Genomic DNA, 226,453 nt, shown 5'->3' on the forward strand with positions numbered 1-226,453 from the left:
GCGGAGACTACCGCCGGGTCGATACCGACGCGCTTGAGCACCATCGGGATCACCGACGATACCAGCGCGCTCCACAGCGTAATGCACACCAGCGTCAGGCTGACGATCAGGGTGATTTCCATCCCGATGCCCATCATCCAGGCGCGCAGGCATCCCGCCAGCCCGAGCGTGAGGGCGATCAGCAGCGACGTCGAGACCTCTTTGCGGATAACCCGTCCCATATCGCGCAGCCGCACTTCGCCCAGCGCCATGGAGCGCACCAGCGTGGAGGTGATCTGCGTGCCGCTGTTGCCGCCGGTGCCGATCAGCAGCGGGATAAAGAAGGCCAGCGCAATGGCCGACTCCAGCGCCTCTTCAAAGTGCTGTATCACGCTGCTGGTGTAGGCTTCGGCGACGAACAGCAGCAGCAGCCAGACCGAACGCTTCTTCCACAGCGTCCACGGGCTTATCTCCAGATAGGGCTTCTCCAGCGGCAGCGTGGCGCCCTGCAGATGCGCGTCTTCGGTGACCTCATCTTCCAGCAGATGGGCGATCTCCTTCTCCATCAGGCAGCCCACCAGCTCGCCTTTTTCGACCACCGGTACCAGGTTGAGCCCGCGTTCGCCCAGTTCGGCCACCACCTGCTGGCGCTCATCATCGGGCTTTACGCGGAACAGGCAGCTGTCCATTAAGTAGCGAATGGGCTGAGTGGCATCGCTCTCCTGCAGCAGTTTTTTAATCGACAGGCTGCCGCGCAGCTTCCTGCCGGCGACGACGAAAACCTGGCCTGGGATATCGTCGCTGGTGAGCTGCGAGACAAAGCGCTCCCGCGCTTCATGAACGCTAAGCTGCTCCGGCAGCGTAATAAAGTCGGTACGCATGTACTGGGCGATCGCATCGCCGTCGAAGGCGGCGTTAGCCGGATGGGTGGCGCAGTGTTGGATGGATGACATGGTGTAATTCCCTATAAAAAATCACTCATAGGGGCGAACAAGACAGGATGACCACAGGCAGATTGCGGGCAGATCCCTACGTCCTGGTTTTAGCACTGCACAACGTATCCGTCCGGCACGAATGCCGTCAGAAGTTACCTTGGCAACACCTTGATTCGATGGATGCCTGTATTTCCCTGAGTGGTCTCTCTCGATACCAGCAGGGCGGTAACTTATATTTGTGCAGGAGCCTCGCCATAACGAGATCGTTAAATGAGGCGCCATTATTCACGAAAAGAGATAGTTAACCGGGTTGATAATTCAACATGTTTATCAACTGTTGATAAACGGCGGCGGTTTTGTTTACCGATCCGCCGTTGCGTTCCCGCCGAGCGTGAGACTAGGGGTGGGCGTGCTCCTCCTCCGCGGTCAGGCAGTGCAAATGCCCGTGGCGCACGCCGCGCTGGGCAATCACCTCATCAGCGAAGTGCTGCACTTCGCCCATTTCCCCTTTCAGTACCGCAATCTCGAGGCAGTCATCGTGGCTGATGTGCACGTGCAGCGTGGCGACGGAGAGATCGTGGTGATGGTGCTGGGTGGCAATCAGCCGGCTCGCCAGCTCGCGCTTCTCGTGTTCGTACACGTAGGAGAGCACCGCGTAGCCGCGCTGTTCGCTCTTTTGCGCATGTTCATGCATCAGGGTATTGCGCAAAATATCGCGCACCGCTTCCGAGCGGTTGTTATAGCCCCGCTGTTCGCTGAGTGCATCAAGGGTGGCGAGAAGCTCATCATCAAGGGTCAGGGTTACGCGCTGCATGGCCGTTTCTCTTTGGTCAGGGAGGCTGGAAAAGCGGGAAGTACCGCGCGCTGTAGCGCCCGACCCGCCGTGGACTGAAGACGCAGCGGTGAGCTTATCTCCGTCGTTTCAACAATTTGCCCGCTCTCCATCACCATCACCCGCTGGCAAAAGCGTTCGACCAGCCGCAGGTCGTGGGTGATAAACAGGCAGGCGGTAGAAAACTGTACCTGCAGACGCTTGAGTAAGGCAACGATCTCCGCCTGCAGGACGAGATCCAGATTCGACACTGCCTCATCAAGGATCAGCAGCTGCGGCCGCACCACCAGCGCCCGGGCCAGGCACACGCGCTGGAGCTGGCCGCCGCTGAGCTGCAGCGGGCGCTTGTGGAGCAGGTCAGCGCAGAGATCGACCGCCTGCAGCATCGCCTTCACCTGCGCCGTGCGCTCATCGCGGGAGTAGCGGAACAGGTGGCGCAGCGGTTCGCTGATAATCTCCAGCACCGTGTTACGCGGATTCACCGCGCTCAGCGGGTCCTGAAAAACCAGCTGGATATCGCGGCGAAAGGTGCGCAGAGCCTCGCCCTTCAGGGCCGTGAGCGGCGTATCGCGCCAGGCGATAACGCCGCAATCGGGTGATTCCAGCCCCACCAGCATGCGTGCGAGGGTGCTTTTGCCGCAGCCGCTGCGCCCGAGCAGGGCCACCGTCTCCCCCGGCGCGATGCTGAGGTCGATCTGCTGCAGCACCGCCGGGTGATGCGGGTAATCGTGGCTGACGCCAGCGACGTTAAGTAAATTCACGCTCTGCTCTCCATTCCATACAGCGCCAGGTGCGCCGCCAGCAGCCGCCGGCTGACCGGATGCTGCGGGGCGCTGAACAGGGTTGCCACATCGCAGCGCTCGACGATACGACCGCCATCCATCACCGCGACCTCGTGCGCCAGCCGCGCCACCACGCCCATATCGTGGGTGATCAGCAGCAGGCCCTGGCCGCGGGTGGTGACGATCTCCTCCAGCAGGTCAAGAATGCGCGCCTGGGCGACGGCATCGAGGTCGGTGGTGGGCTCATCGGCAAAGATAAACGGCGCCTCGCTCAGCACGGCCAGGGCAATCATCATCCGCTGCAGCATGCCGCCGCTCATCTCGAAGGGATAGCGCCTGAGCAGCCGGGCGGGGTTCTCCAGCCCCACCGCCTCCAGCGCGGCGATAAATGAGGACTCATCCAGCGGCCGGCCGACGGCGCGGCAGGTTTCCCGGGCGTGAGCCGCCATGGTGTGCAGCGGGTTAAAGGCGCTGCGAGGATTCTGCATAATGGTGGCGACGGTGCCTCCGCGCAGCTGCCTGCCGTGGACCGGCATGCCGTCGAGCAGGATGCGCCCGGCGCTTTGTCGGACGCCGGGCGGCAGAACCTCAAGGGCCGCGGCGCAGGTCAGCGATTTCCCGCAGCCGCTGCTGCCGAGCAGCGCCAGCACCTGGCCGCGGCGCAGCGTCAGCGACAGATCGTGGACCAGAGGTTGCCCGGCGTGGAGGGTGAACTGCTCGAGCTCAATCTTCTGTGGCATCAGTGGCTATGCTCCGCGATCAGGTGAGGATCGAGACGATCGCGCAGCGCGTCGCCCACCAGGTTAAAGGCCATCACGCTGATAAACAGCGCCAGGCCCGGCCACAGCATCTGCAGCGGCTGGGTCCAGATGTACTGGCGCGCGTCGTTAATCATCACTCCCCACTCCGCGGTCGGCGCGCTGACGCCGAGGCCAAGGAACGACATTCCGGCGACGTGCAGCATCATATGGCCGATATCAAGCGTGGCGAGCACCAGCAGCGACGGCACCACCGCTCCTGCCAGATGATCGACAAAGACGCGGATATGCCCCGCCCCGCAAAGCCGGGACGCGAGCACAAACTCGCGCTGGCGTAGCGAAATCGTCAGGCTGCGCACCATCCGCGCGTACCATGCCCAGTGCGACAGGGCGATGGCGATAATCACGTTAGTCAGCCCGGTACCCAGTACGCCGACCATGAAAAACGACAGGATTGAGGTCGGGAAGGTCATAAACATATCGGCAACCCGCATGGTGAGCTGGTCGACCCGGCCGCCCATTAGCCCGGCGCAGCCGCCGATGACCAGCCCCAGCGTCAGCACCAGCAGCAGGCAGGCCAGCACCGCGCCGAGAGAAACCCGCGTGGCGGCCAGCAGACGGGAAAGAATATCGCGTCCCAGATGGTCGGTACCCAGCCAGTGCCGGGCGTCCGGCGAGAGCAGGCGTGACGGTAAATCAACGGCCTGCGGGTCGTAGGGCAGCCACCACTGGGCGGTGAGGGCGATCAGCACCAGCAGGATAATGGCGATCAGCGCCAGGCGAACCGGCCAGCGGGCGGAAAGAAAAAGGTTCACTGGCGTACTCCTTCATGGCGGCGAATGCGCGGGTCCAGCGCGGCGTTGAGCAGGTCAACCGTCAGGTTGCAGAGCGCAAACACCACCACCATCACCAGCGTGAAGCACTGGATCACCGGGTAGTCGCGGTTAAAGATGGCCGACACCGCGTAGCGCCCGATGCCCGGCCAGGCAAAGATGTTTTCGATAATCATCGTGCCGCCAATCAGCTCGGCAATATGCATCCCGATAGCGGTCACCACGGGCAGCGAGGCGTTGCGTAGAATATGGCGGCGTTCGGTTTGCCTGTCGCTCAGCCCGCGCAGCCGCGCCCAGGTGACGTGGCGCTGGCCGGCAACCTCCAGCATGCTGGCGCGCAGCAGGCGGGCGTTAATGGCCAGCGACATCAGGGCTATCGACGCCGCGGGCAGAATAAGGTGCTGCCAGCCGCCGTAGCCCAGCGCCGGCAGCCACTGCAAGTAGACGGAAAAAAACATCACCAGCAGGAAGGCGAGCCAGAAGTTGGGCATCGAGACGCCGAGAAAAGCGATCGCCCGCACGATGAAATCCGCCGGGCGATCGCGATGGCGGGCGGCCCAAATCCCCAGCGGCACGGAGGTCAGCAGGATAATGACCAGCGCCGCGCCCGCCAGCTGCAGCGTGGCGGGCAGGAAGTGCATCACGTCGTCGATCACCGGTCGCTGGGTGGCGAAGGAGAGGCCAAAATCGAGATGCAGCGCCTTCCATAGCCAGCCGGCGTACTGGGTGACGAGCGATTGGTCAAGTCCGAGCATCGCGCGCGTGGAGGCCACCATCTCCGGCGTCGGAGGAAGATTTGATAAGCGCAGATAGTCCAGCGCCGGGTCGCCGGTGCCGAGACGCAGCATGAGAAAGATAATGACCGAGGCGGCGAAAATCATCGGTATCAGCAGCAGGATGCGCCGCAGTACGTAGCGTCGCATCAGGGCTGCTCCGGCTGGATCAGTTCGAACGGAATTTCAGCGGCAACCGGAGCGTAAGGGATTGTACCGAGCTCGGGTTTTGCCACCACCATCATCGAGACGTAGCTGATGGGCAGATAGACCGCATCGTTGTGCAGGCGGGTCAGGATATCGCGATACAGCGCCCGGCGCTGGGTTTCGTCGGTGGTCGTCAGCACCTTACCAATCTGCTGGTCGATAAGCGCCTTATCGGCTAATCCCAGCTGGGCCTGATAGTCGGCGTGAGAGGGGACGCGCATCGAGCTCATAAAGGCGTGCGGATCGTACGGCGCGCCCCAGGTGCGGTTAAAAATCATGCCGAAGCGCCCGTCGCGCTGGCGGGCATAAATACTGCTCTCTTCTTCGCCGTTCAGCACGACGTCGACGCCAGCCTGGCGCATATCGGCCTGCATAATTTCGGCCATGGATTTGCTCAGGGCGTCGGTGCCGATAAACGACATCTCGATGCGCAGCGGCTGGCCATTTTTCCGGCGGATCTGCTCGCCCGCGGGCTTCAGCCAGCCGGCCTTTTCCAGCAGGGCGTTAGCCCGCTGCGGATCGTAGCGGCGCGGGGTCAGGCCGATATTGGCATAGGGCACCGAAGGAGCGAACAGCGTTTCGGCGACCTGCTGGGTGCCGTACAGCGCGTTGTCGATCAGCGACTTTTTGTTGACCGCATAGTTGAGCGCTTCCCGCACCGCCAGCTCATTAGTGGGCGCTTTGGCAGAGTTAAGCGCCAGCATCACCGTTTCGACGGGCTGAGAAAGCTGGGTGCGCCAGGCAGGGTTGTGGCTGAAACGCGCGAAGGTATCCAGCGGCAGCAGGCCCTCGTTGCCGTAGAGCAGATCGATATCGCCGGTTTCAAAGGCGACGGCGCGGGTCATCGGGTCCGGGAGCACCTTCACGGTCACCTGGTCAATCGTCGGTTTTTCGCCCCAGTAGCGTGGGTTACGCACCAGCACGTCAAGCTGGTTGAGCTTCGTGGTTTTCAGCACCCACGGCCCGGTGCCGATGGGCGCCTTAACCCCGTGAACGGTGCCGCCGTCAACAAACTGTGACGGGGCGATAAAGCGGAACGGACGCGGCAGCGCCAGCTCCTGCAGAAAAGGGTAGTAGGCGCTTTTGAGGGTGATTTGCAGCCGGGTATCGCTTAGCGCCCTGACATCGCTAATCTGATTGGTCAGCTCCAGCCAGGCGTGGCGCTGCCTGTTCGCCAGCACCGCCTGAAAATTGGCTACCGCCGCCTGGGCGTTAAACGGCTCGCCGTTAGAGAACTGTACGTCACTGCGCAGGGTAAACAGCCAGACCTTGCCGTCTGCAGAGTGGCTCCAGCTGCTCGCCAGCCACGGCTTGACCGAGCCATCCTGCTGATATTTGACCAGCGGCTCGTAGACCATGCTTTGGGCAAACATCTGGTTGGGCGTATAGAGGTGGGGATTCAGGGGGCCGACGTTTACCGGCCAGGCGGTGACGACTTCGCGCGCGGCGGCGCCGGTGAGCAGAGGCAGACAGAGGCAAACCGCCGTCAGAAGGGGGCGGAAGAGGGTGCGGAGGATCGACAAGGCGTTAATCTCAGTGAGCAGAAAAGTATGATGATTTTAATAATTCATCATACTTTAGGAGTAACTCAGATCAATCAATGGCCCGATAGTATAAGAAAATCATATATAAGCGGCGCCGTCAGGGGCGCCTGAAGAGATCCAGCAGCGTGGCGAGCTGTTCATCAATGGGGGCGACGTCGCGCTTAACGATCAGGTGCAGCGGGGTCGCGCGTCGGGCGCCGTGGCTCAGCGGCAGCGGCTTCAGCTCCCCCTGCGCGAGCCGTTGGCGAATGCGCTCTTCGGGCAGCCAGCCGAAACCGACCTGATACAGCACGGCATCAATAGCGGCATCAATGGTGGAGAAGGTCCACGCGTCGCGGCCCGGCTGGCGCTCGTTGTGGCGATCGGCGATCTGCACCAGCGGCCAGCGGGCGAGGGCGCTATCGTCCAGCGGCCCGTCGAGGGCGGCCAGCGGGTGGTCCCGGTGGGCGACGGCGATAAAATCGATGTTCATCAGCCACTCGCCGCGGCCGGTAATGTCCTGGCGGCGGGTGAGCACCATCACGTCAGCCTCGCCGCGCGCCGCGCTCTCGTCGCCAACGTTTTCCAGCACCTCCGTCAGCCTGACCTGGGTTTGCGGGTAGCGCTGCTGGAACTGGCGCAGAATAGCAAACAGCCGCTGGCGAGGAAAAATGCTGTCGACCACCAGATCGAGCCTGCTGCGGGCGCCGTTGCGCAGCGCAATAGCATGATTTTCAACATAATAAAAAGCCTGCAGCAGCGGCTTAACCTGGGCGAGCAGCAGCTCGCCCGCCGGCGTTAATACCGCGCGGCGCCCGGATGGCGTCAGCAGCGTTACCCCCAGCCTCTCCTGCAGCAGGGCGAGGTTGTAGCTGACCGACGACTGGCTGCGATGGGTCTCCTCCGCGGCCCTGGCAAAGCTGCCCAGGGCGATAACCTTCTCCAGCAGAGCCCATTGTTCGAGCGTTGTCTTGTGCATAACTCATCTAAAAAGTGGATGGATTCAATCAAAACATAGCGTTATTCATTCATTTTTTAAAGCAGTACGCTGGGTTCCAACAACAGAGGAGCAAGCACAATGAACGCTTTCGACAAACACGATTTGAGCGGTTTTATCGGCAAACATCTGGTTTATACCTACGATAACGGGTGGAATTACGAAATTTACGTCAAAAACGGCCGCACCCTGGACTACCGTATCCATAGCGGGATCGTCGGCAACCGGTGGGTGAAAGATCAGCAGGCTTTTATCGTACGGGTGGGGGCCAGCATCTATAAAATCTCGTGGACCGAACCAACCGGGACCGACGTCAGCCTGATCGTTAATCTCGGCGACCGGCTATTTCACGGCACCATCTTCTTTCCGCGCTGGGTTATCAACGATCCGCAAAAAACCGTCTGCTTCCAGAACGAGCATATTCCGCTGATGGAGTCGTACCGTGCCGCCGGCCCGGCCTATCCGACGGAAGTGATTGACGAGTTTGCGACAATTACCTTTGTTCGCGACTGCGGCGCCGATAATGACGCTATTATTAATTGTCCTGCTAACCAATTACCTGCAGATTTTCCTGCAAACTTGTAATACTCCGGAAATAATTTTGTGATCTATGTAAGATTTCTCTCTTTAGTATCATAGAGTAAAATTTTATTTATTGTTTAACGGTTTAATGTTTGTTTACTTTACCGCCCCGTGCTCCTGGCCCGTTCTGAGTCAGGGGCCGAATTTCCCGCTTAAAACCGCCATCACAGTTAATAAACTTATTTATAAAACAACTGGTTGTATTGCCGATCGCCAACTATATTAATTTCTTAATATTATCCTAAGCAACCCCGTCTAAATTAAATAACGTCAAATACCCTGGAATGAAAATGTGGCATTGAAAGAATTTCATTTTCATTTTGTTTAAGTCCGCTGGCGCAGGATATTTTTTTCTACCGGCCTGAGTTTGTTCGGGCCATATACAGAGCAGGAAAATGATGAGCGAATTTTTGCCGTTTTCGCGCCCGTCAATGGGTGACGCAGAGCTGGCCGCGCTGCGTGAAGTTTTGCAATCAGGTTGGATCACGACCGGGCCGAAAAATCAGGCGCTGGAAGAGGCCTTCTGCACGCTGACCGGCAACCGTCACGCGGTGGCGGTCAGCTCGGCGACCGGCGGCATGCACGTCACGCTGATGGCGCTGGGCATCGGCGCCGGCGATGAGGTGATCACCCCTTCGCAGACCTGGGTCTCGACCCTGAACATGATCTGTCTGCTGGGTGCGACGCCGGTGATGATCGACGTCGATCGCGATAACCTGATGATTACCGCTGAGGCGGTTGAAGCGGCGATTACCCCCCGCACCAGGGCCATCGTTCCCGTGCATTACGCCGGCGCGCCGGCGGATATCGACGCGATTCGCGCCGTCGGCGAGCGTCACGGCATCGCGGTGATTGAAGATGCCGCCCACGCGGCGGGGACCTACTACAAGGGCCGTCACGTCGGCAGCCGCGGTACCGCAATCTTCTCATTCCACGCCATTAAAAATATGACCTGTGCCGAAGGCGGGCTGGTCGTCACCGATGACGACGAGCTGGCTGCGCGTATCCGTAGCCTCAAATTCCACGGCCTTGGCGTTGATGCCTACGACCGCCAGACCCTCGGCCGCGCTCCGCAGGCGGAGGTGATCTCCCCGGGCTTCAAGTACAACCTGGCCGATATCAACGCCGCGCTGGCGCTGGTGCAGCTGGATAAGCTGCCGCACGCCAACCGGCGTCGCGCCGACATTGCCCGCCGCTATCTGAGCGAGCTGGCGGATACCCCGTTCGCGCCGCTGCAGGTGCCGGGCTGGGAGCACCAGCACGCCTGGCACCTGTTTATTATTCGCGTCGATGAAGCCCTCTGCGGCATTAGTCGCGATGCCTTAATGGAGCAGCTGAAAGCCATGGGGATCGGCACCGGCCTGCATTTCCGCGCGGCGCATACGCAAAAATATTACCGCGAGCGCTTCCCGACGCTGTCATTGCCGAACACGGAATGGAACAGCGCGCGCATTTGTTCACTCCCGCTGTTCCCGGATATGACCGATGACGACGTCACCCGCGTTATCTCCGCTCTGCACCAGCTGTCAGGACGTTAATATGTTTACTTATCCTCCCGTGAAGAAGGTCTCGGTGGTTATCCCTGTTTATAACGAGCAGGAGAGCCTGCCAGAGCTCATTCGCCGCACGGATACCGCCTGCGCCACCCTTGGGCGTGAATATGAAATCCTGCTGGTCGACGACGGCAGCAGCGATGACTCCGCCCGCATGCTGACGGCGGCGGCCGAAGCTGAAGGCAGCCACGTCGTGGCGGTGCTGCTGAACCGCAACTACGGCCAGCACTCGGCGATTATGGCGGGCTTTAGCCACGTCACCGGCGATCTGATCATTACCCTCGATGCCGACCTGCAAAACCCGCCGGAGGAGATCCCGCGGCTGGTGGAGAAAGCGGACGAGGGCTATGACGTGGTCGGAACCGTGCGTCAGAACCGCCAGGATACCTTCTTCCGTAAAACCGCGTCGAAGATGATCAACCGCCTGATCCAGCGCACCACCGGCAAAGCGATGGGCGATTACGGCTGCATGCTGCGGGCCTATCGCCGCCATATCATCGACGCGATGCTCAACTGCCACGAGCGCAGCACCTTTATCCCGATCCTCGCGAATACCTTTGCCCGCCGGGCGGTGGAGATCCCGGTGATGCACGCCGAGCGTGAGTTCGGTGATTCCAAATACAGCTTTATGCGCCTGATTAACCTGATGTACGACCTGGTGACCTGCCTGACCACCACGCCGCTGCGCCTGCTCAGCGTTTTCGGCAGCGTGATCGCCCTGCTGGGCTTTGCCTTCTCGATCCTGCTGATTGTGCTGCGCCTGGTACTGGGTCCGCAGTGGGCGGCCGAAGGGGTGTTCGTGCTCTTTGCCGTGCTGTTTATGTTTATCGGCGCCCAGTTTGTCGGCATGGGCCTGCTCGGGGAGTATATCGGCCGCATCTATAACGATGTTCGCGCCCGCCCCCGCTACTTTATTCAACGTGTTGTTCGTCAGCCGGAAACGGCATCTCAAGAGGAAGATCGTTCATGAAAGCCGTAGTCTTCGCTTATCACGATATGGGTTGCGCAGGTATTCAGTCCCTGCTGGACGCCGGGTATGACATCGCCGCTATTTTCACCCATCCGGATAACCCCGGCGAAAACCATTTCTTTGGTTCGGTGGCGCGTCTCGCTGCGGAACAGGGTATCCCGGTGTGGGCGCCAGAAGATGTGAATCACCCGCTGTGGATTGAACGTATCCGCGAAATAAAGCCGGACGTGCTGTTCTCCTTCTACTACCGCAACCTGCTGAGCGATGAGCTCCTCAATCTTGCGCCGCGCGGTGCCTTTAACCTGCACGGCTCCCTGCTGCCGAAGTATCGCGGCCGCGCGCCGCTGAACTGGGTGCTGGTCAACGGAGAGAGCAAAACGGGCGTTACCCTGCACCGCATGATTGGCCGCGCCGATGCCGGCGATATCGTCGCCCAGCAGTCGGTGGCCATTGGGGCCGATGACGTGGCGCTGACCCTGCACCGCAGGCTGTGCGCGGCGGCGTCCGAGCTGCTGGGCCAGGCGCTGCCGGCGATCCGTGAAGGCAAAATTGACGCGCGCGCGCAGGATGAGAGCCAGGCGACCTACGTCGGCCGCCGTACGCCGGAAGATGGCCGTCTTGACTGGGAGCAGCCCGCGCAGGCCCTGCATAACCTGGTCCGCGCCGTATCCGATCCGTGGCCGGGCGCGTTTGGCTATACCGGCGCCAGCAAATTTATCGTCTGGAAATCTCGCGTCCGTCACGACCTGCCGGCAGCGAAGGCGGGGACGGTGATCTCCACCACGCCGCTGGTGGTGGCCTGCCAGGACGGAGCGCTGGAAATCGTCACCGGCCAGACCGATCGCGGCGTCTATATTCAGGGCACGCAGCTGGCGCAGGCCCTGGGCCTGGTCTCTGGCGCCGTGCTGAGCAGCAAACCGGTGGTGGCGATTAAGCGCCGCACCCGCGTGCTGATCCTCGGCGTTAACGGGTTTATCGGCAACCATCTGACCGAGCGCCTGCTGCAGGACGATAATTACGAAATCTACGGTCTGGATATCGGCTCCGATGCCATCAGCCGCTTCCTTGAGAATCCGCGCTTCCACTTCGTCGAAGGGGATATCAGCATTCACTCCGAATGGATTGAGTATCACATTAAGAAATGCGACGTGGTTCTGCCGCTGGTGGCGATCGCCACGCCGATTGAGTACACCCGTAACCCGCTGCGCGTGTTCGAGCTGGATTTCGAAGAGAACCTGAAGATTATCCGCGACTGCGTGAAGTACGATAAGCGCATTATCTTCCCGTCGACCTCTGAAGTGTACGGTATGTGCACCGATAAAAACTTCGATGAAGACAGCTCGAACCTGGTGGTGGGGCCGATCAACAAGCAGCGCTGGATTTATTCGGTATCGAAGCAGCTGCTCGACCGCGTTATTTGGGCCTACGGCGATAAAGCCGCGCTGCGCTTCACCCTGTTCCGTCCGTTTAACTGGATGGGACCGCGTCTGGATAACCTCAACGCCGCGCGTATCGGCAGCTCCCGAGCCATTACCCAGCTGATCCTCAACCTGGTTGAGGGCTCGCCGATTAAGCTTATCGAAGGCGGTAAGCAGAAGCGCTGCTTCACCGATATCAGCGACGGTATTGAAGCGCTGTTCCGCATTATCGAGAACAAAGACGGCCGCTGCGACGGGCAGATTATCAACATCGGTAACCCGGACAACGAAGCCAGTATTAAAGAGCTGGCGGAGATGCTGCTGGAGTGCTTCGAGCGCCATCCGCTGCGCGGCAACTTCCCGCCGTTCGCCGGCTTCCGCGATGTCGAAAGCAGCGATTACTACGGTAAAGGTTATCAGGACGTCGAGCACCGTAAGCCGAGCATCCGCAACGCGAAGCGCTGCCTGAGCTGGACGCCGACGGTACCGATGGAAGAGACCGTCGAGCATACCCTCGACTTCTTCCTGCGCACCGTTGAACTGGCGGATGATAAGAGATCATGAAACAGGTCGGCTTACGCATAGATGTTGATACCTTTCGCGGCACGCGGGACGGGGTTCCGCGGCTGCTGAGCCTTCTGGCCCAGCACGGGATTCAGGCAAGCTTCTTTTTTAGCGTTGGGCCGGACAATATGGGGCGCCATTTATGGCGCCTGATAAAACCGAAGTTTTTGTGGAAGATGCTGCGCTCAAAGGCGGCCTCGCTGTACGGCTGGGATATCCTGCTGGCCGGTACCGCCTGGCCCGGACGGCGCATCGGCGCGGGCAATGAAGAGGTGCTGCGCGCGACGGCGCAGGCCCATGAGGTGGGCCTGCACGCCTGGGATCACTACAGCTGGCAGGCGTGGAGCGGCGTCTGGCCGCAGGAGCGCCTGACCATGGAGGTTGAGCGCGGGCTGCTGGAGCTGGAGCGGATTATTGGCCAGCCGGTGACCTGCTCCGCCGTCGCCGGCTGGCGCGCCGACCAGCGGGTTATCAAAGCCAAAGAGTCCTTCGATTTTCTCTACAACAGCGACTGCCGCGGCAGCCGCCCCTTCCGGCCGCAGCTCGGCAACGAGACGCTGGGCACCGTGCAGATCCCGGTCACGCTTCCCACCTGGGATGAGGTGGTCGGCAGCGCGGTGGATACCGGCGGCTTTAACCGCTATCTGCTGGACTGTATTCATCGCGACCCGGGCGTCCCGGTCTATACCATTCATGCCGAAGTGGAAGGGATTGCGTTTGCGCAGCAGTTTGATGAGCTGCTGACCATGGCGGCGCAGGAAGAGATTCAGTTTTGCCCGCTGAGCCAGCTGCTGCCCGCTGATTTTAGCGAGCTGCCGGTGGGCAAGGTGGTCCGCGGTGAACTGGCCGGCCGGGAAGGCTGGCTTGGGCGTGAACAATTATTGAGTCAGGACGTATGAAAAGCATTCGTTATGGTATCTCCCTGCTGGCGCTGTTTGCCCTGTATTACGTACTGCCGCTGAATTTCCGCCTGCTCTGGCAGCCTGACGAGACGCGCTACGCGGAGATTAGCCGCGAAATGCTGGCCTCCGGCGACTGGGTGGTGCCGCATTTCCTCGGGCTGCGCTACTTTGAAAAACCGATTGCCGGCTACTGGATTAACAGCATCGGGCAGTGGCTGTTTGGCCACAACAATTTCGGCGTGCGCTTTGGCTCGGTCTTCTCCATCAGCGTGACCGCGCTGCTGGTTGCCTGGCTGGCGTGGCGGATCTGGCGGGATAAGCGGCTGGCGATCCTCTCCGGCGTGATGTTCCTCACCGCGCTGCTGGTCTACGGTATCGGTACCTATGCGGTGCTGGACCCGATGATCGCCATGTGGATGGCCCTCGCCATGTGCAGCTTCTGGGGCGCCGCTCAGGCGCAGACCCGGAAGGGCAAAATGGCCGGCTATCTCCTGCTGGGCGTGGCCTGCGGGATGGGGGTGATGACCAAAGGCTTCCTCGCGCTGGCGGTGCCGGTGGTGGGCGTACTGCCGTGGGTGATTGCGCGCAAGCGCTGGCGCGAAGTGCTGACCTGGGGCTGGCTGTCGGTGGTTGTCTGCGCGCTGGTGGTGCTGCCGTGGGGGCTGGCTATTGCCCAGCGCGAGCCGGACTTCTGGCGCTACTTCTTCTGGGTGGAGCATATTCAGCGCTTTGCCGAGAAAGACGCCCAGCATAAGGCGCCGTTCTGGTACTACATTCCGTTCCTGATTGCCGGAAGCCTGCCGTGGCTGGCGCTGCTGCCCGGGGCGCTGAAGCGCGGCTGGACCGAACGCGACGACGCCCGCGGCGCGCTGTATCTGCTGGGCTGGGTGGTGATGCCGCTGCTGTTCTTTAGCATCGCCAAGGGCAAGCTGCCGACCTACATCCTGCCGTGCTTTGGGCCGCTGGCGATCCTGATGGCCCGCTATGCGCTGAATGCGGCGAAAGCGGGGGCGAAGGTGCTGCGCATCAACGCCATGATCAACATCGGCTTCGGCCTGGCTGGCCTGCTGGCGGTGCTGGCGGTCTCGCCGTGGAGCTTTATGCACAAGCCGGTGTGGTCGCAGATTGAGCTGTATAAGTGCCTGCTGGCGGCCCTGATATTTGCGGCCTGGGCGCTGGTGGGCTGGCTGACGATGAAGGACAGCGCCCGGCGCTGGCCGCTTGCCGCCTGCTGTCCGCTGGGACTGGCGCTGCTGGTGGGTTTCGCCATTCCTGACCGGGTGATTGATAGCAAGCAGCCGCAGTTTATGATTGATATCGTCGGCGAGTCGCTGGCGCCAAGCCGCTACGTGCTGACCAATAACGTCGGTATTGCCGGCGGCCTGTCGTGGGAGCTCAGACGCAGCGATATCATTCTGTTCGATAAGCAGGGTGAGCTAAAATACGGTCTCGACTGGCCGGATGCGCAGGGCCGCTTCGTCAGCGAGGGCGACTTTGCCAGCTGGCTGGCAACGCATCGTCAGCAGGGGCCGGTGTCGCTGGTTCTGCTGATGGACAAAGGGGAGAGCATGAACGATCTGCCGCTACCAAAACCCGATAGCTCCTATGAGTTAGGGCGGGTTGTGTTTATCCAGTATCTGCCGCAATGAGTATCTGGATCTGCCTGGCGCTCGCCAGCCTGCTGAGCTGCGTCGGACAGCTGTGCCAGAAACAGGCCACCCGCCCGTCCAAATCCGGACGGCGCGGACGGCATATTCTCGGCTGGCTGGGCCTGGCGCTGCTGGCGCTCGGCGGCGGTATGCTGCTGTGGCTGAGCGTGCTGCAGGCGATCCCGGTGAGCATTGCCTACCCGATGCTGAGCCTCAACTTCGTCTGGGTCACCCTCGCGGCGTGGGGCGTCTGGCACGAGCCGGTGGCGCGCCGCCACTGGGTGGGGGTCGGCTTGATTGTCGTGGGTATCGTGATTCTCGGGAGTAGCGTCTGATGGGCTTAATCTGGGCGCTGCTTAGCGTCGGGCTGGTCAGCGCCGCGCAGCTGCTGCTGCGCGGGGCGATGGTCGAGCTGCCGCCGCTGACCGACCTGGTCACGTTTATCGGCCATCTTGTCCATCTCCGGGCCGGCACCTTCGGCCTGGCGCTGGGGCTGGGCGGCTACCTGCTGTCAATGGTGTGCTGGTACTTTGCGCTGCACCGTCTGCCGCTCGCCAAAGCCTATGCCCTGCTGAGCCTGAGCTACATTGTGGTGTGGGCCGCCGCTATCTGGCTGCCCGGCTGGCACGAGGCTTTCCGCTGGCGCTCGCTGCTGGGGGTGCTGATTATCGTCGCCGGCGTGCTGACCATCTTCTGGCCGCTGAAGCGTAAAGGATAGCTTAGCCCAGCCGTTCGACCTTGAGCTCGAACGGCGTCGGCGTGCACACCGCCAGGCTGAGGGCGCCAAGCTGGAGCTGGCTGACCGACAGCCGGGAGCGGAAGGTGCTGTCAACGCTGGCGATCTGCCAGGCGCTGCCGCCACGCTGCTTAACGATCGCCTCTTTACGCGTCCAGATGCGCCAGAACGCCGCCAGCTGTTGCTCCGGCCGTTCGGCCTCCACCTGCGCATGCTCGCCAGAGCTAAATACCGCATTGGCGATCCGACGCCAGTTTTCTCGCGGGCGAATGACTTCGATATCGCAACCGACTTCCCCCTCGTCGCTGAGCAGCAGCGCGATATCGTCGCCGCTGTGGCTGAGGTTAAACCACAGCGGCGTCCCGTCAGCAAACCCCGGCTTGCCCTGTTCGGCGTAGATAATCTCGGGCAGCGGCGTCACCGCCTGATACAGCAGCGCGCGGCCGGCTAACCAGCCGGCGCGGCGCGCGCCCTGCGGCGCGAGGGCGGAGAGCGCCGGCGGCAGCGCCCGCGTGCTTAAGGTCGAAATTTTCCCCAGCAAAAGCCGATACATATTAAGACCAACGTTTAATGATGATGGAGGTGTTGATGCCGCCAAAGGCGAAGTTATTGCTCTGCAGATACTCGCAGTCAATCCTGCGCGCTTCACCCATGATGTAATCGAGCTCGCCGCACTGGGGGTCAGGCTGATGCAGGTTGAGCGTCGGGGCGAACCAGCCTTCACGCATCATCTGCAGGCTCATCCAGGCTTCCAGCGCCCCGCAGGCGCCCAGCGTATGGCCAAAATAGCTTTTCAACGAAGAGATCGGCACGCGACTGCCGAAGAGGGCGGCGCTGGCCCGGCTTTCGGCAATATCGCCGCGATCGGTCGCCGTACCGTGGGCCGAGATATAGCCGATATCTTCGGCGCGTAAACCGGCCATGCTGAGCGCCTGCGCCATGCAAATTTGCATCGTTTCCTGCTGCGGCTGGGTGATATGCGCGGCGTCGCAGTTGGTGGCAAAACCGACGATTTCGCCGTAGATCGTCGCGCCGCGCGCTTTGGCGTGCTCCAGCTCTTCGAGGATCAGCGTACCGGCGCCTTCGCCTATCACCAGGCCATCGCGGCGCGCGTCGAACGGCGACGGGGTGGTTTTCGGCTCATCGTTGCGCTGGCTGGTGGCGAAGAGGGTATCAAAGATCGCCGCTTCGGACGGGCAGAGCTCTTCGGCACCGCCGGCCACCATCACCGTTTGATAGCCGTGGCGAATGGCTTCCCAGGCGTAGCCGATAGCCTGGCTGCCGGAGGTGCAGGCGCTGGAGGTGGGAATAACCCGCCCGCGCAGGCCGAAGAAGAGGCCGGTGTTGACCGCGGTGGTGTGCGGCATCATCTGTACGTAGGTGGTGCCGGTAATGTTGTTGGTATGCTTTTCCGTCAGCATGGTGGCAAACTCGCTCACCGGGCCGGTGCTGCCGGTTGATGAGCCGTAGGCAATACCGGTTTCGCCGTTCGTGAGCACCGCCTCGCCGATCAGGCCGGCCTGCTCCAGCGCCAGCTCGCTGGCGCGGGTGGACATCAGCGATACCCGGCCCATGGCGCGAATACGCTTGCGGGTATAGTGCTCCGGCAGGGTGAAATCGTCGATCGGCGCGCCGAGCAGGGTATGCAGGCCGTCGTAGATTTGCCACTCCGGCATCTTGCGCACGGCGTTCTCGTAAGCGAGCAGCCTGGCGGAAACGTCCTGCCAGTTTTCCCCAAAGGCGGTGACGCCGCCCATCCCTGTAATCACGACACGACGTGTCATAACATACCTCCATTGATGGAAATAACCTGGCGGGTGACGTAACCCGCAATGTCGGACATTAAATAGCTGGCCAGCCCGGCCACTTCATCCGCCTGGCCCATACGCTTCATCGGGATCAGAGCCATCGCTTCTTTCTGCGCGGCCTCTTCCATCTCGATCATCCCGGTATCAATCAGCCCCGGCGCAATGCAGTTGACGGTGATTTTGCGTTTCGCCAGCTCGATAGCCAGCGCCTTGGTGGCGCCGATAATGCCCGCCTTCGCCGCGCTGTAGTTGACCTGGCCGCGGTTGCCCATCACCCCGGAAACGGATGACAGGGTAATAATCCGCCCGCCCTGACGGGCGCCGATCATCGGCATAATGCACGGCTGAATGACGTTGTAAAAGCTGTCGAGATTGGTGTGGATGACGCAATCCCAGTCGTCGTCGCTGAGCGCGGGGAAGGCGCCGTCGCGGGCGATCCCGGCGTTGCTTACCACGCCGTACCACGGGCCGTGGGCGGCGATCTCCTGCTCCAGCACCTCGCGGCACTGCTCGCGGTTGGCGACGTCAAAGCTCAGCACCCGTCCGGCGCCGCCGGCGGCCTGCAGGGTCTCGAGGGTTTCCCGCGCGCCCTCGGCGTCGCGATGGTAATGAACGCCGACGGTAAAACCGTCCGCCGCCAGCTGGCAGGCGATGGCGCGGCCGATGCCCTTGCTGGCACCGGTCACTAATACTGAACGACTCATGGTTTCTCTCCCTGATTAAAAAGCGTCGTTAACTCTTCGGCGGTGGGCTGGAAGGTATTCACCCGGCCGGTTGCCAGCGCCTCATCCCCGGCGCTGATGGCGCATTCAAAGCTGCCAAAACGCGCGTCCTGCATTAACAGACTAACGCTGATGGTCAGCGTCCGGCCGGCGGGCAGCACCCCCGCGGCGCAGATCAGCTCCCTGGCGCCGAGCACCATGCCGAGCGCAATAGTGCTTTGCCCCTGCCGGCGGCGATGCCAGCCTGACCAGACGCCGACGGTCTGCGCCATCAGCTCCAGCGCAAACCAGCCGGGCAGGTTGCCGTCGGCGTCAAGAAACGGCGCCAGCACGCCGCGGCCGGTGACGGCAACGCGGCAAACGGCGGTTTCGTCAGTGACCTCCAGCACCTCTTCCAGCAGCAGCATCGGCGCGTCGTGCGGCAGGTAGTCGCCGGGCGATAAATAGTGGTTCATAAAACTCTCCCGAGCAGAATGCTGGCGTTATTGCCGCCAAAGGCGAACGAGTTGGACAGGATCGTCGGCCGGGCGAGCGGCTGCGCTTTCTCGATAATGCCGCAGGCGGGCAGCGCCGGGTCGCGCGGCGAAAGGCTGAAATCCTGGGCGGGCAGCGGCAGGCTGCGCTGGAGGATCAGCATGGCGATTGCCGCCTCGGTGATCCCCGCCGCGCCCAGCGTATGGCCGGTCAGATGCTTGGTGGAGCTGCACGGCACCTGCTCGCCAAACAGCGCGCTCACCACCTGCGATTCCACCTGGTCGTTAAGCGGCGTGGCGGTACCGTGGAGGTTGATGTAGCCCACCGCGTCGGCGGCGATACCGGCATCGTCGAGCGCCTGGCGAATGGCGCGGATGGCCCCTTCACCCTGCGGATGGGGAGCCGAAATATGGTGCGCATCGCTGGACTCGCCCACCCCGAGTAGGGCGATGGGCTGCGGCTCGCGGGTCAGCAGCATCAGCGCCGCGCCTTCGCCGATGGTAATTCCGCTCCGGTCGCGGCCGAAGGGCTGGCACAGCGTCGGGGAGAGGGACTCCAGGCTGTGGAAGCCGTTCACCGGCATCCGGCTGAGGGAGTCGGCGCCGCCGACAATCGCCACGTCCGCGAGGCCGGCCTCGATCAGCCGCCGCCCGCTGATTATCGCGCGGGCGCTGGAGGAGCAGGCGGTGGAGAGGGTAAAGGCCGGGCCGTCGAGCTCCAGCCAGCGGCTGAGAAAGCGCGACGGATCGCCCAGCTCCTGCTGCGGGTAGTGCCAGGCCGCGCTCGCCTTCGCGTTGAGGGTTAAGTCCACGTGCCTGTCGCCCTCATCGAGCCCGGAGGTGCTGGTGCCGAGCACCACCGCCACCCGATCGCGGCCGTAGCGGGTGATTGCGTCGTCCACCTGCGGCTGAATCTGCGCCAGCGCCGCCAGCAGCAGCTGATTGTTGCGCGAGCGGTGGGCGGCAAACGCGTCGTCGATGGCGGGCAGCTCGCCGTCAACGCCGCCGAGTATCGCCTGCGGTTGTCCCTGCAGCCAGCCGGCGCGCGGGCGCATACCGGGGGCGATACCGCGCGTCAGGTTGCAGGCGATCTCGTCGAGGCTGTTGCCCAGCGCGTTGATCATGCCGACAGCGGAAATGTAGATCATCTCAGTCACCCAGGTATTGAATGGTGATGTGGTAGCCGAAGGCGTGCTGCTGAATGCTGATGGGCTCACGGCGGCCTTTGCGGTTCAGGTAGGTGATTTCCGTCACCAGCCTGCCGCGGGCGTTGCGCAGCTCGCGCCTGTCGCCGGCGTCGGTCAGCGTCCAGCCTTTCGGCAGCTGCGGCTGCCAGGCCGCGATCGGCCAGTGGCTGAGCATCACGTCGGCCAGCACCTGGCTGGCGGGCGGCATCTGCGGCACCACGATCGACTGTTCGGTATGCACGCCTTTTTCGTCATAGGTGACGAGAAACAGACGGATGCCCACCGACGAGAGCCCGGCCAGCGTCACCCTGTGCGCGTCGGCGTTGAGCATCACCAGCAGCGACTGGGTCTGGCCGTTAAAGCTGCCGGTCAGCAGCTGCTGTGAGCTGAGCGTCGGCGAGATCCCCGGCGCCGGGAGCGTCACGCGGGCGCCCGGCTCCAGCCACGCCTGCGGGCGGCCCTGCTGCGCCTTCTGCGAATGGCCGCAGCCGGCAAGGGCTAAGGTGGCAATCAGCGCGAGGGCGCGGCCAAATCTGAACGTCATCATCGTCTTTGTTTCCCTTTTTTGCCGGGCATCGCCAGGGGCGATAGCAGGAAGGCGGTGAAAATCCCGCTGACCAGCACGATGCCAAAGCTGGCGATCGCCTGGGTTGAGCTAAATACCAGCATGCCGAGGGTCAGCAGCGTGGTCATCATGGCCAGGGTAACGGCCAGCAGCGAGGTCAGCGGCGTGCCGCGCGGGTTGCTGAAGAACAGCGTGTAGTTGATGCCAATCCCCAGCACCAGCACCAGCGCCAGCAGCGAAAACAGATTGAGCGAGTGGCCGCTGAGGGAGAGCGCCGCGAGGCCGCAGCCTAAGGAGAGTACCGAAGGCACGAGGCTGATAAGCCCTTTACGCCAGCCGAGGCGCAGAACCGCCCCGCAGGCGATGGTGGCCAGGGCGATACCCAGCAGTCCGGTGAGCAAATGGCGATAGAGGGCGAAGAGCTCGTCGAAAGCGCTTTTCCTGTCGACCCACGCCACGCCGCTATATTTTGCGCCGAGAGCCTTCAGCGCTAGGCTTTCATTCACGCCGTCAACCGGCACCAGCACGCCGCTCTCGCCGTTCTGCAGGGTTATCCATAGCAGACGCCAGCCTTCGCTGGCCGGGCTGGCAAGCCAGGCCTCCACGGTGACCGGCATGGGACTGAGATCCGCATTGATCGCCTGCAGCCCGGCGCTTTGCAGCACGCGGCTGACCGCCGGGGAGGCGGCCTTCAGCAGCGTCAGATCCTGATGCTGACGGGCCAGCGAGTTCAGGGGGATCGTCCGGTAGCCGTTAAGCTGCCCCTGCCGCTTCGCCTGTTCCAGCGCCGGCACAAAGGCTTCCAGCCGCTCCAGCGTTTGCTGCTGCGTCCGCCCGTAGACCACGAACCACTTCTGATCGACGCCCTGGCCGGTTAAGGCCGCGATCGTCTTTTCCTGCGCCAGCAGGGGCTGCGGCAGTGCCTGCAGCTGGGATATATCGTCGTCGACGCGCAGGGTGGCGATCCCCGCCAGCGAGAACAGCGCCAGGGCGATCGGCAGGCCGATGGTGAGCTTTTTATTGCGTCGCCATGCCGCCAGCCAGCGCAGCATCAGGACCATCGCCGGCACCGGGCGCACCGGCAGGCCGCGGGAGAGCAGCGGATGCCAGAATATGACCGTCAGGCAGGAGGCGCTGAGCCCGGCGGCGGCGAATACCGACATCTGGCGAATGCCGGGGAAAGGCGCGAGCATCATGATCAGATAGGCTACGACCACCGTCAGCAGCGCCAGCAGCAGCGCGTTGCGTACCTTGGCGAGGCTTTGCCACGGCGTGACCTCGTTGCCGTGCACCATCCGCTCGGTCAGGTAGTAGAGCGTGTAGTCGGCGGAAATACCGATAATGCTCATGCTCATCACCAGCGTCATCAGGTGCAGCTCGCCGAACAGCAGCAGCGTGGCGACGGTGCCCGCCAGCGCGCCGATGCCGATGGAGATCAGGCTCAGGAGCAGCGGACGCAGCGAGCGAAAGACCGCGACGATGAGCAGAATAACGCCCAGGATGGTGGCCACGCCGAGGGTTGAGATATCCCGCTTTGCCTGCTGGCTGGCGTAGTCGCTGTAAAATACCGTGCCGCGCGAGAGCAGCTGAGCCTGCGGATAGCGGGCCTTGAGCTCCGTTTGCAGGGCGGAGAGGGTGGTCACAAGGCGATGCGTTTGCTGCATATCAAACGACGAGCCCGCCAGCTCGCCGTGCAGCAGATACCACTGGTTGCCCTGCTTATCCTCGGTCACCAGCCAGCCATCCTTCAGCTGCATACGCTGGCCGTTTTTCGCCATCGCCAGCTGCGAGCCGCGCATCAGCATCAGCGGGTCATTTTGCAGCTCTTTGCCGCTGACGCCGGAGAAGGCGGAGTAGAGCTGGGAGAGGACCCACTGCGCCTGGGCTTCGCCGCCGTTTTGCAGGCGGGCGCGGGTGGCATCGTCAATCAGCCCGTTGCGGTGCTGCCAGAAAAACGTGCCCCAGGCCTGCTGGCTGGCGGCATCCATCGGGCCCTTCACCGTCGCCAGCGCGTGGGAGTTCTGCAGCAGCCTGAGCCACTCGCGGGCCACCTGCGGGTCGGCCTGCTTGCCGGGGCTGACCAGCCACACCAGCTGCCGGTCAAGGCGCTGCATAAAGCCCTCGTTGAGGCTCGGAGGAACGTCGCCAAGGGCCTGTTTCGGCAGCATCGCCAGCACGCTGCTGTTCATCCGCGACTGCGGCAGCAGCGTCAGCAGCACGCCCAGCATTACCAGGCAGGCGAGTCCCCACAGCAGCGCGAAGCTCCTGCGGTTACCGTGCAGCAAATCGTTGGCGTTCGTCATCGGTCAGTTGCGCTGGCGTAAGTTGATGTTGAGAAAGGGTGATATCGGTGCGGTCGCCCTGCCTGTCGTTCAGCTGAATACGTTCCAGGTAGGCCTGCCCGCCGAGATCGATGGTGGCGAATATTTTATCCAGCGGCGTGGCTATCGGCGTCAGGCGCAGCGTCCAGCGGCCTGCGCCCGCATCGGTGAATTCAACGCGGAAGTTCTGCTCCAGCACCCGGCGATCGGCCTGGAACAGCGCCCGCAGCAGATGGTTGAACTGGAACATCTGCGGGTTGCTCTCGGCGGTGATGACCTGCGGCGGCTGGCCGTTAATCGCCTGCACCATTCGCCTGTCGTCGAGCAGCAGCTGCATCGGGAACGGCCGGGTTTGATCCCACAGCAGTCCCTTATCGCGGGCGATCAGCATCGTCCCCTGGGATCGCAGCGGCTGCGGCAGATCCTTGATGGTGCGGGTTTGATCGAAGTGGGCGCGGATAACCGGCTGCTCGGTGAAGCGCTGCTGCAGATCGTCGAGCGTCAGCGCGCTGACCAGCGGGCTGATGAGCAGCGCCAGCAGGGGCCAGAGTTTCATGGCGTGACCCCCATGCGTTCAAACAGAATATCCGGGCTGACGAAGCTCATTTCCCGGCTTTTCTCCTCTACCGCGACCTGAATGGTGTAGCCGGTGGTGGTCCGTTTTCCGCTGGCCGCGTCGACGATCTCATAGCCAATGCGCAGCCGGTTCTCATACTCTTCGAGGCGGGCGCGCACGCGAAAGCGCTGTTCAAAGGTCAGCACGTCGCGGTACTTAACGCGGGTGTCGACGACCGGCCACAGGTAGCCGGACTCCTTCATCTGCCGGTAGCCGTAGTTGAACTGATTGAGCAGCGCCTCGCGGGCGATCTCGAAGTAGCGGAAGTAGTTGCCGTGCCACACCACGCCCATCATATCGACGTCGTGAAACGGGACGGTCAGCTCTACTTCGGCAGTAAAACGGGGATCGTTAAGCACCCTTTACTCCTTCTCTTTGGCGTCTGGCAGCTGCCAGAAATCGAAAAAATTAAACCAGTCCAGCGGCGAGCGCAGGGCGTAGTGCTCGAGGCGGCTGGCGTAGCGATCGACCGCGTTTTGGATCGCCTCCTCGCGCCCGGCGCGCGGCAGGATCAGCGGATCGGCGAAGGGTTCACAGTGAATGTGCAGCTTGTCCTGCTGGCGGAGGGCGAAGATGAGCTGCACCGGACAGCGCAGAACCGATGCCAGAATAAACGGCCCCTGCGGGAACGGTGCGGGCTGGCCCATAAATTCGCTCCAGCAGACGCGCCACGTACCGCCGCGCTGGGGCGTCACCGCGATGCGGTCGCCGACGATCGCAATCCATTCACCGCGCTCCAGCTTCTCTTTCAGCAGGATGGCGGTATCCGGGCCGATATCGGTTACCGGTATCAGGTTCAGCCCGGCCTGCGGCGCCATCTCCTGCATGATTTGCTTAAAGCGGCGGGCGTTGTCGCTAAACACCAGCGCATTGATGGTTTTGGTGCCCTGCAGCTGCGCCAGCGCCCGGCAGGCTTCGACGTCGCCAAGATGCGAGGCCAGCAGCAGCTTGCCGGTGGGGGCGCTGCGGTGCAGCGTTTCCTCGGCGCCGGGCGCGAAAACCACATCGCGATCGAAGCGCAGCTCGCCGCGCCAGCCGGCGATTTTATCGAGCATCGCATGGCCAAAGCGCAGAAAGTGGCGATAGCTGTTCAGCGCAGGCAGCGGCTGCCGCCGGGCGCTAAGCTGCGCCCGCACGCGGGAGAGCCACTCCCGGGAGGCCCGGCGGGCGCGGTGCGCGCTGAGCCAGTAGACGGCGACCACCGGATAGAGCAGCAGCGAAAACGCCTTGCGCCCCAGCAGACGCCACACCAGCAGCATCAGGCGCATGCCCCACAGCCCTTTGACCTCCTCCTGCTGCGCCCAGTGTACGGGGGAGCGGCGCAGCAGCAGGGAGGGGATGCGCGGCAGCATGCCGAGGAACAGCCGCGTGTGCATCCACGAGATGCGGCAGTTGTCCTTAAAGGCGTCAAAGTGAGAAAGCCCGTCCGGCGGATAGGTGACGCGCGTCGGCACAAAATAGCTGGGATTGCCCTGCCAGTAGAGGCGGACCATCACTTCGGTATCAAAATCCATGCGCTGGCCGAGGGCGACGCGCTGCGCCAGGCGCAGCGTCGGCGCTATCGGGTAGACGCGGAACCCGCACATACTGTCTTTCAGCTGCAGCGATAGCGTTTCGATCCACACCCAAACGTGGGTTATCCAGCGTCCGTACAGGCGCGAACGGGGAATGGAGTCGTCGTAAATCGGCTGGCCGGAAATCAGCGCCGCCGGATGGCTGCGGGCCAGCTCGAGCAGCTGCGGAATATCTTCGATGGCGTGCTGGCCGTCGGCGTCGACCTGCACGGCATGGGTATAGCCGGCTTCGGCGGCGGCCTGCAGCCCGCGGATCACCGCGACGCCCTTGCCGGCGTTCTCGGCCAGCCGAATCAGCGTCAGGTTTGGCTCCCGCGCCGCCAGCTCGCTCAGCTGGAGACGCGTCTCCTCGCTGCTGCCGTCGTCCACCACGATGCAGGGCAGGTCGAACGGCTGCAGCCGGGCCAGCACGCGCGCCATCATTGCCCCGTGGTTGTAGCAGGGGATCACCACGCAGGGGCGGAAGGTTAGCGACACAGGCGAATCTTCCCGCTGCTGGCGGTATGGCGCGCGTCGCCGTCGTGGCGCTGATAGCTAAAGGTCAGTATCTGACGCGCTTCCTGCCAGCTCAGGGCCAGCGTGACGGTGGTCTCCGGCAGCAGCGGCGCCTGGAATTTGACGTTCTGAATGCTGTGAAAGCGCCAGCCCGGCGCCAGCAGCGTGGTGGCGTAGTGCATCACCCAGTCGAGCTGCGCGACGCCGGGCAGCAGCGGCTGTACGGCAAAATGGCCGCCGAACCAGAAGAGGTTAGGGTCGAGGTGCAGGACGACTTCAACCTGCTGCGGCTGTGCCTGATGGCGCTCTATTTCATGGGGTATCATGAAAAAATTCCTGTAGTTGCGCATAGACACGCTTGTTCATACTGTTGACCGGGATGTCATCAACCACGCGCCAGTAGCGGGGGATCGCCACCGGTTCCAGCGTCGGGCGCAGCGCCTGGCGCCACTGGCGCTCAAGGATTTTGCCCTCGTGCTGCCAGCGCTGACGGGTCTGCGCATCCAGCACCAGCAGCGCGCCAATCCCCTGGCGATCGCCGCGGGTGACCGGCAGAGCCACCGCGTCGCGGATCCCCGGCAGGTTCTGGAGCCTGAGCTCTATTTCGCTGAGCGAAACCCGCTTCTCTTCAATTTTGACCACCCGCCCACGCCGTCCGGTCAGGCGAAACTGGCCGTTGGCGGTAAATTCGAGGGTATCGTCGATTAACAGCCCGTCTTCATCGGCGATAAGCGGTGAAAACAGGCGGAAAGTCTCCCCCTGCTGCAGCAGCCTGATGCCGGCAAAGGGCTGCCAGGCCGCCTCTTCCTGACGCCGCGAGCGCCAGGCGATCACGCCGGTTTCGGTGCTGCCGTAAATTTCGTCCGTCCAGACCTTCAGCCAGGCCGCCGCCCGGGCGACGTCTTCCGCGGGAAGCTGGCCGCCGGCGGAGAGAATGAGCTCTACCGGCGGCGGCGTAAGATGGGGATCGAGGCGTTTCAAAAACGCCGGGCTGCTGATAAACGCATAGCGGTGCTGCTGGCCCAGGGCGCTGAGCTGCTCGGCGTAAAAGAGCATCGCCGCGTGGAGCGGCAGGCCGAGGGCCATCGGCAGAAAGATGCGAAAGGTGAGCCCGTAGAGGTGCTGAGGCACCACCGAGGCGACGATGCGGCAGCCCTCAAGGCGGGTGGCGAAGCGCGCGGCCAGCAGCTCGGCCTCGCGGTCAAGATGGGCGATCGGTTTGATAACCCGCTTCGGCTTCCCGGTTGAGCCTGAGGTAAACAGCTCTACGCAGGCGTCGCCGGCGATGCGGCAAAACGTGCCGGGCTCCGCCATCGTGCGCCGCGCGCTGCCGATGACCAGCGAGGGTCCGTGCCAGTCGAGGGGCCCGTCGCTGAGGACGCCGTCAAACAGCGCCCGCTGCTCGTTCAGCAGCGAGCTGCGGCTATGTCCAGGGATCACCGGGATTTTATGCGCGTGCAGCGTCGCCAGCAGCGCGACGAGAAACAGATAGCTGTCCTCAAAGCACAGCGCCCAGCGTTCGGCATCGTGCCGTTGCAGCCGTTCGACCCACTGCGCCACGTCGTAGCGCAAATGGCCGAGGGTCCAGGTTTGCTCATCCAGCCAGGCGATCGGCGTGTCCGACGGGCGCGAAACGTCCAGCCAGCGCGCCAGGGAGAGAGGCGCAATCATGACGATTCTCGCTTTATCATCCGCCGGCGCACCAGCCACTCTGCGGCCATCAGCGTGCCGATCAGCAGATAGGCGATCATGCCGTTCCACGCCGTCCATAGCGCCATATCGCCATACAGCGCGGTAAAGAGCGCCATGCCGCCGTTAAGAATAAAAAGGCCGCACCAGATTTGCGTCACCCGACGGGTGTAGCGTACGCCGGCCGCGGAAAGCTGCGGGTCGCGCAGGCGCGCCAGCCGTTCAACAACCGGCATCGCGGACCACAGCGAGCCGCCGAAAACGGCGAGCATGACGGCGTTGACCACCAGCGGATAAAACAGCAGCAGCTGATGCGTTTTGAGCAGGTAGCTGGCGGTACAGAGTGCAATACCCGCCAGCGCCACCAGTCGGGTAACGGCGTGCAGCGGTCCCGCCTGTCGCCGGGTCTGGCGAAGGCGTAACAGCAGAATCAGCGCCATCAAGGGGAGCAGCCAGTGCAGGCTGTTGTGCGCGAGGCCCAGCCAGATTAAAAATGGCCAGGCCAGCAGGAGCAGGCTCGTTAGCAGCTGTATACCCTTAGATGAAGGGGCTTTCGACATGCGGGTCAGGCTTCTCGGGACAAGCGTTCAACCGCATCAACCACGTCCTGTACGGTACGCACGGCCTTAAACTCTTCCGGCTTTATTTTCTTGCTGGTCTTCTTTTGCAGATGGACGATCATATCGACGGCATCAATGCTGTCCAGCTCGAGGTCTTCGTACAGACGCGCTTCCGGGCGGATCTCCTGCGGGTCGATTTCAAACAGCTTAACCAGAAGCGCCGAGACTTCGGCATAAATATCATGTGATTCAGTCATGGGCGGTGCCTCAGGTACGTTGAGCGTGGATGAACGCGGCCAGGGTCGCGACGGAGTAGAAGTGCTGGCGCATCTCGTCGCTTTCGGCGGAAAGCACCACGCCGTAGCGGTTTTTCACCGCCAGCCCCAGTTCCAGGGCGTCAATGGAGTCGAGGCCGAGACCGTCGCCAAAGAGCGCCGCGTCGGCGTCGATGTCGTCAGCCGACAGCTCTTCCAGATTCAGCGTGTTGATGATGAGATTTTTCAGTTCAAGATAGAGCGCTTGCATCATTAATTCCTGAAGTAGGCGTAGTACCTGATTGTAATTGAAGCAAAATATGCCGATTTAGCTGTCTTGCTGCCAGCGACGGTTCTTGTGAGTTTTCGTCGTAAAACTGGGCGATCTGCACCCGCTCGCCTACCTCGATGGTAAACAGGGGCCGGGTTGCCGGCGCATCGTACCATTTACTGTTTTTGCCCAGCATATGTTCGCTGCAGCGAATGACCACTACGCGCAAATCGCTGGCGCAGCGCACGGCAATATTGGCCGCGCCGCGCTGAAGGACCATGGGTTCGCCCGGCAGGGTGCGGGTTCCCTCCGGGAAAATTAAGATGGTATCGCCCTGCTGCAGGCGCTGCCGGCTGGCGGGCAGTAGCGCATCGGCCTGATCGTTAATTAAATAGTCCGCCGCGCGGATCACGCCGCTGACGAACGGGTTTTTCAGCAGGGCGCTTTTTACCAGGCAGTCGGTCTCGGGCATGATCGAAGCCAGCATCACGTAGTCGATAAGGCTGGGATGGTTAGCCACCACCAGGCATCCGCGCTCCTGGCGCAGGAGCTCGGCGCCCACGATCCGGTAATCCAGCACCCCGACGGCTTTGACCACCGTTAAGAAGAGGCGAAAGCTGGCCGAGATGCTGCGTCGCGCCAGGCGACGGCGGCGAGATTTATCTCTGACCGCCACCAGCAGCAGGTTAAACCAGACTAAGGACAGCAGCAGCCCGCCAAGGCCGAACAGCGCGAAGCAGACGCCGGTCATCAGCCCGCGCCAGGCGCGATTTATGCGTGACGGAAGGCCGTTCATGAGCGGCTCCACTGCCACTGCAGGCGCTCGCCGGCGATAGTAAAGGCCAGGCTCTCCTGCAGGTAGTGGCGTAAAAACTGCAGGCTCTGCGGCAGCTCCGCCTCTTCGCCCGGTGCGGCGCGCTGCGTCGAGCAGCGCCACTCTTCGCCCGCTTCGATAACCAGCGCGAGCGCGTAGGGCCAGGTCGGCATCGCGGGGGGAAGATAGGGGTGATAAAACTCCGGGAGATGGCCGTCGAAATCGACCATCAGCACGCGCTGATAGCCCGCCTGCAGCAGGCACATCGCTTCGCACAGCCCCTGCTGGAAGGTATCTTGCCCGGCGGAGAGGGAAGAGGAGACGATCGGCCTTTGGGCGGCAATGGTCAGGTTACCGACCGCTGAATTATGCACGGAGAGCGCGAAGTCGGTCGGGGAGAGCGCCTGTTCCGTCGCCAGCGCGTGCAGGATGCGGTAGTTGCGTTCAAGCTCGCCGTGGCGGCTGGTGTACAGTACGGCATCGATACGATGGCGGCGCAGCATCGCCAGCCCGCACTCAACGGCCAGCCGGCTGCCGGAGCTGAGTCGTCTGGCGGTCATCATCGGTAATTCGCTCAGCTTTGCCTGAGGCGCCGCCGGATCGATGGCGTGCGAAAGCCGTGACCACTGCTGCCACTGCGTCGTTTCGCTTAGTCCTGGGGCTCTGCCCTGCCAGTCAATTATGTTTAGTGCAAATTTCATCAACGCGAGTCCGCGGTAAATCGGTGATTCTGGTAGCGTTTTTTAACGCCACCTTGTTATTTTTCTGCTGGCCTGCCAATACGGTATGACCGACGCCAGGTTATCGGGCGCGCCGCAGCCCGCATTATTTGCCGATCGGTTTCGCGTATTTTCGATATTTTTGCGCATCAGTGCAATTTATTGTGGCAAATCTAAGAGCACGAGCCGAATATTTTCATCGTTCCGGCTGCGGCCGGACGCGCATTTTCTGCAGTGACCACCACATATCATACAGGGCGGCCTGCGAATACATAGGATAATGCCGAATCAAATCGCGGTTCGGCATATCCCGCGGGCCTTCAGGCGATTGCCGGCCGGCGTTAGCGGGATGATGCCGATATAGCGCCGGGCGCTATATTCCTCTTTAGGGGTAAGAAAACGTCCTGCCCCTAATCACTTCGCACCGGAGCGCGGAGAGCGAACGCTTACAGCGCGCTTCCCGCAGCCAAATTAACCTGGATGTCTTTATCCAAATTATGTACCCAGCGGTTATAGTTTTTATGGATTTCACCGCCGGAGGCCATCAGGTTGAGGCTGCTGACGTAACGAATAGAATAACCGGTCGCGGAATAGTTAATTTGCACTTCAGCAACGTGATCGCGCGCCTGCTGGCGGGCTTTGATAATACCCGGCGCCGTCTCTGACATTATCCACTGGCGCTGTACGCCGGCTCGGAAAATAGCGTTTTTTACCTGAGCATCGGTATGGCCAGCGCTGACCGTTGTCTGAATTTGTTCGATGGGCGCCGTACGGGCGCAGCCTGCCAATGTCCCGATAACGGCAATAGCCGCCAGCCACTTAACAACCTTTTTCATGAACGCTTCCTGTCGAATTATGGGTATATGATGAGATGCCCAATGCTAAGAATAATTAATATCAGTCTCACCGGGCCGGAATTATGTCTCAGGTAAATATCTCGCACGTTTTCCGTTTTGACGTCAGGCGAGAAGGGTTTTCATCATAAAGCATAGATCGCGAGGTCACCAGCGGCAATGCGTAATGATGATGGATTTCAGATGGTTAAAATTTACGTTGATAGCCTAAAATTCACAAAAATTATACAATCCTCGCTATTCTTCACCATCAAATTAATCACTCGGCTTATTCAGTCATATCATTCTCATCATTTAATAATAAGCAAATTATTACCCGGCTACATAATGGGGATATTATATCCCCGGCCGCCGGGTGCCGCGGGAATTCTGTTTTATTTCGCCGATTTAAGCCGTAAATGACGTAAATCAATATTCAGTTCTGGTAGCTGTTTTTCAGCGGACGACGTGGTAATGGGGAAAAACCGAGGAGGCAGACTCGCTGAACCTGAATAGCGCAGCCGGCGGGCCGGCGGCAAAAAAAATGGCCCCCGGTGGCGACACCGGAGGCCATAACCTCTGACCGTGAGTTACTGAATGGTCAGGGTATTGATAATGTTTTCCGCCGCAGTTTGCGCCTGCTGCTGGTTGTCCGCCGGCAGCGTGATCTGCAGGGTCAGCAATTTATCATCCACCTTGCCGAGCAGAACCGAAGACCAGGCGGTCTGTCCTTTGGCGGAGATGATGCTGTCCAGCTGCTGCAGCGTGTGGCCTTTGATCTCAACGGATTTATTGGTCACGACCTGCAGCTGCGGATCGCGGCTGCGCTGCTGCTCTTCCAGACGCTGGGCCAGTACGGACAGCTCTTCAGTGGTGCTGTCGCCCACAATCACGATCACCGCTTTCTGACCTGTGACATCAGAATAGACGTGCATGTTGTTGGCCTGAGTGCCCAGCTTCCCGCTCTGGTCGGTCATCCCTGCGGGCAGGGAGAAGCTCAGCTTGCCGTCCAGCAGGCTCACGGTTTGTCCGCTGGCGTTACTTTCAGCCGCAGCCCCTTCGGTTGGCGCTTTTGAATCGCTGTTATCACAGGCCGCAAGGCCCACAACCAGCAGGCCAATACCGACATATTTAACCAAATTGCGCATTGACATCTTCCTTTCGATAAACGGCCATTAACGGCTCATTCGCTTATCTTATCACATCAGTCTGCGAGTACTCTTAACCTGGCTGCAATGCTGACAAATCAGATTTATCCGCCATTTTTTTCAGCAGCATATTCAACAACATGCCGTACATCGGCAGGAAGAATACGATGCTAATCAGCACCTTGAAGCAGTAGTCAACGATGGCGATTTCTCCCCAGTGGGCCGCCATAAACGGGTCCGGGCTGCGCCAGAAGGCGATAAAGAAAAAGGCCAGCGTGTCGCTGACGTTGCCAAACAGCGTCGAGGCGGTGGGCGCCAGCCACCAGCGGCGATTTTGCCGCAGGCGGTTAAAGACGTGGACGTCGAGGATCTGCCCCAGCGCATAGGCCATAAAGCTGGCGGCCGCGATACGCGCCACGAACAGGTTGAAGTGCGTCAGTGCGGCAAAGCCCTGCCATTCGCCCATATAAAACAGCGCGGAGACGCCGTAGGAGATCAGCAGCGCCGGGACCATCACCGCGAGGATGATGCGTCGCGCCAGCGGTGCGCCAAAAATGCGTACCGTCAGATCGGTGGCGAGGAAGATAAACGGAAAGCTGAACGCGCCCCAGGTGGTATGGAAACCAAAAATGGAGATCGGTAGCTGCACCAGATAGTTGCTGGAGGTGATCACCAGCAAATGGAATAGCGATAGCCAGACCAGCGCTTTTTTACGCTGTACGGTAGTAAAGGGATTCATATTGTGACCTTTTTATGCCCGTTATCCTTCAGGCTGCAGAGGCGTTGCCGCTTTTCTACAACATGAATGAGTGAGGGACTGAAATTTGGGGTGAGGGAACCCAATTAAAAACGGCTGCATGATACTGCGTTGAGAGCGTAATGCAACGGTTGTTTTTCGCGCAAACGTTAACCTGGCTTGCGTCGCGTGCGGGTGGGGGTAAACTAGGGCCGTTTTGTAGACGTGAGATGAAAATGAGCGAACTTTTTTCCAGTCCGGACCACACTTTGGATGCACAGGGGCTGCGCTGCCCCGAGCCGGTAATGATGGTGCGCAAGGCCGTGCGTACGATGCCGGTGGGCGAGACGCTGCTGATTATCGCCGACGATCCGGCGACAACCCGCGATATTCCCGGCTTTTGCCGCTTTATGGAGCACGAGCTGGTGGCCCAGGAGATTAGCGCCCTGCCGTACCGCTATTTGATTCGTAAAAACCACTAGGCTCCCCGCTGAGCGCAGCGCCAGCGGGGAGCGCGCCCGCTATTTCTGACGCAGCAGCCGCAGGGCATTGACGGTGACCAGCACCGTGGCGCCGGTATCCGCCAGCACCGCCAGCCAAAGTCCGGTCAGGCCGAGCAGCGTGGTTATCAGGAAAATCCCCTTCAGCCCCAGCGCAATCGCAATGTTCTGCCGGATGTTGGCATGGGTGGCGCGAGCCAGCGAAATCATCTGCGCCAGGCCGGTTAAGCGGTTATGGGTTAACGCCGCGTCGGCGGTCTCCAGCGCCACGTCGGTGCCGCTGCCCATCGCAATGCCGATGGTGGCCGCCTTCATGGCCGGCGCGTCGTTGATGCCGTCGCCGACCATCGCCAGCGGCGCTTCGGCGTTGAGCGCCATCACCGCCGTGACCTTATCGGCAGGCAGCAGCCCGGCGCGGAACGTCAGCCCCAGCTCGTCGGCGATGGCCGCCGCCGCGCGCGGGTTATCGCCGGTCAGGATCACCCCCTGCACGCCGAGCTGACGCAGATCTTCAACTGCCTGGCGGGCGTCGTCGCGCAGGGTATCGCGCAGCGCCAGAATGCCGAGCAGGATATCCTCACGCAGCACCAGCACCACCGTTTGGCCGGCGCTCTCCAGCCGCTGGATCTGCTCTTCGTACGCCGCCGCCGCCCCTTTACCTGCCGCGCAAATCAGCACCCGGCGGCCGGCAACGTCGGCTTCGATGCCGGAACCGGCCAGCGCGCGCTGGGCGCTGGCGGCGGGGATATTCAGCCCCCGCTGCTGCGCTTCGCGGACGATGGCCTGGGCCAGCGGATGGCTGGAGCCTTGCTCCACCGCGGCGGCCAGCGCCAGCAGGTCGTTCTCATCGATGTCGGCGGTGACGATCGCTGCGCTCACGCGCGGCTGGCCGACGGTCAGGGTGCCGGTTTTATCAAAGGCGACCTGGCGAACCTGGCCCAGCTGTTCAAGCGCGGCGCCGCCTTTAATCAGCGCCCCGCGACGGGCCGCGACCGCCAGCCCGGAGGTGATCGCCGCCGGGGTGGAGATCACCAGCGCGCACGGGCAGCCGATCAGCAGCAGCGTCAGCCCCTTGTAGATCCACGGCAGCCAGGCGCCGGCAAAAAGTAGCGGCGGTACGACGGCCACCAGCAGGGCGACGAGCATAATGGCCGGGGTATAAATACGGCTAAAGCGATCGATAAAGCGCTCGATGGGCGCCCGGCGCTCTTCGGCCTCCTCAATCAGCTTCAGAATACGGTCGATAGCGCTGTCGCCGGGTTCGGAGATAACCTTCAACTGCACCAGACGGTCGACGCTGGTTGCGCCTGCCGCCACGCGCTGGCCGGCGCTGCGTTCCACCGGGACGGATTCGCCGGTTAACGCGCTCTCATCGAAGCTGGCAAACGGCGTCATCAGCTGACCATCGGCGGGGAGGCGTCCGCCGGCGGCGACCTCAATCAGATCCCCGGGGCGCAGGTCGCGCTGGGCGACGGTTTCCCGCACGCCGTCGCGGATCCGCGTGGCGGTGTCGGGCTTGAGGGCCATGAGCGCGCTGACGCCCTGGCGGGCACGGCTGGCGGCCCAGCCCTCAAGGCGTTCGCCGATCAGGAACAGCAGCAGCACCATCGCGGCTTCGGCGGTGGCGCCGATAAACAGCGCTCCGATGGCGGCGACGCTCATTAGCGTTTCAATGGCAAACCAGCTGCCGCTTCTCATCAAACGCACGGCCTGGCGCGCGACCGGCCACAGGCCTACGAGGGTGGTGGCAACGAAGGCCAGCTCGCCGAAGGGATGGTTAAACTGCTCCAGCCCCCAGCTCAGCGCCATCATCAGCACCAGGGTTATCAGCGGCAGATTCTCCCGCAGCCGGGAGGTTTCCTGCTGCGGAGTATCTTCATCGCGCAGGGTATAGCCCGCCGAGCGCACCGCGCTTTCCACCTGCGGACGGATATCGCTCCCGGCGTTCACCAGCAGTTTTTCCGTGGCAAACAGCACCTGTACCTGGCTGACGCCCGGCACCTGGCGCACGGCATTTTCAACCTTGCGGGCGCAGGCGGCGCAGTCCATGCCGTCGACCAGCCAGCTGTAGCGCGCGGTTTCCAGGGGTTCTTCGCGGGCCTGCGCCGCGCAGGAGGAGTCCGTACAGCAGCTGTCAGGCTGTGCGGCAGCGGGCTTTAATTTGAATGACGAGAACTGTGGGACTTTTTTATCCTGAGCTTCTGGAGTCGACATGGGACCCTCCGGGTAATGATAATTTTCTCATTGCCCAGAGGATACACTCTGGAGTCGACTCCAGAGTCAAGCGCTAAATTAGAGGTACAGCGCGCGCACGATCAGGAAGTGCCCGGCGAAGTAGAAGGCGGCAGCAATCGCGTTATCGGCGCGGAAGCGACGGCGATAGTGGCTGACCAGCCAGACAATATTACCCAGCAGCAGGAAGGCGGCGCCGGTAAAGCCGGAGAGGGCGGTATCGGTCGGGCGCACGAACCACAGCTCGCCCGCCAGCCAGACCATCACCAGCGTCATGCCGATAAAGGTGAATACCGGCAGGCGCATCTCTTCCAGCCGGGTCCAGATAACCGCCAGCAGCAGCGCGCCAACGACCAGCAGCACCAGCGGCAGCGGCCAGAAAAATGACAGCGTCATCTGGCTGGCAAACCAGATGGTATAGAGCAGATGCGAAAGGAAAAAGGCGCCGACGGCGTACATCACCCGCTGACGCGGCAGCAGCGTCAGCGCGTCGCCGACCAGCGAGGCGCACAGGCCGGCCAGCACCAGATAGCTGATGGCGTTGAACATCGGCGCCTGCCAGGCAAGCAGCAGCAGCAGAATGAGCGTGACGGGTTTAAACAACCAACGTTGCCACGTTGGCCCACGATAGGACGCATCGACGTAAAGCCATGCGGAAAAACAGACAGCAATAAACGACCAAAGCATAGTGAGTCCCTGTATCTGTTATCGCTATACCCGCCGCCTTACAGGCCGCAACCCGAGATGCATAGGGTATAAGTAGTTGTACTGACGGTACTAATGTTCAGTGTAGTGGCTCGGGAGGGCAGATGACAACGTTAATCAAGGCGCGGTATGCTGATTCCTGAGAATTCCTGGGGGTAAGATGAATGAGTAAGATCCCGCTGTTTTTTATTATCGTCGTGGCCATCATTGTGGTGGCGGCATCGGTTCGCTATGCGCAGCAGCGGCGGGAAAGCAGGGACAACGACGCCGCGCCGCTGCTGCAAAGACAGGTGGTGGTGAGCAACAAGCGGGAAAGAGTGATTAACGATCGCCGCTCGCGCCAGCAAACCGTCGCTCCGGCCGGCAGCGAGATGCGCTATGACGTCAGCTTCAGGCCGCAAACCGGCGGGCTCGAAGTCAGCTTTCGTCTCGAAGAGGCGCAGTATCATGCGCTTAGCGTGGGTGACAGGGGAATGCTGAGCTACAGAGGCTCAAGGTTCGTCGCGTTTACGCCAGATCCTTGAGCCTGCTGCGTCCGGCTATGCTACGCGCCGGGCGCCATCACTTCTTACGCAGCGTGGCCTTGAGCTTTTTCTGCCAGGCAACCAGCTCGAATACGCCGAAAACAAAAATACGCACCTGCTCGAAGCGGCCCAGCGGCGGCGCATCTTTCGGCTGAGTGGCCTTCAGCAGCGTCAGCTGCAGGCCGTGCATCAGGATCATAAAGATAAGCGCAACGTTGACGAAAATGTTCAGCGGCTTAGGGAAAGGCTGAAACAGGTTTAAGAGCAAAAAGGCCCATACGCACAGCATCAGTACCCGGCCCAGATTAATCAGCATTCTTTTCTCCTTGTGCCTCTCGTTGATAGAGGCGGTAGGCGACCTGTCCGGCCACTTTCTCACGATACAGGTGCCAGCCGGCCGGTACCGGCGGTAGCCCATTTTCGACTTCACTTTCGACGTAGATCAGCGCCTCGTCGGCAAGCCAGCCGTTGCTCTCCAGCAGCCGCAGCGTCTCTTCCAGCAGCCCTTTACGGAACGGCGGGTCGACGAACGCTATCTGGTGCGGCGTGCCGGGCTGATTAAGCCAGGTCAGGGTATTGGTGTTGACCACCGTGCCGTTGCTGGCTTTGAGGGTCGCCAGGTTTTTCTGCAGCTGCTGGGCGACGCCGCGCTCCATCTCCAGCAGCGTGGTGCTGCCCGCGTAGCGGGAGAGCGCTTCCAGGCCCAGCGCGCCGCTGCCGGCAAAGCAGTCCAGGCAGCGCGCGTCGACCATAGACGGCGCCAGCCAGTTAAAAAGGGTTTCACGGACCCGGTCGGTGGTCGGGCGCAGGCCCGGGCTCTCCGGCACCGGTAATTTTCGGCCCCGCCACTGTCCGCCGATAATGCGGATCTGGCCGCTGCCTGCGTGGTTTGGTTTCTTCATCTCTCTGCTCAAGTCTCAACTTCCAGCCTGCTATTCTAGCGATCGAAGGCGGATGACGAAACCTTAATCCGGGGGCGGTGATGCGCGTTAAGTTAAGTGATAGACTATCCGACTAATTTCATTATTTTTCAGCTTCCGCGACAGATATGCCGAAGCTGTGCCATGAATAATCAGCGAGGAGTGTAGTCGCAAATGGCGAAAGAGAAAAAACGTGGCTTCTTTTCCTGGCTGGGCTTTGGACAAAAAGAGCAGGCGCAGGAAACAGAAGTTGAACAAAAAGTAGAAGGGCTGCAGGACGCGGCGGAGCAGGCTCCTGCCGAACAAGCGCCGGCTGAGACCGCCGTGGCGCCTGAAGCCGAAGCGGAGCGCGCCCCGGAGCCGGAGAAAGCGGACCCGGAGGCCTTTGCCGCAGACGTCGTTGAGGTCACCGAACAGGTTGTCGAAAGCGAGCAGCCGCATCCGGTCGCAGAAACCATCGTGGAAGAGGCGGTTCAGCCGGCGGCCGCGATAGACGCTGCGCCGACCGTTGACGAAGTGGAAGAAGAACCTGTCGTCGAGCCGCAAGCGCTACCGGCCGTCGTCGAAGAAGCGCCGGTGGAAGAGCCGCTGGTTGAAGAGGTGATTGCCGAGCCGGCGGTCGCCGAAGCGCTTGCTGAACAAGAGCCGGAAGAGACTATCGCCCAGCCGCAGGCTGCCGTCGCGGAAGAGGCGCTGATTGAGGACGAGCCCGCGCTGTCCGACGATGAGCTGGAAGCCCAGGCGCTGGCGGCGGAAGCTGAGGACGAGGTCGAGCCGCAGGAAGCCGCTCAGATCGAGCAGGAGAAGCCGACGAAAGAGGGCTTCTTCGCCCGACTCAAGCGCAGCCTGGTTAAAACCAAACAGAACCTCGGTTCCGGATTTATCAGTCTGTTCCGCGGCAAAAAAATAGATGATGATCTCTTCGACGAGCTGGAAGAGCAGCTGCTGATCGCCGACGTCGGCGTGGAAACGACGCGTAAGATTATTACCCATCTTACCGACGTCGCCAGCCGCAAGCAGCTCCGCGATGCCGAAGCGCTGTATGGCCTGCTGAAAGAGGAGATGGGCGATATTCTGGCTAAGGTTGACCAGCCGCTGAACGTTGAAGGGAAAACGCCGTTTGTTATTCTGATGGTTGGCGTCAACGGCGTGGGTAAAACCACGACCATCGGCAAGCTGGCGCGTCAGTTTGAGCAGCAGGGTAAGTCGGTCATGCTGGCCGCGGGGGATACCTTCCGCGCCGCCGCGGTAGAGCAGCTGCAGGTTTGGGGTCAGCGGAATAATATCCCGGTGATTGCGCAGCATACCGGCGCGGATTCGGCTTCGGTTATTTTCGACGCCATTCAGGCCGCTAAGGCGCGCAACGTTGACGTCCTGATTGCCGATACCGCGGGTCGTCTGCAGAATAAATCGCACCTGATGGAAGAGCTGAAGAAAATTGTCCGCGTGATGAAGAAGCTCGACGAAGATGCCCCGCATGAAGTGATGCTGACAATTGATGCCAGCACCGGGCAGAACGCGATTAGCCAGGCCAAACTGTTCCATGAGGCCGTTGGCCTGACCGGCATCACGCTGACTAAGCTGGACGGTACCGCGAAAGGTGGGGTTATCTTCTCGGTTGCTGACCAGTTCAGTATTCCGATTCGCTATATTGGCGTTGGTGAACGTATTGAGGATCTGCGTCCGTTTAACGCGGGCGACTTTATTGAGGCACTTTTTGCCCGAGAGGATTAATCATGATTCGCTTTGAACAAGTCAGCAAAGCCTATCTCGGTGGGAGACAAGCGCTGCAGGGGGTGAACTTCCACCTGCAGTCGGGCGAGATGGCGTTCCTGACCGGCCACTCCGGCGCGGGGAAAAGTACCCTGCTCAAGCTTATCTGCGGCATCGAGCGGCCGAGCGCCGGCAAAATTTTGTTCGGCGGCCACGATATTAGCCGCCTGAAGAGCCGTGAGGTGCCGTTTTTGCGCCGCCAGATCGGCATGATTTTCCAGGACCACCATCTGCTGATGGATCGCACCGTGTTTGATAACGTGGCGATCCCGCTGATTATTGCCGGCGCCAGCGGGGATGATATCCGCCGCCGGGTGTCGGCGGCGCTGGATAAAGTCGGGCTGCTGGACAAAGCGAAAAATCTTCCGATCCAACTCTCCGGCGGTGAGCAGCAGCGCGTGGGCATCGCCCGCGCGGTGGTGAACAAGCCGGCGGTGCTGCTGGCGGATGAACCGACCGGTAACCTCGACGAGGCGCTCTCGGAGGGGATTTTACGACTGTTTGAAGAGTTTAACCGCGTAGGGGTTACGGTTCTGATGGCGACGCACGACCTGGGGCTGATCTCCAGTCGTTCGTATCGCATGCTGACCCTGAGCGACGGGCATATGCACGGAGGCCACTGGGGTGAATAAGCGCGACGCAATAAACCACATTCGCCAGTTTGGCAGCCGATTTGACCGCATCCGCAATGCTGCAGGGGCAGGCGGCGGGCGCAATGCGCCGAAGCGGCCAAAAGCGGCGCCGAATCCGGCTTCTCGTAAAAGCAACGTTTTCAATGAGCAGGTGCGCTACGCCTGGCACGGTGCGGTACAGGATCTGAAAAGCACGCCGCTGGCCACTTTCCTGACTATCATGGTCATCGCCATTTCGCTGACGCTGCCGAGCGTGTGCTACATGGTGTACAAAAACGTTAACAGCGCGGCGTCGCAGTACTATCCATCGCCGCAGATCACCGTCTACCTGGAGAAGACGCTGGACGATGACGCCGCGGCGCGGGTGGTCGGGCAGCTGCAGGCGGAGCAGGGCGTAGAGAAGGTCAACTATCTGTCGCGGGATGAAGCTTTAGGCGAGTTCCGCAACTGGTCCGGCTTTGGCGGCGCGCTGGATATGCTGGAAGAGAACCCGCTGCCGGCGGTGGCGATTGTCGTGCCGAAGCTGGATTTCCAGGGAACCGACTCGCTCAACACCCTGCGCGATCGGATTAAGCATATTCAGGGCATCGATGAAGTCCGCATGGATGACAGCTGGTTTGCGCGCCTCTCTTCGCTGACCGGGCTGGTTGGCCGCGTCTCGGCGCTGATCGGCGTGCTGATGGTGGCCGCCGTGTTCCTGGTGATTGGAAACAGCGTGCGCCTGAGCATCTTTGCCCGCCGCGATACCATCAACGTGCAGAAGCTGATTGGTGCAACGGATGGTTTTATCCTGCGTCCGTTCCTCTACGGCGGCGCGCTGCTGGGCTTCTGCGGTGCGTTTTTATCGCTGATCCTGTCGGAGATTATGGTGATGCGCCTGTCATCGGCGGTAACGGAAGTGGCGAAGGTATTCGGGACTCAGTTTGAGCTCAGCGGTCTGGGCTTCGACGAGTGTCTGCTGATGCTGATCGTCTGCTCGATGATCGGCTGGGTTGCAGCCTGGCTGGCGACGGTGCAACATTTACGTCACTTTACTCCCGATTAAAAATTTTCTGGTATAATCTTTCCCTGCACTGACTGAATGTCTCTCTGCAGGGAAAGAGTCCCTGTTGTCTCTTCCCTACGCTTCATCTCCATGTCACATTTTGTGCGTAATGTATTCACACCGTTGCATGGAACTTGTGGATAAAATCACTGTCTGATACTAATGTGGGTGATATTCTCGTTGCTCATAAACGCTGGCATGATTGTTGCCCGGCTGTCTAAGCGGGAACTGTCGAGCCAGACGATATCGATTGAGAGGATTTGAATGACCAAAGATATGCAAACTTTAGCCTTAGCCCCCGTTGGTAACCTGGAATCCTACATCCGGGCTGCGAACACATGGCCGATGTTATCGGCCGATGAAGAGCGGGAGCTTGCTGAAAAGCTGCATTACCAGGGCGATCTGGAAGCAGCGAAAAGGCTGATCCTGTCTCACCTGCGCTTTGTTGTTCATATTGCTCGTAACTACTCGGGCTATGGCCTGCCGCAGGCGGACCTGATTCAGGAAGGCAACATTGGCCTGATGAAAGCCGTGCGCCGTTTTAATCCGGAAGTCGGCGTGCGTCTGGTCTCCTTTGCCGTGCACTGGATTAAGGCCGAAATTCACGAATACGTTCTGCGTAACTGGCGTATTGTGAAGGTCGCGACCACCAAAGCCCAGCGTAAGCTGTTCTTTAACCTGCGTAAAACCAAGCAGCGTCTGGGCTGGTTTAACCAGGATGAAGTGGAAATGGTTGCCCGTGAGCTGGGCGTATCAAGCAAAGACGTGCGCGAGATGGAATCGCGTATGGCGGCGCAGGATATGACCTTCGACATGTCGTCGGACGACGAGTCCGATAGCCAGCCGATGGCTCCGGTGCTCTATCTGCAGGATAAAACGTCTAACTTTGCCGACGGTATTGAAGATGATAACTGGGAAGAGCAGGCGGCAAACAAGCTGACCGACGCGATGCAGGGCCTCGACGAGCGTAGCCAGGATATCATCCGCGCCCGCTGGCTGGACGAAGACAACAAGTCCACGCTGCAGGAGCTGGCGGATCGCTACGGCGTTTCGGCTGAGCGCGTACGCCAGCTTGAAAAGAACGCCATGAAGAAACTGCGTACCGCTATCGAAGCGTAAGCCTGTTCCCGGCATTAAAAGAAGCCCCCGCTGTCTCAGCGGGGGCTTTTTGTTTTTTTATCCCTCCAGGCTTCAACCATATTAATTTCTTCTTCCGCTGGGCTTGAATGCCGGGCAGGCGCTATTGTTTTTAGACAGGCATGACTTACTAAATTCATATAGGGAGAAGGCGGGTGAAAAATAACGATCTTAATCAGCGTCGACAGCAGGCGACGCCGCGTGGCGTGGGCGTCATGTGCGACTTCTACGCGCAAAAGGCCGAGAACGCGACGCTGTGGGATATTGAAGGCCGGGAGTTTATCGATTTTGCGGCGGGGATTGCGGTGCTCAACACCGGGCATCGACACCCCAAAGTTGTCGCCGCGGTGGCCTCGCAGCTGGAGGCTTTTACCCATACGGCCTATCAGATTGTCCCCTACGCCAGCTACGTCACGCTGGCCGAACGCATTAACGCTTTGGTGCCTGTCTCCGGCGCCGTCAAAACGGCCTTCTTCTCCACCGGCGCGGAAGCGGTAGAGAATGCGGTCAAAATTGCCCGCGCCTGGACCCGTCGTCCGGGAATCATCACCTTTGGCGGCGCTTTCCACGGCCGAACCTACATGACGATGGCGCTGACCGGCAAGGTGGCTCCCTATAAAATCGGCTTCGGCCCGTTCCCGGGATCCGTTTTCCACGCTCAGTATCCCAATGCGCTGCACGGCGTCAGCAGCGAAGAGGCGATAAAAAGCCTCGAGCGCCTCTTTAAGGCCGATATCGCAGCGGATCAGGTGGCGGCCATCGTCATTGAGCCGGTACAGGGCGAGGGCGGGTTCAACGCAGCGCCTGCCGGATTTATGCAGGCGCTGCGTGCGATCTGTGATACCCACGGCATCCTGCTGATTGCGGATGAGGTGCAGTCTGGCTTTGGGCGAACCGGCAAGCTGTTTGCGATGGAGCACTATAGCGTGCAGCCCGACCTGATCACGATGGCGAAAAGCCTGGCGGGTGGAATGCCGCTTTCGGCGGTGGCCGGGCGGGCGGAGGTGATGGATGCTCCCGCGCCGGGCGGCCTTGGCGGCACCTACGCCGGGAACCCGCTGGCGATTGCCGCCGCGCACGCGGTGCTGGATGTGATTGCCGAAGAGCAGCTTTGCCAGCGGGCAAATGAGCTTGGCCACCATCTGGTTGAGGTCCTCAACCAGGCCAAAGCGTCGTGCCCGCAGATTGCCGAGGTGCGGGCGCAGGGGTCGATGGTTGCGGTCGAGTTTTTTGATCCGCAAACCGGCGAGCCGTCGAGCGCGTTCACTCAGGCCGTCCAGCAGCGCGCGCTGGCTGAAGGGCTGCTGCTGCTGACCTGCGGCGTTTACGGCAACGTCATCCGCTTCCTCTATCCGCTCACCATCCCCGATGCGCAATTCCGCCAGGCGCTGGCGATTATTCAGCGCGCGCTGGCCGCATAGCCCCACATCTCGCCACTCTGCGGAGTGGCGTTCTGCTTCAGTCACATAACTGTTACATAACCTAAAAAAATGTTGTTTCAAATTCTGAAAAATGGGATATGTTCTAGCATAGTGTGCTGCAAAGGCGCGAGCGGCAGACCTTAATCTAGCTATCATATGCTTTTCTTATGTGATTAATTAGAATAATGCGCTAAAAAACAACATCACAACAAATGCAAAAAACCATAATAATGGGGAGCTTCAGGATGAATATGAAGGGTAAAGCGTTACTGGCAGGATGTATCGCCTTGATAATGAGCAATGCAGCGCTGGCTGAAGATATCAAAATTGCCGTGGTTGGCGCGATGTCTGGCCCGGTGGCGCAGTATGGCGATCAGGAGTTTACCGGCGCTGAGCAGGCGGTTGCCGATATTAACGCGAAGGGCGGTATCAAAGGCAATAAGCTGCAAATCGTAAAATATGATGATGCCTGCGACCCGAAACAGGCGGTAGCGGTGGCTAACAAAGTCGTTAATGACGGCATTAAGTACGTTATCGGCCACTTATGCTCCTCTTCTACTCAGCCGGCGTCCGATATCTATGAAGACGAAGGCATTCTGATGATCACCCCGGCCGCAACGGCGCCGGAGCTGACCGCGCGCGGATATAAAATGATTCTGCGCACCACCGGCCTGGATTCTGACCAGGGCCCGACGGCGGCTAAATACATCATTGATAAGGTGAAACCGAAGCGTATCGCTATCGTTCACGATAAGCAGCAGTACGGTGAAGGTCTGGCGCGCGCGGTGCAGGATGGCCTGAAAAAAGGCGGCGCTAACGTCGTGTTCTTTGACGGCATCACCGCCGGTGAGAAAGATTTCTCCACGCTGGTGGCGCGTCTGAAGAAAGAAAATATCGACTTCGTTTACTACGGCGGCTATCACCCGGAAATGGGGCAGATTCTGCGGCAATCGCGCGCGGCCGGCCTGAAAACGCAGTTTATGGGACCGGAAGGCGTAGCGAACGTTTCCCTGTCTAACATTGCCGGTCAGTCCGCTGAAGGCATGCTGGTCACCAAGCCGAAGAACTATGACCAGGTTCCGGCGAACAAACCGATCGTTGACGCCATCAAGGCGAAAAAACAGGATCCGAGCGGCGCGTTTGTCTGGACTACCTATGCGGCTATCCAGTCGCTGCAGGCGGGCCTGAACCAGTCTGAAGACCCGGCAGCCATTGCGAAATACCTGAAGGCAAACTCTGTTGATACCGTGATGGGGCCGCTGTCATGGGATGCGAAGGGCGACCTGAAAGGCTTCGAGTTCGGCGTGTTTACGTGGCATGCCGATGGCACCGCGACCGACGCCAAATAATTTAACCTTCGCCTTTCACGCTACAGGTGCGTTGGCTGCGCTCTTCAACCCCGGTCACTTACTCATGTAAGCTCCCGGGGATTTCAGAGCTTGCCGCCTGCCTGTAGCGCGAAATTCTCGGTTAAATAAATGGCCTCTTTTAGGCCGGGAAAAACAGAGATTATGGGTTAAATAAACGGTCGCTTTGCGGCCGGGAAAAGCAGGGGATTATTGGTTAAATGCGGCGTGATTGTGGTCGGAGAAAGCGGTCGTTCTCGGCTAAATAAATGTCATGCTGGACAAACTGAAGTTACCGTCGCCCGGATAAGGCGCGATGCGCCGTCATCCGGAGTTTTCCCGCTTCGTTTTTAACGCTTTTCCCAACCGCCGTTATGGGCGCTGAAGCCCAGCGCTTGCATAAACGCTGACATGACGCGGTGGTCTTCAATACCGGTATCCGCCATCCGCCAGCGACCGATTTCTGGATTTCTTTGCAGCACTTCTTCCACCAGATACTGCCCGACGCCGCGACGGCGGGTGACTTCGCGCACGCACAGCGCGCTCAGCTCGCCCTCTGCGCCGTCTAAGGTCACACAAACGGCGGCCAGCAGGCGCTCGTTAAAGCGGGCGGCGTAAATAGCGTGGCTTTCATCCATTGGGATCCCGGCCAGATCGCGTGACGGCCAGATTTTCCCTAAATCGATGCGATCCTGATCGCTGAAGTGCGTTAAACGAATAATGGTCAGTTTCATGCGCGGCAAGTCCAGTCAAAACGGATGCGTCAGTGTACCTAAAATGACTGCCCGGCGGAGCGCTGTTTTTTGCGCATTCATCAGGCGATTCGTTTTCCTGGCGAATGCAGGGTAGCGCAATGCGTTATGGATCGAAAAATAAGCAGAGTTTTAACCTAAAGTGCAGCGTTTTATTCCGCCATAAGTATCGTTATTTTATGCTGAAAACGGGACTTTTTTTGTTTATCTTCGCGAGAATACAGAATATTATCTTTGCTTAATCGCCTGAAAAATAGAGATTTTAATCTGGTTTCCGGCAAAAAACTGCGCTAAACCATTAAAGATCATGGTAAAAGTAGCGTTGTTTAATAAAAGCACAGAATGCTTTTTAACCATAAAAATACAAAATATTTACACCACATTACGAACGGGGTTCTGAAGCATGAAAAGGAACGCGAAAACAATCATTGCGGGATTAGTCGCACTGACCATGTCGCACGCGGTAATCGCCAAAGAGATAAAAGTCGCCGTCGTGGGGGCGATGTCCGGTCCGGTAGCGCAATGGGGCGATATGGAGTTCAACGGTGCGCGTCAGGCAATTAAAGATATTAACGCGCAGGGCGGGATTAAGGGCGATAAGCTGGTTGGCGTGGAGTATGACGACGCCTGCGACCCTAAACAGGCCGTCGCGGTGGCGAACAAAATCGTTAACGAAGGGATTAAATACGTTATCGGCCACCTCTGCTCCTCCTCAACCCAGCCGGCCTCCGATATCTACGAAGATGAAGGCATTCTGATGATCTCTCCGGGGGCCACTAACCCCGAGCTGACCCAGCGCGGCTATCAGTACATCATGCGTACCGCCGGCCTCGACTCCTCGCAGGGGCCGACCGCCGCAAAATATATTCTGGAAAAGGTTAAACCGCAGCGTATTGCTATCATTCATGACAAGCAGCAGTACGGTGAAGGCCTGGCGCGTTCGGTCCAGGAGAGCCTGAAAAAAGGCAACGCCAACATCGTCTTCTTCGACGGGATCACCGCCGGTGAGAAAGACTTCTCCGCGCTGCTGTCTCGCCTGCAGAAAGAGAATATTGATTTCGTTTACTACGGTGGCTATTACCCGGAAATGGGGCAGATGCTGCGCCAGGCGCGGGCTAACGGCCTGAAAACCGTCTTTATGGGTCCTGAGGGCGTGGGCAATGCTTCGCTGTCCAATATCGCAGGCGCCGCGGCAGAAGGCATGCTGGTGACAATGCCGAAACGCTATGACCAGGATCCGGCAAACAGCGCTATCGTAGACGCGCTGAAAGCGGAGAAAAAAGATCCGAGCGGGCCGTACGTCTGGATTACCTACGCTGCCGTGCAGTCCTTAGCGCAGGCGATGGACAGAAGCAGCAGCCAGGAGCCGCTGGACTTAATCAAAGATCTGAAAGCTCACGGCGCGAAAACCGTGATTGGGCCGCTGAATTGGGACGAAAAAGGCGATTTGAAGGGATTTGAGTTTGGTGTCTTCCAGTGGCACGCGGATGGGTCATCCTCGGCCGCAAAATAAGACAACCACTCGCATGGTTTGAGCCGCAGATGCGTAGACGACGTTTATCCGCCCCGGGGCTTCCGGGGAGGGAAACATTTGCCGTCCGTCCGCCGCTCGAATCGTTGAGAGTGGGATTCAACATCCCGCCTTGCCGGGTTTAGAAAGGTTACCTTATGTCCGAGCAGTTTCTCTACTTTCTGCAGCAGATGTTTAACGGCGTCACGCTTGGCAGTACCTATGCGCTGATCGCCATCGGTTACACGATGGTATACGGCATTATTGGCATGATTAACTTCGCCCACGGCGAGGTGTATATGATAGGGAGCTACGTCTCCTTCATGATCATTGCCGCGCTGATGATGATGGGTATCGACACCAGCTGGCTGCTGGTCGCCGCCGGATTCGTCGGGGCGATCATTATTGCCAGCGCCTATGGCTGGAGTATTGAACGCGTGGCCTATCGGCCGGTGCGCAGCTCCAAGCGTCTGATTGCGCTGATTTCCGCCATCGGGATGTCAATCTTCCTGCAAAACTACGTCAGCCTGACGGAAGGGTCGCGCGACGTGGCGCTGCCGAGCCTGTTTAACGGCCAGTGGACGGTGGGCAGCAGCGAAAACTTCCCCGCCACGATCACCACCATGCAGCTGGTTATTTGGATCGTCACCTTTGTGGCGATGCTGGCGCTGACGCTGTTTATCCGCTATTCGCGTATGGGTCGTGCCTGCCGCGCCTGCGCGGAAGACCTGAAAATGGCCAGCCTGCTGGGAATTAACACCGATCGCGTTATTGCCCTGACCTTTGTTATCGGCGCCGCGATGGCCGCGGTCGCCGGGGTGCTCCTCGGTCAGTTCTACGGCGTTATCAACCCCTACATCGGCTTTATGGCCGGGATGAAAGCCTTTACCGCAGCGGTCCTGGGCGGCATCGGCAGTATTCCTGGCGCGATGATCGGTGGTCTGATTTTGGGTATCGCCGAAGCGCTCTCCTCCGCCTATCTCAGCACCGAATATAAAGACGTGGTCTCCTTTGCGCTGCTGATTCTGGTGCTGTTAGTGATGCCTACCGGTATCCTCGGTCGCCCGGAGGTTGAGAAAGTATGAAACCGATGCATATTGCAATGGCGCTGCTCTCCGCGGTGATGTTCTTTATTCTGGCCGGCGTCTTTATGGGCGTGCAGCTGGAGCTGGACGGCACCAAACTGGTGGTGGATACCGCGGCGGATATCCGCTGGCAGTGGATCTTCATCGGCACGGCGGTGGTCTTCCTCTTCCAGCTGATGCGCCCGCTGTTCCAGAAAACCCTGAAAAACGTCTCCGGGCCGAAGTTTATTCTGCCGGCCATCGACGGGTCGACGGTAAAGCAGAAGCTGTTCCTGGTGGCGCTGCTGGTTATCGCCGTCGCGTGGCCGTTTATGGTGTCGCGCGGCACGGTGGATATCGCCACCCTGACCATGATTTACATCATTCTCGGCCTGGGACTGAACGTGGTGGTGGGGCTGTCCGGCCTGCTGGTACTGGGCTACGGCGGCTTCTACGCTATCGGCGCCTACACCTTCGCGCTGCTGAACCACTATTACGGCCTCGGCTTCTGGACCTGCCTGCCGCTGGCGGGGCTGGTTTCGGCCGCTGCGGGCTTCCTGCTGGGCTTCCCGGTGCTGCGCCTGCGCGGTGACTATCTGGCGATTGTGACCCTCGGCTTCGGCGAAATTGTGCGTATTTTGCTGCTCAATAACACCGAAGTGACCGGCGGCCCGAACGGCATCAGCCAGATCCCTAAGCCGACGCTGTTTGGCCTCGAGTTTAGCCGCAGCGCCCGCGAAGGCGGATGGGATACCTTCAGCAACTTCTTTGGCGTCAAGTACGACCCCAGCGATAGGGTGATTTTCCTCTACCTGGTGGCGCTGCTGCTGGTGGTCTTCTCGCTGTTCGTGATTAACCGCCTGCTGCGCATGCCGCTGGGCCGCGCGTGGGAAGCGCTGCGTGAAGATGAGATTGCCTGTCGTTCTCTGGGCCTCAATCCGACGCGCATCAAGCTGACCGCCTTTACCATCAGCGCGGCGTTTGCCGGTTTTGCCGGGACGCTGTTTGCCGCCCGCCAGGGCTTCGTCAGCCCGGAATCCTTTACCTTCGCCGAGTCGGCCTTCGTACTGGCCATCGTCGTGCTGGGCGGGATGGGCTCGCAGTTTGCGGTGATTCTGGCCGCTATTTTACTGGTGGTATCGCGCGAGCTGATGCGTGATTTCAACGAATACAGCATGCTGATGCTGGGTGGCCTGATGGTACTGATGATGATCTGGCGTCCGCAGGGTCTGCTGCCGATGACGCGCCCGCAGCTTAAGCTGAAAAAAGGTCAGGCTAAAGGAGAGCAGGCATGAGTCAGCCATTATTATCCGTAAGCGGCCTGATGATGCGCTTTGGCGGCCTGCTGGCGGTCAACAACGTGTCGCTGGAGCTGCGTCCGCAGGAAATTGTTTCGCTGATCGGCCCTAACGGCGCCGGGAAGACCACGGTCTTTAACTGCCTCACCGGTTTCTATAAGCCGACCGGCGGTTCGATTATGCTGCGTGACCAGCACCTGGAAGGGCTGCCGGGTCAGCAGATTGCCCGCATGGGCGTCGTGCGTACCTTCCAGCACGTGCGCCTGTTCCGTGAAATGACGGTGATTGAAAACCTGCTGGTAGCGCAGCATCAGCAGTTGAAAACCGGCGTCTTCTCCGGGCTGCTGAAAACGCCGACCTTCCGCCGCGCGCAGAGCGAAGCGCTGGATCGCGCCGCCGCCTGGCTTGAGCGTATCGGCCTGCTGGAGCAGGCTAACCGCCAGGCCAGCAACCTCGCCTACGGCGACCAGCGGCGTCTGGAGATCGCTCGCTGCATGGTGACGCAGCCGGAAATCCTGATGCTGGACGAACCGGCGGCGGGCCTGAACCCTAAAGAGACCAAGGAGCTCGACGAACTGATCGCCGAGCTGCGCAGTCATCACAACACCACCATCCTGCTGATTGAACACGATATGAAGCTGGTGATGGGCATTTCCGATCGCATTTACGTGGTAAACCAGGGCACGCCGCTGGCCAACGGAACGCCGGAAGAGATCCGCAACAACCCGGACGTGATCCGCGCATACCTTGGTGAGGCATAAGCATGGAAAAAGTGATGTTATCTTTTGACAACGTAAGCGCCCACTACGGCAAGATTCAGGCGCTGCATAACGTCAGCCTGCATATCAATCAGGGGGAGATTGTGACCCTGATTGGCGCCAACGGCGCGGGTAAAACCACGCTGCTCGGCACCCTGTGCGGCGACCCGCGCGCCAGCAGCGGAAAGGTGGTGTTTGACGGTAAGGATATTACCGACTGGCAGACCGCGAAAATCATGCGCGAAGCGGTGGCGATTGTTCCGGAAGGGCGTCGCGTCTTCTCGCGGATGACGGTCGAAGAGAACCTCGCGATGGGCGGTTTTTTTGCCGACCGTGACCAGTTCCAGACCCGCATTAAGTGGGTATACGAACTGTTCCCGCGTCTGCTTGAGCGCCGCATTCAGCGCGCGGGCACCATGTCCGGCGGCGAACAGCAGATGCTGGCGATTGGCCGTGCGCTGATGAGCCAGCCGCGCCTGCTGCTGCTGGATGAACCTTCTCTGGGCCTGGCGCCGATTATCATCCAGCAGATTTTCAACACCATCGAACAGCTGCGCGAGCAGGGGATGACCATTTTCCTTGTGGAGCAGAACGCCAACCAGGCGCTGAAGCTTGCCGATCGCGGCTACGTGCTCGAGAACGGCCACGTGGTGCTTGAGGATACCGGCGACGCGCTGCTGGCTAACGAAGCGGTGCGTAGCGCCTACCTGGGAGGCTAATCTCCTCGCTCTTATTCCCGGCCGCCCGGCCGGGATATTCCTCAACCAGAGCGCCGCCGGCCGGCAATCATCCCCTTGACGTGTCGCAGCTCCCACTTTCCTGTCTCCGATCTTTCATCGTCTTGCCATCTCCCTGACGTCTTACTATCTTTTTTTTGTAATAAAAGAGTTATTTTTCTGTAATTCGAGCATGTCATGTTACCCCCGCGAACATCAAACGCGTGAAATCGCGCATCTGGAACAACAAGAGAGATAACCGATGATATCGTTACGACATACGGCTTTAGGACTGGCGCTTAGCCTGGCATTTGCCGGCCAGGCCCTCGCAGTAACTACCATCCCGTTCTGGCACTCAATGGAAGGGGAGCTGGGTAAAGAAGTTGATTCTCTGGCGCAGCGTTTCAACGCGGCCAATCCGGATTACAAAATTACGCCGGTCTACAAAGGTAACTATGAGCAGAGCCTGAGCGCCGGTATCGCCGCGTTTCGTACCGGCAACGCCCCGGCGCTGCTGCAGGTTTATGAAGTCGGCACCGCGACGATGATGGCGTCAAAAGCCATCAAGCCGGTGTATCAGGTCTTCACCGATGCGGGCATTAAGTTTGATGAATCGCAGTTCGTGCCGACCGTTTCCGGCTACTACACCGACTCTAAAACTGGCCACCTCCTCTCCCAGCCTTTTAACAGCTCCACCCCGGTGCTGTACTACAACAAAGACGCCTTCAAAAAAGCCGGCTTAGATCCGGAGCAGCCGCCGAAAACCTGGCAGGACCTGGCCGCCTATACCGCGAAGCTGAAGGCCGCCGGAATGAAGTGCGGCTACGCCAGCGGCTGGCAGGGCTGGATTCAGATTGAGAACTTCAGCGCCTGGCACGGTCTGCCGGTCGCCACCAAAAACAACGGCTTCGATGGCACCGATGCGGTTCTGGAGTTCAACAAGCCGGAGCAGGTGAAGCATATCGCCATGCTGGAAGCGATGAACAAGAAGGGCGACTTCAGCTACTTCGGGCGTAAAGATGAGTCCACCGAGAAGTTCTACAACGGTGACTGCGCGATTACCACCGCCTCCTCCGGCTCGCTGGCCGATATCCGCCAGTACGCCAAATTCAACTATGGCGTCGGGATGATGCCGTACGATGCCGACGTTAAGGGCGCGCCGCAGAACGCCATTATCGGCGGGGCGAGCCTGTGGGTGATGCAGGGCAAAGATAAAGAGACCTACACCGGAGTGGCGAAATTCCTCGAGTTCCTGACAAAACCGGAAATCGCTGCGGAATGGCACCAGAAAACCGGCTATCTGCCGATCACTACCGCCGCCTACGATCTGACCCGTCAGCAGGGCTTCTATGACAAGAATCCCGGCGCCGATATCGCCACTCGTCAGATGCTGAACAAGCCGCCGCTGCCGTTCACCAAAGGCCTGCGCCTGGGCAATATGCCGCAGATCCGTACCGTAGTGGACGAGGAGCTGGAAAGCGTTTGGACCGGCAAGAAAACCCCGCAGCAGGCGCTGGATTCAGCGGTTGAGCGCGGTAACCAGCTGCTGCGTCGTTTCGAGCAGTCGACTAAGTCGTAACGTATTGATGCCGATAGGTTCAGGGCAGTAGGTCGAACGGAGGTTCCCCGGTAGCGCCGCGCTTACCGGGGGACATCCGCCTTTGGCGATCGCCGGTAGCAGTGAATCGGTAGGCATCATCGAGCAAAAGAGTAACCTCATGTCATCAACCCGTCCGGTATTCCGCTCGCGCTGGCTGCCCTATCTGCTGGTTGCGCCGCAGCTGATTATCACCATTATTTTCTTTATCTGGCCCGCGGGCGAGGCGCTGTGGTATTCGCTGCAGAGCGTCGACCCGTTTGGCCTCTCCAGCCAGTTCGTCGGCATGGATAACTTCGTTACCCTGTTCCACGACCCGTACTATCTGGACTCATTCTGGACCACCATCAAGTTCAGCTCGATGGTGACGTTCAGCGGCCTGATCGTCTCGCTGTTTTTCGCCGCGCTGGTCGACTACGTGGTGCGCGGCAGCCGCTTCTATCAAACGCTGATGCTGCTGCCCTACGCCGTCGCGCCCGCGGTCGCCGCGGTGCTGTGGATTTTCCTCTTTAACCCAGGACGCGGGCTGATTACCCATTTTCTCGGCGAGATGGGCTACGACTGGAACCACGCGCAGAACAGCGGCCAGGCGATGTTCCTCGTGGTGTTTGCTTCGGTATGGAAGCAGATTAGCTACAATTTCCTGTTCTTCTTCGCCGCGCTGCAGTCGATCCCGCGCTCGCTGGTGGAGGCCGCGGCGATTGACGGGGCCGGCCCTGTCCGCCGCTTTTTCAAGCTGGCGCTGCCGCTGATTGCGCCGGTGAGCTTCTTCCTGCTGGTCGTCAACCTGGTTTACGCCTTCTTCGATACCTTCCCGGTTATCGATGCTGCCACCGCCGGCGGCCCGGTCCAGGCGACGACGACGCTGATTTATAAGATCTATCGTGAAGGCTTTGCCGGGCTCGATCTCTCCGCTTCCGCCGCGCAGTCGGTGGTGCTGATGATGCTGGTGATTGTGCTGACGGTGGTTCAGTTCCGCTATGTTGAACGTAAGGTGCGCTACCAATGATTGAGAACCGTCCCGGGCTGACGATTTTCAGCCACACCATGCTGATTGCGGGAATTGCCGTCATTCTGTTTCCGCTGTACGTCGCCTTCGTCGCGGCCACGCTGGACAACAAGGCGGTCTTTGAGACGCCGATGACGCTGATCCCCGGCGGCCACCTTTTGGAAAATATGGCTACCATCTGGCAGCAGGGCGTGGGGGCCAACAGCGCGCCGTTCTGGCTGATGATGCTCAACAGCTTCATCATGGCGTTCAGCATTACGGTGGGCAAAATCGTGGTGTCGATGCTGTCGGCGTTCGCCATCGTCTGGTTCCGCTTCCCGCTGCGTAACCTGTTCTTCTGGATGATTTTTATCACCCTGATGCTGCCGGTTGAGGTGCGAATTTTCCCGACGGTAGAGGTGATTGCCAACCTGAAGATGCTCGATAGCTACGCCGGCCTGACGCTGCCGCTGATGGCCTCGGCAACCGCCACCTTCCTGTTCCGCCAGTTCTTTATGACCCTGCCGGATGAGCTGATTGAAGCGGCGCGCATCGACGGCGCCTCGCCGATGCGCTTTTTCCGCGACATCGTGCTGCCGCTGTCGAAAACCAATCTCGCGGCGCTGTTCGTTATCACCTTTATCTACGGCTGGAACCAGTACCTGTGGCCGCTGCTGATTATTCAGGATATCAATCTCGGCACCGCGGTGGCGGGTATCAAAGGCATGATCGCCACCGGCGAGGGTACCACGCAGTGGAATCAGGTGATGGCGGCAATGCTGCTGACGCTGATTCCCCCGGTTGTTATCGTTTTAGCCATGCAGCGCGCGTTTGTGCGCGGTTTAGTGGACAGTGAGAAGTAGGTTGTATCCCTTGATTGTTCGTGGCGTCGACGCTGAGCCGAAACCGCGTAATCAAGGCGGAGGATGATGGACATAGTGGGCCTATGTCCAAATCCGACAACGCAGAGTACGCGATTTCGGCACGCGTCCCGAAGGGCTGGGGCCATTTTTGCCCGGTACCGCGTTACTCGCGTCTTATTTGGGCCCACCAAACTGCGACGCTTGCGCCTTGCCCCGAGCAAAAATAGCCGCCAGCGACGTTCATGAACAATCAAGGGATACAACCTTTTATGGCAGGACTTAAACTACAGGCAGTAACCAAAAGCTGGGATGGCAAAACCCAGGTGATTCAGCCGCTGACGCTCGACGTGGCGGACGGGGAGTTTATCGTAATGGTCGGGCCTTCCGGCTGCGGCAAATCGACGCTGCTGCGGATGGTGGCCGGGCTTGAGCGGGTGACCAGCGGCGATATCTGGATTAACCGCCAGCGCGTCACCGAGATGGAGCCGAAGGATCGCGGCATCGCGATGGTGTTCCAGAACTACGCCCTCTACCCGCATATGAGCGTGGAGGAGAACATGGCCTGGGGGCTGAAAATTCGCGGGATGGGTAAAAGCCTGATTGACGAGCGGGTGCAGGAAGCGGCGCGCATTCTGGAGCTTGATGGCCTGCTCAAGCGCCGCCCGCGCGAGCTCTCCGGTGGCCAGCGCCAGCGCGTGGCGATGGGCCGCGCCATCGTTCGCGATCCGGCGGTATTCCTGTTTGATGAACCCCTGTCGAACCTTGACGCCAAGCTGCGCGTGCAGATGCGTCTGGAGCTCCAGCAGCTGCACCGTCGGCTGAAAACCACCTCGCTGTACGTTACCCACGACCAGGTTGAGGCGATGACCCTCGCCCAGCGGGTGATGGTGATGAATAAAGGCGTCGCCGAGCAGATTGGCACGCCGGTAGAGGTTTACGAAAAGCCGGCCAGCCGCTTTGTGGCGAGCTTTATCGGCAGCCCGGCGATGAACCTGCTGGACGGGCGCATCAGCGACGACGGCAGCCGTTTTGAACTGGAAGGCGGCCTGCGTCTGCCGATCAATAGCGAGCATCGTCGCCACGCCGGGCGTAAGATGACCCTCGGCATCCGTCCGGAACATTTTGCCGCAGGCCCCGAGACGGAAGGCGGCGTACCGCTGGTGATGGATACGCTGGAAATTTTAGGTGCCGATAACCTCGCCCACGGGCGCTGGGGCGCGCAGAAGCTGGTCGTCAGGCTGCCGCATCAGCAGCGTCCGGCGGCGGGCAGCACGCTGTGGCTGCATCTGCCGCAGGATCATCTGCACCTCTTTGATGGTGAAACAGGACAACGCGCATGAGTTACTGGCCTTACCCCCATATCGTCGCCCATCGCGGCGGCGGAAAGCTGGCGCCGGAGAATACCCTCGCCGCTATTGATACCGGCGCTCGCTTTGGTCATACCATGATCGAGTTTGACGCCAAGCTGTCGAAGGATGGACAGATCTTTTTGCTGCATGACGATAATCTCGAGCGCACCAGCAACGGCTGGGGCGTGGCGGGCGAGCTGGCGTGGCATGAGCTGCTGAACGTTGATGCGGGAAGCTGGTACGGCCGCGAATTTAAAGGCGAGCCGCTGCCGCTGCTCTCCGCCGTGGCGGAGCGCTGCCGGCAGCTGAACATGATGGCCAATATCGAAATTAAGCCCACCACCGGCACCGGCCCGCTGACCGGCAAGGTGGTGGCCTTAGCGGCCCGCGAGCTGTGGCACGGCATGACCGCGCCGCTGCTGTCATCGTTTGAAATTGACGCCCTGGAAGCGGCGCAGCAGGCGGCGCCCGAGCTGCCCCGCGGGCTGCTACTGGACGAGTGGCGTGAGGACTGGCGCGAGCTGACCGCCCGGCTGGGCTGCGTGTCGATTCACCTAAACCATAAGCTGCTTGATGAGGCGCGGGCGGCGAGCCTGAAGGCCGCCGGCCTGCATATTCTGGTGTATACCGTCAATAAACCCCAGCGTGCCGCCGAGCTGCTGCGCTGGGGCGTCGACAGCATCTGTACCGATGCGATAGACGTCATCGGCCCCAACTTCCAGCCCTAATCTGCCGACGGGCGGCCTTTACGGGGTCGTCTGTCGCGGCAGCATGCCACCGTTACTATTCGGCAGCACCTGCTGCTGCGAATTCACATTCCCGCTCTGCAATACGCGCTGCTGGTTGTTGTTCAGCTGAGTTTGAAGATGCTGCTGCTGAGCGCGCGTCTGGTTCTGCATATCCTGCTTCAGCATGTTCTGGTGCTGCTGCTGCTGGACCTGCATCTGGTTTTGCATCCGCTGCTGGCTGGGGACGACGTACCCCGGCTGGTTGGGATTATTAGTGGTATTAAGCGGCTGTGCGAGGGCGGTCAACGGCATCAGCGCTGCCAGAAATAGTATTGCCTTCATTGTTCTCTCCTCCCGTGCGTGGGATCGCTTAAGTGTACCTCCTTTTCGGCATAACAATGATTTTTTAGGACTTATAAACCAGGCTTATGCAGGGACAAAAACAGATTCAGGAGTATGGCAATGATAACAACACTATTCTGGCGTCAGGCGGTCATCGCTTTGCTGCTGGCGGGCGGGAGCTTTACCGTCGCCGCAAACCCCGCCCCGCCTCCCGTATCCTACGGGGTTGAAGAGGATGTCTTTCACCCGGTTCGCGCCCAGCAGGGGATGGTGGCGTCGGTTGATGCCCTGGCTACCCGCGTCGGCGTGGATATTTTGCGCCAGGGTGGAAACGCCGTCGATGCGGCGGTGGCCGTGGGCTATGCGCTGGCGGTCACGCACCCGCAGGCGGGCAATATTGGCGGCGGCGGCTTTATGATGCTGCGCACCAAAGACGGTAAAACGACGGCCATTGATTTTCGCGAAATGGCGCCGGAGCAGGCAACCCGGGATATGTTCCTCGATGACCAGGGCAACCCGGATAGTAAAAAGTCGCTGACCTCGCATCTCGCCTCCGGCACGCCGGGCAGCGTGGCCGGCTTCTCGCTGGCGCTGGAAAAATATGGCACCATGCCGCTGAACAAGGTGATTCGTCCGGCCATCAAGCTGGCTGAAGAGGGCTTCACGGTCAACGATGCGCTGGCGGACGACCTGAAAACCTACGGCAGCGAGGTGATCCCGAATCACGCCAACAGCCGGGCTATCTTCTGGAAAAACGGTGAGCCGCTGAAAAAGGGCGACAAGCTGGTGCAAAAGCAGCTGGGAAAAAGCCTGGAGCTGATCGCCGAGCACGGCCCGGACGCGTTTTATAAAGGGGCGATTGCCGACCAGATCGCCGATGAGATGCAAAAAAACGGCGGGCTGATCACCAAAGCGGACCTGGCGAACTACCGGGCGGTGGAGCGCACGCCGATAAGCGGCGACTATCGCGGCTACCAGGTGTTCTCAATGCCGCCGCCTTCCTCCGGGGGGATCCACATCGTGCAGATCCTCAATATCCTCGAAAACTTCGATATGCATAAGTTCGGCTTCGGCAGCGCGGACGCCATGCAGGTGATGGCGGAAGCGGAGAAGCACGCCTATGCCGATCGTTCTGAGTACCTTGGCGATCCGGATTTCGTTAAGGTTCCGTGGCAGGCGCTCACCAGCAAGGCCTACGCCAAATCGATAGCCGAGCAGATCGATATCAACAAGGCGAAACCCTCCAGCCAGATCCGCCCGGGCAAGCTGGCGCCTTACGAGAGCAACCAGACTACCCACTTCTCGGTGGTGGATAAGGACGGCAACGCGGTGGCGGTGACCTACACGCTGAACACCACTTTTGGTACCGGCATTGTGGCGGGGAACTCCGGTATCTTAATGAACAATCAGATGGATGATTTCTCGGCGAAGCCCGGCGTGCCCAACGTTTACGGGCTGGTGGGCGGTGACGCCAACGCTGTCGGACCGAAAAAACGCCCGCTGTCGTCAATGTCGCCGACGATTGTGGTCAAGGACGGTAAAACCTGGCTGGTCACCGGCAGCCCGGGCGGCAGCCGGATTATCACGACGGTGCTGCAGATGGTGGTGAACTCCATCGATTTTGGGATGAACGTCGCGGAAGCCACCAACGCGCCGCGCTTCCATCATCAGTGGCTGCCCGATGAGCTGCGGGTGGAGAAGGGCTTTAGCCCGGATACCCTGAAGCTGCTGACGGAAAGAGGGCAGAAGGTAGCGGTGAAAGAGGCGATGGGCAGCACGCAAAGTATTATGGTCGGCCCGGACGGCACGCTGTACGGCGCGTCTGACCCGCGTTCACCGGGGGATTTAACCGCCGGATACTAGGCTATTTCCAACCCTCTCCCCGAGCGGGAGAGGGTTGCGAAGGGCTACTCTTTCAGGCGGGCCATAAAGAGGGCATCGACGTATTCACCGTTGCGCAGCGCAAACTTACGCCCGGTCCCCTCAATGCTAAAGCCGTATTTGCGATAGACGGCAACGGCGGAGGCGTTATCAGCGAAGACCGTTAATTCAATGCGTTCGACGCGCAGCCAGTTATCACACAGGTTTATCATCTCGCGCATCAGGGCGCTGCCGACGCCGCGTCCGTGAAAGGGCGCCGCCACGCTCATGCCGAAGGTTGCGACATGGCTGCGGCGCGGGCGGGATTCAACGCTCAGCATCAGGTGGCCGACGACCTGCTCATCGATGCTGGCGACCAGATGGTGGCCGTTGGGCCGGGGCTGTAGCCGCTCCTGCCACATTTCCATTGCCGGATGAGGAAGCTGTAGCGTGTCGTGATAGACCTCCGGGTGTGCAGTCAGCTGACGTAACGGTTCTGCATCGCGCGGTTCGGCGTGGCGTATCACTATCTCACTCATTCCTCTTCTCCTTAGCGCCTGCATATCAGGCTTTATCTGCTCGTTGAGTCCCTTTCAACATCCCTGACTTTAAAAAAGGCGTCAACGGCTAATTTTTGCAAAAAGAAGTAGACAAGTGCGAATGAGAATGATTATTATTGTCCTGCATTCAGGGAGACCCTTGCGGAAAGCCTGAAAGCACGACATTGCTCACATTGCTTCCAGTATTACTTTAGCCAGCCAGGTGCTGGCTTTTTTTTTGCCTTTTTTTGCCGGTCATTTTCCGCCATCGTCAGTGGGTTAAGGGTTAAGTTCGTCGCCGGGGTGCGCTATGGTTAGCAGCAGAAACCTCAACTAAGGACTGCGTTATGACTCTGCACTGCGCGTTTATTGGATTCGGCAAAAGCACCACCCGCTACCATCTTCCTTACGTCCTGCACCGCAAAGACCGCTGGCACGTGGCGCATATCTACCGCCGCAGCGCGAAGCCGGAAGAGCAGGCCCCGCAGTACTCGCATATCCACTTCACCAGCGATCTCGATGAAGTACTTAACGATCCTCAGGTCAGGCTGGTGATTGTCTGCACCCACGCCGACAGCCACTTTGACTACGCGAAGCGTGCGCTGGAAGCGGGCAAGAACGTGCTGGTGGAAAAACCCTTCACCCCGACGCTGGCGGAAGCGAAAGCGCTGTTTGCGCTGGCAAAAAGCAAGGGGCTGACGGTAACGCCGTACCAGAACCGCCGCTTTGACTCCTGCTTCCTGACCGCTAAGAAGGCGATTGAAAGCGGTAAGCTGGGCGAGATCGTTGAAATTGAAAGCCACTTCGACCTCTATCGCCCGACGGCGGAAACGCAGCCCGGACTGGCGCAGGATGGCGCTTTTTACGGCCTCGGCGTGCATACGCTGGATCAGATAATCTCCCTGTTCGGCCGCCCGGATCGCGTGGCGTACGACATCCGCAGCCTGCGTAATAAGGCCAACCCGGATGATACCTTTGAAGCCCAGCTGTTCTACGGCGACCTGAAGGCGATTGTTAAAACCAGTTATCTGGTGAAGCTGGCGTATCCGAAATTTATCGTTCACGGTCATAAAGGGTCGTTTATCAAATACGGCATCGACCAGCAGGAAACCAGCCTGAAGGCGAATATCATGCCGGGCGAGCCGGGCTTTGCGGCAGATGAGAGCATCGGCCTGCTGGAGTACGTGGATGATAGCGGCGCGAGCGTGCGGGAAGAGCTGCGGGTGGAGCCCGGCGACTACGGGCGGGTGTATGATTCGCTCTACGAGACCCTGGTGAACGGGGCGGACAATTACGTCAAGGAAACTGAAGTTCTCACCAATATGGAGATCCTCGAACGCGGCTTCAGACAGCCATCGCCGGCCACGATAACCCTCGATAAATAAGCTTCCTGAGCTCCTCTGCTCTTATTCATATTTTTTGAACAGAGGAGTCAATTTTCACCCTCTATGATCGTTAGCAGAATGGGTCCACACTTATTCCATCGAAAACATACGGGGGTGCAACATGATCTACTTACGCAAAGCTAACGAACGCGGTCACGCTAATCATGGCTGGCTCGATTCCTGGCATACTTTCTCTTTCGCCAACTATTACGACGCCAATTTTATGGGCTTTTCCGCTCTGCGCGTGATTAACGATGACGTGATTGACGCCGGCCAGGGCTTCGGGACCCACCCGCATAAAGATATGGAAATTCTGACCTACGTGCTGGAAGGGGTGGTTGAACACCAGGACAGCATGGGTAACAAAGAGCAGGTTCCTGCGGGGGAATTCCAGATCATGAGCGCCGGTACCGGGGTGCGCCACTCTGAATACAACCCGAGCAGCACCGAACGTCTGCACCTGTATCAAATCTGGATTATGCCGGAAGAGAACGGCATCGCTCCGCGCTATGAGCAGCGCCGGTTTGATGCGCTGCAGGGCAAACAGCTGGTGCTGTCGCCGGACGCTCGCGAAGGCTCGCTGAAAGTGCATCAGGATATGGAGCTGTACCGCTGGGCGCTGCTGAAAGACGAGCAGTCGGTCCATCAGATTGCCGCGGAACGTCGCGTGTGGATTCAGGTCGTCAAAGGTGAAGTGACCATCAACGGCACCAAAGCAACCACCAGCGATGGCCTGGCGATTTGGGATGAGCAGGCTATCTCGGTTCATGCCGATAGCGACAGCGAAATCCTGCTGTTCGATCTGCCGCCGGTCTAATACTCAGTCCTGCTTTTGTCGCTCACCCGGTCGCCAGCGCGGCCGGGGATTTTTGGCGCAGCGGCCGCAGCGCCGCTCGCATGATTGCGGCCATTAACGCTAAATAAAGTCGTTAGCGCGCGTTTCTCCGGGAAGGTTGCGCTTTGTCCGTGATAAACTGAGAGAATCTCTCCCATTTATTACAGTCAGGACGATGAAAAAGAAAAGACCCGTACTTCAGGATGTAGCCGATCTTGTCGGCGTGACCAAAATGACGGTCAGTCGCTTTTTACGTAACCCGGAACAGGTTTCCGAGGCTCTGCGTGGCAAGATTGCCGTTGCTCTCGATGAACTGGGTTATATCCCCAATCGTGCCCCTGATATTCTCTCCAACGCGACCAGCCGCGCCATCGGCGTGCTCCTGCCCTCGTTAACCAACCAGGTCTTTTCTGAAGTGCTGCGCGGCATTGAAAGCGTCACCGATGCTTTTGGCTATCAGACCATGCTGGCGCACTACGGCTATAAGCCTGAAATGGAAGAAAAACGCCTGGAATCGATGCTCTCGTGGAACATCGACGGCCTGATCCTCACCGAACGTACCCACACGCCGCGGACGCTGAAAATGATCGAGGTCGCCGGGATCCCGGTGGTCGAGCTGATGGACAGCCGATCGCCGTGCCTCGATATCGCCGTCGGTTTTGATAACTTCGACGCCGCGCGCCAGATGACCGCCGCCATTATTGCCCGCGGCCATCGCCACGTGGCCTATCTTGGCGCACGTCTTGATGAACGTACTATCATCAAGCAGAAGGGGTACGAGCAGGCGATGCACGACGCGGGCATGACGCCGTACAGCGTGATGGTTGAACAATCTTCTTCCTACTCGTCAGGGATTGAGCTGATGCGCCAGGCGCGTCGCGAATATCCGCAGCTTGACGGGATCTTCTGCACCAACGATGACCTCGCGGTCGGCGCGGCCTTTGAGTGCCAGCGTCTGGGATTACGCATTCCGGATGATATGGCGATTGCCGGCTTCCACGGCCACGATATTGGCCAGGTTATGGAGCCGCGTCTTGCCAGCGTGCTGACGCCGCGTGAGCGGATGGGGCGCATCGGCGCCGAGCGCCTGCTGGCGCGTATTCGTGGTGAGACGGTTACCCCTAAGATGTTAGATTTAGGTTTCACATTGTCACCGGGTGGATCAATTTAAACTGACAAGTTTGAAGTAGATCACACATATTCACTTCTGGCACGAATGGTGATTGCTTCTCCCTAAATCCGGCATGACAATGTTACCGATAACAGTTACCCGTAACAATTAACCTGTGCGCGCGCCCGTTCACCTCCGAATCCAAACGGCCTGAAGGACGACGCGTATGTGTCCAGTGGGAGGAAGCTTTGAGCACGACTAACCATGATCACCACGTCTATGTCCTGATGGGCGTTTCCGGCAGTGGAAAATCCGCCGTCGCCAGCGAAGTGGCGCATCAGATGCATGCCGCGTTTCTCGACGGCGACTTTCTGCATCCGCGTAGCAATATCAACAAGATGGCTTCCGGCGAGCCGCTGAATGATGACGACCGCACGCCGTGGCTTCAGGCGCTGAACGACGCCGCCTTCGCCATGCAGCGGACCAATAAAGTGTCGCTTATCGTCTGCTCGGCGCTGAAAAAAAGCTATCGCGACATTCTGCGCAAAGGCAACCCGAACCTCTCCTTCGTCTACCTGAAAGGTGATTTTGACCTGATCGAAAGCCGCCTGAAGGCGCGCAAGGGCCACTTCTTCAAAACCCAGATGCTGGTAACGCAGTTTGAAACTCTGCAGGAGCCCGGCGCGGACGAAGGCGATGTGTTAATCGTCGATATTGATCAATCGCTGGAAGGCGTGGTCGCGAGCACCATTGAGGTGATCAACAAAGGCAGTAACTAGTGAGTACATTAACGCTTGTTTTAACAGCAGTCGGCTCCGTTTTGCTGCTGCTGTTTTTAGTCATGAAGGCGCGTATGCATGCCTTCGTGGCCTTGATGGTGGTTTCTATTGGTGCAGGTCTCTTTTCCGGGATGCCGCTGGATAAAATTGCGGCAACCATGGAAAAAGGGATGGGGGGGACGCTCGGCTTTCTGGCGATCGTCGTGGCGCTGGGGGCGATGTTCGGTAAGATCCTTCATGAAACCGGCGCCGTCGACCAGATAGCCGTTAAGATGCTGAAATCTTTTGGCCACAGCCGGGCGCATTACGCCATTGGCCTGGCCGGCCTTATCTGCGCGCTGCCGCTGTTTTTCGAAGTGGCTATCGTGCTGCTGATTAGCGTCGCCTTCTCGATGGCGCGCCATACCGGCACCAACCTGGTGAAGCTGGTCATTCCGCTGTTTGCCGGCGTAGCCGCCGCTGCGGCATTTCTGCTGCCGGGGCCCGCGCCTATGCTGCTGGCGTCGCAAATGCACGCCGATTTTGGCTGGATGATCCTGATTGGCCTCTGCGCCGCGATCCCGGGGATGCTTATCGCCGGGCCGCTGTGGGGCAACTTTATCAGCCGCTATGTCGAACTGCATATTCCGGACGATATCAGCGAGCCGAGCCTGGGCGAAGGCAAGATGCCGTCGTTTGCCTTTAGCCTGTCGCTGATCCTTCTGCCGCTGGTGCTGGTGGGGCTGAAAACGATCGCCGCGCGCTTTGTCCCGGTTGGCTCCAGCGCCTATGAATGGTTCGAATTTATCGGCCATCCGTTCACCGCGATTCTGGTGGCGTGCCTGGTGGCGATTTATGGCCTGGCGGTACGTCAGGGGATGGCGAAAGATCGGGTGATGGAGATCTGCGGCCACGCGCTGCAGCCGGCGGGGATTATCCTGCTGGTCATCGGTGCCGGCGGCGTCTTTAAGCAGGTGCTGGTGGATTCCGGCGTCGGCCCGGCGCTCGGTGAAGCGCTGACCGGTATGGGTCTGCCGATTGCGATTACCTGCTTCGTGCTGGCGGCCGCGGTGCGCATTATCCAGGGCTCTGCGACGGTCGCCTGCTTAACGGCGGTTGGTCTGGTGATGCCGGTTATCGAGCAGCTGAACTACAGCGGTGCGCAAATGGCGGCCCTGTCGATTTGTATCGCCGGCGGTTCAATCGTCGTGAGCCACGTCAACGACGCGGGCTTCTGGCTGTTCGGTAAGTTTACCGGCGCAACGGAAGCCCAGACGCTGAAGACCTGGACCATGATGGAAACCATTCTCGGCACCACCGGCGCCATCGTCGGTATGATTGCGTTTTCGCTGCTCAGCTAAACGTTAAATAAGAGAGCCCGGCGCAGCGCTGCCGGGCTCTTTTCGCCTGACGGCAGACGCCGTTTTTATCCTCGCTTCCTGCCCGCATCCATGCCTCCTTTTTCGCCTGACTCCGCGCCATAATGAGCGCTACGACAAAAGCCTGACGCCTCAGCAGCCCAGGCACCGCAAGGGTTTGTCGGGTTTCGCCGCGCTGCCGCTAGCGACCCATTTTCCGCGTAAATCCATAATCCAGATCAATAAAAACGCGGCGGAAATTATTCCCTTTTCGCCACGCTTATCCCCGATAATCTTTAAGGTTTTCCTGAATGCCGATGGCTGCGGATGCTGCATAAGATAAGTTGCTTTACTGATTGCCGGGCAATCATTGATTAATTTCACTTGCGACTTTAGCAGCATTTTGTAATGTGAGGGATGATCCAGTAGGAAACTGGCTTGGCACAAACAGCACACATCTCCCAGGAAATACGTTATGAAAAATGTTGGTTTTATCGGCTGGCGCGGAATGGTCGGCTCTGTACTCATGCAACGCATGGTTGAAGAGCGCGATTTCGACGCCATTCGCCCTGTTTTTTTCTCCACCTCCCAGCTGGGGCAACCTGCTCCATCATTCGGTGGCAGCACCGGCGGTACGCTTCAGGATGCATTTGACCTGGAAGCACTGAAGGCGCTGGATATTATCGTGACATGCCAGGGCGGCGATTATACCAACGACGTATATCCGAAGCTGCGTGAAAGCGGCTGGCAGGGTTACTGGATTGACGCGGCGTCTTCGCTGCGCATGAAGGACGACGCCATCATTATTCTTGACCCGGTTAACCAGGACGTGATTACCGCCGGTCTGAATAATGGCGTCAAGACCTTCGTTGGCGGCAACTGTACCGTCAGCCTGATGCTGATGTCCCTCGGCGGCCTGTTTGCACAGGATTTAGTCGAGTGGGTCAGCGTCGCGACTTACCAGGCGGCCTCCGGCGGCGGCGCGCGCCACATGCGTGAACTGCTGACCCAGATGGGCCAGCTGCACGGCCACGTTGCGACGGAGCTGGCCAATCCGGCTTCCGCTATTCTGGAGATTGAGCGCAAGGTCACTTCGCTCACCCGCAGCGGCGATCTGGCGGTAGATAACTTTGGCGTACCGCTGGCCGGTAGCCTGATCCCGTGGATCGACAAGCAGCTGGATAACGGCCAGAGCCGCGAAGAGTGGAAGGGCCAGGCGGAGACCAATAAAATCCTCGCCACCTCAGCGGCCATTCCGGTTGACGGCCTGTGCGTGCGCGTTGGCGCGCTGCGCTGCCACAGCCAGGCGTTCACCATCAAGCTGAAAAAAGACGTTTCTATCCCGACCGTTGAGGAGCTGCTGGCGGCGCACAACCCGTGGGCGAAAGTGGTACCTAACGATCGTGATATTACCATGCGCGAGCTGACTCCGGCTGCCGTCACCGGCACCCTGACGACGCCGGTTGGTCGCCTGCGTAAGCTGAATATGGGGCCGGAGTATCTCTCGGCCTTCACCGTCGGCGACCAGCTGCTATGGGGCGCAGCCGAGCCGCTGCGCCGGATGCTGCGGCAGCTGGCGTAATCACAGGATGAATAAAAAGGGGGTGTCTGACACCCCCTTTTTTTGCGTAATACAAGGAGTAAACGCGGATGTTTGATTTTTCTCAACGGGGGTAAGAAAGCCTTGGCTATGCTTTAGTGAGGAACGACGTTTCCTTACCTGAAGGTGGGACGGAGCAGAAGGATGCACAGTGTGCTGCACCGTTCAGGTCAAAAAAAGTCGCCAGATACAGGAAAGGGCGGCACTTACAACAGGATGAAACCATGTCTAATCATATTGATAGAGACGTGATTAACGCGCTAATTGCCGGTCATTTTGCGGACCCTTTTTCCGTGCTGGGCATGCACGCCACCGATGCCGGGCTGGAAGTACGCGCGTTGTTACCCGATGCCACCGACGTGTGGGTCATTGAACCGAAAACCGGACGCAAAGTCGGCAGGCTCGAATGCCTCGACTCGCGCGGTTTCTTTAGCGGCGTTCTGCCGCGTCGAAAAAATGCTTTTCGCTATCAGCTGGCCGTCACCTGGCATGGTCAGCTCAATCTGATTGATGACCCTTACCGCTTTGGCCCGCTGCTGCAGGACCTGGACGTCTGGCTGCTCTCCGAAGGTACCCACCTGCGGCCGTACGAAACCCTCGGCGCCCACGCCGATACGATGGACGGCATCACCGGCACGCGCTTCTCGGTGTGGGCGCCGAACGCCCGCCGGGTTTCCGTGGTCGGCCAGTTCAACTACTGGGATGGCCGCCGCCACCCGATGCGCCTGCGCAAAGAGTCGGGGATTTGGGAGCTGTTTGTCCCCGGCGCGCAGAACGGCCAGCTGTATAAATTTGAGATGATCGACGCGCACGGCCACCTGCGGGTGAAGTCCGACCCTTACGCCTTTGAGGCGCAGATGCGCCCGGACACCGCCTCGCTGATCTGCGGCCTGCCGGAAAAAATTACCCAGCCGCCGGCGCGCAGGCAGGCGAACCAGTTCGATGCGCCGATTTCGATTTATGAGGTCCACCTGGGCTCCTGGCGTCGCCACACCGATAACAACTTCTGGCTGAGCTATCGCGAGCTGGCGGACCAGCTGGTGCCCTATGCCAAATGGATGGGCTTTACCCATCTGGAGCTGCTGCCGGTGAACGAGCATCCGTTTGACGGCAGCTGGGGCTACCAGCCCACCGGGCTGTACGCGCCGACCCGACGCTTTGGCACCCGCGAAGACTTCCGCTACTTCATTCACGCCGCGCACGCCGCGGGCCTCAACGTGATCCTCGACTGGGTGCCGGGGCATTTTCCCTCCGATGATTTTGCCCTCGCGGCGTTTGACGGGACCTCGCTGTACGAACACAGCGACCCGCGCGAAGGCTATCACCAGGACTGGAATACCCTGATCTACAACTACGGCCGCCGGGAGGTCAGCAACTTCCTCGTGGGCAACGCGCTGTACTGGATTGAGCGCTTCGGCATTGACGCCCTGCGCGTCGATGCGGTGGCCTCGATGATCTACCGCGACTACAGCCGTAAAGAGGGCGAGTGGGTGCCGAATGAGTACGGCGGGCGGGAAAACCTGGAAGCGATTGAGTTCCTGCGTAATACCAACCGCGTGCTCGGCGAGCAGACCCCCGGCGCGGTCACCATGGCGGAAGAGTCCACCGACTTTGCCGGCGTGTCGCGTCCCGCCTCGACGGGCGGGCTCGGCTTCTGGTTCAAATGGAACCTCGGCTGGATGCACGACACCCTCGACTACATGAAACTCGATCCGGTTCACCGCCGTCATCACCATGACAAGATGACCTTCGGCATGCTCTACAACTACACCGAGAACTTCGTTCTGCCGCTCTCCCACGACGAAGTGGTCCACGGCAAAAAGTCGATCCTCGACCGCATGCCCGGCGATGCGTGGCAGAAGTTTGCCAACCTGCGCGCCTACTACGGCTGGCTGTTTGCCTTCCCCGGTAAAAAGCTGCTGTTCATGGGCAACGAGTTTGCCCAGGGGCGGGAGTGGAACCACGACGCCAGCCTCGACTGGCATCTGCTGGAAGGCGGCGATAACTGGCACCACGGCGTCCAGCGTCTGGTTCGCGACCTGAACCATACCTATCGTCGTCACAGGGCGCTGCACGAGCTTGATTTTGACCGCTACGGCTTCGAATGGCTGGTGGTGGACGACCACGAGCGCTCGGTGTTTGTCTTCGTCCGTCGCGATAAGGCGGGGAATGAGATCATCGTTGCCAGCAACTTCACGCCGGTGCCGCGCCACGGCTATCGCTTCGGGATTAACCAGCCTGGGCGCTGGCGGGAGGAGCTGAATACCGACTCGATGCACTACCACGGCAGCAATACCGGCAACGGCGGGGTAGTGGCAAGCGAGGCGATCGCCAGCCACGGCCGCGAGCACTCGCTGTCGATTACCCTGCCGCCGCTGGCAACCGTCTGGCTGGTACGGGAGGCGGAATGACGACGCTCTCGCCAGGAAAGCCCGCTCCGCTGGGCGCCAGCTATGACGGAAAGGGGGTGAACTTCACCCTCTTTTCCGCCCATGCCGAGCGGGTAGAGCTATGCCTGTTCGATGAGCAGGGGAACGAACGACGTGTTGATCTTCCCGCGCGCAGCGGCGACGTCTGGCACGGCTGGCTGGCCGGCGTTGGTCCTGGTTTGCGCTACGGCTATCGCGTCCACGGCCCGTGGGAACCCGAGCAGGGGCATCGCTTTAACCCGGCGAAGCTGCTGCTCGATCCCTGCTGCCACCGGGTGGATGGCGCGCTGCCTGACGATGAGCGTCTTCACGGCGGCGACCGGCAGCCCGATAACCGCGATAGCGCGGCAATCGCGCCGAAGTCGCGGGTCGTTGACCTGCATTACGACTGGCTGGGCGACAAGCCGCCGCGCACGCCCTGGGGTCAGACGGTCATTTATGAAGCCCACGTCAAAGGGCTGACGTACCTGCATCCCGGGCTGCCCGAGGAGATTCGCGGCACCTACCGGGCGCTGGGTCATCCGGTGATGATCGACTATTTCAACACGCTGGGTATTACCGCGCTGGAGCTGATGCCGGTAGCGCAGTTTGCCAGCGAACCGCGCCTGCAGCGGATGGGGTTGAGCAACTACTGGGGCTACAACCCGCTGGCGATTTTCGCCCTCGACCCGCGCTATGCCAGCGAGCCCGAGCGCGCGCTCGACGAATTTCGCGACGCGGTGAAGGCGCTTCACGCCGCGGGCATCGAGGTGATCCTCGACGTGGTGCTGAACCACAGCGCTGAAATCGATCTTGAAGGGCCGACCTTCTCCCTGCGCGGAATCGATAACCGTAGCTATTATTGGATAAGAGACGACGGCGACTATCACAACTGGACCGGCTGCGGGAACACCATCAACCTCAGCCATCCTGGGGTCGTGGAGTACGCCCGCCGGTGCCTGCGTTTCTGGGTGGATGAGTGTCACGTTGACGGCTTCCGCTTCGATCTGGCCTCGGTTATGGGACGGACGCCGGAATTTCGTCAGGATGCGCCGCTGTTCGAGGCGATCCGCCGCGATCCGCAGCTGGCAGAGGTGAAGCTGATTGCTGAGCCCTGGGATATCGGCGCTGGCGGCTATCAGGTGGGCAATTTCCCGCCGCTGTTTGCCGAGTGGAACGATCATTTCCGCGATGTTTCGCGCCGTTTCTGGCTGCAGCAAAACGCCTCGTTGGGGGAGTTCGCCCAGCGCTTTGCCGCATCCAGCGATCTCTTCCAGCGCAGCGGGCGGCAGCCTGCGGCGGCGGTGAATCTGATTACCGCCCATGATGGCTTTACCCTGCGTGACTGCGTCTGTTTCAATCAGAAACATAATGAGGCGAACGGTGAAGAGAATCGCGATGGGACTAACAATAACTACAGCAGCAATCATGGTATAGAGGGCTTAGAGGCTACGCTCGACGTGATTGAAAGGCGGCGGGACAGCGTTCACGCCCTGCTGGTGACGCTCCTGCTGTCGCAGGGAACGCCGATGCTGCTGGCGGGTGATGAACACGGCCATAGCCAGCATGGCAACAATAATGCGTACTGTCAGGATAACGCGCTGACCTGGCTCGACTGGGACAAGGCGAACCGCGGGCTGACCGCGTTCACCGCGGCGCTTATTCATCTACGCCGCCGTATCCCCGCCTTAACCGGCAACCGCTGGTGGCAGGAGGGAGACGGCAGCGTTCGCTGGCTAAATCAACACGCTCAGCCGCTGAGCGCTGATGAGTGGCAGCACGGCGTGATGCGTTTGCAGATCCAGCTATCCGAACGCTGGCTGATAACGCTGAACGCCACCCCAGAAGTCACAAATATGGAATTACCCGTGGGGGAATGGCACGCCGTTCTTCCGTTCGCCGGAGAGAACAATCCGGTCATCATGGATGTCTGGCATGGGCCCGCGCACGGAGTGTGCGTATTTCAAAGGTCGTAAGCCCTGAGGCTTCCGGTAAGTTTCGCGGCGGCAACGCGGCGGGAAGGGCAGGAAGGCTGGGATGTAAAAAGGAGTTAATCATGGTTAGGCTAGAAAAGAACGATCCGTTGATGCTGGCGCGTCAGCTGCCCATCAAAACCGTTGCGTTGATTCTCGCGGGTGGTCGCGGTACCCGACTGAAAGATTTAACGATTAAGCGCGCAAAACCGGCCGTCCATTTTGGCGGTAAGTTTCGCATTATCGATTTCGCATTATCTAACTGCATTAACTCAGGTATTCGCCGCATTGGCGTTATCACCCAGTATCAATCGCACACGCTGGTACAGCATATCCAGCGCGGCTGGTCGTTCTTTAGCGAAGAGATGAACGAGTTCGTCGATTTGCTTCCGGCACAGCAGCGCGTGCATGGTGAAAACTGGTATCGCGGCACCGCGGATGCGGTAACCCAGAACCTCGATATTATTCGCCGCTACAAGGCGGAGTACGTGGTGATCCTCGCCGGCGATCATATCTATAAGCAAGACTACTCGCGCATGCTTATCGATCACGTCGAAAAAGGGGCACGCTGCACCGTGGCCTGTATGCCGGTGCCCATCGAAGAGGCATCCGCTTTCGGCGTGATGGCGGTTGATGAGAGCGACAAGATCATTGAGTTTGTCGAAAAGCCCGCCGTGCCGCCCGCCATGCCGAGCGATGCCAGCAAATCGCTGGCCAGCATGGGTATCTATGTCTTTGATGCCGATTATCTTTATGAGCTGCTGGCGGAAGATGATAACGATGAAAACTCCAGCCACGACTTCGGCAAAGATATCATTCCGAAGATAACCGAAGCTGGCATGGCTTATGCACATCCTTTCCCACTCTCCTGCGTACAGTCGGATCCCGAGGCGGAACCCTACTGGCGCGACGTGGGGACGCTCGAGGCCTACTGGAAAGCCAACCTCGACCTGGCATCGGTGACGCCGGAGCTGGATATGTACGATCAGAACTGGCCGATTCGCACCCACATGGAATCGCTGCCGCCGGCTAAATTCGTTCAGGATCGCTCCGGTAGCCACGGTATGACGCTGAACTCGCTGGTCTCCGGCGGCTGCATTATCTCCGGTTCGGTGGTGGTGCAGTCGGTGCTGTTCCCGCGCGTGCGGGTGAACTCATTCTGTAACATTGATTCGGCAGTCTTATTGCCAGAAGTTTGGGTCGGACGCTCGTGCCGCCTGCGCCGCTGCGTGATCGACCGCGCCTGCGTGATTCCGGAAGGCATGGTGATTGGTGAACACGCGGAAGAAGATGCGCGTCGGTTCTACCGCTCAGAGGAAGGTATTGTGCTGGTCACCCGGGATATGCTGCGGAAGTTGGGGCACTCACAGGAGCGATAATGCAGGTCTTACACGTATGTTCAGAGATGTTCCCGCTGTTAAAAACCGGCGGTCTGGCGGATGTCATCGGCGCGCTGCCTGCGGCACAAATTGCAGAAGGTATCGATACGCGCGTGCTGCTGCCCGCGTTTCCTGATATTCGTCGCGGGATAACCGATGCGCAGGTGGTGACGCGCAGAGACACCTTTGCCGGCCGCATCACGCTGCTGTTTGGCCATTTTAACGGCGTGGGCATCTATCTTATTGATGCACCACATCTTTACGATCGCCCGGGGAGCCCTTACCACGACACCAACCAGCATGCCTACACCGATAACGTGCTGCGCTTTGCGCTGCTTGGCTGGGTAGGCAGCGAAATGGCCTGTGGGCTGGATCCCTTCTGGCGCCCTGACGTTGTGCACGCCCACGACTGGCATGCGGGCCTGACGCCGGCCTATCTCGCGGCGCGGGGCCACCCGGCGAAATCGGTTTTCACGGTGCACAACCTGGCCTATCAGGGGATGTTCTACTCCTGGCATATGAATGAGATCGAGCTGCCCTGGTCGTTCTATAACATGCACGGCCTCGAGTTCAACGGCCAGCTCTCGTTCCTGAAAGCGGGCCTCTATTATGCCGACCATATTACGGCGGTCAGCCCAACCTACGCCCGTGAGATAACCGAACCGCAGTTCGCTTACGGCATGGAGGGGCTGCTGCGCCAGCGGCAGCACGAGGGGCGCCTGTCGGGCATCCTTAACGGCGTAGATTCAAACATCTGGAATCCACAAAACGATCTGCTGCTGGCCGCGCGATACGACCGCGATAGTCTCGAAGATAAAGCGGAGAACAAGCGCCAGCTGCAAATTGCGATGGGGCTGAAGGTGGACGACAAGGCGCCGCTGTTTGCCGTGGTCAGCCGCCTGACCAGCCAGAAGGGGCTGGACCTGGTGCTTGAAGCGCTGCCGGGCCTGCTGGAGCAGGGCGGGCAGCTGGCGCTGCTGGGCGCCGGCGATCCGGTGCTGCAGGAGGGCTTCCTGGCCGCGGCGGCCGAGCATCCGGGCAAAGTGGGCGTGCAGATTGGCTACCATGAGGCCTTCTCGCACCGCATTATGGGCGGCGCCGACGTCATCCTGGTTCCCAGCCGCTTTGAACCTTGCGGCCTGACGCAGCTGTATGGCCTCAAGTACGGCACGCTGCCGCTGGTACGGCGTACCGGCGGCCTGGCGGATACCGTCACCGACAGTTCCCTGGAAAACCTGGCCGATGGCCTGGCCAGCGGGTTTGTCTTTGAAGACAGCAATGCCTTGTCGCTACTGCGAGCAATTCGGCGCGCATTCGTTCTGTGGTCGCGCCCTTCGCTCTGGCGTTACGTGCAGCGTCAGGCGATGAATATGGATTTTAGCTGGCAGGTCGCAGCGAACTCTTATCGCGAACTTTATCAACGCTTGATGTAACCACAGGAGTCATTGCGATGAATGTACCCTTTAGCTACGCATCACCCACGCTGAGCGTTGAGGCACTGAAGCACTCTATCGCCTATAAGCTGATGTTCATCATCGGCAAGGATCCGGCGATCGCCAACAAGCATGAATGGCTTAACGCCACGCTGTTCGCCGTGCGTGACCGAATGGTGGAGCGCTGGCTGCGCTCTAACCGCGCCCAGCTTTCGCAGGAAGTTCGTCAGGTCTACTATCTGTCGATGGAGTTTTTGATTGGCCGCACTCTCTCTAACGCGCTGCTGTCGCTGGGCATCTATGAAGATGTGAACAACGCGCTGGAAGAGATGGGGCTCAACCTTGAAGAGCTGATCGACGAGGAGAATGACCCGGGGCTGGGCAACGGCGGGCTCGGGCGCCTGGCGGCCTGCTTCCTCGACTCTCTGGCGGCCCTCGGCCTGCCGGGGCGCGGCTACGGCATTCGCTATGACTACGGGATGTTTAAGCAGAATATCGTCGACGGTCGGCAAAAGGAGTCGCCGGACTACTGGCTGGAATACGGCAACCCGTGGGAGTTTGAGCGCCATAACACGCGCTACAAAGTGCGCTTTGGCGGCCGAATTCAGCAGGAGGGGAAAAACTCCCGCTGGGTGGAAACCGAAGAGATCCTCGCGGAAGCCTACGATCAGATTATCCCGGGCTTCGATACCGATGCCACCAATACCCTGCGGCTGTGGAGCGCTCAGGCCAGCAGCGAAATCAATCTCGGTAAATTCAACCAGGGCGACTACTTCGCGGCGGTAGAAGATAAAAACCACTCCGAAAACGTATCCCGCGTGCTCTATCCGGATGACTCCACCTATTCCGGGCGCGAGCTGCGCCTGCGCCAGGAGTATTTCCTCGTCTCCGCGACGGTGCAGGATATCCTTAGCCGCCACTATCAGCTGCATAAAACCTACGCCAACCTGGCCGACAAAATCGCTATCCACCTCAACGACACCCATCCGGTGCTGTCGATCCCGGAGCTGATGCGTCTGCTGATTGACGAGCATAAGTTTAGCTGGGATGAGGCGTTCGAGGTGACCTGCCAGGTCTTCTCCTACACCAACCATACCCTGATGAGCGAAGCGCTGGAGACCTGGCCCGTTGATATGCTGGGTAAAATTCTGCCGCGCCATCTGCAGATTATCTTTGAGATTAACGACTACTTCCTCAAGACGCTGCAGGAGCAGTATCCCAACGATACCGCGCTGCTGAGCCGGACCTCGATTATCGATGAGTCCAACGGCCGCCGGGTGCGGATGGCCTGGCTGGCGGTGGTCATTAGCCATAAGGTGAACGGTGTTTCCGAGCTGCACTCGAGGCTGATGGTGGAGTCGCTGTTCGCCGAGTTTGCGCGGATTTTCCCGATGCGCTTCACCAACGTGACCAACGGCGTGACCCCGCGCCGCTGGCTGGCGCTGGCGAACCCGCCGCTGTCGAAGGTGCTGGATGACAATATCGGCCGCACCTGGCGCACCGATCTCAGCCAGCTCAAGGAGCTGGAGCAGCATATTGATTATCCGACGGTGAACCAGGCGGTGCGCCAGGCGAAGCTGGAGAACAAGCAGCGGCTGGCAAACTATATCGGCCAGCAGCTTAACGTGGTGGTGAACCCGAAGGCGCTGTTTGATGTGCAGATCAAGCGCATCCACGAGTACAAGCGGCAGCTGATGAACGTGCTGCACGTGATTGCGCGCTATAACCGTATCAAGGCCGATCCCGACGCCGAGTGGGTGCCGCGGGTCAATATCTTCGCCGGGAAAGCCGCTTCGGCCTACTACATGGCCAAGCACATTATTCATCTCATTAACGACGTGGCGGCGGTGGTCAACAACGATCCGCAGATCGGCGATAAGCTGAAGATCGTGTTTATCCCTAACTACAGCGTCAGCCTGGCCCAGCTGATTATTCCGGCGGCGGATCTCTCCGAGCAGATCTCGCTGGCGGGAACGGAAGCCTCCGGGACCAGTAACATGAAGTTTGCGCTCAACGGCGCGCTGACCATTGGTACCCTCGACGGGGCTAACGTTGAAATGCTCGAGCACGTGGGCGAGGAGAATATCTTCATCTTCGGCAATACCGCGGAGGAGGTTGAGGCGCTGCGGGCCAGCGGCTACAAACCGCGCGACTACTACGAGCAGGACCCGGAGCTGCACCAGACGCTGACCCAGATCGGTACCGGCCTGTTCAGCCCGTCGGAGCCGGGCCGCTATCGCGACCTGCTGGATTCGCTGATTAACTTTGGCGACCACTATCAGGTGCTGGCGGATTACCGCAGCTACGTCGATTGTCAGGATAAGGTGGACGAGCTCTACCGTCACCCGGAAGAGTGGGCCAACAAAGCGATGCTCAACATCGCCAATATGGGCTACTTCTCTTCTGACCGTACGATTCAGGAGTACGCCGACCATATCTGGCATATCGATCCGGTGCGGCTGTAACCACCGCGATACCACAAAAAACGGGGCCGTCAGGCCCCGTTTTTTTATCCTTCTTATCCTCTCAGGCCGCGCTTTTCGGCCAGCGAGAAACCCCGCCGGGGCGCCTACGAGGCCAGAGAGAGCTCAGACTTTCCCACGTGCTGCGCCAGCCATTCGCTAATGCGCGCCTGCTGCACGGGGCTGAGCCACATGCCCTGTTTGGTTCGACGCCAGATGGCGTCATCGAGGCTGCGAACCCACTCATGCTCCACGAGGTATTTCAGCTCGGCTTCATAGAACTCGTGGCCAAAATCTTCGCCCAGATCGGCAAGCGATGTTGCCTCGCCGAGCACCCACTCGCTGTTGCTGCCGTAGGTGCGGGCGTAGTGACGCGCCATTGATTCGCTGATAAACGCGAAGCGGCGGCGCAGTTTGGCGGCGTAATCGTCGCGATCGCCGTCGATCTCGCCCCCGGGCAGAACGGCGGTTTTGGTCCACGCCGGGCCGATACCTTTATAGTACGGGGTCAGCTTTTCCAGCGCGTGCTCTGCCAGCTTGCGGTAGGTCGTGAGCTTGCCGCCAAAGACCGACAGCAGCGGCGCCTGGCCGTTTTCGTCATGAATATCGAGCGTATAGTCGCGGGTAATTGCCTGCGGTGAATCCGATTCATCGTCGCACAGCGGACGGACGCCGGAATAGGTCCAGACGATATCGTCGCGGGACAGCGTCTTTTTAAAGTGCGCGTTGTAGGCGTTGAGCAGGTAGCTAATCTCTTTCTCATCGATCGCCACCTTCTGCGGATCGCCGTTGTACTCCACGTCGGTGGTGCCGATTATCGAGAACTCGTCCATCCACGGGATCACGAACACAATTCGCTTGTCTTCGTTTTGCAGAATGTAGGCCTGCTTCTGGGTATGCACGCGCGGCACCACGATGTGGCTGCCCTTAATCAGGCGGATGCCGTAAGGGGAGCGCAGGTGCATCCCTTCATCAAAGAAGTGTTTGACCCACGGGCCGGTGGCGTTCACCAGGCCCCGCGCCTGCCAGGTAAACTTCTCGCCGCTGTCGATATCTTCCGCCTCAACAATCCACAGCCCGTTTTCACGCCGGGCGGAGACGGCACGGGTGCGGGTACGAACCTCGCCGCCCTTGCGCACCACCATCTGCGCGTTCGCCAGCACCAGCCGCGCATCGTCTACCCAGCAGTCGGAATATTCGAAACCGCGCACGATTTCAGGTTTAAGTACCGATTCTGCGCCAAATCGCAAGCCGGTTGAGCTGGGTAAGCTGGTGCGTTTTCCCAGGTGATCGTACATAAACAGACCAATACGGATCATCCACGCCGGGCGCAGATGCGGGCGGTGCGGCAGGCGGAAACGCATCGGGAACGCGAGGTGCGGCGCCATTTTTAGCAGCACTTCACGCTCGGCCAGCGCTTCGCTGACCAGGCGGAATTCGTAGTGTTCAAGGTAGCGCAGCCCGCCGTGAATCAGCTTTGAGCTGGCGCTGGAGGTGGCGCAGGCGAGATCGCGCGCTTCCAGCATCAGTACGGATAAACCACGCCCGGCGGCGTCTGCCGCGATACCGGCACCGTTGATGCCTCCGCCTATCACAATCAGATCTTTGGTTTCCACGTTCGCTACCTCTTGCACTTTCGTTTAAGCTCACAAATGTTCGATATCGCTCAATATAGCAAACAAACGCGCTATTGGTAACATCAAAAAAACATTTCAGAGTGATGCATGTAACATATTGGCGTTTATTTCCCGTCTGACGGTAAACTAGGCAGTAGAATCATGGCCGGCAATCAGCCCGCTATATCACCCCGCAATAAAGAGACAAGAGCACATGGATCACTTTGAATGTATCAACGTAGAAGAGGCGCATCAGAAGCTGCAGCAGGCCATGGCGGTACTGGTGGACATCCGCGACCCGCAAAGCTATGCGATGGGCCACACTCCGGGTGCGTTTCATCTGACCAACGATACGCTGGGCGCGTTTATGCGTGATAACGACTTTGAGACGGCGGTGATGGTGATGTGCTACCACGGCAATAGCAGTAAGGGCGCCGCGCAGTATCTGCTGCAGCAGGGCTATGACAAGGTCTACAGCGTGGACGGCGGATTTGATGCCTGGCATCGCCACTTCCCCGCGGAAGTGGCTCACGGGACGCTCTGACCCGTTATCGTATACGTTTTAGGGTTCAAACGGCCTCCGTGCCGGGCAGCGAGGCTCGTTCACGGCTGCCGTCGCCACGCACCTTGAATGATTTTGCGTATATACTGTCCCCCTTTGTGTGGAATAAGCGATCCGCTGCATGTTAATGATTACCTCTTTTGCCAACCCGCGCGTGGCCCAGGCGTTTGTCGACTATATGGCGACCCAGGGCGTTATCCTGACTATTCAGCAGCACAGCCAGAGCGACGTCTGGCTGGCGGACGAGAGCCAGGCCGCGCGGGTTCAGGCCGAACTGACTCGCTTTCTCGAAAACCCCGCCGACCCGCGCTACCTCGCGGCAAGCTGGCAATCGGGGCAAACTAACAGCGGGCTGCACTACCAGCGCTTCCCCTTCTTCGCGACCCTGCGCCACAACGCCGGGCCCGTTACGTGGTCGATTCTGACGCTCTGCGTGCTGGTCTTTGTGCTGCAAAATGTCCTTGGCGACCAGCCGGTTATGCTGCTGCTGGCCTGGCCGTACGACCCCTCGCTGAAGTTTGAGGTCTGGCGCTACTTTAGCCATGCGCTGATGCACTTCTCGCTGATGCACATTCTGTTTAACCTGCTATGGTGGTGGTACCTCGGCGGTGCGGTTGAGAAACGGATTGGCAGCGGCAAGCTGGTGGTGATCGCCGTCATTAGCGCGTTGCTGAGCGGGTTTGTTCAACATCAGTTTAGCGGCCCCTGGTTTGGTGGCTTATCCGGCGTGGTGTATGCGCTGATGGGCTACGTCTGGCTGCGGGGAGAGCGCGATCCGCAGAGCGGCGTTTATTTACAGCGCGGCTTGATACTCTTCTCCTTAGTATGGTTAATTGCTGGATGGTTTGATGTTTTTGGCATGTCGATTGCGAACGGCGCGCACGTAGCCGGCCTGGTGACCGGACTGGCGATGGCGTTTGTAGATACTCAGCATGTGCGAAAACGAACATAGAGACTCCCCCGTCATCCATGATAAGCGAGTCAAATTTTCCCAGGGATATTGCATGAAACAAACACAACGTCATGACGCTATTATCGAGCTGGTAAAAAAACAGGGATATGTCAGTACGGAGGAGCTGGTTGAGCAGTTTGCCGTCAGCCCGCAGACCATTCGTCGTGACCTGAACGATCTCGCCGAACAAAAAATGATCCTGCGCCATCACGGCGGCGCCGCGCTGCCGTCCAGCTCGGTTAACACCTCCTGGCACGACAGGAAGGCGACCCAGACCCAGGAAAAAGAGCGTATTGCCCGCAAGGTTGCCAGCCAGATCCCCGACGGGGCGACGCTGTTTATTGATATCGGCACGACGCCAGAAGCGGTGGCGCACGCGCTGCTGGAGCACAACGATCTGCGCATCGTCACCAACAACCTCAACGTTGCGAATACGCTAATGGTGAAGGACGACTTCCGCATTATTCTGGCGGGCGGCGAGCTGCGCAGCCGCGACGGCGGGATTATCGGCGAAGCGACGCTGGATTTTATCTCCCAGTTCCGACTTGATTTTGGCATTCTCGGCATCAGCGGCGTCGATAGCGACGGCTCGCTGCTGGAGTTTGACTATCATGAGGTCCGCACCAAGCGCGCGATTATTGAAAACTCGCGCCACGTGATGCTGGTGGTGGACCATTCGAAATTCGGCCGTAACGCGATGGTGAATATGGGCAGCATCAGCATGGTTGATGCGGTTTATACTGACGTGATGCCGCCGGCGGGCGTACTGAAGGTTATTAAGGACAATAACCTGCAGCTGGAGCTGTGCTAAACGGCGTCAGACGCCGTAACCCATCATTTTAAGCAACCGCTGGGCGTGCTGAACGGCATCCTGGCGGTGCGCAACTCCGAGCTTCTGATACAGATTGCGAATGTGCGTTTTAATGGTCGTTGCCGCGACGTCAAGCTCGCCGGCGATCTGCTCGTTGCTGTAGCCGGAATAGATCAGGCCGAGCACCTGCCATTCGCGCTGGGTCAGCGGGCTGGTGCGGATAAGCTCCGGGACTTCCGGGTGGTTGAGCAGCCGTTCGACAAAGCCCTCATCGAAGTGGGCAAACTTGTGGCGATGGTGCTGGTTGATATCGCGCAGAATGCGCTGAGCGCGATGCTGCTCCAGCTCCGGCAGCGTATTAAGCTGAATAAGCTGGCGCAGCTGCTGGGCCATGGCCTCGCCTTCGATAACAAAGTGATTGATAAATCCGGTACGGTTGGCGAGGGTGAGCGCTTCCAGCAGGACTTTTTGCGCCTCGCTCTTACGTCCCGCCTGCCAGTAGAGCTGGTTGAGCAGCAGCAGGTTGCGGTTAATATCGCTCATCAGGCGCAGCGAACGCGCGTTTTCATTGAGCTCTTCCAGCACCATTTCGGCGGAATCGAAATCACCGAGCAGGATTTGCGCCCTGGCGATGTTGCGCCACTGGCTCTGCAGGAAGTGGTTATTGGCAAACTCGGGCTTCGGCGTCTGGCGCAGCCAGTTGGCCGCCGCGGCTTTATCGCCGATCATCTGCCAGTAGATCACCCGCACCTTGTCGGCATTTGACACCCAGTCGCTGTGATAGTGGCCGTTGCCGAGCAGGTTTTCCAGCCGGTTCAGGTGGCTGCGGGCATTATCTAAATCCCCGCGCGCCAGCGAGCACTGCACCATTAGCGCCAGGCACTGCAGCTGCTGCTGCGGTTGATAGGTTGAAAGGACGTCCATCCCGCCGCGCGCAGAGGCCTCGGCTTCATCCAGCCGCGCCCAGGCCCACAGCAGCTGCGCGCGAATGCGCAGCAGGAATTCGTGCATCGGCAGTTGCTCGAGATGCTGGTCGCGGATGAGCTGGAAGGCTTTCTCCTGAATTTCCCACGCCGCCTGCAGGAAGCCCTGGGCAAAGAGAATCTCGCTCTGCTGGATCATGCTCCACAGGGCGTAGTGCCAGATATCGTGGCGACGAGCCATCTGCTCGGTCTGCTGCATCACCGCCAGCGATTTGCTTAGCTGGCCCTTGCAGTGCAGCACTTCGCCGTGCACCGAGGTGGCGACGATGCGGCTGTAGTAGCTTGCCAGCGGCAGCTCTTCTAAGGCCACCATCGCCAGGCGTTCGGCTTCTTCCTGATCGCCAGCGTTAATGGCGACCTGCGCGCGCAGGGCGTTAAAGTCGCCGTGCATGGCGATATCCATCTCCGCGTCCATCTCCTGCTCGGCGCGGGCCAGCAGGGTGTTCACTTCGCTGTAGCGGTGCTGGCTCTGCATCAGCCAGGCCTGCAGCAGGATCAGCCGCGGGTTTTCCAGCAGGTTTGACCACGGCAGCGCCGCCAGCGACTGCTCGAGCAGCCCCAGCTCGCTGTGGTTGAACATGCCCCAGGCGTGATTCAGTAAAATGTCGCGCAGCATTTTGGCATCGCCGGCCGCCAGCGCGTGGTGGATCGCTTCGCTGGGGAAGCCCTGCGCCATCCAGCCTTCCGCCGCACAGCGGTGGATTTCGGGCAGCTCGGTCGCCAGCTCCCACTGACAGCGCTGGCGCAGGAAGTTACCGAACAGCGGATGGTAGCGGAACCACTCGCCGGAATCGTCCATGCGCTGCATGAACAGCCCCTGGCGTTCGATCTCTTCCAGCTGCATCTGGCCGTTCTCTTCGCCGGTAACGCGAACGATGAGCGCATCGTTCATCGAGCGCAGCAGCGAGCTTTTTAGCAGCACGTTACGGGTGCGCGCGTCGACGTTGTCCAGCACCTCATCGACGAGGTAGTCGGAAAGGTGGCTGGCGTTAATGCCGGCGAGGCGGCGGGCGGAGTGCTGGGCGGAGGAGTTATTCTGGCGCGCGGAGAGGGCGATGAGCTGGAGGGCTGTTGCCCAGCCGGCGACGTCGTCACACAGCCTGCTGCTATCTTCGGCCTCAATCGGTGAGGCGAGGCGACAGTCGAAAAATTGTTTTGCTTCCTGGTGGGTAAAGGCCAGCTGCTGGCTGCCAATCTCCAGCAGCTGATCGCGCACGCGCAGGTTGGCAATGCCCAGCTGCGGCAGGTTACGCGACAGGACAACCAGCGTCAGGTTTTCCGGCTGGTGGCGCAGGAAGAAGCGCATGGCGTCGTGGATCACCGGGTTATTGATCAGATGATAATCGTCGATGACCAGGAATAGCGGACGCTGCCACTCGGCAAGCTCGATGAACAGCTGGGCAAACAGCGAGGGCAGGCTGGCATACTGGCGCTTTTGCACCATCGTTTCGCTGGCCACGCAGTGGCCCCCGGTCGCCTGTTGAATAGAGGCGATCAGATAGCTGGCAAAACGCTCCTGCTGGTTATCGCCTTCATCCAGCGAGAACCACCCGAGCTCATTTTTTCCTGCCGCCCACTGAGAAATGAGCGTGGTCTTGCCGTACCCGGCGGGGCTGGTGACCAGCGCGAGACGATAATTGTTCGCGCCGGAAAGTTTCGCCAGCAATCGTTCGCGAACCACGGTGTGTTCAAGGCGGACTGGGCGACTTAATTTAGACGGAATCAACATAGTTCAACATTTCGCTGTGCAAGAGAGGGGTGCGATTTTTTTTGCGCTTCGTAATTAATACCTAATAAGGTCGGCGATAATGAAAGTTATTGCAAGTTATGTCCGAATTTTATGCTCTTGAATTTGCACCGTGTCACAAATTCTCAATAAGATCGTCAGCATCCTAAAACCGGTACCAGTGTGCATGCCGTCTGGGTTTGCCTCACTTCCGCCTACCAGGAAATCACTTTTATTCCCATTTTTTGTAGTTGTTTGTTTTTATTAAGTTAATGTCAGTTAATTCTGATAAGTAATCTCTTTGACGTATTTACATCATCAAACATGTTTATTTTGCTGCAGGCCTAATTGTTATTTACAGATAATTAGCAGGGCCTTTTTTATTCATCCGTGCGGTATTGGCCTGTAACAAATCTGTTAGCACGGTAATTGAACGGTATATTGTTTCGAAGCGGTGAATTTTGCAGCATCTTTTTAGCGGGAGGCTAACGTTATAGTGGCCGCGATCACACTTTTCGCTCATCCCTGCTACTCCTCCCTGCCTAATCCCTGCCGGGATGAGGACGTTACCCCGGGAGGTCGGCACACTAACGCTAACGTTTTAGTAAAGGACCCGGATTTCTTATGTCACAGACTTCTTTTAACAAAGATCGGTTTCAGGCTGCACTGACGCGTCAGTGGCAGCATTTTGGCCTACAGTCCGCTTCTGAGATGACCCAGCGTCAGTGGTGGCGTGCCGTGAGCGGCGCGTTAGCCGAGCTGCTGGCGGCTCAGCCGGCGGCCATGCCTGCCGAAGGCCAGCGCCACGTTAACTACATTTCGATGGAGTTTTTAATCGGTCGTCTGACCGGTAACAACCTGCTTAACCTTGGCTGGTATCAAGGGGTGAGCGATGAGCTGAAGGCGCACGACGTTCACCTGACCGACCTGCTGGAAGAGGAGATCGATCCGGGCCTGGGTAACGGCGGTCTGGGTCGCCTGGCGGCGTGCTTCCTGGATTCGATGGCCACCGTCGGCCAGTCGGCAACCGGCTATGGCCTGAACTATCAGTACGGCCTGTTCCGTCAGTCTTTCGACGACGGCCAGCAGGCGGAAGCGCCGGATGACTGGGGACGCAGCAGCTATCCGTGGTTCCGCCACAACGAGCAGCTCGACGTGCAGGTCGGGCTTGGCGGCAAGGTCTCGAAAAACGGACTTTGGCAGCCGGCGTTCGTGATTACCGGTGAAGCCTGGGATCTGCCGGTGCTGGGCTATCGCAACAACGTCGCGCAGCCGCTGCGCCTGTGGCAGGCTAAGCACGCGCATCCGTTCAACCTGACCAAATTTAACGACGGCGATTTCCTGCGCGCCGAGCAGCAGGGCATCGACGCGGAAAAGCTGACCAAAGTGCTCTATCCGAACGACAACCACCAGGCCGGGAAAAAGCTGCGCCTGATGCAGCAGTACTTCCAGTGCGCCTGCTCGGTTGCCGATATTCTGCGTCGCCATCACCTGGCGGGCCGTAAGCTGGCCGAGCTGGCGGATTATGAAGTCATTCAGCTGAACGATACCCACCCGACGATTGCGATCCCTGAACTGCTGCGGGTGCTGATCGACGAGCACCAGCTGAGCTGGGACGACGCGTGGGCAATCACCAGTAAAACCTTCGCCTACACCAACCACACGCTGATGCCTGAAGCGCTGGAGTGCTGGGACGAGAAGCTGGTCAAAGCGCTGCTGCCGCGCCATATGCAGATTATCAAAGAGATTAACGCCCGCTTTAAGACGCTGGTGGAGAAAACCTGGCCCGGCGACGAGCAGGTATGGGCTAAGCTGGCGGTGGTACATGACAAGCAGGTTCGCATGGCGAACATGTGCGTGGTCAGCGGTTTTGCGGTAAACGGCGTGGCCGCGCTGCACTCCGAACTGGTGGTGAAGGATCTGTTCCCGGAATATCACCAGCTGTGGCCGAACAAGTTCCACAACGTGACCAACGGCATCACGCCGCGCCGCTGGATCAAACAGTGCAACCCGGCCCTGGCCGCGCTGCTCGATAAATCGCTGAAAAAAGAGTGGGCGAACGATCTCGACCAGCTGATTAACCTGGAAAAGTACGCGGATGATGCGGCGTTCCGCCAGAGCTATCGCGAGATTAAGCAGGCCAACAAGGTTCGCCTCGCCGAGTTTGTGAAGGCGCGTACCGGGATCGACATTAACCCGCAGGCGATTTTTGATATCCAGATTAAGCGCCTGCATGAGTACAAACGTCAGCACCTCAACCTGCTGAATATCCTGGCGCAGTATAAAGAGATTCGCGAAAACCCGCAGGCCGACCGCGTACCGCGCGTGTTCCTGTTCGGCGCGAAGGCGGCGCCGGGCTACTACCTGGCGAAGAATATCATTTTCGCTATCAACAAGGTGGCGCAGGCCGTCAATAGCGATCCGCTGGTTGGCGATAAGCTGAAGGTGGTCTTCCTGCCGGACTACTGCGTGTCGGCCGCGGAAATGCTGATCCCGGCGGCGGACATCTCTGAACAGATCTCGACGGCGGGTAAAGAAGCCTCCGGTACCGGCAACATGAAGCTGGCGCTGAACGGCGCGCTGACCGTCGGCACGCTGGACGGCGCGAACGTTGAAATCGCCGAGCAGGTGGGCGAGGAGAACATCTTTATCTTCGGTAATACCGTGGAAGAAGTTAAGGCGCTGAAGGCCAAAGGCTACGATCCGCTGAAATGGCGTAAGAAAGACAAGCTGCTGGACGCGGTGTTGAAAGAGCTGGAAAGCGGTAAGTACAGCGGCGGCGATAAGCACGCGTTTGACCAGATGCTGCATAGCCTGCTCAAAGGCGGCGACCCGTACCTGGTGCTGGCTGACTTCGCGACCTATGTGGCCGCGCAGAAGCAGGTGGATGAGCTCTACCGTGACCAGGAAGCCTGGACCCGGGCAACGATCCTGAATACCGCCCGCTGCGGCATGTTCAGCTCCGATCGCTCAATTCGCGATTATCAGCAACGTATCTGGCAGGCAAAACGCTAAGGACAGGCCTATGGAGACGAAACGCCTTGATAACGCCGCGCTAGCGGCGGGGATCAGCCCGAGCTACATCAACGCGCACGGCAAGCCGCAGTCGATTGCCGCGGTGACCAAGCAGCGTCTGCTTGATGCGATGCATCGTACGACCACCGTCGCGAAGGCGGCGGTTAATCCGCTGCCGAACGTACAGGTTTTCACCCACGGCAAAAAAATGTCGCTGCCGGTGGCCGGGCACGGTGAGTTTCACTGGATCCTGACCACCGAAGAAGGGAAGCAGTATCAGGGGCAGGTAAAAGGTGGCGACACGCTGTCGCTGCCGACCAAACTGCCGGAAGGCTACCATACCCTGACGCTCACCCGGAACGGTGATCGCTGGCACTGTCGGGCGATTGTCGCCCCGGTGCGCTGCTACGAGCCGCAGGCCCTGAAAGAGGGGCAGAAGCTGTGGGGCGCCTGCGTGCAGCTGTATACGCTGCGTTCGGAAAAAAACTGGGGGATTGGCGACTTCGGCGACCTGCGCGCGATGCTGCCGGAAATCGCTCAGCGAGGCGGGGCGTTTATTGGCCTTAACCCGATTCATGCGCTCTATCCGGCCAACCCGGAAAGCGCCAGCCCGTACAGCCCCTCCTCGCGCCGCTGGCTGAACGTTATCTATATCGACGTTAACGCGGTCGAAGATTTCCGCCTGAGCAAAGAGGCGCAGGCGTGGTGGCAGCTGCCGGCGACCCAGCAGGCTTTACGGGCGGCGCGGCAGACGGATGATGTTGACTACACCGCCGTCACGGCGTTGAAAATGACCGCGCTGCGCATGGCCTGGAAAGGCTTCTCTGCCCGCAGCGATGAGGCGATGACGGAGTTCCGTCAGTTCGTTCAGCGCGAAGGGGAAAGCCTCTACTGGCAGGCGGCGTTCGATGCGCTGCACGCGCGGCAGGTCCAGCAGGATCCGCTGCGCTGGGGCTGGCCGGCCTGGCCAAAGGCGTACCAGGATATCTCCAGCCCGGAGGTGAAAGCGTTCTGTTCTGAACACGCTGATGAGGTGGATTTTTACCTCTGGCTGCAGTGGCTGGCCTGTTCGCAGTTTGCCACCTGCTGGCACACCAGCCAGCGCGATGCGATGCCGATTGGCCTCTATCGCGATCTGGCGGTTGGCGTAGCGGAAGGCGGGTCTGAGACCTGGTGCGATCGCGAGCTTTACTGCCTGAAAGCCTCGGTAGGAGCTCCGCCGGATATTCTGGGCCCGCTCGGGCAAAACTGGGGCCTGCCGCCGATGGATCCGCACATCATCGTCGCCCGCGCCTACGAGCCGTTTATCGAGCTGCTGCGCGCCAATATGCAAAACTGCGGCGCTCTGCGTATCGACCACGTGATGTCGGTGCTGCGCCTGTGGTGGATCCCGTACGGTGAAACCGCCGATCACGGGGCCTACGTTCAGTATCCGGTAGACGATCTGCTGTCTATTCTGGCGCTGGAGAGTAAGCGCCATAGCTGCATGGTGATCGGTGAAGACCTGGGTACCGTGCCGGTGGAAATTGTCAGCAAGCTGCGTAAGAGCGGCGTCTACTCCTACAAAGTGCTCTATTTTGAAAATGACAATGAGAAAACGTTCCGTGCGCCGCAGACGTATCCGGAACAATCAATGGCTGTGGCAACAACGCATGACCTGCCAACGCTGCGCGGCTACTGGGAAAGCGGAGACCTGACGCTCGGCAAATCTCTGGGACTCTATCCGGATGAAGTGGTGCTGCGCGGGCTATATCAGGACCGGGAGCTGGCGAAGCAGGGGCTGCTGGATGCGCTGCATAAGTACGGCTGTCTGCCCAAGCGCGCCGGGCATAACGCGTCGCTGATGACGATGACCTCAACCCTCAACCGCGGGATGCAGCGCTACATCGCCGACAGCAACAGCGCGCTGCTGGGCCTGCAGCCGGAGGACTGGCTGGAGATGGCTGCGCCGGTTAACATTCCGGGTACCAGCACCGAGTATCCGAACTGGCGGCGCAAGCTGTCGACTTCGCTCGAGCAGATGTTTGCCGATGCGCAGGTCAATAAGCTGCTCAAGGATTTAGACAAGCGCCGCAGGGCGGCAGCAAAGAAGAAACCGTAATGAGCTAGCGCTTCCCCGGCGGCGGGGAAGCGGCCAAAACGATAAATAAAAAGGCCGGGTAGCATCACGCATACCCGGCCTTTTTTATGCTTAATTGATCCTTACACGACCATTCCCAGCAGCAGACAGCCGATCAGGCCGCAGACCGAGATAATCGTTTCCAGCATCGACCACGATCTAATGGTCTCGCCGATGGTCAGGTTGAAGTACTCCTTGAACAGCCAGAATCCCGGGTCGTTGACGTGAGAGAAAATCACGCTGCCGGAGCCCACGGCGATAACCATCAGCTCCGGGCTGACGCCGGTGGTAGCGATCAGCGGAGCCGCAATACCGCCAGCGGTAATTGCCGCAACGGTCGCCGAACCCAGCGCAATACGCAGAACCGCCGCAATTGACCACGCCATAAACAGCGGAGACATGCTGGAACCATGCATCATCGAGGCGATGTACTTATCCATGCCGCTATCAACCAGAACCTGCTTAAAGGCGCCGCCGCCGCCGATAATCAGCAGCATCATGGCGATGATTTTAATGGACGAGGTCAGCGTTTCGTTGATCTGTTCCATCGAGCGGCCGCGGTTGAGGCCAAAGGTAAACAGGGCAATCAGAACGGCGATCAGCGTTGCCATCACCGGGTCACCAAAGAATTCGGCGTATCTGAGGAACGCGTGGCCTTTCGGCAGCAGCATTTCGGCAACGGCACGCATCGCCATCAGCACCACCGGCACCAGAGAGGTCCAGACGCTGACGCCAAAGCCCGGCATCTCTTCTTCAGTGAAGGTCTTCGGGTTGTGCAGGCCTTCCGGAATCGGCTTATCGATGTTTTTCAGGAAGCGGGCGAAGACCGGGCCGGCAAGGATTACGGTCGGGATTGCCAGCAGCGTACCGTACAGCAGGGTTTTACCCATATCGGCGTGGAAGATAGTGGCGATCGCCGTCGGGCCCGGGTGCGGCGGCAGGAAGCCGTGGGTCACGGAGAGCGCGGCCGCCATCGGCACGCCAACGTACAGCAGCGGGATGCGGGCAGATGCGGCGATGGTGAATACCAGCGGCAGCATAAGGACGAAGCCCACTTCATAGAACAGCGCGAAGCCGACGGTGAAGCCGGTCAGAACGACCGCCCACTGGATATGCTTTTTGCCAAATTTAGCGATAAGCGTGGTGGCAATTCGCTGCGCGCCGCCGCAGTCTGCCAGCAGCTTGCCGAGCATTGCGCCGAAGCCCATGATCAGCGCGAGGCTGCCGAGGGTGCCCCCGACGCCGTTTTTGATGGATACGATGACTTTATCCAGAGGCATGCCCTGCATAAGTCCGACGGCGAGCGCCACCAGAATCAAAGCGATGAAGCCGTTCATTTTGAAGCGGATCATCAGCAGTAATAACAGGGCGACCCCGATAGCAACGATGACTAATGGCATAATTTACCTGGCCTTTCATTTGTTATGGGTAACGTAAAACTTCAATCTTGTTCCGTTTGCTCCGGGCGGGGATACAAACTGTATGGCGCCATAAAATCGACTATCACTTCTTATCAGAAAGGATAGCTGGCTATTTTTATAGCAGCGGAGCCTGAGGGAGATGATACGGGTAACATATGAAGGTTGAGAATCACCCTGGCGGTGAATATTTTAAATATGAGACTTAAGTCATACTCTTTCCCGGGTTTTTTGCATGTGCGACTAGCGATAAAGCGGGCGGAGTAACATCAGGAGGGGGCGGCCCGGCAGCAAAAGTACGGCCGGGCTGGGGAGTGCGGTATGGCGGACGGCTTAGTAGTAGGAGTGCTCGCCGCGCTGATGCTCGGTCAGATCGCGCACGCCTTTCAGGTCCGGGAATTCGTTCAGCAGCTGCTTCTCGATCCCTTCCTTCAGGGTCACATCGACCATCGAGCAGCCGTTACAGCCGCCGCCGAATTGCAGAATCGCCAGGTTGTCTTCGGTGATTTCCATCAGCGTAACGCGACCACCGTGGCCTGCCAGCTGCGGGTTGATCTGCGACTGCAGCATATATTCAACGCGTTCCATCAGCGGTGCGTCGTCGGACACTTTACGCATCTTGGCGTTTGGCGCTTTCAGCGTCAGCTGGGAGCCAAGCTGATCGGTCACGAAGTCGATTTCAGCATCTTCCAGATACGGCGCGCTGAGTTCGTCGACGTACGCGGTCAGCTGCTCAAACTTCAGCGTCGTGTCGGTGTCTTCCACCGCATCCGGTGGGCAGTAGGATACGCCGCACTCAGCGTTTGGGGTGCCGGGATTAATCACAAATACGCGAATTTGTGTCCCTTCTTCCTGATTTACCAGCAGTTTGGCAAAGTGCGCTTGTGCAGCATCGGAAATACGGATCATAGCGTTGGCCTAATAGTTGACTATTTTACTGGGTTATTATACGCCCATCAGCAGGGGTCTACAAGGTACGGCATATACACCATACCTGAACCGTCGCGGCACCGTTTCGCAAAAGCAGGCGGGATATCTCGGCGACGGTGCTTCCGGTTGTGACGACATCATCCACAATGGCGATATGGTGACCCCGAACCGATAATTCAAGCTGAAACGCATTTTTCAGGTTCCGCTTACGCAGCCTCGCGGTGAGCTGATGCTGAGTTGCAGTAGGGCGGCTGCGCCGCAGCGCGTCGCTGCGCCAGGCGGCGCGCGTCCAGCGGGCCAGAGGGCGGCACAGCAGATCGCTGTGGTTAAAACCTCGCCGCCATTGCCGCCGCTGCCACAACGGGACGCCGACAATCCTGTCCGCGGGGGGCAGGCCTTCGCTCTGGCGGATACGCAGCAGCAGCAGGCGAGCCAGCGCCGGGGCCAGCTCCGGGCGGCGGGTAAATTTCAGCTGGTGGATCAGGCCGCTGAGCGGCGGAAGGTAGTCGCTGACGGCCACCAGCCGCTGCCACGGCGGAGGATCCTGGATGCAGCGACCGCAGGGGACGGTGCCGGTGCCGGCAGGCAGTCCGCAGCGCGGGCATCGGGGCTGACGGGTGGCAAGCGATGCGCTGCAGCGGGAGCAGAATCCCCAGCTGGCTATGGCCAGCGGCATTTGGCATAGCCAGCATAAGCCGTGTGCTGTTAGCATATTTCCCCCTGATATCTGGTGAAAAGAGAACAATAGCTGATGAACGACATCTGGTGGCAAACCGTGGGCGAAGGGAAGTGTCATCTTGTGCTGCTGCACGGATGGGGGCTGAATGCCGGGGTGTGGGATTGCATTACGCCGCAGCTGGCTTCGCACTTCACGCTGCACGTGGTTGACCTGCCGGGCTATGGTCGCAGCAGCGGCTTCGGCGCGCTATCGCTGGAGGAGATGGCGCAGCAGGTGCTGGCAAAAGCCCCCGAGCAGGCCATCTGGCTGGGCTGGAGCCTGGGGGGCCTGGTGGCAAGCCAGATAGCCTTACGGCATCCTCAGCGCGTGCTGGCGCTGGTTACCGTCGCCTCTTCCCCGAGCTTCAGCGCGCACGACGACTGGCCGGGTATTAAGCCGGAAGTGCTGAGCGGTTTTCAGCAGCAGCTCAGCGATGACTTTCAGCGTACCGTTGAGCGTTTTCTGGCCCTGCAAACGATGGGAACCGAAAGCGCGCGCCAGGATGCCCGGGCGCTGAAAAGCACCGTCCTGTCGCTACCGATGCCGTCGATAGCGGCTCTGAACGGCGGGCTCGAAATCCTGAAAACCGCCGATTTGCGCCAGCCGCTGGCGGCGCTGCCGATGCCGTTCCTGCGGCTGTACGGTCGCCTGGACGGCCTGGTGCCGCGCAAAATCGTCCCCCTTCTTGATACAATGTGGGAAAAGAGTGAATCCATCGTCTTCGACAAGGCGGCCCATGCGCCGTTTATCTCGCATCCACACGACTTCTGCCAGCCGCTGCTGGCGTTAAAAAACCGGCTGAGGAATTATTTTTAGCAGAACGTGGTAAAAATCCGGGGCATAGCAATACTTAGATTGTTGCGGCAGATGATTATTTCATTTCATCTCGGCGGCCTAAAAAAAACAACCTAATGGAGAGTAGAGGCTATGAAACTTATTACGGGTATTTTGACATCTCTGGTGATTGGCAGTCTGTCGTTTGGCGCGTTCGCAGCGAAAGAAATTCAGAAAGATGAGGTCGCGACGATGAATCTGACCAAAGTCGGCAGCATCACCACCTCTAAAACGACCTCGCCGATGGATGCCAAGCGCGATCTGTCGAAAAAGGCGGATGAGCTCGGCGGTAAATACTTCGTGGTGATTGCCGGTAACAAAAACGAAAAAACGGTTCACGCTAACGCAGACGTCTACAAATAATTCGCCTGGCGGGTCCGAGGACCCGCTTCTCCCCGCCGACGGCGGCCCGTGCTTACTCTGTACACACCGTCAACGCAGCGACCACCATTCCGTTAAGCAGGCCTTTCCTTCCGGGCAGCTTTTGCAGCTGCCAGAGAGGCATCCCTCTGGGTCCTGGGCTACCCGCTGAACCTTGCCCATGGCTTCGAGCCGGCCCAGCATCGCGTCAACCAGCGGCTGCGGCGCGTGCAGGCGGGCGCTGAGCTGCGCGGCCTCCATCCGCCCCTGCAGTGCCAGCATATCGCGTACTTCAATTAACGACGCCATCATCGCTCCTTAGTGGCAATCGCCGGCCGGGCTCTGGCAGCATGACGACGGCGTTTTACGCGTTGCCAGCAGCGAGATGTCGACCCGGCTGCGCGCGCGACGGAGCAGGCCAAAGAGCACGACGTTGAACAGCACGACGGCGAGGATGCACACCAGGCTATAGCGCGGGTGCTGGCTAAAGCTCACGGTTTGATAGTAGAGCGTGGAGAGTGAGAAGGCGATATTCAGCCCCCACAGGATGGAGAACGACATCCAGCCGCGGCTTGATTCGCGAGCGACGGCGCCCATCACCGAGATACACGGAATATAGAGCAGGACGAAAATCAGATAGCTGTACGCCGCGGCGGCGCTGCCAAATTTGCTGCTCATCACGCCCATGGCGCCGGTTGCCATTTCGCCATCGCCCTTGCTGGCTTCAATCGGGTTCGCCAGCACGCTCAGGCTGAAGGTGCTTTTCAGGCTCTGCCAGGTTTCATCCGCCGCCGCCAGCAGCTCGTCGCCGAGGTGGAATTCCTGAGGATTAAAGGCTTCATTCTGAATGTTTTCGGCGGTGTAAAGCGTGTTTAACGTGCCGACGACCACCTCTTTGGCCATTGCGCCGGTAAACAGCCCGACGGTCGCCTGCCAGTTGTCTTCATGAATGCCAATCGGCTTAAACAGCGGGGTGATGACCCGGCTGACCGACGCCAGCGCCGAGTCGTTAATGTTATCCACCAGCCTGCCGTTGAGCGAGAAGCTGTTCAGCGCGCTGAGGAAGATGCTGACGATCACGATGACTTTACCCGCCCGCAGGACGAAGCCTTTCAGGCGCTGCCAGGTCTGGATGACCAGGCTTTTGATATGCGGTACGTGATATACCGGCAGCTCCATCACGAACGGTGAGGCTTCACCGCGCATAATGGTGTGCTTGAGCATCAGGCCGGTGAGGATTGCCATCACGATGCCGAGCAGGTACAGCGAGAAGACCGCCAGCGCGCCGTTTTGCCCGAAGAAGGCCGCGGCGAATACGGCAAAGATAGCCAGCCGCGCGCCGCAGGACATAAACGGCGCCATCATGATAGTCATCAGGCGCTCGCGGGGTGCATCCAGCGTACGCGCGCCCATCACCGACGGCACGTTGCAGCCGAAGCCGACAATCAGCGGCACGAAGGATTTCCCAGGCAGGCCCAGCGCCTGCATCAGGCGGTCCATTACGAACGCCGCGCGCGCCATATAGCCGGAGTCTTCGAGGAAGGAGAGGAACAGGTACATCATGCCGATTTGCGGCACCAGCGGCAGCACGGTGTTAATACCGCCGCCGATCCCCTGAGCGAGGAACACGGTCAGCCACTCCGGGAGATGCAGGGTATAGCCCAGCCACTGAATGCCGTGGATAAAGATAGCCACCGATCCGGCGTCGAATATCGGCTGCAGCGCGCCGCCGATGTTGATGGCCAGTAAAAACATCAGATACATGACGAACAGAAAAATGGGCAAGCCAAGCACCCGGTTGAGGATAATTTTATCCATCGCGGCGGTGAATCGGCTCGGCTCGGCGGTCAGCGTGTTGCTGACCGCATCGCAGATGGCGGCAATGCTCTGGTAGCGGGCATCGGCAATATGCAGCGCCGGATCGTCAATCTCTTTGCTCAGGTTCGCAAGGGCGGCATCGAGCCTATCGGCGGCGTTGCCGGCGTAGGCGCGGCTGTAGATATCGCCTTCCAGCATCTGCAGGCCGAGCCAGCAGCGCTGGCGCTGCGGAATGTCGCGGGACATGGCCTGCGCCAGTTTTTCCGCCTCGCGCAGCAGCGGCTGCGGATAGTGCACCAGCTCAATCGCGCTGTTTTCCTGATGACGATCGATAGCCATTTTCAGGGCTTCGATACCGCGGCCGCGGGTCGACACCAGCGGGATAACCGGGCAGCCAAGGCGCGCGGAGAGGGCGTCGACGTCGATGCGAATTTTCTGCTTCTCGGCGATATCCAGCATGTTCAGGGCAACGACGCAGGGGATCCCCAGCTCCAGCAGCTGGAGCGTCAGGTAGAGGTTGCGCTCAAGGTTTGACGCATCCACGACGTTAATCAGCAGGTCGGCGTCGCCGCTGAGAATATAGTGGCAGGCAATCTGCTCATCCAGCGAGGTTTGCGAGGAGATGGTGGTCAGCGAATAGGTACCGGGTAAATCAACCAGCGTGACCTGATTATCCGTGGTGGTAAAGGCTCCCTCTTTACGCTCAACGGTTACGCCGGCCCAGTTCCCCACGCGCTGGCGGGCGCCGGTGAGCTGATTAAATAACGTGGTCTTGCCGGAGTTAGGATTACCAATTAAACCAATGGTTAATTTTTTCATATTTCAGACTCTTGTTGCCGGGCCGGGCGTTATTGTGCAACCGCTTCCAGTTCTATTAGGTCGAGATCTTTTTTACGTAATACCAGGCTCACGCGCCGGGTTTCGATATGCACAGGATCGCCAAGCGGCGCCACGCGTACCACGTTAAAAGAGGAGCCAGGCAACATGCCAAGGGATAACAGTTTCTGCCGATAAGCCGGGCTTATATCGCGAGAGAAACCGGTAATTTTCCAAGCGCTATCAGGAGTGAATTGCATAGGGCCTACTTGTATATCGCTAACTGAACGAGAGTTTACCGTGCGCGCTGGGCGGCACCGGGGAGCATAGCCAACGAAGAAGAATAGATACTGCAAATAATGATAATGAGAATAGTTTTTATCATCAATACATAACGGACGAAATAATAGACTTTGCGCGGAAATTCGCTGTTTTATTGATATGACTCAAGGTCTGTGCGATAGGAGTAAATAAATAAAATATTACATTCTGACATTACTGTTTAATTGAGGTTTCATTGGTTAATGAAATGAATATTTAATAAATAGACTTGCGCTCGCCTTTATTAACAGATTATTGGAATTTATCGTGAAGCGTTTACGCAATATTGCTGCTTTGTCGGCGGGAGATTGCCCCCCGAAGCGGGGGGCAAAGAGGGGCTAGCGTTTTTTACCCATTGCTGCCGCCAGCGCGTCCATCATCGCGCTATTGCCGTTCGACTGGGCTTCACGGCCGCGCGGCTTCGCCGCTTTTGCCGGCGGACGATTACCCTGCGGGCGCTCGCCGCCGCCGCGGCGCGAGTTGCTCTCGCCTGGCTGCTCATCCAGGCGCATCGTCAGGGCAATACGCTTACGCTGCAGGTCAACTTCCATCACCTTAACCTGGACGATATCACCCGCTTTGACCACGGTATGCGGGTCTTCAACGAACTTGTTCGATAGCGATGATATGTGCACCAGGCCATCCTGGTGCACGCCGATATCGACAAACGCGCCAAAGTTGGTGACGTTGGTGACCGCCCCTTCCAGCACCATGCCCGGCAGCAGATCGTTCATGGTTTCTACGCCATCAGCGAACTTCGCGGTTTTGAATTCCGGACGCGGATCGCGGCCCGGTTTTTCCAGCTCTTTGATGATGTCGGTCACCGTCGGCACGCCGAATTTCTCATCGGTGAACTCGCTGGCCTTGAGGTTGCGTAGCTCGCTGCTGTTACCCATCAGCTCTTGTAGCGCCTGCTGAGTGGCGGCCAGAATCCGCTCAACGATCGGATAGGCTTCCGGGTGAACGGTGGAGGCATCCAGCGGGTTATCGCCGTGGTTGATGCGCAGGAAACCCGCGCACTGCTCAAAGGCTTTTGGACCGAGGCGGCTCACCTTCAGCAGCTGCTGGCGGTTCTGGAACTGACCGTTTTCATCGCGCCAGGCGACGATGTTCTGCGCCATCATGCGGGTCAGCCCGGCGACGCGGGTGAGCAGCGGCACGGAGGCGGTATTCAGGTCAACGCCGACGGCGTTTACGCAGTCCTCAACTACCGCATCCAGCTTGCGCGCCAGCTGGGACTGGCTAACATCGTGCTGGTACTGGCCGACGCCGATAGACTTTGGATCGATCTTCACCAGCTCGGCCAGCGGATCCTGCAGGCGGCGGGCGATAGAGACGGCGCCGCGCAGGGAAACGTCAAGGTCCGGGAACTCCAGCGCCGCCAGCTCGGAGGCCGAATAAACCGACGCCCCCGCTTCGCTGACGATCACCTTCTGCGCGGTGACCTTCGGGAACTGCTGCTGTACGTCGAGGAAGAAGCGTTCGGTTTCGCGCGATGCGGTGCCGTTACCGATAGCGACCAGCTCAACGTTGTGCTTTTGACAGAGCCCGGCGACCGCCACCGCGGCTTTAGCCGCCTGGCCGGTATGCGGATAGATGGTGTCGGTGGCGACCAGCTTGCCGGTCCCGTCAACGACCGCCACCTTCACGCCGGTACGCAGGCCAGGATCGAGGCCCATCGTCGCGCGCAGTCCCGCAGGCGCCGCCATCAGCAGGTCGTGCAGGTTGCGGGCAAAGACGTTAATGGCTTCATCTTCCGCGCGTTCGCGTACGGTGCCCATTAGCTCGGTTTCGAGATGCATCAGGACCTTGATGCGCCAGGTCCAGCTCACCACCCCTTTCCGCCAGCTATCGGCCGGCGCGCCGTTCAGGCGCAGGCCGAGATGGCTGATAATAATCTGCTCGCAGTGGCTCTCTTTCGGCGGCTCGTCGAACTGCGGATCGGCGTTCAGGGCCAGCTGCAGGATGCCTTCGTTGCGGCCGCGGAACATCGCCAGCGCGCGGTGAGAAGGCACGGTTGAAATCGGTTCGTGATGATCGAAGTAGTCGCGGAACTTCGCGCCTTCCTCTTCTTTCCCGCTGACCACGGTCGCGACCAGATGCGCGTTCTTCCACAGATAGTCGCGCACCTTTGCCAGCAGCCCGGCATCTTCAGCGAAGCGCTCCATCAGGATATAGCGCGCGCCGTCGAGGGCGGCCTTGGTATCCGCCACGCCGCCGTCGGCATTGATAAATTTGCCGGCTTCGGCTTCCGGATCGTGGGACGGCTCGTTCCACAGCAGATCCGCCAGCGGCTCCAGCCCGGCTTCGATCGCGATTTGCCCGCGGGTGCGGCGCTTTGGCTTATACGGCAGGTAGAGATCTTCGAGCTCGGTTTTGCTCAGGGTGGTGGTGATGGCTTTTTCCAGCGCATCGGTCAGTTTACCCTGCTCGCCGATCGATTTGAGGATCGACTGGCGGCGGTCTTCCAGTTCGCGCAGGTAGCCGAGGCGGGTTTCCAGATTACGCAGCTGCGTGTCATCCAGACCGCCGGTGACTTCTTTACGATAACGTGCAATAAACGGCACGGTGTTCCCTTCATCAAGCAGGCGAACGGCAGCTTCTACCTGTTCAGTCCTGGCCTGAAGTTCACCCGCAATAATGCGGCAGAGCGAATCATTCATCATGGCTTGGCTTCATCTACTGGATCAAAAAATCAGGGGATAGTTATACGGACTGGCACCGCAAAATGCCAGTCGCGGCGGAGGTCTCTCGGAATCTTCCGGGCAGAGATCCGCGAGCAAAGCGGCAAATAGAATCGCCCGATGGCACAAGGACCTATTTGACGTATTCAATGTCGTTAACGTACCAGCTGGCTTCGCCGGCGGGCGTCTGGACGGTAGCCAGGTCGCCGACCTCTTTTTTCAGCAGGGCGCGGGCCATGGGCGAGTCGATCGAGATATAGTCTTTGCGGCCGAAGATTTCATCGTAGCCGACGATGCGAAAGCGCTTGCTGTCGCCGCTGTCGTTTTCAATCTCGACCCACGCGCCGAAGAACACCTTGCCCTCCTGCTGCGGGGAGTAATCAACGATCTTCAGATGCTCAAGACATTTGCTCAAATAGCGTACCCGGCGGTCAATTTCGCGCAGGCGTTTTTTATTATACTGATAGTCGGCGTTTTCACTGCGGTCGCCGAGACTTGCCGCCCAGGTGACTTTTTTGGTGACTTCAGGACGCTCTTCGCGCCACAGGTAGTCCATCTCTTTTTTAAGTTTTTCATACCCTTCACGGGTGATCAGCGGCGTTTTCATTAATCGTTCTACCTTCTGACTGTCTGGTATTGCGCAGGGTTCTGTGCGGCTGCGCACAATTCGTAGCGCGTAATAATACCGACAGGATAAATAATGTGTCTTATGATTAAATGTATACTTAAGCTGCTGTTAAATATGCTTTGTAACAATTTAGCCTGGAATATATACCAGATTTAGCTGGTGGCCGGCACGGGCTTTTTTGAGAATACGCACTGACAATTGCAGTGAACCTTTGGGAGTATAAACAATGCAAGAGAATTATAAGATTCTGGTTGTCGATGACGACATGCGCCTGCGCGCGCTGCTCGAGCGTTATCTGACCGAGCAGGGCTTCCAGGTTCGAAGCGTAGCCAACGCTGAACAGATGGATCGCCTGTTGACCCGCGAGTCCTTCCACCTGATGGTGCTGGATTTAATGCTGCCTGGCGAAGATGGTCTGTCCATCTGCCGTCGCCTGCGTAGCCAGAGCAACCCGATGCCGATCATTATGGTGACGGCGAAAGGGGAAGAAGTTGACCGTATCGTTGGCCTCGAGATCGGCGCTGACGACTACATTCCCAAACCCTTCAACCCGCGCGAGCTGCTGGCGCGTATCCGCGCCGTGCTGCGCCGTCAGGCGAATGAGCTGCCGGGCGCTCCCTCGCAGGAAGAGGCGGTTATCGCTTTTGGTAAATTCAAGCTTAACCTCGGCACCCGCGAGATGTTCCGTGAAGATGAGCCTATGCCGCTGACCAGCGGTGAGTTTGCGGTGCTGAAGGCGCTGGTGAGCCACCCGCGCGAGCCGCTCTCCCGCGATAAGCTGATGAACCTTGCCCGCGGCCGCGAATACTCGGCGATGGAGCGCTCCATCGATGTGCAAATCTCCCGCCTGCGCCGCATGGTGGAAGAGGACCCGGCACATCCGCGCTATATCCAGACCGTGTGGGGCCTTGGCTACGTCTTCGTACCGGACGGCTCTAAGGCATGAAACGCGTGCGCTTTTCGCCGCGAAGTTCGTTTGCTCGCACCCTGCTGCTGATCGTCACCCTGCTGTTCGTCAGCCTGGTGACGACCTATCTGGTGGTGCTGAATTTCGCGATCCTGCCGAGTCTGCAGCAGTTTAATAAGGTTCTGGCCTACGAAGTCCGTATGCTGATGACCGATAAGCTGCAGCTCGAGGATGGCACCCAGCTGGTGGTGCCTCCGGCCTTTCGTCGCGAGATTTATCGGGAGCTGGGCATTTCGCTCTATTCCAATGAAGCGGCGGAAGATGCAGGTCTGCGCTGGGCGCAGCACTATGAGTTTTTAAGCCAGCAGATGGCGCACCAGCTCGGCGGGCCAACCGAAGTGCGGGTTGAGGTCAACAAAAGCTCGCCGGTGGTGTGGCTGAAAACCTGGCTCTCTCCGAATATCTGGGTGCGCGTCCCGCTGACGGAAATCCATCAGGGCGATTTCTCGCCGCTGTTCCGCTATACCCTGGCGATTATGCTGCTGGCGATTGGCGGCGCCTGGCTCTTTATCCGTATTCAGAACCGACCGCTGGTTGATCTTGAGCACGCGGCGCTGCAGGTTGGGCGGGGCATTATTCCGCCGCCGCTGCGGGAGTACGGGGCGTCCGAGGTTCGCTCGGTGACCCGCGCCTTCAACCATATGGCCGCGGGCGTTAAGCAGCTGGCTGACGATCGTACGCTGCTGATGGCCGGCGTTAGCCACGATCTGCGCACGCCGCTGACCCGCATTCGCCTGGCGACGGAGATGATGGCGGCAGAAGACGGTTACCTCGCCGAGTCGATCAATAAAGATATCGAAGAGTGCAACGCCATCATCGAGCAGTTTATTGACTATCTGCGTACCGGTCAGGAGATGCCGATGGAGCTGGCGGATCTGAACTCGGTGCTGGGTGAGGTTATCGCGGCGGAAAGCGGCTATGAGCGCGAAATTGCCACCGACCTGCAGGCCGGAGAGATCCCGCTGCGCATCCATCCTCTGTCCATCAAGCGCGCGCTGGCCAATATGGTGGTGAACGCCGCGCGCTACGGCAACGGCTGGATTAAGGTCAGCAGCGGAAGTGAAGCAAGCAGCGCGTGGTTCCAGGTCGAGGACGATGGTCCTGGCATCAAGCCGGAGCAGCGAGAGCACCTGTTCCAGCCGTTTGTGCGCGGCGATAGCGCCCGCAGCACCAGCGGTACCGGCCTGGGGCTGGCCATCGTGCAGCGTATTATCGATAACCATAACGGTCGGCTGGAGATAGGTTCCAGCGAGCGGGGTGGGCTGTTGATTCGCGCATGGCTGCCGATCCCCGTCCACCGCGCCCTCGCGCCGGCGAGACAGAACAAAGAGAGCTGATAGCGCGCTACGTCAGGCTGTCAGCCCGCGAAGCCGGGCAACGAGGCATAAAGATGAGGCATAAAAAAAGCCGGGCAAAGCCCGGCTTTTTCTTAACCCGCGTTCACGCTTAGCGCTTCGGCCCTGCGGCAACCAGCGCCGCGCCCGCCGGCGTATCGGTATATTTCTCGAAGTTTTCCACAAACAGCTTCGCCAGCTGCTCGGCCTTTTCCTGCCACTGCTCCGGCGAACCGTAGGTGTTGCGCGGATCGAGGATATGGGTATCCACGCCCGGCAGCTCGGTCGGGATCTGCAGGTCGAACATCGGCAGCGTAAAGGTTTCCGCGTCATCCAGCGAGCCGTTAAGGATCGCATCGATGATCGCGCGGGTATCTTTAATCGAAATACGCTTGCCGGTGCCGTTCCAGCCGGTGTTCACCAGGTAAGCCTGCGCGCCGGATGCCTGCATACGCTTGACCAGCACCTCCGCGTACTGCGTCGGGTGCAGCGACAGGAAGGCAGCGCCGAAGCAGGCGGAGAAGGTCGGCGTCGGTTCCGTCACGCCGCGCTCGGTTCCCGCGAGCTTGGCGGTAAAGCCGGAGAGGAAGTGGTACTGCGTCTGATCGGCGGTCAGGCGCGATACCGGCGGCAGTACGCCAAAGGCATCGGCCGTCAGGAAGATAACCTTGGTGGCGTGGCCCGCTTTCGATACCGGCTTAACAATATTTTCGATGTGATTGATCGGGTAGGAGACGCGGGTGTTCTCGGTCTTTGAGCCGTCATCAAAATCAATGGTGCCGTCCGGGCGAACGACGACGTTTTCCAGCAGCGCGTCGCGGCGAATGGCGTGGTAGATATCAGGCTCGGCGGCTTCGGAAAGCTTAATGGTCTTCGCGTAGCAGCCGCCTTCGAAGTTAAACACCCCGTCGTCGTCCCAGCCGTGTTCGTCATCGCCGATCAGGCGACGCTTTGGATCGGTGGAAAGGGTGGTTTTACCGGTGCCGGAGAGGCCGAAGAAGACGGCGACATCGCCTTTTTCACCGACGTTGGCCGAGCAGTGCATTGACGCGATGCCCTGCAGCGGCAGCAGGTAGTTCATGATCGAGAACATCCCTTTTTTCATTTCGCCGCCGTACCAGGTCCCGCCGATCAGCTGGATACGCTCGGTCAGGTTGAAGGCGACAAAGTTCTCTGAGTTCAGCCCCTGCTCCTGCCACTGTGGGTTGGTGCATTTCGCGCCGTTCATCACGATGAAATCCGGCTCAAATACCGCCAGCTCTTCATCCGTCGGGCGGATAAACATATTTTTGACGAAGTGCGCCTGCCAGGCCACCTCGGTAATAAAGCGTACGCTCAGGCGGGTGTCGGCATTGGCGCCGCAGAAGGCGTCAACGATAAACAGACGCTTGCCGGAGAGTTGATGGGTAACCAGTCCCTTCAGGTGCTGCCAGGTCTCCTGTGAGAGCGGCTTGTTGTCATTCTTGCCCTTACCCTTATCAGACCACCAGACGGTGTCACGGGTCGTATCGTCACGAACGATATATTTATCTTTCGGCGAACGGCCGGTGAAAATACCGGTATCGACAGCGATAGCACCAAGATTGGTTAATACGCCACGCTCATACCCTTCCAGATTGGGGTCGAGCTCCTCCTGATACAATGTGTCGTAGTCGGGATTGTGGACGATATCCTGGACGTCGTTGATACCATAAGCCTTGAGATCCTGCGGGGTTAAACCATTATTAACGCGCATGTCACTGCTCCTTAGCCAATATATACTGCTTTAAATTGTAGGGGTTATTGAGGGGTATAGACCGCGACCAGGCTCATAGATTTACGTATCTCGACAAACGCCTTGCTGACGGAAAACACGGTGACTCCTGTCACGAAACGGGTGGATTATCTCAGGAAATTGGCTATTGGTGGGGATAGATGTTTCTTAATGGTTAAAAAGTAATTAAAAAAACTGCCGAACTGTGAATGTAATCGCTTTCCTGAAAGAAAATTACGTAACCCTTTCAGTGGGAATCGATTCATCTCGCGCGTAAAAAACTTGACGCCAGGAGCGGCGGGGGTGAAAACCCCCGGCGAAGCGCCTGGCGGAGGGGACGATTAGTGAAGCTGGGGATCGGCCGGGGAAGCGTTATTGCGGATTTCAGCAATATCCATGGCGTTGAAGAGATAGTGATTGCCGCAGTAATCGCAGTGCATATCAATTTCGCCCTCGTCTGCCAGGATGCTATCAATTTCTTCATCCGGCAGGGTCTTCAGCGCGCCCGCACAGCGTTCGCGGGAGCAGGTACATTTGAACTCCACGTTCTGCGGATCGTAAACCGTGACCTCTTCTTCATGATACAGGCGCCACAGAACATCGTTAGCCGGCAGGGTGAAAAGCTCCTCGGCCTTGATGGTCTCCGTCAGGGTCGCCAGGTGCTCGAAATCTGCGGCCTGAGCGTCCTGCGCCGGCATCACCTGCAGCAGCATGCCGCCGGCCATCGGTTTTCCGTCATGTTCACCGGTGCGGATGATCAGGCGGGTCGGCAGCTGCTCCGAGCGCTGGAAGTAATCTTCCAGGCAGGCGGCCAGGGTTTCGCCTTCCAGGCCGACGACGCCCTGATAGCGCTCGCCCTCATCCGGGGAGATGGTAATGACCAGATAACCGTTACCCACCAGCGTTTTCAGATCGGCATCTTCCGGGATCTCGCCCTGGATGCGCGCGACGCCGCGCAGCTGCTGCTGGTTGGTGCCGTTAATTACCGCCAGAGAGAGGGGGCCGTCGCCCTGCAGCTGCACGGTAATATCGCCGGCAAACTTCAGCGTTGCGGTCAGCAGGCTGGTAGCTACCAGCAGCTCCGCCAGCACGGTTTTGACCGGCTGCGGGTAGCTATGGTTAGCCAGAATTTGTTCCAGCGTTTCTGAAACGGTAACCAGCTCGCCGCGCACGGCATAGTTTTCAAACAGGTAACGATGTAATTGATCGTGTTGAGTCATAATAGTCTCTCTTGCTGGCAACAGCGCTGCCTGGAGTTCAGGCCGTTATTCACTATCGCCGTGTTTAAATCTCATCAGGTCGCGGCGCTCTTTCTTGTCCGGACGTCTGTCGGGATGCGGCATGGTTAGCGCGTTCATTTTGCGCGCCAGCGCCATTTTTTCGCGTTTCTCGATGCTCTCTACCGTCTCTTCGTACAGCGCGACGGCTTCGCTGGCGGGCCGGCGCTGTTCAGTCATGCCTTTTACGACGACGGTGCGTTCGTCGTTGCCCTGGCGTAGCGTCAGGGTGGCGTCCAGCTCGACGATTTTTCCAGGCTTGCTGCGCTGTCCGTTATAGTGCACCTTGCCGCCTTCAATCATCTCGCGCGCCAGCGCACGGGTTTTATAGATGCGGGCTGCCCAAAGCCATTTGTCCAGCCTGATGGCGACGACGGGCTTCTCTTTCATGGCCTCTCCTTATTGCGTCAGCGAGGGGATCAGGCGCCGGTAATCATTCATGCCAGGATGGCGGGCGTAGCGCTTTTCCGCCAGCCCGGAATCAGGATTGGTCACCCCAAGACAGTAGCGAATGCCATACTGCGCTGCCGCATCGAGGATCGCCTCGTTGTCATCAACAAACAGCGTTTTATGCGCATCGAAGCCGGTTTCCTCAGCCACCGCACGCCACAGGCGCTGATCCTCTTTCGGATAACCAAATGTGTGGGTGGAAAGCAATAAATCAAGGTGTGCATCAAGACCGGTGTGCTTGAGCTTGACCGCCAGGTTGTGCGGATGGGCGTTGGTCAGCAGGATCCGCCGCTTGCCGCTGGCTTTGAGAGCGTCAAGGAACGGTACGGTATCTTCGCGCAGGGCGGCTTTTGGCCCCTGTTCGCTGGTCATCGCACGAATATCCAAATTCAGGCGCTCGCTCCAGTAGTCAAGACAGTACCAGTTTAGCGTATGCTGCACCGCGTGATACTCCTGGTGCATCGCTTCTCTGGCCTCCTGCAGGTTAAGGCCGCGGGCGGCGCCCCAGGTTTCCGGAACCAGCTTTTGCCAGAAATAGTTGTCGAAGGCGAGGTCGAGCAGGGTGCCATCCATATCCAGCAGAACGGTATCAACCTCCTGCCAGGCGATATCAAAGTGCATGGTGAGTCTCCAGCGAGGGGAAATGCGCGACAGGTTAACACACCCCGTCGCGCAAAGGATTACTCGTGATGTTCCGGCGAGGAGATGAGTACCGGGTTCAGGCAGCTTTCATAATACTTCTCAATTTCTTCCATTCGCTGGCGATGGCGCTGGTAGCGGCGGATCGCCAGCACGCCGTGCCAGGACATGCAGCCGAGCATCGCCAGCAGCAGCAGCGTCGTGCCGAGATAGCGCCACAGCCCTGAGCGATCGGGAATGCGGTGCAGATTGATATGCTGCGTGCCGTTGGCATCGGTATAGAGATTGGTGACGATGCCCTCGGCGTGGAAAGGCGTATGCATCAGCATTCCGGCCAGCCGCTGCAGCTCGCCCCACTGATCGTGGGCAGGGTAATCATACAGGCTGACGGTTGGCCACGGCTGGCTGACCAGATCGCTGCCCTCATCGCTGGCGATTAAAAAACCGCCGGGAGCCGGGCTGTTCAGCGCCTGCGCCGCGCGCGAGGTTTCGCGGATCACGAACGGCGCCGTGGAGGTGGTCACCAGGTTTTCCAGCGACTCGGCGCTGACCGGGCGTAGCAGCACGTTGATGCCGTCCAGTTTGCCCGAGCTGGCGCGTTTGGTCAGGGCATCCCAGCTGCGCGTATTGCCAAGGTTGACCAGCGCATTCTTCAGGCGCGTGCAGTCATCTTGCGCCGAGCACAGGCTATTGGTTTTGATAACGATATCGCCAAAATCATCCAGCAGCACCATTCCTGATTTCTGAATGGCCGAGCGCAGCGCCGGGCTAACGCGTGAATCATCGTCCGGGTCAGGATGCAGCTGGCGCTGGACGGACTGCATCAGCGCGGTGGCTTTGCCGACGATGTCGGACTCCGGCAGCGGCAGGGGAGGGGCATCGTTCCAGACGATTTGCGAGCAGTCAAACGGCATAAACGGCGAGTTCTCTTTTTTTGCCGTCCAGGTATCCGGAGTGTGGATATTGCACATGCCGGTGCCCTTCAGCCGCAGGGTATCGCCGATGCGGACCTGCGATTTCTCTAGCTGAGCAACGGTCGTCGCTTCGATGGTCTGCGCGCCCTTGAGCCACGAAAGCGTGAATTTAAACGGCATATTCAGCGGCACGCTGGCCCACAGCATCACCACCACCAGCAGGGCGCCGGCGGCGATAATGGCGCTGCGTAGCCAGTACTGGAGCGGGAAGTGCCTGACCTCATCGTGTAGCGACAGGAAGCGTCCCTGGCGCGCGACGTGACGGCTGAGGTAGATATCGACATCCGTTTGCTGGCCGAGATCCTGGGCAATCCAGGGCTGCCAGTGGCGGGGATAGATAAGGTCGATGATCCCCAGGGAGATATTATTGATGTGCTCCTGATCGTTTTCACCAAACAGACCCCAGCGTTTTGGCATTCCGCGCAGGCAGTGGATCTCCCGCAGGGAGTTTTTACGCGGCGGAGCATACATCCCCCACAGGCCAGCGAACAGCAGCAGGAGCCCGCCGCCGAGCAGCCAGGGAGTGAAAACGTAGGGGCTGATCAGGCTGAAGTAAAACAGCAGGAATGCGGCGACTATCAGCACCGCCTCGCGCAGACCGTCGGGGCGGCTAAGCGCATGCTCTTCGGCGGTCTCCTGGCGAATATTCAGCAGCTCTACCTGCTCACTCTCTTCACCGCGGATGGAGGCCTGGGTAGCCGACACCCTTTCAAGCGCGTAGCCGCGGGCCTCCTGCGGGTAGTCGCTGAGCGCGTGGCCGTTGAGGGCAATAACCAGCGGCAGGCTGTCGGTTGGGATCAGGTCGACGCTATTTTCGTCGTTGATGTGCTGTTCCCAAAACGGCGGAAGGTGAACCTCCACCGAATCAAGGAAGTAGCGCCATTTGTTCGGATCGTCGGTGGTGATGCCGTAGCGGGTGATGGCCCGGGTTACCGTAATAACGGTCTCGCTCTGCGCGTTCAGCGTCAGAGAGACCGGCGCAACGCTGGCACCGGTAGCCGGTATCTTCTGCGCCTGGCTGAGCCCCTCGAGATACTTTTCTACCGCCCGGCGCTCCTCGGCGGAGAGCTTGCGCGTAGCGGCATCGCTGAAGGCGTGCAGTAAAGGGAGGCGACGACGTCTGGCATGCGCGCGATACCACCACCCGATCAGCAGTGCGCAGAGCAGCAGTGCCGTGAAGAAAATCAGAAAGGTGCCCATGCCCATCCCATCATAGTTATTCTTTTCTTAGCGGTATCGTTGGCTGCCATTAACACTCAAAAGCCATCCTTCAGGATTATGTTACCTGCGATTATGGGTCTGGGAAGAGCGCGAAATCCTCGGGTACGCTGGGTACGCTTCGGTTTCTGCGCGCTATCCGCTCAGACTGCCGGCGACACTTACGCCCGACGGGAGAGGCTCGTCGCGTGAGCCTGCAGTTTGCTACCGGCAGATATTGTGTAAGTAAGGGAAAATTTATTGTGCGTTACAGCAGCATACAAGCTTATCAAAAACGTTAAAATGCAGGAATCGGTAAATTCTCAAATACATTTCAACCTATTGACTTTTTTATCTTTATGATTCTCTCATTGAGCGCTGATACGTTGCAACTATGTAAATTAGTGGCGAATTGAATTGCCGAAAGCGTGCTCCATATCGCACAATGACCTCTGTAATCACAGCATAGACCGATGACGATGAGCAAATCATTACAAAAACCCACCATTCTCAATGTTGAAACGGTAGCGCGTTCGCGTCTTTTTAACGTTGAAAGCGTGGATCTGGAATTCAGCAACGGCGTGCGCCGCGTTTATGAACGCATGCGGCCTTCTACGCGTGAAGCCGTGATGATTGTGCCGATTGTCGATGACCATATTATTCTGATTCGCGAATATGCGGTAGGAACGGAGTCCTACGAGTTAGGTTTCTCGAAAGGGCTGATCGATCCGGGTGAAAGCGTGCTGGAAGCGGCCAACCGCGAGCTGAAAGAAGAGGTTGGCTTCGGCGCGCAGAAGCTGACGTTTCTGAAAAAGCTGAGCATGGCGCCGTCCTACTTTTCCAGCAAAATGAATATCCTGGTTGCCGAAGATCTCTATCCTGAGTCGCTGCCGGGCGATGAGCCGGAACCTTTACCGCAGGTGCGCTGGCCGCTTTCCGAGCTAATGACGCTGCTGGACGAAGAAGATTTTAACGAAGCGCGCAACGTCAGCGCGCTGTTCCTGCTGCGCGAATGGCTGCAGGCGCAGGGGCGGCTGTAGGCCGAAGCGCGCCTCGAGGCGACGCGGGGCATCGCCCGTACGAATGGATGAAAAAGAAAAAGCGCCCGCAGGCGCTTTTTTTGTCAGAACAGCTCGTGGGTCTCTCCCCCACCGTCGGTGAGGGTCGTCCCCACTTCATGCACCGCCTGCTGGGTGGGCTGCGTGCCGTCGATAAAGTACTCCGCACGACTATTACCGCCGCTGGCCAGCTGGCCGGTGCTGCGATCGATATTCACCGTGACGATGCCAGACGGCGGCGTTAGCGGCTCTTCCGGCACGCCTTCAAGCACTCTCTTCATAAAGTCATCCCAGGCCGGCTGGGCGCTTTTTGCCCCGCCTTCGTAACCGGAGATCTGCTCTTTAATGGCGCCGGAAGCGGTTGTACGGCCCAGATCGCGTCGGTGGTCGTCAAAGCCAATCCATACTGACGTCACGACGCCTGGGCCATAGCCTGAGAACCACGCATCTTTCGAGCTGTTGGTGGTCCCCGTTTTGCCGCCGATATCGTGGCGCTGTAGATCGCGGCCGGCGCGCCAGCCGGTTCCCATCCAGCCCGGTTCGCCGAAGATGTTGCTGTTCAGCGCGCTTTTAATCAGGAAGGCCAGCGGCGTATTAATCACGTGCGGCGCGTACTCCGGCGCTCCGCTCTGGGCCACCAGGGCCTGGTTCGCCTGCTCAAGCTGCGGCTGCGGCGGCACCGCCGGGTTTTGCGGATCTTCAGAGGTCGCGACCTCTTCGACGTCTTTATTCTCCAGTACGTTGGACTTCGGCGTATCGCCGTAAATCACCGGGGAGTTGCACTGCGGGCAGGCAACTTTCGGCCGCTCTTCGAAGATGACGCCGCCCTGATCGTTTTCTATCTTGCTGATAAAGAACGGCGTAATCAGGAAACCGCCGTTAGCCATCACCGAGTAGCCGCGGGCAACCTGCAGCGGCGTAAACGAGGCAGAGCCCAGCGCCAGCGATTCGGTGTGCACGATATTCTGCGCCGGGAAGCCGAAGCGCTGCAGATATTCCGCCGCGTAATCAACGCCCATCGCGCGCATCGCGCGAACCATCACTACGTTTTTCGACTGTCCCAGCCCCTGACGCAGACGAATAGGGCCCGCGTACTGCGGCGGGGAGTTTTTCGGCTGCCAGTCAGAACCCGCGCCGGCATCCCAGCGGGAAATGGGCACATCGTTGAGCATGCTCGCCAGGGTTAGGCCTTTATCCATTGCCGCGGTGTAGAGGAACGGCTTAATGTTCGACCCCACCTGACGCAAGGCCTGAGTGGCGCGGTTAAACTTGCTCTGGTTAAAGTCGAAGCCGCCGACCAGCGCGATAATGGCGCCATTTTGCGGGTTAATGGAGACCAGCGCCGAGTTCACGTCCGGCACCTGCGACAGCCACCAGCTGCTGCCCACCTGGCGGACCCAGATCTGTTGTCCCGTCTGCACGACGTCGGTCACTTTGCGCGGCGTCGCGCCCTGCTGAGTATCGGAGATAAAGCGCCGGGCCCAGCGAACGCCCTCCATATTGAGCATCACCGAGGTGCCGTCGCCGAGCAGCGCAACGGCTTCCTGCGGATTAGCCGACGTCACGACCGCCGGAGAGAGCGGCCCGGAGCCGGGCTGATTTTTCAACGTGGCGATGATTTTCTTGCTGTCCCACGGGGTTTCGCCCACTTTCCACAGCACCGCTGACGGCCCGCGGTAGCCGTGGCGCATATCGTAGTCCAGCACGTTATTGCGTACCGCCTGCTGGGCGGACTGCTGGTTTTTACGGGTGATTGTGGTGTAGACGCGATAGCCGTCTTCATAGGCCTTTTCACCGTAGCGGTTAACCATCTCCTGGCGCACCATCTCGCTGAGGTACGGCGAGGAGAAGGCGATTTCCGGCGCATGGTATCGGGCATCGATCGCTTCCCCGCGCGCCTGGTCGTACTGAGGCTGCGTGATATAGCCTTCGCTCAGCATACGCGCCAGCACCACGTTGCGGCGGGCGGTCGCGCGGTCCAGCGAGTACAGCGGGTTAAAGGTCGACGGCGCCTTCGGCAGGCCGGCGATGACGGCCATTTCGCTCAGGCTGAGCTGCTCGACCGATTTACCAAAATAGACCTGCGCCGCGGCGCCAACGCCGTAGGCGCGATAGCCGAGGTAGATTTTATTGACGTACAGCTCAAGGATTTCATCTTTGCTCAGCAGCTGCTCGATGCGGATCGCGAGGAATGCCTCTTTGATCTTACGCATCAGCGTCTTCTCCGGGCTCAGGAAGAAGTTACGCGCCAGCTGCTGGGTGATGGTGCTGGCGCCCTGCGACGCATGGCCGGAGAACATGGCGATGCTGGCCGCACGGAAAATACCGACCGGGTCGACGCCATGATGCTCGTAAAAACGGCTGTCTTCGGTGGCAATAAACGCTTTGAGCAGCTCAGGCGGCATTTGTTGCAGGGTTACGGGAATACGGCGCTTCTCGCCATATTGCGCAATAAGCTCGCCATCCGCGCTGTAGACCTGCATCGGGATCTGCAGGCGCACATCCTTCAGGGTCGCGACGTCGGGGAGCTGTGGCTCAATATATTTATAAAGGCCAAAAATCGAGCCTGCACCCAGCAGAACGCAACAGACTGCAAGGATGAATAGATACTTTACGAACTTCACCGGAGATTTCCCATTTAGTTTTATTTGGGCAGTTTATAAACAAACGCGCGGTAGTATAAAGGCAAGCCTGGTGCATTGATAGAGCTCAACCGTAACGGCGGATAAGGAGATATCACCATGGCTTTCAGGAACTGGCGAATAGGGATGCACATCCAGCAGGATAAGATAGCGATCGTGGCGCTGCGGTTTGAGCGCTCCCGCTGGGCGCTGTGCCGCTGGTGGCATATCGCGCTGGCACCCGGCATCGTCCGGAATGGACAGGTGGCTGATGGCATGGCGCTGGCCGAGCGGCTGCGCGGCTGGCGACGAGAGCTGCCGCTACAGCATCAGGTGAGTATCGCGTTTCCGGCCAGCCGAACGCTGCAAAAAAGAGTCCCGTCACCCCAGCTCTCTCTGCGTGAAAGCGAGCAGGCGATGTGGGCAGCCAGCGCTATGGCCCAGCAGCTGGAAATGCCCGCCTCCTCATTATGCGTCGATTATAGCGCATCCTCGGTCGCCAACGAGTGGCGGGTGACTGCCGCTCAGCGGCTGGATATCGACGCCCTACGCCAGCTTGCCGCCCGGCTAAAGCTCAGGGTTAGCGCCATTGTCCCGGATGCCAGCGCGCTGAGCGCCTTTTTCCCCTGGCTACCGGCGGAACTATCAGGCCTTGCGTGGCACGATGAAATGCACTGGATATGGGCTTTGCCGGATAGCTGGGGCAGCTGCCCGCGGGCTGAAGTCGCCGCATTTGCTCAGCTCTCGGCGCGATTAAACGCCCGGCAGCTCGGGCTTTGTTCGACCCGGCCTGCCGACGAATGTCGCTTTGACCCGTGGAGCGTGATACATCGCCTGCAGCCTCCGCTCCCCTCCTGCGGCGACAGCTTCGCCGTGGCGCTGGGCCTCGCGCTGGGAGTGCACTGAGCGTGGCGCAGGCTATCAACCTTCTTCCCTGGCGAGCCGCGCGTCGGCGGCAGCGGCTGCGACTTTGGCTACTCTCCGCCGGCGGGCTGCTGCTGGGCCTGCTGCTGGCGCTGTCGGTTTCCCGGACGTCGCGCGAGGCTGACGACAGGCTCGAAGCGGTGAGATTAGCCGCCGAAAATCAGCTTTATGCGGCACTCCAGCAGCGTGAACGCCTGATGCAGGAGCAGCTCCAGCAGCATGAAAAGCAGCGCTTGCGCCACCAGCAGCGGGAGCTGACCCGAGCCTGGCAGCCGCGGCTGGGCAGGATTGCGTCGCTGATGCCGGAACAGGCCTGGCTGACCCGGCTGGAGTATCAGCAAAACACCCTGACCCTCAGCGGCCTGACCCTACGCCTGAACGCCCTATCGGCGCTGGAAACCGCGCTGACGACGGTCGATGGATTTCGGCCGGCCAGAACCGGTGAAACCCGGCGCGATACCGGTGGCCGCTGGCTGTTTAGTTTTTCCCTTGCAGGAGAACGCCTTTATGCGGGCACTTATTGAGCGCGGGAAGGCATCACTTTTCCCTCTGCGCGGCGGCTGGCTAACGCTGGCGATCGCCTTGCCGCTTACTCTCACCGCCGGTTTGTGGCTGATATCTCCGCCGCCGGCGCAGGAAAGCGTTCGCTCGGATCGTCTGCGCCAGCAGTGGCTGAAGCTGCTGCCGCTGCGGGTAGCCCTTGCCCGGGAGGCGGTCGCCGGGCCCGCGAGGCGGGTTTTTTCCCCGCTTCATCTGCCGGTCGATGGGGCGGCGCTAATTGCCTGGAAACCCGCAGGAAAAGGCGGGGAGATGGTGCTTGAGCTGCGCTGGCCGTCGGTACCGGCGCTGTTTTCCTGGCTGGCAGACTGCGGGATGCGGGTTGCAGCGTTTTCGCTACAGCCGCAGAAGCAGGTGCTGCGGCTGAGCCTGCAGCTGGAGGCCGAAGATGCGGAGTAAAGGGTGGCGCCTGGCGCTGCTGCTGTCTGTGCCTCTGCCGCTGGCCGGCGAGGCGCGTGACCCCTTCCAGCCGGCGGAAGATCGCTGTCAGGTGGCGGCGCTGACCCAGTGGCGCTACGGCGGGGCGATAGGCTCCCCGCAGCTGTGGATCGGTATCCTGCAGGACAGCGCGGGAAAGTGGCGTCGGGTGAGGGTAAACGACACCCTCGCGGCCGGCTGGAAGATAAGCCTGCTGACGGCGGAAAAAATCGAAATAGCGACGGGGCCGGGATGCGATCCTCTGCACTGGCGCTGGCTGCGTGAGGAGAAAAAAGATGCGATGGATAAGCCTGTTATTTCTGCTGCCGCTGGCGGCAGCGGCGGCCAAAAAAGAGCCGCCGATCTCTCTGGTGGTCGATGAGGCCCCGGTGGTTCAGGTGCTACAAACGCTGGCGGCGCTGCGGCAGCAGAATCTGGTGGTCGCTTCCGACGTGAGCGGGACGCTCTCGCTGCACCTGCACAACGTTCCCTGGCAGCAGGCGCTGAGGTCAGTCGTCGATAGCGCCGGGCTGGCGTTCAGCCAGCAGGGAACGATTCTGTACGTGCATACTTTGGCGTGGAAAAAAGCGCAGCAGGCGCAGCTTGAATCCGATCGCGCAAAGCGAAGACAGAATCTCCCCCTGCAGCGGCATAGCATCGTGCTGCGCTATGCCGATGCGGGCGAGCTGGCGAAGGACGGCGACAGGCTGCTCAGCCCGCGCGGTAGCCTGACCGTCGATAGGCGCACCAACCGGCTGCTGATTCGGGACGACGCTGAGCATCTGGCCGCGCTCAAGAGCTGGGCTCTGGAGATGGATCTCCCCGTCGGTCAGGTAGAGCTGGCGGCGCATATTGTCTCAATGAGTGAAACCAGCCTGCGCGAGCTGGGGGTTAAATGGAGCCTGGCTGAAGCCAGCAGTATGCCAGGTTCAGGCCAGTTTACTGGGCTGGGCAGCCAGCTGGCGGTAGGCGATGCCAGTACGCGCACGGGCTTTAATATCGGGCGCATCAACGGGCGCCTGCTGGCGCTGGAGCTGTCGGCGCTGGAGCGAAAGCAGCAGGTCGACATCATCGCCAGCCCGCGGCTGCTGGCTTCCCATATGCAGCCCGCCAGCATCAAGCAGGGGAGCGAAATACCCTATCAGGTTTCCCGTGGAGAGAACGGCGCAACGTCGGTCGAGTTCAAAGAGGCGGTGTTGGGAATGGAGGTGACGCCAACGGTGCTGCAGCAGAACCGTGTGCGCCTGAAGCTGCGAATCAGTGAAAATACGCCGGGTCAGGTGCTGCAGCAGGAAAATGGCGAGGTGCTGGCGATCGATAAGCAGGAAATTGAAACCCAGGTTGAGGTGAACAGCGGTGAAACCCTGGCGCTGGGAGGGATTTTTTCACAAAAAAACAAATCTGCCCGCGACAGTATTCCGCTACTCGGCGATATTCCTCTGCTGGGTCAGCTGTTTCGCCGGGACGGGAAAGATAATGAGCGACGCGAACTGGTTGTCTTCATTACCCCACGGATTCTGGCAGTGCATTAGGCGTTTTTCTTGCTAAACACGTTTCAGGTGTTTGACGTGAGGACGGATTTAGCATACAAGGGGTACCGATTTGAGAGTCGGGTTCGGCATCAATCCTCCCTTTTTGTCCGGTGATTTATTCTCATAATCGTTCAAGACGTATTGAGGCGGTAAGCAAGTTCACCCCCAGAAACATAGCTAGCTATGCACCTGGAGGCGAATAAGTGCAGCCAACGGTGAGGTAGTTTGAATAATGAAGCGTATATTCAGTTGCCAAACCTGCCGGAGTATTGAGATAATTTTTAGTCTGACTCTCGCTCTATTGCATATGAGGTTTCAGTTCATGTCCTGCCGCGCTGGGTATTCGCGAAGCGGGTTTATCATTAACGAATAGTCTTAGTAGTACCGAAAAAATGGCAGAGAAACGCAATATCTTTCTGGTTGGGCCTATGGGTGCCGGCAAAAGCACTATTGGGCGCCAGTTAGCCCAACAGCTCAACATGGAATTTTACGATTCCGATCAAGAGATTGAGAAACGCACCGGCGCTGACGTTGGCTGGGTCTTCGATGTTGAAGGCGAAGACGGCTTCCGCGATCGTGAAGAAAAAATCATCAATGAATTGACGGAAAAACAGGGAATTGTGCTGGCAACAGGCGGCGGCTCTGTAAAATCCCGTGAAACGCGTAACCGTCTCTCCGCCCGCGGCGTGGTGGTCTACCTGGAAACAACGATCGAAAAACAGCTTGCCCGTACGCAGCGCGATAAAAAGCGTCCTCTATTACAGGTTGAAGCGCCGCCTCGCGAAGTGCTTGAAGCGTTGGCAGACGAGCGCAACCCGCTGTATGAAGAGATTGCTGACGTCACTATTCGTACTGACGATCAGAGTGCGAAAGTGGTGGCAAACCAGATTATTCATATGCTGGAAAGCAATTGATTCTGGCTTAATAAAGTGCGTCAGAGTAAAAGCAACTGAGGTGGACGTCGCGTTATGGAGAGGCTTACTGTAACTCTCGGGGAACGTAGTTACCCGATTACCATCGCGGCTGGTTTGTTTAACGATCCAGCTTCCTTTCAGCCACTGCAATCAGGCGACCAGGTTATGCTGGTCACCAATGAAACGCTGGCGCCGCTTTATCTGGATAACGTTCGTTCCGTGCTGGAGCAGGCGGGTGTTAAGGTAGACAGTGTTATTTTACCCGACGGCGAGCAGTACAAAAGCCTGACGGTGATGGATACGGTCTTCACCGCTTTGTTGCAAAAACCGCACGGCCGTGACACCACACTGGTAGCACTTGGCGGCGGCGTGGTCGGTGATTTAACCGGCTTTGCTGCGGCTAGCTATCAGCGCGGTGTGCGTTTTATTCAGGTTCCAACCACCCTGCTGTCGCAGGTGGATTCTTCGGTCGGTGGTAAAACTGCCGTCAATCATCCTCTCGGTAAAAATATGATTGGTGCCTTCTGGCAGCCAGTTTCTGTCGTTGTCGATCTCAACTGTCTTAAGACGTTGCCGGCGCGCGAACTGTCTTCCGGCCTGGCTGAAGTCATTAAGTACGGCGTCATCCTTGACGGTGAATTCTTCGACTGGCTGGAAAACAACATCGATGCGCTGATGGCGCTGGATGAAAAAGCAATGGCGTACTGTATTCGCCGCTGCTGTGAGCTGAAAGCCGAAGTTGTTGCCGCCGACGAGCGTGAAACTGGGTTACGTGCTTTACTGAATCTTGGACATACTTTTGGTCATGCTATCGAGGCCGAAATGGGCTACGGTAACTGGCTGCACGGCGAGGCTGTCGCTGCCGGCATGGTCATGGCTGCGCGTACGTCCGAACGATTAGGGCAGTTCAGCGCACAGGATACGCAGCGTCTTATTACGCTGCTGCAGCGTGCGGGTCTGCCGGTCAGTGGGCCGCAGGAGATGACCGCGCAGGCGTATCTGCCCCACATGATGCGTGATAAAAAGGTGCTGGCAGGCGAAATGCGGCTGGTGCTACCGCTCGCTATAGGGAAAAGCGAAGTTCGCGGCGGAGTGTCGCACGATGTAGTTCTTGGCGCGATTGCTGATACTGAGCAGGCGCAACAATAAGAAGGTCTAGCCGCGTCCGCGCGGCGTTATCATTTCAGGTGACATGCAATAGTCGTGAGCATAAGCCTTTTAGTGGGGTGTTAAATGGATGAATTAAAACCAGAAGACGATTTGAAAGCCGATCGCAACGATCGTCGTGCTGGTCGTTCCCGTCAGTCTTCCGAGCGCGATAGCGATCCGCAGATCAATTTTGATGATGTCGATCTTGATGCGGACGAGAGCCGTCCGACGCGCGCCAGTAAAGCACGCCGTGAGCGCGATGAAGAAGAGTATGAAGAAGACCTGGAGTCTGAAGAAGACGAGGTCGAAGAGCAGCAGGTTGAGCGCCGTCCGCGTAAGCGTAAGAAAGCGCCAGCGAAGCCTGCCTCTCGCCAGTACATTATGATGGGGGTGGGGATCCTCGTGCTGCTGCTGCTGATTGTCGGCATCGGTTCTGCACTGAAGTCGCCATCTTCCTCGAACGAACAAGCGGCGACAGGTGAGAAGAGTATCAATCTGTCAGACGCGCAGGACAATAGCGCTCAGCCTGCCGCGCAGGACCAGACCGCGGGTAACGCCCAGCAGCAGGACGTTTCTCTGCCGCCAATTGCGTCTAACCCAACCCAGGGCCAGACTACCGCTGAGCCGCAGGGACAGCAGCGCGTCGAGGTTCAGGGCGATCTGAACAACGCGCTGACTCAGCAGCAGGGCCAGATTGACAGCGCCGTGGCAAGCTCGACGTTACCGACCGAACCTGCAACCGTCGCCCCGATGCGCAACGGTACGGCTCCGCGTCAGGCAACCACCGAGCGCCAGACGCAGACCGCCGCCGCACCGCGTCCGGCCGAGCGTAAGCACACGGTTATTGAGCCGAAGCCGATGGCTACCGCGAAAGCACCGGTTGAGTCGAAGCCGGCACAGCCGAAGCGTGTTGAAAGCATCGCCGCTGCGGCACCGGTGAAAACGCCTGCCGTCGCGCCAGCGAAGCCTGCCGCTACTGCCCAGGCTAAGCCGACTCCGGCCGCCGCGCCTGCTACAACCGCTACTGCTGCAGCGACCGCTGCTCCGGCGGCGACAGCGGCCGCTTCTGCGGGCAAAACTGCCGGTGACGTGAGCTCGATGAAAGCCGCTCCGTCCGGCAACTACACCCTGCAGCTCAGCTCTTCCTCCAACTACAACAATCTGAGTAGCTGGGCGAAGAAAGAGAAGCTGGATAAGTACGTCGTCTATGAGACTACCCGTAACGGTCAGCCCTGGTACGTGCTGGTCAGCGGCATTTATGCTTCGAAAGATGAAGCTAAACGCGCTGTAGCGACTCTGCCAGCGGACGTGCAGGCGAAAAACCCGTGGGCAAAACCGCTGCATCAGGTCCAGGCTGACCTGAAGTAAGCCGCGGCGTAGTCTTAAGCGCAGGGTGCTGTCGGAGCTTTCTCCACAGCCGGAGAATGTGTAATTATTTAGGCAGCATGAAAAAGAATCGCGCTTTTCTGAAATGGGCGGGGGGGAAATACCCCCTGCTTGACGATATAAAAAAACATTTGCCGCAGGGCGACTGTCTGATTGAGCCCTTTGTGGGCGCCGGGTCGGTATTTCTTAATACCGACTTTTCTCGTTATATCCTCGCGGACATCAACAGCGATCTGATTAGCCTTTACAACATCGTCAAATCGCAGACGGATGATTATGTTGCCGCGGCGCAGGAGATGTTTACGCCTGAGAATAACGTGGCGGAGAGATACTATCAGTTCCGTGCTGAATTCAATCAAAGCCAGGACCCGCTTCGTCGTGCGGTGCTGTTCCTGTATCTGAATCGCCATGGCTACAACGGTCTGTGTCGTTACAATCTGCGCGGTGAGTTCAACGTGCCTTTTGGCCGCTATAAGAAGCCCTATTTCCCCGAAGATGAACTGTATCATTTTGCGCAGAAGGCGCAGAATGCCTACTTCTACTGCGAGTCGTACGCCGACAGCATGGCGCGAGCCGACGGGACATCTGTGGTCTACTGCGACCCGCCGTACGCGCCTTTGTCTGCTACCGCGAACTTTACGGCGTACCATACGAGCAGCTTTAATTCCGAACAGCAGGCCCATCTGGCGCAGCTGGCGGAGAATCTGTTCGAGCAGCGGGTTCCGGTTCTGATTTCTAACCACGATACCGCGCTTACCCGCGAATGGTATCGTCTGGCTAAACTGCACGTCGTCAAAGTTCGACGCAGTATCAGCAGCAACGGTGGTACCCGAAAGAAGGTGGACGAGCTTCTTGCTCTTTACCGTCCGCCGAAGACTAAATAATTTTCAAGGAGATGCGGATGAAGCAGTATTTGATTGCCCCTTCGATTCTGTCGGCTGATTTTGCCCGTTTGGGTGAAGATACCGCCAAAGCGTTGGCTGCAGGTGCAGACGTTGTGCACTTTGACGTGATGGACAACCACTACGTGCCGAATCTGACTATCGGCCCAATGGTGCTGAAAGCGCTGCGCGGCTATGGCATCACCGCGCCTATCGACGTGCACCTGATGGTTAAGCCGGTCGACCGCATCATTCCTGATTTCGCCGCCGCGGGCGCCAGCATCATCACCTTCCATCCGGAGGCGTCAGAGCACGTCGATCGCAGCCTGCAGCTCATCAAAGAGCACGGCTGTAAGGCCGGCCTGGTATTCAACCCGGCAACCCCGCTGAGCTACCTTGATTACGTGATGGATAAGCTGGACGTGATCCTGCTGATGTCCGTCAACCCGGGATTCGGCGGCCAGTCTTTCATTCCGCAGACCCTCGACAAACTCCGTGAAGTTCGCCAGCGCATTGATGCCTCCGGCTACGATATTCGCCTCGAAGTCGACGGCGGCGTAAAAGTTAGCAATATCGCGGATATTGCGGCCGCAGGGGCGGATATGTTCGTTGCCGGCTCGGCCATTTTCGACCAGCCGGACTATAAAACAGTCATCGATCAAATGCGCAGTGAATTAGCGAAGGTTAGTCATGGATAAGTTACAGGCTATTCGCGGTATCGCGTTTGACCTCGACGGCACGCTGGTGGACAGCGCGCCGGGTCTGACGGCGGCCGTTGATAGCGCGCTCTACGCTTTAGAACTCCCGATGGCGGGAGAGGATCGCGTTGTCACCTGGATTGGCAACGGCGCGGACGTGCTGATGGAGCGCGCCCTTACCTGGGCACGCCAGGAGCGCGCGACGCTGCGCGCGGCCGGGGGGAAACCTTCCGCCGATCGCGACGATATCCCGCAGGCCGAGCAGCTGGCGCTGCTGCGCAAGCTGTTTGACCGCTACTATGCTGAAGCCGCGGAAGAGGGTAGCTTCCTGTTCCCGGCGGTTGCCGATACGCTGGGCGCTCTGCACGCTAAAGGGCTGCCGCTGGCGCTGGTCACCAACAAGCCGACGCCGTTCGTTGCGCCGATGCTGACCGCGCTGGATATCGCTAAATATTTTACCGTGGTTATCGGCGGCGACGATGTACAGAATAAGAAGCCGCATCCTGAACCGCTGCTGCTGGTTGCGGAAAAGCTGGGGCTGGCTCCCGCTGAGCTGCTGTTTGTCGGCGATTCGCGTAACGATATCATGGCGGCGAAAGCGGCCGGCTTTGGCTCGGTTGGCCTGACCTACGGCTACAACTACGGCGAGCCCATCGCGCTCAGCGAGCCGGATTACATCTTTGACCAATTTAACGAACTCTTACCCGCTCTCGGGTTACCGTCCAGTGAAACTCAGGAATTAAAAAATGACTAAGCCCATCGTTTTTAGTGGCGCACAGCCCTCAGGTGAATTGACCATTGGCAACTACATGGGTGCGCTGCGTCAGTGGGTGGGCATGCAGGATGATTTTCACTGCATCTACTGCATCGTGGATTTGCACGCCATCACCGCGCGTCAGGATCCTGAGAAACTGCGTAAGGCCACGCTGGATACGCTGGCGCTTTACCTGGCATGCGGTATCGATCCGGCGAAAAGCACCATCTTCGTTCAGTCGCACGTACCGGAGCATGCGCAGCTGGGCTGGGCGCTGAACTGCTACACCTATTTCGGTGAGCTGAGCCGCATGACCCAGTTCAAGGACAAGTCCGCGCGCTACTCGGAAAACATTAACGCCGGCCTGTTTGATTATCCGGTGCTGATGGCGGCCGACATCCTGCTTTATCAGACCAACCAGGTGCCGGTGGGCGAAGACCAGAAGCAGCACCTGGAGCTGAGCCGCGATATCGCGCAGCGCTTCAACGCAATCTACGGCGAAGTGTTCAAGGTTCCTGAGCCGTTTATTCCGAAATCTGGCGCGCGCGTCATGTCGCTGCTTGAGCCGACGAAAAAGATGTCCAAGTCGGACGACAACCGCAACAACGTGATTGGCCTGCTGGAAGACCCGAAATCGGTCGTCAAAAAGATCAAGCGTGCGGTTACGGATTCCGACGAGCCGCCGGTAGTGCGCTACGACCAGCAGAACAAAGCCGGCGTATCTAACCTGCTGGATATTCTCTCCGGCGTGACCGGCCAGAGCATTGCGGAGCTGGAGCAGCACTTCGACGGGAAAATGTACGGTCATCTGAAGGGCGAAGTAGCCGATGCGGTGTCCGGCATGCTGGTTGAGCTGCAGGAGCGCTATAACCGCTTCCGTAACGATGAAGCCTTCCTGAACCAGGTGATGAGAGACGGGGCGGATAAAGCCAGCGCTCGCGCTTCACAAACGCTGAAAGCAGTATACGAAGCGATTGGTTTTGTTGCGAAGCCGTAAGCGGCGGCGATAAATACCTCGCGCACAAAGCCGAAAAAAAGGGCGGGTTAATCCCGCCCTTTTGCTTTTTTTACCGTTGTCGCTACTCGCCCGTTCAGCACGATGCGGGCAGAGGCGCGGCGAATCTTAGTGGTTAGAGAACCAGTTGAGCCTGTCGCGCAGGCTCACCACGCGGCCGACGATAATCAGCGCCGGGCTCGCCATCTGCTGCGCCAGCACGTCCAGCCGATCCAGGGTGCCGGTCACCACCTTCTGGCTGACCGCCGTACCGTTTTCAACAATAGCCGCCGGCATATCTGCCGCCATGCCGTGGGCAATAAGCTTCTCTCTGATCGCTGACGCCTGGTTTAAGCCCATATAAAACACCAGCGTCTGCTTTTCTACCGCCAGGTTTTGCCAGTCCAGCTCTCCCCCGGTTTTCAGATGCCCGGTGACCAGACGTACTCCCTGCGCGAAGTCGCGGTGGGTCAGCGGAATACCGGAATAGGCGGAGCAGCCGGAGGCGGCGGTGATCCCCGGAACCACCGAGAAGGGAATACCGGCATTACACAGGGTTTCGAGCTCTTCGCCGCCGCGGCCGAAAATAAACGGATCGCCGCCCTTCAGACGCACGACGCGGCGGCCGTTCTGCGCTTCCCGCAGCAGGATCTGGTTAATCTCATCCTGCGGTACGCAGTGGTAGCCCGCCCGCTTGCCGACGAATACCCGGTCGGCGTCGCGGCGAACCAGATTCATAATATCGTCTGAGACCAGCCGATCGTAAACCACGACGTCCGCCTGCTGGATCTGCTGCAGCCCTTTCAGGGTCAGCAGACCGGCATCACCCGGTCCGGCGCCTACCAGCACGACTTCACCGCGGTGATCCAGCGGTTCGGTCAGCAGCTGCTCGGTGGTATCGGCTACGGCCTGCCGGTCTTCGTTGGCTAACGACTGCGCCAGGCGGTCGTTCATAAACAGCTTTTCCCAGAAGCGTCGACGCTCGGCCACCGTGGCAAACTGTTTTTTAACCCGCGCCCGCAGCTGGCCGGCATAGTGCGCCAGCTGGCCTAAATGCAGCGGCAGAACCGACTCCAGCTTTTCGCGCAGCAGCCGCGCCAGCACCGGCGACGTCCCGCCGGAGGAGACGGCGACCATCAGCGGCGAACGGTCGATAATCGAGGGCATAATAAAGCTGGCCTGCTGCGGCGAATCCACGACGTTGCAAAAGATGCGTCGCGCTTCCGCCGCCTGGCTGACCTGCTGGTTAACGTCGTTGTCGTCCGTCGCGGCGATCGCCAGCCAGCAGCAGTCGAGCAGTTCGGGATTAAAGCGGTCTTTTACCAGCGTCAGCATCTGCTCATCCGCCCACACCTGAAACTGTGGCGAGAATTCGAGGGCGTTAACCGTTAATTTGGCGCCAGCATCGAGCAGCAGCCGCGCCTTGCGTTCGGCAACATCCCCGCCGCCGACCAGCAGACAGTCGCGATCGCGCAACTGGCAAAAAATGGGTAAGTGATCCACGGAATATCCTCGCAGCAGGGCAATGAGAGATGGTGAGCCGTCGTAGCATAGCAGCGGAGGAGTGACAAAATATACGACTTTTCCGGTGCTTACCGCTTAGTGGGCATAAGCAGAATGTATGGTTCCCTCTGAGGACCAGAGGGAACCTCGGGGCGTCAGGCTTTAAGCTGAACCTTCCCGTCTTTTACCCGCGCGTCAAAATGGGCGATGGAGTGGCTCTCATCTTCCATACAAAAGCCGTCACGCAGACGGAAGCGCTGTTTTTTCAACGGGCTGGCAACCCACAGGTCGCCTTCGTGTTCGGCAATGATGCCGCGAGAAAGAACGCTGGCGTTGAAGAACGGATCGATGTTGCTGATCGCAAAAACCCGCTCGTCATGATAAGGGCGGAAGACGGCAACCTGCTGCTGGCCAAGCAGGGCGCAGACGCCGGTTGCCGGCAGGATTTCGTCAATCTTGCAGATGTTTATCCACTGGCTCATACGTTTTCCTCCACCAGAGTCACCGGAATACGCTCATACGGCGTAGCCGGGCGATGCTGTTCACGTTCCGGCACAACCTGAACGTTCGGGTCACGCTGGCTGCTGTTGATAAAGTGCCTGAAGCGGGTCTGCGCCGCCGGGCTGTTGACGGTTTCGGTCCACTCGCAGGCGAAGGCTGCACGCAGGCGGGCCAGCTCCTCTTCCAGGTGTTCGTTCAGACCAAGCTTATCGTCGATGATGACGCGCTTCAGATAATCGATCCCGCCTTCCATGTTATCCAGCCATGGCGCGGTACGCGTCAGCTTATCGGCGGTGCGGATGTAGAACATCATAAAGCGGTCGAGATACTTGAGCAGCGTTTCACGGTCAAGGTCGGCGGCCAGCAGATCCGCGTGGCGAGGCTTCATCCCGCCGTTGCCGCACACGTAGAGGTTCCAGCCTTTTTCGGTGGCGATGATGCCGACGTCTTTACCCTGCGCTTCCGCACATTCACGCGTGCAGCCGGAGACGCCAAACTTCATCTTATGCGGCGTACGGATGCCTTTATAGCGATTCTCCAGCTCGACGCCGAAGCCTACGCTGTCGCCCACGCCGTAGCGGCACCAGGTGCTGCCGACGCAGGTTTTGGCCATACGCAGGGCCTTGGCGTAGGCGTGGCCGGTTTCAAAGCCCGCTTCAATCAGCTGACGCCAGATTTCCGGCAGATCGTCTTTCTGAGCGCCAAACATGCCGATACGCTGCGAGCCGGTGATTTTGGTGTAGAGGTTATATTCGCGCGCGATGCGGCCGACTGCCACCAGCCCTTCCGGGGTGATTTCGCCGCCTGCGGAACGCGGGATAATCGAGTAGGTCCCGTCTTTCTGGATGTTGGCGAGGAAGTTATCGTTGGTCTCCTGCAGCGGCGTATGCTCAGGTTTGAGGATGTACTCATTCCAGCAGGAGGCCAGCAGTGAGCCAACGGTAGGTTTACATACTTCGCAGCCGTAGCCCTTGCCGTGTTTTTCCAGCAGCTCATCGAAGGTTTTGATGCCTTCGACGCGGATCAGGTGGAACAGCTCCTGGCGCGAGTAGGCGAAGTGCTCGCACAGGTTATGGTTAACTTCGATACCCTGTTTTGCCAGCTCGGCGTTCAGTACCTGGGTCACCAGCGGAATACAGCCGCCGCAGCCGGTACCGGCTTTGGTTTCAGCTTTCAGCGCGGCAACGGTATGGCAGCCCTTATTGATGGCGGAGATTAGCATGCCTTTGGTCACGTCGAAGCAGGAGCAGATTTGCGCGCTGTCCGGCAGCTTATCGACGCCAATAGAAGGCTTGCCGCTGCCGGCATGGGACGGCAGGATCAGCGCGTCCGGGTTTTCCGGCAGTTCGATGGCGTTGAGCACCAGCTGCAGCAGGTTGCCGTAGTCGCTGGTATCGCCGACCAGCACCGCGCCGAGCAGGGTTTTGTTATCCGCGCTGACGATCAGGCGCTTGTAGACTTCTTTGCTCTCATCGAGATAGACGTAGCTGCGTGCGCCAGGCGTGCGGCCGTGCGCATCGCCGATGCCGCCAACGTCAACGCCGAGCAGCTTCAGCTTGGCGCTGAGGTCGGCGCCGGTGAAGGCGTTGTCCGTACCGAGGATATGGTCGACGGTCACCTGGGCCATTTTGTAGCCCGGCGCGACCAGACCATAGACGCGGTTGTTCCAGCTGGCGCATTCGCCGATGGCGTAGATATCCGGATCGGAGGTCTGGCAGGTATCATTCACGACGATACCGCCGCGCTGTGCCACCGCCAGACCGCACTGGGTGGCGAGCTTGTCGCGCGGGCGGATACCAGTGGAGAACACGATGAAATCGACCTGCAGCTCGCTACCGTCGGCGAATTGCATGGTTTTCCGCGCTTCGGTGCCCTGCTGGACGATTTCTTTGGTATTTTTGCTGGTATGAACCTTCACGCCCATACTTTCGATTTTGCGCTTCAGCTGCTCGCCGCCCATATTATCAAGCTGCTCGGCCATCAGCATTGGCGCAAATTCGATAACGTGGGTTTCAACGCCGAGGTTTTTCAGCGCGCCTGCGGCTTCGAGGCCCAGCAGGCCGCCGCCGATGACGGCGCCGCGTTTGCTGCGACGGGCGCAGGATTCGATAGCGTTGAGATCTTCAATCGTACGGTAAACGAAGCAGTCCTGAGTTTCCGCGCCTTTAATCGGCGGGATCCACGGATAGGAGCCGGTTGCCATCACCAGTTTGTCGTAAAATACGGTGCGTCCCGCGCTGGAGTGAATGACCTTCTCCTGGCGGTTAATCGTAATCGCGCGCTCGCCGATAAGGACGTTAACGCCGTGCTTCTCGTAAAATCCTTCACGAACCAGCGAAAGTTCTTCCGCGGTATGATGGGAGAAGTAAGATGACAGGTGGACGCGGTCGTAAGCGATACGGGGTTCTTCGCAGAACACGGTAATGTCAAACTCTCCGGCAGGCGCCTTATCAAGAAGCTCTTCGATAAAGCGATGGCCAACCATGCCGTTACCGATAATAGCGATTCTGACTTTGCTCATTTTTGCCTCGATTTCTTTTCTAATACCGCCTACCTTAACGATTCAGCCGGTACACTTATTGATGCAAATCAAATTCAATCCCGCCTACCACTTAATGGGTATTATCATGATTTCTTTGGGTTTTTATAAGTTATGGAAAACTCAGGCTTTTCCTTTTTGTTGATTTTATGTACAAAAATGACAGGAGAACGCGGGGGCGAGCTGAGTGAAAATTAAGCAATGTTAACGGGAGCCATCAAGATGACAGCAGCACCACTTTGGTTGATTCAGAACGTGCGCCTGCCTGGCCGCGACGGGCTATGGCAGATAGCAATAGATAAAGGCTGTTTTGGCGATATTACCCCGATGGGCGACGCGCGCGGCGAGAGTCTTGAAGTGCTCAACGCCCGCGGTGGGCTGGCCATTCCGCCGTTTATTGAACCGCATATTCATCTGGATACGACGCAAACTGCCGGTGAGCCGAGCTGGAATCAATCCGGGACGCTGTTCGAGGGTATTGAGCGTTGGGCTGAGCGCAAGGCGCTGCTGAGCCATGAGGACGTCAAAGCCCGGGCGTGGAAAACCCTGAAGTGGCAAATTGCCAACGGCATACAGTTTGTGCGCACGCATGTCGATGTTTCAGACCCGACGCTGACCGCCTTAAAAGCGATGCTGGAAGTGAAGCAGGAGGTAGCTCCGTGGGTAGATTTGCAGATAGTCGCCTTCCCACAGGAGGGGATTTTATCCTACCCCAATGGGGAGGCCCTGCTGGAAGAGGCGCTGCGTCTCGGCGCCGACGTGGTGGGGGCTATTCCCCACTTTGAGTTTACCCGCGAGTACGGCGTTGAGTCCCTGCATATCGCCTTTCGCCTGGCGCAGAAGTATCAGCGTCCGCTGGATATCCACTGCGATGAAATCGATGATGAGCAGTCGCGCTTTGTCGAAACGGTCGCGGCCCTGGCGTTAAAAGAGGGGATTGGCCCGCGGGTTACGGCCAGCCATACCACCGCCATGCACTCCTATAATGGCGCCTACACCTCGCGGCTGTTTCGCCTGCTGAAGCTCTCGGGAATTAACTTTGTCGCCAACCCGCTGGTGAATATCCACCTGCAGGGGCGCTTCGACGATTACCCCAAGCGGCGCGGTATTACCCGGGTAAAAGAGCTGATGGCCGCAGGGATCAACGTGTGCTTTGGTCACGACGACGTTTTCGACCCGTGGTATCCGCTGGGCACCGGCAATATGCTGCAGGTACTGCATATGGGGCTGCACGTCTGTCAGCTGATGGGCTACCAGCAGATTAACGACGGCCTGAAGCTGATTACCGACAATAGCGCCCGCACCTTTGGTCTGAGCGACTACGGCATCAGCACGGGCAATACCGCCAACCTGATTATTCTGCCTGCGGAAAACGGTTTTGAAGCCGTGCGCTGTCAGGTGCCGGTACGCTGGTCGATTCGTCAGGGGCGGGTTATTGCCACCACGCAGCTGGCGCAGACCTGGATACAGACCGATAGAGGCGGGGAGGAGCTGTTCTTTACCCGCAATAGCCCCTCTGCGGATGCAAAGGGGCCAAAGAGCTAGCGTGGCTTAGTGTGACCCCGCCTGCGCGCCGTGCTGGCGGTGGCGGGAGACGAAGCCGAGGATAATGCACATCACGAATACCACGGCATAGAGGCCGTTAGCGGTTTGCAGCGCTGCCTGCGGGCCGCTGGCGGCAACGATAGGACCGGTGACCACGAAGGTCAGCATCGTCCCGATGGTGCCGCAGGTGAGCACAAAGTTAACCAGCTTCGGCGAGGAGACTTTGGTCTGCTGCGAACCCAGGGTAATCAGCGAGGTGTAGATAGCGCTGGAGAAGAAGCCAAGGGTCAGGATAAACCACGGCATATGCTCCGGCGAACCGTTAATAAACAGGTACATCAGCACCGTTGCCAGGCCCGCCAGAACGGTAAGAATGCGCTGCAGGTCGAAGAAACGCAGGATGAAGCTGAATGACCACATACCGATCATGTACGACATCCAGAAATCGCTCACCAGCTTACCCGCGTCGCCAAGGCTCATGCCCAGGCCCTTGGCATACTCCGGCACCCAGGAGATAAAGCCCAGCTGGCCAAGGATATAGCACAGCGCGGCGATGGACAGAAACAGTACGCCGATACCCCATTTCTCTTTGACGACCGGCTGACTGTCCTGCTGTGCTTTATGGCCCAGCACCGGGAATTCACAGCCGAAGGTCAGAACGAAGATGGCGACGTAAACCAGACCAATGCAGACATATACCCAGTACCACTCGATGCTGCGCGCCAGCAGATAGGCGGCAACCATCGGGAAAATCATTCCCGCCATGCTGAAGAAGGAGTCGGTAAATAGCAGGCGCGCGCCGCGCTGGCGGCCTTCATACATATGGGTTATCAGGAAGGTGCCGATCGACATGGTGATCCCGCTGACCAGACCGAGCACAAACATCGACGCGGAGAACAGCGTCAGGCTGTGGCCAAAGATCAGCCCGATTACCGCCAGTACCATCAGGATAAAGCCAAACCGCAGCTGCGTTTTCAGCGGTACGATTTCCATCAGCCAGGCGTTGAGGAAGATAGAGATCAGGATCCCGGCATTGAGGAAAGTGAAGGTGTTGCTCATACTCGAAACGGGCACATGGAAGTAATCGGCGATATTGCCCATCACCATCCCGGTGACGATCACTAGCGCCCCGGTCAGGGCGTAGGAGAAGAAGCTGATCCATGTGAGCTTGATACGATTGCTGTTAGTCATGACTGGCCTGTGAATAGAAATGTAAAGCGCGTTGACTCTGCGCCAGGGCGGACAGATTTTATTCGTTCGGGTGATGTAAGCAAACGTTTATTATGAAATGTAGATCTTTTTGCATAGATTAGTGTGATGCAGATCGCTTTTATAGATTTGGCCGAGCGAAGTGCGCCTCGTTACAACTGTTTCAGCTACGTAAAATTAGGTAAAAGGCTGGCCCAGGATGCAAAGGCTCTTTAGAATCAATGCACTTGCTTTTTTTCAGCTCCGTTAAGGAATCTCGATGCTCAAATCAACTCTGGCGGCGGTGGTTGCCGTTTTCGCTATTTCCGCTTTCTCCCCGGCTATGGCAGCAAAGGGCGATCCTCATGTCTTGCTGACGACTTCTGCGGGAAATATTGAGCTGGAGTTAAATAGCCAGAAAGCACCGATTTCCGTCGATAACTTCCTGAAGTACGTGAACAGCGGCTTCTACAACAACACCACTTTTCACCGCGTAATTCCTGGCTTTATGGTGCAGGGCGGCGGCTTCAGCGAGCAGATGCAGCAAAAGCAGCCGAACCCGCCAATCAAAAACGAAGCGGATAACGGCCTGCGTAACACCCGCGGCACCATCGCGATGGCGCGCACCGCCGATCAGGACAGCGCGACCAGCCAGTTCTTCATCAACATCGCCGACAACGCCTTCCTCGATCACGGACAGCGCGATTTTGGCTACGCGGTGTTTGGTAAAGTCGTCAAAGGAATGGACGTCGCCGACAAGATTTCCCAGGTCCAGACGCATAACGTTGGGCCGTACCAGAATGTACCGTCCAAACCCGTTGTGATCCTCTCCGCGAAGGTTCTGCCTTAAGCTCTCCCGCGCGCGGGCGGCCTACGCTCGCGCCGTTGTTTCCGCCTTTCTGCGTGACCCGAAATTGCTGCTTATACTTGTGGCACAGGGGACGACAAGAGAGGCGAGCATGCGTTCACTCACCGATAAGCAAAAATCCCGGCTCTGGGAACAGACTCGAAACGTGAATTTTCAGGCCAGCCGTCGGCTGGAAGGCGCCGCTGTACCTTTGGTGACGCTAAGCGCTGATGAAGCGCTGGCGCGCCTTGCTGAGCTGAGGGGGCGTCATGAGCAGTAAATTTGGCAATGACCGCGATCCCTATCTCTACCCCGTGCTCGACGTATTGCGCAATCTTCCCGGTATTCGCCAGGCCCGGCGGCTCGAGCAGGTCATGCTGGAGATAACCTCCCTACGCGCGGCAACGATTCCCCTGGGGCCGCGCGGGCGCGGGCTGCCCTATCTCTGCGCGATTCACCATCAGCTCTACCAGGATATTTTTGCCTGGGCCGGACGGTTCAGGGAAATTGATATCTATCAGGGAGATACGCCTTTTTGTCATTTCGCCTGGATTGAAAAAGAGGGCAACGCGCTGATGCGGGCTCTGGAAGAGGAGAGCTATCTGAGCGGCCTGGAGCGCAGCGCTTTTATTGCGCGCCTGAGCTGGTACTACGGTGAAATCAATGTGCTGCACCCTTTTCGCCTCGGCAGCGGGCTGGCGCAGCGTATTTTCTTTGAGCAGCTGGCTATTCATGCCGGCTTTATCCTCGACTGGCGCGATATCGATCCCGAGGCGTGGAGCCGGGCTAATCAGCTGGGGGCCATGGGCGATCCGCAGCCGCTGGAAGCGATCTTTGCCAAAGTGGTAAGCGAAGCGTGAGATTCTGAGTAGAATAGCCCGGTTTTGTTTTTTCCGGAGCCGCTATGATCCTGCTTATCGACAACTATGATTCTTTCACCTGGAATTTGTACCAGTATTTTTGCGAGCTGGGGGCTGAGGTGCTGGTTAAGCGCAACGATGAGCTGACGCTGGAGGAGATCGCGGTGCTGGCGCCGGAGAAAATCGTTATCTCACCAGGCCCCTGCACGCCGGATGAATCGGGGATTTCCCTGGCCGTTATCGGGCATTATGCCGGGAAGGTGCCGCTGCTGGGCGTGTGCCTGGGGCATCAGGCTATCGCCCAGGTCTTCGGGGCGACCATCGTCCGCGCCGCCAAAGTCATGCACGGAAAAACCTCCCCCATCAGCCACGACGGACGCGGCGTGTTTCAGGGGTTAAACAACCCCCTCACCGTGACCCGCTATCACTCCCTGGTCATTGACCCGGATACCCTGCCTGACTGCTTCGCAGTGACGGCCCGCAGCGAGAGCGGAGAGATTATGGCCATTCGCCATCGTGAGTGGGATCTCGAGGGGGTGCAGTTTCACCCGGAAAGCATCCTTAGCGAGCAGGGGCATCGGCTGCTGGCAAACTTCCTCAAGCGGTGATTTGTAGTTGCCATTGACTGATTTTTTATGCATATTTTGTGATTATAATATCACTATCATCATGGCATAACGAAGAAGGATGGCATCACATGGCAACTGAGCAACCGGCAATTACCCGCGCCACGTTCGATGAGGTTATTTTGCCGATTTATGCACCGGCAGAGTTTATTCCGGTAAAAGGTAAAGGTAGCCGCGTATGGGATCAGCAGGGCAAGGAGTACGTTGATTTTGCGGGCGGTATTGCCGTCACGGCGCTCGGTCATTGCCATCCGGCGCTGGTTGCAGCGCTGCATGAGCAGGGGGAAACGCTGTGGCACACCAGCAACGTTTTCACCAACGAACCGGCGCTGCGCCTGGGCCGCAAGCTGGTCGATGCTACCTTCGCCGATCGCGTGGTGTTTATGAACTCCGGCACCGAAGCCAACGAAACCGCATTCAAGCTGGCGCGTAACTACACGATCACCCGCCATAGTCCCTATAAAACCAAAATTATCGCCTTCCATAACGCTTTCCACGGCCGTTCGCTGTTTACGGTATCCGTTGGCGGACAGCCAAAATACTCTGATGGCTTCGGGCCAAAACCGGCGGATATCGTTCACGTGCCGTTCAACGACCTGCACGCGGTGAAGGCGGTAATGGACGATCACACCTGCGCGGTGGTGGTTGAGCCGATTCAGGGCGAAGGCGGCGTGATGGCCGCGACCCCGGAGTTCCTCAAAGGCCTGCGTGAACTGTGCGACCAGCACCAGGCGCTGCTGGTGTTTGATGAAGTGCAGTGCGGAATGGGGCGCACCGGCTCGCTGTTCGCCTATATGCATTACGGCGTGACGCCGGATATCCTGACCAGCGCGAAAGCGCTCGGCGGCGGTTTCCCGATTAGCGCCATGCTGACCACCCATGATATCGCCAGCGCGTTCCATGCCGGCTCCCACGGTTCGACCTACGGGGGAAATCCGCTCGCCTGCGCCGTCGCCGGCGCGGCGTTTGATTTGATTAATACGCCTGAGGTACTGGACGGCGTCAACGCGAAGCGCGAGCGCTTTGTGCAGCATCTGCAGCAGATTGACGCTCGCTTCGATCTGTTTAGCGATATTCGCGGTATGGGGCTGCTGATCGGCGCGGAGCTGAAGCCTCAGCATCACGGCCGGGCGCGTGATTTCCTGTATGCCGCGGCGGAGGCGGGCGTTATGGTGCTCAATGCCGGGCCTGACGTGATGCGCTTTGTGCCTTCGCTGGTCATTGACGATAGCGATATTGATGAAGGAATGGCGCGCTTCGCACAGGCGGTACAGCGCGTACTTAGCGCTTAGTTGCGCGTAGCCAGATGCCGTGATGCGGGCGCTGACGCCATGCCACCGATGAGATGGTGTGCATGGTGTTCAGATGATCGAGGATCCGCTGCAGGTGCTGCTCCATGGTGCTCAGCGGGCCGCGGGGCACGTCCGCATCCTGCGACTCCATGATATTCACCTCGCCGGCGCTACCCGGCCCGTCGGTATCCAGCCGCTGCTGGCAGCGCTGCAGCGCAATCTCACAGGATTCAAGATAGCGCCGGGCCAGATCCGGCGTCAGCATATTGTGCTCGCGGGCCAGCGTGGTCATGGCGTTGATATGCTCGACAATAAACTGGCTATGGGTGACCCACAGCTTCATATCGTCAAGGTATTGCGAGTTAAAGCCGGGCTCCTGCATCGCCTGATTCAGCGAGTTATACAGAGAGTTGTGCGCCTGGTTGACGCGCATCCGCCGATAGGCCAGCGCCGGCGCCTGGTGATCGTCGCTGAGAATGAGGCGGATGGCTTCCTGGTCTGCCTCCAGCGCGTCGTGGGCGTTTTTACGCAGCAGGCCGCTTTGCCACTGCGGCCACAGCCATACCATTCCGCCGAAGGCAATCAGGCACCCGATAAGCGTATCGATAAGCCTGGCGACAATAAACTGCTCGCCGTTGAGCGTCAGCAGCTGCAGGGTATAAACCGCCGTGACGGTAAAGCCCACCATCGCCCAGCCGTAGCTCTTGCGAATAATCAGATAGCTCAACAGCGTAATAATCAGCATCGCGGTCAGCGTATAGCCCTCCGGGACGTGGAAGTGCAGCGTCAGTCCGGCAATCACCAGGCCGGCAAGGGTCCCCGCCGCGCGGTGGACGATGCGGACCCGCGTCGCGCCGTAGCCGTTCTGGGTGACGAAAAGCACCGTCATCAGGATCCAGTAGGGTTTAGGCAGGTTTAGCGCGCTGCCCATCAGGCTCGCGGCGGTGAGCATCACGCAGATCCGGGCGGCGCTGCGTAAAGCTGGCGATTTATAAGAGAGATAGTTTTTCAGCGCAGGCAGCAGCGGCAGGCGCCGTTCCTTATCGGCCATCAGGTTACGCGGGTACAGCGGGCGCTGGGTGCGCAGCACCCGGGCAAGGCGGCTGAAGTGCCATGCGCAGAATTGCCCGACCGGGTTGTCGGGGTGCTGAGAGGCAATCTTCTCCAGGGCGCCGATCTGCTTATCCATGTTAAAGCGCTGCGGATAGCGGTGGTACAGGATGTCATCCGCCAGCACCCTTAGCCGGGCGGCGACGGTTTGCGCATTCCAGCGGATTACCGCTTCCGCGTGGCTGCGTTCAACCAGCTTCTGCACCTCTTCCGGCTGATGCAGGCTGACGGAAATATGCTCCTGCAGATCGAGGGCCACCTGAAACGCCCGCAGCAGGCGCTTATGGTCGTTACGCTGATTGGCCGCCAGCATATGCATCTGCTGGTAGCACTGGGTGATCAGGTCGACGACCTTTTGCTGACGGGTAAGCAGCGGAGGCAGCGAGGTTGCCGGGTCGATATGCTGGGTCAGCAGGCTGTATTTGGCTTCACAATAGTTGGCCAGCTCCCGGTAGAGCAGGCTGAGCGATTCGCGCAGCGGCTGCTCGCGCCACAGCCAAAACCAGAACCAGTTGAAAAGCCCGTACCACAGCGTGCCCAGCGCGTAGATCAGCAGCGGCTCCCAGACCGGCATATTGCCGGCGAGGCTCAGGGTAAAGATGGCGGCAATCAGCGAGGCGGGCAGCAGCCTCGCGTGCAGCGAGCTGATTTCTGCCGTGACGCCAAGGAGCAGGGTCAGGCCGCTGAGAATTAAAGGCAGCGGGATATCCTGCTGGAGAAGGAGCTGAACGATCAGGCTGCAGCCTGCAAAGAGCGAGCCGCCAATAATCAGGCGTTTAAAGAAGCGCTTATGCGGCGTATCAAGGCCGGCGACGTTGCAGCATGCGGGAACCAGCGAGAACAGCAGGCCCTGCTGCAGATGGCCGAGGAGAAGGCCAATTGCGACCGGCAAACACAGCACCAGCGTTTGCCGCAGTGCGTAGTTGACTTCCGGGTGGTAAATCAGCCTGCGCCACATAGAGGGAAAACAAAAACGGCGTATTGCGGGAGCAACACGCCGTTTTATCAGCTTAGCGCGTGCCGTAGACGACGATAGTTTTACCGTGTGCGGAGATCAGATTTTGATCTTCCAGCATCTTCAGAATACGGCCAACGGTTTCACGTGAACAGCCGACGATCTGACCGATTTCCTGACGGGTAATTTTGATTTGCATACCGTCCGGGTGGGTCATGGCGTCAGGCTGTTTTGCCAGGTTCAGCAACGTCTGGGCGATACGGCCGGTGACGTCGAGGAAGGCAAGGTTACCGACTTTCTCAGAGGTAACCTGCAGACGGCGGGCCATCTGCGACGAGAGACGCATCAGAATATCCGGGTTTACCTGGATCAGCTGACGGAATTTTTTATAGGAGATTTCGGCCACTTCACATGCGGTTTTCGCACGTACCCAGGCGCTACGCTCCTGGCCTTCTTCGAACAAGCCTAATTCACCGATGAAATCGCCCTGGTTGAGGTAAGAGAGAATCATCTCTTTGCCTTCTTCATCCTTGATGAGCACAGCCACAGAGCCTTTGACGATGTAGTACAACGTTTCTGCTTTTTCACCCTGGTGGATCAGCGTGCTTTTAGATGGGTACTTATGAATGTGGCAATGAGACAAGAACCATTCGAGGGTAGGGTCTGTTTGCGGTTTGCCAAGCACCATGCGCGGTTATCCTCTGTTATAAGCTATCTCCGGGTGCCGACACTACACGGCATCCGGGCATGCAATCGTATTGTTTCCCTATGCCTGGGAAGCTGGCTGGTGATTTTTCTTCAGCCTGTAATGTGAATTCCTCTGCATACATGCAGTACATCAATGTAATACTGTAGCATCCTGACTGTTTTAGCATAGCTTTTGCCGCGTGTCTCCTGGTGTCTCGCTTCAGCATGATGCAGGTCGCCTTCCGTTGCGAGATTTGTTATGTGCGCGTAATCTGTCAGGAAAATTGCAACCTTGGAGTTAAATTTTATGCAAGCTCGTGTGAAATGGGTGGAAGGGTTAACCTTCATCGGTGAGTCGGCCTCCGGCCACCAGATTTTGATGGACGGTAACTCCGGGGATAAAGCGCCGAGCCCGATGGAAATGGTGCTGATGGCCGCCGGCGGCTGTAGCGCCATCGACGTGGTCTCAATTTTGCAGAAAGGACGTCACGATGTGACCAACTGTGAGGTGAAGCTGACCTCAGAGCGTCGGGAAGAGGCGCCGCGCCTGTTTACCCACATCAACCTGCACTTTATCGTGACCGGCCGCGAGCTGAAGGATGCGGTCGTTTCGCGCGCGGTAGACCTGTCGGCGGAGAAATACTGCTCGGTGGCGCTGATGCTGCAAAAAGCGGTAAATATCACGCATTCGTACGAGGTTATCGAGGGCTAAGCCGAAAGGCCAGCCCGTCGCCCCGGTTTGCGTCGCGCAGCCGGGGTGTTTACCGGCTTAACCGATCTTTTTCCCCGCCATCAGCCGTTCAACCAGCGGCGCCATGATCAGCTCCATCGCCAGCCCCATTTTGCCGCCCGGTACCACCAGCGTATTGATATGTGAGATAAACGACCCTTGCAGCATCGCCAGCAGCCACGGGAAGTCGATATCCTGCAGGTTGCGGAAGTGGATCACCACAAAGCTTTCATCCAGCGAGGGAATACCTTTCGCGGCGAAGGGGTTCGACGTATCAACGGTGGGAACCCGCTGGAAGTTGATATGGGTACGCGAGAACTGCGGGGTGATGAAGTTAATATAATCTTCCATTGAGCGGACGACCGAATCCATCACCGCTTCGCGGGAGTGCCCGCGCTCGCTGGTATCGCGGATGAGCTTCTGGATCCACTCCAGGTTGACGATGGGTACGACGCCCACCAGCAGGTCGACATTGTGCGCCACGTTGTGCTGCGGGGTGACAACGCCGCCGTGCAGCCCTTCGTAAAACAGGACGTCGGTCGGCTCCGGCAGCGGCTGCCAGGGCGTGAAGGTGCCCGGTACCTGATTCCACGGCACGGCCTCGTCATAGGTATGCAGATATTTTCTCGACTGGCCGGTTCCGCTGCGTCCGTATTCGAGAAAGGTGTTTTCCAGCAGGCCGAAGTCGTTCGCTTCCGGACCAAAATAGCTGATGTGCTTCCCCTGATCCCGCGCTTTGCGGATCGCCATGTCCATTTCCGGGCGGGTATAGCGATGGAAGCTATCGCCCTCGACTTCGGCGGCACGCAGGTTCAGCTGGGCGAAGATTTTGCGAAAGGCGAGGCTGGTGGTGGTGGTTCCCGCGCCGCTGGAGCCCGTGACGGCAATCACCGGATGTTTGGCAGACATATCAACTCCCAGATTAAACGATGGTGTGGCGCCGCCTTAGCCGTGGAACTGCTTGCGGGGCATGATGTTGACCGTCTCGTGCAGCTCTGACCACACCAGTACGGCCTCTCCGCTTTTCAACTGCTGTTTTACATCGGCAACCTTATCGGCCAGCGAGCGTTCATGTTCACCATAATCGGTGCCTTCGCGCAACACAAAGGTTTCAATCAGGTTATCCAGCGTTTCGGGATCCAGATCCTGCCAGGGAATAATCATTTTTTTCCTTCCAGCCAGCGCGTTAGCCAGTCCGGGATCCGTCTTTCCAGCCACATCTCCGGCCTGCGCAGCGTGCCGCCGACAAACCCGACGTGCCCGCCCTGTTCGGTCAGCTGGTACTCGACGTTGGCCGGCAGCTGCTCCTGCGGCGGAATGGAATGATGGTCCATGAACGGATCGTCTTTCGCGTGAATGATCAGCGTGGGTTTCGTGATATCGCTCAGGCGCGGCATCGCGCTGCACTGGCGATAGTAGTCCAGCGCATCGGCAAAGCCGTGAATTTTGGCGGTGATGGTATCGTCAAACTCGCGAATGCGCCGCATGCCTTTGAGCTGGCGTAAATCAACCGGCAGTGAGCCCGGGTAGGCTTTCAGCTTGCGCGCGGCGTTCGCTTTTAACAGGTTAAGCAGATAGCGCTGGTAGACGCGGGAGAAGCCTTTATCCATATGGTAGCTACAGGCTTCCAGCATGAACGGAGCCGACACGATGACCGCCGCGTCGAGCGGGACGCTGTCGCCCTCGTTTGCCAGCAGGCAGCCGAGCATATTGCCGCCCAGCGAATAGCCGACGGCGGCGGTAGGCGCGGGACCAAATTCGCGCTGCAGCCAGCGCAGGAACCAGGTGCCGTCCTCCGTCTCTCCGGAGTGGTAGATGCGGTTATTACGGTTAGGCTCGCCGCTACAGCCGCGGAAATGCATCACCACGCCGAGCCAGCCGCGCTGCATTGCCGCGTGGATCAGACCGTGAGCGTAAGGGCTGTGCAGGCTTCCTTCCAGACCGTGAAAAACCACCAGCCGCGGCTTATGGCGGGCTGATTCGGGATCTTCGCTCCAGGCCAAATCGATAAAATCACCGTCGGGGAGTTCAAGGCGCTGCCAGTGTGGAGTAAAGCCCAGTTTGCGGCGGATCAGTCGCGGCAGCATGGTTTGCAGATGACGATTACCCACGCCGCGCATCGGGTGAAACTCGCGCGAGTCGTCTTCGGGGGGCGTCATTTCTGTAGGGGTGATTTCAACCATAGCACCAGAGCAATTAATAATCTTATAAACACTATACCGCGCATGCAGTGCGCAGGTTAGCCAATATGTGGTCTTGCGGCCAGTTGGTGGAGATTACGCGAAAAAGAGCGGGTGCTATAGGGCCTTTTGCGGCATGAAGAGTGGCCCCGAAAGCTCATTGCCAGTGAACCGTCGAGGCCGCGCGCTCGGCCCGCAGGGCTTAGCCTTCCTGCAGCATCTGCTCCAGCTGTTCCTGCGCCTCCAGCCAGGCCATTTCGCACTCTTCCAAACCTGATTTGGCGCTGGCCTGCTGCTGCAGGCAGGCGGTCAGATCCGCTTTGCGGGATGCGTCATACAGGCTGCTGTCGCCTAATTTCTCTTCCGCCTGCGCGAGCTGGGCGTTGAGCTTATCCATCTCTTTCTCAAGACGGGTAATCTCTTTGCGCAATGGCTGAGTCAGGGTGCGCAGCTCCGCTTCCCGGCGCTTCTGGTCCTTGCGGGACTGGGCGCTGTTGCCGTTATCTTTGATCGCGTCGGACGACTGGCTCTCCTGCCTTTGCGAGTCGCTCAGCCACTGCTGGTAATCTTCCAGATCGCCGTCGAACTGCTCAACCTTGCCGTCGTGGACCAGATAGAGATCGTCGGTGGTCGAACGGATCAGGTGGCGATCGTGCGAGACCACCACCAGCGCGCCTTCGAAATCAATCAGCGCTTCGGTTAAAGCCTGGCGCATATCGAGGTCAAGGTGGTTAGTCGGTTCATCGAGCAGCAGAAGATTAGGGCGCTGCCAGACGATCAGCGCCAGCACCAGGCGCGCTTTTTCGCCGCCGGAAAAGCGCTGGGTTGCTTCGTTGACCTTATCGCTCTGGAAACCGAAGCCGCCGAGATAGTCGCGCAGCTTCTGCTCCAGCTCCTGCGGCGCCAGACGAGCCAGGTGCTGCAGCGGCGATTCATCCGCCCGCAGAAACTCCAGCTGATGCTGAGCGAAGTAGCCCAGCTTAATCCCTTTTGCCAGCCCTACTTCGCCCTGCAGCGGCTGCAGCTCGCCGGCCAGCAGCTTGATGAGCGTCGATTTACCGGCGCCGTTGCGCCCCAGCAGGCCGATGCGCGAGCCGGGAACCAAATTCAGCTTGATCGAGTCGAGGATAATGCGTTCACCGTAGCCGGCGCTGACTTTTTCCATTTTCAGCAGCGGGTTGGGCAGGCTTTCCGGCGCGCGGAAGCTAAAGTGGAACGGGTTATCGACGTGGGCCGGGGCGATAAGCTCCATGCGCTCCAGCATTTTAATACGGCTCTGGGCCTGCTTCGCCTTGGTGGCCTTGGCGCGGAAGCGATCGATATAGCTTTGCAGATGGGCGACGCGCAGCTGCTGGCTTTCATACATCGACTGCTGCTGCGACAGACGGGTGGCGCGCTGTATTTCGAACGAGCTGTAGTTGCCGGTGTACTCGAACATATTTTGCTGTTCGATATGTATAATTTTATCGACGATAGGATCGAGAAAATCGCGATCGTGCGAGATAAGGATCAGCGTGCCGGTATAGCTTTTGAGCCACTTTTCCAGCCAGATCACCGCATCGAGATCGAGGTGGTTAGTCGGTTCATCCAGCAGCAGCAGGTCGGAGCGGCAAATCAGCGCCTGCGCCAGGTTGAGGCGCATGCGCCAGCCGCCGGAGAAGTCGCTCACCGGGCGCTCCAGCTGTTCGTTGCTGAAGCCCAGGCCGTGCAGCAGGCTCGAGGCGCGTGAGCGGATGGTCCAGGCGTCAATGGCGTCCAGCTTACCGTGTACCGTCGCAATGGCGTGACCGTCGTTGCGCTCGTTGGCCTGATTTAAATCAGCCTCGAGCTGGCGATATTCCCGATCGCCGTCAATAACATAATCAATGGCCGGCTGCGCCAGAGCAGGGGTTTCCTGATTAACCCACGCCAGCTGCCAGTTGCCCGGAAAGGTCATACTGCCGCCGTCGGCGCTAATCTCGTTTTTCAAAAGCGATAGCAGCGTGGATTTACCGCAGCCGTTTTTGCCCACCAGACCGACCTTTTGGCCAGGGTTGATGGTAGCGGTGGCGTTGTCCAGCAGGACGCGTACGCCGCGACGAATTTGTAACGAGGAGAAAACAATCATAAGGCGCCGTATGTTCAGACTATGTTAATTTGTCATTATGATAATGTAATGTGGTAGCAAATAGCTCCACCGGGCCGCAATGGTAGCCCAAAATGAAGACGATACACAAAGTCATTCTGGTTGCGTTGAGGCGCAGCCGTTGTTCAGGCCACTACAAGACGTTGGGAGGGGAATGATGTCTCAGACAGCGAAGGTTTTGCTGCTGTATGCCCACCCAGAATCTCAGGATTCCGTGGCCAACCGGGTTTTGCTTGAACCGGCCTTACAGCTGCCGAACGTTACCGTGCACGATCTTTACGCACACTATCCCGATTTTTTTATCGATATTGCCTGGGAGCAGGATCTCCTGCGTCAGCATGAGGTGATTGTTTTCCAGCATCCGCTCTATACGTGGAGCTGTCCGGCGCTGCTAAAAGAGTGGCTGGACAGAGTGCTGAGCCGCGGCTTTGCCAGCGGCGCCGGGGGAAATCAGCTGGCGGGAAAGTACTGGCGTAGCGTGATCACCACCGGCGAGCCGGAAAGCGCCTACCGTCGCGACGCTAACCGCTATCCAATGAACGATATTCTGCGTCCTTTCGAACTGACTGCCGGCATGTGCCGGATGCACTGGATGAGCCCGATTATTGTCTACTGGGCCCGCCGGCAATCGCCCGCCGATCTGAAAAGCCATGCGCGCGCCTATCGTGACTGGTTGGCCAACCCCATCGCGGCAGGAGGAGTAATAAATGGCGGGAGCTGATCTGCTTTTGGCTGGCGTGCTGTTTCTGTTCGCCGCCGTCGTCGCGGTACCGCTGGCCGCCCGGCTGGGCATTGGCGCGGTACTTGGCTATCTGCTCGCCGGGATCGCCATTGGCCCGTGGGGGCTGGGGTTCATCAGCGACGTCGATGAAATTCTTCATTTCTCCGAGCTGGGCGTGGTGTTCCTGATGTTTATCATCGGGCTCGAGCTCAACCCGTCGAAGCTCTGGCGCCTGAGAAGCTCCATCTTTGGCGTTGGCGCGGCCCAGGTTTTGTGCAGCGCGGCAATCCTCGGCGGCCTGCTGATGGTCACCGGATTCACGTGGCAGGCGGCGATTGTCGGCGGGATTGGCTTAGCGATGTCCTCTACGGCGATGGCGCTGCAGCTGATGCGCGAGAAGGGGATGAGCCGCAGTGAGTCCGGACAGCTGGGGTTCTCCGTTCTGCTGTTTCAGGACCTGGCGGTGATCCCCGCGCTGGCGCTGGTGCCGCTGCTGGCCGGCTCCGGCGACGATCGCTTTGATTGGGTGACGATAGGGATGAAGGTGCTGGCCTTTGCCGGCATGCTGATCGGCGGCCGCTTTTTGCTGCGGCCGGTGTTCCGCTTTATCGCTGCCTCCGGCGTGCGGGAGGTTTTTACCGCCGCGACGCTGCTGCTGGTGCTGGGTTCGGCGCTGTTTATGGATGCACTCGGCCTGTCGATGGCGCTGGGGACCTTTATCGCCGGGGTGCTGCTGGCAGAAAGCGAATATCGCCACGAGCTGGAAATCGCCATTGAGCCTTTTAAAGGTCTTCTGCTCGGCCTGTTTTTTATCTCCGTTGGCATGGCGCTAAATCTGGGCGTTCTCTACACCCATCTGCTGTGGGTTGCCGCGAGCGTCGCGGCGCTGGTGATGGTGAAAGCTCTCGTGCTGTACGTTCTGGCGCGGGTGTACGGCCTTCGCAGCTCGGAGCGGATGCAGTTTGCCGGAGTGCTGAGCCAGGGCGGGGAGTTTGCCTTCGTGCTGTTCTCGTTACCGGCTTCGCTGCGGCTGTTCGAAAATGATCAGATGGCGCTGCTGCTGGTCACGGTTACGCTGTCGATGATGACCACGCCGCTGCTGATGACCCTGATTGATTCCGTGCTCTCCCGACGCTTTAACCAGCCGGAGGAAGAGGACGAAGCGCCGTGGGTTGAGGATGATAAACCGCAGGTGATTATCGTCGGCTTCGGCCGCTTTGGTCAGGTTATTGGCCGTCTGCTGATGGCCAACAAGATGCGCATTACCGTGCTTGAGCGCGACATTAGCGCGGTGAACCTGATGCGTAAATATGGCTATAAGGTTTACTTCGGCGATGCGACGCAGCTGGAGCTGCTGCGCTCGGCGGGCGCGGAAGATGCGCAGTCAATCGTGATTACCTGCAACGAGCCGGAAGATACCATGAAGCTGGTTGAGATGTGCCAGCAGCATTTCCCGCATCTGCATATTCTGGCGCGAGCGCGGGGCCGCGTAGAGGCCCATGAGCTGCTGCAGGCTGGCGTGGCGCAGTTCTCGCGCGAAACCTTCTCCAGCGCGCTGGAGCTGGGGCGCAAGGCGCTGGTCAGCGTCGGAATGCATCCGCATCAGGCGCAGCGCGCGCAGCTGCACTTCCGTCGTCTGGATATGCGAATGCTGCGAGAGTTAATGCCGGTACATACTGATACTCTGCAGATATCGCGCGTGCGGGAAGCCCGGCGGGAGCTGGAGGAGATTTTTGAGCGTGAAATGCAGAAAGAGAGCAGACAGCTTGACGGCTGGGATGAGTTTGAATAAAGGGTAAATCATTATGGCAGTGCGTAAACGTTTTATCGCCGGGGCAAAATGCCCGGCGTGCCAGGCCCAGGATTCTCTGGCAATGTGGCGGGAAAATAATGTCGATATTGTTGAGTGTGTTAAGTGCGGACACCAGATGCGCGAGGCGGATAAAGAGGCCCGCGAGCACGTACGTAAAGACGAACAAGTGATCGGCATTTTTCATCCGGACTAGCGTTATCTGTCGCCTTTTTTTAAGCTAGAGGGTACACGGCTGCAGAATTCCGCTACAATCTGCGCCACTATTCTTCCCATGCTCAGGAGATATCATGAAAGTAGCAAAAGACCTGGTGGTCAGCCTGGCCTATCAGGTACGTACAGAAGACGGTGTGTTGGTTGATGAGTCTCCGGTAAGCGCGCCGCTGGACTACCTGCATGGTCACGGTTCCCTGATTTCCGGCCTGGAAACTGCGCTGGATGGTCATGAAGTGGGCGACAAATTTGACGTTGCTGTCGGCGCGAACGATGCGTACGGCCAGTACGACGAAAACCTGGTTCAGCGCGTTCCTAAAGACGTCTTCATGGGCGTTGATGAGCTGCAGGTTGGCATGCGTTTCCTGGCGGAAACCGATCAGGGTCCGGTACCGGTTGAAATTACCGAAGTTGACGACGAGCACGTAGTTGTTGACGGTAACCACATGCTGGCTGGCCAAAACCTGAAGTTCAACGTTGAAGTTGTGGCGATTCGTGAAGCGACGGCTGAAGAGCTGGAACACGGTCACGTGCACGGCGCGAATGGTCACGATCACGACCATGACCACGATCATGACGGATGCTGCGGTGGCCACGGTCACAGCCATGACCACGACCACGGTCACGAACATGGCAAAGGCGGCTGTGGCGGTAACGGCGGCTGCGGCTGTCACTAAGAGCTGTCGTCTTACAAGCCGCAGGCGCGTTGGCTAGCGCTGCTGGCGATAAAAAGCGGGGAAACCCGCTTTTTTTACGCCTTAATAATGTGGAGGCGGCGTCTCTTCAGACTGCGATGCGATATACGATGACTGCGTCGCCTTCAGCTTTTCTACCATCAGACGCATATGTTCACGCATCTTTGCCATTTCGATCTCATGGGCGGTAACGGTCTTGTTGAGGTCTTCAATGGTGATTTCCTGATACGCCAGCCGGCTTTCCAGCTCCGCCAGGCGAGTCTCCAGTTTGCTATCGTGCATGAGTAACCTCTTCTGTCTTATCTCGCGGGCGGATTCTACTGAATTTTCAGCATTCGTGCAGCATCGTAACGCCGGACAGGAAACTAATTCATACAAAAATAGTCTGAAAAGAGGCGATATTCAGGTACGTCCGTATGTAGATTTGTCCTGCAACGTTCTATAGTACATTTTTTGCTTTTTACGCTAACCCTGGGGTGAGATGCCCCGGCCCTGGAGAAATGGATGAAATCACTGTTTAAAGTAACGCTGCTGGCGACCACGATGGCCGTCGCGCTGAATGCACCGCTGACCTTTGCTGCGGATACCGCTGCAAAGACGGCACCTGCAACGGAAAGCAAATCGGCATTTAAAAATGACGATCAGAAATCTGCTTATGCGCTGGGTGCATCGCTGGGACGTTACATGGAAAACTCCCTGAAAGAACAAGAAAAACTGGGCATTAAACTGGATAAAGATCAGCTGATCGCTGGCGTGCAGGACGCATTTGCCGATAAGAGCAAACTCTCCGATCAGGAAATCGAACAGACTCTGCAAGCATTTGAAACTCGTGTGAAAACTGCTGCTCAGCAAAAAATGGAAAAAGATGCATCTGAGAACGATGCTAAAGGCAAAGCCTATCGCGACACCTTCGCTAAAGAGAAGGGCGTGAAAACCTCTAAATCTGGCCTGCTGTATAAAGTCGAGAAAGCCGGTACCGGTGACGCACCGAAGGACAGCGATACCGTGGTTGTGAACTACAAAGGGACGCTGATCGACGGTAAAGAGTTCGATAACTCCTACACCCGCGGTGAGCCGCTCTCTTTCCGTCTGGACGGCGTGATCCCGGGCTGGACTGAAGGCCTGAAGAACATTAAGAAAGGCGGTAAAATCCAGCTGGTTATCCCACCGGATCTGGCATACGGCAAAACCGGCGTTCCGGGTATCCCGGCTAACTCTACCCTGGTCTTCGACGTAGAGCTGCTGGATATCAAACCGGCTCCGAAAGCGGATGCGAAACCTGAAGCTGCCGCAGACGCAAAAGCGGATGCAGCGAGCGCAGACGCTAAGAAGTAATGGAATTGACGCCGCCGCCCTCAAAGGCGGCGGCTTTTTTATTTGGGGCAGATATAATTAAAACTGGAAAGTGCCTCAAGCGCTGTATTACTTTAGATAGCTTAATCTTATTAATGACGATGAGCCTGCCCTGACAAGCTACACCTCATCCTTCAAGCTGCCTCTGAGCTGGCTGCATTTGCTGACTCCAGCCTCTTACTGGATTCGGTCCTGGGTATCGATAAGAGATAACCTTGTCTCTTACAAGAGCCAGCCTTCGGCTGGTCAAATTCGCTGCTGACGAATTTGTCTCAGATTTGCCGCCTTGGCGTACCTTGAACGGTTTTGTGTAAAAAATGACAGGCTCCTGAAAAGGAGTGCTTTTTTTCATGTCCAGGTCGCTTTTAACCAACGAAACCAGCGAGCTTGACCTGCTGGATCAACGTCCTTTCGACCAGACCGACTTCGATATCCTAAAATCCTATGAAGCGGTGGTGGACGGGTTAGCGATGCTCATTGGTTCCCACTGTGAAATCGTGCTGCATTCTTTACAGGATCTGAAATGTTCCGCCATTCGCATCGCCAACGGTGAACATACCGGTCGTCAAATCGGCTCGCCAATCACTGACCTGGCGCTGCGTATGCTGCACGATATGACTGGAGCTGATAGCAGCGTTTCCAAATGCTATTTTACTCGCGCTAAAAGCGGAGTGCTGATGAAGTCGGTGACGATTGCGATACGCAACCGTGAGCACCGGGTTATCGGCCTTTTGTGCATTAACATGAACCTCGATGTCCCGTTCTCCCAGATCATGAGCACCTTTATTCCGCCGGAAACGCCGGAAGTGAACTCGCAGGTCAACTTTGCCTCATCGGTTGACGATCTGGTCGCGCAAACCCTCGAGTTTACGATTGAAGAAGTAAATGCCGATCGCAACGTTTCCAATAACGCCAAAAATCGTCAGATCGTCCTGAATCTTTACGAGAAAGGGATCTTTGATATCAAGGATGCTATTAACCAGGTTGCCGATCGCCTGAATATCTCGAAGCACACGGTGTATCTCTATATCCGCCAGTTCAAAAGCGGTGATTTCCAGGGTCTGGATAAGTAATGCGTTTTGCCATTACGGTGACGGGCCCGGCCTACGGTACGCAGCAGGCCAGCAGCGCCTGGCAGTTTGCGCAGGCCGTGCTGGAGGAGGGGCATGAGCTGATTTGCGTCTTTTTCTATCGCGAAGGCGTCTATAACGCGAATCACCTGACCGCTCCCGCCAACGATGAGTTTGACCTCGTGCGGGCATGGCAAAAATTACACGAAGCGCATGCTGTTTCGCTGCATATCTGCGTTGCGGCGGCGCTGAGACGCGGGGTGACGGACGAGCATGAGGCGCAGCAGCTTGGTTTGTCCGCGCATAATCTGCAACCCGGATTCACGCTCAGCGGCCTTGGGGCGCTGGCGGAAGCTGCATTAACCTGCGATCGGATGGTGCAGTTCTGATGAAACGCGTTGCCTTTGTTTTTTCCTCCGCGCCTCATGGCTCCGCGTCTGGCCGGGAAGGCCTGGATGCGCTGCTGGCTACCTCAGCGCTGACCGATGAGCTCGGCGTTTTCTTTATCGGCGACGGCGTGTTTCAGCTGCTGCCGGAGCAGCGGCCAGGGGCCATTCTGGCCCGCGACTATATCGCAACCTTTAAGCTCCTCTCTCTGTATGATATCGAACAGTGCTGGATGTGCGCCGCTTCTGCCCGCGAGCGCGGTCTGTCGCCCTCCACGCAGTGGGTCATAGACGGCGAGTGGCTGGAGCCAGAGGTGCTGCGTGCCCGGCTCGATGATTTCAACGTGATCCTGCGCTTCTGAGGCCACTATGCTCCACACTCTTAGCGTTTCCCCATGGCATACCGATCTGGCAGCGATGCTGCGTCTGGTAAAGGATGGCGACGATCTGCTGCTGCTTTCCGATGGCGTCATCGCGGCAGCCGCCGGCGGGCGCTACCTTGAAATCCTGCTTTCCGCCCCCATAACCATCCATGCGCTGCAGGATGATATTGAAGCCCGCGGCCTGACGGGGCAAATTGCGGGCAGTGTCATCAGGGTTGGCTATACTGATTTCGTCAGACTGGCGCTCAAACACCCTGGACAGTTGGCCTGGTAATGGCAGGATTGTTGTATATTTCTTGACACCTTTTCGGCACCGCCCTAGAATTCTGCGTCCTCATATTATCTGAGGCGATTTATTACATGTTTACGAAGCAAAAGCTAAAACCAGGAGCTATTTAATGGCAACAATTAACCAGCTGGTACGCAAACCACGCGCACGCAAAGTTGCAAAGAGCAACGTGCCTGCACTGGAAGCCTGCCCGCAGAAACGTGGCGTATGTACTCGCGTATATACTACCACTCCTAAAAAACCAAACTCCGCACTGCGTAAAGTATGCCGTGTGCGTTTGACCAACGGTTTTGAAGTGACTTCCTACATCGGTGGTGAAGGTCACAACCTGCAGGAACACTCCGTGATCCTGATCCGTGGCGGTCGTGTAAAAGACCTTCCGGGTGTTCGTTACCACACCGTTCGTGGTGCGCTTGACTGCTCCGGCGTTAAAGACCGTAAGCAATCTCGCTCCAAATATGGCGTGAAACGTCCTAAGGCTTAATGGTTCTCCGTTAAGTAAGGCCAAACTGTTTTACCTTAATGTCAAACTAAACTCTTAGAGTTTTGGACAATCCTGAATTAACAACGGAGTATTCCCATGCCACGTCGTCGCGTCATTGGTCAGCGTAAAATTCTTCCGGATCCTAAGTTCGGATCAGAACTGCTGGCAAAATTTGTAAATATCCTGATGGTAGATGGTAAAAAATCTACTGCAGAAGCTATCGTATACAGCGCGCTGGAGACCCTGGCTCAGCGTTCTGGTAAAAATGAACTGGAAGCTTTCGAAGTCGCTCTCGACAACGTTCGCCCGACTGTAGAAGTTAAGTCCCGCCGCGTTGGTGGTTCTACTTATCAGGTTCCAGTTGAAGTCCGTCCGGTTCGTCGTAATGCCCTGGCAATGCGTTGGATCGTTGAAGCTGCTCGTAAACGTGGTGATAAATCCATGGCTCTGCGTCTGGCGAACGAACTTTCTGATGCTGCAGACAACAAAGGTACTGCAGTTAAGAAACGTGAAGACGTACACCGCATGGCAGAAGCCAACAAGGCGTTCGCTCACTACCGTTGGTAATCCCTTCGGAGTCATAGTCACCAGACGGGCGCTTCAGGTAAGTCGCCCGTTTTGGATAACTTAACTGAACGCCTAAAGAAACAAACGAGGAATCAAATGGCTCGTAAAACACCCATTGAGCGCTACCGTAACATTGGTATCAGCGCTCATATCGACGCCGGTAAGACAACAACTACCGAACGTGTTCTGTTCTACACTGGTGTAAACCACAAAATCGGTGAAGTTCATGATGGCGCAGCCACCATGGACTGGATGGAGCAGGAGCAGGAACGTGGTATTACCATCACGTCCGCTGCGACTACCTGTTTCTGGTCAGGAATGGCTAAACAGTTCGAACCACACCACATCAACATCATCGACACCCCAGGGCACGTTGACTTCACTATCGAAGTAGAACGTTCCATGCGTGTTCTTGATGGTGCGGTAATGGTTTACTGTGCTGTTGGTGGTGTTCAGCCACAGTCTGAAACCGTATGGCGTCAGGCAAACAAATATAAAGTTCCACGTATCGCGTTCGTTAACAAAATGGACCGTATGGGTGCTAACTTCCTGAAAGTTGTTGATCAGATTGAAAAGCGTCTGGGCGCGAATCCGGTCCCTCTGCAGCTGGCTATCGGCGCAGAAGAGAAATTCACCGGTGTTGTTGACCTGGTGAAAATGAAAGCTATCAACTGGAACGAAGCCGATCAGGGCGTGACCTTCGAATACGAAGAGATCCCAGCTGATATGCAGGAACTGGCTGAAGAATGGCGCCAGAAACTGGTTGAAGCCGCTGCTGAAGGTTCTGACGAACTGATGGAGAAATTCTTTGGTGGCGAAGAGCTGACTGAAGAAGAGATCAAAACTTCTCTGCGTAAGCGCGTACTTAACAACGAAATTATCCTGGTTACCTGTGGTTCTGCATTCAAGAACAAAGGTGTTCAGGCGATGCTGGATGCGGTTGTTGAATACCTGCCAGCGCCGACTGATGTTACTGCGATTAACGGTATCCTGGACGACGGTAAAGACACTCCGGCAGTTCGTCACTCTGATGACAACGAGCCGTTTGCTGCGCTGGCGTTCAAAATTGCTACCGACCCGTTTGTTGGTAACCTGACCTTCTTCCGCGTTTACTCTGGCGTTGTTAACTCTGGCGACACCGTGTTCAACCCGGTGAAATCAGCACGTGAACGTCTGGGCCGTATCGTACAGATGCACGCCAACAAACGTGAAGAGATCAAAGAAGTTCGTGCGGGCGACATTGCTGCAGCGATTGGTCTGAAAGAAGTGACTACCGGTGACACCCTGTGTGACCAGGATAATGTGATTATCCTGGAGCGTATGGAGTTCCCGGAGCCGGTAATCTCGATCGCCGTTGAACCGAAAACCAAAGCTGACCAGGAAAAAATGGGTCTGGCTCTGGGCCGTCTGGCTAAAGAAGACCCGTCATTCCGCGTATGGACTGACGAAGAAACTAACCAGACTATTATCGCCGGTATGGGTGAGCTGCACCTCGACATCATCGTTGACCGTATGAAACGTGAATTCAACGTTGAAGCGAACGTCGGTAAACCTCAGGTTGCTTACCGCGAAGCGATTCGCTCTAAAGTTACCGATATCGAAGGTAAACATGCTAAGCAGTCTGGTGGTCGCGGTCAGTATGGTCACGTTGTGATCGACATGTACCCACTGGAGCCGGGCTCAAATCCGAAAGGATACGAGTTCATCAACGACATCAAAGGTGGTGTAATTCCTGGCGAATACATCCCTGCCGTTGATAAAGGTATTCAGGAACAGCTGAAAGCTGGTCCGCTGGCAGGTTACCCGGTAGTTGATCTCGGCGTGCGTCTGCACTTCGGTTCTTACCATGACGTTGACTCCTCCGAGCTGGCGTTTAAACTGGCCGCTTCTATTGCCTTCAAAGATGGCTTTAAGAAAGCGAAACCAGTTCTGCTTGAGCCGATCATGAAGGTTGAAGTAGAGACTCCGGAAGAGAACACTGGTGACGTCATCGGTGACCTTAGCCGTCGTCGTGGTATGCTGCGTGGTCAAGAATCCAACGTTACTGGCGTTGTGATTCACGCTGAAGTTCCGCTGTCTGAAATGTTCGGATATGCAACTCAGCTGCGTTCTCTGACCAAAGGTCGTGCTTCTTACTCCATGGAGTTCCTGAAGTATGATGACGCACCGAACAACGTTGCTCAGGCCGTAATCGAAGCCCGTGGTAAATAAGCCGTAGGGTTAAACCAAAATCCCGTGCTCTCTCCTGAAGGGGAGAGCGCTATAGTAAGGAATATAGCCGTGTCTAAAGAAAAATTTGAACGTACAAAACCGCACGTCAACGTCGGTACTATCGGCCACGTTGACCATGGTAAAACTACTCTGACCGCTGCAATCACTACCGTTCTGGCTAAAACCTACGGTGGTTCTGCTCGTGCATTCGACCAGATCGATAACGCACCGGAAGAAAAAGCTCGTGGTATCACCATCAACACTTCCCACGTTGAATATGACACCCCGACTCGCCACTACGCACACGTAGACTGCCCGGGCCACGCCGACTATGTTAAAAACATGATCACCGGTGCTGCTCAGATGGATGGCGCGATCCTGGTTGTTGCTGCGACTGACGGCCCGATGCCGCAGACTCGTGAGCACATCCTGCTGGGTCGTCAGGTAGGCGTTCCGTACATCATCGTGTTCCTGAACAAATGCGACATGGTTGATGACGAAGAGCTGCTGGAACTGGTAGAGATGGAAGTTCGTGAACTGCTGTCTCAGTACGATTTCCCGGGCGACGACACTCCGATCATCCGTGGTTCTGCTCTGAAAGCGCTGGAAGGCGATGCAGAGTGGGAAGCTAAGATCGTTGAACTGGCTGGCTACCTGGATTCTTACATCCCGGAACCAGAACGTGCTATCGACAAGCCGTTCCTGCTGCCTATCGAAGACGTATTCTCCATCTCCGGCCGTGGTACCGTTGTTACCGGTCGTGTAGAGCGCGGTATCGTTAAAGTTGGCGAAGAAGTTGAAATCGTTGGTATCAAAGACACCGCTAAGTCTACCTGTACCGGCGTTGAAATGTTCCGCAAACTGCTGGACGAAGGCCGTGCTGGTGAGAACGTTGGCGTTCTGCTGCGTGGTATCAAACGTGAAGAAATCGAACGTGGTCAGGTACTGGCTAAGCCGGGTTCTATCAAGCCGCACACCAAATTCGAATCTGAAGTTTACATCCTGTCCAAAGATGAAGGCGGCCGTCATACTCCGTTCTTCAAAGGCTACCGTCCGCAGTTCTACTTCCGTACAACTGACGTGACTGGCACCATCGAACTGCCGGAAGGCGTAGAGATGGTAATGCCGGGCGACAACATCAAAATGGTTGTTACCCTGATCCACCCGATCGCGATGGACGACGGTCTGCGTTTCGCAATCCGTGAAGGCGGTCGTACCGTTGGCGCGGGCGTTGTTGCTAAAGTTCTGAGCTAATCCTTTAGTTCTGAATTAAAAAGGGCGCTTCGGCGCCCTTTTTGCTGTCCGCCATTTAGACCCGCTAAGCGTGAGAAAGACTAATATAAAAAAGTGCCTTATCGGATCTATTATATAGAGAGACTATTGTAATCATAACTATTCTCATTTACACTTTGTGCATAAATTGAACGGGAGTGAATATGTACGTTTGTCTGTGTAATGGTGTAAACGATAAAAAAATTCGTCAGGCCGTGCGTCAATTTCACCCTCAATCTTTTCAGCAGTTGCGTAAGTTTATTCCCGTTGGAAATCAATGCGGTAAATGCGTCCGCGCCGCACGTGAGATCATGGAAGATGAATTAACACGCATGCCGGAATATAAAGAGATCGCCTGAGACCTCTGGCTTTTCTTTGACATCTATATAGTGCGAACTACGCTTCAATGAGTGGAAGCGGAGGGACTATATAATGAAAGGTGATGTCAAAGTCATAAGTTATCTCAATAAATTATTGGGAAATGAGCTTGTCGCAATAAATCAGTACTTTCTCCATGCCAGGATGTTCAAGAACTGGGGCCTGATGCGCCTCAACGATGTCGAATACCATGAATCCATTGATGAAATGAAGCACGCCGATAAATATATCGAGCGTATTTTGTTTCTTGAAGGACTGCCCAATCTGCAGGATCTCGGCAAGCTGGGTATCGGTGAAGACGTTGAGGAGATGCTGCAGTCCGATTTAAGGCTGGAGCTGGAAGGCGCCAAAGATTTACGCGAGGCTATCGCCTATGCCGACAGCGTCCACGACTATGTCAGTCGAGATATGCTGATTGAAATCCTTGCCGATGAGGAAGGCCATATTGACTGGCTGGAAACCGAGCTGGACCTGATCGGCAAAATTGGCCTGCAGAATTATCTCCAGTCACAGATTAAAGTTGCTGACTAAAAGCGTTTGCCATCCACAGTAGAAACCCGCTGCAGCTAAAAAAGGGCCAAACGGCAGCGGGTTGTTCATAACCTCCCGGCGATTCAAGATAACGATGCGCAGTAGCAGCGTGGCGCAGGCGATGAGCGTCGCCATGAATACCAGCTGCGGCAGCGACTGCCAGCCGTGCCAGGCGCCGAGAGCGGCAAGAAATTTCACGTCGCCATAGCCTAATCCCTCATATCCGCGAACCCCTCGGTAAACCCAGTAGACTAAAGCAAAGGCCAGATACCCCGCGATGGCACCCCAGACGGCATTTTCCAGGCCCGTCGGCATCAGACAAAGATAAAACAGCAGTCCAAGCCAGAGCAGGGGACAGGTCAAACGGTCGGGAAGCAGCCCATACCGCAGGTCGTGCCAGCAGAGCGCCAGAGAAAACCCGCAGTAGAAAAGCAGGAAGGGGAGTGTCATGTACATGCGATATCCCGACGGATGAGTTGTTTACGTCGATTCTGACCAGGCAAGGTATTAACGGCAAAGCGCGATGGCTGGCTTTACGCGCGGCAATCCACGCAGTTTGCTATTTTTCAGCCGGCAACAGAGCTTTCTCCAGCAGCCTCGCAAATATAAATGATGATTTTCTACGCAGCCCTTGTGTTGGGGCCGATTTTGCGTATAATGCGCGGGCCTGTCAAAATTGGCAGGCCGGTTCGATATGAACCCTGATAGAGCTTTTAGCTATCAAACAATGTTCCCAATCGGGGAACTATGTAAGAACGGTTACACTCTCCCATCAATCGTAATGGGTATGAGGAGTAATCATTTCGTCTATAAATAATTGGAGCTCTGGTCTCATGCAGAACCAAAGAATCCGTATCCGTCTTAAAGCGTTTGATCATCGTCTGATCGATCAATCAACCGCGGAAATCGTCGAGACTGCTAAGCGCACTGGTGCGCAGGTCCGTGGTCCGATCCCGCTGCCGACCCGCAAAGAGCGCTTTACCGTTCTGATCTCTCCGCACGTCAACAAAGATGCGCGCGATCAGTACGAGATTCGCACTCACAAGCGTCTGGTTGACATCGTTGAGCCAACTGAGAAAACCGTTGATGCTCTGATGCGTCTGGATCTGGCTGCCGGTGTAGACGTGCAGATCAGCCTGGGTTAATCAGGTCATCGAGCGATTGAGAGGTTGAAACAATGATTGGTTTAGTCGGTAAAAAAGTGGGTATGACCCGCATCTTCACTGAAGATGGCGTTTCTATCCCAGTAACCGTAATCGAAGTTGAAGCAAACCGTGTTGCACAGGTTAAAGACCTGGCTAACGACGGTTACCGCGCAATTCAGGTTACCACCGGTGCTAAAAAAGCTAACCGTGTAACCAAGCCGGAAGCTGGTCACTTCGCTAAAGCTGGCGTTGAAGCTGGCCGCGGCCTGTGGGAATTCCGTCTTGCTGACGGCGAAGAATTCACCGTAGGTCAGAGCATTAGCGTTGAACTGTTTGCTGACGTTAAAAAAGTTGACGTAACCGGTACCTCTAAAGGTAAAGGTTTTGCTGGTACCGTTAAGCGCTGGAACTTCCGTACCCAGGATGCTACGCACGGTAACTCCTTGTCTCACCGCGTTCCGGGTTCTATCGGTCAGAACCAGACTCCGGGCAAAGTGTTCAAAGGCAAGAAAATGGCAGGTCAGCTGGGCAACGAACGTGTCACTGTTCAGAGCCTGGACGTAGTACGTGTTGACGCTGAGCGCAACCTGCTGCTGGTTAAAGGCGCGGTCCCGGGTGCTACCGGTAGCGACCTGATCGTTAAACCAGCTGTGAAGGCGTAAGGGGATAGCAATGGAATTAGTATTGAAAGACGCGCAGAGCGCGCTGACTGTTTCCGAAACTACCTTCGGTCGTGATTTCAACGAAGCGCTGGTTCACCAGGTTGTAGTTGCTTATGCAGCTGGTGCTCGTCAGGGTACTCGTGCTCAGAAGACTCGTGCTGAAGTAACTGGTTCAGGCAAAAAGCCGTGGCGCCAGAAAGGTACCGGCCGTGCGCGTTCAGGTTCTATTAAGAGCCCGATCTGGCGTTCCGGTGGCGTAACCTTCGCTGCTCGCCCGCAGGACCACAGTCAAAAAGTTAACAAAAAGATGTACCGCGGCGCGCTGAAAAGCATTCTGTCCGAACTGGTACGTCAGGATCGTCTGATCGTTGTCGAGACGTTCTCTGTAGAAGCGCCTAAAACTAAGCTGCTGGCACAGAAACTGAAAGACATGGCTCTGGAAGATGTGCTGATCATCACCGGTGAGCTGGACGAGAACCTGTTCCTGGCTGCGCGCAACCTGCACAAGGTTGACGTACGCGATGCAACTGGTATCGACCCGGTTAGCCTGATCGCCTTCGACAAAGTCGTAATGACTGCTGATGCTGTTAAGCAAGTTGAGGAGATGCTGGCATGATTCGTGAAGAACGTCTGCTGAAGGTGCTGCGTGCACCGCACGTTTCTGAAAAAGCGTCTGCTGCGATGGAAAAAACAAACACCATCGTTCTCAAAGTTGCTAAAGACGCGACTAAAGCAGAAATCAAAGCTGCTGTGCAGAAACTGTTTGAAGTCGAAGTCGAAGTCGTTAACACCCTGGTAGTTAAAGGGAAAGTTAAACGTCACGGACAGCGTATCGGTCGTCGTAGCGACTGGAAAAAAGCTTACGTCACCCTGAAGGAAGGCCAGAATCTGGACTTCGTTGGCGGCGCTGAGTAAGTCGGAGGAGTAATACAATGGCAGTTGTTAAATGTAAACCGACATCTCCGGGTCGTCGCCACGTTGTTAAAGTGGTTAACCCTGAGCTGCACAAGGGCAAACCTTTTGCTCCGTTGCTGGAAAAAAACAGCAAATCCGGTGGTCGTAACAACAATGGCCGTATCACCACCCGTCATATCGGTGGTGGCCACAAGCAGGCTTACCGTATTGTTGACTTCAAACGCAACAAAGATGGTATCCCGGCAGTTGTTGAGCGTCTTGAGTACGATCCGAACCGTTCCGCGAACATCGCGCTGGTTCTGTACAAAGATGGCGAGCGCCGTTACATCCTGGCCCCTAAAGGCCTGAAAGCTGGCGACCAGATTCAGTCTGGCGTTGATGCTGCAATCAAAGCAGGCAACACCCTGCCGATGCGCAATATCCCGGTTGGTTCTACCGTTCATAACGTAGAAATGAAACCAGGTAAAGGCGGTCAGCTGGCACGTTCCGCTGGTACTTACGTTCAGATCGTTGCTCGTGACGGTGCTTATGTCACCCTGCGTCTGCGTTCTGGTGAAATGCGTAAAGTCGAAGCAGACTGCCGCGCTACTCTGGGCGAAGTTGGCAATGCTGAGCATATGCTGCGCGTTCTGGGTAAAGCAGGTGCTGCACGCTGGCGTGGTATTCGTCCTACCGTTCGCGGTACTGCGATGAACCCAGTCGACCACCCACATGGTGGTGGTGAAGGTCGTAACTTTGGTAAGCACCCGGTTTCCCCGTGGGGCCTGCAGACCAAAGGTAAGAAGACCCGCAGCAACAAGCGTACTGATAAATTCATCGTACGTCGCCGTAGCAAATAATTTTAGAGGATAAGCCATGCCACGTTCTCTCAAGAAAGGTCCTTTTATTGACCTGCACTTGCTGAAGAAGGTAGAGAAAGCGGTGGAAAGCGGAGACAAGAAGCCCCTGCGCACTTGGTCCCGTCGTTCAACGATCTTTCCTAACATGATCGGTTTGACCATCGCTGTCCATAATGGTCGTCAGCACGTTCCAGTATTTGTTTCCGACGAAATGGTTGGTCACAAACTGGGTGAATTCGCACCGACTCGTACTTATCGCGGCCATGCTGCTGATAAAAAAGCGAAGAAGAAATAAGGTAGGAGGAAGAGATGGAAACTTTAGCTCAACATCGCCATGCTCGTTCTTCTGCTCAGAAGGTTCGCCTTGTAGCTGACCTGATTCGCGGTAAGAAAGTGTCGCAGGCCCTGGATATTCTGACCTACACCAACAAGAAAGCTGCTGTACTGGTCAAGAAGGTACTGGAATCTGCCATTGCTAACGCTGAACACAACGATGGCGCTGACATTGACGATCTGAAAGTTACGAAAATTTTCGTAGACGAAGGCCCGAGCATGAAGCGCATTATGCCGCGTGCGAAAGGTCGTGCAGATCGCATCCTGAAGCGCACCAGCCACATCACTGTGGTTGTGTCCGATCGCTGAGACTCTGGAGACTAGCAATGGGTCAGAAAGTACATCCTAATGGTATTCGCCTGGGTATTGTCAAACCATGGAACTCTACCTGGTTCGCGAACACCAAAGAATTCGCTGACAACCTGGACAGCGATTTTAAAGTACGTCAGTTCCTGACTAAGGAACTGGCTAAAGCGTCCGTATCTCGTATCGTTATCGAGCGTCCGGCTAAGAGCATTCGTGTGACTATTCACACCGCTCGCCCGGGCATCGTTATCGGTAAGAAAGGCGAAGACGTAGAAAAACTGCGCAAGGTCGTAGCGGATATCGCTGGCGTTCCTGCACAGATCAACATCGCCGAAGTTCGTAAGCCAGAACTGGACGCTAAATTGGTTGCTGATAGCATCACTTCACAGCTGGAACGTCGCGTTATGTTCCGTCGTGCTATGAAGCGTGCTGTACAGAACGCAATGCGTCTGGGCGCTAAAGGTATCAAAGTTGAAGTTAGCGGCCGTCTGGGCGGCGCGGAAATCGCTCGTACCGAATGGTACCGTGAAGGTCGCGTACCGCTGCACACTCTGCGTGCTGACATCGACTACAACACCTCTGAAGCGCACACCACTTACGGTGTAATCGGCGTTAAGGTATGGATCTTCAAAGGCGAGATCCTGGGTGGTATGGCTGCTGTTGAACAACCGGAACCGGCTGCTCAACCTAAAAAGCAGCAGCGTAAAGGCCGTAAATAAGGAGCGTCGCTGATGTTACAACCAAAGCGTACAAAATTCCGTAAAGTGCACAAAGGCCGCAACCGTGGTCTGGCGCAGGGTACGGATGTTAGCTTCGGCACTTTCGGTCTGAAAGCTGTTGGCCGTGGTCGTCTGACTGCACGTCAGATCGAAGCAGCACGTCGTGCTATGACCCGTGCAGTTAAGCGTCAAGGTAAAATCTGGATCCGTGTTTTCCCGGACAAACCGATTACCGAGAAGCCGCTGGAAGTTCGTATGGGTAAAGGTAAAGGTAACGTGGAGTACTGGGTTGCCTTGATTCAGCCGGGTAAAGTCCTGTATGAAATGGACGGTGTTCCGGAAGAGCTGGCCCGTGAAGCCTTCGGCCTGGCAGCAGCGAAACTGCCTATCAAAACCACCTTTGTAACTAAGACGGTGATGTAATGAAAGCAAAAGAGCTGCGTGAAAAAAGCGTTGAAGAGCTGAACGCTGAGCTGCTGAACCTGCTGCGTGAGCAGTTCAACCTGCGTATGCAGGCTGCAAGTGGCCAGCTGCAACAGACTCATCTGCTGAAGCAAGTGCGTCGTGATGTTGCACGCGTTAAGACTTTACTGACTCAGAAGGCGGGTGCGTAATGACCGATAAAATCCGTACTCTGCAAGGTCGTGTAATTAGCAACAAAATGGAGAAATCCATCGTTGTTGCTATCGAACGTGTGGTGAAACACCCGGTATACGGTAAGTTCATCAAGCGTACGACCAAACTGCACGTACATGACGAGAACAACGAATGCGGTATCGGTGACGTGGTCGAAATCCACGAATGCCGTCCGCTGTCCAAGACTAAGTCCTGGACGCTGGTTCGCGTCGTAGAGAAAGCGGTTCTGTAATAGGGCCGTATTCTCAACGGATAAACGGCTCAGCGATGAGCCGTTTATTTTTTCTACCCATATCCGATTTCCGGTGTTATAATGCCGCGCCCTCGATATGGGGATATTTAACGGCTCGATTTTGGGTCTCAGTAGTAGTTGACATTAGCGGAGCACTAAAATGATCCAAGAACAGACTATGCTGAACGTCGCCGACAACTCCGGTGCACGTCGCGTAATGTGTATCAAGGTTCTGGGTGGCTCGCACCGTCGCTACGCAGGCGTAGGCGACATCATTAAGATCACCATCAAGGAAGCAATTCCGCGTGGTAAGGTCAAAAAAGGTGATGTGCTGAAGGCGGTAGTGGTGCGCACCAAGAAGGGTGTTCGTCGCCCGGACGGTTCTGTCATTCGCTTCGATGGTAATGCATGCGTTATTCTCAACAATAACAGCGAGCAGCCCATCGGTACGCGTATTTTTGGGCCGGTAACTCGTGAGCTTCGTACCGAGAAGTTCATGAAAATTATCTCTCTGGCACCAGAAGTACTCTAAGGAGCGAATCATGGCAGCGAAAATCCGTCGTGATGACGAAGTTATCGTGTTAACCGGTAAAGATAAAGGTAAACGCGGTAAAGTTAAGAATGTCTTGTCTTCCGGCAAGCTCATTGTTGAAGGTATCAACCTGGTTAAGAAACATCAGAAGCCGGTTCCGGCCCTGAACCAACCAGGTGGCATCGTTGAAAAAGAAGCTGCAATTCAGGTTTCTAACGTTGCACTCTTCAATGCGGCAACCGGCAAGGCTGACCGTGTAGGCTTTAGATTCGAAGACGGCAAAAAAGTCCGTTTCTTCAAGTCTAACAGCGAAACTATCAAGTAATTTGGAGTAGTACGATGGCGAAACTGCATGATTACTACAAAGACGAAGTAGTTGGTAAACTCATGACTGAGTTTAACTACAATTCTGTCATGCAAGTCCCTCGGGTCGAGAAGATCACCCTGAACATGGGTGTTGGTGAAGCGATCGCTGACAAGAAACTGCTGGATAACGCAGCAGCGGATCTGACAGCAATCTCCGGTCAAAAGCCGTTGATCACCAAAGCACGCAAATCAGTTGCAGGCTTCAAAATCCGTCAGGGCTATCCGATCGGCTGTAAAGTAACCCTGCGTGGCGAACGCATGTGGGAGTTCTTTGAGCGCCTGATCACTATTGCTGTACCGCGTATCCGTGACTTCCGTGGCCTGTCCGCTAAGTCATTCGATGGTCGTGGTAACTACAGCATGGGTGTCCGTGAGCAGATCATCTTCCCAGAAATCGACTACGATAAAGTCGACCGCGTTCGTGGTTTGGATATTACCATTACCACTACTGCGAAATCTGATGAAGAAGGCCGCGCTCTTCTGGCTGCCTTTGACTTCCCGTTCCGCAAGTAAGGTAGGGTTACTTAATGGCTAAGCAATCAATGAAAGCACGCGAAGTAAAGCGCGTGGCTTTAGCTGATAAATTCTTCGCTAAACGCGCTGAACTGAAAGCTATCATCTCTGATGTGAACGCAACCGACGAAGATCGTTGGAATGCTGTTCTCAAGCTGCAGACTCTGCCGCGTGATTCCAGCCCGTCTCGTCAGCGTAACCGCTGCCGTCAAACAGGTCGTCCGCATGGTTTCCTGCGGAAGTTCGGGTTGAGCCGTATTAAGGTCCGTGAAGCCGCTATGCGCGGTGAAATCCCGGGTCTGAAAAAGGCTAGCTGGTAATTGTCACCAATTGAATCACGGGAGTAAAGACAGATGAGCATGCAAGATCCGATCGCGGATATGCTGACCCGTATCCGTAACGGTCAGGCCGCGAATAAAGCTGCGGTCACCATGCCTTCCTCCAAGCTGAAAGTGGCAATTGCCAACGTGCTGAAGGAAGAAGGCTTTATTGAAGATTTTAAAGTTGAAGGCGACATCAAGCCGGAACTGGAACTGACTCTTAAGTATTTCCAGGGTATAGCTGTTGTAGAAAGCATTCAGCGTGTCAGCCGCCCAGGTCTGCGCATCTACAAACGTAAAGATGAGCTGCCTAAAGTTATGGCGGGTCTGGGTATCGCAGTTATTTCTACCTCTAAAGGTGTTATGACTGATCGTGCAGCGCGCCAAGCTGGTCTTGGTGGCGAAATTATCTGCTACGTAGCCTAATCGGAGGAAAAAATGTCTCGTGTTGCTAAAGCACCGGTCGTTGTTCCTGCCGGCGTTGATGTAAAAATCAACGGTCAGGTTATTACGATCAAAGGTAAGAATGGCGAGCTGACTCGTACTCTCAACGATGCTGTTGAAGTTAAACATGCAGATAATGCACTGACTTTCGGTCCGCGTGATGGTTTCGCAGACGGTTGGGCTCAGGCTGGTACCGCGCGTGCCCTGCTTAACTCAGTAGTTATCGGTGTTACCGAAGGCTTCACTAAAAAGCTTCAGCTGGTTGGTGTAGGTTATCGTGCAGCGGTTAAAGGGGATGTAGTAAACCTGGCTTTAGGTTTCTCTCATCCTGTTGAACACAAGCTGCCGGCCGGTATCACTGCAGAATGTCCGACTCAAACTGAAATCGTGCTGAAAGGCGCTGATAAGCAGGTGATCGGTCAGGTTGCAGCAGATCTGCGCGCCTACCGTCGTCCTGAGCCTTATAAAGGCAAGGGTGTTCGTTACGCCGACGAAGTCGTGCGTACCAAAGAGGCTAAGAAGAAGTAAGGTAACACTATGGATAAGAAATCTGCTCGTATCCGTCGTGCGACCCGCGCACGCCGCAAGCTCCAGGAGCTGGGTGCAACTCGCCTGGTGGTACATCGTACCCCGCGTCATATTTACGCACAGGTAATTGCACCGAACGGTTCTGAAGTTCTGGTAGCTGCTTCTACTGTAGAAAAAGCTATCGCTGAACAACTGAAGTACACCGGTAACAAAGACGCGGCTGCAGCTGTGGGTAAAGCTGTCGCTGAACGCGCTCTGGAAAAAGGCATCAAAGATGTTTCCTTTGACCGTTCCGGGTTCCAATATCATGGTCGTGTCCAGGCACTGGCAGATGCTGCCCGTGAAGCTGGCCTTCAGTTCTAAGGTAGAGGTGTAAGATGGCTCACATCGAAAAACAAGCTGGCGAACTGCAGGAAAAGCTGATCGCGGTTAACCGCGTATCTAAAACCGTTAAAGGTGGTCGTATTTTCTCCTTCACAGCTCTGACTGTAGTTGGTGACGGTAACGGTCGCGTAGGTTTTGGTTACGGTAAAGCGCGTGAAGTTCCAGCAGCGATCCAGAAAGCGATGGAAAAAGCCCGTCGCAATATGATTAACGTCGCGCTGAACCACGGCACCCTGCAGCACCCGGTTAAAGGTGTTCACACGGGTTCTCGTGTATTCATGCAGCCAGCTTCCGAAGGTACCGGTATCATCGCCGGTGGTGCAATGCGCGCCGTTCTGGAAGTTGCTGGAGTTCATAACGTTCTGGCCAAAGCATATGGTTCCACCAACCCGATTAACGTGGTTCGTGCAACTATTGATGGTCTGGAAAATATGAATTCTCCAGAAATGGTCGCTGCCAAGCGTGGTAAATCCGTTGAAGAAATTCTGGGGAAATAAACCATGGCAAAGACTATTAAAATTACTCAAACCCGCAGTGCAATCGGTCGTCTGCCGAAACACAAGGCAACGCTGCTTGGCCTGGGTCTGCGTCGTATTGGTCACACCGTAGAACGCGAGGATACTCCTGCTGTTCGTGGTATGGTCAACGCGGTTTCCTTTATGGTTAAAGTTGAGGAGTAAGAGATGCGTTTAAATACTCTGTCTCCGGCCGAAGGCTCTAAAAAGGCGGGTAAGCGCCTGGGTCGTGGTATCGGTTCTGGCCTCGGTAAGACCGGTGGTCGTGGTCACAAAGGTCAGAACTCTCGTTCTGGCGGTGGCGTACGTCGCGGTTTCGAGGGCGGTCAGATGCCTCTGTACCGTCGTCTGCCGAAATTCGGCTTCACTTCTCGTAAAGCAATGATCACTGCAGAGATTCGTCTCTCCGATCTGGCTCACGTAGAAGGCGATGTAGTCGACCTGAACACGCTGAAAGCAGCTAACATTATCGGTATTCAGATTGAGTTCGCGAAAGTGATTCTTTCTGGCGAGGTAGCTCGTCCGGTAACTGTTCGTGGCCTGCGCGTGACTAAAGGTGCTCGTGCTGCTATCGAAGCTGCTGGCGGTAAAATTGAGGAATAAGTAGCAGATGGCTAAGCAACCGGGATTAGATTTTCAAAGTGCCAAAGGTGGACTTGGCGAACTGAAACGCAGACTTTTGTTTGTTATCGGTGCGCTGATTGTATTCCGTATTGGTTCTTTTATTCCGATCCCTGGTATCGATGCCGCTGTACTTGCCAAACTGCTTGAGCAACAGCGAGGCACTATCATTGAAATGTTTAACATGTTCTCTGGTGGTGCCCTCAGCCGTGCTTCTATCTTTGCCCTGGGCATCATGCCGTATATTTCGGCATCGATCATTGTCCAACTGTTGACGGTTGTTTATCAGCCGTTAGCAGAGATGAAGAAAGAAGGGGAGTCTGGTCGTCGTAAGATCAGCCAGTACACCCGCTACGGTACTCTGGTGCTGGCGATATTCCAGTCGATCGGTATTGCTACCGGTCTACCGAATATGCCTGGTATGCAGGGCCTGGTGATGAATCCGGGCTTTGCATTCTATTTCACCGCTGTTGTAAGTCTGGTCACAGGAACTATGTTCCTGATGTGGCTCGGCGAACAGATTACTGAACGTGGTATCGGTAACGGTATCTCGATCATTATCTTCGCTGGTATCGTTGCGGGTCTCCCGCCGGCCATCGCCCATACTATCGAGCAAGCGCGTCAAGGCGACCTGCACTTCCTCCTGTTGCTATTGGTTGCAGTATTAGTGTTTGCCGTGACCTTCTTTGTTGTATTCGTTGAACGTGGTCAACGCCGCATTGTGGTGAACTACGCGAAGCGTCAACAGGGTCGTCGCGTCTATGCTGCACAGAGCACACATTTGCCGCTGAAAGTGAATATGGCGGGTGTAATCCCTGCAATCTTCGCTTCCAGTATTATTCTGTTCCCTGCGACCATCGCGTCATGGTTCGGGGGCGGTACCGGTTGGAACTGGCTGACAACAATTTCGCTGTATTTGCAGCCTGGGCAACCGCTTTATGTGTTACTCTATGCGTCTGCAATCATATTCTTCTGTTTCTTCTACACGGCTTTGGTTTTCAACCCGCGTGAAACAGCAGATAACCTGAAGAAGTCCGGTGCATTTGTACCAGGAATTCGTCCGGGAGAGCAAACGGCGAAGTATATCGATAAAGTAATGACTCGCCTGACTTTGGTCGGTGCACTGTATATTACCTTTATCTGCCTGATCCCGGAGTTCATGCGTGATGCAATGAAGGTGCCGTTCTACTTCGGTGGAACCTCGCTGCTAATTGTTGTCGTCGTGATTATGGACTTTATGGCTCAAGTGCAAACTCTGATGATGTCGAGTCAGTACGAGTCTGCATTGAAGAAGGCGAACCTGAAAGGCTACGGCCGATAACTGGTCGCCTGAGAAGTTACGGAGAGTAAAAATGAAAGTTCGTGCTTCCGTCAAGAAATTATGCCGTAACTGCAAAATCGTTAAGCGTGATGGTGTCATCCGTGTGATTTGCAGTGCCGAGCCAAAGCATAAACAGCGCCAAGGCTGATTTATTCGCATATTTTTCTTGCAAAGTTGGATTGAGCTGGCTAGATTAGCCAGCCAATCTTTTGTATGTCTGTGCGTTTCCATTTGAGTATCCTGAAAACGGGCTTTTCAGCATGGTGCGTACATATTAAATAGTAGGAGTGCATAGTGGCCCGTATAGCAGGCATTAACATTCCTGATCACAAACATACCGTAATCGCATTGACTGCTATTTTCGGTATCGGCAAGACCCGCTCTAAAGCCATCTGTGCTGACACGGGTATCGCTGAAAATGTTAAGATCAGTGAGCTGTCTGAAGAACAAATTGAAGTTCTGCGTGAAGCAGTAGGTAAATTTGTCGTTGAAGGTGATCTGCGCCGTGAAATCACCCTGAGCATCAAGCGTCTGATGGACCTTGGTTGCTATCGTGGTTTACGCCATCGTCGTGGTCTTCCGGTTCGCGGTCAGCGTACTAAGACCAACGCACGTACCCGTAAGGGTCCGCGTAAACCGATCAAGAAATAATCGGGGTGATTGAATAATGGCAAAGGCACCAGTTCGTGCACGTAAGCGTGTAAGAAAACAAGTCTCTGATGGCGTGGCTCATGTCCATGCGTCTTTTAACAACACCATCGTTACCATCACTGATCGTCAGGGTAACGCACTGGGTTGGGCAACAGCCGGTGGTTCCGGTTTCCGTGGTTCGCGTAAATCAACTCCGTTTGCAGCTCAGGTTGCAGCAGAGCGTTGCGCTGAAGCCGTAAAAGAATACGGCATCAAGAATCTGGAAGTTATGGTCAAAGGTCCGGGTCCGGGTCGCGAATCTACTATTCGTGCTCTGAACGCCGCTGGTTTCCGCATCACTAATATTACTGATGTGACTCCGATCCCTCATAACGGTTGTCGTCCGCCGAAAAAACGTCGCGTATAACGCGCTCGTTTCTAGGATTGTTGGAGAAAGAAAATGGCAAGATATTTGGGTCCTAAGCTCAAGCTGAGCCGTCGTGAGGGCACAGACCTGTTCCTTAAGTCTGGCGTTCGCGCGATCGATACCAAGTGTAAAATTGAACAAGCTCCTGGCCAGCACGGTGCGCGTAAACCGCGTCTGTCTGACTATGGTGTGCAGTTGCGTGAAAAGCAAAAAGTTCGCCGTATGTACGGTGTGCTGGAGCGTCAGTTCCGTAACTATTATAAAGAAGCAGCACGTCTGAAAGGCAACACCGGTGAAAACCTGTTGGCTCTGCTGGAAGGTCGTCTGGACAACGTTGTATACCGTATGGGCTTCGGCGCAACTCGTGCTGAATCACGTCAGCTGGTTAGCCACAAAGCTATCATGGTAAACGGTCGTGTTGTTAACATCGCTTCTTATCAGGTTAAAGCGAACGACGTCGTCAGCATTCGTGAGAAAGCGAAAAAGCAATCTCGCGTGAAAGCCGCTCTGGAGCTGGCTGAGCAGCGTGAAAAGCCAACCTGGCTGGAAGTTGATGCTGGCAAGATGGAAGGTACGTTCAAGCGTCAGCCGGAACGTTCTGATCTGTCTGCGGACATTAACGAACACCTGATCGTCGAGCTTTACTCCAAGTAAAGCTTAGTACCAAAGAGAGGACACAATGCAGGGTTCTGTGACAGAGTTTCTAAAACCGCGCCTGGTCGATATCGAGCAAGTGAGTTCGACGCACGCCAAGGTGACCCTTGAGCCTTTAGAGCGTGGCTTTGGCCATACTCTGGGTAACGCACTGCGCCGTATTCTGCTCTCATCGATGCCGGGTTGCGCGGTGACCGAGGTTGAGATTGATGGTGTACTTCATGAGTACAGCACCAAAGAAGGCGTTCAGGAAGATATCCTTGAAATCCTGCTCAACCTGAAAGGGCTGGCGGTGAGAGTTCAGGGTAAAGATGAAGTTATCCTTACTTTGAATAAATCTGGCATTGGCCCTGTGACCGCAGCCGACATCACCCATGATGGTGATGTCGAAATCGTCAAGCCGCAACATGTGATCTGCCACCTGACCGATGAGAACGCTGCTATTAGCATGCGTATCAAAGTTCAGCGCGGTCGTGGTTATGTGCCGGCTTCTGCCCGAATTCATTCGGAAGAAGATGAGCGCCCAATCGGCCGTCTGCTGGTCGACGCATGCTACAGCCCCGTAGAGCGTATTGCCTACAATGTTGAAGCAGCGCGTGTAGAACAGCGTACCGACCTGGACAAGCTGGTCATCGAAATGGAAACCAACGGCACAATCGATCCTGAAGAGGCGATTCGTCGTGCGGCAACCATCCTGGCAGAACAACTTGAAGCTTTCGTTGACTTACGTGATGTACGTCAGCCGGAAGTGAAAGAAGAGAAACCAGAATTCGATCCGATCCTGCTGCGCCCTGTTGACGATCTCGAATTGACTGTCCGCTCTGCTAACTGCCTGAAGGCAGAAGCTATCCACTATATCGGTGATCTGGTACAGCGTACCGAGGTTGAGTTGCTGAAAACGCCGAACCTGGGTAAAAAATCTCTTACTGAGATTAAAGACGTGCTGGCTTCACGTGGTCTGTCTCTGGGCATGCGCCTGGAAAACTGGCCACCGGCAAGCATTGCTGACGAGTAACCGGATCACAGGTTAAGGTTTTACTGAGAAGGATAAGGTCATGCGCCATCGTAAGAGTGGTCGTCAACTGAACCGCAACAGCAGCCATCGCCAGGCTATGTTCCGTAACATGGCTGGTTCGCTGGTTCGTCATGAAATCATCAAGACGACCCTGCCGAAAGCGAAAGAACTGCGTCGCGTAGTTGAGCCGCTGATTACTCTTGCCAAGACTGATAGCGTAGCTAATCGTCGTCTGGCATTCGCCCGTACTCGTGATAACGAGATCGTGGCAAAACTGTTTAACGAGCTGGGCCCGCGTTTCGCGAGCCGCGCCGGTGGTTACACTCGCATTCTGAAGTGTGGCTTCCGTGCAGGCGACAACGCGCCGATGGCATACATCGAGCTGGTTGATCGTGCTGAGCAGAAAGCAGAAGCTGCTGCAGAGTAATCTGTAGTAACGTAAAAAAACCCGCCTCGGCGGGTTTTTTTATATCCTCAACGTCTCTGCTTCATTACACTATTCTGTATTCTTTTTGTTCATCCCCGGAGCCGTATGATGTGGTTGCTGGATCAGTGGGCAGAACGCCATATCCTTGACGCACAAAATAAAGGTGATTTCGATAATCTTCCCGGCCGCGGTGAACCACTGACCCTGGATGACGATCTGCATGTGCCACCTGAGCTACGCGTCAGCTACCGTTTACTCAAGAACGCCGGCTGTTTACCTCCTGAACTGGAACATCGTAGAGAAGCCGTTGAGCTGGTTGATTTGCTTAACGTCGTTCGTCAGGATGACCCACAGCATGCCGAACTGAGTCGTAGGCTTGCTTTGCTCGAGCTAAAGCTACGCCAGGCCGGGCTCAACACAGATTTTCTGCGCGGTGAGTATTCTGCCAGGCTGCAAAACAAAATGAGTGAGGAGTAAGTATGTATCGTATCGGTGAGCTCGCGAAGCTGGCGGATGTCACACCCGACACCATTCGCTACTACGAAAAGCAGCAGATGATGGCCCACGATGTTCGTACTGAGGGAGGATTTCGCCTTTATACCGACAATGACCTTCAGCGGCTACGTTTTATCCGCTACGCGCGGCAGCTGGGCTTCACGCTCGAATCGATCCGCGAGCTGCTGTCGATCCGCATCGATCCTGAACACCATACCTGCCAGGAATCAAAAGGGATCGTACAGGCGCGCCTGAGCGAAGTTGAATCGCGTATTAAGGAATTACAGACGATGCGACGATCCTTACAGAGGCTTAACGATGCATGCTGCGGTAGCGCTCACAGCAGCGTCTACTGCTCCATTCTTGAAGCGCTTGAGCAGGGGGCCAGCAGCGGTAATGCAGGACGTTGATTTTTTGCGTGCGGAGATCTACACTCGCGTCGATCTCATTCACTATCAGGAGTTACTATGAGTCGCTATCAGCACACTAAAGGGCAAATAAAAGATAACGCCATCGAGGCACTGCTTCATGACCCGCTATTCAGGCAACGCGTTGAGAAAAACAAGAAAGGGAAAGGAAGCTATCAGCGAAAAGAAAAATATGCAGTACGGGGTGACCGGGAGGCCAGTGGCAAGAAAGTGAATCACTTTTTTACCACTGGCTTTCTGCTTTCTGTAGCCTGATTACGAGCGGTTGTTCTGCTCTTTTAACAGGTCACGAATTTCACTCAGCAGCACTTCTTCTTTAGTCGGGGCCGGCGGAGCTGCAGGGGCCTCTTCTTTTTTACGGTTCAGATTATTCATCAGTTTAATTGCCATAAAGATGGCAAACGCTACGATGACGAAGTCAAAAACGTTCTGAATAAACACGCCATAATGCATTACAACGGCCGGGATATCTCCCTGAGCATCGCGCAGCGTGACGGCAAAAGATTTAAAATCGATCCCACCAATAAGTAAGCCAAGCGGTGGCATAATAATATCGGCAACCAGCGACGATACAATTTTACCGAACGCTGCACCAATGATGACACCCACTGCCAGATCGACTACATTCCCGCGCATCGCGAAGTCGCGAAACTCTTTTAAAATACTCATTTCATTCTCCTTGAACCAGCTGACAGAGATAAGTTTATCAAATGTATTTCCATTTTCCATTATTGTTGAATAATTGCATAAAAATATTATCCATTGATAAACAAAGGTTAATGGATATGGGCGCGATACCGGCGCCCAAATAAATTACAGGAAGAAAGGACTTGGCTGGAACAGCCGTTCGACATCGGAGATAAATTTTTTGTCGGTCAGAAACATAATTACATGATCGCCCTGCTCAATACGTAAATTATTATTGGCGATCATCACGTCATTTCCGCGAACCACGGCGCCAATGATCGTCCCCGGGGGAAGCTTGATCTCATCGATCGATCGACCCACGACGCGCGAGGTGCTTTCATCTCCGTGGGCGACGGCTTCGATCGCTTCAGCTACGCCGCGGCGCAGGGAAGAGACGCCCACGATATCGGCTTTACGGACATGACTGAGCAGCGCGGAAATGGTCGCCTGCTGCGGGGAGATGGCGATATCGATAACGCTGCCCTGAACCAGATCGACGTAGGCTTTTCGCTGAATAAGCACCATGACCTTTTTGGCACCCATCCGCTTGGCCAGCATTGCGGACATGATGTTGGCTTCGTCATCATTGGTAACGGCAATGAAGAGGTCGACTTGATCGATATGCTCTTCTGCGAGGAGCTCCTGATCCGAGGCGTCACCATAAAAGACGATGGTGTTTTGGAGCTTTTCCGCCAGCTCGGCGGCGCGCTGCTGATCGCGTTCAATTAACTTGACGCTGTAGTCTTTTTCCAGCCGATGGGCCAGACCCGCACCGATATTTCCGCCGCCAACCAGCATGATGCGCTTGTAGGGTTTCTCCAGGCGCTGGAGCTCGCTCATCACGGCACGAATATGCTGGGATGCGGCAATAAAGAATACTTCATCACCGGCTTCAACAATGGTGGAACCCTGGGGACGAATAGGGCGATCGTGGCGGAAAATAGCCGCTACACGTGTGTCGATATGCGGCATGTGTTCACGCATTGTTGAGAGCGCGTTGCCGACCAACGGACCACCGTAGTAGGCTTTAACAACCGCCAGACTTACTTTCCCTTCGGCAAAGTTTACGACCTGCAGTGCGCCTGGATACTCAATCAGGCGATAAATATTGTCGATAACAAGCTGTTCCGGTGCGATCAAATGGTCAATCGGCACGGCTTCAGAGTGGAAAAGCTTATCGGCGTCACGCACGTAGTCCGGAGAACGAATACGGGCAATGCGATTAGGTGTATTAAACAGGGAATAGGCGACCTGGCAGGCCACCATATTGGTTTCATCAGAACTGGTGACGGCAACCAGCATGTCGGCATCATCCGCTCCAGCTTCGCGCAGTACGCGTGGATGAGAGCCATGCCCCTGAACAACACGCAGGTCAAACTTATCCTGCAGACTGCGCAGGCGGTCACCGTTGGTATCAACCAGGGTAATATCGTTGTTCTCTCCGACGAGGTTTTCCGCGAGAGTTCCGCCAACCTGTCCGGCGCCCAGAATAATAATCTTCATCAGCAGTGATCCATTATTTCCGATGTTTGATCAGCTTAGCGTAAAAGAACCCGTCACCCTCTTCCGCACCGGGCAGATTTTGCTGTCCTGGCTGCTCAGGTGTCCCGGTAATGCTAAGTTCTGCATCAGGCGTGCGCGCCAGGAATGCCGCAATTTGCTGGCTATTTTCTTCCGGAAGAATTGAGCAGGTCGCATAGACCAGGGTGCCGCCGGGTTTTAAATGCCCCCAGATGGCGTCAAGAATCTCAGCCTGAAGCTGCGCCAGCTCCGCGATATCGCGATCACGACGCAGCCATTTAATATCCGGATGACGGCGAATGACGCCAGTTGCCGAGCAGGGCGCATCAAGCAGAATACGATCGAATTTTTCATCATCGCACCACTGCGCTGGATATCTACCATCACCCTGTTTTACCTGGGCTTTCATTCCCAGACGCTTCAGGTTGTCATAGACACGGGACAGGCGTTGCTCATCGATATCGACAGCCATTACGCTGGCCTGCGGGGCGACTTCCAGGATATGGGTTGTTTTCCCGCCAGGCGCGGCGCAAAGGTCGAGGATCTTTTCGCCATTTTCCGGGGTCAGGTAGCGCATACAGCCTTGAGCTGAAGCATCCTGAACGGTGACCCAGCCTTGCTCAAAGCCGGGCAAGGCCTGTACAGGCGCCGGCGTCGCCAGACGAACGGCGTCCGGATAGTCGGGGTGAGGAAAACCCTGCATGCCTGCCTCTTCAAGGAGCGCCAGCCACTCATCGCGTGAGTGGTGATTGCGATTAACGCGTAGCCACATCGGCGGACGCTGGTTGTTGGCATCCGCAATGGCCTGCCACTGCTGTGGCCAGGCTTTTTGAATCCGTTTGATTAACCATGCGGGATGCAGGAAGCGGCTCTCGCTTTTGGCGAATTCGCCAAGCAATTCTTCCTGCTGACGCTGGAACTGGCGCAGTACGCCGTTGATCAGACCTTTGAGCTGCGGGCGTTTAATGGCTACCGCGCCCTCAACCGTTTCTGCCAGCGCCGCATGGGCGGGAATACGGGTGTGCAGCAGTTGATAAAAGCCGACCATAATTAAATAGTGAACGGTGCGCTGTTTTCCCGTCATCGGGCGAGCCATCAGCTTATTGATCAGCCATTCCATCTGACTGAGAGTACGCAGGAGACCAAAGCACAGCTCCTGCAGCAGCGCTTTATCTTTTTCACCGACTTTCTGCTGCAAAGGCGGCAGCACGTTGCTTAACGACTGGCCCTTCTCGACAACCTGTTCAACGGCCTGAGCCGCCAGACTACGTAAATTAAGATTTTTTTTCATAACCGTAAAAATAAAAAGGCCCGGTAGATCCGGGCTTTAGAAGGGACTACCGTCAGGAAAGACGGTTACCTGGGATAAACCACTCCCGGCGAGAATTTAGCAAATCCTGGGCGCTCATCGCTTTTTTACCTGCCGGCTGCAGGGATTCCAGATTCAGAATGCCATTGCCGGTTGCCACCTGAATACCCTGCTTGCTGGCAGCCACAATGGTGCCAGGCTCAGCGGTACTGGCTTCGGCAATGGCCGACGCCTGCCAAACCTTCACCGGCTGATCGTCAATTTCCAGCCAGCTCATCGGCCACGGATTGAAGGCGCGGATACAGCGTTCGAGCTGTTCGGCTGAAAGTGACCAGTCGATACGGGCTTCTTCTTTGCTGAGCTTCTCAGCGTAGGTGGCTAAGGCTTCATCCTGGACTTCTGGTTGAGTGGCTGCGTTAGCTAACTGGGTCAGCGTATCCAGCAGCCCCTGCGGGCCGAGGTTTGCAAGCTTGTCATACAGGCTGGCGCTGGTATCTTTTGCGGTTATTGGACAGGATAGCTTATACAACATATCGCCGGTATCGAGACCGACGTCCATCTGCATAATCGTTACGCCTGTTTCCGTATCGCCGGCCCATAATGAACGCTGAATAGGGGCGGCACCGCGCCAGCGAGGCAGCAGAGAACCGTGGACGTTAATGCAGCCAAGGCGCGGCATATCCAGAACCGCTTTGGGCAGAATCAGTCCGTAGGCGACAACCACCATAACATCGGCATTAAGCGAGGAGACCAGCTCCTGGTTTTCCTGTGGACGCAGGGATGCGGGCTGGAATACCGGCAAATTGTTGGCTTCAGCCAGAACTTTTACCGGGCTCGGCATAAGCTTTTTACCGCGGCCAGCGGGGCGATCGGGCTGAGTAAAAACGCCAACGATCTGGTGCTCAGACGACAACAGCGCGTCAAGATGACGCGCTGCAAAATCGGGTGTACCCGCAAAAATAATACGTAGTGATTGTGACACGTTAATCCTTGTCCTCAGGCACGCGTACGCAAACGATCCAGTTTTTCAACTTTCTGACGAATGCGCTGTTGTTTGAGCGGCGACAGATAATCGATGAACAGTTTGCCTACCAGATGATCCATTTCATGCTGAATACAGATAGCCAGCAGGCCGTCAGCATCCAGTTCGAACGGCTTGCCTTCACGATCCAGGGCACGGATTTTCACGGTTTCGGCACGTGGTACCAGCGCACGCTGTTCCGGAATGGACAGGCAGCCTTCTTCAATACCGGTTTCACCGTCTTTTTCCAGCAGCTCAGGGTTAATTAACACCAGCTGACCTTCACGGTTCTCCGACACATCAATAACAATAATGCGCTGATGGATATCAACCTGCGTTGCCGCCAGGCCAATACCCTCTTCCGCGTACATCGTCTCGAACATATCATCGACGATACGCTGAATTTCTGCATTGACTTCTTTTACCGGCTCGGCGACTTTGCGAAGGCGCTCGTCCGGAATATGTAACACTTGCAAAACTGCCATAAAGATCCAGAGTCGTATTCAGGAGTTGATAAGATTATTACCTCTATTCTAGACAAAACCCCTTCTAATTGACAGTCTCACTGTCCAATCGCAAGGATTGTTAAAGTCGCTTATGGCAGGGGAGTATGGATGGCGCCCGCAGAGATTTGGCTCCGCCTGATGAGGGTAAACGGTCTGTATGGTGAGACGATGGTGACCGTCGCTCGCCGGATAGGCACCGCGGCCGGGCTTGATAGTGAAGCTTTACGTCTCTGCGGCCTGAGCGTGGCGCAGGCGAGGCAATTTTTGACCTTTGGCCAGCGGGATATCGACGCCGCTCAGGAGTGGCTGGAACAGCCAGAGCACCATCTGCTCTCGGCCGACAGTCCTCTCTATCCACCGCAGCTGCGCGCAACCGCTGATTATCCCGGCGCGCTTTTGGTTAAAGGTGACCTCGCTATTTTGCAGAGCCGGCAGCTAGCGGTTGTCGGTAGCCGCGCGCACTCCTGGTACGGCGAACGCTGGGGGAGAGTGTTCAGCGAAGCCCTGGCGCGCTATGGCATCACGATTACCAGCGGGCTGGCGATTGGTATAGACGGCGTTGCCCATCGCGGCGCCCTTGCCGCGAATGGAAAAAGCATTGCGGTGCTCGGGAATGGGTTAGGGGATATTTACCCGCGTCGGCACGCCGCTTTAGCAAGGCAGATTGTCGATAGCGGAGGGGCGCTGCTGTCTGAGTTTCCTCTCGCCACACCGCCATTACCTGGGAATTTCCCTCGCCGTAACCGGATTATCAGCGGCTTAAGTATTGGGGTATTGGTTGTGGAGGCCGCATTGAGAAGCGGCTCGTTGGTTACCGTCCGCTGTGCACTTGAACAGGGAAGGGAGGTTTTTTCGCTGCCCGGGCCGATAGGCAGCCCAGGCTCAGAGGGCCCGCATTGGCTCATCAAGCAGGGCGCAGTCCCCGTTACGGCGCCCGAGGATATCGTCGAATACTGGCAGCATGAGCTGCTATGGCTGCGCGAGACGCCGTACTACATAAATAATTGCACGGATCGGCCACCCGTAGCATTGCCATTTCCTGAGCTCCTGGCTAACGTAGGAGATGAGGTAACACCTGTTGACGTTGTCGCTGAACGTGCCGGCCAATCTGTACCAGTGACCGTAGCTCAGCTACTTGAACTGGAGTTAGCAGGCTGGATCGCAGCTGTACCCGGCGGCTATGTCCGATTAAGGAGGGCAAGCCATGTTCGACGTACTCATGTATTTGTTTGAGACTTACATCCATAACGAAGCAGAAATGCGCGTAGACCAGGATAAGCTGACCCGGGATCTCACCGACGCCGGTTTTGAACGGGAAGATATTTATAACGCGCTGATGTGGCTCGAGAAACTGGCTGATTATCAGGAAGGCCTTGTCGCGCCCATGCAGCTGGCTTCTGACCCACTCTCTTTACGGATTTACACCGAAGAAGAGTGTCAGCGTCTGGATGCTAGTTGCCGAGGATTCTTATTATTCCTCGAGCAAATTCAGGTGTTGAACCTCGAAACGCGAGAAATGGTAATAGAACGCGTTCTGGCGCTGGATACGGCAGAGTTTGAACTGGAAGACCTTAAATGGGTGATCCTGATGGTGCTGTTTAATATTCCAGGCTGTGAAAATGCCTACCAGCAGATGGAAGAATTACTCTTCGAAGTAAATGAAGGTATGCTGCATTAATCTTTTTGCAGCAACGTCGAGTATTTATGACCAAATCAGCACTGTTTCAGGTGCGTAAAAATGAGCCCTGTCCACAGTGCGGGGCTGAACTGGTAATCCGCTCCGGGAAGCATGGACCGTTTCTTGGCTGTTCGCACTATCCGGACTGTAACTACGTCCGTCCCCTGAAAAGTCAGGCGGACGGACATATCGTTAAAGTGCTGGAGGGGCAGGAGTGTCCATCCTGCGGCGCCGTGATGGTGCTGCGTCAGGGACGCTTCGGTATGTTTATTGGTTGCAGCAGCTATCCGCAATGCCAGCATACTGAACTCATTGATAAGCCCGATGAGACGGCTATCGCGTGCCCGCAGTGTGGTCAGGGACATTTGGTTCAACGCCGCTCTCGTTTTGGCAAAACTTTTCACTCCTGCGATCGTTACCCCGATTGCCAGTTCGTCATTAACTTCAAACCGATAGCGGGCGAGTGTCCTGAATGCCACTATCCGCTATTAATCGAAAAGAAAACGGCGCAGGGCGTTAAATGCTTTTGTGCCAGTAAACAATGTGGAAAGCCGATATCGGCGGAACAAATCAGTGAATAATAACCTGCAATCAGAAACCGTCGCCCATGCAGTGGCGGTTCTGAATAACGAACACGTCATCGCCTATCCCACAGAAGCCGTTTTTGGCGTTGGCTGCGATCCCGACAGCGAAACGGCCGTCATGCGCCTGCTGGACCTCAAGCAGCGGCCGGTCGAGAAAGGCCTGATTCTTATCGCCGCCCGCTTTGAACAGCTACTTCCTTATATAGATGACTCTCAGCTTAGTGAGGCGCAGCTGGCGACAATTTTTAGCTGCTGGCCTGGACCGGTGACGTTCGTCTTCCCGGCGCGTAAAACAACTCCGCGCTGGTTGACCGGGCGTTTTGACTCTTTGGCGGTACGCGTTACCGATCACCCGCTGGTGGTTGAGCTATGTGAAGCCTATGGAAAACCGCTGGTCTCGACCAGTGCGAATTTATCCGGCCAGCCTCCCTGTCGCACCACGGCTGAAGTTCACGCCCAGTTTGGCGCCGATTTTCCGGTGGTTAATGGGTTAACCGGCGGTCGTCAGAATCCGTCTGAAATTCGCGACGCCCTGACGGGCGAACTCTTCCGCCAGGGGTAAGTGATGGAAAGCTACGCAGTCTTTGGAAATCCTATCGCTCACAGCAAATCGCCCGCTATCCATCAGCTTTTTGCGCAGCAGCTGCAGATTGCACACCCGTACGGACGTATTCTGGCGCCACGAGATGAATTTATCAGTACCCTGAATGCTTTCTTTAATGAAGGGGGGCGAGGCGCCAACGTTACCGTTCCGTTTAAAGAGGAAGCGTTCGCTCGCGCTGATGAGCTTACCGAGCGAGCGGCGCTGGCCGGGGCCGTGAATACCCTCAAACGTCTGGAAGATGGCCGTTTGCTGGGGGATAACACCGATGGCATTGGGCTATTGAGCGATCTGGAGCGGCTCGGTTTTATTAAACCTGGCTTTCGTGTCCTGCTTATCGGGGCGGGAGGCGCATCGCGCGGCGTGCTGTTACCGCTTCTGTCCCTCGATTGCGCCGTGACGATTGTCAATCGCACCAGCTCCCGCGCGCATGAACTGGCGGCGCTCTTTTCTCATACCGGCAGTATTCGTGCGCTGGAAATGGATACGCTGGCTGAACATGAGTTTGATCTCATCATTAATGCGACCTCCAGCGGTATTGGCGGGGAGGTCCCGGCGATACCCGCTGCGTTAATTAATACGCACGTTCATTGCTACGACATGTTTTATCAGCAGGGCAATACGCCGTTTCTGACCTGGTGCCAGCAGCATGGTGCAAAAAAATGTGCTGACGGTTTAGGTATGCTGGTGGCTCAGGCCGCCCATGCCGTATTACTCTGGCATGGCGTACTGCCAGACATTACTCCGGTGATTCAAACCCTGCATAAGGAATTGAATCCGTGAATCAGGCGATTCAGTTTCCTGATAGGGAGGAGTGGGATGCTGAAAAACAGTGCATTACATTCCCCGCGTTGGTTCATGGTATGCAGCTGACCTGCGCAATGGGAAGCGTAACGCTAGAAAAACGCTTTGGTGGAAAAGAGCCAGCGCAGTGGCTGGCTGCATTTCGCGAACATCGCTGGGATCTGGAAGAAGAAGCGGATGAGATGATCCGTGACCAGCAGGAAGACGTTCAGGGCTGGATTTGGTTTTCCTGATCCAGGTAATCGTTCTTCCATTTCACGTAGTTGTTTGCTGAATAGATCAGTCCCGCTATTTCCGCCTCCGTCAGGGGGCGGATTTGTTTCACCGGGTTGCCAAAGTAAAGATAGCCGCCTGCCAGCCGCTTATTCTGCGGTACCAGACTACCGGCACCAATCATGACGTCATCCTCTATTATTACACCATCCAGCAAAATTGAACCCATCCCCACCAGTACCCGATTACCGATAGTGCAGCCGTGTAGCATGACTTTATGGCCGATGGTGACATCTTCCCCAACGATCAGGGGATTACCCTGCGGGTTATAGGAGGATTTATGGGTGACATGCAGCACGCTACCGTCCTGGATATTGGTGCGAGGGCCGATTTGCACATAGTTAACGTCTCCGCGAATGGCAACCAGTGGCCAGATGCTGACATCATCAGCCATCCTGACATCGCCGATCGCTACGCTGGTGGCATCGATCATCACGCGCAGGCCTGTTTGTGGGAATAAATCTTTATAGGGACGTAAATTTGCGGACATGCTTACCTCGATAATTCAGGGTTGTGCGAAGACTTTGGTGGCTTTCTCTGCCGCCTGCAACCCTTTATTGTGGTAAAAACTGAGCAGATCGAACAATAACGCTGCGAAAAGGGCGAAAAAGCATCATCCGGAAAAAAAGATCGATAAAAGACTTGTGCAATAAAATGGGATCCCTATAATGCGCTCCCACTGACACGGCGGATGTGAATCACTTCACAGCAACTAGCCGGTTCGGTTGAAGAGAAAAATCCTGAATTAAAGGGTTGACTCTGAAAGAGGAAAGCGTAATATACGCCACCTCGCAACGGTGAGCGAAAGCCGCGTTGCACTGCTCTTTAACAATTTATCAGACAATCTGTGTGGGCACTCAAAGTGACATGGATTCTTAACGTCCTCGGACGAAAAATGAATACCAAGTCTCTGAGTGAACATACGTAATTCATTACGAAGTTTAATTCATGAGCATCAAACTTAAATTGAAGAGTTTGATCATGGCTCAGATTGAACGCTGGCGGCAGGCCTAACACATGCAAGTCGAGCGGTAGCACAGAGAGCTTGCTCTCGGGTGACGAGCGGCGGACGGGTGAGTAATGTCTGGGAAACTGCCTGATGGAGGGGGATAACTACTGGAAACGGTAGCTAATACCGCATAACGTCGCAAGACCAAAGTGGGGGACCTTCGGGCCTCATGCCATCAGATGTGCCCAGATGGGATTAGCTAGTAGGTGAGGTAATGGCTCACCTAGGCGACGATCCCTAGCTGGTCTGAGAGGATGACCAGCCACACTGGAACTGAGACACGGTCCAGACTCCTACGGGAGGCAGCAGTGGGGAATATTGCACAATGGGCGCAAGCCTGATGCAGCCATGCCGCGTGTATGAAGAAGGCCTTCGGGTTGTAAAGTACTTTCAGCGAGGAGGAAGGCGATAAGGTTAATAACCTTGTCGATTGACGTTACTCGCAGAAGAAGCACCGGCTAACTCCGTGCCAGCAGCCGCGGTAATACGGAGGGTGCAAGCGTTAATCGGAATTACTGGGCGTAAAGCGCACGCAGGCGGTCTGTCAAGTCGGATGTGAAATCCCCGGGCTCAACCTGGGAACTGCATCCGAAACTGGCAGGCTAGAGTCTTGTAGAGGGGGGTAGAATTCCAGGTGTAGCGGTGAAATGCGTAGAGATCTGGAGGAATACCGGTGGCGAAGGCGGCCCCCTGGACAAAGACTGACGCTCAGGTGCGAAAGCGTGGGGAGCAAACAGGATTAGATACCCTGGTAGTCCACGCTGTAAACGATGTCGACTTGGAGGTTGTTCCCTTGAGGAGTGGCTTCCGGAGCTAACGCGTTAAGTCGACCGCCTGGGGAGTACGGCCGCAAGGTTAAAACTCAAATGAATTGACGGGGGCCCGCACAAGCGGTGGAGCATGTGGTTTAATTCGATGCAACGCGAAGAACCTTACCTACTCTTGACATCCAGAGAACTTAGCAGAGATGCTTTGGTGCCTTCGGGAACTCTGAGACAGGTGCTGCATGGCTGTCGTCAGCTCGTGTTGTGAAATGTTGGGTTAAGTCCCGCAACGAGCGCAACCCTTATCCTTTGTTGCCAGCGGTTCGGCCGGGAACTCAAAGGAGACTGCCAGTGATAAACTGGAGGAAGGTGGGGATGACGTCAAGTCATCATGGCCCTTACGAGTAGGGCTACACACGTGCTACAATGGCATATACAAAGAGAAGCGACCTCGCGAGAGCAAGCGGACCTCATAAAGTATGTCGTAGTCCGGATCGGAGTCTGCAACTCGACTCCGTGAAGTCGGAATCGCTAGTAATCGTGGATCAGAATGCCACGGTGAATACGTTCCCGGGCCTTGTACACACCGCCCGTCACACCATGGGAGTGGGTTGCAAAAGAAGTAGGTAGCTTAACCTTCGGGAGGGCGCTTACCACTTTGTGATTCATGACTGGGGTGAAGTCGTAACAAGGTAACCGTAGGGGAACCTGCGGTTGGATCACCTCCTTACCTGAAGAACCTGCCTTTGTAGTGTCCACACAGATTGTCTGATGAATGATAAATTTCAAAATGTACTGTTAAGTGCATTGTGAAATTTTGCTCTTTAAAAATCTGGATCAAGCTGAAAATTGAAACGACACACTGTTTCCTTTCTCCGTAATAAGAAAGGAAAAACGGTGTGTTCGAGTCTCTCAAATTTTCACAACACGACCTGTTTTACGAAACAGCTTCGGGTTGTGAGGTTAAGCGACTAAGCGTACACGGTGGATGCCCTGGCAGTCAGAGGCGATGAAGGACGTGCTAATCTGCGATAAGCGTCGGTAAGGTGATATGAACCGTTATAACCGGCGATTTCCGAATGGGGAAACCCAGTGTGTTTCGACACACTATCGTTAAGTGAATACATAGCTTAACGAAGCGAACCGGGGGAACTGAAACATCTAAGTACCCCGAGGAAAAGAAATCAACCGAGATTCCCCCAGTAGCGGCGAGCGAACGGGGAGCAGCCCAGAACCTGAATCAGTTTGTGTGTTAGTGGAAGCGTCTGGAAAGTCGCAGGGTACAGGGTGATACTCCCGTACACTAAAATGCACATTCTGTGAGTTCGAAGAGTAGGGCGGGACACGTGGTATCCTGTCTGAATATGGGGGGACCATCCTCCAAGGCTAAATACTCCTGACTGACCGATAGTGAACCAGTACCGTGAGGGAAAGGCGAAAAGAACCCCGGCGAGGGGAGTGAAACAGAACCTGAAACCGTGTACGTACAAGCAGTGGGAGCCTGATTTGTCAGGTGACTGCGTACCTTTTGTATAATGGGTCAGCGACTTATATTCTGTAGCAAGGTTAACCGTATAGGGGAGCCGCAGGGAAACCGAGTCTTAACTGGGCGTTAAGTTGCAGGGTATAGACCCGAAACCCGGTGATCTAGCCATGGGCAGGTTGAAGGTTGGGTAACACTAACTGGAGGACCGAACCGACTAATGTTGAAAAATTAGCGGATGACTTGTGGCTGGGGGTGAAAGGCCAATCAAACCGGGAGATAGCTGGTTCTCCCCGAAAGCTATTTAGGTAGCGCCTCGTGAATTCATCTTCGGGGGTAGAGCACTGTTTCGGCTAGGGGGTCATCCCGACTTACCAACCCGATGCAAACTACGAATACCGAAGAATGTTATCACGGGAGACACACGGCGGGTGCTAACGTCCGTCGTGAAGAGGGAAACAACCCAGACCGCCAGCTAAGGTCCCAAAGTCATGGTTAAGTGGGAAACGATGTGGGAAGGCACAGACAGCCAGGATGTTGGCTTAGAAGCAGCCATCATTTAAAGAAAGCGTAATAGCTCACTGGTCGAGTCGGCCTGCGCGGAAGATGTAACGGGGCTAAACCATGCACCGAAGCTGCGGCAGCGACGCTTAGGCGTTGTTGGGTAGGGGAGCGTTCTGTAAGCCGTTGAAGGTGGCCTGTGAGGGTTGCTGGAGGTATCAGAAGTGCGAATGCTGACATAAGTAACGATAAAGCGGGTGAAAAGCCCGCTCGCCGGAAGACCAAGGGTTCCTGTCCAACGTTAATCGGGGCAGGGTGAGTCGACCCCTAAGGCGAGGCCGAAAGGCGTAGTCGATGGGAAACAGGTTAATATTCCTGTACTCGGTGTTACTGCGAAGGGGGGACGGAGAAGGCTATGTTAGCCGGGCGACGGTTGTCCCGGTTTAAGCATGTAGGCGGAGAGTTTAGGTAAATCCGGACTCTTGTTAACGCTGAGGTGTGACGACGAGGCACTACGGTGCTGAAGTAACAAATGCCCTGCTTCCAGGAAAAGCCTCTAAGCATCAGGTAACATCAAATCGTACCCCAAACCGACACAGGTGGTCAGGTAGAGAATACCAAGGCGCTTGAGAGAACTCGGGTGAAGGAACTAGGCAAAATGGTGCCGTAACTTCGGGAGAAGGCACGCTGATGGTAAGTGAAGCGACTTGCTCGTGGAGCTGAAATCAGTCGAAGATACCAGCTGGCTGCAACTGTTTATTAAAAACACAGCACTGTGCAAACACGAAAGTGGACGTATACGGTGTGACGCCTGCCCGGTGCCGGAAGGTTAATTGATGGGGTTATCCGTAAGGAGAAGCTCTTGATCGAAGCCCCGGTAAACGGCGGCCGTAACTATAACGGTCCTAAGGTAGCGAAATTCCTTGTCGGGTAAGTTCCGACCTGCACGAATGGCGTAATGATGGCCAGGCTGTCTCCACCCGAGACTCAGTGAAATTGAACTCGCTGTGAAGATGCAGTGTACCCGCGGCAAGACGGAAAGACCCCGTGAACCTTTACTATAGCTTGACACTGAACATTGAGCCTTGATGTGTAGGATAGGTGGGAGGCTTTGAAGCGTGGACGCCAGTCTGCGTGGAGCCAACCTTGAAATACCACCCTTTAATGTTTGATGTTCTAACGTAGACCCGTGATCCGGGTTGCGGACAGTGTCTGGTGGGTAGTTTGACTGGGGCGGTCTCCTCCCAAAGAGTAACGGAGGAGCACGAAGGTTAGCTAATCCTGGTCGGACATCAGGAGGTTAGTGCAATGGCATAAGCTAGCTTGACTGCGAGCGTGACGGCGCGAGCAGGTGCGAAAGCAGGTCATAGTGATCCGGTGGTTCTGAATGGAAGGGCCATCGCTCAACGGATAAAAGGTACTCCGGGGATAACAGGCTGATACCGCCCAAGAGTTCATATCGACGGCGGTGTTTGGCACCTCGATGTCGGCTCATCACATCCTGGGGCTGAAGTAGGTCCCAAGGGTACGGCTGTTCGCCGTTTAAAGTGGTACGCGAGCTGGGTTTAGAACGTCGTGAGACAGTTCGGTCCCTATCTGCCGTGGGCGCTGGAGAATTGAGGGGGGCTGCTCCTAGTACGAGAGGACCGGAGTGGACGCATCACTGGTGTTCGGGTTGTCATGCCAATGGCATTGCCCGGTAGCTAAATGCGGAAAAGATAAGTGCTGAAAGCATCTAAGCACGAAACTTGCCCCGAGATGAGTTCTCCCTGACTCCTTGAGAGTCCTGAAGGAACGTTGAAGACGACGACGTTGATAGGTCGGGTGTGTAAGCGTAGCGATACGTTGAGCTAACCGATACTAATGAACCGTGAGGCTTAACCTTACAACGCCAAAGCTGTTTGGTGTGGTGATTTGAGAGATTTTCAGCTGATACAGATTAACTGACAGGCCTTAAGGCGTGTTGGTAAACAGAATTTGCCTGGCGGCAACAGCGCGGTGGTCCCACCTGACTCCATGCCGAACTCAGAAGTGAAACGCCGTAGCGCCGATGGTAGTGTGGGGTCTCCCCATGTGAGAGTAGGGAACTGCCAGGCATCAAATTAGCAGTATGGCACTGACTTTCGAGGCAGTTTGCTATTCGACAGAGTAGCAGAACAAAAGCGAATGCTTTTGAACGTTGCGAAGCAACGGCCCGAAAATCATGTCCGGTACCAAATTAAGCGTGCTGATATGGCTCAGTTGGTAGAGCGCACCCTTGGTAAGGGTGAGGTCCCCAGTTCGACTCTGGGTATCAGCACCACTTTTTAAGTTAGAAACAGTATTTTAAAGAATTTGCCTGGCGACAACAGCGCGGTGGTCCCACCTGACCCCATGCCGAACTCAGAAGTGAAACGCCGTAGCGCCGATGGTAGTGTGGGGTCTCCCCATGTGAGAGTAGGGAATTGCCAGGCATCAAATAAAGCAGAAGGCCCAGTCGAAAGACTGGGCCTTTTTGCTTGTCTGCTATTTAATGACGCAGCTTAGCGATAAACGGCGGCCTAAGCTGCTGTAGAACGGTCTGGAATACCGGCGAGCGGCGCATTTTTGCTATCGTAGCGCGGTTTTTATCCCCTGCCGTCCACGAAAAAGGGCCCGGTCTCGCGACCAGGCCCTTTCTTATATCCGTTCCCTTACTGGAGAGTGAATCAAACCCAGTAGAACGGTAATGATTAACGGGTCAGCGCTACAATTCCCAGCGTTAATCCAGCCACTGCCGCCGCACCGCCGGCAATTGCCCCAGCCGTTTCCCAGTTATCCTGAGTCGTGCCTTTCATGCAGGTGTTGGTATGAACTAGCCTGCCTTCAGAATCGTAGACCGGCACGCAGGGAGAGTCATGCGCGCAGCCGGCGAGTAAAGTTGCCAGCAGCGTCACTAAAATAAATTTCTTCATGATATTACCTCTGAATAGTCCGTTTTACTGCATCGGGTGAGATACACGACGGAATAGCCTATTTTACCATCGCTGAAACAGAGGCCTGATAGAGGAAATTATCTCAATTTATGAGCTACGTAAATATCATGGAGATAAGCGGGGAATTGCGTAGAAAAGATGTAGAACAAAATAATGAAATAAAGACAGAGGCTGCCGATCTTATCATTATGGAATACAGTGAATTTAATCTAACCGGTTGATTAATATGAATGATGATAATGAAAAAGGCGCCAGCGTGGCGCCTTTGAGGAGGCGATGAGCTACTTCCCGCGTCGGGTAAAGCGGCCCCTTACCACCACGAAGAATACCGGTACGAAGAAGATTGCCAGCAGCGTAGCGGTTAACATCCCGCCCATCACGCCGGTGCCCACCGCATTTTGCGCCCCGCCTCCGGCACCATGGCTAATAACTAAAGGCAGCACCCCGAGAATAAAGGCTAATGTTGTCATGAGGATCGGACGCAGGCGCATACGCGATGCCTCGATAATTCCTCTACCTTCTTTACCCATAAGATCTTTAGCAAACTCGACGATCGGAATAGTATTTTTTGCCGATAAGCCAAGCGCGGTTAATAAGCCGACCTGGAAATCAACATCATTATTTAGCCCGTGAAACGATGCTGCCGGCAACGCTCCAGGAACCCCTAAGAATGACCAAGGTTACAGAGAGCGGGAGATACCCGCTTTCATAGCGCGCAGGCGCCTGGCTTCCGGAGAGCCGTTCCTGAGACGACATTCCAGTCCAGTCATAGCCAGTTCCGTTCGGCAGTCTGCCTCCATCAGGAGCATTGTATCCCCGGTAATTTTTACCCGGCGCGATGTGACGAACGAAGAGAGTGACGCCATTTCACCGCTGGCGCTACGCGCATACATATTGTTGATATTATCCGGCAGCGTACGGAAATACGCGCCAGCTGCTCCGGATGCAGCCGGACAGCTGATTACGCGCCTGGGTTAGCGCGCTGTGGCCGAGGTTGCCCTGATCGATAAGGTTAAAGTCAAAACTCGCCTACCGAGTTCGACAATGGCCGGCAGATTGAACGGTAAGACCATAGCGTCCTTCTTGCTGAAGGCGCCGGTAGGCACGTTGGATAATCGCCTTAACGCCGTTCTCTGCGTCGCTGCGTTCCTGCCACGGCTTGAGGCTGCGTAAGGCCATGAGCACCATCGCAGTGCCAACGAGGGTTGTCGTGGAAGGCTCTCTTCAACCATCACGCGCACGGCGTTTTCCACCGCTACTGTCGATGCTCTGCGTACCGAGTCGCCGGACGGCGAACTGGCTCAGAGGGAGTCAGCAGTCTGCTGCGGGAAGGGGGTAAACGCGAGGCAGTAAAAAAGGCGCTTCCCCATGCCGAAGAGCGCCTTTTATTCAAGCAATTAACTGACTAGTATCAGTTCATGCCGTATTTTTTCAATTTTTTACGCAGCGTACCGCGGTTGATGCCCATCATCAGAGCAGCACGGGTCTGGTTACCGCGGGTGTATTGCATCACCATGTCCAACAGGGGCTGTTCTACTTCAGCCAGTACCAGCTCATACAGGTCACTAACGTCCTGACCGTTCAGTTGAGCAAAATAGTTCTTCAGTGCCTGTTTAACCGAGTCACGCAGGGGCTTTTGAGTTACCTGATCCTGAGAGTTAACGGTAGAAACGGTCAGTACGTCAGAATTTACGCGTTGTTCGAACATAGTTCTGTCAGCTCTTTATTTCTGTTTACGCAAAATTTTCGAAGTATGCCTCCAACGCCTCCAGCTGATCGCTGGCATCCTCTATGGCGTTGAATGTGCGCCGAAACTGGTCATTTGGAGCGTGCTCCTGGAGATACCAGGAAACGTGTTTACGCGCAATTCGGTACCCTTTTGCCTGACCGTAAAAGTCATGCAATTCCCGAACGTGAGCGCAAAGCAAGCGCTTAACCTCTGCCAACGGCAGGGGGGGCAGCAGCTCTCCAGTGTCCAGATAATGCTGGATTTCCCGAAAGATCCAGGGTCTTCCCTGAGCTGCGCGGCCTATCATAAGGGCATCAGCCCCCGTATAGTCGAGCACAGCTCTGGCTTTAAGCGGGTCAGTAATGTCACCATTCGCGATAATCGGAATGGAAACTTTCTGCTTAACTGCCCGAATACTGTCGTATTCAGCGTCTCCGTTAAACAAACAGGCGCGCGTGCGTCCGTGAATAGTCAGAGCCTGAATGCCACACTCTTCAGCCAGTTGGGCAATTTCTACACAGTTACGGTGTTCCGGCTCCCAACCGGTGCGAATCTTGAGCGTCACGGGAACGTCCACTGCCTTGACGACCGCCGTCAGGATTAACTTCACCTGCTCGGGATGCTGCAAGAGGGCTGAACCTGCGAGCTTGCGATTCACCTTTTTCGCCGGGCACCCCATATTAATATCAATAATTTGGGCACCGCTTTCCACGTTAATACGGGCGGCTGCGGCCATCTCTTCCGGTACGCTACCGGCGATTTGCACGGTACGAATACCGGGCTCATCAACGTGCACCATCCGTAAACGGGACTTGTCGCTCTCCCAAACCTGCGGGTTGGAGGACATCATCTCGGAAACGGTTAAACCTGCTCCCATCTTATAGCACAGCGTCCTGAATGGTCTGTCAGTAATGCCAGCCATAGGTGCTGCGATCAGGCGATTTCTAAGCTGGTAGTGTCCGATGCGCATGAGTTAAGAAATGACCATACTGTGACTGCAAGGCGGCGTATATTACGCATTTTTTGCACGAGATGAAAGGCCAAACTTTGAGCAATCCCCTGTCACAGATCAATGAATCCAGGAGCAACGAAAATGCTATGGATAAATTATCATATTAATCATTGATTTAATGCGTAGTGGGTAATTTGTGTCCAATTATAAAATCGTAAAACTTATCTATTTTTCTTAGAAAAATGGGGTCATTGGCGGCATAAAACGCTGTTTTTGTAGCCAAAAAAGCGCTTCGTAATGCGATCTGGCTCCCATTTCTTGACGTCATTTGGCGGCTACTGGAAACAAAAATGCGGCCCGCAGGCCGCATTAGCGCTTACTTGCGCTGGCCGGTAATCCGGCACCACTCTTCTTTTTCAACCACCGGGTCGAGATTAAAGCGATCGGCGTAGGCTTCGCAGACGCCGTCAGCCTGGCTGGCAAGGATCCCGGAGAGGCCCAGCAGGCCGCCTGTAACGGGCAGGACGCTGATTAACGGAGCCAGCTCGCGTAATGGGCCGGCCAGAATGTTGGCGACCACGACGTCGGCGCTGAGAGCCTCTGGCTGATCCTGGGGTAAATAGAGCTCCAGACGATCCGAGACGCCGTTACGCTCGGCGTTATCGCGGCTGGCCTGAATCGCCTGCGGATCGATATCGATACCGATGGCCTTCGCCGCGCCGAGCTTCAGGGCAGCAATCGCCAGGATGCCGGAACCGCAGCCGAAATCTATAATCGTTTTACCCGCCAGATCCAGCCCATCGAGCCACTGCAGGCACAGGGAGGTCGTCGGGTGGGTACCGGTACCGAAGGCGAGGCCCGGATCGAGCATCACGTTCACCGCGTTGGCATCCGGCACTTCACGCCAGCTTGGGCAAATCCACAGCCGCTCGCCGAAGCGCATCGGGTGGAAGTTATCCATCCATTCGCGCTCCCAGTCTTTGTCTTCCAGCTGCTCGATTTTGTGCGCGAAGCCGGCGCCCAGAAGAGGATGCTGCTCAAGAATAGCTACGACTTCTTTCATGTCGCTCTCTGCGTCGAACAGGCCGGTCACGTCGGTGTCTCCCCACAGGCGGGTTTCCCCCGGCAGCGGTTCGAATACCGGCGTATCGTGGGTATCCTGGAAGGTGATAGAGACGGCACCGGCCTCCATCAGCGCATCGCTTAATTCTTCAGCGTGTGCGCCGGTCGTGTTCAGTTTCAGTTGGATCCATGGCATGGCAAAACTCTTTATTTATCAGTAGTCATAATAGGGGCTGGAGGGACGGGCTGACCGAAACGGTTGCCAATCACAAAAGCCAGCAAGCTTAACAGCAGCGAGGGCACAATCGGATGAAAGCCCAGGTACTGAATATTAAATGTCGCCAGCACGGCGTAGAGCACGCCGCCAACGAGCATGGCGCTGAGGGCGCCGGTCGCGTTAGCGCGCTCCCAGTACAGGCCCATCACCAGCGGCCATAAGAACACCGCTTCCAGGCCGCCGAAGGCCAGCAGGTTGAGCCAGATGATCATTTCAGGCGGCCGCCAGGCTGCCAGCATCATCAGGATCCCGATGACCAGGGTGGTGGCGGTGGAGATCCTCTTCAGCTTTTGCTCATTATGCCTTTTGGCAGGGCGAGCGCTGAGCCAAAGATCTTTAACGATCGTAGCCGATGCCTGCAATAAATGGGCGTTAACGTTCGACATGATCGCCGCCATTGGCGCCGCTAAAAACAGGCCCGCGGCCCACGGTGGAAGCACCTGGACCATCAGGGTTGGGATCACCCGATCGGGAACGGTCAGGTGCGGCAGAACCGCACGGCCCAGAGCGCCCGCGAGGTGCATGCCAAACATCAGCAGAGCGATGACCACGGTACCGATGATGATCCCCCGGTGAACGGCTTTGCTGTCTTTATAGGAAATGCAGCGTACGGCGGTATGCGGCAGGCCGATCACGCCGAAGCAGACCAGCACCCAAAACGAGGTCATAAAGGTCGGGGTTAGAATACCGTCTACGCCGTGCGGCGATACCAGCTGCGGATCGATCTTCTGTAAGGTATCAACGGCGTGATGCAGACCGCCCGCAGCGTGAACAACCCCAACCAGCAGCACGATAGTGCCAATCAGCATCACCAGGCCCTGCATGGTGTCATTGAGCACGCTGGCGCGAAAGCCGCCGAACGCGGTGTACAGGGCAATAGTGATGCCGAAGATCAGCAGGCCGTGCTCATATTTAATCCCAGCCGCGGTCTCCAGCAGGCGCGCGCCGCCGATAAACTGCACGGCGATCGCTCCGACGAAGGCAACCAGCAGGCTTATGCTGGCGATCCAGACGACGGCGCGGCTTTGGTAGCGAGCCTGCAGCATGTCGTTGAGGGTGATGGCGTTGTAGCGTCGCGCCAGAATGGCGAACTTCTTGCCGAGGATCCCCAGCGAAAGCCAGATCGTCGGCACCTGGATCATCGCCAGCAGCACCCAGCCGAGCCCGTACTTGTAGGCGGCCCCAGGCCCGCCGATAAATGAACTGGCGCTGATATAGGTTGCGGTGAGGGTCATGGCCAGCACGAAGCCGCCCATAGAACGGCTGCCGAGGAAATATTCGCTGAGAAAACTGCCGCTGCTGCGTTTGCGCATGGCGTAAAGCGACAGGCCGAAGACCACGAACAGATAGGCAATCAGGATAACGATGATTTCAAGCTGCATCGCTATCCTCCAGCGGGATGTCGCGGAATACAAAACGCACCATCGCCCAGCACAGCAGGATAAATACCAGCGGCACCAGCAGGCAGGCCATTTCGAACCAGTGCGGCAGCCCGGTGATGCCGATTGCGCTGTCCGGGAGATAGGCCGCAGCCAGCCAGGCGGCAAGATAGAGAAGGGTCAGCCACAGCGCCCAGCGCGCTTCTTTGTGGGCCTGAACAAAACGATTGTCCATTTTTTAGTCCCAGGAGGATGAAGAAAGCGGGGATTGTACCGCATGGCAAAGATGAGGGGAGAGAAAAAGAAAAAAGGCCGGATTATCCGGCCTTTTGCAGCGATACAGGATTATTTTTCCTGCATACCGAGCTTTTTCTCCAGATAGTGGATATTGGTCCCACCATGCTGGAAGTGCTCGTCGTTCATGATGCGAATCTGCAGATCGACGTTAGTTTTGATGCCGTCGATGATCAGCTCCTGCAGCGCATTTTTCATGCGTGAAATGGCTACATCACGGTTTTCGCCGTAGCAGATAAGCTTGCCGATCATTGAGTCATAGTACGGCGGCACGGTGTAGCCGGCGTAGATATGAGACTCCCAGCGAACGCCGAAACCGCCCGGCGCGTGGAAGCGGGTAATTTTACCCGGACTCGGCAGGAAGGTATTCGGGTCTTCGGCGTTAATACGGCATTCAACCGCATGGCCACGGACCTGAACTTCTTCCTGCTTGATAGACAGCGGTTGGCCTGCGGCAATGCGCAGCTGCTCTTTAATCAGATCCACGCCGGTGATCATTTCTGTTACCGGGTGTTCAACCTGAATACGGGTGTTCATTTCGATGAAGTAGAACTCGCCGTTTTCGAACAGGAACTCGAAGGTACCCGCCCCGCGATAGCCGATATCAACGCAGGCCTTGGAGCAGCGCTCGCCGATGTAGCGACGCAGTTCCGGAGTAATACCCGGCGCCGGCGCTTCTTCGACAACTTTCTGGTGACGACGCTGCATGGAGCAGTCGCGCTCGGCCAGATAGATAGCGTTACCCTGGCCGTCAGCCAGGACCTGGATCTCGATATGACGAGGATTCTCCAGGTATTTCTCCATATACACCATGTCGTTGCTGAAAGCGGCTTTCGCCTCAGCTTTGGTCATGGAGATGGACTGCGCCAGCTCGGCATCGCTGCGCACTACGCGCATGCCGCGGCCGCCGCCGCCGCCGGAGGCTTTGATGATAACCGGGTAGCCGATGCGTTTCGCATGGGCGCGGTTAGCGTCCATGTCGTCGCCCAGCGGGCCATCGGAGCCAGGAACGGTCGGCACGCCGGCTTTCTTCATGGCGGTAATCGCCGACACTTTGTCGCCCATCAGGCGAATAGTGTCAGCCTTCGGGCCGATGAAGATAAAGCCGGAACGTTCAACCTGCTCAGCAAAGTTGGCGTTTTCGGAAAGGAAGCCGTAGCCCGGGTGAATCGCCACCGCGCCGGTGATTTCAGCCGCGCTGATGATCGCCGGGATATTCAGGTAGCTCTTAATGGACGGAGCCGGGCCGATACAGACCGTCTCATCCGCTAACAATACGTGCTTTAAATCGCGATCCGCAGTGGAGTGCACAGCAACGGTCTTGATGCCCAGTTCTTTACAGGCACGCAGGATACGCAGTGCAATCTCGCCACGGTTGGCGATAACAATTTTATCCAGCATGTTCGCCTCGTTACTCGATGACTACCAGCGGCTCGTCAAATTCTACCGGTTGGCCGCTTTCGATCAGAATGGCTTTCACCACGCCGGCTTTGTCGGCTTCGATCTGGTTCATCATTTTCATTGCTTCGACGATGCACAGAGTGTCGCCCACGTTGACTTTCTGGCCGATTTCCACAAACGCTTTAGCGTCCGGGCTCGGGGTGCGGTAGAAAGTACCGACCATCGGGGAACGTACGATGTGACCACTGATTTCCGCTTTCGCCGGGGCTTCTGCCTGCGCGGCTGCCGGCGCTGCGGCAACAGGTGCCTGTGCCTGCATCATCGGAGCGGCATAAGCCTGCTGCATCACTGGATAACCGGTGTTCGGAGCCGAGCGGCTGATGCGCACAGACTCTTCACCTTCAGAAATTTCCAGTTCGTTGATGCCAGACTCTTCGACCAGCTCGATCAGTTTTTTAATCTTACGAATATCCATGAGTGGGTTCCGTACTCTTTGTTTAGTGTGATTGTGACAGGCGTTTTACCGCCGTCTGTAAAGCGTATGAATAACCGTCCGCCCCCAATCCACAGATAACGCCTGCGGCGATATCCGACAGATAAGAGTGATGACGGAATGGTTCGCGGGCATGTACGTTGCTCAGGTGGATCTCGATAAACGGGATGCTCACCGCAAGTAGCGCGTCGCGGATTGCCACGCTGGTGTGCGTAAACGCGGCCGGATTAATCAGGATATAGTCTACAGCGTCTTTAGCCTGATGAATTCGGTCGATTAACGCGTACTCCGCGTTTGATTGCAGGTGATCCAGCGCCACGTTCAGAGCCGCAGCTTCTGATTCCAGACGGTTAACAATCTCAGAAAGCTTGAGGGTGCCGTACTTCTCAGGCTCGCGTGTACCAAGCATGTTAAGGTTAGGTCCATTCAAAAGCAAAATGCGAAACTTGTCAGCCATTGTGCGGCTATCTCCTGCCATTCTCGGGTAAAAAACAAAATATACCTTCGAAACGCGCTTGTCACCTTTTCAGGGTGTAAAAACCCCTCCAGGAAAACCAAAGTCGCACATTATAACGATTTCGTAGCATTTGGCAGCTAAATACTGGTCTTATCAGGGAAGATTATCAACCGCTATCGTTAAATGAGTCGCGGTTGATAAAAGATCTGCGGGAAACTGCACATATCCGGGGATTAGCGCCACCACTGGCGGAACTTCTTGTAACGCCACGCCAAAAGCCCAACCGCCAGCCCGGCATATATCAACGGCTGTGGGGATAATATCTTCACGGACCATAAATAGTGGATGGGCGCAAGGATCGCCACCAGATAGACGAAGTTATGCAACGTTTGCCAGCGACGGCCTAATTTTCGCTGCAGCACCTGCGTCGAGGTGACCGCCAGCGCCAGCAGGGTAAGCCAGCTGATAAACCCCAGCGTCAGATAGGGCCGGCTCACCAGCTCAGAACCCAGCAGCGCCAGATTGTTAATCCCGAGTTCCAGCAGCGTGTAGCTGGTCAGATGCAGCGTCGCCCAGGCAAAGCACCACAGTCCCAGCAGGCGCCTGGTACGAATCAACAGCGGTTGTTTAGCGTAGCGCGCCAGCGGCGATACAAGCAAGGTTGCCAGCAGAAATTTAAGAGCCATCCTACCGGTAAAGTGTTGAATATCCTTTGCCGGGTCGGCGCTGAAATACCCCTGCTGCGCAGCCCAGAATAGCCAGAGAAAGGGAAGAAACCCGGCCAGATGGAGCATAACCTTAAGCCAGGTAATCTGTTTTACGTTCAGGCGCACTAGTAATTCTCCCGCAAATTCAGGCCCCGGTAGAGCGAAGCCACTTCGTCAGCATAGCCGTTGAACAGCAGCGTCGGCTGGCGCTTGACGTCCAGCACGCCTCCGGAACCGATAAAGCGCTCCGTTGCCTGCGACCAGCGGGGATGATCGACGTGCGGATTGACGTTGGCGTAAAAGCCGTATTCATCCGGTCCCGCCAGATTCCAGGTGGTCGGCGGCCGCTCGCGGGTGAGTTCGATACTGACAATCGACTTAATCCCTTTGAAGCCATACTTCCACGGGACAGTCAGGCGCACCGGCGCGCCGTTCTGCGGCGGCAGCGCCTTACCGTAGACGCCCACGCTCAGCAGGGTGAGGGGATGCATCGCCTCATCCAGACGCAGGCCTTCGACATAAGGATAGGCCAGGCCGCCGCCGATAAAGCGATCCTTCTGCCCTGGCATTTGGTCAGGAGCATAGATGGTTTTAAATGCCACGTAGCGGGCGCTGCTGGTGGGCTCAACCAGCGCCAGCAGCTTATGCAGCGGGAAGCCCACCCACGGCACCACCATCGACCAGGCTTCGACGCAGCGCATCCGGTAAATGCGCTCTTCGAGCGGAAAGCGGGTGGTCAGATCGTGATGATCGAGCGTCAGCGGTTTAGCCACTTCTCCGCCGATGGTCAGCGTCCACGGATCGGTTCGCAGGCTGCCCGCGTTGGCCGCCGGATCGGCTTTATCCAGACCAAATTCATAGAAGTTGTTGTAGCCGGATACCTTATCCTCCGGGGTGAGCGTCAGCGCGTTTTGCCATTCGGCAGGTTTGTCGAACGTCAGCGCTTTGCCCGCCGGCGCGGGAGGGCGGTCGTGACCTTTGAACCAGTCGAGAAGATCGGCTTTTGCCGTGGGGGAAAGGGAAAGTGCCGTTGTGGTAATCCCCAGCGTTTTCAAAACCTGGCGACGCTGCAGCATAAAAACGGATTCTGCCGTGACGTCGGCTTCCGTTAGCTTTTTGTGTTTCATGACATCCTCCGGCATGCTTTTTCCTAAGCATGACGGAGGCGGAGAGTTATCGCGAATATGTCACGAAAAATTGCATATTAGGCGATTTTCACCAGCGTCCGGCCCTGGATTTGGTTAGCCATAATCTTATCGGCAAAGGCCGGCGCTTCTTCGAGCGTAATTTCCGTGGCGCTTTGCGTGTAGAACGACTCAGGCAGATCGCCAACCAGCCGCTGCCAGGCTTGAGCCCGGCGCGCGGGCGGAGTCATTACCGAATCAACGCCCTGCAGGCGGACGTTACGCAAAATAAACGGCATCACCGTCGTCGGCAGAGCAAAGCCGCCGGCCAGGCCGCAGGCAGCCACGCAGCCGCCGTAGTTCATCTGTGCCAGTACTTTCGCCAGCACCTTATCGCCGACGGTATCGACCGCCCCGGCCCACAGCTGTTTCTCCAGAGGACGGGTTTCGGCAAACTCCTCACGCCCAACGATCCGCTGCGCGCCCAGCGTTTTCAGATAATCATGGGTGCTTTCGCGACCAGAAACGGCGACCACCTGGTAACCCAGGCGATGCAGCAGGGCGACCGCGGTGCTACCGACGCCGCCGCTGGCACCGGTGACCACAACCTCGCCATCCTGGGGACGAATTCCGGCATCTTCCAGCGCCATCACGCACAGCATGGCGGTGAAGCCGGCGGTACCGATGGCCATCGCTTTACGGCCGTCCAGCCCTTCAGGCATCGCAACCAGCCAGTCGCCTTTCACGCGCGCCTGCTCGGCCAGGCCGCCCCAGTGATTTTCGCCAACGCCCCATCCGGTGAGAAGCACCTGCTGGCCTGCATGGAAACGTGGATCTTCGCTGGTATGGACGATACCGGCAAAATCGATGCCAGGAATCATCGGAAAGTTGCGGATGATTTTTCCGCTGCCGGTGATCGCCAGCGCGTCTTTATAATTGAGGCTGGACCACTGAATATCGACGGTCACATCGCCCTGCGGAAGCCTGCTGGCGTCGATGGTTTGCACCGAAGAGATTGTTTTGCCATCCTGCTGTTCTAATATTAAAGCCTGCATATGCGGGTCCTTATTGGTACAAAGATTGGAAAAATTTTTCTGCGGACTATACTCGCTATCGGCATTATTACGCCGATACAGCGCAATAAATTGCCAGATACGTCAGCTTTGATAGTATGCCTCGCACTTTAAAAAGTTAGTGCTTACTTTGGGGAAAGCGCCAGTACCGGAGTCCGAATATTCATCGGGCAGTCATTCACACGCGGAGTTAACACAGGGATGCGATTAACGACGAAATTCTCAGCATTTGTCACGCTGCTTACCAGCCTGACTATCTTTGTCACGCTTATTGGCGCGTCGCTGAGTTTTTATAACGGTATTCAGCAAAAAGTGGAGAATCGCGTCCAGGCCGTAGCGACGGTGCTGGATAACCGCCTGATCTCTTCATCCTTTGCCCGACTTGAACCGCAGATGGATGAGCTGATGACGCCGGTCGACGTTGTGCAGGTTGATTTTCTGCTTAACGGCAAATCGGTGTACAGCCACTCGCGTAGCGACAGCTACCGCCCGCTGGGGAGTAATAACCAGTTTCGGGAGGTCATGGTCCCGTCGCTAAAGCACCCCGGCATGACCCTGCATCTGGTCTATATGGACCCGATGGTTAACTACTTCCGCTCGCTGCACATGACCGCACCGCTTTCCATCGCCATTGGCTTTATGGTGCTGATGGTCTTTTTTTCCGTTCGCTGGATCCGTCGTCAGCTGTCCGGGCAGGAGCTGCTGGAGCTGCGGGCGACGAGGATCCTTAACGGCGAGCGCGGGCCCCAGGTGCGCGGCTCGGTGCACGAGTGGCCGGTGAGCACCAGCAGCGCGCTGGATATGCTGCTATCCGAGCTGCAGTTTGCCAGCGATCAGCGAAGCCGTATGGATACGCTTATTCGCTCCTATGCCGCTCAGGACACCAAAACCGGCCTCAATAACCGCCTGTTCTTCGATAACCAGCTCGCCACGCTGCTGGAAGATCAGGAAAAAGTCGGCTCATATGGCATTGTGATGATGATCCGCCTGCCGGAGTTCGATTTGCTGCGCGATAACTGGGGCCGCGCCGCAGCGGAGGAGCATTACTTCACGCTCATCAACCTGCTTTCTACTTTTATTATGCGCTACCCCGGCGCGCTGCTGGCGCGCTATCACCGCAGCGATTTTGCCGTCCTGCTGCCGCACCGCACCCTCAAGGAGGCGGACAGCATCGCCGGGCTGCTGCTGAAGGCGATGGACGCGCTGCCGCCCACGCGCATTCTTGACCGCGATGACATGATGCATATCGGTATTTGCGCCTTCCGCAGCGGACAGACCACGGCTCAGGTGATGGAGCGCGCGGAAGCGGCAACGCGCAACGCGGTTCTGCAGGGGAGCAATAGCTGGTCGGTTTATGACGATTCGCTGCCGGAGAAAGGGCGCGGCAACGTGCGCTGGCGCACGTTGATTGAACAGATGCTAAGCCGCGGCGGGCCGCGGTTATATCAGAAGCCCGCGGTGAATCGCGACGGTCGCGTCCATCACCGTGAGCTGATGTCCCGCCTCTATGACGGTACGGAAGAGGTGATTGCGGCGGAATATATGCCGATGGTGCAGCAGTTTGGCCTGGCGGAAGAGTATGACCGCCTGCAGATCACGCGGCTGCTGCCATTTTTAGGCTTCTGGCCGGACGAAAACCTCGCTTTACAGGTGACCGTGGAGTCGCTGATCCGTCCTCGATTCCAGCGCTGGCTGCGCGATACTTTGATGCAGTGTGAAAAATCGCAACGTCAGCGCATTATTTTTGAACTTGCAGAGGCAGATGTTTGTCAATATATCGGCCGCCTGCAGCCGGTTATGCGGCTGGTTAACGCTTTAGGTATTCGAGTTGCCGTTGTTCAGGCCGGATTAACGCTGGTTGGAACCAGCTGGATCAAGCAGTTGGACGTTGAAGTCATCAAGCTACACCCTGGACTGTCGCGTAATATTGAAAAACGCAGTGAGAACCAGCTGCTGGTTCAGAGCCTGGTGGAGGCCTGCAAGGGTATGCCGGTCCAGGTTTTTGCAACCGGAGTACGCAGTCGTAGCGAGTGGCAGGTCCTGTCTCAATGCGGTGTTACCGGTGGCCAGGGGGAATTTTTTGCCGCCTCACAGCCACTTGACACAAATGTGAAAAAATATTCGCAAAGATACTCGGTTTGATCTGCCGTTTAGCGTTATTTCACGTAGAATAACGCGCGCCATAGTGAAGGGGGTGTGCTTGTCTACCTGCCGGATTATCGCAATGTAAATGCCAGTAAATGACCTTTGACAGGTTGCAAATTGAAGCGTGGAGCGCTGCTGAAGTTTTCAGCACTGAACGGAGCCGGAAAATTTGTAACGAAGGAAATGAACTGCACTAATTTTCACCGTAGCAGATGATTTTTGCGCCTTGTCGCTGCTGCGTGTGGTTGGTAAAGTAAGCGGATTTTGTTTTCCGCCCCAGCTTTCAGGATTATCCCTTAGTATGTTAAAAAAATTTCGTGGCATGTTTTCCAATGACCTGTCCATTGACCTGGGTACCGCGAATACCCTTATCTATGTAAAAGGACAAGGCATCGTATTGAATGAGCCTTCCGTTGTGGCCATTCGTCAGGATCGTGCCGGATCGCCGAAAAGCGTCGCCGCTGTCGGTCATGAAGCGAAGCAGATGCTCGGGCGTACGCCGGGCAACATCGCGGCGATTCGCCCGATGAAAGACGGCGTTATCGCCGACTTCTTTGTTACCGAAAAAATGCTGCAACACTTCATCAAACAGGTGCATAGCAACAGCTTCATGCGTCCGAGCCCGCGCGTTCTGGTGTGTGTACCGGTTGGTGCAACCCAGGTTGAACGTCGTGCTATCCGTGAATCCGCTCAGGGCGCTGGCGCCCGTGAAGTCTTCCTGATCGAAGAGCCGATGGCGGCTGCGATCGGCGCAGGCCTGCCGGTTTCTGAAGCAACCGGTTCGATGGTTGTGGATATCGGCGGCGGTACCACAGAAGTGGCGGTTATCTCCCTGAACGGCGTGGTTTACTCCTCTTCCGTGCGTATCGGCGGTGACCGTTTCGATGAAGCCGTGATTAATTATGTGCGTCGTAACTACGGCTCCCTGATCGGTGAAGCGACCGCAGAACGTATCAAGCATGAAATCGGCTCCGCTTATCCGGGCGATGAAGTGCGTGAAATCGAAGTGCGCGGTCGTAACCTGGCTGAAGGCGTTCCACGCGGCTTCACCCTGAACTCGAACGAAATTCTCGAAGCGCTGCAGGAGCCGCTGACCGGCATCGTTAGCGCGGTGATGGTTGCTCTCGAGCAGTGCCCGCCAGAGCTGGCTTCTGATATCTCCGAGCGCGGTATGGTCCTGACCGGCGGCGGTGCGCTGCTGCGTAACCTCGACCGCCTGCTGATGGAAGAGACAGGTATTCCTGTCGTAGTTGCAGAAGATCCACTGACTTGCGTCGCGCGTGGCGGCGGTAAAGCGCTGGAAATGATCGATATGCACGGCGGCGACTTGTTTAGCGAAGAGTAGTCAGCCGAAGGTCTGGGGTGGCTCAAGGGTTGCCCCTGGTCTTAACTGACACGAGAATACGCATAGCCTATGAAGCCAATTTTTAGCCGTGGCCCGTCGCTACAGATTCGCCTTATTCTGGCGGTTCTGGTGGCGCTTGGCGTGATTATCGCCGACAGCCGCCTGGGTACGTTCAGCCAGATCCGAACGTACATGGATACAGCCGTCAGTCCTTTCTACTTTATTTCTAACGGTCCTCGGGAATTGCTGGATAGCGTATCGCAAACGCTGGCCACCCGCGATCAGCTCGAACTGGAAAACCGCGCGCTGCGTCAGGAACTGCTGCTGAAAAACAGCGACCTGCTGATGCTGGGCCAGTACAAGCAGGAGAACGCGCGTCTGCGTGAACTGCTGGGCTCCCCGCTGCGCCAGGATGAGCAAAAAATGGTGACTCAGGTCATCTCAACGGTTAACGATCCCTACAGCGATCAGGTGGTTATCGATAAAGGCAGCGTCAGCGGCGTTTACGAAGGCCAGCCGGTTATCAGCGATAAGGGCGTTGTCGGTCAGGTTGTTGCCGTCGCGAAGATGACCAGCCGCGTGCTGCTTATCTGTGACGCCACCCATGCGCTGCCGATTCAGGTGCTGCGCAACGATATCCGCGTGATTGCCGCCGGTAATGGCTGCACTGACGATCTGCAGCTGGAGCATCTGCCGGCGAATACCGATATTCGCGTCGGCGACGTGCTGGTGACTTCAGGTCTTGGCGGCCGTTTCCCGGAAGGGTATCCGGTGGGCGTGGTCTCTTCGGTCAAGCTGGATACGCAGCGCGCGTATACCGTTATTCAGGCTCGCCCGACCGCGGGCCTGCAGCGTTTGCGCTATCTGCTGCTGCTGTGGGGGGCCGATCGTAACGGCTCCAACCCGATGACCCCGGAAGAGGTTCATCGCGTCGCGAATGAACGTCTGATGCAGATGATGCCGCAGGTTCTGCCCGCGCCGGATTCCGTCGGGCCACAAATGCCGGCTCCCGCAACCGGCCTGACGCCACCTGCTAAACCTCTGCCTGCAGGGGGGCAATAGTGGCAAGCTACCGTAGCCAGGGACGCTGGGTTATCTGGCTCTCGTTTCTTATTGCACTCTTGCTACAGATCATGCCCTGGCCGGCGGACATCAGCGTCTTCCGGCCAAACTGGGTGCTGCTTATCCTGCTGTACTGGATCCTCGCGTTACCGCATCGGGTGAACGTCGGCACGGGCTTCGTGATGGGCGCCGTTCTCGATCTCATCAGCGGCTCGACGCTGGGCGTTCGCGCGCTATCGTTAAGCATCATCGCTTATCTGGTCGCACTGAAATATCAGCTGTTCCGCAATCTGGCGCTCTGGCAGCAGGCGCTGGTGGTGATGATGCTCTCCCTCGCGGTGGACATCGTTGTTTTCTGGGCAGAGTTTTTAGTGATCAACGTCTCTTTCCGTCCGGAAGTGTTCTGGAGTAGTGTAGTAAACGGCGTGCTCTGGCCATGGCTATTCCTGCTGATGCGTAAAGTGCGTCAGCAATTTGCGGTGCAATAAGGTTGATATGACAACTCTGTATCTTGCTTCAGGTTCTCCACGTCGACAGGAGCTGTTGACTCAGATGGGGCTCTCCTTCGAGCGCGTGGTTCCCGGTATTGAGGAACGACGCCAGCCGCAGGAGAGCGCTCAGCATTACGTCACTCGCCTGGCGCGTGAAAAAGCGCAGGCCGGCGTTGCGCTGGCATCGCGCGATCTGCCGGTGCTGGGGGCGGATACCATTGTCATCCTTAACGGCGAGGTGCTGGAAAAGCCGCGCGATGCCGGGCATGCCGCAGAGATGCTGCGCATGCTTTCCGGGAAAACGCATCAGGTGATGACCGCGGTTGCCCTGGCGGATAAGCAGCAGGCGCTGGACTGTCTGGTGGTAACGGAGGTGACCTTCCGCCTGCTGAGCGAGCAGGATATCGCCGGCTACGTCGCCAGCGGCGAGCCTTTAGATAAAGCAGGTGCATACGGTATTCAAGGGCTGGGTGGCTGTTTTGTCAGGAAGATTAATGGCAGCTATCACGCCGTAGTCGGCTTACCGCTGGTAGAAACGTATGAGTTGCTGAGTAACTTTAACTCACTGCGTGAAGAAAAGGGATAAAGATGACGGCTGAATTATTAGTGAACGTAACGCCATCGGAAACGCGCGTCGCGTATATCGATGGCGGTATTCTGCAGGAAATTCACATTGAGCGCGAAGCGCGGCGCGGGATCGTAGGCAATATCTACAAAGGTCGTGTTAGTCGAGTGCTGCCGGGAATGCAGGCGGCTTTTGTAGATATTGGCCTGGATAAGGCCGCGTTTCTGCACGCTTCAGACATCATGCCGCACACCGAGTGCGTCGCCGGGGAAGAGCAAAAGCAGTTCACCGTGCGCGATATCTCCGAGCTGGTCCGTCAGGGCCAGGACCTGATGGTGCAGGTGGTGAAAGACCCCCTTGGCACCAAGGGCGCCCGTCTGACCACCGATATCACCATTCCTTCCCGCTATCTGGTGTTTATGCCAGGAGCCTCGCACGTTGGGGTTTCCCAGCGTATTGAGAGCGAAGCGGAGCGCGAGCGGCTGAAGAAGGTTGTCGCCGACTACTGTGATGAGCAGGGCGGATTTATCATCCGTACGGCGGCGGAAGGCGTACACGAGCAGGAAATGGCCGCCGATGCCGCCTACCTCAAGCGCGTCTGGACGAAGGTCATGGAGCGTAAGAAGCGCCAGCAGACCCGCTATCAGATGTACGGCGAGCTGGCGCTGGCACAGCGCGTGCTGCGCGATTTTGCCGACGCCCATCTTGACCGCATTCGCGTCGACTCCCGCCTGACCTACGAATCGCTGCTGGAGTTCACCGCCGAATATATGCCGGAGATGACCAGCAAGCTCGAGCACTACAGCGGCCGCCAGCCGATCTTCGATCTCTTTGACGTGGAGAACGAAATTCAGCGCGCGCTGGAGCGTAAAGTGGAGCTGAAGTCCGGCGGCTATCTGGTTATCGATCAGACCGAAGCGATGACCACCGTCGATATCAATACCGGGGCCTTCGTCGGCCACCGCAATCTTGACGATACCATCTTCAATACCAACATTGAGGCGACCCAGGCGATTGCCCGCCAGCTGCGGCTGCGCAACCTCGGCGGGATTATTATCATTGATTTCATTGATATGAATAATGAAGATCACCGCCGCCGGGTGCTGCATTCTCTGGAGCAGGCGCTGAATAAGGATCGGGTGAAAACCAGCATCAACGGCTTCTCCCAGCTTGGGCTGGTGGAGATGACCCGTAAGCGCACCCGCGAAAGCGTGGAGCACGTGCTGTGTAAGGACTGCCCGACCTGCCACGGTCGCGGCACGGTAAAATCGGTTGAAACGGTGTGTTATGAAATCATGCGCGAGATCGTCCGCGTACATCATGCCTACGACTCCGACCGTTTCCTGGTCTATGCTTCTCCTGCCGTCGCGGAAACCCTGAAAGGGGAAGAGTCCCACGCGCTGGCGGAAGTCGAAATCTTTGTCGGTAAACAGGTCAAAGTGCAAATTGAACCGCTCTATAATCAAGAGCAGTTTGATGTGGTAATGATGTAATCATCTGGTTTGCCCTCGTTCGGCCTGTCGGCCGCGGTGATGCGCCGGCCGGGCGGAACCCGTGAACGCAGCGCTGAGGGCAGATGAAGGATGAGGTGTAATAGTTTGACAAGGAGAGATGCGTGAGGCGACTGCCCGGGATATTACTGCTCACCGTGGCGACACTGATTGTTGTCATCGCACTGCTGGTGAGCGGTCTGCGTCTCGTGCTGCCGCAGCTGGACGCATGGCGCCCCCAGCTGCTGGAGAAAATCTCCGCGATCTCCGGCTCTCCGGTCGAGGCGTCCCGGCTGAGCGCCAGCTGGCAGAATTTTGGCCCCACGCTGGACGTCCGCGATGTGAAAGCCGGCCTCAAAGACGGCGGCGAGCTGTCGGTTAAACGCGTCACCCTCGCGCTGGACGTATGGCAAAGCCTGCTCCACATGCGCTGGCAGTTTCGCGATCTCACCTTCTGGCAGCTAAAAATCCACACCAACACGCCGATCCAGACCAACGATGGCGGCGAGAGCCTGAAAACCGACCACATCGGCGATCTGTTCCTGCGCCAGTTCGATCACTTTATTCTCCGCGACAGCCACCTGAGCTTCGTGACCCTCTCCGGCCAGCGCGCCGAACTGGCCGTTCCGCAGCTCACCTGGCTGAACGGTAAAAATCGCCATCGCGCGGAAGGCGAGCTGAGCCTTTCCAGCCTCAACGGCCAGCACGGGGTAATGAAGGTGCGGATGGATCTGCGCGATGAAAACGGCCTGCTGAACAAGGGTCGCGTATGGCTGCAGGCGGATGATATTGACGTTAAGCCGTGGCTGGGCCGCTGGATGCAGGACAATATCGCCCTGCAGAGCGCGCGTTTTAGCCTTGAAGGCTGGATGACTATCGACAAAGGCGATATCGCCGGCGGCGACGTATGGCTGAAAAAAGGCGGCGCCAGCTGGCAGGGCGATAATCAGCCCCATCGGCTGGTGGTGGATAACCTGACGGCGCACATCTCCCGCGATAAGCAGAGCTGGGGCTTCCGTATCCCCGATACGCGGATCTCTATTGACGGCAAGTCGTGGCCTCGCGGCGCGCTGGCGATGGCGTGGATCCCGGCGCAGGACGTTGGCGGGGACGGCCATTCGCGCAGCGACGAGCTGCGCATCCGCGCGAGCAACCTCGAGCTGAACGGCCTGACCGGGCTGCAGCCTTTTGCCGATAAGCTGGCGCCCGCGCTCGGCGAAATCTGGCGCACCACCCGGCCAAACGGCAAAATTAATCTTCTGGCGCTGGATATCCCGCTGCAGGCGGCGGAAAAATCGCGCTTTCAGGCCAGCTGGAGCGACTTTTCGTGGAAGCAGTGGAAGCTGCTGCCCGGCGCGGAGCACTTCTCCGGCAGCGTCGCCGGAAGCTTAGAGAACGGCTCCCTGCATGCCAGCATGACGCAGGCGAAAATGCCCTATGAAACGGTATTTCGCGCGCCGCTGGAAATCGCGCAGGGCGACGCGACCCTTAGCTGGGTAAAGAATGAAAAGGGCTTTATGCTCGACGGGCGCAATATTGACGTACAGGCGACCGGCGTGCGCGCCCGGGGCGGCTTCCGCTATTTACAGCCGCAGGGCGATGAACCCTGGCTGGGCATTCTGGCAGGGATCAGCACCAATGACGGCGGCCAGGCGTGGCGCTATTTCCCGGAAAACCTGATGGGCAAAGAGCTGGTGGATTACCTCAGCGGCGCGATTCAAGGCGGCCAGTCCACCGATGCGACGCTGGTTTACGGCGGCAACCCGCACCTGTTCCCCTATCTGCACAACGAGGGCCAGTTCGAGGTTTCCGTACCGCTGACCAACGCCACCTTCGCTTTCCAGCCGGACTGGCCGGCGCTGACCGGTCTGGACATCAACCTCGACTTTATCAACAACGGGCTGTGGATGAAGGCCGATAAGGTCATGCTCGGCAAGGTGGCCGCCAGCAACCTTGATGCGGCGATCCCTGACTATTCGCGGGAAAAGCTGCTGATCGATGCGGATATCAACGGTGCGGGCAAAGAGGTTGGCCCTTATTTCAAAGAGACGCCGCTCAAGGAGACGCTGGGCGCCGCGCTGGATGAGCTGCAGCTGGATGGTGGTGTGAGTGCTCGCTTACATCTCGACATTCCGCTGGACGGTGAGCTGACGACCGCCAAAGGCGACGTGAACCTCAACAATAACAGCCTGTTTATCAAGCCCATCGACGCGACGCTGAACAACCTGAGCGGTAAATTCAGCTTTGTTAACGGCAATCTGACAAGCGAGAACATGAGCGCCAGCTGGTTTAATCAGCCGCTGAATCTTAATTTCTCCACCACCGAGGGGCAGAAAGCCTTCCTGGTCGATGTGGGAATGAACGCCAGCTGGCAGCCTTCGCGGACCGGCCTGCTGCCGAAAGCTATCGATGAGGCGGTAAGCGGCAGCGTGCCGTGGGACGGTAAGGTGGCGATTGAGCTACCGTATCGCGGCAGCGCAAGCTATAGGGTCGATATTAACGGCGACCTGAAAAATGTGAGCAGTCGCTTACCTGCACCCGTAGACAAGCCAGCCGGCGAAGCGCTGCCGGTGAAAATTAACGTCGCAGGCGGGCTCAGCAGCTTTGATTTGACCGGCTCCATCGGCGCGAAAAACCATATCAACAGCCGCTGGCTGCTGAACCGCAAGCTGACGCTGGATCGGGCGATTTTAACCTCCGACAGCAAGGCCGTTTCTCAGCTCCCGGAGCAGGCTGGCGTAGAGCTCAACATGCCGCCGATGGACGGGGCGCAGTGGCTGGCCCTGTTCCAGGGCGGTGCGGCCAATGAAGTCAGCAGCAATATCATCTTCCCCGAGCGGGTGACCCTGCGGACGCCGTCGCTGACCTTTGCCGGGCAGAGCTGGAATAACGTCAGCCTTGTCTCCCGTCCGGAGGCCGGTGGTTCGAAGGTTGAAGCGCAGGGCCGCGAAATTAACGCTTCCCTGACCATGCGCCAAAACGCCCCGTGGCTGGCGGCCATTCGCTACCTCTATTACAACCCGACCGCCGCGCAGAAGAGCGATGCGGCGCCGGGCGGCAGCAATCCTTTTGCCGATAGCCGAATCGATTTCCGCGGCTGGCCGGATCTCCAGCTGCGCTGTGCGGAGTGCTGGCTGTGGGGGCAAAAATACGGGCGTATCGACGGCGACTTCGCGATTAGCGGCGATACGCTAACTCTCGCCAACGGGCTGGTGGATACCGGTTTCGGCCGTCTGACCTCCGATGGCGTGTGGGTCAATGCGGCAAGCGGCGTACGCACCTCGTTGAAAGGTAAGCTTCACGGCAGTAAAACCGACGCTTTCTTCGGCTTCTTCGGCGTCTCAACGCCGGTGAAAGGCTCGTCGTTTGACGTCGACTACGATCTGCACTGGCGCGCGCCGCCGTGGAAGCCGGACGTGGCCTCGCTCAACGGGGTGCTGAAAAGTCGTCTTGGCAAGGGCGAGTTTACCGACCTGAGCACCGGCCACGCCGGCCAGCTCCTGCGTCTGCTGAGCGTGGATGCGCTGCTGCGCAAACTGCGCTTCGACTTCAGTGACACCTTCAGCGAAGGGTTCTGGTTCGATTCGATCCGCAGTACCGCATGGATTAAAGATGGCGTGCTCAATACCGATGATACGCTGGTTGACGGCCTTGAAGCGGATATTGCGATGACGGGCTCGGTGGACCTCGTGCGCCGCCAGCTGGACCTGCAGGCGGTGGTGGCGCCGGAAATCTCGGCGACCGTCGGCGTGGCAACGGCGTTCGTGATTAACCCGATCGTCGGCGCCGCGGTGTTTGCCGCCAGCAAGGTGCTGGGGCCGCTGTGGAATAAGGTGTCTATTTTGCGCTATCGCATCACCGGTCCTATCGATCAGCCGCAAATCAATGAAGTGCTGCGCCAGGCGCGCAGCGACAAAAAGCAATGATTTGACGATTGCGGGGAATTATCGCACTCTCAATAGATAGCGTTCTATACCCGTTATATTTCAAACAGCAGATGCGTTGGCTACGCCTGTTCACCCCGGAGCTAAGCTGCCGGGGTTGGTCAGCTGCCGCCTTTCTGCAACCTGAACGATTATGGGCACCTATTTCCGCCTGACGGGCGGCAACAAACGAGTAGCAAACGATGAGTCTGAACCTGGTAAGTGAACAATTACTGTCGGCAAACGGCCTGAGCCATCAGGACCTTTTTGCCATTCTTGGCCAGCTGGCCGAGCGCCGTCTTGATTACGGCGATCTCTATTTTCAGTCGAGCTATCACGAATCCTGGGTTCTGGAAGACAGCATCATCAAAGATGGTTCGTATAATATCGACCAGGGCGTCGGCGTTCGCGCGGTAAGCGGCGAGAAGACCGGCTTCGCCTATGCTGACCAGATCAGCCTGCTGGCGCTGGAGCAAAGCGCGCAGGCGGCGCGTACCATCGTGCGCGACAGCGGCGACGGTAAGGTTCGCACTCTTGGCGCGGTGGAATATAGCCCGCTGTATGCCAGCATCGATCCGCTGCAAAGCATGAGCCGTGAAGAGAAGCTGGACATTCTGCGTCGCGTAGACAAAACGGCGCGGGCCGCCGATAAGCGCGTGCAGGAGGTTTCTGCCAGCCTCAGCGGCGTGTATGAACTGATTCTGGTTGCGGCGACCGACGGTACGCTGGCGGCGGACGTTCGACCGCTGGTCCGCCTTTCCGTCAGCGTGCTGGTGGAAGATGATGGCAAACGCGAGCGCGGCTCCAGCGGCGGCGGCGGACGTTTCGGCTACGACTATTTTCTCGCCAGCGAAGAGGGCGAAGTTCGCGCTGACGCCTGGGCAAGAGAAGCCGTGCGCATGGCGCTGGTTAATCTCTCCGCCGTGGCGGCCCCGGCCGGCATGCTGCCGGTGGTATTAGGCGCGGGCTGGCCTGGGGTGCTGCTGCATGAAGCGGTAGGCCACGGCCTGGAAGGCGACTTTAACCGTCGCGGGACGTCGGTGTTCAGCGGCCATATGGGCGAGCTGGTGGCGTCAGAACTCTGTACCGTGGTCGATGACGGCACCATTGCCGATCGCCGCGGTTCGCTGGCTGTCGATGACGAGGGCACGCCGGGTCAATACAACGTGTTGATCGAGAACGGTATCCTCAAAGGCTATATGCAGGACAAGCTCAACGCCCGCCTGATGGGCGTTGCGCCTACCGGTAACGGCCGTCGCGAGTCCTACGCGCATCTGCCGATGCCGCGTATGACCAACACCTACATGCTGGCGGGTAAATCGACGCCGCAGGAGATTATCGAATCGGTTGATTACGGTATCTTTGCGCCAAACTTCGGCGGCGGTCAGGTGGATATCACCTCCGGCAAGTTTGTCTTCTCCACCTCTGAAGCCTATCTGATTGAAAAAGGTAAGGTGACTAAGGCGGTGAAAGGGGCGACGCTTATCGGCTCCGGGATCGAAGCCATGCAGCAGATTTCCATGGTGGGGAACGATCTGAAGCTAGATAGCGGCGTTGGCGTTTGCGGTAAAGAGGGCCAGAGCGTGCCGGTTGGCGTCGGTCAGCCGACGCTGAAGGTCGATAAGCTCACCGTCGGCGGCACTGCCTGAGTATCCTCAATACGCCTTCGCATTCGTCGAAGGCGTAACCTTTCCCGTACTTATCCCGCCGCGCGTTATCGCCAGCGGCTAATGGTCGAGCCCGCGGCCGTGCATCCCCTGATAAATTTTCGCCACCTCGACAAAATACTCGGTCAGGTAGTTAATGCACACCTGGACCTTCAGCGGCAGCTTGTCTTTTTCGGTATAGAGCGCGTACACCGGGCGGGGATCCGACTGATAGCTTGGCAGCAGGATCTCGAGCTCCCCGCGGTTGATCTCTTCGATCGCCCACATGAGCGGAACGTAAGCGACGCCGACGCCGGCGGTCAGCCAGCGCACCAGGGTCATCGGATCGTTAGTGACGAAGCGCCCCTGCGGGATCAGCTTCGTCGAGATCCCTTCCGGCGCGATGATTTCGAATTCGTTATCCGGACGCACGCTGTATTCAAGCCAGGAGTGGCTGGCGAGATCCGCCGGCTTTTCCGGGGTCCCCGCCTGCTGCAGGTAGCTTTTTGCCGCGCAGAGCAGCATCGGCATCGACCCCAGACGACGCGAAAAGAGGCTGGAATCCTGCAGAGCGCCGACGCGAATAACCACGTCCAGGCCGTCGGCGATCAGGTCCGGCGCCGGGATCCCGGTGACCAAATTGACCGACAGCCCGGGGTACTCTTTGAGCATGCCTGCGGTAATGTGAGCGAGGACATTCTGTGCCATAGTTGAAGAGCAGCCGACGCGCAGGGTGCCGATTGGCGTGTTGTTAAACGCGTAAAGCTGCTCATGGACGTCCTGGACTTCATGCAGCATTCGGCGGCAGCCCTGGTAATAAATCTTCCCGGCTTCGGTTAAGGCAAGGCTGCGGGTACTGCGGTTAAGCAGCTTTACCTGCAGCTCATCTTCCAGCCTGGATACGGTTTGGCTGATTGAAGAAACGCTCATCTGGAGCTGGCGGGCCGCGGCGGTAAATGAACCCAGTTCAACCACTTTGGCAAAAACGGACATGCGTTTTAGTCGTTCCATTGTTCACTCTGACTTAAAAGTGATTTAGATCACATAATATAGATCATGCTGCAATTGTTACGTTACTATATTGTTAGCTACATAATAAATGCTTCACGCTTACCACCTGCACGCTTCTTATCAAGGTCATCATGAGTCTGTTTCCTGTCATCGTGATTTTCGGCTTGTCGTTTCCGCCGATCTTCTTTGAGCTGTTAATATCGCTGGCCATTTTCTGGCTGGTGCACCGACTGCTGGTTCCCACCGGCATCTATGACTTCGTCTGGCACCCTGCACTGTTTAATACCGCGTTATATTGCTGCCTTTTTTATCTGATATCGCGTTTGTTCGTTTGAGGTTGATGTGAAAACACTAACAAGAAATATCTTCCGTACCGCAATCACTGTGATACTGGTTATCCTGGCATTTGTCGCAATTTTTCGCGCGTGGGTCTACTACACCGCATCGCCGTGGACGCGCGATGCGCGCTTTAGCGCCGACATCGTGGCCATCGCACCCGACGTCTCGGGGCTGATTTCGCAGGTTAATATCAAGGATAACCAGCTGGTTAAGCAAGGTCAGGTTTTATTCGTGATCGACCAACCGCGCTACCAGAAGGCGCTTGAAGAGGCCGAGGCCGACGTCTCCTATTACCAAACTCTGGCCCAGGAAAAACGCGTTGAGGCCGGTCGTCGTAACCGGCTCGGCGTTCAGGCGATGTCCCGGGAGGAGATAGACCAGGCCAATAACGTCCTGCAGACGGTGGAACACCAGCTGGCAAAATCGGTGGCAAGCTGCGATCTGGCGAAGCTCGACCTGCAGCGGACGGTTATCCGCGCGCCGGCCGATGGCTGGGTGACCAACCTCAACGTCTACAGCGGTGAATTTATTACCCGCGGCTCTACGGCGGTGGCGCTGGTGAAACAGGATACCTTCTACGTGGTGGCCTACCTCGAAGAGACCAAGCTGGAAGGCGTACGTCCGGGCTTCCGGGCGGAAATCACCCCGCTGGGCAGCAGCAGCACGATCAAAGGGACGGTTGACAGTATTGCCGCCGGGGTGACGAACGCCAGCAGCAGCAGCGATGCAAAAGGCATGGCCTCCGTGGACTCGAACCTTGAGTGGGTGCGCCTGGCGCAGCGCGTACCGGTGCGTATTCGTCTCGATAAGCAGCAGGGCAATATTTGGCCGGCGGGAACCACCGCAACGGTGGTGATCACCGGGAAAGAGGACCGCGACGTCCGCCAGGCGAATTTCTTCCAGAAACTGGCCCTGCGCCTGCGTGAGTTTGGTTAATCGTCATGGGGATCTTCACTATTGCCCCCCGGCACCTCCGCTTTGCGATTAAGCTGGCGTGCGCGGTGGTGCTGGCACTCTTTGTTGGCTTCCACTTTCAGCTGGAAACGCCCCGCTGGGCGGTGCTGACGGCGGCAATCGTTGCCGCGGGCCCGGCGTTTGCGGCCGGGGGAGAGCCCTATTCTGGCGCCATTCGCTATCGCGGGATGCTGCGTATTGTCGGCACCTTTATCGGCTGTATTGCGGCGCTGGCCATTATCATCCTGATGATCCGCGCCCCGCTGCTGATGATGCTGGTGTGCTGCCTGTGGGCCGGATTCTGCACCTGGATCTCTTCGCTGGTGCGGGTTGAAAACTCCTACGCCTGGGGGCTTGCGGGCTATACCGCGCTGATCATTGTTATCACCATTCATACCGATCCGATGCTGGCGCCGCAGTTTGCCGTCGAGCGCTGCAGCGAGATCGTGGTCGGTATCGTCAGCGCCATTGTGGCGGACCTGCTGTTTTCGCCGCGGTCGATCAAAAAAGAGATCGACCTCGAGCTGGATAACCTGCTGGTCGAACACTATCGTCTGATGCAGCTCTGCGTGGCGCATGGCGACAGCGCAGTGGTGGATAAAGCCTGGGGAGCGCTGGTTCGCCGGACCAGCGCGCTGGAAGGCATGCGCGGAAACCTGATCATGGAGTCCTCGCGCTGGGCCAAGGTCAACCAGCGGCTGAAGGCGATTAATACTCTCTCCCTGACGCTGATCACCCAGGCCTGCGAGACCTACTTAATCCAGAACTCACGGCCGGAAATGGTGACGGATGATTACCGGGAGTTGTTCGCCGAGCCGGTTGAGAGCGTGCAGGACGTCCATCGCCAGCTGAAGAGAATGCGCCGCTTTCTGACCTGGAAAGGGGAGCATAATACGCCGGTCACGATCTATAGCTGGGTCGGCGCCGCGACGCGCTATCTGCTGTTAAAAAGAGGCGTGGTCAGCAATACCAAAATTAGCCGCATTGAAGATGAGGTGCTGCGGGGCGAAGTGGTCATCAAGGCCGAGTCGGCCGAGCGCCACCATGCGATGGTGAACTTCTGGCGCACCTCCATTTCCTGCATTCTCGGCACCTTGTTCTGGCTGTGGACCGGCTGGACCTCCGGCAGCGGGGCGATGGTGATGATCGCGGTAGTCACGGCGCTGGCGATGCGCCTGCCGAACCCGCGGATGGTGGCGCTGGACTTCCTTTACGGGATGCTGGCGGCGCTACCGCTGGGGGCGTTTTTCTTCCTCGTGATTATGCCCGCAACGCAGCAGAGCATGCTGCTGCTGTGCATTAGCCTGGCGGTGATGGCATTCTTCATCGGGATTGAAGTACAGAAGCGGCGGCTGGGTTCAATGGGGGCGTTGGCCGGTACCATTAATATCCTGGTGCTGGATAACCCGATGCAGTTCCAGTTCAGCCAGTTCCTTGACAGCGCGTTAGGCCAGATAGTTGGCTGTTTCCTCGCGCTGATGGTTATCCTGCTGGTGCGGGATAATTCGCGCGCGCGCACCGGGCGCGTGCTGCTCAATCAGTTTGTCTCGGCGGCGGTATCATCGCTCACCACCAATACCGCCAGGCGCAAAGAGAACCATCTCCCGGCCCTCTATCAACAGCTCTTCTTATTGCTGAACAAGTTCCCGGACGATATTGCCCGTTTCCGCCTGGCGTTGACGCTGATTATTGCTCACCAGCGCCTGCGCGATGCGCCGGTGCCGGTTAACGACGATCTGTCGGCATACCATCGCCAGCTGCGCCGCACTGCGGATCACGTTATCTCCGCAGGTAATGACGACAAGCGTCGACGCTACTTCTCCCGCCTGCTCGACGAGCTGGATATTTATCAGGAGAAGCTACGGCTCTGGGAAGCCTCGCCGCAGGTGACGGAGCCGGTCCGACGGCTGGTGGAGATGCTGCGCAAGTATCAGCATGTGCTGACAAATAGCTAAAGACTAAAAGCCGACGCCTGAAGCGTCGGTTTTTTTATCGCTATACTTATTCATCAACGGTACCCCTTCGATTGAGAAATATAAGGATGGTAAAACGACCGTCCGGCGGTATGGTATTTAGCGGGGAATAGCTGCGGGTATTAAGCGGGGGCGGGCGATGACGGTCTACACGTTTGATTTCGATGACATAGCGGAACAGCAGGATTTCTATCGCGAGTTTTCGCGCGTCTTTGAGCTGGGTCGGGAGAGAGTAAACAATCTGGATTCGCTCTGGGAAGCGACCACCGGCGGTCTGTTGCCGCTACCGCTGGAGATTGAGTTTATTCACTTGAGCGATAAGCAGCGACGGCGCTTTGGCGCGTTGATTCTGCTGTTTGATGAAGCGGAAGAAGAGCTGGAAGGGGAACTACGTTTTAATGCCAGACAGGCATAAAAAAGCCCCCGCCAGGCGGGGGCAAGTCGTCGGATAAGACGACGAGGGTTTATTTGTACAACTCAGCCGTAGCGTGCCAGCTGTCGCCGGTACGGGCTTCAATAATACGGTAGCTGCTGGCGCCTTCTTTAGCGGCTTTCGCCGCCAGTTCCTGGCGCATATCCATCGGTGCGCTGCCTACCTGCGAGACAGAAACGGTGCCCATGGACTGTAGGTTTTGAGCCTGTTCGGCGTTGACCTGCTGTACGGCGGCGCTTGCGCCGAAGGAGAGTACGGAAGCCAGGCCCAGGGATGCGATGATCATTGCAGTTTTCATAATTTTTACTCCAACCATGTTGATTGCAGCGGCGGGAGGTTTGCGATGTACCTGGGCCGCTGGAGATATTCTGTATTCAGTTAATAACCGACTGTTGTTAAAGCTTATTTATAAAGTTCTGCCGTTGCGTGCCAGTGGTCACCGGTGCGCGCTTCGATGATGCGATAGGAAGAAGCCCCTTCCTCCTGCGCTTTTTGGTTCAGCATTTGGTGCATATCCATCGGGGAAGCACTTACCGCGCCGACGGAAACGGTGCCGATTGACTGACGGCCTTGGGCCTGATCGCTGTTGATTGAATCAGCGGCGAAAGCGCCAAAAGAGAGAACGGACAGGATACTGAGTGCAGCTACGGTTGTTTTGATTTTCATGATGTTCACCTCGTCGAATCTTATTATTGAGGGCTCTTTGTTTCGTGACCCTCATCACAAAATCAAGTATACACTAATCACCAAAAATATTAATACCGTGCTAATTGTTTTGAGTGTAAATAATTACATAGAAATGTCTTTTTTATAACGTATAAGAATTAGAAATGTCATTTATTAGCCGCAGGTGCCAACTATTTCTAATAAAATCATATGGATGGATGTATTTGATATTTTGTGCGTTTTCGGTCCATTCATTCAGTAAAGGAATGTATAGGCGTGAAAAACCACACTAAATGTTAAAAAAATGCTGCATTTTTTGAAGTTCCCTCCGGCGGCAGCCAGAGGGTGAGGGAGAGGACTTAGAGTTCTTGCTCAAACAGGACCAGAATCGCGTCGTGCAGATCTTTGACGGTAAAGCCCCTGGCCGGGGTGGTAAAGATGGTGTCATCGCCGGCAATACTGCCGAGGATGCCTTCCGCTTTACCCAGGGAGTCGAGAAGACGCGCGATGAGCTGCGCCGCGCCTGGGCTGGTATGGATAACCACGACGGCGTCGTTATAGTCGATGTCCAGTACCAGGTTTTTCAGCGGGCTGGACGTCGTCGGAACGCCAAGCTCGGCAGGCAGACAGTAAACCATTTCCATTTTGGCATTGCGGGTGCGTACCGCGCCAAATTTTGTGAGCATGCGCGAGACTTTCGATTGATTGATATTATCGAAACCTTCTTCCTGCAGCGCCTGAACGATTTCACCTTGAGAGCTGAATTTTTCTTCTTTAAGCAGCAGTTTAAATGCTTTAACCAGTTCTTCTTGTTTTGCCGAACTTCGCATAAGTCACCCAGATTATGGTGGTAAAAACAACATCATTATGCATAATCATGAATTTTTATGCAAATAATCCGCAAGGGGATAAAGTAAATAATGTTATGAAGGGGGCATATTTTAGCAAATAACCCTGCTAAGGAACATGCCTTCATCACGGGGCGTAAATAGCTGTAAAAGTAAATTAAATGTTATGAGATTGGTGTTGTTTTGCCGAACAGGCTGGGTGTATTGTAACCACTAGTCGGTCCGGTACTACGCTTTGCTGGATGGCCAGTCTCAGGGATGAAAATGCGAAGCGGATGCATCGCTGCGCACCAGAACGCATTCTTCAACCATACTTATTGTAATTGTTCATCTTGTGAATTAAGGTCCAGGCGACGGAGTAACGAAAGACTATATTAACCATAATAAGGAGTTTAGGATGAAAGTTGCAGTCCTCGGCGCCGCTGGTGGAATCGGCCAGGCGCTTGCCCTACTACTTAAGACCCAACTGCCTTCAGGTTCAGAACTCTCGTTGTACGACATTGCCCCGGTAACCCCGGGCGTGGCGGTTGATCTTAGCCATATCCCTACCGATGTAAAAATCAAAGGTTTCTCCGGTGAAGACGCAACCCCGGCGCTCGAAGGCGCTGATGTGGTGTTGATTTCCGCTGGCGTTGCGCGCAAGCCAGGAATGGATCGCTCCGATTTATTTAACGTTAACGCCGGTATCGTGAAAAATCTGGTTCAGCAGATTGCCAAAACCAGCCCGCAGGCCTGCATCGGTATTATTACCAACCCGGTGAACACGACGGTGGCCATTGCGGCAGAAGTGCTGAAAAAAGCCGGCGTTTACGATAAGAACAAGCTGTTTGGCGTCACCACGCTGGACATTATCCGCTCTAATACCTTTGTTGCTGAGCTGAAAGGTAAATCCTCATCTGATGTCGAAGTGCCGGTGATTGGCGGCCACTCTGGCGTCACTATCCTGCCGTTACTGTCACAGATTGCTGGCGTAAGCTTCAGCGAACAAGAGGTGGCAGACCTGACGAAACGTATTCAAAACGCCGGCACCGAAGTCGTTGAGGCCAAAGCCGGTGGCGGATCGGCAACCCTCTCTATGGGTCAGGCGGCAGCGCGTTTCGGCCTCTCGCTGGTCCGCGCGATGCAGGGCGAGAAGGGCGTGGTGGAATGCGCCTATGTTGAAGGCGATGGCCAGTACGCGCGCTTCTTCTCACAGCCGCTGCTGTTGGGCAAAAATGGTGTAGAAGAGCGCCGCTCGATTGGCACGCTCAGCGCGTTTGAACAACAGGCGCTGGAAGGCATGCTCGATACGCTGAAGAAAGATATCGCTCTGGGCGAAGATTTCGTTAATAAATAAGATTGAGATATGAATAAAAAACCGGAGCAAACCCTGCTCCGGTTTTTTTATGGCAGCTAGTTGGTTGCCGGATATTCCTGCACGGCGATATGCAGCGTGATTTTCTTATCTTCGCGCATGATCACCACCGGAATTTCTGAACCCGGACGGATCTCAGCAACCTGATCCATAGTTTCGAGGGCGGAAACCGCGGGCTTGTCATTTACCGAGATGATCACGTCGTTAGCGCGGATCCCGGCCTGAGCCGCAGGACCGTCCGGCGCAACGTCGTTAACCACGATCCCCTGCAGCTGATCGATCCCGCCGCCCTGCGCGTGTAACGGCGCGATCTCACGGCCGCTAATGCCGATGTAGCCGCGGATCACGCGGCCGTCGCGGATCAGCTTATCCATGATCTTCGTTGCCAGCTGGAAGGGGATCGCAAAACCGATCCCTTCCGGCGTTTCGCCATCGTTGCTTTTATCAAATGACAGCGTGTTAATGCCCATCAGTTCGCCCAGCGAATTGACCAGCGCGCCGCCGGAGTTACCGTGGTTGATAGAGGCATCGGTTTGCAGGAAGTTTTGTCGACCCGTCGGGTTAAGGCCGATACGACCGGTGGCGCTGATAATCCCCTGGGTAATGGTTTGCCCGAGGTTATAAGGGTTACCAATCGCCAGAACCACATCGCCAATATGCGGCACGCGTTTCGGATTAATCGGGATAACCGGCAGACCGCCGTTGGCGTTGATTTTTAATACCGCCAGATCGGTGAGGGTATCCGAACCGACCAGCAGGGCTTCAAAGACGCGGCCGTCCTGCAGCGCGATGATGATCTGGTCAGCGTCGTTAATGACGTGCTTATTGGTCAGAATATACCCGCGCTGATCCATGATGACACCGGAACCAAGAGTCAGCTGATTGTGGCTGGTGCCGTTGAGGGCGCGGTTATAGACGTTAACCACCGCAGGCGCAGCACGGCGAACGGCAGGATTATAGCTGGCGGGCGATTCGTCCGCGCTATCGTACTGGGTCGTCGTCGACAGATGCCATTGACGCAGCGAGGGCATTGCGGCCAGCAGCAGTCCCCCGACGATCAAACCAATGAGTACTGAACGTAAAAGCTTTCCAGGCATGATGCAGGTATCGTTAATGAATGGACAGGCGCAGCATAACACGACTTACCGGCGTCGTCTTTCACGTTACCGGCGCGCAGGCTGCGTCCCGTCGCCCGATATTCCGGACATCGCGGCGATCGCCATGTCCGGATCTGAGCATTAGCGCAGCAGGAGATAAATGCTTTCGTTACCGCGCATCACGTTAAGTGCGATGACCGCCGGCTTACTCTCCAGCACCTTGCGCAGCTCGGCGATAGAGCTAATGCGCTCGCGGTTAAGGCCGATGATAATATCGTCTTTATGCAGGCCGACCTGTGCCGCAGGGCTGGCCTTATCGACGCTATCAACTACCACGCCTTTGGTGCCGTCCTTCATCTGGCCATCGCTCAACGATGCGCCCTGCAGGGCGGGTATAATCAGCTCGGCGCTGGCGCTGGAAGAGGTGCTCTTATCCAGGGTGACCTCAACATTCACCGGCTTACCGTCGCGCAGAAGCCCCAGCTTCACTTTGGTTCCCGGCTCGGTGGTGGCGATACGCGACCGCAGCTCGGCAAAGCTGTTGAGCGGCTTGTCGTTCATGCTGACAATCACGTCCCCGGATTTAATCCCCGCCTTCGCTGAACCGGAGTTCGGCAGCACTTCGCTGACGAAAGCGCCGCGCTGAACGTCGATGTTCATCGCCTTAGCGATATCGGCGCTCATTTCAGTACCTTTAATTCCCAGCAGGCCGCGTTTGATTTCGCCAAACTGAATCAGCTGCTGAGCGAGGGTTTTCGCCATGTTGCTGGGAATGGCGAAGCCGATGCCGACGCTGCCGCCGCCCGGTGCCAGAATCGCCGTATTGATACCAATAAGTTCGCCATTCAGGTTCAGCAGCGCGCCGCCGGAGTTACCGCGGTTAATAGAGGCATCGGTCTGAATGAAGTTCTCCAGCCCTTCCAGGTTCAGGCCGCTGCGGCCGAGGGCGGAGATGATGCCCGAGGTGGCGGTCTGCCCGAGGCCGAAGGGGTTACCGACGGCGACGGCGAAATCACCCACGCGCAGCTTATCGGAATCGGCGATGGCGATTTGCGTCAGATGGGTTGGTTTTAGCAGCTGCAGCAGGGCGATATCGCTTTGATCGTCGCTGCCGACCAGCTTCGCGTCAAACTCGCGGCCATCGTTGAGCTGGACGCTTATCTTTTGCGCCTGGCTGATGACGTGATTATTGGTCAGCACATAGCCTTTTTCGGCGTCGATGATAACGCCTGAGCCGAGCCCCTCAAAAGGCTGTGCCTGCTCCTGCGGCGCATTGTCGCCAAAGTATTTTTTCAGCTCTTCCGGCATGTTTTGCGCAGGAGAGGCGGTGCCTTCAACCTGGACGCTAACCACCGCAGGCAGCACTTTTTCCAGCATCGGCGCCAGGCTCGGCACTGCCCCCTGGCCCGGTACCTGCGTGGGTATCGACGCCGTAGCCGTAGGTACAACGGACAACGATAACCCGATGCTTAACGCTAACGCACTCAACAGCAAAGTCTGTTTCTTCATTAGATGCTGGCTCTCGTAACCTGAGGTGTGTGGAAAATCGTCCCGAATGGCCTGATGTTATTGAATTTTCGACCAGGTAACAACGTGGTCAATGTTTTAAATTGTAGCTGGGATGTAGGGGGGAAGACGGGCGCAAAGAGTGCGCCCGGAAAATATTTTTACGCTAACCACAGGATTAGTCGCGTTTTGCACCACCGCGCAGCAGGCCGGATGCGCCTTCAGAATAGTCGCGCGGCATCTGCACCGGCGCCTGATCGTTACCGGCTTCTGATTCCGCCAGGCGGTTGCGGAACGGATTGGCCTCCGCCATGGTATCCGGCAGCAGGCTGCTGGAGCTTTTTGCCATATGCTGGTACAGCTGGCGATAGTCATCGGCCATGTTATCCAGCAGTTCAGCGCTGCGCGCAAAATGGCTGACCAGCTCTTCACGATACTCTTCAAGCTCTGTTTTATTCTTTTCGAGTTCGAACTGCAGCGCCTGCTGTTGACGTAATTTGCGGTTGCCAAAACGCATGGCGACGGCACCGATGATGATACCGACAACTAGCCCAATTAGCGCATATTCCCAGGTCATGTACATCTCCCGTTGTTTTGTGGTTCCGTAGGGTGGCTATGAGGCTCTCCGCCTGCGCCCGATAGTGCCACTATAACCGCTAATTCCACAGAAGTGGAATCCTGGCGTATCATCGCGTAGTGTAGAACGGCCTTTTTTTCGACAATCGTGAGCTTTGACGTTACGATTTTCAAGGAATAACAATTAGATCATGCAAATCCTGTCCCCAACATCGCGTTACCTTTTAGCTCTTAAAGAGGGCTCTCATCAGCCCGACGACGTCCAGCAAGAAGCGGTAAGCCGCCTTGATACTATCTATCATGAACTGCAGGCAAAACCCGCGCCGACGCCGCAAAGCGGCGGCCTGCGGGCGAAATTCGGCAAACTGCTGGGCAAGCGTGAGCCAGCGCCTGAAACGGGCTCCGCCCGCGGCCTGTACATGTGGGGTGGCGTGGGGCGCGGTAAAACCTGGCTGATGGACCTCTTTTATCAGAGCCTGCCCGGCGAGCGTAAGCAGCGCCTGCACTTTCACCGCTTTATGCTGCGCGTCCATGAGGAGCTAATTGCCCTGCAGGGGCACAGCGACCCGCTGGAGATCCTTGCCGACCGCTTCAAGGCGGAAACCGATGTGCTGTGCTTTGATGAGTTTTTTGTTTCAGACATTACCGATGCCATGCTGCTGGGTGGGTTAATGAAGGCGCTGTTTGCGCGCGGCATCACGCTGGTAGCGACCTCTAATATTCCCCCGGACGATCTGTACCGTAACGGCCTGCAACGCGCCCGCTTCCTGCCGGCTATCGAGGCGATCAAGCAGCATTGCGATATCATGAACGTCGATGCGGGCATTGATTACCGTTTACGCACGCTCACTCAGGCCCACCTCTGGCTATCGCCGCTCAACGAGCAGACCCGGCAGCAGATGGATAAGCTGTGGCTGGCGCTGGCCGGCGCGAGGCGCGAGCAGACGCCGACGCTGGAGATCAACCACCGTCCTCTGCCCACGCTCGGCGTGGAGAACCAGACCCTGGCGGCGTCGTTCACGACGCTGTGCGTCGATGCGAGGAGCCAGCATGACTATATTGCGCTGTCTCGCCTGTTCCATACCGTTATGCTATTTGATGTTCCGGTTATGACGACGCAGCTGGAGAGCGAGGCGCGGCGCTTCATTGCGCTGGTTGATGAATTCTACGAGCGCCACGTTAAGCTGGCGGTCAGCGCGGCGGTGCCGCTGCACGAAATTTACCAGGGCGAACGCCTGAAGTTCGAGTTCCAGCGCTGCCTGTCTCGCCTGCAGGAGATGCAGAGCGAGGAGTATTTAAAGCGTCCTCATATGCCGTAACGCGTCTTTCTCCCTCTCCCGGCGGGAGAGGGCTGACGCAGATGCGCGAAGGCCCGCTCCGCTGGCGAAAAAACCCAATCCAAATCACATAAAGGGGTCGATCTTTACTCGTGACTTCTCTATAATCTTGCGACCCCACGTTACGAGAAGGTTTTTTTCCCAAAACTTTCTATGTGCCGGCATAGGCTATTCGAAGGGGTAGGTTTGCTGGACAATGTCGTGTGAACCTCAACTGACTAAACGTTTGGGTGTTCACCAACGTGTAACTTATTATTTGGGTAAGCTTTTAATGAAAACTTTTACAGCTAAACCAGAAACCGTAAAACGCGACTGGTATGTTGTTGACGCGACCGGTAAAACTCTGGGCCGTCTGGCTTCCGAACTGGCTCTGCGCCTGCGCGGCAAGCATAAAGCGGAATACACTCCGCACGTTGATACTGGTGATTACATCATCGTTCTGAACGCAGAAAAAGTTGCTGTAACCGGCAACAAGCGCGAAGACAAAATGTATTACCACCACACCGGCCACATCGGTGGTATCAAAGAAGCGACCTTTGAAGAGATGATTGCTCGCCGTCCTGAGCGTGTGATTGAAATCGCGGTTAAAGGCATGCTGCCAAAAGGCCCGCTGGGTCGTGCTATGTACCGTAAACTGAAAGTTTACGCTGGTAACGAGCACAACCACGCGGCACAGCAACCGCAAGTTCTTGACATCTAATCGGGATTATAGGCAATGGCTGAAAATCAATACTACGGCACTGGTCGCCGCAAAAGTTCCGCAGCTCGCGTTTTCATCAAACCGGGCAACGGCAAAATCGTTATCAACCAACGTTCTCTGGAACAGTACTTCGGTCGTGAAACTGCCCGCATGGTAGTTCGTCAGCCGCTGGAACTGGTCGACATGGTTGAGAAACTGGATCTGTACATCACCGTTAAAGGTGGTGGTATCTCTGGTCAGGCTGGTGCGATCCGTCACGGTATCACCCGCGCTCTGATGGAGTATGATGAGTCCCTGCGTGGCGAACTGCGTAAAGCTGGTTTCGTTACTCGTGATGCTCGTCAGGTTGAACGTAAGAAAGTCGGTCTGCGTAAAGCACGTCGTCGTCCTCAGTTCTCCAAACGTTAATTGTTTTCTGCTCACGCAGAACAATTTGCGAAAAAACCCGCTTCGGCGGGTTTTTTTATGGATAAAACGGTCGTTTTTCATGGCGAAGTCACCCATTCTTACCACTTTTTCAGCATTTCCAGAATCCCCTCACCACAACGTCGTCAAGATCTGGTAAACTATCATCCAATTTTCTGCCCAAATGCTGGTGATTGTTCGTTTTTTGTTTCTTTCATAAACGAGAATCTCTTCCCGCGAATGGGGTTTTTACATCTGGCTAGCCATGCGTGGCTGGTAGCAGTACAAAATTCTGAATATACCTGGAGGTTTTCATGGCTGTCGCTGCCAACAAACGTTCGGTAATGACGCTGTTTTCTGGTCCTACTGACATCTATAGCCACCAAGTCCGCATCGTGCTGGCAGAAAAAGGTGTTAGTTTTGAGATAGAACACGTGGAGAAGGATAACCCACCTCAGGATCTGATTGACCTCAACCCAAATCAAAGCGTACCGACGCTGGTGGATCGTGAGCTCACTCTGTGGGAATCCCGCATCATTATGGAATATCTGGATGAGCGTTTCCCACATCCGCCGTTAATGCCGGTTTATCCGGTGGCGCGTGGTGAAAGCCGTCTGTACATGCAACGTATCGAAAAAGACTGGTATTCGCTGATGAATACCATTCAGACCGGCACCGCCGCACAGGCTGATAACGCGCGTAAGCAGCTGCGTGAAGAGCTGCAGGCGATTGCGCCAGTCTTCACCCAGAAGCCTTATTTCCTGAGCGACGAGTTCAGCCTGGTAGACTGCTACCTTGCACCGCTGCTGTGGCGTTTACCGGTACTCGGCGTCGAAGTGATTGGTGCGGGTGCGAAGGAGCTCAAGGGCTATATGACTCGCGTATTTGAACGTGACTCCTTCCTGGCTTCCTTAACTGAACCCGAGCGTGAAATGCGACTCGGTCGAGGCTAACCGATGGATGTATCGCAGCTAACGCCGCGTCGCCCGTACCTGCTACGGGCGTTCTATGAGTGGCTGCTGGATAACCAGCTGACTCCGCATCTGGTCGTCGATGTCACTTTGCCGGACGTTATGGTTCCGATGGAGTATGCGCGCGACGGACAAATCGTTCTCAACATTGCTCCGCGTGCCGTCGGGAATCTGGAGCTGGCTAACGATGAAGTGCGCTTCAACGCCCGCTTTGGCGGCGTTCCGCGCAATGTCTCCGTACCGCTGGCTGCCGTACTGGCTATCTACGCGCGTGAAAACGGCGCAGGGACCATGTTCGAGCCGGAAACGGCTTACGATGAGGACGCCATCAGCCTGAATGATGACGAAGCATCGTTAAGCAACGAGAACGAAACGGTAATGTCAGTGATTGACGGCGATAAGCCGGATAATCACGAGGATGACCCTGATGATACGCCGCCGCCTCGCGGTGGGCGACCGGCGCTACGCGTCGTGAAGTAATCCTCCAGGCAGGGCCATCAGGCCCTGCTTTTTTTATATCATCCTGCGCCTGAATCCAGCGGTCTCACGCATCGTCAGCCGTCGTTATGCCCTGGCTGTCGTTAACTTCACCCGCCAGATGTTCCTATGATATGATGAATCTGCTGTCACATTTGTCACTCTTCGCTACCTATGGACACTATGAAAGCATCGGATACGCACGCTGAAAGTACTGCTGATAACGTCGGACGCTCGCTGCGTAGCCGGCCGCTGACGCGTAAAAAACTGTCCGAGATGGTCGAAGAAGAGCTGGAGCAAATGATTCGCCGGCGCGAGTTTGCCGAAGGCGAGCAGCTCCCCTCAGAGCGGGAGCTGATGACATTTTTCAACGTCGGCCGCCCGTCGGTACGTGAAGCGCTGGCGGCGCTAAAGCGTAAAGGTCTGGTGCAGATTAGCAACGGTGAACGAGCCCGCGTTTCGCGACCTTCTGCCGATACCATCATCGGAGAGCTCTCCGGTATGGCGAAAGATTTCCTCTCCCATCCCGGCGGAATCGCGCATTTCGAGCAGCTGCGTCTGTTTTTTGAATCCAGCCTGGTTCGCTACGCGGCTGAGCATGCCAGCGATGAACAGCTTGAAAAGCTGGTGCAGGCTCTTGAGATCAACAGCCAGTCGCTGGATGACAATACGCTGTTTATCCGTTCAGACGTTGAGTTCCACCGCGTGCTGGCGGAAATTCCCGGCAATCCGATTTTTATGGCCATTCACGTTGCGCTCCTGGACTGGCTCATCGCCGCGCGCCCTAAGGTCCCTGAAGGGGAACTTTATGAGCATAATAATTTAAGCTATCAACAGCATATCGATATCGTTGCCGCCATTCGGCGCCGCGATCCGGATGAAGCCGATCGCGCTCTGCAAACCCACCTCAACAGCGTCTCCGCCACCTGGCACGCCTTCGGCAAGAAAAAGAAGTCGCGTAAATCCGTCTAAGGATCCTCAGGATCGTTTAGTGAAGCAGATCGCATAATAAGCGTTTGGTATGAGGCTGCTGCTTATTCGTTCTGGTATAACAGGTATAAAGGTACATAGTTAATCACAACAAATAACGCGACGAGGTCTCTATGGCGGTGAATTTACGTGGGGTAATGGCGGCGCTGCTGACGCCGTTTGACGGGCAGCAAAAGCTGGATCAAGACAGCCTGCGGCGGCTGGTGCGTTTTAATCTCAATCAGGGGATCGACGGGCTCTACGTCGGCGGTTCTACCGGCGAGGCGTTCGTGCAGACCAGCGCTGAGCGCCAGCAGGTGCTGGAAATTGTGGCTGAAGAAGCGCAGGGGAAGATAACGCTGATTGCCCACGTCGGCTGCGTCAGCACTCTGGAAAGCCAGCAGCTTGCGCAGGCTGCCGAAGGTTACGGCTACGACGCGGTGTCCGCGGTGACGCCGTTCTACTATCCGTTCAGCTTTGAAGAACACTGCGCTCACTATCAGGCGATTATTGATTCTGCTAATGGCCTGCCGATGGTGGTCTATAACATCCCGGTGCTCAGCGGCGTGAAGCTGACGCTCGATCAGATAGGCACCCTGGTGATGCTCCCGGGCGTGGGCGCGCTGAAGCAGACTTCCGGCGATCTTTACCAGATGGAGCAAATCCGCCGGTCGCATCCGGATTTGGTACTGTACAACGGCTTTGACGAAATCTTTGCCTCCGGGCTGGTGGCCGGCGCAGACGGCGGGATCGGCAGCACCTACAACATTATGGGCTGGCGCTATAAGGGGATCGTTAAAGCGCTTCAGACCGGCGATATCGCACAGGCGCAGAGGCTGCAGGCTGAATGTAATAAGGTCATCGACCTGCTGATCAAAACCGGCGTATTCCGCGGGCTTAAAACCGTTCTTCACTATATGGACGTCGTTGCTGAACCGCTGTGCCGTAGGCCATTCGCGCCGGTCGATGAAAAATTCCTGCCGGAGCTTAAGGCGCTGGCGCAGCAGCTGCAGCAAGAGAGGCAGCATCTGGGTTGAGGATAGCCTCCGCGCTGTGAGAGTGGAGCAACGCCCGGAGAGCGGCAGCAGCGCTTCCGCCCGGGCGATAACATTGATATGCCAGATGGGTGATAGCGGCATCTGGCATGAGAAACCAAGCGTGGGTCTGACCCATCGCGGGAGAGTAAAATGAGCACAACGACCCAGAACATCCCGTGGTATCGCCATCTCAACCGGGCGCAGTGGCGGGCTTTCTCCGCCGCCTGGCTGGGGTATTTGCTTGATGGTTTTGATTTTGTATTAATAGCCCTGGTGTTGACGGAAATCCAGGGAGACTTTGGCCTGACCACCGTTGAGGCGGCGAGTCTTATCTCTGCGGCCTTCATCTCGCGCTGGTTTGGCGGGCTGATGCTCGGGGCGATGGGCGATCGCTATGGACGGCGGCTGGCGATGGTCAGCAGCATTATTCTTTTTTCGGTGGGCACCCTGGCCTGCGGCTTTGCGTCGGGCTACACCACCCTGTTTATCGCCCGGCTGGTGATCGGCATGGGGATGGCGGGGGAGTATGGTTCCAGCGCTACCTACGTTATTGAAAGCTGGCCTAAAAAGCTGCGCAATAAGGCCAGCGGATTTTTGATCTCCGGCTTCTCCGTGGGGGCCGTCGTTGCTGCACAGGTCTATAGCCTGGTGGTTCCCGTTTGGGGATGGCGAGCGCTATTTTTCATCGGTATCGTACCGATTGTTTTTGCGCTGTGGCTGCGAAAAAACATCCCGGAAGCGGAAGACTGGCAGCAGAAGCATGCCGGAAAAACGCCGGTGCTCACGATGGTCGATATTCTGTACTGCGGAAAACACCGGGTGATAAATATTTTCCTGACCCTCGCTGCGGCAACGGCGCTGTGGTTCTGCTTCGCGGGTGAGCTGCAAAATGCCGGAATAGTGGTGCTCCTGGGGCTGCTGTGCGCGGCTATATTTATCAGCTTTATGGTGCAAAGTAGCGGCAACCGCTGGCCGACCGGCGTAACGCTGATGGTCGTTGTGCTGTTTGCCTTCCTGTATTCATGGCCCATTCAGGCGCTTCTGCCAACCTATCTCAAGACGGATCTGGCGTACGATCATACTACCGTCGCACAGGTGCTGTTTTTTAGCGGCTTTGGCGCCGCGGTTGGCTGCTGCGTCGGCGGCTTTCTCGGCGACTGGCTGGGCACGCGAAAAGCCTATGTTTACAGCCTGCTTGCGTCACAGCTCCTCATTATTCCCGTCTTTGCTATCGGTGGCACAAACGTCTGGGTCCTTGGCCTGCTACTGTTTTTCCAGCAGATGCTGGGGCAGGGGATCTCCGGGATCCTGCCGAAGCTGATTGGCGGCTACTTCGATACCGACAAGCGTGCGGCCGGATTAGGTTTTACCTACAACGTGGGGGCGCTGGGCGGAGCGATTGCCCCGGTGCTTGGCGCCCTGATCGCGCAGCGAATGGATCTCGGCACGACCCTGGGATCGCTTTCCTTCGGCCTGACCTTCGTCGTGATCCTGCTGATTGGCCTGGATATGCCCTCCCGCGTTCAGCGCTGGATCCGTCCCGAAGCCTTGCGGACCCACGACGCGATTGACGGTCTGCCGTTCAGCGGCGCCGCGGCGTCGGGTGCGCGCAAACGTGGCCTAATGAAAATCCGCTAACCTGTGCCCGGCGGCATGCCGGGCGATTGTCTTTGCCAGGGAGTCATCATGTCTTTGCTTGAACTACTCGATACCCGCATCAGCGCCAACGGTGGATTAATTGTTTCCTGTCAGCCGGTTCCCGGCAGCCCGCTGGATACGCCGCCCATCGTTGCCGCTATGGCGCTCGCCGCTGAACGAGCCGGGGCGGTGGCGTTACGTATTGAAGGCGTGGAGAACCTCCGCGCGACCCGGGCTACGGTGACGATACCGATTATCGGCATCCTCAAACGCGACCTGACGGATTCGGCGGTGCGCATCACGCCGTTTCTCGAGGACGTGGACGCCCTGGCGCTGGCTGGGGCGGATATCATCGCCGTTGACGGCACCGACCGCCCGCGGCCGGTGCCGGTAGCGACGCTGCTGGCGAGGATCCATCAGCGTAATAAGCTGGCGATGACAGACTGCTCATCTCCTGAAGATGGCCTCTCCTGCCGGCGGCTGGGGGCGGAGATTATTGGTACCACGCTGTCGGGCTACACCGACGGGGAAACGCCGCAGGAGCCGGATCTCGCGCTGGTCCGCGCCCTGCACGCGGCGGGCTGTCGGGTGATTGCGGAAGGGCGCTACAACACGCCGGAGCAGGCAGGGGAGGCGATGCGTAGCGGCGCGTGGGCGGTTACCGTTGGCTCGGCGATTACCCGTCTGGAGCATATCTGTGAATGGTATAACGCGGCGCTGAAAAAGGCGGCACCATGAGCACGCTGGCGATAGATATCGGCGGGACGAAGCTGGCTGCGGGGCTGGTGGGCGATGAGCTTGCGCTGCTGGAGCGCCGTGAACTGCCCACTCCGGCCAGCCGAACGGCGGCGGCGCTAGCCGCTGCGTTAGAAGAGCTCGTTGCTCCGCTGGCCGCACGCGCAGAGCGTTTTGCCGTGGCCTCAACCGGTATCATCCGGCACGGCGCCTTAACCGCCATCAACCCGGCTAATCTTGGCGGCCTGGCGTATTTTCCTCTGGTTGAGTGTCTGTCCACGCTCACCGGGCTACCCGGCATCGCGCTCAACGATGCTCAGGCGGCGGCATGGGCGGAGTATCAGGCGCTGCCGGAGAAAGTGGGTGAGATGCTCTTCTTAACCGTGTCGACGGGGGTCGGCGGCGGAGTGGTTAGTCGCGGCAGGCTGCATACCGGAAGCGGCGGCCTGGCCGGGCATTGTGGCCATACGCTGGCGGATCCCAACGGCCCGCGCTGCGGCTGCGGGCGTACAGGCTGCGTGGAAGCGGTCGCCTCAGGGCGCGGTATTGCGGCAGCCGCAGAGGGCGAGCTGAGCGGGCTGGACGCGAAAGCTATCTTTAGCCGTGCGGCACAGGGGAACCCGCAGGCGGAGCGGCTTATCCGGCGCTCGGCACAAGCGCTGGCGCGGCTGATTGCCGACCTGAAAGCCGTTACCGACTGTCAGCTCGTGGTGGTTGGCGGCAGCGTAGGTCTTGCCGGCGGCTATCTGCTTCTGGTTAACGACTATCTGTTACAGGAACCCGCGGTCTATC

Annotated in this window: 231 protein-coding genes, 1 tRNA gene, 4 rRNA genes, 1 pseudogene and 1 riboswitch (2 of these 238 running past the window's edge); of the genes and pseudogenes, 148 read left to right on the forward strand and 89 right to left on the reverse strand. The window is 57.3% G+C overall.

What is annotated here, in order from left to right:
• The 8 genes from MMW58_RS01275 to MMW58_RS01310 form a co-directional block, all read right to left on the reverse strand.
• A protein-coding gene (locus MMW58_RS01275) for a magnesium transporter (protein ID WP_241722642.1) crosses the window boundary here: on the reverse strand, window positions 1-932 show its 5' portion. 82 nt of this gene lie to the left of the window's left edge; 932 of the gene's 1,014 nt are visible here — the first part of the coding sequence; it begins with the start codon at window positions 930-932; its stop codon lies off the left edge, out of view.
• A gap of 67 nt (window positions 933-999) precedes the next feature.
• A riboswitch (M-box (ykoK) riboswitch) is annotated at window positions 1,000-1,183 on the reverse strand.
• A gap of 128 nt (window positions 1,184-1,311) precedes the next feature.
• The gene (gene nikR, locus MMW58_RS01280) at window positions 1,312-1,728 is read right to left on the reverse strand and encodes a nickel-responsive transcriptional regulator NikR (RefSeq protein ID WP_128876965.1); all 417 of its coding nucleotides are present in this window, start codon (window positions 1,726-1,728) and stop codon (window positions 1,312-1,314) included.
• On the reverse strand, window positions 1,716-2,507 hold the full coding sequence (nikE, locus tag MMW58_RS01285; protein ID WP_133600100.1) for a nickel import ATP-binding protein NikE: 792 nt from the start codon (window positions 2,505-2,507) through the stop codon (window positions 1,716-1,718). Before nikE ends, nikR begins: the two co-directional genes overlap by 13 nt.
• Entirely contained in the window at window positions 2,504-3,268 is a 765-nt protein-coding gene (gene nikD / locus MMW58_RS01290; protein WP_095102873.1) for a nickel import ATP-binding protein NikD, read from the reverse strand. The genes nikE and nikD overlap by 4 nt, the downstream gene beginning before the upstream one ends.
• Window positions 3,268-4,101: a nickel ABC transporter permease subunit NikC gene (gene nikC / locus MMW58_RS01295; RefSeq protein ID WP_095102875.1), complete on the reverse strand. Its 834-nt coding sequence runs from the start codon at window positions 4,099-4,101 to the stop codon at window positions 3,268-3,270. Before nikC ends, nikD begins: the two co-directional genes overlap by 1 nt.
• Window positions 4,098-5,042 carry a nickel ABC transporter permease subunit NikB gene (nikB, locus tag MMW58_RS01300; protein WP_241722643.1) on the reverse strand — a complete coding sequence of 315 codons (945 nt, stop codon included), beginning with the start codon at window positions 5,040-5,042 and terminating at the stop codon, window positions 4,098-4,100. Before nikB ends, nikC begins: the two co-directional genes overlap by 4 nt.
• Window positions 5,042-6,616 (reverse strand): nickel ABC transporter substrate-binding protein, encoded by a 1,575-nt coding sequence (nikA, locus tag MMW58_RS01305; protein ID WP_371823005.1) that lies wholly within the window; start codon window positions 6,614-6,616, stop codon window positions 5,042-5,044. The genes nikB and nikA overlap by 1 nt, the downstream gene beginning before the upstream one ends.
• A 124-nt stretch (window positions 6,617-6,740) precedes the next feature.
• On the reverse strand, window positions 6,741-7,601 hold the full coding sequence (locus MMW58_RS01310; protein ID WP_241722644.1) for a LysR family transcriptional regulator: 861 nt from the start codon (window positions 7,599-7,601) through the stop codon (window positions 6,741-6,743).
• A 99-nt stretch (window positions 7,602-7,700) separates the two neighbouring features.
• On the opposite strand from MMW58_RS01310, the gene MMW58_RS01315 reads away from it, so the two are divergent.
• The 8 genes from MMW58_RS01315 (at window position 7,701) to arnF (ending at window position 15,975) form a co-directional block, all read left to right on the forward strand.
• A complete protein-coding gene (locus tag MMW58_RS01315; RefSeq protein WP_095102878.1) occupies window positions 7,701-8,204 on the forward strand; it encodes a phenolic acid decarboxylase in 504 nt (167 codons plus the stop codon).
• A 395-nt stretch (window positions 8,205-8,599) separates the two neighbouring features.
• Window positions 8,600-9,739, forward strand: a complete 1,140-nt coding sequence (arnB, locus tag MMW58_RS01320) for a UDP-4-amino-4-deoxy-L-arabinose aminotransferase (RefSeq protein ID WP_159236550.1) — start codon at window positions 8,600-8,602, stop codon at window positions 9,737-9,739.
• 1 nt (window position 9,740) lies between these two features.
• Window positions 9,741-10,724 (forward strand): undecaprenyl-phosphate 4-deoxy-4-formamido-L-arabinose transferase, encoded by a 984-nt coding sequence (gene arnC / locus MMW58_RS01325; protein ID WP_241722645.1) that lies wholly within the window; start codon window positions 9,741-9,743, stop codon window positions 10,722-10,724.
• On the forward strand, window positions 10,721-12,706 hold the full coding sequence (gene arnA, locus MMW58_RS01330; protein ID WP_241722646.1) for a bifunctional UDP-4-amino-4-deoxy-L-arabinose formyltransferase/UDP-glucuronic acid oxidase ArnA: 1,986 nt from the start codon (window positions 10,721-10,723) through the stop codon (window positions 12,704-12,706). Before arnC ends, arnA begins: the two co-directional genes overlap by 4 nt.
• Window positions 12,703-13,605: a 4-deoxy-4-formamido-L-arabinose-phosphoundecaprenol deformylase gene (arnD, locus tag MMW58_RS01335; protein WP_241722647.1), complete on the forward strand. Its 903-nt coding sequence runs from the start codon at window positions 12,703-12,705 to the stop codon at window positions 13,603-13,605. The genes arnA and arnD overlap by 4 nt, the downstream gene beginning before the upstream one ends.
• Window positions 13,602-15,257: a lipid IV(A) 4-amino-4-deoxy-L-arabinosyltransferase gene (gene arnT, locus MMW58_RS01340; RefSeq protein WP_241722648.1), complete on the forward strand. Its 1,656-nt coding sequence runs from the start codon at window positions 13,602-13,604 to the stop codon at window positions 15,255-15,257. Before arnD ends, arnT begins: the two co-directional genes overlap by 4 nt.
• A complete protein-coding gene (arnE, locus tag MMW58_RS01345) occupies window positions 15,254-15,592 on the forward strand; it encodes a 4-amino-4-deoxy-L-arabinose-phosphoundecaprenol flippase subunit ArnE (RefSeq protein WP_133600090.1) in 339 nt (112 codons plus the stop codon). Before arnT ends, arnE begins: the two co-directional genes overlap by 4 nt.
• Window positions 15,592-15,975 (forward strand): 4-amino-4-deoxy-L-arabinose-phosphoundecaprenol flippase subunit ArnF, encoded by a 384-nt coding sequence (arnF, locus tag MMW58_RS01350; protein WP_159236546.1) that lies wholly within the window; start codon window positions 15,592-15,594, stop codon window positions 15,973-15,975. Before arnE ends, arnF begins: the two co-directional genes overlap by 1 nt.
• Before the next feature lies 1 nt (window position 15,976).
• On the opposite strand, the gene acpT is transcribed toward arnF, so the two are convergent.
• The 20 genes from acpT to MMW58_RS01450 all read right to left on the reverse strand — a co-directional run bounded on the left by acpT (window position 15,977) and on the right by MMW58_RS01450 (window position 32,781).
• Window positions 15,977-16,546 carry a 4'-phosphopantetheinyl transferase AcpT gene (acpT, locus tag MMW58_RS01355; protein WP_241722649.1) on the reverse strand — a complete coding sequence of 190 codons (570 nt, stop codon included), beginning with the start codon at window positions 16,544-16,546 and terminating at the stop codon, window positions 15,977-15,979.
• A gap of 1 nt (window position 16,547) precedes the next feature.
• Window positions 16,548-17,777, reverse strand: coding sequence for a beta-ketoacyl-ACP synthase (locus MMW58_RS01360; RefSeq protein WP_241722650.1), 1,230 nt, complete (start codon window positions 17,775-17,777; stop codon window positions 16,548-16,550).
• Window positions 17,774-18,505 carry a 3-ketoacyl-ACP reductase FabG2 gene (locus MMW58_RS01365; protein WP_241722651.1) on the reverse strand — a complete coding sequence of 244 codons (732 nt, stop codon included), beginning with the start codon at window positions 18,503-18,505 and terminating at the stop codon, window positions 17,774-17,776. Before MMW58_RS01365 ends, MMW58_RS01360 begins: the two co-directional genes overlap by 4 nt.
• The gene (locus MMW58_RS01370; RefSeq protein ID WP_241722652.1) at window positions 18,502-18,978 is read right to left on the reverse strand and encodes a hotdog family protein; all 477 of its coding nucleotides are present in this window, start codon (window positions 18,976-18,978) and stop codon (window positions 18,502-18,504) included. Before MMW58_RS01370 ends, MMW58_RS01365 begins: the two co-directional genes overlap by 4 nt.
• A complete protein-coding gene (locus MMW58_RS01375) occupies window positions 18,975-20,144 on the reverse strand; it encodes a beta-ketoacyl-[acyl-carrier-protein] synthase family protein (protein WP_241722653.1) in 1,170 nt (389 codons plus the stop codon). The genes MMW58_RS01370 and MMW58_RS01375 overlap by 4 nt, the downstream gene beginning before the upstream one ends.
• Before the next feature lies 1 nt (window position 20,145).
• Window positions 20,146-20,730 (reverse strand): DUF3261 domain-containing protein, encoded by a 585-nt coding sequence (locus MMW58_RS01380; protein ID WP_133600083.1) that lies wholly within the window; start codon window positions 20,728-20,730, stop codon window positions 20,146-20,148.
• Window positions 20,727-23,051, reverse strand: coding sequence for an MMPL family transporter (locus tag MMW58_RS01385; RefSeq protein ID WP_241722654.1), 2,325 nt, complete (start codon window positions 23,049-23,051; stop codon window positions 20,727-20,729). The genes MMW58_RS01380 and MMW58_RS01385 overlap by 4 nt, the downstream gene beginning before the upstream one ends.
• Window positions 23,020-23,625 (reverse strand): outer membrane lipoprotein carrier protein LolA, encoded by a 606-nt coding sequence (locus MMW58_RS01390; protein WP_159236540.1) that lies wholly within the window; start codon window positions 23,623-23,625, stop codon window positions 23,020-23,022. The genes MMW58_RS01385 and MMW58_RS01390 overlap by 32 nt, the downstream gene beginning before the upstream one ends.
• Window positions 23,622-24,044: an acyl-CoA thioesterase gene (locus MMW58_RS01395; RefSeq protein WP_041143075.1), complete on the reverse strand. Its 423-nt coding sequence runs from the start codon at window positions 24,042-24,044 to the stop codon at window positions 23,622-23,624. Before MMW58_RS01395 ends, MMW58_RS01390 begins: the two co-directional genes overlap by 4 nt.
• A 3-nt stretch (window positions 24,045-24,047) precedes the next feature.
• Window positions 24,048-25,736, reverse strand: a complete 1,689-nt coding sequence (locus MMW58_RS01400) for a glycosyltransferase family 2 protein (RefSeq protein ID WP_241722655.1) — start codon at window positions 25,734-25,736, stop codon at window positions 24,048-24,050.
• On the reverse strand, window positions 25,727-26,080 hold the full coding sequence (locus MMW58_RS01405) for a 3-hydroxyacyl-ACP dehydratase FabZ family protein (RefSeq protein WP_241722656.1): 354 nt from the start codon (window positions 26,078-26,080) through the stop codon (window positions 25,727-25,729). The genes MMW58_RS01400 and MMW58_RS01405 overlap by 10 nt, the downstream gene beginning before the upstream one ends.
• The gene (locus MMW58_RS01410) at window positions 26,067-27,425 is read right to left on the reverse strand and encodes an AMP-binding protein (RefSeq protein ID WP_241722657.1); all 1,359 of its coding nucleotides are present in this window, start codon (window positions 27,423-27,425) and stop codon (window positions 26,067-26,069) included. Before MMW58_RS01410 ends, MMW58_RS01405 begins: the two co-directional genes overlap by 14 nt.
• Window positions 27,422-28,003 (reverse strand): COG4648 family protein, encoded by a 582-nt coding sequence (locus MMW58_RS01415; RefSeq protein WP_133600078.1) that lies wholly within the window; start codon window positions 28,001-28,003, stop codon window positions 27,422-27,424. The genes MMW58_RS01410 and MMW58_RS01415 overlap by 4 nt, the downstream gene beginning before the upstream one ends.
• 5 nt (window positions 28,004-28,008) lie before the next feature.
• A complete protein-coding gene (locus MMW58_RS01420) occupies window positions 28,009-28,260 on the reverse strand; it encodes an acyl carrier protein (RefSeq protein ID WP_045853985.1) in 252 nt (83 codons plus the stop codon).
• Between the two features lie 10 nt (window positions 28,261-28,270).
• A complete protein-coding gene (locus MMW58_RS01425) occupies window positions 28,271-28,528 on the reverse strand; it encodes a phosphopantetheine-binding protein (protein ID WP_041143069.1) in 258 nt (85 codons plus the stop codon).
• Window positions 28,509-29,324 (reverse strand): lysophospholipid acyltransferase family protein, encoded by an 816-nt coding sequence (locus MMW58_RS01430; RefSeq protein ID WP_241722658.1) that lies wholly within the window; start codon window positions 29,322-29,324, stop codon window positions 28,509-28,511. The genes MMW58_RS01425 and MMW58_RS01430 overlap by 20 nt, the downstream gene beginning before the upstream one ends.
• On the reverse strand, window positions 29,321-30,043 hold the full coding sequence (locus MMW58_RS01435) for a beta-ketoacyl synthase chain length factor (RefSeq protein WP_241722659.1): 723 nt from the start codon (window positions 30,041-30,043) through the stop codon (window positions 29,321-29,323). The genes MMW58_RS01430 and MMW58_RS01435 overlap by 4 nt, the downstream gene beginning before the upstream one ends.
• A gap of 464 nt (window positions 30,044-30,507) precedes the next feature.
• On the reverse strand, window positions 30,508-30,897 hold the full coding sequence (locus MMW58_RS01440) for an LptM family lipoprotein (protein WP_041143066.1): 390 nt from the start codon (window positions 30,895-30,897) through the stop codon (window positions 30,508-30,510).
• A 587-nt stretch (window positions 30,898-31,484) separates the two neighbouring features.
• Window positions 31,485-32,042, reverse strand: a complete 558-nt coding sequence (locus MMW58_RS01445; protein ID WP_076946173.1) for a DcrB family lipoprotein — start codon at window positions 32,040-32,042, stop codon at window positions 31,485-31,487.
• 73 nt (window positions 32,043-32,115) lie between these two features.
• Window positions 32,116-32,781, reverse strand: a complete 666-nt coding sequence (locus tag MMW58_RS01450; RefSeq protein ID WP_041143064.1) for a 7-cyano-7-deazaguanine/7-aminomethyl-7-deazaguanine transporter — start codon at window positions 32,779-32,781, stop codon at window positions 32,116-32,118.
• A 233-nt stretch (window positions 32,782-33,014) separates the two neighbouring features.
• Here MMW58_RS01450 and tusA point away from each other — a divergent pair, with 233 nt between their 5' ends.
• Window positions 33,015-33,260, forward strand: coding sequence for a sulfurtransferase TusA (gene tusA / locus MMW58_RS01455; protein ID WP_041147480.1), 246 nt, complete (start codon window positions 33,015-33,017; stop codon window positions 33,258-33,260).
• A 39-nt stretch (window positions 33,261-33,299) separates the two neighbouring features.
• Here the strand turns inward: tusA and zntA are convergent, their stop codons facing one another.
• Both zntA and MMW58_RS01465 read right to left on the reverse strand, forming a co-directional pair.
• Window positions 33,300-35,492: a Zn(II)/Cd(II)/Pb(II) translocating P-type ATPase ZntA gene (zntA, locus tag MMW58_RS01460; protein ID WP_159236536.1), complete on the reverse strand. Its 2,193-nt coding sequence runs from the start codon at window positions 35,490-35,492 to the stop codon at window positions 33,300-33,302.
• Between the two features lie 78 nt (window positions 35,493-35,570).
• Window positions 35,571-36,197: a lysoplasmalogenase gene (locus tag MMW58_RS01465; protein WP_045853992.1), complete on the reverse strand. Its 627-nt coding sequence runs from the start codon at window positions 36,195-36,197 to the stop codon at window positions 35,571-35,573.
• A 191-nt stretch (window positions 36,198-36,388) separates the two neighbouring features.
• On the opposite strand from MMW58_RS01465, the gene MMW58_RS01470 reads away from it, so the two are divergent.
• On the forward strand, window positions 36,389-36,739 hold the full coding sequence (locus MMW58_RS01470) for a DUF2500 domain-containing protein (RefSeq protein ID WP_166646200.1): 351 nt from the start codon (window positions 36,389-36,391) through the stop codon (window positions 36,737-36,739).
• 37 nt (window positions 36,740-36,776) lie between these two features.
• On the opposite strand, the gene MMW58_RS01475 is transcribed toward MMW58_RS01470, so the two are convergent.
• On the reverse strand, window positions 36,777-37,055 hold the full coding sequence (locus MMW58_RS01475; protein WP_041143060.1) for a DUF1145 family protein: 279 nt from the start codon (window positions 37,053-37,055) through the stop codon (window positions 36,777-36,779).
• Window positions 37,045-37,641 (reverse strand): 16S rRNA (guanine(966)-N(2))-methyltransferase, encoded by a 597-nt coding sequence (gene rsmD, locus MMW58_RS01480; RefSeq protein WP_045853995.1) that lies wholly within the window; start codon window positions 37,639-37,641, stop codon window positions 37,045-37,047. Before rsmD ends, MMW58_RS01475 begins: the two co-directional genes overlap by 11 nt.
• 192 nt (window positions 37,642-37,833) lie before the next feature.
• Between rsmD and ftsY the strand changes: the two genes are divergently transcribed.
• From ftsY to livJ, 6 genes are all read left to right on the forward strand, one after another.
• Window positions 37,834-39,393 (forward strand): signal recognition particle-docking protein FtsY, encoded by a 1,560-nt coding sequence (gene ftsY, locus MMW58_RS01485; protein ID WP_241722660.1) that lies wholly within the window; start codon window positions 37,834-37,836, stop codon window positions 39,391-39,393.
• A gap of 2 nt (window positions 39,394-39,395) precedes the next feature.
• Window positions 39,396-40,064: a cell division ATP-binding protein FtsE gene (gene ftsE, locus MMW58_RS01490; protein WP_004868565.1), complete on the forward strand. Its 669-nt coding sequence runs from the start codon at window positions 39,396-39,398 to the stop codon at window positions 40,062-40,064.
• Complete coding sequence (gene ftsX / locus MMW58_RS01495) at window positions 40,057-41,109, forward strand: permease-like cell division protein FtsX (protein WP_045853997.1); 1,053 nt, start codon at window positions 40,057-40,059, stop codon at window positions 41,107-41,109. The genes ftsE and ftsX overlap by 8 nt, the downstream gene beginning before the upstream one ends.
• Before the next feature lie 264 nt (window positions 41,110-41,373).
• Entirely contained in the window at window positions 41,374-42,228 is an 855-nt protein-coding gene (gene rpoH / locus MMW58_RS01500) for an RNA polymerase sigma factor RpoH (protein ID WP_041143056.1), read from the forward strand.
• Window positions 42,229-42,401: 173 nt separating this feature from the next.
• On the forward strand, window positions 42,402-43,667 hold the full coding sequence (locus MMW58_RS01505) for a 4-aminobutyrate--2-oxoglutarate transaminase (protein ID WP_133600070.1): 1,266 nt from the start codon (window positions 42,402-42,404) through the stop codon (window positions 43,665-43,667).
• 245 nt (window positions 43,668-43,912) lie between these two features.
• A complete protein-coding gene (gene livJ / locus MMW58_RS01510; protein ID WP_123552469.1) occupies window positions 43,913-45,016 on the forward strand; it encodes a branched chain amino acid ABC transporter substrate-binding protein LivJ in 1,104 nt (367 codons plus the stop codon).
• A 347-nt stretch (window positions 45,017-45,363) separates the two neighbouring features.
• Here the strand turns inward: livJ and panM are convergent, their stop codons facing one another.
• Window positions 45,364-45,747 (reverse strand): aspartate 1-decarboxylase autocleavage activator PanM, encoded by a 384-nt coding sequence (panM, locus tag MMW58_RS01515; RefSeq protein WP_241722661.1) that lies wholly within the window; start codon window positions 45,745-45,747, stop codon window positions 45,364-45,366.
• 421 nt (window positions 45,748-46,168) lie between these two features.
• On the opposite strand from panM, the gene livK reads away from it, so the two are divergent.
• The 10 genes from livK (at window position 46,169) to ugpQ (ending at window position 56,636) form a co-directional block, all read left to right on the forward strand.
• Window positions 46,169-47,278, forward strand: a complete 1,110-nt coding sequence (livK, locus tag MMW58_RS01520; RefSeq protein ID WP_133600068.1) for a high-affinity branched-chain amino acid ABC transporter substrate-binding protein LivK — start codon at window positions 46,169-46,171, stop codon at window positions 47,276-47,278.
• Window positions 47,279-47,433: 155 nt separating this feature from the next.
• Window positions 47,434-48,360 (forward strand): high-affinity branched-chain amino acid ABC transporter permease LivH, encoded by a 927-nt coding sequence (livH, locus tag MMW58_RS01525; protein WP_241722662.1) that lies wholly within the window; start codon window positions 47,434-47,436, stop codon window positions 48,358-48,360.
• Window positions 48,357-49,634, forward strand: a complete 1,278-nt coding sequence (gene livM / locus MMW58_RS01530; RefSeq protein WP_041143049.1) for a branched chain amino acid ABC transporter permease LivM — start codon at window positions 48,357-48,359, stop codon at window positions 49,632-49,634. Before livH ends, livM begins: the two co-directional genes overlap by 4 nt.
• Entirely contained in the window at window positions 49,631-50,398 is a 768-nt protein-coding gene (livG, locus tag MMW58_RS01535) for a high-affinity branched-chain amino acid ABC transporter ATP-binding protein LivG (protein ID WP_041143048.1), read from the forward strand. The genes livM and livG overlap by 4 nt, the downstream gene beginning before the upstream one ends.
• Window positions 50,399-50,400: 2 nt before the next feature.
• Window positions 50,401-51,114 carry a high-affinity branched-chain amino acid ABC transporter ATP-binding protein LivF gene (gene livF, locus MMW58_RS01540; protein ID WP_004868545.1) on the forward strand — a complete coding sequence of 238 codons (714 nt, stop codon included), beginning with the start codon at window positions 50,401-50,403 and terminating at the stop codon, window positions 51,112-51,114.
• Window positions 51,115-51,373: 259 nt separating this feature from the next.
• On the forward strand, window positions 51,374-52,690 hold the full coding sequence (gene ugpB / locus MMW58_RS01545; protein WP_041143047.1) for a sn-glycerol-3-phosphate ABC transporter substrate-binding protein UgpB: 1,317 nt from the start codon (window positions 51,374-51,376) through the stop codon (window positions 52,688-52,690).
• 139 nt (window positions 52,691-52,829) lie between these two features.
• Window positions 52,830-53,717 carry a sn-glycerol-3-phosphate ABC transporter permease UgpA gene (ugpA, locus tag MMW58_RS01550; protein WP_041147479.1) on the forward strand — a complete coding sequence of 296 codons (888 nt, stop codon included), beginning with the start codon at window positions 52,830-52,832 and terminating at the stop codon, window positions 53,715-53,717.
• On the forward strand, window positions 53,714-54,559 hold the full coding sequence (gene ugpE / locus MMW58_RS01555; RefSeq protein ID WP_133600067.1) for a sn-glycerol-3-phosphate ABC transporter permease UgpE: 846 nt from the start codon (window positions 53,714-53,716) through the stop codon (window positions 54,557-54,559). The genes ugpA and ugpE overlap by 4 nt, the downstream gene beginning before the upstream one ends.
• A gap of 269 nt (window positions 54,560-54,828) precedes the next feature.
• The gene (locus tag MMW58_RS01560; protein ID WP_095102953.1) at window positions 54,829-55,899 is read left to right on the forward strand and encodes a sn-glycerol-3-phosphate import ATP-binding protein UgpC; all 1,071 of its coding nucleotides are present in this window, start codon (window positions 54,829-54,831) and stop codon (window positions 55,897-55,899) included.
• A complete protein-coding gene (gene ugpQ, locus MMW58_RS01565; RefSeq protein ID WP_241722663.1) occupies window positions 55,896-56,636 on the forward strand; it encodes a glycerophosphodiester phosphodiesterase in 741 nt (246 codons plus the stop codon). Before MMW58_RS01560 ends, ugpQ begins: the two co-directional genes overlap by 4 nt.
• Before the next feature lie 18 nt (window positions 56,637-56,654).
• Here ugpQ and MMW58_RS01570 read toward each other — a convergent pair whose 3' ends face one another.
• A complete protein-coding gene (locus MMW58_RS01570) occupies window positions 56,655-56,978 on the reverse strand; it encodes a DUF2756 family protein (protein ID WP_159236532.1) in 324 nt (107 codons plus the stop codon).
• A gap of 120 nt (window positions 56,979-57,098) precedes the next feature.
• Here MMW58_RS01570 and ggt point away from each other — a divergent pair, with 120 nt between their 5' ends.
• Entirely contained in the window at window positions 57,099-58,841 is a 1,743-nt protein-coding gene (gene ggt / locus MMW58_RS01575; RefSeq protein ID WP_241722664.1) for a gamma-glutamyltransferase, read from the forward strand.
• A 44-nt stretch (window positions 58,842-58,885) separates the two neighbouring features.
• Here ggt and yhhY read toward each other — a convergent pair whose 3' ends face one another.
• Window positions 58,886-59,365 (reverse strand): N-acetyltransferase, encoded by a 480-nt coding sequence (gene yhhY, locus MMW58_RS01580; RefSeq protein ID WP_241723681.1) that lies wholly within the window; start codon window positions 59,363-59,365, stop codon window positions 58,886-58,888.
• A gap of 359 nt (window positions 59,366-59,724) precedes the next feature.
• Between yhhY and MMW58_RS01585 the strand changes: the two genes are divergently transcribed.
• From MMW58_RS01585 to glgP, 11 genes are all read left to right on the forward strand, one after another.
• Window positions 59,725-60,762 carry an oxidoreductase gene (locus tag MMW58_RS01585; protein ID WP_241722665.1) on the forward strand — a complete coding sequence of 346 codons (1,038 nt, stop codon included), beginning with the start codon at window positions 59,725-59,727 and terminating at the stop codon, window positions 60,760-60,762.
• Between the two features lie 121 nt (window positions 60,763-60,883).
• Complete coding sequence (gene yhhW / locus MMW58_RS01590) at window positions 60,884-61,579, forward strand: quercetin 2,3-dioxygenase (protein ID WP_041143039.1); 696 nt, start codon at window positions 60,884-60,886, stop codon at window positions 61,577-61,579.
• Between the two features lie 193 nt (window positions 61,580-61,772).
• Window positions 61,773-62,768: a gluconate operon transcriptional repressor GntR gene (gntR, locus tag MMW58_RS01595; RefSeq protein ID WP_041143038.1), complete on the forward strand. Its 996-nt coding sequence runs from the start codon at window positions 61,773-61,775 to the stop codon at window positions 62,766-62,768.
• 188 nt (window positions 62,769-62,956) lie between these two features.
• On the forward strand, window positions 62,957-63,487 hold the full coding sequence (gene gntK / locus MMW58_RS01600; protein ID WP_045854011.1) for a gluconokinase: 531 nt from the start codon (window positions 62,957-62,959) through the stop codon (window positions 63,485-63,487).
• Window positions 63,487-64,827: a gluconate transporter gene (gene gntU / locus MMW58_RS01605; protein WP_241722666.1), complete on the forward strand. Its 1,341-nt coding sequence runs from the start codon at window positions 63,487-63,489 to the stop codon at window positions 64,825-64,827. The genes gntK and gntU overlap by 1 nt, the downstream gene beginning before the upstream one ends.
• Before the next feature lie 472 nt (window positions 64,828-65,299).
• A complete protein-coding gene (asd, locus tag MMW58_RS01610) occupies window positions 65,300-66,406 on the forward strand; it encodes an aspartate-semialdehyde dehydrogenase (protein ID WP_041143036.1) in 1,107 nt (368 codons plus the stop codon).
• Window positions 66,407-66,648: 242 nt separating this feature from the next.
• On the forward strand, window positions 66,649-68,835 hold the full coding sequence (gene glgB, locus MMW58_RS01615; RefSeq protein WP_133600058.1) for a 1,4-alpha-glucan branching enzyme: 2,187 nt from the start codon (window positions 66,649-66,651) through the stop codon (window positions 68,833-68,835).
• The gene (gene glgX, locus MMW58_RS01620) at window positions 68,832-70,808 is read left to right on the forward strand and encodes a glycogen debranching protein GlgX (RefSeq protein ID WP_241722667.1); all 1,977 of its coding nucleotides are present in this window, start codon (window positions 68,832-68,834) and stop codon (window positions 70,806-70,808) included. The genes glgB and glgX overlap by 4 nt, the downstream gene beginning before the upstream one ends.
• Window positions 70,809-70,888: 80 nt before the next feature.
• Entirely contained in the window at window positions 70,889-72,184 is a 1,296-nt protein-coding gene (glgC, locus tag MMW58_RS01625; RefSeq protein ID WP_041143033.1) for a glucose-1-phosphate adenylyltransferase, read from the forward strand.
• On the forward strand, window positions 72,184-73,617 hold the full coding sequence (gene glgA / locus MMW58_RS01630) for a glycogen synthase GlgA (RefSeq protein WP_041143032.1): 1,434 nt from the start codon (window positions 72,184-72,186) through the stop codon (window positions 73,615-73,617). The genes glgC and glgA overlap by 1 nt, the downstream gene beginning before the upstream one ends.
• A 17-nt stretch (window positions 73,618-73,634) precedes the next feature.
• Window positions 73,635-76,082 (forward strand): glycogen phosphorylase, encoded by a 2,448-nt coding sequence (gene glgP, locus MMW58_RS01635; protein ID WP_133600056.1) that lies wholly within the window; start codon window positions 73,635-73,637, stop codon window positions 76,080-76,082.
• A 104-nt stretch (window positions 76,083-76,186) separates the two neighbouring features.
• Here the strand turns inward: glgP and glpD are convergent, their stop codons facing one another.
• Window positions 76,187-77,695 (reverse strand): glycerol-3-phosphate dehydrogenase, encoded by a 1,509-nt coding sequence (gene glpD, locus MMW58_RS01640; RefSeq protein WP_133600055.1) that lies wholly within the window; start codon window positions 77,693-77,695, stop codon window positions 76,187-76,189.
• A gap of 214 nt (window positions 77,696-77,909) precedes the next feature.
• Here glpD and glpE point away from each other — a divergent pair, with 214 nt between their 5' ends.
• The 3 genes from glpE (at window position 77,910) to MMW58_RS01655 (ending at window position 80,020) form a co-directional block, all read left to right on the forward strand.
• On the forward strand, window positions 77,910-78,239 hold the full coding sequence (gene glpE / locus MMW58_RS01645; protein ID WP_041143029.1) for a thiosulfate sulfurtransferase GlpE: 330 nt from the start codon (window positions 77,910-77,912) through the stop codon (window positions 78,237-78,239).
• Between the two features lie 139 nt (window positions 78,240-78,378).
• Complete coding sequence (gene glpG / locus MMW58_RS01650; protein WP_133600054.1) at window positions 78,379-79,209, forward strand: rhomboid family intramembrane serine protease GlpG; 831 nt, start codon at window positions 78,379-78,381, stop codon at window positions 79,207-79,209.
• Between the two features lie 52 nt (window positions 79,210-79,261).
• A complete protein-coding gene (locus MMW58_RS01655; RefSeq protein WP_045854019.1) occupies window positions 79,262-80,020 on the forward strand; it encodes a DeoR/GlpR family transcriptional regulator in 759 nt (252 codons plus the stop codon).
• Between the two features lie 6 nt (window positions 80,021-80,026).
• On the opposite strand, the gene malT is transcribed toward MMW58_RS01655, so the two are convergent.
• Window positions 80,027-82,732 (reverse strand): HTH-type transcriptional regulator MalT, encoded by a 2,706-nt coding sequence (gene malT, locus MMW58_RS01660; RefSeq protein WP_045854020.1) that lies wholly within the window; start codon window positions 82,730-82,732, stop codon window positions 80,027-80,029.
• A gap of 621 nt (window positions 82,733-83,353) precedes the next feature.
• On the opposite strand from malT, the gene malP reads away from it, so the two are divergent.
• Both malP and malQ read left to right on the forward strand, forming a co-directional pair.
• Window positions 83,354-85,744: a maltodextrin phosphorylase gene (gene malP, locus MMW58_RS01665; protein ID WP_133600053.1), complete on the forward strand. Its 2,391-nt coding sequence runs from the start codon at window positions 83,354-83,356 to the stop codon at window positions 85,742-85,744.
• 10 nt (window positions 85,745-85,754) lie between these two features.
• A complete protein-coding gene (gene malQ, locus MMW58_RS01670) occupies window positions 85,755-87,845 on the forward strand; it encodes a 4-alpha-glucanotransferase (protein WP_133600052.1) in 2,091 nt (696 codons plus the stop codon).
• A gap of 101 nt (window positions 87,846-87,946) precedes the next feature.
• On the opposite strand, the gene gntT is transcribed toward malQ, so the two are convergent.
• The 3 genes from gntT to gntX form a co-directional block, all read right to left on the reverse strand.
• On the reverse strand, window positions 87,947-89,263 hold the full coding sequence (gene gntT / locus MMW58_RS01675) for a gluconate transporter (protein WP_133600051.1): 1,317 nt from the start codon (window positions 89,261-89,263) through the stop codon (window positions 87,947-87,949).
• Between the two features lie 351 nt (window positions 89,264-89,614).
• A complete protein-coding gene (gene nfuA / locus MMW58_RS01680) occupies window positions 89,615-90,190 on the reverse strand; it encodes a Fe-S biogenesis protein NfuA (RefSeq protein ID WP_045854024.1) in 576 nt (191 codons plus the stop codon).
• A gap of 58 nt (window positions 90,191-90,248) precedes the next feature.
• Window positions 90,249-90,923: a DNA utilization protein GntX gene (gntX, locus tag MMW58_RS01685; protein ID WP_133600050.1), complete on the reverse strand. Its 675-nt coding sequence runs from the start codon at window positions 90,921-90,923 to the stop codon at window positions 90,249-90,251.
• 39 nt (window positions 90,924-90,962) lie between these two features.
• Here gntX and bioH point away from each other — a divergent pair, with 39 nt between their 5' ends.
• Window positions 90,963-91,745: a pimeloyl-ACP methyl ester esterase BioH gene (bioH, locus tag MMW58_RS01690; protein ID WP_159237901.1), complete on the forward strand. Its 783-nt coding sequence runs from the start codon at window positions 90,963-90,965 to the stop codon at window positions 91,743-91,745.
• Between the two features lie 111 nt (window positions 91,746-91,856).
• On the forward strand, window positions 91,857-92,126 hold the full coding sequence (locus MMW58_RS01695) for a YdgH/BhsA/McbA-like domain containing protein (protein ID WP_041143019.1): 270 nt from the start codon (window positions 91,857-91,859) through the stop codon (window positions 92,124-92,126).
• A 69-nt stretch (window positions 92,127-92,195) separates the two neighbouring features.
• Here the strand turns inward: MMW58_RS01695 and feoC are convergent, their stop codons facing one another.
• The 5 genes from feoC to greB all read right to left on the reverse strand — a co-directional run bounded on the left by feoC (window position 92,196) and on the right by greB (window position 98,369).
• Window positions 92,196-92,432 carry a [Fe-S]-dependent transcriptional repressor FeoC gene (gene feoC, locus MMW58_RS01700; protein ID WP_133600048.1) on the reverse strand — a complete coding sequence of 79 codons (237 nt, stop codon included), beginning with the start codon at window positions 92,430-92,432 and terminating at the stop codon, window positions 92,196-92,198.
• 9 nt (window positions 92,433-92,441) lie between these two features.
• Window positions 92,442-94,760, reverse strand: a complete 2,319-nt coding sequence (gene feoB / locus MMW58_RS01705) for a Fe(2+) transporter permease subunit FeoB (RefSeq protein WP_241722668.1) — start codon at window positions 94,758-94,760, stop codon at window positions 92,442-92,444.
• 29 nt (window positions 94,761-94,789) lie between these two features.
• Window positions 94,790-95,017 (reverse strand): ferrous iron transporter A, encoded by a 228-nt coding sequence (gene feoA / locus MMW58_RS01710; RefSeq protein ID WP_004868486.1) that lies wholly within the window; start codon window positions 95,015-95,017, stop codon window positions 94,790-94,792.
• Window positions 95,018-95,416: 399 nt separating this feature from the next.
• On the reverse strand, window positions 95,417-97,744 hold the full coding sequence (locus tag MMW58_RS01715; RefSeq protein ID WP_241722669.1) for a Tex family protein: 2,328 nt from the start codon (window positions 97,742-97,744) through the stop codon (window positions 95,417-95,419).
• A 151-nt stretch (window positions 97,745-97,895) separates the two neighbouring features.
• Window positions 97,896-98,369 carry a transcription elongation factor GreB gene (gene greB / locus MMW58_RS01720; RefSeq protein WP_133600045.1) on the reverse strand — a complete coding sequence of 158 codons (474 nt, stop codon included), beginning with the start codon at window positions 98,367-98,369 and terminating at the stop codon, window positions 97,896-97,898.
• A 247-nt stretch (window positions 98,370-98,616) separates the two neighbouring features.
• Between greB and ompR the strand changes: the two genes are divergently transcribed.
• Window positions 98,617-99,336 carry an osmolarity response regulator transcription factor OmpR gene (gene ompR / locus MMW58_RS01725; protein ID WP_001157751.1) on the forward strand — a complete coding sequence of 240 codons (720 nt, stop codon included), beginning with the start codon at window positions 98,617-98,619 and terminating at the stop codon, window positions 99,334-99,336.
• Window positions 99,333-100,694: a two-component system sensor histidine kinase EnvZ gene (envZ, locus tag MMW58_RS01730; RefSeq protein ID WP_041143014.1), complete on the forward strand. Its 1,362-nt coding sequence runs from the start codon at window positions 99,333-99,335 to the stop codon at window positions 100,692-100,694. Before ompR ends, envZ begins: the two co-directional genes overlap by 4 nt.
• A gap of 109 nt (window positions 100,695-100,803) precedes the next feature.
• Here the strand turns inward: envZ and pckA are convergent, their stop codons facing one another.
• The 5 genes from pckA to MMW58_RS01755 all read right to left on the reverse strand — a co-directional run bounded on the left by pckA (window position 100,804) and on the right by MMW58_RS01755 (window position 106,984).
• A complete protein-coding gene (pckA, locus tag MMW58_RS01735; protein WP_133600044.1) occupies window positions 100,804-102,426 on the reverse strand; it encodes a phosphoenolpyruvate carboxykinase (ATP) in 1,623 nt (540 codons plus the stop codon).
• A gap of 359 nt (window positions 102,427-102,785) precedes the next feature.
• Window positions 102,786-103,664 carry an Hsp33 family molecular chaperone HslO gene (gene hslO, locus MMW58_RS01740; RefSeq protein WP_095105292.1) on the reverse strand — a complete coding sequence of 293 codons (879 nt, stop codon included), beginning with the start codon at window positions 103,662-103,664 and terminating at the stop codon, window positions 102,786-102,788.
• Between the two features lie 45 nt (window positions 103,665-103,709).
• Window positions 103,710-104,111 carry a ribosome-associated heat shock protein Hsp15 gene (hslR, locus tag MMW58_RS01745; protein ID WP_133600043.1) on the reverse strand — a complete coding sequence of 134 codons (402 nt, stop codon included), beginning with the start codon at window positions 104,109-104,111 and terminating at the stop codon, window positions 103,710-103,712.
• A gap of 9 nt (window positions 104,112-104,120) precedes the next feature.
• Window positions 104,121-104,792 (reverse strand): GMP/IMP nucleotidase, encoded by a 672-nt coding sequence (yrfG, locus tag MMW58_RS01750; RefSeq protein WP_076946148.1) that lies wholly within the window; start codon window positions 104,790-104,792, stop codon window positions 104,121-104,123.
• 59 nt (window positions 104,793-104,851) lie between these two features.
• Window positions 104,852-106,984: an intracellular growth attenuator family protein gene (locus tag MMW58_RS01755; RefSeq protein WP_241722670.1), complete on the reverse strand. Its 2,133-nt coding sequence runs from the start codon at window positions 106,982-106,984 to the stop codon at window positions 104,852-104,854.
• A gap of 476 nt (window positions 106,985-107,460) precedes the next feature.
• Here MMW58_RS01755 and nudE point away from each other — a divergent pair, with 476 nt between their 5' ends.
• Window positions 107,461-108,021, forward strand: coding sequence for an ADP compounds hydrolase NudE (gene nudE / locus MMW58_RS01760; RefSeq protein WP_041147478.1), 561 nt, complete (start codon window positions 107,461-107,463; stop codon window positions 108,019-108,021).
• A gap of 83 nt (window positions 108,022-108,104) precedes the next feature.
• On the opposite strand, the gene mrcA is transcribed toward nudE, so the two are convergent.
• Window positions 108,105-110,663: a peptidoglycan glycosyltransferase/peptidoglycan DD-transpeptidase MrcA gene (gene mrcA / locus MMW58_RS01765; RefSeq protein WP_133600041.1), complete on the reverse strand. Its 2,559-nt coding sequence runs from the start codon at window positions 110,661-110,663 to the stop codon at window positions 108,105-108,107.
• Between the two features lie 117 nt (window positions 110,664-110,780).
• Here mrcA and MMW58_RS01770 point away from each other — a divergent pair, with 117 nt between their 5' ends.
• From MMW58_RS01770 to trpS, 12 genes are all read left to right on the forward strand, one after another.
• The gene (locus MMW58_RS01770) at window positions 110,781-111,566 is read left to right on the forward strand and encodes a type IV pilus biogenesis protein PilM (protein ID WP_241722671.1); all 786 of its coding nucleotides are present in this window, start codon (window positions 110,781-110,783) and stop codon (window positions 111,564-111,566) included.
• A 2-nt stretch (window positions 111,567-111,568) separates the two neighbouring features.
• Window positions 111,569-112,108 (forward strand): PilN domain-containing protein, encoded by a 540-nt coding sequence (locus tag MMW58_RS01775; RefSeq protein WP_241722672.1) that lies wholly within the window; start codon window positions 111,569-111,571, stop codon window positions 112,106-112,108.
• A complete protein-coding gene (locus tag MMW58_RS01780) occupies window positions 112,092-112,541 on the forward strand; it encodes a HofO family protein (RefSeq protein WP_241722673.1) in 450 nt (149 codons plus the stop codon). Before MMW58_RS01775 ends, MMW58_RS01780 begins: the two co-directional genes overlap by 17 nt.
• The gene (locus tag MMW58_RS01785) at window positions 112,531-112,941 is read left to right on the forward strand and encodes a HofP DNA utilization family protein (protein ID WP_159237893.1); all 411 of its coding nucleotides are present in this window, start codon (window positions 112,531-112,533) and stop codon (window positions 112,939-112,941) included. The genes MMW58_RS01780 and MMW58_RS01785 overlap by 11 nt, the downstream gene beginning before the upstream one ends.
• Complete coding sequence (gene hofQ, locus MMW58_RS01790) at window positions 112,856-114,091, forward strand: DNA uptake porin HofQ (protein WP_133600037.1); 1,236 nt, start codon at window positions 112,856-112,858, stop codon at window positions 114,089-114,091. Before MMW58_RS01785 ends, hofQ begins: the two co-directional genes overlap by 86 nt.
• A 392-nt stretch (window positions 114,092-114,483) precedes the next feature.
• Window positions 114,484-115,005: a shikimate kinase AroK gene (aroK, locus tag MMW58_RS01795; protein ID WP_004868452.1), complete on the forward strand. Its 522-nt coding sequence runs from the start codon at window positions 114,484-114,486 to the stop codon at window positions 115,003-115,005.
• Window positions 115,006-115,059: 54 nt separating this feature from the next.
• A complete protein-coding gene (gene aroB / locus MMW58_RS01800; protein WP_041143002.1) occupies window positions 115,060-116,154 on the forward strand; it encodes a 3-dehydroquinate synthase in 1,095 nt (364 codons plus the stop codon).
• An 84-nt stretch (window positions 116,155-116,238) separates the two neighbouring features.
• Complete coding sequence (gene damX, locus MMW58_RS01805) at window positions 116,239-117,522, forward strand: cell division protein DamX (RefSeq protein WP_241722674.1); 1,284 nt, start codon at window positions 116,239-116,241, stop codon at window positions 117,520-117,522.
• Window positions 117,523-117,599: 77 nt separating this feature from the next.
• Entirely contained in the window at window positions 117,600-118,424 is an 825-nt protein-coding gene (gene dam / locus MMW58_RS01810) for an adenine-specific DNA-methyltransferase (RefSeq protein ID WP_133600035.1), read from the forward strand.
• Window positions 118,425-118,441: 17 nt separating this feature from the next.
• Entirely contained in the window at window positions 118,442-119,119 is a 678-nt protein-coding gene (gene rpe, locus MMW58_RS01815) for a ribulose-phosphate 3-epimerase (protein WP_041142999.1), read from the forward strand.
• Window positions 119,112-119,873, forward strand: coding sequence for a phosphoglycolate phosphatase (gene gph / locus MMW58_RS01820; protein ID WP_241722675.1), 762 nt, complete (start codon window positions 119,112-119,114; stop codon window positions 119,871-119,873). Before rpe ends, gph begins: the two co-directional genes overlap by 8 nt.
• On the forward strand, window positions 119,866-120,870 hold the full coding sequence (gene trpS / locus MMW58_RS01825; protein ID WP_045854046.1) for a tryptophan--tRNA ligase: 1,005 nt from the start codon (window positions 119,866-119,868) through the stop codon (window positions 120,868-120,870). Before gph ends, trpS begins: the two co-directional genes overlap by 8 nt.
• A gap of 126 nt (window positions 120,871-120,996) precedes the next feature.
• Here the strand turns inward: trpS and cysG are convergent, their stop codons facing one another.
• The 3 genes from cysG to nirB all read right to left on the reverse strand — a co-directional run bounded on the left by cysG (window position 120,997) and on the right by nirB (window position 125,392).
• On the reverse strand, window positions 120,997-122,370 hold the full coding sequence (gene cysG / locus MMW58_RS01830) for a siroheme synthase CysG (protein WP_241722676.1): 1,374 nt from the start codon (window positions 122,368-122,370) through the stop codon (window positions 120,997-120,999).
• Window positions 122,371-122,525: 155 nt separating this feature from the next.
• The gene (gene nirD, locus MMW58_RS01835) at window positions 122,526-122,852 is read right to left on the reverse strand and encodes a nitrite reductase small subunit NirD (RefSeq protein ID WP_123709746.1); all 327 of its coding nucleotides are present in this window, start codon (window positions 122,850-122,852) and stop codon (window positions 122,526-122,528) included.
• Window positions 122,849-125,392: a nitrite reductase large subunit NirB gene (gene nirB, locus MMW58_RS01840; RefSeq protein WP_123709747.1), complete on the reverse strand. Its 2,544-nt coding sequence runs from the start codon at window positions 125,390-125,392 to the stop codon at window positions 122,849-122,851. Before nirB ends, nirD begins: the two co-directional genes overlap by 4 nt.
• Before the next feature lie 240 nt (window positions 125,393-125,632).
• Between nirB and MMW58_RS01845 the strand changes: the two genes are divergently transcribed.
• Window positions 125,633-126,955, forward strand: a complete 1,323-nt coding sequence (locus tag MMW58_RS01845; protein WP_241722677.1) for a cytosine deaminase — start codon at window positions 125,633-125,635, stop codon at window positions 126,953-126,955.
• A 6-nt stretch (window positions 126,956-126,961) separates the two neighbouring features.
• Here MMW58_RS01845 and tsgA read toward each other — a convergent pair whose 3' ends face one another.
• Window positions 126,962-128,146: an MFS transporter TsgA gene (tsgA, locus tag MMW58_RS01850; protein ID WP_123709748.1), complete on the reverse strand. Its 1,185-nt coding sequence runs from the start codon at window positions 128,144-128,146 to the stop codon at window positions 126,962-126,964.
• A 277-nt stretch (window positions 128,147-128,423) separates the two neighbouring features.
• Here tsgA and ppiA point away from each other — a divergent pair, with 277 nt between their 5' ends.
• The 5 genes from ppiA to argD all read left to right on the forward strand — a co-directional run bounded on the left by ppiA (window position 128,424) and on the right by argD (window position 131,768).
• Window positions 128,424-128,993: a peptidylprolyl isomerase A gene (gene ppiA, locus MMW58_RS01855; RefSeq protein WP_045854052.1), complete on the forward strand. Its 570-nt coding sequence runs from the start codon at window positions 128,424-128,426 to the stop codon at window positions 128,991-128,993.
• Between the two features lie 109 nt (window positions 128,994-129,102).
• Window positions 129,103-129,270, forward strand: coding sequence for a YhfG family protein (locus MMW58_RS01860; RefSeq protein ID WP_123709749.1), 168 nt, complete (start codon window positions 129,103-129,105; stop codon window positions 129,268-129,270).
• Entirely contained in the window at window positions 129,260-129,850 is a 591-nt protein-coding gene (locus MMW58_RS01865; protein WP_241722678.1) for a putative adenosine monophosphate-protein transferase Fic, read from the forward strand. The genes MMW58_RS01860 and MMW58_RS01865 overlap by 11 nt, the downstream gene beginning before the upstream one ends.
• A gap of 44 nt (window positions 129,851-129,894) precedes the next feature.
• Entirely contained in the window at window positions 129,895-130,458 is a 564-nt protein-coding gene (gene pabA, locus MMW58_RS01870; protein WP_241722679.1) for an aminodeoxychorismate synthase component 2, read from the forward strand.
• 89 nt (window positions 130,459-130,547) lie between these two features.
• Entirely contained in the window at window positions 130,548-131,768 is a 1,221-nt protein-coding gene (gene argD / locus MMW58_RS01875; RefSeq protein ID WP_241722680.1) for a bifunctional acetylornithine/succinyldiaminopimelate transaminase, read from the forward strand.
• On the opposite strand, the gene MMW58_RS01880 is transcribed toward argD, so the two are convergent.
• Together MMW58_RS01880 and crp are read right to left on the reverse strand one after the other, a co-directional pair.
• Complete coding sequence (locus tag MMW58_RS01880) at window positions 131,758-133,836, reverse strand: YccS/YhfK family putative transporter (protein WP_133600027.1); 2,079 nt, start codon at window positions 133,834-133,836, stop codon at window positions 131,758-131,760. The two genes, argD and MMW58_RS01880, sit on opposite strands and share 11 nt — an antisense overlap.
• Before the next feature lie 52 nt (window positions 133,837-133,888).
• Window positions 133,889-134,521 (reverse strand): cAMP-activated global transcriptional regulator CRP, encoded by a 633-nt coding sequence (crp, locus tag MMW58_RS01885; RefSeq protein WP_000242758.1) that lies wholly within the window; start codon window positions 134,519-134,521, stop codon window positions 133,889-133,891.
• Between the two features lie 306 nt (window positions 134,522-134,827).
• On the opposite strand from crp, the gene MMW58_RS01890 reads away from it, so the two are divergent.
• Window positions 134,828-135,232, forward strand: coding sequence for an OsmC family protein (locus MMW58_RS01890; protein ID WP_041142986.1), 405 nt, complete (start codon window positions 134,828-134,830; stop codon window positions 135,230-135,232).
• Between the two features lie 57 nt (window positions 135,233-135,289).
• Here the strand turns inward: MMW58_RS01890 and MMW58_RS01895 are convergent, their stop codons facing one another.
• The 4 genes from MMW58_RS01895 to MMW58_RS01910 all read right to left on the reverse strand — a co-directional run bounded on the left by MMW58_RS01895 (window position 135,290) and on the right by MMW58_RS01910 (window position 139,537).
• Complete coding sequence (locus tag MMW58_RS01895; RefSeq protein WP_041142985.1) at window positions 135,290-136,159, reverse strand: phosphoribulokinase; 870 nt, start codon at window positions 136,157-136,159, stop codon at window positions 135,290-135,292.
• Window positions 136,160-136,195: 36 nt separating this feature from the next.
• A complete protein-coding gene (locus MMW58_RS01900) occupies window positions 136,196-136,414 on the reverse strand; it encodes a YheU family protein (protein WP_041142984.1) in 219 nt (72 codons plus the stop codon).
• Window positions 136,411-137,433, reverse strand: coding sequence for a hydrolase (locus tag MMW58_RS01905; protein WP_041142983.1), 1,023 nt, complete (start codon window positions 137,431-137,433; stop codon window positions 136,411-136,413). The genes MMW58_RS01900 and MMW58_RS01905 overlap by 4 nt, the downstream gene beginning before the upstream one ends.
• A gap of 199 nt (window positions 137,434-137,632) precedes the next feature.
• Window positions 137,633-139,537 carry an ABC transporter ATP-binding protein gene (locus MMW58_RS01910; RefSeq protein ID WP_241722681.1) on the reverse strand — a complete coding sequence of 635 codons (1,905 nt, stop codon included), beginning with the start codon at window positions 139,535-139,537 and terminating at the stop codon, window positions 137,633-137,635.
• 172 nt (window positions 139,538-139,709) lie between these two features.
• Between MMW58_RS01910 and kefG the strand changes: the two genes are divergently transcribed.
• From kefG to slyD, 4 genes are all read left to right on the forward strand, one after another.
• Window positions 139,710-140,276: a glutathione-regulated potassium-efflux system ancillary protein KefG gene (gene kefG / locus MMW58_RS01915; protein ID WP_045854058.1), complete on the forward strand. Its 567-nt coding sequence runs from the start codon at window positions 139,710-139,712 to the stop codon at window positions 140,274-140,276.
• The gene (gene kefB, locus MMW58_RS01920; RefSeq protein ID WP_159237880.1) at window positions 140,263-142,068 is read left to right on the forward strand and encodes a glutathione-regulated potassium-efflux system protein KefB; all 1,806 of its coding nucleotides are present in this window, start codon (window positions 140,263-140,265) and stop codon (window positions 142,066-142,068) included. The genes kefG and kefB overlap by 14 nt, the downstream gene beginning before the upstream one ends.
• 13 nt (window positions 142,069-142,081) lie before the next feature.
• On the forward strand, window positions 142,082-142,282 hold the full coding sequence (locus MMW58_RS01925) for a YheV family putative zinc ribbon protein (RefSeq protein WP_013364433.1): 201 nt from the start codon (window positions 142,082-142,084) through the stop codon (window positions 142,280-142,282).
• Window positions 142,283-142,376: 94 nt separating this feature from the next.
• On the forward strand, window positions 142,377-142,976 hold the full coding sequence (slyD, locus tag MMW58_RS01930; protein ID WP_041142979.1) for a peptidylprolyl isomerase: 600 nt from the start codon (window positions 142,377-142,379) through the stop codon (window positions 142,974-142,976).
• An 81-nt stretch (window positions 142,977-143,057) separates the two neighbouring features.
• Here the strand turns inward: slyD and MMW58_RS01935 are convergent, their stop codons facing one another.
• Window positions 143,058-143,276 carry a protein SlyX gene (locus MMW58_RS01935; protein ID WP_041142978.1) on the reverse strand — a complete coding sequence of 73 codons (219 nt, stop codon included), beginning with the start codon at window positions 143,274-143,276 and terminating at the stop codon, window positions 143,058-143,060.
• A 222-nt stretch (window positions 143,277-143,498) separates the two neighbouring features.
• Between MMW58_RS01935 and fkpA the strand changes: the two genes are divergently transcribed.
• From fkpA to bfr, 11 genes are all read left to right on the forward strand, one after another.
• Complete coding sequence (fkpA, locus tag MMW58_RS01940) at window positions 143,499-144,329, forward strand: FKBP-type peptidyl-prolyl cis-trans isomerase (RefSeq protein WP_041142977.1); 831 nt, start codon at window positions 143,499-143,501, stop codon at window positions 144,327-144,329.
• A 368-nt stretch (window positions 144,330-144,697) separates the two neighbouring features.
• A complete protein-coding gene (locus MMW58_RS01945) occupies window positions 144,698-145,420 on the forward strand; it encodes a helix-turn-helix transcriptional regulator (protein WP_004868391.1) in 723 nt (240 codons plus the stop codon).
• Entirely contained in the window at window positions 145,420-145,806 is a 387-nt protein-coding gene (tusD, locus tag MMW58_RS01950) for a sulfurtransferase complex subunit TusD (RefSeq protein WP_133600022.1), read from the forward strand. Before MMW58_RS01945 ends, tusD begins: the two co-directional genes overlap by 1 nt.
• A complete protein-coding gene (gene tusC / locus MMW58_RS01955) occupies window positions 145,806-146,165 on the forward strand; it encodes a sulfurtransferase complex subunit TusC (protein WP_241722682.1) in 360 nt (119 codons plus the stop codon). The genes tusD and tusC overlap by 1 nt, the downstream gene beginning before the upstream one ends.
• 7 nt (window positions 146,166-146,172) lie before the next feature.
• Window positions 146,173-146,460 carry a sulfurtransferase complex subunit TusB gene (gene tusB, locus MMW58_RS01960; protein WP_133600021.1) on the forward strand — a complete coding sequence of 96 codons (288 nt, stop codon included), beginning with the start codon at window positions 146,173-146,175 and terminating at the stop codon, window positions 146,458-146,460.
• Window positions 146,461-146,584: 124 nt separating this feature from the next.
• Window positions 146,585-146,959 carry a 30S ribosomal protein S12 gene (gene rpsL / locus MMW58_RS01965; RefSeq protein WP_045854063.1) on the forward strand — a complete coding sequence of 125 codons (375 nt, stop codon included), beginning with the start codon at window positions 146,585-146,587 and terminating at the stop codon, window positions 146,957-146,959.
• A gap of 96 nt (window positions 146,960-147,055) precedes the next feature.
• Complete coding sequence (gene rpsG / locus MMW58_RS01970) at window positions 147,056-147,526, forward strand: 30S ribosomal protein S7 (protein WP_004106370.1); 471 nt, start codon at window positions 147,056-147,058, stop codon at window positions 147,524-147,526.
• Window positions 147,527-147,622: 96 nt separating this feature from the next.
• Window positions 147,623-149,737, forward strand: coding sequence for an elongation factor G (gene fusA / locus MMW58_RS01975; RefSeq protein WP_041142973.1), 2,115 nt, complete (start codon window positions 147,623-147,625; stop codon window positions 149,735-149,737).
• Window positions 149,738-149,806: 69 nt separating this feature from the next.
• Complete coding sequence (gene tuf, locus MMW58_RS01980; protein WP_041142972.1) at window positions 149,807-150,991, forward strand: elongation factor Tu; 1,185 nt, start codon at window positions 149,807-149,809, stop codon at window positions 150,989-150,991.
• Window positions 150,992-151,173: 182 nt separating this feature from the next.
• Entirely contained in the window at window positions 151,174-151,368 is a 195-nt protein-coding gene (bfd, locus tag MMW58_RS01985) for a bacterioferritin-associated ferredoxin (RefSeq protein WP_071844856.1), read from the forward strand.
• 73 nt (window positions 151,369-151,441) lie between these two features.
• Window positions 151,442-151,918, forward strand: a complete 477-nt coding sequence (gene bfr, locus MMW58_RS01990) for a bacterioferritin (RefSeq protein ID WP_041142971.1) — start codon at window positions 151,442-151,444, stop codon at window positions 151,916-151,918.
• On the opposite strand, the gene MMW58_RS01995 is transcribed toward bfr, so the two are convergent.
• Window positions 151,895-152,374, reverse strand: a complete 480-nt coding sequence (locus MMW58_RS01995) for a prepilin peptidase (protein ID WP_241722683.1) — start codon at window positions 152,372-152,374, stop codon at window positions 151,895-151,897. The two genes, bfr and MMW58_RS01995, sit on opposite strands and share 24 nt — an antisense overlap.
• Before the next feature lie 377 nt (window positions 152,375-152,751).
• On the opposite strand from MMW58_RS01995, the gene rpsJ reads away from it, so the two are divergent.
• The 31 genes from rpsJ (at window position 152,752) to MMW58_RS02150 (ending at window position 167,580) form a co-directional block, all read left to right on the forward strand.
• Window positions 152,752-153,063, forward strand: coding sequence for a 30S ribosomal protein S10 (rpsJ, locus tag MMW58_RS02000; RefSeq protein ID WP_001181005.1), 312 nt, complete (start codon window positions 152,752-152,754; stop codon window positions 153,061-153,063).
• A 32-nt stretch (window positions 153,064-153,095) separates the two neighbouring features.
• Window positions 153,096-153,725: a 50S ribosomal protein L3 gene (rplC, locus tag MMW58_RS02005; RefSeq protein ID WP_004868374.1), complete on the forward strand. Its 630-nt coding sequence runs from the start codon at window positions 153,096-153,098 to the stop codon at window positions 153,723-153,725.
• Between the two features lie 10 nt (window positions 153,726-153,735).
• Window positions 153,736-154,341, forward strand: coding sequence for a 50S ribosomal protein L4 (gene rplD, locus MMW58_RS02010; RefSeq protein ID WP_015960716.1), 606 nt, complete (start codon window positions 153,736-153,738; stop codon window positions 154,339-154,341).
• The gene (gene rplW / locus MMW58_RS02015) at window positions 154,338-154,640 is read left to right on the forward strand and encodes a 50S ribosomal protein L23 (protein WP_004868363.1); all 303 of its coding nucleotides are present in this window, start codon (window positions 154,338-154,340) and stop codon (window positions 154,638-154,640) included. The genes rplD and rplW overlap by 4 nt, the downstream gene beginning before the upstream one ends.
• 17 nt (window positions 154,641-154,657) lie before the next feature.
• Window positions 154,658-155,479, forward strand: a complete 822-nt coding sequence (rplB, locus tag MMW58_RS02020) for a 50S ribosomal protein L2 (protein WP_041142969.1) — start codon at window positions 154,658-154,660, stop codon at window positions 155,477-155,479.
• A gap of 16 nt (window positions 155,480-155,495) precedes the next feature.
• The gene (gene rpsS / locus MMW58_RS02025) at window positions 155,496-155,774 is read left to right on the forward strand and encodes a 30S ribosomal protein S19 (protein ID WP_001138115.1); all 279 of its coding nucleotides are present in this window, start codon (window positions 155,496-155,498) and stop codon (window positions 155,772-155,774) included.
• A gap of 14 nt (window positions 155,775-155,788) precedes the next feature.
• Entirely contained in the window at window positions 155,789-156,121 is a 333-nt protein-coding gene (rplV, locus tag MMW58_RS02030; RefSeq protein WP_000448832.1) for a 50S ribosomal protein L22, read from the forward strand.
• 17 nt (window positions 156,122-156,138) lie between these two features.
• Window positions 156,139-156,837, forward strand: coding sequence for a 30S ribosomal protein S3 (rpsC, locus tag MMW58_RS02035; protein ID WP_002919766.1), 699 nt, complete (start codon window positions 156,139-156,141; stop codon window positions 156,835-156,837).
• Between the two features lie 12 nt (window positions 156,838-156,849).
• Window positions 156,850-157,260 (forward strand): 50S ribosomal protein L16, encoded by a 411-nt coding sequence (gene rplP, locus MMW58_RS02040; protein ID WP_002919759.1) that lies wholly within the window; start codon window positions 156,850-156,852, stop codon window positions 157,258-157,260.
• The gene (rpmC, locus tag MMW58_RS02045; RefSeq protein ID WP_002919754.1) at window positions 157,260-157,451 is read left to right on the forward strand and encodes a 50S ribosomal protein L29; all 192 of its coding nucleotides are present in this window, start codon (window positions 157,260-157,262) and stop codon (window positions 157,449-157,451) included. The genes rplP and rpmC overlap by 1 nt, the downstream gene beginning before the upstream one ends.
• Window positions 157,451-157,705 carry a 30S ribosomal protein S17 gene (rpsQ, locus tag MMW58_RS02050; protein ID WP_041142968.1) on the forward strand — a complete coding sequence of 85 codons (255 nt, stop codon included), beginning with the start codon at window positions 157,451-157,453 and terminating at the stop codon, window positions 157,703-157,705. Before rpmC ends, rpsQ begins: the two co-directional genes overlap by 1 nt.
• A gap of 160 nt (window positions 157,706-157,865) precedes the next feature.
• The gene (gene rplN, locus MMW58_RS02055) at window positions 157,866-158,237 is read left to right on the forward strand and encodes a 50S ribosomal protein L14 (RefSeq protein ID WP_002919748.1); all 372 of its coding nucleotides are present in this window, start codon (window positions 157,866-157,868) and stop codon (window positions 158,235-158,237) included.
• Between the two features lie 10 nt (window positions 158,238-158,247).
• Window positions 158,248-158,562 (forward strand): 50S ribosomal protein L24, encoded by a 315-nt coding sequence (rplX, locus tag MMW58_RS02060; RefSeq protein ID WP_041142967.1) that lies wholly within the window; start codon window positions 158,248-158,250, stop codon window positions 158,560-158,562.
• 14 nt (window positions 158,563-158,576) lie between these two features.
• On the forward strand, window positions 158,577-159,116 hold the full coding sequence (rplE, locus tag MMW58_RS02065; protein WP_041142966.1) for a 50S ribosomal protein L5: 540 nt from the start codon (window positions 158,577-158,579) through the stop codon (window positions 159,114-159,116).
• A 14-nt stretch (window positions 159,117-159,130) separates the two neighbouring features.
• Window positions 159,131-159,436, forward strand: a complete 306-nt coding sequence (gene rpsN / locus MMW58_RS02070; protein ID WP_002919667.1) for a 30S ribosomal protein S14 — start codon at window positions 159,131-159,133, stop codon at window positions 159,434-159,436.
• A gap of 33 nt (window positions 159,437-159,469) precedes the next feature.
• Window positions 159,470-159,862 carry a 30S ribosomal protein S8 gene (rpsH, locus tag MMW58_RS02075; RefSeq protein WP_241722684.1) on the forward strand — a complete coding sequence of 131 codons (393 nt, stop codon included), beginning with the start codon at window positions 159,470-159,472 and terminating at the stop codon, window positions 159,860-159,862.
• Window positions 159,863-159,874: 12 nt separating this feature from the next.
• Window positions 159,875-160,408 (forward strand): 50S ribosomal protein L6, encoded by a 534-nt coding sequence (gene rplF, locus MMW58_RS02080; RefSeq protein ID WP_041142965.1) that lies wholly within the window; start codon window positions 159,875-159,877, stop codon window positions 160,406-160,408.
• Between the two features lie 9 nt (window positions 160,409-160,417).
• On the forward strand, window positions 160,418-160,771 hold the full coding sequence (gene rplR / locus MMW58_RS02085; RefSeq protein WP_000358960.1) for a 50S ribosomal protein L18: 354 nt from the start codon (window positions 160,418-160,420) through the stop codon (window positions 160,769-160,771).
• A 14-nt stretch (window positions 160,772-160,785) separates the two neighbouring features.
• A complete protein-coding gene (gene rpsE / locus MMW58_RS02090; RefSeq protein ID WP_004106339.1) occupies window positions 160,786-161,289 on the forward strand; it encodes a 30S ribosomal protein S5 in 504 nt (167 codons plus the stop codon).
• A gap of 3 nt (window positions 161,290-161,292) precedes the next feature.
• Window positions 161,293-161,472, forward strand: coding sequence for a 50S ribosomal protein L30 (gene rpmD, locus MMW58_RS02095; protein WP_001140434.1), 180 nt, complete (start codon window positions 161,293-161,295; stop codon window positions 161,470-161,472).
• A 3-nt stretch (window positions 161,473-161,475) separates the two neighbouring features.
• A complete protein-coding gene (gene rplO / locus MMW58_RS02100; protein WP_041142964.1) occupies window positions 161,476-161,910 on the forward strand; it encodes a 50S ribosomal protein L15 in 435 nt (144 codons plus the stop codon).
• 7 nt (window positions 161,911-161,917) lie between these two features.
• Window positions 161,918-163,249 carry a preprotein translocase subunit SecY gene (gene secY / locus MMW58_RS02105; protein WP_041142963.1) on the forward strand — a complete coding sequence of 444 codons (1,332 nt, stop codon included), beginning with the start codon at window positions 161,918-161,920 and terminating at the stop codon, window positions 163,247-163,249.
• Window positions 163,250-163,280: 31 nt separating this feature from the next.
• Window positions 163,281-163,397, forward strand: a complete 117-nt coding sequence (gene rpmJ / locus MMW58_RS02110; RefSeq protein WP_000868187.1) for a 50S ribosomal protein L36 — start codon at window positions 163,281-163,283, stop codon at window positions 163,395-163,397.
• 146 nt (window positions 163,398-163,543) lie between these two features.
• Entirely contained in the window at window positions 163,544-163,900 is a 357-nt protein-coding gene (rpsM, locus tag MMW58_RS02115; RefSeq protein ID WP_041142962.1) for a 30S ribosomal protein S13, read from the forward strand.
• A gap of 16 nt (window positions 163,901-163,916) precedes the next feature.
• Window positions 163,917-164,306 (forward strand): 30S ribosomal protein S11, encoded by a 390-nt coding sequence (rpsK, locus tag MMW58_RS02120; RefSeq protein ID WP_004138423.1) that lies wholly within the window; start codon window positions 163,917-163,919, stop codon window positions 164,304-164,306.
• 33 nt (window positions 164,307-164,339) lie between these two features.
• Window positions 164,340-164,960, forward strand: a complete 621-nt coding sequence (rpsD, locus tag MMW58_RS02125; RefSeq protein WP_004868345.1) for a 30S ribosomal protein S4 — start codon at window positions 164,340-164,342, stop codon at window positions 164,958-164,960.
• Between the two features lie 25 nt (window positions 164,961-164,985).
• Entirely contained in the window at window positions 164,986-165,975 is a 990-nt protein-coding gene (locus MMW58_RS02130; RefSeq protein ID WP_002919219.1) for a DNA-directed RNA polymerase subunit alpha, read from the forward strand.
• A gap of 40 nt (window positions 165,976-166,015) precedes the next feature.
• A complete protein-coding gene (rplQ, locus tag MMW58_RS02135; RefSeq protein ID WP_241722685.1) occupies window positions 166,016-166,402 on the forward strand; it encodes a 50S ribosomal protein L17 in 387 nt (128 codons plus the stop codon).
• A 108-nt stretch (window positions 166,403-166,510) separates the two neighbouring features.
• On the forward strand, window positions 166,511-166,879 hold the full coding sequence (locus MMW58_RS02140) for a DnaJ family domain-containing protein (RefSeq protein ID WP_132512816.1): 369 nt from the start codon (window positions 166,511-166,513) through the stop codon (window positions 166,877-166,879).
• Between the two features lie 2 nt (window positions 166,880-166,881).
• Entirely contained in the window at window positions 166,882-167,307 is a 426-nt protein-coding gene (zntR, locus tag MMW58_RS02145) for a Zn(2+)-responsive transcriptional regulator (protein WP_041142960.1), read from the forward strand.
• A gap of 57 nt (window positions 167,308-167,364) precedes the next feature.
• The gene (locus tag MMW58_RS02150) at window positions 167,365-167,580 is read left to right on the forward strand and encodes an alternative ribosome-rescue factor A (protein ID WP_041142959.1); all 216 of its coding nucleotides are present in this window, start codon (window positions 167,365-167,367) and stop codon (window positions 167,578-167,580) included.
• On the opposite strand, the gene mscL is transcribed toward MMW58_RS02150, so the two are convergent.
• The 5 genes from mscL to def all read right to left on the reverse strand — a co-directional run bounded on the left by mscL (window position 167,581) and on the right by def (window position 172,348).
• Complete coding sequence (gene mscL, locus MMW58_RS02155) at window positions 167,581-167,994, reverse strand: large-conductance mechanosensitive channel protein MscL (RefSeq protein WP_041142958.1); 414 nt, start codon at window positions 167,992-167,994, stop codon at window positions 167,581-167,583. It abuts the gene before it with no gap.
• A gap of 144 nt (window positions 167,995-168,138) precedes the next feature.
• Window positions 168,139-169,515, reverse strand: a complete 1,377-nt coding sequence (gene trkA, locus MMW58_RS02160) for a Trk system potassium transporter TrkA (RefSeq protein ID WP_041142957.1) — start codon at window positions 169,513-169,515, stop codon at window positions 168,139-168,141.
• A 13-nt stretch (window positions 169,516-169,528) separates the two neighbouring features.
• Entirely contained in the window at window positions 169,529-170,824 is a 1,296-nt protein-coding gene (gene rsmB / locus MMW58_RS02165) for a 16S rRNA (cytosine(967)-C(5))-methyltransferase RsmB (RefSeq protein WP_241722686.1), read from the reverse strand.
• Window positions 170,825-170,876: 52 nt separating this feature from the next.
• Window positions 170,877-171,824 (reverse strand): methionyl-tRNA formyltransferase, encoded by a 948-nt coding sequence (gene fmt, locus MMW58_RS02170; RefSeq protein ID WP_159237991.1) that lies wholly within the window; start codon window positions 171,822-171,824, stop codon window positions 170,877-170,879.
• A gap of 14 nt (window positions 171,825-171,838) precedes the next feature.
• Entirely contained in the window at window positions 171,839-172,348 is a 510-nt protein-coding gene (gene def, locus MMW58_RS02175; protein ID WP_041142954.1) for a peptide deformylase, read from the reverse strand.
• A 129-nt stretch (window positions 172,349-172,477) separates the two neighbouring features.
• Here def and dprA point away from each other — a divergent pair, with 129 nt between their 5' ends.
• From dprA to MMW58_RS02205, 6 genes are read left to right on the forward strand one after another with little or no spacing between them, the layout of a single operon-like run.
• The gene (gene dprA / locus MMW58_RS02180) at window positions 172,478-173,602 is read left to right on the forward strand and encodes a DNA-protecting protein DprA (protein WP_241722687.1); all 1,125 of its coding nucleotides are present in this window, start codon (window positions 172,478-172,480) and stop codon (window positions 173,600-173,602) included.
• Window positions 173,574-174,047: a DUF494 family protein Smg gene (gene smg / locus MMW58_RS02185; RefSeq protein ID WP_041142952.1), complete on the forward strand. Its 474-nt coding sequence runs from the start codon at window positions 173,574-173,576 to the stop codon at window positions 174,045-174,047. Before dprA ends, smg begins: the two co-directional genes overlap by 29 nt.
• Window positions 174,048-174,073: 26 nt before the next feature.
• Window positions 174,074-174,628 (forward strand): DNA topoisomerase family protein, encoded by a 555-nt coding sequence (locus MMW58_RS02190; protein ID WP_071844854.1) that lies wholly within the window; start codon window positions 174,074-174,076, stop codon window positions 174,626-174,628.
• A complete protein-coding gene (tsaC, locus tag MMW58_RS02195) occupies window positions 174,621-175,193 on the forward strand; it encodes an L-threonylcarbamoyladenylate synthase type 1 TsaC (protein ID WP_123709764.1) in 573 nt (190 codons plus the stop codon). Before MMW58_RS02190 ends, tsaC begins: the two co-directional genes overlap by 8 nt.
• Window positions 175,194-175,196: 3 nt before the next feature.
• Entirely contained in the window at window positions 175,197-176,015 is an 819-nt protein-coding gene (gene aroE / locus MMW58_RS02200; protein ID WP_241722688.1) for a shikimate dehydrogenase, read from the forward strand.
• Window positions 176,012-176,269, forward strand: coding sequence for a DUF1488 family protein (locus tag MMW58_RS02205; protein ID WP_133600014.1), 258 nt, complete (start codon window positions 176,012-176,014; stop codon window positions 176,267-176,269). Before aroE ends, MMW58_RS02205 begins: the two co-directional genes overlap by 4 nt.
• Here MMW58_RS02205 and MMW58_RS02210 read toward each other — a convergent pair.
• The gene (locus tag MMW58_RS02210) at window positions 176,245-176,799 is read right to left on the reverse strand and encodes a gamma carbonic anhydrase family protein (protein ID WP_241722689.1); all 555 of its coding nucleotides are present in this window, start codon (window positions 176,797-176,799) and stop codon (window positions 176,245-176,247) included. The two genes, MMW58_RS02205 and MMW58_RS02210, sit on opposite strands and share 25 nt — an antisense overlap.
• Window positions 176,800-177,272: 473 nt before the next feature.
• Between MMW58_RS02210 and MMW58_RS02215 the strand changes: the two genes are divergently transcribed.
• From MMW58_RS02215 to rrf (MMW58_RS02235), 5 genes are all read left to right on the forward strand, one after another.
• A 16S ribosomal RNA gene (locus tag MMW58_RS02215) occupies window positions 177,273-178,812 on the forward strand.
• A gap of 231 nt (window positions 178,813-179,043) precedes the next feature.
• Window positions 179,044-181,951, forward strand: a 23S ribosomal RNA gene (locus MMW58_RS02220).
• Window positions 181,952-182,046: 95 nt separating this feature from the next.
• Window positions 182,047-182,162, forward strand: a 5S ribosomal RNA gene (gene rrf / locus MMW58_RS02225).
• Window positions 182,163-182,292: 130 nt separating this feature from the next.
• Window positions 182,293-182,368: transfer RNA gene (locus MMW58_RS02230), tRNA-Thr, on the forward strand.
• A gap of 35 nt (window positions 182,369-182,403) precedes the next feature.
• Window positions 182,404-182,519, forward strand: a 5S ribosomal RNA gene (gene rrf / locus MMW58_RS02235).
• The 16S, 23S and 5S rRNA genes sit together here with 1 tRNA gene alongside, the layout of an rRNA operon.
• Window positions 182,520-182,777: 258 nt before the next feature.
• On the opposite strand, the gene MMW58_RS02240 is transcribed toward rrf (MMW58_RS02235), so the two are convergent.
• Window positions 182,778-182,999 (reverse strand): lipoprotein, encoded by a 222-nt coding sequence (locus tag MMW58_RS02240; protein WP_041147475.1) that lies wholly within the window; start codon window positions 182,997-182,999, stop codon window positions 182,778-182,780.
• 110 nt (window positions 183,000-183,109) lie between these two features.
• On the opposite strand from MMW58_RS02240, the gene MMW58_RS30200 reads away from it, so the two are divergent.
• Window positions 183,110-183,241: a hypothetical protein gene (locus MMW58_RS30200; protein WP_256464604.1), complete on the forward strand. Its 132-nt coding sequence runs from the start codon at window positions 183,110-183,112 to the stop codon at window positions 183,239-183,241.
• A 60-nt stretch (window positions 183,242-183,301) separates the two neighbouring features.
• Here MMW58_RS30200 and MMW58_RS02245 read toward each other — a convergent pair.
• The 12 genes and pseudogenes from MMW58_RS02245 to acuI all read right to left on the reverse strand — a co-directional run.
• A pseudogene (locus MMW58_RS02245) lies at window positions 183,302-184,199 on the reverse strand (efflux RND transporter permease subunit); the annotation flags it as partial.
• Between the two features lie 232 nt (window positions 184,200-184,431).
• On the reverse strand, window positions 184,432-184,728 hold the full coding sequence (fis, locus tag MMW58_RS02250) for a DNA-binding transcriptional regulator Fis (protein ID WP_003855228.1): 297 nt from the start codon (window positions 184,726-184,728) through the stop codon (window positions 184,432-184,434).
• A gap of 25 nt (window positions 184,729-184,753) precedes the next feature.
• The gene (dusB, locus tag MMW58_RS02255) at window positions 184,754-185,719 is read right to left on the reverse strand and encodes a tRNA dihydrouridine synthase DusB (RefSeq protein WP_241722690.1); all 966 of its coding nucleotides are present in this window, start codon (window positions 185,717-185,719) and stop codon (window positions 184,754-184,756) included.
• A gap of 358 nt (window positions 185,720-186,077) precedes the next feature.
• On the reverse strand, window positions 186,078-186,959 hold the full coding sequence (gene prmA, locus MMW58_RS02260; protein ID WP_133600808.1) for a 50S ribosomal protein L11 methyltransferase: 882 nt from the start codon (window positions 186,957-186,959) through the stop codon (window positions 186,078-186,080).
• 11 nt (window positions 186,960-186,970) lie between these two features.
• Window positions 186,971-188,422, reverse strand: a complete 1,452-nt coding sequence (gene panF, locus MMW58_RS02265) for a sodium/pantothenate symporter (RefSeq protein ID WP_159237020.1) — start codon at window positions 188,420-188,422, stop codon at window positions 186,971-186,973.
• Entirely contained in the window at window positions 188,412-188,654 is a 243-nt protein-coding gene (locus tag MMW58_RS02270; protein ID WP_159237021.1) for a YhdT family protein, read from the reverse strand. Before MMW58_RS02270 ends, panF begins: the two co-directional genes overlap by 11 nt.
• Window positions 188,655-188,764: 110 nt before the next feature.
• Window positions 188,765-190,114: an acetyl-CoA carboxylase biotin carboxylase subunit gene (gene accC, locus MMW58_RS02275; protein ID WP_041147467.1), complete on the reverse strand. Its 1,350-nt coding sequence runs from the start codon at window positions 190,112-190,114 to the stop codon at window positions 188,765-188,767.
• A gap of 10 nt (window positions 190,115-190,124) precedes the next feature.
• The gene (accB, locus tag MMW58_RS02280) at window positions 190,125-190,589 is read right to left on the reverse strand and encodes an acetyl-CoA carboxylase biotin carboxyl carrier protein (protein WP_041147466.1); all 465 of its coding nucleotides are present in this window, start codon (window positions 190,587-190,589) and stop codon (window positions 190,125-190,127) included.
• Between the two features lie 22 nt (window positions 190,590-190,611).
• On the reverse strand, window positions 190,612-191,064 hold the full coding sequence (gene aroQ, locus MMW58_RS02285; protein WP_041147465.1) for a type II 3-dehydroquinate dehydratase: 453 nt from the start codon (window positions 191,062-191,064) through the stop codon (window positions 190,612-190,614).
• 233 nt (window positions 191,065-191,297) lie between these two features.
• Window positions 191,298-191,897, reverse strand: coding sequence for a protein-methionine-sulfoxide reductase heme-binding subunit MsrQ (msrQ, locus tag MMW58_RS02290; protein WP_241722691.1), 600 nt, complete (start codon window positions 191,895-191,897; stop codon window positions 191,298-191,300).
• Window positions 191,897-192,898 carry a protein-methionine-sulfoxide reductase catalytic subunit MsrP gene (gene msrP / locus MMW58_RS02295; protein WP_241722692.1) on the reverse strand — a complete coding sequence of 334 codons (1,002 nt, stop codon included), beginning with the start codon at window positions 192,896-192,898 and terminating at the stop codon, window positions 191,897-191,899. Before msrP ends, msrQ begins: the two co-directional genes overlap by 1 nt.
• 77 nt (window positions 192,899-192,975) lie before the next feature.
• Window positions 192,976-193,950: an acrylyl-CoA reductase (NADPH) gene (gene acuI, locus MMW58_RS02300; protein WP_241722693.1), complete on the reverse strand. Its 975-nt coding sequence runs from the start codon at window positions 193,948-193,950 to the stop codon at window positions 192,976-192,978.
• 219 nt (window positions 193,951-194,169) lie between these two features.
• Here acuI and csrD point away from each other — a divergent pair, with 219 nt between their 5' ends.
• The 8 genes from csrD to tldD all read left to right on the forward strand — a co-directional run bounded on the left by csrD (window position 194,170) and on the right by tldD (window position 206,638).
• The gene (gene csrD, locus MMW58_RS02305) at window positions 194,170-196,110 is read left to right on the forward strand and encodes an RNase E specificity factor CsrD (RefSeq protein ID WP_133600813.1); all 1,941 of its coding nucleotides are present in this window, start codon (window positions 194,170-194,172) and stop codon (window positions 196,108-196,110) included.
• 304 nt (window positions 196,111-196,414) lie between these two features.
• A complete protein-coding gene (gene mreB / locus MMW58_RS02310) occupies window positions 196,415-197,458 on the forward strand; it encodes a rod shape-determining protein MreB (protein ID WP_002918653.1) in 1,044 nt (347 codons plus the stop codon).
• A gap of 69 nt (window positions 197,459-197,527) precedes the next feature.
• On the forward strand, window positions 197,528-198,520 hold the full coding sequence (mreC, locus tag MMW58_RS02315) for a rod shape-determining protein MreC (RefSeq protein ID WP_041147460.1): 993 nt from the start codon (window positions 197,528-197,530) through the stop codon (window positions 198,518-198,520).
• Window positions 198,520-199,008, forward strand: a complete 489-nt coding sequence (mreD, locus tag MMW58_RS02320; protein WP_041147459.1) for a rod shape-determining protein MreD — start codon at window positions 198,520-198,522, stop codon at window positions 199,006-199,008. Before mreC ends, mreD begins: the two co-directional genes overlap by 1 nt.
• Window positions 199,009-199,015: 7 nt before the next feature.
• Window positions 199,016-199,597 (forward strand): Maf family protein, encoded by a 582-nt coding sequence (locus MMW58_RS02325; RefSeq protein ID WP_041147458.1) that lies wholly within the window; start codon window positions 199,016-199,018, stop codon window positions 199,595-199,597.
• Between the two features lie 2 nt (window positions 199,598-199,599).
• The gene (rng, locus tag MMW58_RS02330) at window positions 199,600-201,069 is read left to right on the forward strand and encodes a ribonuclease G (RefSeq protein WP_041147457.1); all 1,470 of its coding nucleotides are present in this window, start codon (window positions 199,600-199,602) and stop codon (window positions 201,067-201,069) included.
• A 122-nt stretch (window positions 201,070-201,191) separates the two neighbouring features.
• Entirely contained in the window at window positions 201,192-204,992 is a 3,801-nt protein-coding gene (yhdP, locus tag MMW58_RS02335; protein ID WP_241722694.1) for an AsmA2 domain-containing protein YhdP, read from the forward strand.
• Between the two features lie 200 nt (window positions 204,993-205,192).
• Window positions 205,193-206,638, forward strand: a complete 1,446-nt coding sequence (tldD, locus tag MMW58_RS02340) for a metalloprotease TldD (protein WP_045856518.1) — start codon at window positions 205,193-205,195, stop codon at window positions 206,636-206,638.
• Window positions 206,639-206,716: 78 nt separating this feature from the next.
• Here tldD and aaeR read toward each other — a convergent pair whose 3' ends face one another.
• Entirely contained in the window at window positions 206,717-207,646 is a 930-nt protein-coding gene (gene aaeR / locus MMW58_RS02345; protein WP_045856520.1) for an HTH-type transcriptional activator AaeR, read from the reverse strand.
• Between the two features lie 131 nt (window positions 207,647-207,777).
• Between aaeR and aaeX the strand changes: the two genes are divergently transcribed.
• The 4 genes from aaeX to MMW58_RS02365 all read left to right on the forward strand — a co-directional run bounded on the left by aaeX (window position 207,778) and on the right by MMW58_RS02365 (window position 211,327).
• On the forward strand, window positions 207,778-207,981 hold the full coding sequence (aaeX, locus tag MMW58_RS02350; RefSeq protein WP_004868260.1) for a p-hydroxybenzoic acid efflux pump operon protein AaeX: 204 nt from the start codon (window positions 207,778-207,780) through the stop codon (window positions 207,979-207,981).
• Window positions 207,982-207,988: 7 nt separating this feature from the next.
• On the forward strand, window positions 207,989-208,921 hold the full coding sequence (gene aaeA / locus MMW58_RS02355) for a p-hydroxybenzoic acid efflux pump subunit AaeA (RefSeq protein ID WP_241722695.1): 933 nt from the start codon (window positions 207,989-207,991) through the stop codon (window positions 208,919-208,921).
• A 5-nt stretch (window positions 208,922-208,926) separates the two neighbouring features.
• On the forward strand, window positions 208,927-210,894 hold the full coding sequence (aaeB, locus tag MMW58_RS02360; RefSeq protein ID WP_133600815.1) for a p-hydroxybenzoic acid efflux pump subunit AaeB: 1,968 nt from the start codon (window positions 208,927-208,929) through the stop codon (window positions 210,892-210,894).
• Window positions 210,895-211,051: 157 nt separating this feature from the next.
• Window positions 211,052-211,327, forward strand: a complete 276-nt coding sequence (locus MMW58_RS02365) for a barstar family protein (protein ID WP_041147450.1) — start codon at window positions 211,052-211,054, stop codon at window positions 211,325-211,327.
• Window positions 211,328-211,376: 49 nt separating this feature from the next.
• Here the strand turns inward: MMW58_RS02365 and yhcN-B are convergent, their stop codons facing one another.
• From yhcN-B to argR, 3 genes are all read right to left on the reverse strand, one after another.
• Entirely contained in the window at window positions 211,377-211,643 is a 267-nt protein-coding gene (gene yhcN-B / locus MMW58_RS02370; RefSeq protein WP_045857851.1) for a DUF1471 family stress response protein YhcN-B, read from the reverse strand.
• 104 nt (window positions 211,644-211,747) lie between these two features.
• A complete protein-coding gene (yhcN, locus tag MMW58_RS02375) occupies window positions 211,748-212,011 on the reverse strand; it encodes a peroxide/acid stress response protein YhcN (RefSeq protein WP_128877066.1) in 264 nt (87 codons plus the stop codon).
• 359 nt (window positions 212,012-212,370) lie between these two features.
• Entirely contained in the window at window positions 212,371-212,841 is a 471-nt protein-coding gene (gene argR / locus MMW58_RS02380; RefSeq protein ID WP_041147448.1) for a transcriptional regulator ArgR, read from the reverse strand.
• A gap of 415 nt (window positions 212,842-213,256) precedes the next feature.
• Here argR and mdh point away from each other — a divergent pair, with 415 nt between their 5' ends.
• The gene (gene mdh / locus MMW58_RS02385) at window positions 213,257-214,195 is read left to right on the forward strand and encodes a malate dehydrogenase (RefSeq protein ID WP_041147447.1); all 939 of its coding nucleotides are present in this window, start codon (window positions 213,257-213,259) and stop codon (window positions 214,193-214,195) included.
• A 56-nt stretch (window positions 214,196-214,251) separates the two neighbouring features.
• On the opposite strand, the gene degS is transcribed toward mdh, so the two are convergent.
• The 3 genes from degS to zapG form a co-directional block, all read right to left on the reverse strand.
• Window positions 214,252-215,310, reverse strand: coding sequence for an outer membrane-stress sensor serine endopeptidase DegS (degS, locus tag MMW58_RS02390; protein WP_241722696.1), 1,059 nt, complete (start codon window positions 215,308-215,310; stop codon window positions 214,252-214,254).
• Window positions 215,311-215,451: 141 nt separating this feature from the next.
• Complete coding sequence (degQ, locus tag MMW58_RS02395; protein ID WP_159237026.1) at window positions 215,452-216,819, reverse strand: serine endoprotease DegQ; 1,368 nt, start codon at window positions 216,817-216,819, stop codon at window positions 215,452-215,454.
• Between the two features lie 175 nt (window positions 216,820-216,994).
• On the reverse strand, window positions 216,995-217,393 hold the full coding sequence (gene zapG / locus MMW58_RS02400) for a Z-ring associated protein ZapG (RefSeq protein ID WP_041147439.1): 399 nt from the start codon (window positions 217,391-217,393) through the stop codon (window positions 216,995-216,997).
• A 190-nt stretch (window positions 217,394-217,583) separates the two neighbouring features.
• On the opposite strand from zapG, the gene zapE reads away from it, so the two are divergent.
• The 10 genes from zapE to nanK all read left to right on the forward strand — a co-directional run.
• Complete coding sequence (zapE, locus tag MMW58_RS02405; protein ID WP_241722697.1) at window positions 217,584-218,711, forward strand: cell division protein ZapE; 1,128 nt, start codon at window positions 217,584-217,586, stop codon at window positions 218,709-218,711.
• Window positions 218,712-219,000: 289 nt separating this feature from the next.
• Entirely contained in the window at window positions 219,001-219,429 is a 429-nt protein-coding gene (gene rplM, locus MMW58_RS02410) for a 50S ribosomal protein L13 (protein ID WP_004106200.1), read from the forward strand.
• Between the two features lie 15 nt (window positions 219,430-219,444).
• Window positions 219,445-219,837, forward strand: a complete 393-nt coding sequence (gene rpsI, locus MMW58_RS02415) for a 30S ribosomal protein S9 (RefSeq protein WP_000829815.1) — start codon at window positions 219,445-219,447, stop codon at window positions 219,835-219,837.
• A 311-nt stretch (window positions 219,838-220,148) separates the two neighbouring features.
• Window positions 220,149-220,787 carry a stringent starvation protein SspA gene (gene sspA, locus MMW58_RS02420; protein ID WP_041147437.1) on the forward strand — a complete coding sequence of 213 codons (639 nt, stop codon included), beginning with the start codon at window positions 220,149-220,151 and terminating at the stop codon, window positions 220,785-220,787.
• Window positions 220,788-220,790: 3 nt separating this feature from the next.
• Window positions 220,791-221,285: a ClpXP protease specificity-enhancing factor gene (gene sspB / locus MMW58_RS02425; protein ID WP_133600818.1), complete on the forward strand. Its 495-nt coding sequence runs from the start codon at window positions 220,791-220,793 to the stop codon at window positions 221,283-221,285.
• A 171-nt stretch (window positions 221,286-221,456) separates the two neighbouring features.
• Window positions 221,457-222,254, forward strand: a complete 798-nt coding sequence (nanR, locus tag MMW58_RS02430) for a transcriptional regulator NanR (RefSeq protein ID WP_159237028.1) — start codon at window positions 221,457-221,459, stop codon at window positions 222,252-222,254.
• A 131-nt stretch (window positions 222,255-222,385) separates the two neighbouring features.
• Complete coding sequence (nanA, locus tag MMW58_RS02435) at window positions 222,386-223,288, forward strand: N-acetylneuraminate lyase (RefSeq protein ID WP_241722698.1); 903 nt, start codon at window positions 222,386-222,388, stop codon at window positions 223,286-223,288.
• Window positions 223,289-223,438: 150 nt separating this feature from the next.
• On the forward strand, window positions 223,439-224,926 hold the full coding sequence (locus tag MMW58_RS02440; protein ID WP_159237030.1) for an MFS transporter: 1,488 nt from the start codon (window positions 223,439-223,441) through the stop codon (window positions 224,924-224,926).
• Between the two features lie 48 nt (window positions 224,927-224,974).
• On the forward strand, window positions 224,975-225,664 hold the full coding sequence (locus MMW58_RS02445) for an N-acetylmannosamine-6-phosphate 2-epimerase (RefSeq protein ID WP_241722699.1): 690 nt from the start codon (window positions 224,975-224,977) through the stop codon (window positions 225,662-225,664).
• Window positions 225,661-226,453 carry the 5' portion of an N-acetylmannosamine kinase gene (gene nanK / locus MMW58_RS02450; protein WP_241722700.1) on the forward strand. It continues 83 nt past the right edge of the window, so 793 of the gene's 876 nt are visible here — the first part of the coding sequence; the start codon lies at window positions 225,661-225,663; its stop codon lies beyond the right edge, outside the window. Before MMW58_RS02445 ends, nanK begins: the two co-directional genes overlap by 4 nt.

The organism is Klebsiella sp. HC6, assembly GCF_022605325.1.
GTDB classification, from domain to species: domain Bacteria; phylum Pseudomonadota; class Gammaproteobacteria; order Enterobacterales; family Enterobacteriaceae; genus Klebsiella; species Klebsiella terrigena.

Coding starts and splice junctions, on each gene's coding strand:
- nikR (WP_128876965.1), bottom strand. CDS start 1,728: ATGCAGCGCGTAACCCTGACCCTTGATGATGAGCTTCTCGCCACCCTT.
- nikD (WP_095102873.1), bottom strand. CDS start 3,268: ATGCCACAGAAGATTGAGCTCGAGCAGTTCACCCTCCACGCCGGGCAA.
- nikB (WP_241722643.1), bottom strand. CDS start 5,042: ATGCGACGCTACGTACTGCGGCGCATCCTGCTGCTGATACCGATGATT.
- MMW58_RS01310 (WP_241722644.1), bottom strand. CDS start 7,601: ATGCACAAGACAACGCTCGAACAATGGGCTCTGCTGGAGAAGGTTATC.
- MMW58_RS01315 (WP_095102878.1), top strand. CDS start 7,701: ATGAACGCTTTCGACAAACACGATTTGAGCGGTTTTATCGGCAAACAT.
- arnB (WP_159236550.1), top strand. CDS start 8,600: ATGAGCGAATTTTTGCCGTTTTCGCGCCCGTCAATGGGTGACGCAGAG.
- arnC (WP_241722645.1), top strand. CDS start 9,741: ATGTTTACTTATCCTCCCGTGAAGAAGGTCTCGGTGGTTATCCCTGTT.
- arnA (WP_241722646.1), top strand. CDS start 10,721: ATGAAAGCCGTAGTCTTCGCTTATCACGATATGGGTTGCGCAGGTATT.
- arnD (WP_241722647.1), top strand. CDS start 12,703: ATGAAACAGGTCGGCTTACGCATAGATGTTGATACCTTTCGCGGCACG.
- arnT (WP_241722648.1), top strand. CDS start 13,602: ATGAAAAGCATTCGTTATGGTATCTCCCTGCTGGCGCTGTTTGCCCTG.
- arnE (WP_133600090.1), top strand. CDS start 15,254: ATGAGTATCTGGATCTGCCTGGCGCTCGCCAGCCTGCTGAGCTGCGTC.
- arnF (WP_159236546.1), top strand. CDS start 15,592: ATGGGCTTAATCTGGGCGCTGCTTAGCGTCGGGCTGGTCAGCGCCGCG.
- acpT (WP_241722649.1), bottom strand. CDS start 16,546: ATGTATCGGCTTTTGCTGGGGAAAATTTCGACCTTAAGCACGCGGGCG.
- MMW58_RS01360 (WP_241722650.1), bottom strand. CDS start 17,777: ATGACACGTCGTGTCGTGATTACAGGGATGGGCGGCGTCACCGCCTTT.
- MMW58_RS01365 (WP_241722651.1), bottom strand. CDS start 18,505: ATGAGTCGTTCAGTATTAGTGACCGGTGCCAGCAAGGGCATCGGCCGC.
- MMW58_RS01370 (WP_241722652.1), bottom strand. CDS start 18,978: ATGAACCACTATTTATCGCCCGGCGACTACCTGCCGCACGACGCGCCG.
- MMW58_RS01375 (WP_241722653.1), bottom strand. CDS start 20,144: ATGATCTACATTTCCGCTGTCGGCATGATCAACGCGCTGGGCAACAGC.
- MMW58_RS01380 (WP_133600083.1), bottom strand. CDS start 20,730: ATGATGACGTTCAGATTTGGCCGCGCCCTCGCGCTGATTGCCACCTTA.
- MMW58_RS01385 (WP_241722654.1), bottom strand. CDS start 23,051: ATGACGAACGCCAACGATTTGCTGCACGGTAACCGCAGGAGCTTCGCG.
- MMW58_RS01390 (WP_159236540.1), bottom strand. CDS start 23,625: ATGAAACTCTGGCCCCTGCTGGCGCTGCTCATCAGCCCGCTGGTCAGC.
- MMW58_RS01405 (WP_241722656.1), bottom strand. CDS start 26,080: ATGATACCCCATGAAATAGAGCGCCATCAGGCACAGCCGCAGCAGGTT.
- MMW58_RS01410 (WP_241722657.1), bottom strand. CDS start 27,425: ATGATTGCGCCTCTCTCCCTGGCGCGCTGGCTGGACGTTTCGCGCCCG.
- MMW58_RS01415 (WP_133600078.1), bottom strand. CDS start 28,003: ATGTCGAAAGCCCCTTCATCTAAGGGTATACAGCTGCTAACGAGCCTG.
- MMW58_RS01420 (WP_045853985.1), bottom strand. CDS start 28,260: ATGACTGAATCACATGATATTTATGCCGAAGTCTCGGCGCTTCTGGTT.
- MMW58_RS01425 (WP_041143069.1), bottom strand. CDS start 28,528: ATGCAAGCGCTCTATCTTGAACTGAAAAATCTCATCATCAACACGCTG.
- MMW58_RS01430 (WP_241722658.1), bottom strand. CDS start 29,324: ATGAACGGCCTTCCGTCACGCATAAATCGCGCCTGGCGCGGGCTGATG.
- MMW58_RS01435 (WP_241722659.1), bottom strand. CDS start 30,043: ATGAAATTTGCACTAAACATAATTGACTGGCAGGGCAGAGCCCCAGGA.
- MMW58_RS01440 (WP_041143066.1), bottom strand. CDS start 30,897: ATGAAAAAGGTTGTTAAGTGGCTGGCGGCTATTGCCGTTATCGGGACA.
- MMW58_RS01445 (WP_076946173.1), bottom strand. CDS start 32,042: ATGCGCAATTTGGTTAAATATGTCGGTATTGGCCTGCTGGTTGTGGGC.
- MMW58_RS01450 (WP_041143064.1), bottom strand. CDS start 32,781: ATGAATCCCTTTACTACCGTACAGCGTAAAAAAGCGCTGGTCTGGCTA.
- tusA (WP_041147480.1), top strand. CDS start 33,015: ATGAGCGAACTTTTTTCCAGTCCGGACCACACTTTGGATGCACAGGGG.
- zntA (WP_159236536.1), bottom strand. CDS start 35,492: ATGTCGACTCCAGAAGCTCAGGATAAAAAAGTCCCACAGTTCTCGTCA.
- MMW58_RS01465 (WP_045853992.1), bottom strand. CDS start 36,197: ATGCTTTGGTCGTTTATTGCTGTCTGTTTTTCCGCATGGCTTTACGTC.
- MMW58_RS01475 (WP_041143060.1), bottom strand. CDS start 37,055: ATGCTGATTAATCTGGGCCGGGTACTGATGCTGTGCGTATGGGCCTTT.
- rsmD (WP_045853995.1), bottom strand. CDS start 37,641: ATGAAGAAACCAAACCACGCAGGCAGCGGCCAGATCCGCATTATCGGC.
- ftsY (WP_241722660.1), top strand. CDS start 37,834: ATGGCGAAAGAGAAAAAACGTGGCTTCTTTTCCTGGCTGGGCTTTGGA.
- ftsE (WP_004868565.1), top strand. CDS start 39,396: ATGATTCGCTTTGAACAAGTCAGCAAAGCCTATCTCGGTGGGAGACAA.
- rpoH (WP_041143056.1), top strand. CDS start 41,374: ATGACCAAAGATATGCAAACTTTAGCCTTAGCCCCCGTTGGTAACCTG.
- livJ (WP_123552469.1), top strand. CDS start 43,913: ATGAATATGAAGGGTAAAGCGTTACTGGCAGGATGTATCGCCTTGATA.
- panM (WP_241722661.1), bottom strand. CDS start 45,747: ATGAAACTGACCATTATTCGTTTAACGCACTTCAGCGATCAGGATCGC.
- livK (WP_133600068.1), top strand. CDS start 46,169: ATGAAAAGGAACGCGAAAACAATCATTGCGGGATTAGTCGCACTGACC.
- livH (WP_241722662.1), top strand. CDS start 47,434: ATGTCCGAGCAGTTTCTCTACTTTCTGCAGCAGATGTTTAACGGCGTC.
- livM (WP_041143049.1), top strand. CDS start 48,357: ATGAAACCGATGCATATTGCAATGGCGCTGCTCTCCGCGGTGATGTTC.
- livG (WP_041143048.1), top strand. CDS start 49,631: ATGAGTCAGCCATTATTATCCGTAAGCGGCCTGATGATGCGCTTTGGC.
- livF (WP_004868545.1), top strand. CDS start 50,401: ATGGAAAAAGTGATGTTATCTTTTGACAACGTAAGCGCCCACTACGGC.
- ugpB (WP_041143047.1), top strand. CDS start 51,374: ATGATATCGTTACGACATACGGCTTTAGGACTGGCGCTTAGCCTGGCA.
- ugpA (WP_041147479.1), top strand. CDS start 52,830: ATGTCATCAACCCGTCCGGTATTCCGCTCGCGCTGGCTGCCCTATCTG.
- ugpE (WP_133600067.1), top strand. CDS start 53,714: ATGATTGAGAACCGTCCCGGGCTGACGATTTTCAGCCACACCATGCTG.
- MMW58_RS01560 (WP_095102953.1), top strand. CDS start 54,829: ATGGCAGGACTTAAACTACAGGCAGTAACCAAAAGCTGGGATGGCAAA.
- ugpQ (WP_241722663.1), top strand. CDS start 55,896: ATGAGTTACTGGCCTTACCCCCATATCGTCGCCCATCGCGGCGGCGGA.
- MMW58_RS01570 (WP_159236532.1), bottom strand. CDS start 56,978: ATGAAGGCAATACTATTTCTGGCAGCGCTGATGCCGTTGACCGCCCTC.
- ggt (WP_241722664.1), top strand. CDS start 57,099: ATGATAACAACACTATTCTGGCGTCAGGCGGTCATCGCTTTGCTGCTG.
- MMW58_RS01585 (WP_241722665.1), top strand. CDS start 59,725: ATGACTCTGCACTGCGCGTTTATTGGATTCGGCAAAAGCACCACCCGC.
- yhhW (WP_041143039.1), top strand. CDS start 60,884: ATGATCTACTTACGCAAAGCTAACGAACGCGGTCACGCTAATCATGGC.
- gntR (WP_041143038.1), top strand. CDS start 61,773: ATGAAAAAGAAAAGACCCGTACTTCAGGATGTAGCCGATCTTGTCGGC.
- asd (WP_041143036.1), top strand. CDS start 65,300: ATGAAAAATGTTGGTTTTATCGGCTGGCGCGGAATGGTCGGCTCTGTA.
- glgB (WP_133600058.1), top strand. CDS start 66,649: ATGTCTAATCATATTGATAGAGACGTGATTAACGCGCTAATTGCCGGT.
- glgX (WP_241722667.1), top strand. CDS start 68,832: ATGACGACGCTCTCGCCAGGAAAGCCCGCTCCGCTGGGCGCCAGCTAT.
- glgC (WP_041143033.1), top strand. CDS start 70,889: ATGGTTAGGCTAGAAAAGAACGATCCGTTGATGCTGGCGCGTCAGCTG.
- glgA (WP_041143032.1), top strand. CDS start 72,184: ATGCAGGTCTTACACGTATGTTCAGAGATGTTCCCGCTGTTAAAAACC.
- glgP (WP_133600056.1), top strand. CDS start 73,635: ATGAATGTACCCTTTAGCTACGCATCACCCACGCTGAGCGTTGAGGCA.
- glpE (WP_041143029.1), top strand. CDS start 77,910: ATGGATCACTTTGAATGTATCAACGTAGAAGAGGCGCATCAGAAGCTG.
- glpG (WP_133600054.1), top strand. CDS start 78,379: ATGTTAATGATTACCTCTTTTGCCAACCCGCGCGTGGCCCAGGCGTTT.
- MMW58_RS01655 (WP_045854019.1), top strand. CDS start 79,262: ATGAAACAAACACAACGTCATGACGCTATTATCGAGCTGGTAAAAAAA.
- malT (WP_045854020.1), bottom strand. CDS start 82,732: ATGTTGATTCCGTCTAAATTAAGTCGCCCAGTCCGCCTTGAACACACC.
- malP (WP_133600053.1), top strand. CDS start 83,354: ATGTCACAGACTTCTTTTAACAAAGATCGGTTTCAGGCTGCACTGACG.
- malQ (WP_133600052.1), top strand. CDS start 85,755: ATGGAGACGAAACGCCTTGATAACGCCGCGCTAGCGGCGGGGATCAGC.
- gntT (WP_133600051.1), bottom strand. CDS start 89,263: ATGCCATTAGTCATCGTTGCTATCGGGGTCGCCCTGTTATTACTGCTG.
- nfuA (WP_045854024.1), bottom strand. CDS start 90,190: ATGATCCGTATTTCCGATGCTGCACAAGCGCACTTTGCCAAACTGCTG.
- gntX (WP_133600050.1), bottom strand. CDS start 90,923: ATGCTAACAGCACACGGCTTATGCTGGCTATGCCAAATGCCGCTGGCC.
- bioH (WP_159237901.1), top strand. CDS start 90,963: ATGAACGACATCTGGTGGCAAACCGTGGGCGAAGGGAAGTGTCATCTT.
- MMW58_RS01695 (WP_041143019.1), top strand. CDS start 91,857: ATGAAACTTATTACGGGTATTTTGACATCTCTGGTGATTGGCAGTCTG.
- feoC (WP_133600048.1), bottom strand. CDS start 92,432: ATGGCGTCGTTAATTGAAGTACGCGATATGCTGGCACTGCAGGGGCGG.
- feoB (WP_241722668.1), bottom strand. CDS start 94,760: ATGAAAAAATTAACCATTGGTTTAATTGGTAATCCTAACTCCGGCAAG.
- feoA (WP_004868486.1), bottom strand. CDS start 95,017: ATGCAATTCACTCCTGATAGCGCTTGGAAAATTACCGGTTTCTCTCGC.
- MMW58_RS01715 (WP_241722669.1), bottom strand. CDS start 97,744: ATGATGAATGATTCGCTCTGCCGCATTATTGCGGGTGAACTTCAGGCC.
- greB (WP_133600045.1), bottom strand. CDS start 98,369: ATGAAAACGCCGCTGATCACCCGTGAAGGGTATGAAAAACTTAAAAAA.
- ompR (WP_001157751.1), top strand. CDS start 98,617: ATGCAAGAGAATTATAAGATTCTGGTTGTCGATGACGACATGCGCCTG.
- envZ (WP_041143014.1), top strand. CDS start 99,333: ATGAAACGCGTGCGCTTTTCGCCGCGAAGTTCGTTTGCTCGCACCCTG.
- pckA (WP_133600044.1), bottom strand. CDS start 102,426: ATGCGCGTTAATAATGGTTTAACCCCGCAGGATCTCAAGGCTTATGGT.
- hslO (WP_095105292.1), bottom strand. CDS start 103,664: ATGACTCAACACGATCAATTACATCGTTACCTGTTTGAAAACTATGCC.
- hslR (WP_133600043.1), bottom strand. CDS start 104,111: ATGAAAGAGAAGCCCGTCGTCGCCATCAGGCTGGACAAATGGCTTTGG.
- yrfG (WP_076946148.1), bottom strand. CDS start 104,792: ATGCACTTTGATATCGCCTGGCAGGAGGTTGATACCGTTCTGCTGGAT.
- MMW58_RS01755 (WP_241722670.1), bottom strand. CDS start 106,984: ATGGGCACCTTTCTGATTTTCTTCACGGCACTGCTGCTCTGCGCACTG.
- nudE (WP_041147478.1), top strand. CDS start 107,461: ATGAGCAAATCATTACAAAAACCCACCATTCTCAATGTTGAAACGGTA.
- MMW58_RS01770 (WP_241722671.1), top strand. CDS start 110,781: ATGGCTTTCAGGAACTGGCGAATAGGGATGCACATCCAGCAGGATAAG.
- MMW58_RS01780 (WP_241722673.1), top strand. CDS start 112,092: ATGCGGGCACTTATTGAGCGCGGGAAGGCATCACTTTTCCCTCTGCGC.
- MMW58_RS01785 (WP_159237893.1), top strand. CDS start 112,531: ATGCGGAGTAAAGGGTGGCGCCTGGCGCTGCTGCTGTCTGTGCCTCTG.
- hofQ (WP_133600037.1), top strand. CDS start 112,856: ATGCGATGGATAAGCCTGTTATTTCTGCTGCCGCTGGCGGCAGCGGCG.
- aroK (WP_004868452.1), top strand. CDS start 114,484: ATGGCAGAGAAACGCAATATCTTTCTGGTTGGGCCTATGGGTGCCGGC.
- aroB (WP_041143002.1), top strand. CDS start 115,060: ATGGAGAGGCTTACTGTAACTCTCGGGGAACGTAGTTACCCGATTACC.
- damX (WP_241722674.1), top strand. CDS start 116,239: ATGGATGAATTAAAACCAGAAGACGATTTGAAAGCCGATCGCAACGAT.
- dam (WP_133600035.1), top strand. CDS start 117,600: ATGAAAAAGAATCGCGCTTTTCTGAAATGGGCGGGGGGGAAATACCCC.
- rpe (WP_041142999.1), top strand. CDS start 118,442: ATGAAGCAGTATTTGATTGCCCCTTCGATTCTGTCGGCTGATTTTGCC.
- gph (WP_241722675.1), top strand. CDS start 119,112: ATGGATAAGTTACAGGCTATTCGCGGTATCGCGTTTGACCTCGACGGC.
- trpS (WP_045854046.1), top strand. CDS start 119,866: ATGACTAAGCCCATCGTTTTTAGTGGCGCACAGCCCTCAGGTGAATTG.
- nirD (WP_123709746.1), bottom strand. CDS start 122,852: ATGAGCCAGTGGATAAACATCTGCAAGATTGACGAAATCCTGCCGGCA.
- nirB (WP_123709747.1), bottom strand. CDS start 125,392: ATGAGCAAAGTCAGAATCGCTATTATCGGTAACGGCATGGTTGGCCAT.
- MMW58_RS01845 (WP_241722677.1), top strand. CDS start 125,633: ATGACAGCAGCACCACTTTGGTTGATTCAGAACGTGCGCCTGCCTGGC.
- tsgA (WP_123709748.1), bottom strand. CDS start 128,146: ATGACTAACAGCAATCGTATCAAGCTCACATGGATCAGCTTCTTCTCC.
- ppiA (WP_045854052.1), top strand. CDS start 128,424: ATGCTCAAATCAACTCTGGCGGCGGTGGTTGCCGTTTTCGCTATTTCC.
- MMW58_RS01860 (WP_123709749.1), top strand. CDS start 129,103: ATGCGTTCACTCACCGATAAGCAAAAATCCCGGCTCTGGGAACAGACT.
- MMW58_RS01865 (WP_241722678.1), top strand. CDS start 129,260: ATGAGCAGTAAATTTGGCAATGACCGCGATCCCTATCTCTACCCCGTG.
- pabA (WP_241722679.1), top strand. CDS start 129,895: ATGATCCTGCTTATCGACAACTATGATTCTTTCACCTGGAATTTGTAC.
- argD (WP_241722680.1), top strand. CDS start 130,548: ATGGCAACTGAGCAACCGGCAATTACCCGCGCCACGTTCGATGAGGTT.
- MMW58_RS01880 (WP_133600027.1), bottom strand. CDS start 133,836: ATGTGGCGCAGGCTGATTTACCACCCGGAAGTCAACTACGCACTGCGG.
- crp (WP_000242758.1), bottom strand. CDS start 134,521: ATGGTGCTTGGCAAACCGCAAACAGACCCTACCCTCGAATGGTTCTTG.
- MMW58_RS01890 (WP_041142986.1), top strand. CDS start 134,828: ATGCAAGCTCGTGTGAAATGGGTGGAAGGGTTAACCTTCATCGGTGAG.
- MMW58_RS01895 (WP_041142985.1), bottom strand. CDS start 136,159: ATGTCTGCCAAACATCCGGTGATTGCCGTCACGGGCTCCAGCGGCGCG.
- MMW58_RS01900 (WP_041142984.1), bottom strand. CDS start 136,414: ATGATTATTCCCTGGCAGGATCTGGATCCCGAAACGCTGGATAACCTG.
- MMW58_RS01905 (WP_041142983.1), bottom strand. CDS start 137,433: ATGGTTGAAATCACCCCTACAGAAATGACGCCCCCCGAAGACGACTCG.
- MMW58_RS01910 (WP_241722681.1), bottom strand. CDS start 139,537: ATGATTGTTTTCTCCTCGTTACAAATTCGTCGCGGCGTACGCGTCCTG.
- kefG (WP_045854058.1), top strand. CDS start 139,710: ATGATGTCTCAGACAGCGAAGGTTTTGCTGCTGTATGCCCACCCAGAA.
- kefB (WP_159237880.1), top strand. CDS start 140,263: ATGGCGGGAGCTGATCTGCTTTTGGCTGGCGTGCTGTTTCTGTTCGCC.
- MMW58_RS01925 (WP_013364433.1), top strand. CDS start 142,082: ATGGCAGTGCGTAAACGTTTTATCGCCGGGGCAAAATGCCCGGCGTGC.
- slyD (WP_041142979.1), top strand. CDS start 142,377: ATGAAAGTAGCAAAAGACCTGGTGGTCAGCCTGGCCTATCAGGTACGT.
- MMW58_RS01935 (WP_041142978.1), bottom strand. CDS start 143,276: ATGCACGATAGCAAACTGGAGACTCGCCTGGCGGAGCTGGAAAGCCGG.
- fkpA (WP_041142977.1), top strand. CDS start 143,499: ATGAAATCACTGTTTAAAGTAACGCTGCTGGCGACCACGATGGCCGTC.
- MMW58_RS01945 (WP_004868391.1), top strand. CDS start 144,698: ATGTCCAGGTCGCTTTTAACCAACGAAACCAGCGAGCTTGACCTGCTG.
- tusD (WP_133600022.1), top strand. CDS start 145,420: ATGCGTTTTGCCATTACGGTGACGGGCCCGGCCTACGGTACGCAGCAG.
- tusC (WP_241722682.1), top strand. CDS start 145,806: ATGAAACGCGTTGCCTTTGTTTTTTCCTCCGCGCCTCATGGCTCCGCG.
- tusB (WP_133600021.1), top strand. CDS start 146,173: ATGCTCCACACTCTTAGCGTTTCCCCATGGCATACCGATCTGGCAGCG.
- rpsL (WP_045854063.1), top strand. CDS start 146,585: ATGGCAACAATTAACCAGCTGGTACGCAAACCACGCGCACGCAAAGTT.
- rpsG (WP_004106370.1), top strand. CDS start 147,056: ATGCCACGTCGTCGCGTCATTGGTCAGCGTAAAATTCTTCCGGATCCT.
- fusA (WP_041142973.1), top strand. CDS start 147,623: ATGGCTCGTAAAACACCCATTGAGCGCTACCGTAACATTGGTATCAGC.
- bfd (WP_071844856.1), top strand. CDS start 151,174: ATGTACGTTTGTCTGTGTAATGGTGTAAACGATAAAAAAATTCGTCAG.
- bfr (WP_041142971.1), top strand. CDS start 151,442: ATGAAAGGTGATGTCAAAGTCATAAGTTATCTCAATAAATTATTGGGA.
- MMW58_RS01995 (WP_241722683.1), bottom strand. CDS start 152,374: ATGTACATGACACTCCCCTTCCTGCTTTTCTACTGCGGGTTTTCTCTG.
- rpsJ (WP_001181005.1), top strand. CDS start 152,752: ATGCAGAACCAAAGAATCCGTATCCGTCTTAAAGCGTTTGATCATCGT.
- rplC (WP_004868374.1), top strand. CDS start 153,096: ATGATTGGTTTAGTCGGTAAAAAAGTGGGTATGACCCGCATCTTCACT.
- rplD (WP_015960716.1), top strand. CDS start 153,736: ATGGAATTAGTATTGAAAGACGCGCAGAGCGCGCTGACTGTTTCCGAA.
- rplW (WP_004868363.1), top strand. CDS start 154,338: ATGATTCGTGAAGAACGTCTGCTGAAGGTGCTGCGTGCACCGCACGTT.
- rplB (WP_041142969.1), top strand. CDS start 154,658: ATGGCAGTTGTTAAATGTAAACCGACATCTCCGGGTCGTCGCCACGTT.
- rpsS (WP_001138115.1), top strand. CDS start 155,496: ATGCCACGTTCTCTCAAGAAAGGTCCTTTTATTGACCTGCACTTGCTG.
- rplV (WP_000448832.1), top strand. CDS start 155,789: ATGGAAACTTTAGCTCAACATCGCCATGCTCGTTCTTCTGCTCAGAAG.
- rpsC (WP_002919766.1), top strand. CDS start 156,139: ATGGGTCAGAAAGTACATCCTAATGGTATTCGCCTGGGTATTGTCAAA.
- rplP (WP_002919759.1), top strand. CDS start 156,850: ATGTTACAACCAAAGCGTACAAAATTCCGTAAAGTGCACAAAGGCCGC.
- rpmC (WP_002919754.1), top strand. CDS start 157,260: ATGAAAGCAAAAGAGCTGCGTGAAAAAAGCGTTGAAGAGCTGAACGCT.
- rpsQ (WP_041142968.1), top strand. CDS start 157,451: ATGACCGATAAAATCCGTACTCTGCAAGGTCGTGTAATTAGCAACAAA.
- rplN (WP_002919748.1), top strand. CDS start 157,866: ATGATCCAAGAACAGACTATGCTGAACGTCGCCGACAACTCCGGTGCA.
- rplX (WP_041142967.1), top strand. CDS start 158,248: ATGGCAGCGAAAATCCGTCGTGATGACGAAGTTATCGTGTTAACCGGT.
- rplE (WP_041142966.1), top strand. CDS start 158,577: ATGGCGAAACTGCATGATTACTACAAAGACGAAGTAGTTGGTAAACTC.
- rpsN (WP_002919667.1), top strand. CDS start 159,131: ATGGCTAAGCAATCAATGAAAGCACGCGAAGTAAAGCGCGTGGCTTTA.
- rpsH (WP_241722684.1), top strand. CDS start 159,470: ATGAGCATGCAAGATCCGATCGCGGATATGCTGACCCGTATCCGTAAC.
- rplF (WP_041142965.1), top strand. CDS start 159,875: ATGTCTCGTGTTGCTAAAGCACCGGTCGTTGTTCCTGCCGGCGTTGAT.
- rplR (WP_000358960.1), top strand. CDS start 160,418: ATGGATAAGAAATCTGCTCGTATCCGTCGTGCGACCCGCGCACGCCGC.
- rpsE (WP_004106339.1), top strand. CDS start 160,786: ATGGCTCACATCGAAAAACAAGCTGGCGAACTGCAGGAAAAGCTGATC.
- rpmD (WP_001140434.1), top strand. CDS start 161,293: ATGGCAAAGACTATTAAAATTACTCAAACCCGCAGTGCAATCGGTCGT.
- rplO (WP_041142964.1), top strand. CDS start 161,476: ATGCGTTTAAATACTCTGTCTCCGGCCGAAGGCTCTAAAAAGGCGGGT.
- secY (WP_041142963.1), top strand. CDS start 161,918: ATGGCTAAGCAACCGGGATTAGATTTTCAAAGTGCCAAAGGTGGACTT.
- rpmJ (WP_000868187.1), top strand. CDS start 163,281: ATGAAAGTTCGTGCTTCCGTCAAGAAATTATGCCGTAACTGCAAAATC.
- rpsK (WP_004138423.1), top strand. CDS start 163,917: ATGGCAAAGGCACCAGTTCGTGCACGTAAGCGTGTAAGAAAACAAGTC.
- rpsD (WP_004868345.1), top strand. CDS start 164,340: ATGGCAAGATATTTGGGTCCTAAGCTCAAGCTGAGCCGTCGTGAGGGC.
- MMW58_RS02130 (WP_002919219.1), top strand. CDS start 164,986: ATGCAGGGTTCTGTGACAGAGTTTCTAAAACCGCGCCTGGTCGATATC.
- rplQ (WP_241722685.1), top strand. CDS start 166,016: ATGCGCCATCGTAAGAGTGGTCGTCAACTGAACCGCAACAGCAGCCAT.
- MMW58_RS02140 (WP_132512816.1), top strand. CDS start 166,511: ATGTGGTTGCTGGATCAGTGGGCAGAACGCCATATCCTTGACGCACAA.
- zntR (WP_041142960.1), top strand. CDS start 166,882: ATGTATCGTATCGGTGAGCTCGCGAAGCTGGCGGATGTCACACCCGAC.
- MMW58_RS02150 (WP_041142959.1), top strand. CDS start 167,365: ATGAGTCGCTATCAGCACACTAAAGGGCAAATAAAAGATAACGCCATC.
- mscL (WP_041142958.1), bottom strand. CDS start 167,994: ATGAGTATTTTAAAAGAGTTTCGCGACTTCGCGATGCGCGGGAATGTA.
- trkA (WP_041142957.1), bottom strand. CDS start 169,515: ATGAAGATTATTATTCTGGGCGCCGGACAGGTTGGCGGAACTCTCGCG.
- rsmB (WP_241722686.1), bottom strand. CDS start 170,824: ATGAAAAAAAATCTTAATTTACGTAGTCTGGCGGCTCAGGCCGTTGAA.
- def (WP_041142954.1), bottom strand. CDS start 172,348: ATGGCAGTTTTGCAAGTGTTACATATTCCGGACGAGCGCCTTCGCAAA.
- dprA (WP_241722687.1), top strand. CDS start 172,478: ATGGCGCCCGCAGAGATTTGGCTCCGCCTGATGAGGGTAAACGGTCTG.
- smg (WP_041142952.1), top strand. CDS start 173,574: ATGTTCGACGTACTCATGTATTTGTTTGAGACTTACATCCATAACGAA.
- MMW58_RS02190 (WP_071844854.1), top strand. CDS start 174,074: ATGACCAAATCAGCACTGTTTCAGGTGCGTAAAAATGAGCCCTGTCCA.
- aroE (WP_241722688.1), top strand. CDS start 175,197: ATGGAAAGCTACGCAGTCTTTGGAAATCCTATCGCTCACAGCAAATCG.
- MMW58_RS02210 (WP_241722689.1), bottom strand. CDS start 176,799: ATGTCCGCAAATTTACGTCCCTATAAAGATTTATTCCCACAAACAGGC.
- MMW58_RS02240 (WP_041147475.1), bottom strand. CDS start 182,999: ATGAAGAAATTTATTTTAGTGACGCTGCTGGCAACTTTACTCGCCGGC.
- MMW58_RS30200 (WP_256464604.1), top strand. CDS start 183,110: ATGAGCTACGTAAATATCATGGAGATAAGCGGGGAATTGCGTAGAAAA.
- fis (WP_003855228.1), bottom strand. CDS start 184,728: ATGTTCGAACAACGCGTAAATTCTGACGTACTGACCGTTTCTACCGTT.
- dusB (WP_241722690.1), bottom strand. CDS start 185,719: ATGCGCATCGGACACTACCAGCTTAGAAATCGCCTGATCGCAGCACCT.
- prmA (WP_133600808.1), bottom strand. CDS start 186,959: ATGCCATGGATCCAACTGAAACTGAACACGACCGGCGCACACGCTGAA.
- panF (WP_159237020.1), bottom strand. CDS start 188,422: ATGCAGCTTGAAATCATCGTTATCCTGATTGCCTATCTGTTCGTGGTC.
- MMW58_RS02270 (WP_159237021.1), bottom strand. CDS start 188,654: ATGGACAATCGTTTTGTTCAGGCCCACAAAGAAGCGCGCTGGGCGCTG.
- accC (WP_041147467.1), bottom strand. CDS start 190,114: ATGCTGGATAAAATTGTTATCGCCAACCGTGGCGAGATTGCACTGCGT.
- accB (WP_041147466.1), bottom strand. CDS start 190,589: ATGGATATTCGTAAGATTAAAAAACTGATCGAGCTGGTCGAAGAGTCT.
- aroQ (WP_041147465.1), bottom strand. CDS start 191,064: ATGGCTGACAAGTTTCGCATTTTGCTTTTGAATGGACCTAACCTTAAC.
- msrP (WP_241722692.1), bottom strand. CDS start 192,898: ATGAAACACAAAAAGCTAACGGAAGCCGACGTCACGGCAGAATCCGTT.
- acuI (WP_241722693.1), bottom strand. CDS start 193,950: ATGCAGGCTTTAATATTAGAACAGCAGGATGGCAAAACAATCTCTTCG.
- csrD (WP_133600813.1), top strand. CDS start 194,170: ATGCGATTAACGACGAAATTCTCAGCATTTGTCACGCTGCTTACCAGC.
- mreB (WP_002918653.1), top strand. CDS start 196,415: ATGTTAAAAAAATTTCGTGGCATGTTTTCCAATGACCTGTCCATTGAC.
- mreC (WP_041147460.1), top strand. CDS start 197,528: ATGAAGCCAATTTTTAGCCGTGGCCCGTCGCTACAGATTCGCCTTATT.
- MMW58_RS02325 (WP_041147458.1), top strand. CDS start 199,016: ATGACAACTCTGTATCTTGCTTCAGGTTCTCCACGTCGACAGGAGCTG.
- rng (WP_041147457.1), top strand. CDS start 199,600: ATGACGGCTGAATTATTAGTGAACGTAACGCCATCGGAAACGCGCGTC.
- tldD (WP_045856518.1), top strand. CDS start 205,193: ATGAGTCTGAACCTGGTAAGTGAACAATTACTGTCGGCAAACGGCCTG.
- aaeR (WP_045856520.1), bottom strand. CDS start 207,646: ATGGAACGACTAAAACGCATGTCCGTTTTTGCCAAAGTGGTTGAACTG.
- aaeX (WP_004868260.1), top strand. CDS start 207,778: ATGAGTCTGTTTCCTGTCATCGTGATTTTCGGCTTGTCGTTTCCGCCG.
- aaeB (WP_133600815.1), top strand. CDS start 208,927: ATGGGGATCTTCACTATTGCCCCCCGGCACCTCCGCTTTGCGATTAAG.
- MMW58_RS02365 (WP_041147450.1), top strand. CDS start 211,052: ATGACGGTCTACACGTTTGATTTCGATGACATAGCGGAACAGCAGGAT.
- yhcN-B (WP_045857851.1), bottom strand. CDS start 211,643: ATGAAAACTGCAATGATCATCGCATCCCTGGGCCTGGCTTCCGTACTC.
- yhcN (WP_128877066.1), bottom strand. CDS start 212,011: ATGAAAATCAAAACAACCGTAGCTGCACTCAGTATCCTGTCCGTTCTC.
- argR (WP_041147448.1), bottom strand. CDS start 212,841: ATGCGAAGTTCGGCAAAACAAGAAGAACTGGTTAAAGCATTTAAACTG.
- mdh (WP_041147447.1), top strand. CDS start 213,257: ATGAAAGTTGCAGTCCTCGGCGCCGCTGGTGGAATCGGCCAGGCGCTT.
- degS (WP_241722696.1), bottom strand. CDS start 215,310: ATGCCTGGAAAGCTTTTACGTTCAGTACTCATTGGTTTGATCGTCGGG.
- degQ (WP_159237026.1), bottom strand. CDS start 216,819: ATGAAGAAACAGACTTTGCTGTTGAGTGCGTTAGCGTTAAGCATCGGG.
- zapG (WP_041147439.1), bottom strand. CDS start 217,393: ATGACCTGGGAATATGCGCTAATTGGGCTAGTTGTCGGTATCATCATC.
- zapE (WP_241722697.1), top strand. CDS start 217,584: ATGCAAATCCTGTCCCCAACATCGCGTTACCTTTTAGCTCTTAAAGAG.
- rplM (WP_004106200.1), top strand. CDS start 219,001: ATGAAAACTTTTACAGCTAAACCAGAAACCGTAAAACGCGACTGGTAT.
- rpsI (WP_000829815.1), top strand. CDS start 219,445: ATGGCTGAAAATCAATACTACGGCACTGGTCGCCGCAAAAGTTCCGCA.
- sspA (WP_041147437.1), top strand. CDS start 220,149: ATGGCTGTCGCTGCCAACAAACGTTCGGTAATGACGCTGTTTTCTGGT.
- sspB (WP_133600818.1), top strand. CDS start 220,791: ATGGATGTATCGCAGCTAACGCCGCGTCGCCCGTACCTGCTACGGGCG.
- nanR (WP_159237028.1), top strand. CDS start 221,457: ATGGACACTATGAAAGCATCGGATACGCACGCTGAAAGTACTGCTGAT.
- nanA (WP_241722698.1), top strand. CDS start 222,386: ATGGCGGTGAATTTACGTGGGGTAATGGCGGCGCTGCTGACGCCGTTT.
- MMW58_RS02440 (WP_159237030.1), top strand. CDS start 223,439: ATGAGCACAACGACCCAGAACATCCCGTGGTATCGCCATCTCAACCGG.
- MMW58_RS02445 (WP_241722699.1), top strand. CDS start 224,975: ATGTCTTTGCTTGAACTACTCGATACCCGCATCAGCGCCAACGGTGGA.